This is a genomic window from Thalassobius sp. Cn5-15, from assembly GCF_022347685.1.
Classification (GTDB): Bacteria; Pseudomonadota; Alphaproteobacteria; order Rhodobacterales; family Rhodobacteraceae; genus Thalassobius.
This window is the reverse complement of sequence record NZ_JAKRGF010000003.1, coordinates 168,579-377,259: the sequence shown is the minus strand read 5'-3', so window position 1 is coordinate 377,259 and position 208,681 is coordinate 168,579. Positions and strand designations below refer to the sequence as shown.

Here is a 208,681-nt window from a genome sequence, read left to right as displayed (position 1 = left end):
GTTGGTTCCGGTGTTGTATCCAAAATCCTGGCCTAATTCAGGTTAGCGATTTAGCGATAGAATAGAAAAGGGCGTCCCTAGGGGCGCCCTTTTTGCGTGGGGGGAGGAGACTGGCAGGAGGCTGGCAGGAGAGTGGCAAAAGGGCTTCGCTGACGCTTGAAATACCTCCGTGCACGCCCACATAATCGACACACCAATGGAGGGTGCCGTGGACCACTAACAGCAACAATCTGATTTGAATGTTTCAAAACAGGAGTGCTGTTATGCCTGCCTTCTTCGATGCATAGATGTGTCATCTCACCCTGCTGCCCGACGGTCAGCCCTATCCCAACACCGTCTATCTGTCGCAGGTGATCGATCATCCTAGTATCGCTGAAGGCGATTACACCCATTAAACAATTTCGATCCGGTTACGGACTATGCCGCCCGCATCGCGTCGTATTTTTACCCAAATGCACCAGAGCGGCTGTATATCAGCCGCTTTGGTCAGTTCGCCCATGGCACTCGGTTCATCACCGCCTCGAGTGATCACCTCAAGCGTTGGTTCAGCGCCTATCCTTTTGCTGGACCTCAACGCGGAGGAGTTTGCCAAAGGCAGTGACACCCATATTGGCATGAGGTCTGGATCGGCCACAACGCGATGGTGCTGCCGGGTGTCACAGTGGGCAATGGTGCGTTCATCGGCGCAGGCGCTGTGGTCAGCCGCGATGTGCCAGCCTCTGCTGTGGTTGTGGGCAACCCGGCGCGGGTGGCGGTGTGCATGCGTTTCGCTGAGGCGGTGGTCGAGTTGTTAGGGCGCCTCGCTGGTGGGATCTGTCGCTGGCGCAGATTGACCAGAGGCCAGCGACCCAGAGCTGCGCGGGCAGGAGAGGAGGGCGTTTCGTTCAGCGGAAATCGGTTTTCGCCGGTTAAACTGAAAAAGCCCCTTGATCTCCCCCCCGCGCTGCCATAATCAAACGCCCAGCGTAGGGGTATAGCTCAGTTGGTAGAGCGACGGTCTCCAAAACCGTAGGTCCCGGGTTCGAGCCCTGGTGCCCCTGCCATTTCCCAAAAATTCCCAATCTTGCGGTTGCAACCTATCGCGCATCTCGTGCTATTTTGCGGAAAGGCACCCGTTGCCGGATGCTTTTTGTGCGCGTGCTTTGCGATCCGCCTATCGGATCAGTCGTCTAGCGAACGGGCGATCAGCTCTTTCATGATTTCATTGGTGCCGCCGTAGATCATCTGAACGCGGGCGTCGGTATACATGCGCGCAATTGGATACTCTTGCATATAGCCATAGCCGCCATGCAGCTGCACGCATTCGTCCATCACCTCATTTTGCACCTGGCTGCCCCAGTACTTGGCCATCGACGCGGTGGCGGCGTCCAGCTCACCCACCTCAAGGCGCGCGATACAGTCGTTGATAAAGCTGCGCAGAACTTCGGCTTTGGTCTTACACTCCGCCAGTTTGAAGCGGGTGTTCTGGAAGTCCATGATCCGGCTGCCGAAGGCCTTGCGCTCTTTCACGTAGCGCAGGGTTTCTTCAAGAGCGAAGTCGATAGAGCCAAGCGCGCTGATGGCAATCACCAGACGCTCCCACGGTAGTTGTTTCATAAGCTGGTAAAAGCCCTGACCCTCGTCTTGACCCAAGAGGTTATCGGCCGGCACTTTCACATCCTCAAAGAACAGTTCTGAGGTGTCATTGCCCTTCATCCCCATTTTTTTGAGGTTGCGGCCGCGGCTGTAGCCTGCTGCATCTTTGGTTTCGACAGCGATCAGTGACACGCCTTTGGAGCCTGCGTCCTTGTCCGTTTTTGCCACGACAATGACCAGATCGGCGTTTTGGCCGTTGGTGATAAAGATCTTGGAGCCGTTAATCAGATAGCCGTTACCATCGCGCACGGCGGTGGTGCGTACCGATTTGAGGTCCGATCCGGTGCCGGGTTCGGTCATTGCAATGGCGCCGACCATTTCACCAGAGGTGAGTTTGGGCAGCCAGCGCTCTTTCTGTGCGTCAGTGCCATAGGCGGTGACATAATGCGTGACGATGGATTGGATGCCATAGCCCCAACCGATGTCGCCCTTGCGGGCCTGTTCGTAGGCGGTGATTGCGTCAAAGCTGATGCCACCGCCAACGCCGCCGTATTCCTCTGGCACCGCGCCAGCCATGATGCCTGCCGCGCCGGCTTTCCGCCAGAAATCGCGGTCCACCATGCCCTGATCCGCCCACTTTTCTTGATTCGGGGCCAGTTCATCCGCCATGAAGCGGGCGCAGCTTTCGGCAAACATCTTATGTTCGTCCTGAACCCAGGCCGCTGTGGGTGCAAATAGTGTCATGTTTGCTCGTCTCCCTTGCGCTGCGGATGCCCGCAGCTCTCCTCCGACATCAGGGTAAGCGGGGGGTGGGGGGGCGTGTCAACGAAATGGCGAAACGACGTCGCGCAACACATGATTTGCGGTGCGTGATAGAGGGGATGCTGGGGAAAATTTTTTTTCGATTGTACCTGATGTCGAGTACAAAAAATTCCCTTTTTCTTGCAGTCGCGCGCGTCGCCGTGAAGAAATTGAAACAATTGGGAAAACCGTACTCGTAACGTTTATGTGACGAGAAATATTTTGCCCATTTTGGGGGCCAATGTTTCATCTTGCGCGGCACAGACTGCAACGCTTTGCCGCAGCGGGCTGCCAGCAAAACATGATCCGCGCACACTCTGTGCAACAGGGCGCAGAAAGCTGTGTGACAGGATCCATTTTCAACTCACATCTGCGTTAATTTTCGTGAGGTGGCTGTGGGGTTTTAATTCAGCCAATCGCACTCCATTTCGTTTGGTGTCAGCACGGCACACACTGCCAAGCTGGCGTCAAAGCGATCTCCTCCCCGATCGTAGATAGTAACGACTGCACAATGACTTAGGAGTTAATACCATGAACCGTATCGTAACCGCTTCCGCCGCCGCCCTGATCGCCCTGACCGGTGCTGCTTCTGCTATGACTGCCGACATCTCGGGCTTTGAAGAGGCCCAGATCCGCCAGTACGCACCGAACGTTGATCTTGCATTGGTTGACGCTGACGCGCTGCACAAAGCGGCCGCAGTGATCGACAACTTGGATGACGATGATGCGTCCTTCGCCGCGATCCAGAACGGCGTTCTCTTCGCACTGAGCAAGTAATTCGGGTTTTGAGGTCTGCACTGATCGCAGGCCTCACCCATGCCCATCATATCGGCGTTCCTCCCCATGCTGCGCCACGACACATCGACTTAGGAGTTACCACAATGAAAACCATCGTAACCGCATCCGCCGCCGCCCTGATCGCTCTGACCGGTGCTGCTTCTGCTATGACCGCCGACATCTCGGGCTTTGAAGAAGCTCAGATCCGCCAGTACGCACCGAACGTTGATTTGGCGCTGGTTGATGCCGCTGCACTGCAGAGCGCGGCTGAAGTGATCGATAACCTGGATGAAGATGACGCGTCGTTTGCCGCGATCCAGAATGGCGTTCTGTTTGCGCTGGGCAAATAATTTGGCCAGATCTATACGGCAAGCCGCTCATATAATACGCTTTGAGGCCCTCTCATACAGGGCCTCATAATTTCGGGAAAGCCGATCCAGTTTGGGTCGGCTTTTCTGCATTTAGACAGGCGCAAAAAAGGGGGGCGGTATTTCCATACGCCCCCGTAGGGTGGGCAATGTGCCCACCTCTATTGTGATGCTTAGGGACGCGGCGGGATATTTTTTGCGCGCTGCACGGCGGGGCGTGCGTTGAACCGGTCCAGATAGGCGACGACATTTTTATACTCGGCGAAGCCAAGGGCGTCTTTGGTGCCATACATTTCCAACGCGTTCAGCCACGGGCCGATGGCCATGTCCGCAATGGAATAGTCGCCCACAACCCAGTCTTTGCCGTCCAGCGCGCCGTTCAGCACGTTCAGCAGACGTTTGCCTTCATTCAGAAAGCGTTCACGCGGGCGGGGATCCTCAATCTCGGCGCCAGCGAATTTGGTGAAGTAGCCCAGTTGGCCAAACATCGGGCCCAGACCGCCCATTTGCCACATCAGCCACTGAAGAGTTTCCGCGCGTTTGGCTGGATCGGTGGACAGGAACTGGCCCGACTTTTCCGCCAGATAAATCAAGATAGCACCGGATTCGAAAACAGTGACAGGTTCACCTTCGACGGTGGGGTCGATCAGCGCCGGGATCTTGTTATTGGGGCTGAGCGATAGAAATTCGGGGCTGCGCACATCAGAATCGGCCAGCGTGACGGTGTGCGGTTCATAGGCCAGACCGCTTTCCTCTAGCATCAGGGACACCTTGATGCCGTTCGGCGTCGGGAAGGAGTAGAGCTGGATCACCGACGGATCTTTGGCGGGCCAGCGGTTGTTGATCGGGTAGTCGGTGGGAAAGGACATGTCTGCGCTCCTGAAATGTTGTTGAGAGGAAGATAAGGGCTTTGCCCCAAAGCAAAAGAGGGCAAACTGTGCAAAAGACGCATCCCCTCTGTGCGCCGTCTGAAAGAGAGTCCTGTTCCACTAATGCGTGCGATTGAGGAACATGTGTTCAAACGCCAAATGCGCCCGCAGTTTTAGCGGGCGCGTTCGGGTGCGTATGGTTGTGGTCTGGTGTGGTCTGGTGTGGGCGTGGCCTCAGGCCCCGCCTCAGACCTCGCCGGTGTATTCGCCGCGTGCGGGGTAGTTGTTGGCGATAGCGAAATCCACTGCGCCCAGCAGTTCAGAGAAGTGGGGGCGAACAAACGGCATGGTCTGCACCGAGCCGTAAAACAGTGTCTGCTGCTCGCTGACCAGAAACAGGCCGGGTTCGGAGAACAGCGCAGGCTCTTCGATACCGATGGAGGTTTTGCCCCGTGAAGTAGAGATGTAGAGGCCCCAGTCCTTTGCAACACTTAATGGCAGATCATAGGCAAACTTGATCTTGGTGCTGCTGATCTTCTTGGCCATCTCGCGGGTGCGTTCTTCACCGTCAGAGCTGACAGCAACGCAGTCGATGCCGCGTTCGGCAAATTTATCAGCCAGCTTCTCCAGCTCGGTCAGGTAGTTGGCGCAAATCGGACAGTGCAGGCCGCGATAGAAACACACCAGCGTGCCACGTTCGGTGGTTTGCGCGGACAGGTCGAAATCACCATGATCCAGTGTCGGTAGGGTGAGGTTTGGGGTTTTCTGACGGGGCATCAGCATAAGCATTTCCTTTCTGGTTGCCGTAACGACAAAAACAGGGATTGACGTTGAATACCTATGTGAGGCATTTTTGTGTCGGAAAAATCCGAATAATCCGATTTAAACACCGAAAGGGCGTAGCGATGGACCGCCTTAACGCGCTTATGGAACGGTTTGAAATGGATATAGAGCCAGCCGCGCCAGAGGAGGCGAACCTGTTGGTTCTGGGGGATGAAGACGGTCAGCCCTGTCATGTTGTGCTGCGCGGGCAGCCTCAGGGGCGATGCGATAACCGGGTTGTTTTTGCCGCCCGTGTTGGCTGGGGTGGTGCGGCGAACCCGTTGATGCAGGCGCTGCCTGCGGCGGTGGATATGCCGCTGCAGGATAGCCCAGAAGTGGTTGGGTTGATCGCGTTTCTACAGGCTGAGATTGCGGGAAAACACTGCGGTGGGCCGACAGTCCAGCGCCGCTTGGGTGAGGTGTTGATGGTGCGCATTCTGCGCCATCAGATCAGTTGCGGCAGTGCCGAGCCGGGTGTTCTGGCAGGGCTGTCGGATTTGCGGTTGGCGCGGGCTTTGGTAGCGATTCACGACCGCCCCGGCCAAGGCTGGAACAACAGCGATCTGGCGCAGGAGGCGGGATTGTCGCTCAGCCGGTTTTCAGAGTTGTTTGCCGCCGCTGTGGGGATGACCCCAATGGCCTACCTGCGCCATTGGCGGCTGACGGTGGCGCATCAGGATCTGGCCCGTGGCGATCGGGTGGAGCAGGTGGCGCGGCGCTACGGTTATGGATCGGGGGAGGGTTTCAGCCGCGCCTTTCGCGCCCGGTTTGGGGTGAATCCGGTCGCAGTGCGCCATCCGGCTCCGGTGGTCTGAGGGCGGTCCAGCTTGGGTTTGGACCGCCATCAGGTTTATTCAGTAGGTTTATTTAACCAACAGTTGCGGCGAGGTCACGTCGATCCCCAGCGCTTTGCCGACTGCGTAGTAGGTCAGCTTGCCCGCGTGGACGTTCAGACCGTTCAGCAGATGCTCGTCGTCAGCACAGGCCTGTTTCCAGCCTTTGTTCGCCAGCGCCATCATGAAGGGCATGGTCGCATTTCCCAGCGCGATGGTGGACGTGCGCGCAACTGCGCCCGGCATGTTGGCGACACAGTAGTGCATGATGCCATCGACGTCATAGATCGGATCCGCATGGGTCGTCGCGCGCGAGGTTTCAAAGCACCCGCCCTGATCAATCGCCACGTCCACTAGTGCCGCGCCTGGCTTCATCTCGCTCAGTTGTTCGCGGCTAATAAGTTTCGGCGCGGCGGCACCGGGGATCAGCACAGCGCCAACAACCATATCGGCTTGACGGACCAGTTCGGCGGTGTTGCCCTTGGAGGCGTAGGCGGTCTTGAACTCAGACCGGAAGGCATCGTCCAGATAGCGCAGACGCGGCAACGACATGTCCAAAACGGTCACATCAGCGCCCATGCCAGCGGCGACACGCGCGGCCTGCGTGCCAACGACGCCGCCACCGATCACCACGACATTGGCCGGCGATACACCGGGCACGCCCCCCATCAGGACGCCACGGCCGCCATTGGCCTTCTGTAGGGTCCATGCGCCCACCTGCGGCGCCAGTTTGCCCGCAACCTCTGACATTGGGGCCAAGAGGGGGAGGCCGCCATTGCGGTCCGTCACGGTTTCATAGGCAATCGCGGTACAGCCTGAGGCAATCAGGTCATGGGTCTGGTCGGGATCAGGGGCAAGGTGAAGGTAGGTGAACAACAGCTGACCTTCACGCAGCATCTTGCGCTCAACCGCTTGCGGTTCTTTCACCTTGACGACCATTTCGGCGGTGGCAAAAATTTCTTCGGCCGTGTCCACAATGGCGGCGCCCGCCAGTGTGTAGTCCGCATCTGTGAAACCAGCGCCAAGGCCTGCGCCCGCTTCGATCATCACCTGATGACCAGCTTCTACTGCTTCACGGGCTGCGTTGGGCGTCATGCCAACGCGGAATTCCTGTGGCTTGATTTCTTTGGGGCATCCGATTTTCATTGCGCATCTCCTCGCTGCCAGATGATTTTCCTGTTTTCATTTTGCCTATTTTTTATGCAATCGGTTCCGAAACTCCGCTGTATTTGACGTTGCGTCAGAAATTTTCTACGAAGGATCGTCAAATTTGGCGAAGGATTTTGCATAAATGACCTTAGACACGACAGATCGGCGTATCCTGACGGTTTTGCAACGCAAGGGGCGGATGTCCAATGCTGACCTGTCGGATGCGGTGAACCTCTCGGCTTCGGCTTGTCATCGCCGGGTGCAGCGGCTGGAAGCGGACGGGTATATTCGTGACTACGTCGCGCTGCTGGACCCACGTAAAATCGGGGTATCGACCACTGTGTTTGTGGAAATTACCCTACAGGGGCAGGCGGATGAGGTGTTGGAGGCCTTTGAAAAGGCGGTGGCGCGCATTCCTGATGTGCTCGAGTGCCACCTCATGGCGGGGTCTGCGGACTATCTGCTGAAGGTGGTTGCTGAAAACACCGAAGATTTCGCACGTATCCACCGCCAGCATCTGGCGCGTTTGCCCGGCGTAGCGCAGATGCAATCCAGCTTTGCCCTGCGCACAGTGTTCAAGACCACGGCGCTGCCGGTGTGATCACCAAAGATATCGTAGTTGTCTTTTATCGAACTCCCGCCCAACAGGCACTGTTAGGCCGCGCCATTCCGCCCCCACGGGGCGGCGCTCGGTCCCAATCGTTTGATACAAATAGCTCTAGCTATAAAGCTGAAATAACAAAAAAACCCCCGGGCGCGAACGACCGGGGGTTCTAACTTATCCGTTCAAAAGCTCAAAGCCTTTGAGAGAAGATCTTACAGCAGACCTTCGCGCTGGGCTTTCTTGCGTGCCAGTTTGCGGGCACGACGTACGGCTTCAGCTTTCTCGCGCGCTTTTTTGACGGACGGCTTCTCGAAATGCTGCTTGAGCTTCATTTCGCGGAAGACACCTTCGCGCTGGAGCTTTTTCTTCAGGGCGCGGAGCGCCTGATCGACGTTGTTGTCACGAACAGAAACCTGCATGTGGTTTTCACCACCTTTCTAGTTAAGTTGCATGAAGTTGCAGGAGGTGGTCCTTTAGCAAGGAACGCGCTATCTGTCTAGGGTGCCCACCCCCATTGCCATTGTGGCACTTTGCGAAAGGATGACAGCATGACTGAGACCCGTGATGTAAAGGCTGATCTGTTGGAGGCGGCGCTGATGCATGTGCCTTTTGACGGGTGGAGTGATGCAACATGGCAGGCAACGCTGACAGATGTGGACGTGAACCCGGTGGTGGCCAATGCCCTGTGCCCGCGTGGGGCGGTGGATCTGGCGGTGGCCTATCACCAGGCGGGTGATGCGGCTATGCTGGCCCGTTTGGCAGACGCGGATCTGGCGGACATGCGGTTTCGTGATCGCATCGCTGCAGCGGTGCAATTTCGACTGGAAGCTGTTGAGGATAAAGAGCTTGTTCGTCGAGGCATGACCCTGTTTGCTTTGCCACACTACGCGGCAGAGGGCACGCGGCTGGTCTGGGGCACAGTTGATCAGATCTGGACCGCGCTGGGCGATACATCCGACGATGTGAACTGGTACACCAAGCGCGCCACTCTGTCTGGCGTTTACACCACCACCCTGCTCTATTGGCTGGGCGATGATAGCGCAGAGCACGCCGCGACGTGGGAGTTTCTGGACCGTCGCATCGACAATGTCATGCAGTTCGAAAAACTGAAGGCAGGCGTGCGCGACAACAAGTTGCTGTCCGGTGTGCTGAAGGGTCCGTTGTCGATACTTGATCGAATCAGTGCACCCGCAGCTGCGCAGACAGATTTGCCGGGTCATCAGAAGCCGTAACCGCGGCAGAGATTTTCAGAACAGATAAGAAGGGAGGACAGCATGGCTGACACAATGCGCGCTGTCGAAATTACCGAGGCCGGCGGCCCCGATGTGTTGAAACCCTGCAGTCGTCCTATGCCCGTGGCTGCCTCTGGTGAGGTGGTGATCAAGGTCGCCTATGCCGGTGTGAACCGCCCCGACGCGTTGCAGCGTGCGGGTCTTTATGCGCCGCCGCCCACCGCCAGTGATCTGCCGGGGCTGGAGGCCTCGGGCGAGGTGGTGGCCCTGGGCGAAGGCGTCAGTGATTGGTCTGTCGGCGATCAGGTCTGCGCCCTGCTGCCCGGCGGTGGCTACGCTGAATATGTCGCCACACCTGCCGCCCATTGTCTGCCCGTGCCTGATGGGATGAGCCTGAAACAGGCCGCCTGCCTCCCTGAAACATTCTTCACCGTATGGTCCAATGTGTTCCAGCGCGGCGGGTTGAAGGCGGGTGAACGCTTTCTGGTGCATGGCGGTGCGTCTGGCATCGGCACGACGGCGATCCAACTGGCCAATGCCCTTGGCGCCCGCGTGTTCGCTACTGTCGGAACGCAAGAAAAAGCCGCTGCTTGCGCCGCCCTAGGGGCAGAGCGGACCATCGTTTATCGCGATGAGGATTTCGTCGACATCATGCGCGCGGAAGGCGGCGCGCACCTGATCCTCGATATGGTTGGCGGTCTCTATATCCCGCGCAATATCCGCGCATTGGCGGATGAAGGGCGGCTGGTGCAGATCGCTTTCCTGCAAGGGCCTAAGGTTGAGTTGAACTTCGCGCAAGTGATGCTGCGCCGTTTGACGATCACAGGCTCCACTCTGCGCCCGCAAAGCGATCTGGCCAAGGCCGGTATCGCGGCGGAGCTGCGCGAACAGGTCTGGCCACTGCTGTCGGCGGGGCGCATTGCGCCGGTGATGGACAGTGAATACGCGCTGGAGGATGCCAGCGCCGCTCACGCCCATATGGAAAGCAACACCCATATCGGTAAAATCGTTCTGAAGGTGTGATCCGACCCTGAAATCATGGAGGGCGCGGGTGGCGCGCCTTCCATACGCTTGCGTATGTTCCTTAACGCACCGGGTCCAGCAGCGCGTCCTTCATCTGGCAATCACGCACCACGTCCTGACCGCAGGGCACTGGGTCCAGATCCTTTGACAGGCACACCCGCACCTCTTGGATCCGGCCCGATTTGCAGGTCACAGTGACCATATCCGGTTCAAAGGCAGGGTTTGCCTTCAGGAATGCTTCCTCCACTACGCTGGCGGGCAGCTTCACGGATTTCTCTAGCTTGCGGAACACCTCTGGGCGGGTCACGCTGGCGTAAGCCTCTCGCGACAGATCGTAGTAGCCTCGCGCGGATAATCCACTACAGGTGCCGTGCTTTTTCCACTGATGCCAAGCCAGGCCAGGGGTGCCCATAATATCGGCCATCTCGGCTGTCATCTGACGGCTGGGATGACGTTCCACCGTGGGGCAGTAGGCCGGCCAGCCGCGATGAAACTGTGGCCAGACCCCGTGCAGGACCCAACCGAAATCGGCCGCCTTGTCGCATTGCGGCGACTGGCGCGCATCGCCTTCCAGTGCGCACCATGTCGGCGACCAGCTCAGCGCCATGACATAGTAGTCAAAGACGCCGGATTTTTCGCCGTCAGCGCGGGCAGGGACGGTAGACACCGCCAGCAGGCCAGCCGCGATTAGGCCACACAGTTGTCGTGTGGCGCGGCGCAATTTAGGTAAACGCATTACTCTCTTTCCTTATCACTCGCAAAAGACTATACAGGGGCCAAGTTCCCCCAAAAAGGTGATCCGTTCCGAAAATCGGGACAGCCTGCTTTCAGGCGACGGGGAAGTTGTAAGTTAAGGAGACATGCAATGTCCAAGCCGATTATGGCCAAAGCCACCGCTGTCTGGCTGATCGACAACACCACGATCAGCTTCAAGCAGATTGCCGATTTCGTCGGCATGCATGAGCTGGAAATTCAGGGCATCGCCGATGGTGATGTTGCGCCCGGCGTGAAGGGGTTTGATCCCGTCACCAACAACCAGCTGACGCAAGAAGAGATTGACGCCGCCGAAAAGAACGTGCTGCACAAACTGAAGCTGAAGTTCAACGCAGCCGCTGTGGGCGAGGAAAAGCGCCGCGGCCCGCGTTACACTCCGCTCAGCAAACGTCAGGACCGTCCGGCGTCGATCTACTGGCTGGTGAAATTTCATCCCGAACTGGCAGATTCGCAGATCGCTAAACTGGTGGGCACCACCAAGCCGACCATTCAGGCGATTCGTGAGCGTACCCACTGGAACATCGCCAACATTCAGCCGGTGGACCCGGTGGCGCTGGGCTTGTGTAAGCAGTCTGAACTGGACGCCGCCGTTCAGAAGGCTGTCGCCAAGAAAGCTGCCGAAGGCGGCGTGATGAGCGATGATGAGCGCCGTAAGCTGGTCAGCACCGAACAGTCGTTGGCCATGGAAGAAGAGGCGCCGAAAATCCCGACCGCCATCGAAGGTCTGGAAACCTTTAGCCTCGGCGGCGATGAACCCGAAGAGAAGGAAGAAGAGATCATCGACGCTGACAGCTTCTTCAACCTCCCCGGTGATTCGGACGACGACGAACAGCCCTAAGGCTGCGCCTGTTTGGTATGAACATCAAAACCCCGATGGCACAGCGCCTCGGGGTTTTTCTATGCGCTGCTGCGCCTTTTTCTGTCCGAATATTATCCCGGGTGAATGGGTTGAGGGCCAAGGGGGCAGTGTCCCCCTAAACCTTTTCAGATCTGGCGCCGTGCGTTGAGCGCGGCGGTGATCGTGCCCTCATCCAGATAATCCAATTCGCCGCCGATGGGCACGCCTTGTGCCAGCGAGGTGAGCGTGACCCGTCCCTCCAGCTGATCAGCGATGTAATGAGCGGTGGTTTGACCGTCTATGGTGGCGTTCAGTGCCAGAATGACCTCTGTCACATTCTCGGACGTCACGCGGTCCACCAGTTGCGGGATGCGCAACTCTTCCGGCCCCACAGCGTCTAGTGCTGATAGTGTGCCACCCAAAACGTGATAGCGGCCCTTGAACACAGCTGCCCGTTCCATTGCCCACAGATCGGCCACATCCTCCACCACGCACAGGATGCCGTTGCCACGCGCCTCATTGGCGCAGATATCGCAGACATCCGCCGTGCCGACATTGCCGCAGTTCAGGCATTCGCGCGCGGTTTCGGCCACCCGTTGCATCTGGTCGGCCAGCGGGGCTAGTAGAATCGCCCGTTTGCGGATCATGTGTAGAACTGCGCGGCGGGCCGACCGTGGTCCAAGGCCGGGCAGTTTTGCCAGCAACTCAATCAATGTGTCGATGTCTTTGGGGGCGTGGTCAGTCATGGGGTGACGATACGCTGGCCTCCGACTGATGAACAGTGCAATGCGCGGGGTGTATACGAAAAAGGGCCCGCGTTAGCGGACCCTTCGGTAACGTATGATGCTGGGATCAGAACGGCAGTTTGACGTCTGCCGGCAGGCCCAGACCTTCGGTCAGTTTGGACATTTCTTCCTGCGCTTTGGCAGTTGCCTTGGTCTGCGCGTCTTTGATCGCGGCAAGGATCAGATCCTCCACCACTTCTTTTTCATCGGGGTGGAAGATCGACGGGTCGATGTCCAGACCGTTCAGAATGCCTTTGGCGGTGCAACTGGCTTTGACCAGACCGGCACCGGATTCGCCGATAACGGTCATGTTTGCCAATTCCTCTTGCAGGTCGGCCATTTTGCCCTGCATTTCCTGTGCTTTTTTCATCATCTTGGCCATATCGCCAAGACCGCCGAGACCTTTGAGCATGGGTATCTCCTGAGAAGTTGTTGGCCTCTAGATACGGACTGGCGAGCAGTGCGGCAAGTGCCGGGTTGCCGCAAGGGTCGTCAAAGTCGCAGCTATAGCGTGACCTGTCCGTCAATCAGTATGTTTACTGCGCCACCGATCAGCACCTGATCGCCGCGCTTGCGGTAGTTGACTCGTCCGGGACGTCCGATGGCGCTGCCCTGCGCCACGGTCATCTGGTCGGGCAGGCGATCTGTGGCGGCCAGCCAGTGCGCGATGGCGGCGTTGAGGGATCCGGTGATCGGATCCTCTACCATGCCGCTGGAGGGGGCGATATTACGCACCTCGTAGGCACATGGTTCGCCTGCCGAATGGGTGCCGATCAACGACAGGCCCGCGTGATCGGGCGAACGGGTCAGGCTGGCGTCGACCGCCAGAACCTGCGCGGCGTCCTGCAGTTCAAACAGGTTCCAAGCGGGTCCGTTGTTGAGGCAGATGGTGTTTTTGACCCATGCGGGATCAATCTGCATCGCTGCGATCAGGCGTGCGCGCTCGGCCTCTGGCATCGGGGTGATTTCGGTTGGCGGAGCGACAAAGGCAGGGTGTGTGGTACTTAGGTCCACCTCAACCAACCCAATATCGCATTCCTGCATCAGCCGCCCGGCATCGCATGGCGCACCGCCACAATGCAGCCAGCTGATCGCGCTGCCCAGTGTTGGATGGCCGGCAAAGCGCATTTCCTTAGTCGGGGTAAAGATTCGCACGCGGTAATCCGCAGCGGGATTTTCTGGGGGCAGTAGAAACGTGGTTTCCGCCAGATTGGTCCAGGCGGCGAAATCCTGCATCTGCTGGGTGCTGAGCCCATCGGCATCCACCACGACCGCCAGCCCATTGCCCTTGGCCGGCTGATCGCAGAACACATCGACCTGCAGGAAACGGCGTGTGCGTGTCATAGGGTCACTCCTCCTCGAAGGGATCCCATTCGTCCTCCACCTCTTGCAGCGCATCCTCTTGGGCTTGGGCGGCCAGTTCTTCGGGGGTGCGGATCTTGGTGATGCGCGACTGAGGGAAGGCAGCGCGGATGGCTTGCATCATCGGGTGCGCCTCTGCTTCGGCCTTGAGGGCGTTCAGTTTGGCGTTGCGCTTTTCATCAATGGTGTCTGCGCCACCCTCATTGACCAGCGTGATGACCCAGCGGCTGCCGGTCCAGCTTTGTAGCGCTTGGCCCAGACGGCTGGCCAGATCCTGCGGCGCATCGGATGTCGGCTGATAGGCGATGCGGCCCGGCTGATAGTTCGCCAGACGCATATAGGTTTCCACCTGCACCAAGAGCTTCATATCGCGGCGTTCGCGGATCAGCTCGACCACATGTTCAAACGTCGGATAGCGGGCCAGCGCGTTTTGCACATCCTGCGCCAATGCCGCCTGTGGCCCCCCATTTCCCATCGGGGCGCCACCCATCGGCGCGCCTTGGGCGTTGGTCATGCCGCCGCCCATGCCGCCCTGCGCCTGCGGTGCATAGCCACCGCCGCCACCGTTCGGACCCATCGGGGCGCCGCCACCGGGCATTGGCGGAGGTGTGGCATTCTTCAGGCGTTTGACCAATTCCTCCGGGCTGGGCAGGTCGGCCACATGCGTCAGGCGGATCACAGCCATTTCGGCGGCCATCATCGCGTTGGGGGCGCTGGCGACCTCATCCAGTGCTTTCAGCAGCATCTGCCACATGCGGGTCATGGATCGCATCGGCAGTGCCTCTGCCATCGCCTGACCACGGGCGCGTTCATCGGGACTGACGGTGGGGTCCTCTGCCGCTTCGGGCGTGATCTTCACCACGGAAATCCAATGCGTGATCTCGGCCAGATCCCGCAGCACCGCCATCGGGTCTGCACCATCGGCGTATTGTGATCCCAGTTCGGTCAGTGCGGCAGCAGCATCGCCCTTCATGATCATATCGTAGAGGTCCAGAACCCGGCCGCGATCGGCCAGACCCAGCATGGCGCGGACCTGATCGGCGCTGGTTTCGCCCGCCCCGTGGCTGATTGCCTGATCTAAGAGCGACGTTGCATCCCGCGCAGATCCTTCGGCAGCACGGGTGATCAGCGCCAGTGCGTCATCGCTGATTTCCGCATTCTCGGCACCCGCGATTTTGCGCAACAGGCCGATCATCTGTTCCGGTTCAATCCGGCGCAGGTCGAAGCGCTGACAGCGGCTGAGGACGGTGACAGGGACCTTGCGAATCTCGGTGGTGGCAAAAATGAACTTCACATGCGCCGGCGGCTCTTCCAGCGTTTTCAGCAGCGCGTTAAACGCGCTGGTTGACAGCATGTGAACCTCATCGATGATGTAGATCTTATAGCGGGCCGAAGCAGCGCGATAATGGACCGAGTCGATGATTTCACGGATGTCATTCACACCAGTGCGTGATGCGGCGTCCATTTCCATCACGTCAACATGGCGGCCTTCCATGATGGCGGTGCAATGTTCGCACTGGCCACAGGGTTCCGTCGTTGGCCCACCGGTGCCGTCTGGGCCGATACAGTTCATCCCCTTGGCAATAATCCGTGCGGTGGTGGTTTTGCCGATGCCGCGAATACCCGTCATCACAAAGGCCTGCGCGATCCGGTCCGCCTCAAACGCGTTTTTCAGGGTGCGCACCATCGCATCCTGTCCCACCAGATCGGCAAAAGTTTCCGGGCGGTATTTGCGGGCCAGAACCTGATAGGCGGGGGTGGTGGTGTCGCTCATGTCGGCCTTTCACGGGGGGCTTGCGGCGGTCCCTGAGGGTGCGCGGATTCGTCTGCCGCTTAGGGTAGGCCAAGGGTGCTGGCGCGTCTACCGGATTGGTACCTTGCGGGCGGGGATATGCGGGGCTTGCACCAGAGGGGGATGGCTTGTTAAGCAGGGACAGGCCGATCAGGGACGGCCCCCAGGTTCGCGGAAAGCGTGATTGCCTCCCTTTGATGATATGAAAACCGATTTTCGGATTTTCCTGCCCGTGTCAGCGAACCAATGGGCGTATAATAGGGGAACCCGATGACACATCTTTCACTCGATAAACTGCGCCGTGCGGCCAAACGGCTGCGTAGGGACCATCAGGCGGGCGACGCACGCGCGCTGGAACGGCTGCGCATTCATCCGCCGCGTTCTGACGCTGGGACAGATACGCGGGTGTTGCAACATGCGGACTATCTGCATGTCATTGCCCGCGAACAGAATTTCAACAGTTGGCCCGTACTGAAACTGGCGGCAGAAACGATGGGGCTGGATCGCGCGGCACGGCAGCAGCGGTTGAAGCTGGCACTGGCCAACGGGCAGGGGGCAGTGGTGCAGCATTTGCTGGCTCAGACGCCGGATCTGGTGGATGGCCTGCTGGGCTGTGCGATTGCACTATATGATGTTGAGGTGGTGCGCGCTGCCCTGGCTGCGGATCCGACGGCTGCGGTGGCGCCTTTGGGGCCGCGCAGCCCGATGGTGCATTTGTGTTTCTCAAAGATGATCCATGTTTGGCCGGACAGAAAGGCTGCGATGCTGGAGATTGCGCAGCTGCTGATCGACAATGGCGCCGATGTGAATGACGCATTGGCGGGGCCAGATGGGCACGGGCTGTCGGTGCTATATGGCGCGCTGGGGCATGCGAATAACATGGTGCTGGCGCAATGGCTGCTGGATCATGGCGCGGATCCCAACGATGGGGAGAGCCTCTATCACGCGACAGAGCTGGGCCATACCCGCGGGATAGAGATGTTGCTGCGCGCCGGTGCCGATCCCAAAGGCACCAACGCCCTGTTGCGAGCGCTGGATTTCAACGATCACGTGGCGGTGCGCCTGTTGCTGGCAGCGGGGGCGGATGTGAATGAGTTTACCGCTGATCCTGTGGGCGGTGATATGCCGTGGGTCATTCCCACCCTGCATCAGGCAGCGCGGCGGATGTGTGACGCAGAGATGGTTGATCTGTTGCTGAGCGCGGGCGCAGACCCATCGGTGCGCTATCAGGGTGCCAATGCCTATGGGTATGCGAAGGTCTTTGGCAATGAGGCGCTGGCATTGGCGATTGAGGCGCATGGCACCCCGCAGTTGAGCGCGGTAGAAAAGGTGCTGGCTGCGGCGGTTGAGGGGCATGTTGCTGGTGTGCGACTTGATCCGGCGGCTTTGCCTGAAGCCTATCAGAACCTCTTGCACGCGATCATCCCTTTGGATCGCGGCCGTGACCATTTGCGCACGCTGCTGGCGTTGGGCCTGCCGATCGACGGTGTGGATGGCCAGAGCCTGACACCTTTGCAGATTGCTGCGTGGGAGGGGATACCAGACGTCATGGCGCTGTTTATTGAATGCGGTGCGGATCTGACGCATGTCAACGGCTATGGCGGTACTTTGTTGTCCACGATTGTGCATGGGGCGGAACACTGCCCGGCGCGGGGAGCACGTGATCATATCGCTTGTCTTGAACTGGCGCTGGCGCAGGGCATTGACCTACCGCGACAAGCGCTGGAGTGGCCGGGACAGCTGGCGGTGACAGAGTTTCTGCGCGATTGGGCCGAAGAACACCCGCAGCAGGTGGTTGAGGGCGGTTTGGCCTAAGACCCATCTGGCTGGCTCGGTCAATACGGGGGGCGTCGGGGGTTCAGGCTTGCCACATCACACCTTGCGCCCCATCATACGCCGATTGTGTAAGCAAGTTCTTCGTCTGCGTTTCGGCCTTGTGGGAGGCAACGCCAATGTCTGATTTTGTTGTGCATGCCCTCACTGTGGGCGGCGGTATTCTGGCGCTCTGCCCTTTGCCGGGGCGGGGGGGCACCTACGCAGCGGATTTGGAGCATCTGAAGGAGTGGAAGCCATCGATGCTGATTTCCCTGGTGACCGAGGTGGAATTCCTGACCGAAGGCGCAACGATTTTGGGGTCTGACATTTCGGATGCGGGCAGTCGGTGGGTGCATTTGCCGATAGCGGACTATGGCGTACCGGATGAGGCTTTTGCCGAGCAATGGCCAGAGGTGCGCGATACTGCATTGGCCGCCCTGCGTGGCGGCGGTCGCGTGCTTGTCCATTGCATGGGCGGTTGCGGTCGGTCCGGTATGGTGATGTTGCGGCTGATGATCGAGGCGGGTGAAACACCCGAGTCGGCACTGGCGCGGTTGCGGCAGGCACGGCCCTGCGCGATCGAGACAGAGGCGCAGATGCACTGGGCCAAAACCGGACGGGTACTGCGTGGCGGCTAAGCCTTAGCGGTTGCGGCTCTTCCCGCGGCCTTTACCGCCCTTGCTTTTGCTGCCTTTGCTGTTGCCTTCTGTCGGCTGACGTTTGCCCTTCATCCGGTATTGCGCCTCTAGCGTGGCGTTGTGCTGACGGGTGATTTCCTTGGCCCGACGGCGGGTTTGTCCCATGGTTTGAGAATTTAGCTGATCCTCGGCATGTAGTTTGCGCCAGCGGTCCAGTCGTGTTTCTGAAATTTCGCCGGCGTCCATCGCGGCCAGCACTGCGCAGCCGGGTTCCGACACATGGGCGCAATTGCGAAACTTGCAGGTGGTGGCAAGTTCGGTGATGTCATCAAACAGTTCGGCGATGCCGCCAGCGACGTCATGCAGCCCGAGTTCGCGCATCCCCGGCATGTCGATCACCATGCCACCTGCATTGGCAAAATGCAGTGAGCGTGAGGTGGTGGTGTGCCGTCCCTTGGCATCAGTTTCACGGATACCGGCGGTGGCCTGCGCGGCCTCTGTCAGCGAGTTGATCAGCGTTGATTTTCCCACGCCTGAAGAGCCGACAAAGGCGACCGTTTGCCCCGCGCCGCACCAGCGTTCCAGCGTCGCCACACCATCCGCTATCGTGGCATTGATGCACAGCACATCGGCAAATTTGGGCGAGATGTCCTGCGCCTCTTTCAGATAGCGGCCGGCCTCATCAGTCAGGTCGGATTTGGTCAGTACCAGCACCGGTGTCACATCCGCATCAAGCGCTAGCACCAGATAACGTTCGATGCGGGCGGGGTTGAAATCCTCATTGCAGGAGGTGGTGATGAACAATGTGTCCAGATTGGCAGCCAAGAGCTGTGATTTCGCTTCTACCCCTGCTGCGCGACGGCTGAGTTTGGAATGCCGGTCCAAAACGCGGCAGATCATATGGGTTTCAGGATCAATCAAGATCCAGTCGCCGACAGCCAAATCTGATGCGCTGATGTCACTGGGAAAAATCAGCCGTGTCATACCATCTGCGCCCAAGCCCCGGGCCAGACTGCGCTGCACCGTGGCGGCGCGCACAGGGATCAGGCCCGAATCGGTCTTCGCCTCGAATTGATCGGCGAAAAACGGGCTCCACCCCAGATCTGCAAGGTTATGGACGCTCACGGGATCCTCTTGGTTGCGTATCATTCAGTGCTGCGCAGCATGCGTGTTTTGTCCGCAAGCGCAAGCAAATGCAGGGTGACTGCGGGGACCTGTTCGGTCCCATGCCATTTTCGCTGCATTGAGTGAGGGTAGGTGAGAGGCTGGACAACGACCCAAGCGGGGCTCGTTACGGCTGCTTCCTTCCGGATCTGACCGGGTTGGCGAGGCGCTCGCCCGCGCCAACCTCTCAAGGGCGATATAGGTCAGGGACGCAGCTGTTGCAAGGGGGCGCGTGGGTCGGCGGATGGGATTGTCCTGTTCAGAGGTGTAGTTTCAGCTGGACGGATCCGGGCGGCGTTGCAGCCTGAGCCTCTGGCGACAGATGCGCGATACCCTCCAGATGGTTGAGGGCTGGCAATACCGTGGGGACGAGGACGGAGGTGTTGCCGATCTTGGTGAAACGCCAGATCTCGGCTGTTTGCCCTTTGCCGCGACTTTCCGTGCGACGCCAATGAGCGGAGGTAAAATATCGCTCTAGCACCGCATGGATAGACAGTCCGGTTGGGACGCTGGTCTGCCGTTTCGGCAGGCCTCCTGCATGACTCATACGGAAACTATTGCCGACCGTCAGGATAATCTGGTCGTCCTTAAGTCCCTGACCCTGCCAGCGCAGGTTCCGCACGCGATTGCCAGGTTGCGCGGTCAGGTCGAATTCATACGTCAGCCCCAGAAAGTGATCAAAGAGGTAACCGGGCACTTCCGGATTCAGCAGCGGCTGATCCGGTCGGCCGGGGACGATGGTGTGAAAATTGCGTGCACTATGTTCCATCCACAGTCGTAGATCCTGTCCTGTGAGGCGGGTCAGGCAAAGTTGATCCTCAAAAGGGTAGAGCTCGGTCAGGTGATGCCTATTTAGCGGGCCAGCGGGGATCTGCAGATACCCCCGCCGCCCGTTGGTGCCGCCGGTGCGAAATGATGTGGCGACAGAGACAAGCGGCAGCTTTTCGTCCGAACTGCCCTGGATCAGGTGCCGCGCGGCATGTGCCTGCGCCTTAGCCAGCAACTGCACACTGCCGTCATTGGCAAAACGGGCAAAGTAGGAATGTCGGGTCCGGGTCATTTGCGCGACGGGCTGGCGGGCAAAGTCGCGGGCGGCGCGGTGGTAGGGGGCAACAAGATCGCGATTTGGGGCTGCTGTTGCCACGGCGGTCAGCAGTCGACTGCGTTGTGCGGTCACGCGCCAACCGGTTTGATCATGACGGAGGGTCAGATCGATCTGACCCAGATGGCTGCCAAAGGACCCGGGCATCGTAGCAGGGCATCCGGCAATGCGGCCACGATGGGCGTCGATCAAAGGATGGCCTTTAGGGGGTAACGGTTGGTCCGCAGGGTTTTTGCCTGCGGATTGCGGTGTGGGAAAACAATGATGTTGATGGCCGCACAGCAAAGCATCGATGTCCGCCTCTTGAGCGATCTGCAGGGCAGATTGATCCGGTGGTGTGATTTGTTTTTCGTCGCCGATGCCGGTGTGGGCAATCGCAATAACCAGATCCGCCCCCTGCTGTCTCAGGGATTGCGCGGCGCTGCTGGCGGCTTTGGCCATGGGCGCTAGTGTCAGACAGTCAGCTTGGCCCGGCATTGTCCATTCCGGCGTTTGCACGGGTGTCAGGCCGATCACCCCGATCGACAGTTTGCGTATGTTCCCGTCCTTGCAGGTGAGGCTGCGTCGAAGCAGCAGTTGTTGCGGCAGGCTGTGCAGCGGTTTTGCAACGCCTTCGGCTGTTACCAGATTGCTGAGCACCAGCGGGAACGCGGCCTGATGTATCAAGGGCGGCAGCGCGCGCTGCCCGTTGTCAAATTCGTGATTGCCGAGGGCCACTGCATCATATCCCAGACGGTTCATCATGCCGACAATTGGAAAGTAGCCCAGTGTGCGCTGGTCGCGTGGTACGGTCTGCAGCACATCCGGGGCTGCCATCAATGTGCCCGTGAGGAAGTCCCCGCTGTCAAACAGCAGACATGCATCTGCCTCTTGCCGCTGTTTGGCAATCAGCGGCGCGAGGTGGCACAGCCCTGCAGGCGGGCCGTCGCGGTCCAGCCCGTAGTTGTATCCGTGTAATTGTCCGTGGAGGTCGGACGTGTGCAGAATGCGCAAAGAGGCTGTGGTCACAGAGCTGAAGTCGTGCAGGTCGTGTTGAAGTGGCCGCTGGGCGTCTTCGCAAGGGGTCTGTGGGGGCATGTCATACATCCCTTTTGAATACTTATGGTAGTATTTATGAAATTCACAGCAAGCAAAAGATGGTTTTTGCCCGTACTGCTGTTCCGTCATAGGTCGCGCATTCGTGGCTTTCCGTTTCCCTATGCAGGCTCTATCGTTCCGTCACTAAGTGACGTGTGCAGGAGGGCAGCGGGTGAAAGATGCAGAAACAGTCAGTTTCGGGGGATCGGGGCTGGACCGGGCGGCGCATCGCCGCGCTGATGTCTCCGCCCTGCATACCCTTGCTGGCAGCCGTTCGATCGTGCTGTGGCGAGGTAAGCCTTTGGTTCAGAATCCTGACGACGCTGTGCAGCTGTTGCGGGTGGCAATGGATCATCCGGTATTGTCCCATGCGGCTGAGGCCCCGCTGTTTTTAGGACTTGATGAGGCGGGCGATGCCATTTTTGCCCATGATATCTCTCGTTGGCATCCGGAAGAGACTGAAGGGCTGGCGCTGGATGCTTTTACCGACAAGTCACGCCAACAGCACATTGATGTGCCTGAGGCACAGTTTGTTGAGTTGCGGATGGTAATGGCAGGGCTTGATGCCCGTGATGCGGAATTGGCGGCGACTGCACGGGCGTTGCTGAATTGGCACCGCACCCATAGGTTCTGCGCCCGTTGCGGTGCGCGCAGTGATGTGACGCAGGCCGGATGGCAACGTGATTGCGGCAGCTGTGGTGCCTCGCACTTTCCGCGCACCGATCCGGTGGTGATCATGCTGATCACCCGTGGCAATCGCGTGTTGATGGGGCGTTCTCCCGGCTGGCCTGAGGGGATGTATTCCCTGCTTGCCGGTTTTGTGGAACCCGGTGAAACGCTGGAGGCAGCGACGCGCCGCGAGGTCTGGGAAGAGGCCGGTGTCATGGTCGGTGATGTGCGCTATCTGGCCAGCCAGCCCTGGGCCTTTCCCAATTCGCTGATGGTGGGCTGCGCAGGCGAGGCACTGGGGGATCAGATCACCATTGACCCTCATGAAATCGAGGATGCACGGTGGTTTAGCCGTGAAGAGGTTATGCTTGCCTTCTCCGATCGCCACCCTCAGTTGAAACCTGCGCGGAAAGGCGCAATCGCGCAGTTTTTGTTGCGGAACTGGCTTGCAGACAAGCTGGATTAAGACAAGATATACATCTGAAACGCATGCACATATCGCCCACCCCGGCGACATCAGAACAGTAGGATTTGAATGATTTTTTCAGCTAAGGAAGACGTAGACGTCCCGATTGATCATGTCTTTGCCATGATGACTGATTTTGAGGCGTTCGAACGCGCTGCCCTGCGCCGGGGGGTCGAGGTGGAGCGACGCGATATGCTGCACACCACCGGCGAGGGGATGGAATGGGAGATTCAGTTCGACTACCGTGGTAAGCCGCGCGATGTGGTCCTGACGCTGACAGAATATGATGCACCCAATGTGATGCGGTTTCGCGGCGATGGCACCGGTCTTGGGATTCGTGTGGATGTGGAACTGGTGGCGATGTCGCGTGACCGCACGCGCCTGTCCTTTGAAGTGACGCTAGAGGCGCACACACTGGCCGCACGCCTGTTATTACAGTCGCTGAAGCTTGCCCGTACCAAGATGAACAAGGGTTTTCACACCCGTATCGCGAGCATGGCCGCCGATATCGAAGATCGCTACCGCGCGATCGCCTGACCCATTGCGCTTTGGGTATCAGTGGGGTCAGCGTGATTGTTCGTGTTGAAACCGCTGCTGGGCGACACGTTCGTTGCGTTCGCTCTTGTTTAGGTCCTGCAGCGTGGTGCGCACGTAGTCTAAATGCGCTTCCACTGCGCGCCGTGCCGCTTCGGCATCGCGTGCCTGTAACGCGGTGTTGATCGCACGGTGCTGGGTCAGCAGGGTGTCGCGGGTTGTACGCTGTTTGAACATCATCTTGCGATTATAGAACACACCTTCGCGCAACAGCTGATACATCGACCGCATCATGTGTAGCATAATCACGTTGTGGCTGGCCTCGATAATGGACAGGTGAAAATCCGCGTCCAGCTGCGCCTCATCATCGGGATTGCGCTTTGAGTGGGCGCCTTCCATCTTATTAAAGATGGTCTGGATCACCTTCAGGTCGGTATCCGATGCCAGCCGAGCGGCACGTTCTGCCGCCAGACCTTCCATGTCACGACGGAAAGAAATGTAGTCAAACACCGCCTCGTCATGGTTGGCGAACAGCTTGACCAAAGAGTCCGAGAAGGCCGATCCAAGTACATCCGCCACATAGATCCCCGATCCTGCCTTAGAGGTCAGCAACCCTTTTTCCTGCAGATCCGAGATCGCTTCGCGCAGCGATGGGCGCGATACACCCAGCCGATCCGCCAGCTCCCGCTCTGCGGGCAGCCGTTCACCGGGGCGCAGGATGCCACGCAGGATCAACAATTCGATCTGGCGCGTCACTGCAGTGGAGAGTTTTTCGGGCTGAACTTTCTGGAAGGGCATCTATCACCTTTATGTAATTGGTCAATTTATATGACCAGCATAGAGGGCTGGCAAGCAGGGGATTGGTAAAGGGCTTAGCGCGGGACAGATTTACTGCGCCACAACAGAAATAGCGCGATCGTTGTCATTAAAATTTCGACCTGAAAGGTCCAGTGATTTAGGAAGGATAGGATCCAGTGGCTGTGGGTCGCCTGCACGATGACTAGCGTGTTTGGAGTATGGTCCAGCGGCCAGCCCCAAGCGATAGCGCCTGCGATGGTGTCCAATGCCATATGAACCAATCCGCCCACGCCGACCATAATGACCGTCAGACCCAACGTATTTTGCATCCGGTGGAGCAACAGGCCCGTTAGCAGAACGATCACCCATAGCAGAGGGCGATGGGTCAGATACTGATGATGATGAAATGCACCATGATCGACAAAATGAAACCAGAGCATATCAATGTCCGGTAAAATTCCCCCAACGAGACCCGCGGCGAATACCTGTCGGGGAAGGTGGCGCTGAAAGGGCTTCAGCGCCAGATAGGCCCCGGAAAGGTGCCCAGTGATGAACACTTAAAACTCCACCCCGATCTGCGCTTTGATACCGGCGCGGAAGGGGTGTTTGACCAGCTCCATCTCTGTCACCAGATCGGCGGCTTCGATCAGCTCTTCCTTGGCATTGCGACCCGTCAGGACCACGTGGGTCATTGGCGGCTTTTCCTCCTCAAGGAACTGCACCACCTCGTTGACGTCGATGTAGTCATACCGCAGGGCGATGTTGATCTCATCCAGCAGCACCATTTTGTGGCTGTCATCGCGGATCAGCTCTTTGGCCTTTTCCCACGCGGCCTGTGCCATTTCAACGTCACGGTCGCGGTCCTGTGTTTCCCAGGTAAACCCTTCGCCCATTGTGTGGAAGGAACAAGTGTCGGAAAATTTGTCCAAAATCAGGTCACGTTCGCCGGTGCTCATTCCGCCTTTGATGAATTGCACCACGGCGCACTTCATGTCATGGGCGATGCAGCGGAAGATCATGCCGAACGCGGCAGAGCTTTTGCCTTTGCCCTTGCCAGTGTTAACGATGATCAGGCCTTTTTCGTCGATTTTGGTGGCCATGATCTTGTCACGGGCGGCCTTCTTCTTGGCCATCTTCATTGCATGACGGTCGCTGTCTACTGTCATCTGGGGGATCTCCTGTCGCCTGTTTCTTGCGGTCTGGACCGACTTTGAGGTGTTTGGCTTCAGGGCGCAAGGGGCAGGCGTTGCTGCTAACGCAAAAGCGGCCCCCGAAGGGACCGCCTGTTGTTTCAGTTTCGCTGCCGTTTATTCCGCCGGCATCACCGCTGTTTCATCAGAGCGGCCAAAATGTTGACGGTTGAGGCGCAGCACCAGCGCGATCATCGCTATCTGTGCAGCCAGTGCGACGGCGGTCACCGCCCAATAGGTCAGGCTGAATTGGTCCACCGCACCGGCAGGCACCAATCCTTTGTTGAGGAAGAAGTGGATCATCACCGTCAGTGCCACACCGGGGCAAACCAGCGCGTATGATCCGGGCGAGGTCAGGCGGCCAAAAACGTAGTCCTTGAAATATCCCTGCCGCAGCATCACCACCATGCCTAGGGCGATGAAGACGATCTGAACGCTCAGCATGCGGGCAAAGAACATCATGCCATCGCTCGCCTCAGCATGGGCGTCGAAACTGGTGTGCAGCCCGTGGGACTGGCGGAAGGACAGGATGCCCAGCACGGTCATCAGCGGTACGATTACCATCAGGGTCGGACCTGCCTCTTTGGCGGTACCATGTTGCAGCATGGCGCTGACAGCGGTGATCGCAGCGAACAGTGCGTAGATCACAGCGACAACAGCAAAGAAGGTCGACAGCAGCATCGCAATTGTTACGGTGATGTGATTGTGGCTCATCGCAGCAGGGGCCGAAAGACCAACGCCGATCATTGACAGAGCAAATGCAGGCATCAGCTGTGCGAAGGAGTTGTGGCCTGCCAGCGAAAACTGTCCTGCCTCACTAAAGATGCGGCCCAGATAGCGTCCGATCAGTCGCAGTGCCCAGATCCCGATCAGGGAAAAGGTCAGCACGGCCATAGGGAACAGATACTCCACCACCGACCACAGGTTCGGGACAAACACCATTCCGATGATGAAAAGAGCGTTCACGGTCATAGCCATCGCCAGCGGGGCGGCCAACAGGGTGGCTTCGCCATTTGTACTGGTCAGGGTCTTGTAGGCGTCTGAATTGCGGAAAGCGGAGAGGGCCGAGAGGTTCCAGAGCAGTGTCTTGATGTTCAGGATTGCAAAGCCCGCGATTCCAAGGACCGCGACAGCGATTGCAACCTGCATCGGCAGGGTGCCGGTTTGAAAGGCCGTTGTAATGTCACCAAACAGCGGCACCGGCTGGTCAGGGTGCGGCACCCAGAACATCAGATACATGAAAAACGTGACAGCCAGCCCCCCCGCGCCGAGGGAAGCAAGGAAGTAGAGCGGCGTATAGTTGTCGGCAGGGCGTTTGAAGTTTGATGCCATGACGGCCTCCATCGAGATTCCATTAATATTCCAATTATGGAATATATAATATTCAAAAAATGGAATGCAATGGTAGACCCCTCAGGAACTGGTGAATGCGGCCAATAAATCCGAACGCATTAATTGAGCATTAACCTCTCCGCCGTAATCATCCTGTTATGCGTTATTTTTTAGTGATTTGCGGGGTGATGATTCTCTTTCTGGCGGGCTGCGATATGGCTGGCCGGAATTTTCGCGGTGTGCCGCCAACGCGCGTTGCGGTGGCTGACATGCAGTTCACCATGCGGGCAGCCGGTCACACGGTTGAGGCGATTCGAACCAATCCCATGGCGGATCCGCGCATGGATCAGGTCAGTTTATTGGCAGGTATGGCGATGGAAACTCTCACAAGTTGTGAGGTGCGTCAGATCGGTGGTGATGTGGCGGTAGTGCAGGTGAAACTACACTGTAATGACCCGGCGGACGCTGCCGTATTGGCGGCCGGTGGTGACTACAAATGTCGAGTTTCCAAGGCCGGGGATATGTGGTGCCGCTCTTTGGCAGCGACAGGCGACGCGTGATGCAGCCGCGCGCTAGCTGTTAGGATGAGGTCCCTCATGCCACTGTTTGGGAGGGCAGTCAGGCATGAAACTTGGGGGCGCAGATGCGGATCTGCGCCCCCAAGTGTGTCCGGCGGGGGAGGCTGCCTCATCGGTTCAGTTGTTTTCCAAAAGGCCCTCGATAAACGCACGAGCCGAATTTGACCGCGGCACCCAGAGACCACGATCTAGGGCTTCCTTCAGGCGCTCGGCAATCTCGCGTAGCGCAGGGGCGTTGTGATCAGCGATGAACTCGCGCGTATCGTCATCTTCTAGAAAGGCAGCGTGCACCATGTCGAAATGGTGATGTTTCACCACGCCTGTGGTTGCGGCAAAGGCAAAGAGGTAGTCGACCGTCGCAGCAATTTCGAACGCGCCTTTGTAGCCGTGACGCTTCACGCCATCGATCCATTTGGGGTTTACCACGCGGGAGCGTAGCACGCGGCCAATCTCCTCATCCAAGGTGCGGATGACAGGACGCTCGGGGCGCGAATGGTCGTTGTGATAGATCGGACGCGCCTCACCCTGCAGGGTTTTCACCGCAGCGGCTGCGCCGCCTTCGAATTGGTAGTAGTCGTCACTGTCTAAAAGGTCGTGTTCGCGGTTGTCTTGATTTTGCACAATCGCTTCTGTTTGTTTAAGGCGCTGCTCAAAGCCGACGCGGTCGCGTGTGCCCTCACCGCCAGCGCCATAGGAATAGCCGCCCCATTCGAGATAAGCCTCGGCAAAATCGGCGGTGTCATTCCAGATGCGCTCATCAATCAATGCCTGCAGACCCGCGCCATAGGCACCTGGTTTTGACCCAAAAACGCGCGCTGCGCCTTCACCGGCCCGTGCACGGGCGGCGGCTGGGTTTTGATCGTCGCTTTCATCCAGCGCCTGCACCGCGCGTGCGGCGCTATCGACCAGCGCGATCAGCTGTGGGAAGGCATCGCGGAAAAAGCCCGAGATACGCAGTGTTACATCCACACGCGGACGGCCCAGTACCCCTTCGGGCAGGATCTCAAACCCTGTCACGCGCCGGTTGGCGCTGTCCCATTTTGGCTTCACCCCCATCAGGGCCAGCGCCTGTGCGATATCATCGCCGCCGGTGCGCATGTTTGCGGTGCCCCATGCGGTGACCAGCATGCTGCGCGGCCAGTCGCCGTGATCCTGAAGGTGCTTTTCGATCAGTAGGTTGGCAGATTTCCATCCCAGCGCCCAAGCGGTTGGTGTCGGCACTGCGCGGCTGTCGACGGAGTAAAAGTTTCGTCCTGTCGGCAGCGTGTCTAACCGTCCGCGCGTCGGTGCGCCAGAGGGGCCAGGTGGCAGGAAGCGACCCTCCAGCACTTTGAGGAAACCGTCACGCTCTGCCGGACCACAGGCGTCCAGCGTTGGGATGATCTTCTCTCGCAGATGGGTCAGCACCTCTGCCGACTGCTCACCGGGAGCTTCAGCGCCGGTGCCGACCAGTGTGATCGCCAGTAATTCCAACCGTTCCACCGTGTCGCCTGTACTGCGCCATGTGGCGGCGTCCAATGCGGCCAAAAGGTCGGGGCGTATACCAGTCCAAGGCGCGGCCATGTCACAATCAAGCGGATCAAAATCCAACCCCAGATCGGTTGCTAAGGCACGGATCAGCGAATTGTCCACGCCCTTGCCCTGCCCACGCGGCACACGGGCCAGCGCGATGGCTAGATCGCGGGCCTGCACGCCTTCTGGTGAGGTGCCGAAAATATGCAACCCATCGCGGATCTGCGCCTCTTTCAGGTCGCAGAGGTAAGCGTCTAGCTTGGCCAGATCGCGATCCTCATCTTCCCCATTTAGGCCCGCGTCCTCGCCAATGCCGGTGGCGGAGGTCAGCGATAGGATTTCACGTCGCAGATGCTCGATACGGCGGGGGTCAACGCCCGCTGCCTCGTAGTATTCATCCACCAGCGCCTCCAGATCCTTCATCGGGCCATAACTTTCGGCGCGGGTCAGGGGTGGGGTCAGGTGGTCGATGATCACCGCCTGGGCGCGGCGTTTGGCCTGCGTGCCTTCGCCGGGGTCATTGACGATGAAGGGGTAGAGGTGCGGCGTCGGGCCAAAGACCACCTCGGGCCAGCAGGTCGATGACAGCGCCAGTGCTTTGCCCGGCAGCCATTCCATATTGCCGTGCTTGCCCATATGCGCAATCGCATGGGCACCAAACACGTGGCGCAGGTAAAAGTAGAAGGCCAGATAGTTGTGCGGCGGCACCAGATCGGGCGAATGGTAGGTATCCGTTGGGTCGATATTATAGCCCCGCGCGGGCTGCACCCCGATCAGCGCGTTGCCGAAGGGGAAGATCGACAGGGCGAAACCTGTGTCTGCGGTAAAGAATGGATCCTCCTCTGGTTGGCCCCAGCGCGCCTCCATCGGTTCGCGCACCTCCCACGGCAGGGCGTCGTAGAACCGTTTGTAGTCGGTTAGTGACAGGGTCACCCCACCTTCACGCGTGGCGCGGTCGGTCAGCCAGTTGGTGGGGCCGGCCATGATGGCCTTCATCAAGGTGTCACTGTCGGCGGGGGCGTCTGCTACGTCGTAGCCTGCTTGACCCAACGCCTGCAGCATGTTGACCGCCGCCGCAGGTGTATCGAGGCCGACGCCATTGGCCAGTCGCCCGTCCTTGTTAGGATAGTTTGCCAGCACCATTGCGACCTTGCGATCTGCGATAGGTGTATGGCGCAGACGGGCCCAGTTCGCGGCGAGCGAGGCGGCAAATTCGATCCGGTCGCCTTGCGCGCGGTAGGTGGCGATGGGGCATTCTGTGGCTTCATCAAAATAGGCCTCATCCTTGAAGCTGATCGCGCGGGACAGCACGCGACCGTCCACCTCTGGCAGGGCGACATTCATTGCGATGTCGCGTGCTGACAGGCCGGTCAGGCCTTCGGCCCAGGCCTGTTCGTTGCTGCCTGCCAGAACTACCTGAAATACTGGTGCCTCATCGGCTGCGGGCATGATCAGCGGGTTTTCAGGGCTGGTGTCGCCCACATGGGGGCTACCGACGGCAAAGGATGTGGCGTTCAGGATGACCGAGGGCGGTGCGGCAGTGAACAGGGTTTCCAATGTCGCGACTGACACCGGATCCTTTAGGGAGGCGACAAAGATTGGCAGCGGGTTCAGCCCCTGGCGCAGCAGCGATTTCACCATGCGGTTGATCGGGTTCAGGCCTGCCCCCTGTACCAACGCGCGGTAGAAGATCAGCGGAACCACCGGCTGCCCGTCCTGCCATGCGGTTTGCGCGGCAGACAGATCAGCAACACCTGCACCGGGCCAGTACACACCTGCACGCAGCAGTGGCGCCGCAGCTTGCGGGGCCTCGCCCTCATGCCCTGCCAGCATCCAGCGTGCGTAGGACAGGAAGTTCAGCGCATTGTCTGGCCCGCCCTCAACCATGTAGGCCCACAGTGCGTCGTAATCGGCGGCAGATACAGTGGACAGCTCACGCAGCTCTGCGTCTGGCTTATCATCGCCGGGCAGTGCCACGAAAGGCACGCCCACCTCTGCCAATCGGGCGGCGTATTGTTGGAACCCGTATTTCCAATACCCCGCGCCGCCAAGGATTCGTGCAATCACCAGTTTCGATTTGGTCGCGCAATCATCCAGATGCAGGTCCACCGACATCGGGTGTTGCAGGTGGGTGAGGTTGGCCAAACGCAGCTGCGGTGCGTCCTCCAGATCCTGACGTGCTTGGCTCAGTGCCGCCAGTTCCGTGTCGGCGGCAGAAATAAACACCAGTTCGGCCGGTGTCTGGCCCAGATCCACAGGCTCCTGCCCATCATCAATAGAGCCGGGGGTCGCAGCGAGAAGATGCATCTAGCAGTCCTTTGCTTGAGCTTTGTGGTAGAGTGCGGCATGAGCCGTCAGAACCAGTAAAAGAGGGAAGAGATGGATTACAGCAGAATGGGCGGGGTGAAGCCCACATATGGCAAAAACAAGCCCCGCAACAAGAACGATCGCCGCAACAACGATGCCGGCACTGACAAGGCCGCGCTGTTGGAGCGGATGAAGAAGGCCGCCGAGGAAGGCAAGGCGTCTGAGGAAGAGCATAAGGGCTGATCGCTCAGCTCTTATGATATCCACCGCACGTGTTGCTGAGGCAGGCAGGCCCATGTTTCAGGCAACCACCGCCGGAAGCAGCGGTTTCTGCATGAAGAGGCTGGCGGGATGTTCGGGATAGTTCCCGAACGGACCGCAAACTGCGTAGCCCAGACGTTTATAGAGCGCGACTGCCGCCACCAGCTTGTCACCTGTTTCCAGCTTGATCGCCGAGTGTCGCAGCGCGATGGCGCGGCTTTCCAGCGCGTCCATCAGATGCTTCGCCAGTTGCTTGCCACGTGCCTCCGGCGTGACAAACAGGCGTTTAACCTCGCTGTAGTCGCCACAATCCACCAATGCCACGCATCCCAATGCCGCGCCGTTTTCACGGGCGACCAAGAAGGTGATGCTGTCATCCATCAGTTCCTCTGGATCAAGGGTGAAGCATTCGTCAGCCGAATAGACCGCGCGCAGGGCCGCATCGGATCCGGCCAGCAGGGCGCGTCCGTCATCGGTCAGCGGTGATTCCTGCGCGATTTCGATCATGCCTGCAGCGCTTTTTCGATCGCGGCGCGGTCCAGGCCGGATTCACCGATCACCACCAGACGGGTCTGGCGCGGGGCGCTGCCGAAGGGTTGGTCGAAATAGGTATCGATGCGCGGGCCAACGGCCTGCAGGGTCAGACGCATGGGTTTGCCTTCAACAGCGGCGAAGCCTTTCAGGCGCAGGATGCCATGGTCGCGGATGACGGATACCACCTGATCAGCGAAGGCCTTGGGATCGGCCACTTCGGCGCGCTCCACGACGAAGCTTTCGAAAGCGTCGTGATCATGATCGTGGTGGTGGTCGTGATCATCATGATGATCATCGTCGTGGTGATGGTCATCCTCATGGTGGTGATGGTGGTGGCTTTCGTGGCGGGCGTCCATGTCCTCTTCGGCGCCCACCCCTTGGCCTAGCAGCACATCCACTGGCAGCGCCCCCATCGAGGCTTTGATAACCTGCACGCCTGACCGGCTCTCTGACTTCAGCTTGGCGGTCAGCTGGGATGCTTCGTCCTCGCTCAGTAGGTCTGATTTGTTGACCACGATCATATCGGCGCAGGTGACCTGATCTGCAAACAGTTCGGACAGTGGCGTTTCATGGTCGAGGTTTTCGTCCATCTTGCGCTGTGCGTCCACCGCAGCGACGTTGTGGGCGAACTGGCCGTCATGTACAGCGCGGCCGTCCACGACGGTGACAACGCCATCCACTGTCACGCGGGTCGAGATCTCGGGCCAGTTAAAGGCGCGGACCAGCGGCTGCGGCAGCGCAAGGCCGGAGGTTTCGATCACGATGTGGTCAGGCTTCTGATCACGATCGAGCAGTTTCTCCAACGTCGGAATAAAATCTTCGGCCACGGTGCAGCAGATGCAACCGTTGCTGAGCTCCATGATGTCATCTTCGGTGCAGGTTTCATCGCCGCACCCCTTCAGGATGTCACCATCGACGCCAAGGTCGCCGAATTCATTGATGATCAGCGCAATGCGTTTGCCGTTGGCATTGGCCAGCATGTTGCGGATAAGCGTGGTTTTCCCGGCGCCCAGGAAACCTGTGACAACGGTGGCGGGGATCTTGGCGGACATATTTGTGTTCTCTCTCTTTGGGCGGGCGGTGACTGCGGAACCTGCCACGCAGGCTGATTTTCGGCTATGTAATCAGTGCCGGGGGACAGTGCCAGAGTGCAGTCGCCGAAAGCGGTCGCACAGATATGCTGCGGCTTTCGGGCATCTTTCCTCTCACCCGCCATCCCCGACGGATTCGGTTTTTTCTGCGTATGGCAGGTCTCCTGGCTGGCGGGTCAATACCGCTGTCGCCTTCCCAAGCGTATGCTCAGTGGCTCTTTGACAGCGGCTCACCGCGGACAGTCGCGGGGGCGGCTGTGGTCGCAGGTTCCGGCTTGGATCTCCTGTTCCACATTCCCTCTTCGTCCTGCAGATCCGGTGACCCGCAGAAACCATACGAGGCATTTGATCGCGTAAATGCGCCCCATAGGTCAAGCGTGTTTGCGCAGCGCCGGGGATTAAAAACGACGTCATTTCGCAGGGCTTTTGCCGACAACCCGCAATATTTTGTGGATAACTGACAGGATAAGTCGAAATACGGGGTCATTGCGTTGACTCACGCCTTCGTGACCACTCAGGATCAGGGATCATTGGAATCATATTTAGGCCAAACGCAGGGATACCGCGCCACTTGCTGTTTTCTAAACTCAGACTGACCGGCTTTAAAAGCTTCGTCGATCCGACCGATCTGTTGATCAAGGACGGGTTGACCGGCGTGGTCGGGCCGAACGGCTGTGGCAAATCGAACCTTTTGGAGGCGCTGCGCTGGGTGATGGGCGAAACTCGTCCCAAGGCGATGCGCGGTGGCGGGATGGAGGATGTGATCTTTGCCGGTGCCTCGTCCCGTCCGGCGCGGAATTATGCTGAGGTCAGCCTTGTCATCGACAATTCGCAGCGCTTGGCGCCCGCGGGGTTCAATGACGATGATCAGCTGGAAATTGTCCGCCGGATTACCCGCGATGTTGGATCTGCCTACAAGGTGAATACCAAGGATGTCCGTGCCCGTGACGTGCAGATGCTGTTTGCAGATGCTTCCACTGGCGCACATTCACCGGCGCTGGTGCGGCAGGGTCAGATTTCAGAACTGATCAACGCTAAACCCAAGGCGCGGCGGCGTATTCTGGAAGAGGCTGCGGGGATCTCTGGCCTCTATCAGCGGCGTCATGAGGCAGAACTGAAGCTGAAGGGCGCGGAACAGAATCTGGCGCGTGTCGATGACGTGGTAGATCAGCTGGCCAGTCAACTGGCAACGCTCGATCGTCAGGCCCGTCAGGCCGCCCGCTATCGCATCATTGGCGAAGAGCTTCGCAAGGCTGAGGGTCTGCTGCTCTACCGCCGCTGGCGCGAGGCGGATGAGGCGCGACTGGCTGCAGAGGCAGAGCTTCGGTCCCGAGTCACGGTCGCCGCACAAGCAGAGGCAGAGGCGCGCAAAATCGCCAAGATGCGGGAAGAACTGGATGCAGGCTTGCCTCCCCTGCGGGAAGAAGAGGCGATTGCCGCCGCGATACTGCAACGCCTCATGGTGCAGCGTGATACGCTGAAGGATCAGGAAGCCCAGGCGCTGCAATCCATTGAAACGCTGAAAAATCGCATTCTGCAGATGGCCAAGGATATCGAGCGCGAGGCCGGCCTGAACCGCGACGCTGGTGAAACGATCGAACGTCTGGAGTGGGAAGCGCGGGAGTTGCAAAAAGCCAGCGAAGGCCATGAGGAAAAGCTGGAGATCGCATCAGACATGGCGCAAGAGGCCGCTGCCATCCTGCAGGAACGTGAGGCAGAGATGTCGCAACAGACCGAAGATGTTGCGCGTTTGTCCGCCCGCCACCAATCAGCGCAGCGCTTGCTGGATGATGTGCGCCGCACGCTGGCACGGTCTGAGGCGGAGGCGATGAAAGCCCGCGATGCTGTCACTGCCGCGCAGCAGGCGTCCGAGCAGGCAGAGGCGAATTTCGCCAGCGCTGAAGAAGAAGCAGAGATCGCGCAAGCGACTGCCGAAAACGCCGAAGAGACCCTGCTGGACGCAGAAACCGCCCGCGCGGAGACACAGGCGCGTGAGGCAGATGTGCGCGCCGAACGGTCCGAGACTGAGGGCGAATTGAACGCGCTCAGGGCTGAGGTCACGGCACTCGCGAAACTTTTGGAACGTGACACGGCAGAGGGTGGCCAGATCCTTGACCGCCTGCAGGTGGAGATTGGGTTTGAAAAGGCGCTGGGCGCTGCGCTGGCTGATGATTTGCGCGCTCCGCAGGTGGAGGGGGATGGCCCCTCTGGCTGGACCGAATTGCCTGATTACGATGTGGTGCAACGACTGCCTGACGGCGTGCCTGCGCTGTCCAATCATGTTTCAGTGCCGGATGTTCTTGCGCGGCGTATGGGGCAAATCGGTTTGATTGATCCTGAGGACGCGCCGCGCCTTCAGCCTCTTTTGCAGCCGGGGCAGCGCCTTGTGTCGATAGAAGGCGACTTGTGGCGTTGGGATGGCTATCGCGCCTGGGCAGAGGATGCACCGTCCGCTGCCGCGCTGCGCCTGCAACAGCTGAACCGTTTGGAAGAGTTAAAACAGCAATCAGAACACGCCAACAGCCGCGCTGAAGCTGCACGTGCGGCGCATGAGGCATTGACGCAACGTCTGGCTGATCTGACCCGCGCTGATCAGGCTGCCCGTCAGGCACGCCGTGATGCGGATCGTCTGGTGAATGAGGCCTCTCGCAAGTTGTCGCGGGCAGAGGCGGATATGACACTGGCGGGCTCAAAGCTTGAAAGTCTCGGTATGGCGGTGGAGCGCCATGAAGATGAAGCGATGGAGGCCCGTGAGCGTGTGGTTGAGGCCGAAGAAGCGATGGAGGATCTGGAGGATCTGACAGAGGCCCGCGCCGCGATTGAGGATCTGAAGCTGACGGTTGAGGCCGCGCGGATGACCATGATGACCAAACGTTCCGCCCATGATGAGGTGCGCCGCGAGGGTGAGGCCCGCCTGCGTCGCACGCAGGAGGTGACCAAGGAAATCTCTGGCTGGAAACACCGCCTTGAAACCGCCTCCAAACGCAGTACAGAACTGGCGGAGCGCAAGGAAGAAAGCGAAGAAGAACTAGCCGAAGCGATGGCCATGCCTGAAGAGATCGCGGAAAAGCGCGAAGAGCTGGGTGAGGCGATTGAAACCGCAGAGGATCGGCGGAAACAGGCGGCTGATGTTTTGGCAGAGGCGGAAAATGCCCTGCGGCTGGCTGAACAGGGCGAACGCGACGCAGAACGCGCTGCATCTGATGCCCGCGAAGCCCGTGCAGGGTCAGAGGCCCGCGCAGAGGCTGCGCACGAAACAGTCGCTCTGACTGTTGAGCGGATTGATGAGGTGATGCAGGTCACACCCAAGGCATTGCTGCAGACGCTGGATGTAAATCCCGAAGACATGGCCGATGCAGACGCGTTGGAACAAGACGTCAATCGCCTGAAACGTCAGCGAGACGCACTGGGGGCAGTCAACCTGCGCGCCGAGGAAGACGCAAAGGAAGTGCGTGAAGAACATGGGGCGCTGGTCGACGAAAAGGCTGACCTTGAGGAGGCGATAAAAGCGCTGCGGTCCGGTATCGCCAACCTCAACAAAGAGGGTCGCGAACGGCTGTTGACCGCGTTTGAGCAGGTAAACTCCAATTTCTCGCTCTTGTTCACCCACCTTTTTGGTGGCGGGGAGGCCAATCTGGAACTGATCGAAAGTGATGATCCACTGGACGCGGGGCTAGAGATCATGTGCCAGCCGCCGGGCAAGAAACTGTCGACGTTGTCTCTCTTGTCCGGGGGGGAGCAAACCCTGACCGCGATGGCGCTGATCTTTGCTGTGTTCCTTGCCAACCCTGCGCCGATCTGCGTGTTGGATGAGGTGGACGCACCGCTGGATGATGCGAACGTGACGCGCTTTTGCGATCTGCTGGACGAAATGTGTCGCCGCACCGATACCCGTTTCCTGATCATCACCCACCATGCGGTGACGATGGCACGTATGGACCGCCTGTTCGGTGTCACCATGCAAGAACAGGGTGTTAGCCAACTGGTCAGCGTCGATCTGAAGAAGGCTGAGGCGCTGGTCGCCTGATCCCTCACCCCTCCCTTTACTAAGACGTCACCTGATTGTGACCCTGTCGCGCTTCAACCCGTGTCAGGATCACTTGGAACAGGAGGTAGAGAATGCAGACACCTAACGCTTTGAAATGGGCGGCGCTGGCCGCTCTCATTGCAGGCCCGTTGCTTGCGCAGGAACAGATTTGGCCGGACCGCGACAGCGATATGTTGTTCAGTCAATTGGATCTTCAAAATAGGCTGCAGGGACGCACGCTGGAGTTTTTTGATGGCGGCACCTCAGCTTACAAAGAGGATGGTACCTACCAGTGGACCTATGCCGGTGGCGGTGACTGGCACGGCATGTGGCGCGCTGAGGAGGGCAGTGTGGTCTGTGTTGATTTTATCACCGAGGTGACACGCTGCGATCGCATCGTGGAAAATAGTGGTCGTTTGGTGATTTTGACTGCCGACGGTCAGCGTTTCCCGGTACGTGAAATGGCTGAGAATTCGGTGACCTACTGAAAACCGGCCGCCAATAATGCGGCCGGTTTAAATGTTCTAAAGCCTTTGGATCACAGTGCGTTCAGCAGCGCTCGTGTTGGCCAAGCATCCGCTGGCAGGCCCAGACGTTGCTGTTCCGCCTGCGTCGCAGCACGGGTGCCCGCGCCCAAGATACCGTCGATTTTGCCCACATCATGCCCGCGCGCGGCCAACTTGCTTTGCAGGGCTTTCATCTCCGCGCCTTCCAGACCGGGATCAGGGTTACCTGCGTTAAATACCGGACCACCCATCAGGCGGGTGCCGAAGTAGGCAGCAGTCAGTACATATGTAAAGCTTTGATTCCATTCAAAATAAACGTCGAAGTTCGGATAGGCAACGAAAGCGGGGCCATTCCGGCCCTGCGGCAGGATTAACTTAGCCTTCAGCCCCTTGCCATCCCATGCACCGGAGCGTGGGCGCACGCCCATCGCCTGCCATTTGCTGACTGGCAGTGCCTGTGCCGTACCGCTGAGGGACCAGTCCATATTGGCAGGCACCTCAACCTCTTGCAGCCATGGTTCCCCCGCACGCCATCCGAGGTGTTGCAGCATTTTGCCCCCCGACATCAACGCATCAGGGGCAGAGGTTTTTAGCGATACTTGACCGTCGCCGTCGCCATCCACACCGTTTTCCAGAATGTCGGCAGGTAGCATCTGCACCATGCCGATTTCGCCCGCCCAGGCACCTGTGGTGCGTTGGGGGTCAAAATTGCCGCGGCGATACAGCTCCAGCGCAGCAAAGACTTGGGGGCGGAACAATTCGGGACGGCGGCAGTCATGAGCCAGCGTGACCAGTGCGTTCAGTGTATTGATGTCACCCTGAAACCCGCCGTAATCCGTTTCAAACGCCCAGAACGCCAAAAGGACACCGCGCGACACGCCATATTCTCGTTCGATCCGGTCAAAAACGGCGCTGTATTCCTGCGCTTTGCGCTTGCCGGTGTTGATGCGGCCTTGCGAAATCAACCGACGTGAAAAGCTTGTGAAATCCATCTGAAACACGCCTTGGCGGCGGTCGGCAGCCAGCACGTTCTGATCTTGGCGAACATTGGCGAAGAAGCGTTTGGTTAGACCTGCATCATACCCGTTGGCCTCTGCCTCGTTGCGCAGGTCTTTGACAAATGCGTTGAAATTACCGCCACATTCGCTGGCGTATGCGGGGGCGGCCAGACCTGCGATTAGGGCAAGGGTCGTTAGAGCGCGTTTCATAAATGCCTCTTGAGTTGAATAAGTTGCGCGCTGCCTACCACGTACGGCGCCGTATGGGTTAGAAAATTCTCAGATCACCGTGACGATCAGGGCAAGAGCGAGCATGACGCCCCAAACCCGCCATAGCGCGGTGCAGGCTGCATCGACGTGATCGGGGCTGGCGTCTTGGGTGCCTTCGACGTTTACATAGGCGAAATCCTGCATTTCACCTTCGTATGAGCGCGGCCCGGCGAGCGCCACATCCAGCGCGCGGGCCATCGCGGCCTCTGGCCACCCTGCGTTGGGGGATCGGTGACGGCGCGCATCCTGCACCAAGAGCGGCCAGCCCTGATAAACACGGTGTGTCAGGGCAATCAGAACCGCAGTCAGGCGGGCGGGAACCAGATTCAGCAGATCGTCGAATTTGGCAGCAGCCCAGCCGAAATCTTCATGCCGCTCGGTACGATAGCCGATCATGCTGTCAGCAGTGTTGGTGATTTTATACAGCAGTAACCCCGGCAGCCCGAGGAGCGCATACCAGAAAATTGGTGCAATCACCCCGTCGGAGAAGTTTTCGGCCGCGCTTTCAATCGCGGCGCGGCTGATGGCGGGGCCATCCATGTCTGAAGTGTCGCGCCCGACAATGCGGGCGACCATCAGGCGGCCATCACCTACGGACAGGCGCAGCGCATTGCCTACGTCACGCACATGGTCCACTAGCGACCGCTGCGCCAGAAGCGCGGCCAGAATGAGGAGTTCGACGATGGGGCCAAAGCTGGCAAGGATCCAGCCGAGCACCAGCGCGCCAAGGCCAAGCGCGGCCATTGTCAGTACGCCCTTCTCACGGCGGCGTTCATAGTTGTCTTCATCATTGTTGAAACGGGTGTCGGCCCAGCCGATCAATCGCCCCATCAGAATGGCAGGGTGGGGGACACGGTCATAGATCGCCTTGGGTTCGCCCACGGCAGCGTCCAGGAGCATGGCAAGAAACAGAATCATAGTGCGGCCTCCAGCCGGTGCCATTGGTCGGGCGCGGGCAGGCCCAGACGGATGAAATTGCGGGAATAGGGGAAGATGCGGGTCCAGATTTGCGCCTGCGCAAAACGGTTCTGCCATTGGGCGGCATCATCGACCTCATACAGACGGAACAGGGTGGTGCCGCCGTGTAACGTCGCGCCTGCCTGTGTCATCATCTGATCCAACCGGTCACTGTCGGATTGCAGCCGCTGGCGAGTGGCATCGGCCCATGCGTGATCCTGCAACGCGGCAGTGCCAACACGCAGGGCAGGGCCGGCAACGGGCCATGGGCCCAGCATCTGTTCCAGTTTTGCAATCAGAGAAGGGTCTCCAATAGCAAACCCCAGACGCAGACCAGCGAGGCCCCAGAATTTACCAAAGCTTTTCAGAACGATCGTACCGTTATTGGCCGCACGCTCAATCAGCGTCGCCTTTGGGGTCACATCGCAGAAGCTCTCATCAATGATATGCAGATCTGACCAATACGGTTCCGTATTGTAGAGGTGGCCGGTGGGATTGTTCGGATGGACGATAACGCGGGCGCTGGGATCCTTTGGTGTCACCTGCCAGCCTGCCGCAGCAAAGGCAGCGGCGTGTTCGTTGTAGGTGGGGGTGGGAATATCCACGCGGCCCGCTGTGCGCAGCGCCGGAATGCGTGCGATCAGGGATGAGGCGCCGGGCGCAGCCAAAATGGCAGCACCTTCGGGTGCGTTCCAGAATTGTCGCGCCGCTGCGACCAACGCCTGTTGTGCGCCTTTGTCGGGCAGGGCGTTCCAAGCGTCGGCTTTGATCTCGCCGATGGGGTAGGGCACCGGATTGATGCCGGTCGACAGGTCCAGCCAATCAGATCGTACGCCACCGTATGTTTTTGCCGCAGCATCGACGCCGCCGCCGTGATCGCGAGCCTCTTGGATCATTTATTCCGCCTCATCCGTCGGTAGCGGTGGATGGCGGGTGACAAAATGCCCTTTCACGCCTTGTGGCCACTGGCGAAACGGCACCTGACCGGATTTGCTGTCGGCATGCAGGGCAGCGTATTCGACGATTGCCGCTGCAGCCTCCTCGGTGGGATCGAACCGGCCCAGAGTGTAGGCTAATTTGCCTTCACCTTGGATCGCGATGTTGCAAGCTTGATTGCAGCCCATCAGACAGGACACACGACGGGTTTTCACATCCGCGCGGCCACTGGCGCAGGCCTCGACCAGTTCGGCCAGAACTTCGCCGTCTTTCTGTTCGCGGCCTGAGGCCTCCCAATCTTCGGTTTTGCAGGTGTCACACACCGTAATCCAAGTTGTCATTCGCGCGCTCCTCTATCGGGGGCAGAGAAAACCGAAAATTGGCGCTGGCACAAGTGGGCAATCACGTCATCCGGTCACGTCCGTGTGGTGCCATATAGTCCAAAACAGGGTTGATCGGCAGGATGCGGTGCGGATTGATGCTATCGTGGCTGTAGTGATAGTGGCGCACGATGTGATCCATTTTCACCGTCTCCGACACGCCCGCAGTCTGATAGAGGTCACGGGTATAGGCCCAGAGGTTGGGGTAATCGACGATCCGCGCGCGGTTGCATTTGAAATGCAGGTGATAGACTGGATCAAATCGTATCAGCGTAGTGAACAGACGCCAGTCAGCTTCTGTCTGCCTGTCGCCTATAAGGTAGCGCGAGGTGCTGAGGCGCTCTTCCAGCCAATTCAGCGTGTCAAACAGCGGCTCGACTGCGGCGTTGTAGGCCGCTTGCGTGGTGGCGAAGCCCGCTTTGTAAACACCATTGTTCAGCGTGTCGTAGATTCGCGCGTTCACCTCTTCGATCATAGCGCGCTGATCGGCGGGCCAGTAGTCGTCCATATTGCCGGTGATGCTGTCAAAGGCGCTGTTCAGCATTCGGATAATCTCAGAGCTTTCGTTCGACACGATGGTTTCGCGCTGTTTGTCCCACAGAACTGGCACGGTAACGCGACCGGACATATGAGGCAGCGCCTTCAGGTAGACATCCCGCATGAATGGCAGCCCATAAAGGGTGTCACCCGTTGCCCCGTCAAAATCGGTGCCAAAGTTCCAGCCGTCCGACAGCATATCGGGGTGCACGGCGGATACGGTGATGTGAGCACTCAATCCTTTCAGAGCGCGAAAGATCAGCGCGCGGTGCGCCCAAGGGCAGGCGTAAGAGACATAGAGGTGGTAGCGTCCACTTTCGGCCTTGAACCCACCGTCGCCCGAAGGGCCCGCGGAACCATCAGCGGTGATCCAATTTCGGAACGCGGCCTCTGACCGTTTGAACGCTCCGTCTGAGGATTTAGTGTCATACCAGACGTCATGCCAGACACCGTCGATCAGCTTGCCCATGGTGAAGTCCTTTTCATGTAAGTTGTCATGATCCTAACGTCATGACGGCGGGCAGGGTACGCGTCTGCGGGCGCAAGTCTCCTGCATCTGTGCACAGGCTACGGTGCAGATAGCGGATACGGGTGCATACGAATTTCGCCGATAAGGTCGCAGAGTGTCACTTTGACGTCGGCTTTGGGGTGATCTGTGCCGCGAACCGCATTGCGGCAGGGATGCGTGGCCTTTATAACAACGCACAGACGAGTCCCCGACAGATGGGGGCCGGAGAGGTGTGTTTGTACGGTCGACCCACATCGGGGATCAGGAACAAACGTCGTCAGATGCCCGAACCCGGGCATTCTCTCTGCAAAGTGAGGTTGAACTGGGGAAACGGCATGAAAGCCATCTATTCAATTGCAGCCCTGTTTTGGGCAACAGCAGCGCAGGCGCACATCGGCCATTTGGGTGATGCGGCGGGCCATGATCACTGGATCGCGCTGGGCGCTTTGGGCGCGGCGGGGCTTATTGCCCTGATTGCGGGCCTGAAGGGCAGTAAGACAGACACGGAGGCTGCGAACGCCGCCTCGGACCACGACGCGACCCACGACGAAGAATTGCAGGAAGCCTAAAGTCATGAGCAAAACTGGTGTAATGATCTGCGGCCACGGGTCGCGCAGCCAAGCTGCAGTAGATGAATTTTCCGTCCTTGCCGACAAACTGCCCGCCCTGCTGCCGCAGGATTGGCTGGTAGAATACGGCTATCTGGAATTCGCCAATCCGGTAATTCGCGACGGTCTGGACAAACTGCGTGAGGCAGGTTGCGATCGTATTCTGGCGGTGCCGGGCATGCTGTTTGCGGCGATGCACTCGAAGAACGATATTCCCACTGTTCTGAATACCTACGCCAAGAAACATGGCATCGAGGTGTCCTATGGCCGCGAATTGGGTGTTGATCCCAAAATGGTCGCCGCCGCCGGTGCCCGCATTCAGGCAGCGGTGGAACAGGCTAACGCCGAACATGGTGAGGTCGCGCTGCATGACACCTGTCTGGTGGTGATCGGGCGCGGGGCCTCAGACCCTGATGCAAACGCCAACGTGTCGAAAATCGCCCGCCTCTTGCAAGAGGGCATGGGCTTTGGCTGGTTGGAGGTCGGCTATTCCGGCGTCACCTTCCCGCTCGTGGAACCCTGCCTGCGTCACACCAGCAAGCTAGGCTATAAACGGGTCATCGTGTTCCCCTACTTCCTGTTCACGGGCATCCTGATCGACCGGATCTATGGCTTCACCGATAAGGTTGCCGTGGATCACCCCGAAATCCAGTTCGTGAAGGCAGGCTACCTGAACGATCACGAACAGGTGCTGGCGACCTTTGCCGAACGGATCATCGAACAGGCGGGCGCTGTGCCGCCGCCGAACTGTGGCACCTGTCTGTTCCGCACGCAGGAACTGGCGATGGAGGATGGCAAGATTGTCATCTCTGCCGAAGACCGCGCTAAGGCTGCCGAAGGCACTGCGCATCCTGCTCTCGCCTCGGTCCCGCCGCCGACATGTGTGATGTGTAAATACCGCGTGCAGGTTCTTGGTTTTGAGGCGGAGGTTGGTTCCATACAGGAAAGCCACCACCACCACGTCGAAGGCCAAGGTGCCTCTGCGCCCGGATCGAACGTATCGGATTGTAAGATGTGTGATCTGTTCTGTACTGGCGAATGCCGCCTGGATATGGGGCATCACCACCATGACCACGCGCATGGTCACCACCACCACGGGCACAGCCATGACCACTCCCATGACCACGGCCACCATCACCACCATGATCACGACCACGTGCATGCTGAATATCCGCACGCCAAACACCCGCTTGGCCCTGAAAGCGCTCGCCGTAAAGGCTAACGGCCTTTCAACGTTCCTGAGCATACTCCCCGCCGGAGGTATCCTTCGGCGGCCATTCGTACAGAGGCTGCCTTGATGCGACCCTATGAAAAAGACCCCTCGGCCATCTACGCCGAAAGCTTCGCCACCGTGCGCCGCGAGGCGAAACTGGATCGGTTTGACGCAGGTATGCAACGCCTTGCGATCCGGCTGATCCACGCCTGCGGCATGGTTGAGGTTGCCGACCGTCTGGCCTTTTCCCCTGACGTCTATGCGGCAGGTAACGCAGCGTTGCAGGCGGGTAAGCCGATTCTGTGTGATTGCGAAATGGTCGGCGCGGGCATCATCCGGCGCTACCTCCCTGCGGAGAATGAGGTGATTGTCACCCTCAATGATCCCCGCACCCCGCCCTTGGCGGCAGAGATCGGCAATACCCGTTCCGCCGCAGCGGTAGAGCTGTGGGCTGATCATTTGGATGGTGCTGTCGTCGCCATCGGCAACGCCCCGACCGCGCTGTTCCATCTGTTGGAACTCTTAGACCAGGGCGCCCCGAAACCGGCGGCGATCCTTGGCTTCCCCGTCGGCTTCGTCGGCGCGGCAGAGAGCAAAGCTGAACTGGCCGCTCATCCACGTGGTTGCGATTTCGTCGCTCTGCGGGGCCGCCGCGGTGGATCGGCCATTGCCTCGGCCGCCGTAAACGCATTGGCTGCTGGTCTGCCTGAGGAGAAGGCCTGATGACAGCGACCAAGGTTGATCCCTGGCTGCATATCGTCGGCATTGGCGAGGATGGCGTTGACGGGCTGATGCCCGCCACCCGCGCAGTTGTGGAGGCGGCAGAGGTGATCGTGGGCGGTGAGCGCCACCATAAACTCTCCGCCGATGTGACTGCTAAGCGGTTGGCATGGCCATCACCCTTCAATGCACTCATTGGCATGCTGAAGGGGCTGAAGGGCAAGCGTGTGGTGGTTCTGGCCACCGGTGATCCCCTATGGTTTTCAGTTGGCGCCAGCATTGGTCGCCAGATGGATCCGGCCGAACTGGTTTATCACCCGCAGGTAGGGGCGTTTCAACTGGCCGCTGCGCGGCTGGGCTGGTCGATGGCGGATCTGGAAACCTTGACGGTGCATGGTCGGCCAGTAGAGCAGATGATTGCCTTCATCCAGCCATCTGCACGCTTGTTGATCCTGACCACAGGATCAGAAACACCGGCGAAGATCGCGGCCTTTCTGACGGATCGCGGTTTTGGCAAATCGCGGATGACGGTGTTGTCCAACATGGGCGGCGCGGATGAGGCGCGGTTTGATGGCGTGGCAGAGGCGTGGGATCATGAGGTGCCCCCTTTTAACACACTGGCTGTCGAATGCATCGCTGCGCCGGATGCGGCTTTGTTGCCACGGGTTCCGGGGCTGGCGGATGAATTGTTCCAAAACGACGGCACCATGACCAAACAAGAGGTGCGCGCCGCCACATTGGCAAAACTGATGCCAATGCGCGGGGCTCTGTTGTGGGACATTGGCACTGGTTGCGGATCGGTGGCGGTTGAATGGATGCGCTCTGCCTCGTACGCCCGCGCTATCGGGATCGAACCACGTGCGGATCGCCGCGCACTGGCGGCGGCAAACGCGCTGGCGCTGGGCGTGCCGAAACTGCAGCTGGTGGAGGGCAAGGTGCCCGATGCGCTGGTCGGTTTGCCCGCGCCGGATGCGGTGTTTATCGGTGGCGGCCTCAGCCATGCAACCTTTGAGCATGCATGGGCTGCGCTGCGCCCCCTCGGCCGCTTGGTTGCCAATGCGGTCACAATTGAAAGTGAGGCGACCCTTGTGTCCCTCCAGAAGAAATTTGGCGGTGAACTGGTCAAAATCTCGGTCGAGCGGGCCGAGGCGATCGGTCCCTTGAGCGGCTGGAAACCTCTGCGCACCGTCACCCAGTGGAGCTTGATCAAAAGATGACTGCAACAGCTCGCGGCAAACTTTACGGCGTTGGTTTGGGGCCGGGGGATCCCGACCTGATGACCTTGCGTGCCCATCGCCTGATTTCAGGTGCTGAGGTCGTAGCCTATCCAGCATTGGCCGGCGGCGATAGTTTCGCCCGCGCCATCGCGGCAGACGTGATCCCGGATGGCGCGCGTGAGATTGTGATGGATGTGCCAATGACCGTGGAACGCGGTCCTGCACAGGCTGCTTATGATCAAGGCGCTGCTGAAATCGCCGAGGCGCTGGCCGCCGGTCAGGACGTCATCTGCCTCTGTGAAGGGGATCCGTTTTTCTATGGGTCGTTCATGTACCTCTTTGCCCGCCTGTCTGAACGGTTTGAGGTAGAGGTGGTGCCAGGCGTCACGTCCATCACCACTTGCGCGGCGCGTGCGGGTGTGCCGCTGGTGGCGCGCAATGAACGGCTGACCGTACTGCCGGGCCCCTTGCCCGAGGCGGAGCTGCGCGCGCGCATCGAAGGCGCGGAAAGTGTGGCGATCATGAAGGTGGGTCGGCATTTAGGCAAGATCCGCACGGTGATTGCCGATCTCGGCCTGACCGACAAGGCCAAGTATATCGAGCGTGCAAGCCTGCCCGAAGAGGTGGTTTGCCCGCTGAGCGAGGCGCCGGAAAAAGCGCCGTATTTCTCTATGATTCTACTCGTAAAAGGGGGCGACCCATGGCTGTGACTGCAACTGCCGGAAATGAAAACGTAAAGCCGGTTGTACTGGCTCTCAGCGCCTCGGGCGAAGTGGTGGCGCGCAAGGTGGCCGATCTGCTGGGTGCTGACCTGCATGGCCGTGAGGGGCGCGTGGCTGAGGCAGATGCCTTCTTCCCCAATGCGCTGGATCACGCGCGTGATCTGTTCACCGCTGGCGTGCCGGTCGTGGGCGTCTGCGCCTCGGGCATTCTGGTCCGCGCTGTTGCTCCGATGCTAAGCGATAAACGTGCTGAGCCGCCGGTTGTGTCTGTCTCTGACGATGGGGCCGTTGTGGTACCTCTGCTGGGTGGCCATCGCGGTGCAAACCGTCTGGCTGGCCAGATCGCTGAGGCGCTGAATGCCACCGCAGCTGTCACAACCGCAGGCGACGTGGCAATGGGCGTAGCACTGGATGAACCACCTCACGGCTGGGTCCTGGCGAACCCGGATAATGCCAAGGCGGCAATGGCCGCTCTGCTCTCTGGTGCAGGCGCATCCGTTGTGGGTGAGGCGGCAGAGGCGGCTGATTGGTTGTCCGGCCTGCCAAAGGGCGACGGTGTGACCATTCACGCGACTGTTGCCCCTGTTGAGGTAACGGATGAGACCACGCTGGTCTTCCACCCGCAGCGTGTCGTTCTGGGCGTGGGATGCTCGCGCAACTGTCCGACCGAAGAGCTGGACGGTCTGGTGGCTGAACTGCTGTCTGATGCAGGTGTTGCAAGCGGCGCACTGGCGGCAATTGCCACGGCGGACCTGAAGGCGGATGAACCTGCAATGAACGCACTGGCAGTGAAGTTTAACGTGCCGCTGCGCCTGTTCACCGCGGCTGAACTGGACGCGGAAACCCCGCGCTGTGCGACCTCGTCTGACGTTGTCTTCGCTGAAATTGGCACCCACGGTGTGGCGGAAAATGCAGCACTGGCTGCGGGTGGCGCTGCCGTGACCCTGATAGAGCCGAAGCGGAAAACTGCAATGGGCACCGCCGCGCTGGCGATGGCTGACACACCGGTGTTGGAAATCGCGGGCCGTTCACGTGGTCGGCTGTCGGTTGTCGGCATCGGCCCTGGCCAATCCGCATGGCGCACGCCCGAGGTGTCGCGTCTGGTGTCTGAGGCGGAAGAGTTGGTGGGCTATGGCCTCTACATTGATCTGCTAGGGCCGCTTGCCGCTGGCAAAGAGCGTTCTGATTTCCCGTTGGGTGGGGAAGAGGCACGTTGCCGCTACGCGCTGGAACAGGCGGCGAAGGGTAAGAACGTGGCGCTGGTCTGTTCCGGCGACGCGGGCATCTACGCGATGGGCGCGCTGGTCTTTGAACTGTTGGACCGCGGGCCGGATGAGCACGGCGTATCCGATGCCGCGCATCGGGTTGAGGTTGTATGTTCGCCGGGTGTGTCTGCGTTGCAGGGCGCTGCGGCCCGCGCAGGGGCGCCTTTGGGCCACGATTTCTGCACCATTTCGCTGTCAGATCTGCTGACCCCGCGCGATGATATTCTGCGCCGTCTGAAAGCCGCTGCCGAGGGCGATTTCGTGATTGCTTTCTACAATCCTGTCTCGAAAACCCGCCGGACCCTGCTGGCAGAGGCACGCGATATCCTGCTGCAGCACCGTCCGGCGGATACGCCGGTGATGCTGGCATCGTCGCTGGGTCGGCCAGAGGAATATGTGCGCTACCGCCGTCTGGATCAGCTGGAGGTGGATGAGGTTGATATGCTGACCGTGGTTCTGATCGGCTCCAGCAACTCGCGTTTGGCAGAGCTGGGTGAAGGCCCTCGTATGTTCACGCCGCGTGGCTATGCGCGCAAGATTGACGGCGATCTGTCTGGCAAGGCAGCAAAATGAGTATTTTTGGCACATTGAAAGAGGGGCGCGGCGCATGACCGTATACTTTATCGGGGCGGGTCCGGGGGACCCTGAACTGTTGACCAAAAAGGCCGAACGGGTGATCGGTGAATGTCCTGTGTGTCTCTATGCAGGCTCACTGGTGCCGCCAGAGGTGGTGGCCTGTGCGCCCGAAGGCGCACGGGTGCTGGACACCGCACCAATGACGCTGGACGATACCCATGCTGAAATCTTGGCGGCGCATGAACGCGGCGAAGATGTGGCGCGGGTACATTCGGGCGATCCGTCGCTTTATGGCGCTATTGCCGAACAGATCCGTCGTCTGAAGGCGGATGGCATTGCCTATGAGGTGATCCCGGGGGTGCCAGCCTACGCCGCGATGGCCGCTGCACTGGGCCAAGAGCTAACCATCCCCGAGGTGGCGCAGTCGATCATTCTGACTCGTGTGTCGATGAAATCCACCTCGATGCCCGAAGGCGAGACGCTGGAAAATTTCGCCCGCACTGGCGCGACGCTGGCGATCCACCTTGGTATCCGCAACCTGCGTGAAATCGAGCGTCAGCTGGTGCCATACTACGGTGAGGATTGTCCTGTTGTGGTCGGTTACCGCGTCGGCTGGCCGGATGAGATGTTCATCAAAGGCACGCTGAGCGATATTCGCAAGAAAGTACGCGAGGAAAAAATCACTCGTACCGCGCTGATTCTGGTGGGTCCGGCATTGGGCAATGTGCGCGATTTCAAAGATTCCGCGCTTTACGATCCGACCATGCCGCACGTGCTGCGCCCCGTTGAAGGCGCCGTGCTGGAAGAGCCGATCGATCAGTAACTATCTGTAAACACTCGCTGGTCAAGCGGCGGTGTCGTGAAACCTTTGCTTGACCGAACCGGTTAGATCGCGTCACTTTGACGATAGAGGAGAACGCGACATGACAACATTTGTACCCAAAGAGGTTCAGGCTGGTCTGGATGCCGCGCGCAAAAAGGACCAGTCGCGCAAAAGCAAAATGCTGGTTGAGGCAGACGGTCAGACCTATCGTGTGCTGCGGTTCTGGGACACCGGGTTTGCACTGGACGCAGAGGCCGCGCCGCATCTGCGTGGGTTTGTGGATCTCTATGACCGGGGCGAACACCTGTATCAGTGTCTGATTCTGGCTAGCGCCGAAGAGGCGGGGCAGATGTGTTATGAGTTCAAGCGCTTGACGGCGATCACCGGTAAACAGCCCGCCGATTTTGTGCTGGATGCGGTGGAAGTCAGCGGCTTGATCGAGGAGCGACGTATCTGAGACGTTTGATTGAACATTTATCCAATGAAAAGCGGGCCCGAGGGCCCGCTTTGTCGTTCTGGCGGAATGTCTGGGGAGACAGGTTCACAGTGGCCGCTTGCGACCGGGTCAGAACGACACCCTGAGCCCCGCGGCGGTGGAATGTGCGCCGCCACGGGAAGGGATTATGCGTTCTTTGATCAGGCAGCAGCGGTGATCTGCGCAACCGCTTCTTCAGTGGTCCAGACCGCGTTGGCCATGTACCGGAAGTTGATCAGCGCGGCGAGGTAGCCGTCACCTTCGGGCACTTTTGCGGCGGCGGTGGCGTCTTTGACCACGGCAACCTCAAAGCCGTCTTCCAGCAATTCACGCATGTGCGATTCAACACAGAGGTTTGCCGACATGCCTGCCAGAATCACCTGATCCACACCGCGTTTGCGCAGCTGCAGACTAAGGTCGTTGGTGTCGTTACCGTAAACCTTGTGCGGCGAAGTGACGATGGTTTTCCCATCCTCGATGTACTGTTTGTACTGCGGCATCCAGTCGGCGCCGGAGCCTTCGAACCCGTCCAGATCCAATGGGCCTGCGCGGTTGAACATACCGATTTTGTGCATCAGCTTTTCCAGCGCACCCTCAAACTTCCACGAATGGTCGGTGGGGTAGTAGTAGTGCGGCGACACGGCGGTGGTGATGTCGTGCTGCTTGGCCGATTTGAACAGGGTTTCGATGTTTTGCACGGTGTTGTGCTCTTCGACGCTCGGGCCGATGACGCCCCAGGTTACGCCTTTGGGATGAAGGAAGTCGATCTGCGGATCGATCACCACCAGCGCGGCGCGGCTGAGGTCCAGCTTCATATCCGACGGGGGCAGGGCGGGTTCTGCCGGCTCGGCATACGGGCTTTTGTCCATTGCTGCGGCACCTTGTGCGCCAGCAAAGGTCGCGGCGGCTGCAGCGGTTGTGGCGGCAAAGCCCCCGCGCAGGGCGGCGCGGCGTGTCATACCGTGCGCCGGTTGATTGGCTTTTTGCGGGTCGTGATCATGGCAATTGCACATCAGTCATTCCTCCAATGAGTTGCAGTGTGCATAGGGGTACGGAAATCGATGTGCCTTTTCGTCCGTATGGTGTGCCCTTGGCCATAAAAACGTGCCCGATCGTCCAGCAAGTGCTAAGAGCCGATATGCGTTATGATAATCTGTTCAATGATCTGGAAATTACCACTGACCCCTTCGCCCTGTGCGAACTTAAGGGGCAATGCAACATTGGTCTGTCGCAGGATGCGTCGGCCACGCTGCACTATATTCTCTCAGGGGAGGGAGAAATCGCTTTCGCCAACCAACCCCCGTTGCGGGTCGCGCGCGGTTCGCTGGTGTTGATCCCGGCTTTGCTACATCACAGTCTGCGCAGCTATGGCACCTCTCGCGATCCGGTGCCGGAATGCCAACCTGCTCAGTTGCATCTGGCGCGTCTGATGGCGGGGGAGGGGCCTACGGGGGGCGATCAGATGACCGCGCTGTGTGGCCGCATCCGCGTTGGCCTGCGCGGGGTCAGTGATGTGATCGATTTGATCCGTGAACCACTGGTGGAACGGATCGGTGAAACCAGCGCCATGCAGGGTGCGTTGCAAGGCTTGTTGTGTGAGATTTCAAATCCCAAGATGGGGAGCCGCGCGATGATCCGCGCGCTTCTCACCCAATGTGTAATCGAGATGCTGCGTAAACGACTGGCGACAGGACGACAGTTGGAATGGATGGCAGCGTTGGCGGATCCCATGCTTTGGAACGCGTTGCGGGCGATGCTGGATGAGCCGGGCGCGAACCATTCAGTCGAAAGTCTGGCCGAAAGCGTGTTCATGAGCCGCTCCGCCTTTGCCAAACGCTTTACCGAAGCCTACGGGTCTGGTCCGATGGATCTGTTGCGGGCGTTGCGGATGCGGCAAGCGGCGGCATTGTTGCGGGATACCGATCTGCCTGTGAAACGAATTGCGGAGATGGTCGGTTTTGCCTCCCGCAGTGCCTTCACCCGCAGTTTTGAGGCGAACACAGACCTGTCACCGCGTGCTTTCCGCCAATTGCACCGCGGTGGGTAGACGCCCCGCGATCGGCAGGGCGCCCAACTGTCATATCACTGCAGATCGCCAAAGGCGGCCTGCATCCGCTTCACCGCTTCCTCCACATGGGCGCGGGGGGTGGCGAGGTTGAAGCGCAGGAAGTTGTCCCCGCCAGAGCCGAAGCTCGGGCCGTGGTTCACGGCGATCTTGGCGTCTTTCTCCACGCGTTTGGTGAAATCCTGCATCGACATACCCGTGCCGGAAAAATCGACCCAGGCCAGATAGGTGGCCTCCATCGGCATTGAGGTGAGGCCGGGGATGGCGTTGATTCCTTCGTCGAACAGTTTGCGGTTGCCGTCGATATAGTTCAGCACTGCATCGGCCCATTTGGCGCCCTCGGGAGAATAGGCGGCCTCTGTTGCGTGCAGGCCGAAGGCGTTGGGGGACAGGCCCAGTGCGGCCATGCGTGCGCCAAACTGGGCGCGGAGGGTGGTGTCGGGGATGATCACTTGACCGCAGTGGGTGCCTGCAATGTTGAAGGTTTTGGAGGGAGATGTCATCATCACCAACCGTTCCTCAGCCCCGTCGATATTGGCCATCGGGATATGTGTTGTGCCGGGGAAGACCAGATCATGGTGGATCTCATCTGACACCAGAATAAGGTCATGGCGCTTTGCAAAGGCCAACACGCCTGCCAGTTCTGTACGGGTCCAAACACGGCCGCCGGGATTGTGCGGCGAACACAGGATCAGCATCTTTTCCGACCCATCCATTTGCTGATCCCAGGCGTCGAAATCCATTTCATAGCGGCCATTGTCATTGCGCAGATCGCATTCCACCACGCGGCGGCCAGCGGCGGTGATGACGCGGGCAAAGGCGTGATAAACGGGTGTCATCAGCACCACTCCGTCGCCTTCTTGGGTAAAGGCATCAACGCAGACCCCTGTGCCGTTCACCAGACCGTGGGTGGTGAAGATCGCGGCCGGATCAACCGTCCAGCCGTGGCGGTTTTCCATCCACCAGCAGATCGCCGCACGGTAGCTGGTATCGTTGCCATAGTAGCCAAGGATGCCATGATCCAGCATGGACTGTAGTGCGTTCTGGATCGGTTCGGCCGCTTTGAAATCCATATCTGCGACCCACATGGACAGCCCATCCTCGGGCGAGACGCCGTAGAGGCTCTCCATGATGTCCCATTTCAGCGAATGGGTGCCAACGCGGTTGTGGATGTCGTCAAAGCTCATGGATGTCCCTCTTGGATCGTCTGGCGCTGCGGTGTGTCCGGCAGCTGTTCTGAGGGCGGAGCCTAGGGGCAAGCGGGGGGCGGAAACAAGGCCGTACACTCTGGTTTCCTGTGGATTGGTGCACAGCTGGCGTCAGAACTGGCATTGGCCGCACAGGCGAGGCGGTATTCTCCGTAAAAACACGGGGAAACGCGCTGTTGGGGCATACTGTCCCCATTGCGCCGCAGCCCGCCTTGGCCTACATCCACCCCATGAAACGCAAGATCCTGATCCACCCCGACCCGCGCCTGAAAAAGCTCTGTGATCCTGTTGCGGATTTGAGTGATGAGTTGCGCGTGCTGGCGGATGATATGTTGGAAACCATGTATGACGCGCCGGGCATTGGTCTGGCCGCGCCGCAGATCGGCGTGCTGCAGCGGGTCATTACGCTGGATTGCACCGCGCAGGAAGAGGCCGATCAGCCGCTGGTGATGTTCAATCCTGAGGTTGTCGCGCACTCGGATGATATGTCGTCTTATGACGAAGGTTGCCTGTCGATCCCAGATCAGTTTGCAGAGGTGATCCGCCCTGCTGAGGTTACCGTGCGCTGGATAGACCGCAACGGTGCAGAGCAAGAAGAGACTTTCCGCGATCTTTGGGCGACCTGTGTGCAGCACGAAATTGATCACCTCGATGGCAAGCTGTTCATTGACTATCTGAAACCGCTGAAGCGGCAGATGATCACCCGCAAGATGCAGAAGTTGAAACGCGAACTGGCGCGCGGCTGATTATGGCGGTGCTAGAGGTTCTGCACTGGCCAGATTCGCGCTTGCAGCAGAAGTGTGATCCGGTGCCTGCGGGCGCAGATCTGCGCGGTCTTGCTGCTGATATGCTGGACACGATGTATGCCGCGCCGGGCCGTGGGCTGGCGGGCCCGCAGGTGGGGGTGATGCAGCGGATCTTTGTTATGGATTGCGACTGGAAAGAGGGCACGCGCGCGCCGCAGGTTCTGATCAATCCTGAAATCGTCTCTGCCTCTGACGAGATGGCGGGCGGTATTGAGGGCTGTCTGTCGATCCCCGATGTGCCGATGGACATTTCCCGCCCTGCCACGGTTGTGATGACATGGCTCGACCTCGACGGTCAGTGCCACATCCGTGAGATGGCGGGGTTTGAAGCAAAATGCGCCCAGCATGAGCTGGACCACCTGAACGGCAAGGTGATCTTTGATCACCTGTCGCCCGATGACCGCACGCGGCTGGCAGCTGCATATAAGGAGTCGCGTCAATGACTGTGCGCAAATGTATCCCCTGGCCCGACAAACGCCTGCGCACCGCGGCTGAACCTGTGACTGAGATCACCGATCATGTGCATCAGGTCTGGGACGATCTGATTGACACCATGTATGCGATGCCCGGCGTCGGCATGGGGGCGAACCAGATCGGCGAAATGCTGCGCCTTATCGTGGTGGACGCGACCGAGGAGGGCAACCAGCCTGTTCGTATGGCGAATCCAGAGATCCTGCATGCTTCCGTCCAGCCAAGAGAACATGATGAGGCAAGCCCAAACCTGGTCGGTGTTTCGGCTAAAATTTCGCGTCCCCGCGCGGTGACAGTTCGGTTCATGAATGAACAGGGCGTGATAGAAGAGCGCGATTTTGTCGGCCTTTGGGCGACCTCTGTGCAGCATCAGATCGACCACATTAATGGCAAGATGTATTTCGACCATCTTAGCAAAACCAAACGCGACATGTTGATCCGCAAGGCGCGTAAATCGCGCTAAGGGTTTGTGAAATAGAAACCCATCGGGAAAATAGGGAATTGTCCCTGTGGTTCTAATCAGTGATCAGACAGCAAAAAGGACATGTAAGATGCGTGTAGTTTTTATGGGAACGCCAGAGTTTTCGGTTCCGGTTCTGGATGCGCTGGTCGAGGCGGGCCATGACATTGCCGCCGTCTACTGCCAACCCCCGCGTCAGGCGGGGCGCGGCAAGAAGGAACGACCGACCCCCGTTCACGCCCGCGCATTGGAGTTAGGGTTGGAAGTCCGCCATCCCGCATCCTTGAAGGGGCCTGAGGAGCAGGCGGAGTTTGCCGCCCTCAACGCCGATGTGGCGGTCGTTGTTGCTTATGGTCTGTTGTTGCCGCAGGCCGTTCTTGATGCACCTGCACAGGGCTGTCTGAACATCCATGCTTCCCTCCTGCCGCGCTGGCGCGGTGCTGCGCCGATCCACCGTGCGATCATGTCAGGGGATGCCGAAACCGGCATCTGCATCATGCAGATGGAGGCGGGGCTCGACACTGGTCCTGTGTTGCTGCGTGAGGCCACAGCGATTGAGGCTGAAGAAACCACTGCAGAGCTGCACGACCGTTTGTCTGCCATGGGCTCCATCTTGATTGTTGAGGCCCTGTCTCGCCTGTTTGATTTGACGCCCGAGGTGCAGCCGGAGGAGGGCGTCACCTACGCCAGCAAAATCGACAAGGCCGAGGCGGCAATTGATTGGTCCGCCCCTGCTGCAGAGGTGGATCGTAAAATCCGCGGATTGTCACCCTTCCCCGGGGCTTTTGTGGAGTATGACGGACAGCGGATCAAGTTGCTGGCCTCCCGTCTGGCAGATGGGAGCGGCGCGGCGGGCCGCGTGCTGGATGATGCGCTGACTGTAGCCTGTGGCGAGGGCGCGGTGCAGCTGTTGCGCTTGCAACGTGCAGGTAAAGCGGCCCAAGATGCCGAGGTGTTCCTACGCGGCCTGCCGCTGCCCAAGGGCACAGAACTGTAACCGGAGGGCGCGAGATGTTTCCAACCTTGATTGGCACCGTCGTGATCGCGGGTATCCTTGGCTATCTGGTCGAGAAAACCGGTTTCACCCACAATGGTATCCTGCCCTCAATTATCATCTGCGTGGGCGGTGCGTTTTTGTTCTACTTTGTGCGGATCATGTTCGGCATCAGCTTCGGCCCGCCGGGTGTGGACGCGATCCTTGCCTCTATCGGGGCGCTGATTATCGTGCCCACGCGCTGGCGTAAGTAGGCTAGCTGCGTTTGCCGCGCCACAGGATGAAAAGCCCAGACAGGACGATCAGACCGCTGCCGATCGCCATGTAATGATCAAAGCCCTCATCGAAAAATACCACCCCGATGCCAACGCCAAACAACAGGCGCGAATAGCGGAACGGGGTGACGGCTGATACTTCGCCGGTGCGCATCGCCTTCATCAGGGAACTATAGGCACAGACCCCGACCAGCACGATGCAGGCCAGCACCGGAAAGTCGCTGGCTGCGGGGCGTATCAACGCCTGACCTTCCCAGATCTGGTAGAGTAGCCCAGAGAGGGCAAGCGACAGAAATCCGTATAATCCCAGTATTGATGTGTTGAGTGTCGCAGGCGCCATGCGGCTGGCCAGATCGCGGCCCGCGAAACCCAGCATGCCCAGAACTGCCAGCACCGACAACATGGTGAAGCTGTCGCCAGTGGGGCGCAGGATTATCAAAACGCCGCTCAGGCCGATCAAGATCGCCAGCCATCGCCGCCAACCGACCCGTTCACCGAACAACAGTGCCGCCGCACCCACAACCACCAATGGCGTGGCCTGAAGGATGACGGTGGCCGACGACAAAGGCGCCAGTGCAATTGCCAGCACGTAAAACAGCCGGCCAAACACCTCAAACACCACGCGCAGCTGCATCGGGCGGGACAGCACGTCACGATGATAGAGGCGTTCGCCAGTGATCAGCAGATGACCCGCAAACAGCACCGCACCGCCAAGGCCGAAACAGATCATCGCCTGCCCGATAGGCAGTGAACCTGCGGCGTGTTTCAGCAGCGCGTCCTCAATGGCAAAAAGGATCATAGCCAGCACCATCCACAGGGCGCCGATGAAATTGGCCGATGCCGGTTTTGGCGCGGGTTTGGGAGCGGTGTGTTCTGTCATGCCGCAGTGGCATCACAGAACTGTTCAATACGCAAGCGTATGGTGTTCGCGGCGGCTATTCTGCGGCATCGCTTGTGCTCTCGCCCTCGCAGCCCTCCGGCTGGTTGGTTAGGGCGCAGATCGCATCATAATGGCATAGGAACACCTCTCCGCTCAGCGCGTCCAGCAGGTGACTGCGTTGTAGCTTGTCCATCACTGGGCCTTTCACCTCTGACAGGTGCAGCTTGATGTTCAGGTCTGCCAGGCGGTGGTTAATCTGCTCCAGGCTTTCCAGCGCGGACATATCGATCTCATTAACGGCGGAACACAGCAGCACGACATGCGCAATCGGCTCCTCGCAGGCAATGCGGTCGTAGATGTAATCTTCTAGGAAGCGCGCGTTGGCGAAATAGAGACTCTCGTCAATGCGCAGGGTGACCACCTCTGGATGGGTTTCTACCTGATGCCGCAGGATGTTGCGAAAATGCTGGGTGCCGGGAACCAGCCCCACCTCTGCCACATGGGGACGGGAGGTTTTGTAAAGAAACAGCAGGATCGACAGAATCACACCAGCAGAGACGCCAATCTCGACCCCCATCAACAGGGTTAAGGCGATGGTGGTGGCCACAGCGGCGAAATCGACGCGGGAATAGTCCCATGTGCTGCGCAGAATCGACAGGTCCACAAGACTGAGGACCGCAACGATGATGGTCGCTGCTAGCGTCGCCTTGGGCAGGAAGAACAAAAGCGGCGTCAGAAACAGCGCCGCCAGCAGGATGCCAACAGCGGTGAAGGCACCCGCGGCAGGGGTTTCGGCGCCTGCGTCATAGTTTACCACAGACCGGGCAAATCCGCCGGTCACAGGATAACCGCCACTGATCGCTGCCGCGATGTTGGAGGTGCCAAGGCCGATCAACTCCTGATCAGGGACAATACGCTGGCGTTTCTTGATTGCCAGCGTCTGCGCGACGGAGACGGATTCAACAAACCCGATGATCGATATCAGCAGCGCCGACATGAACAGTGCCCCCCAAAGGTCGATGCTGAAGGATGGCAGGCTGAAGGGCGGCAGGCCTTTGGGCACATCCCCCACGATGGCAACACCCCGCGCGCCTAGGTCAAAGCCCCAAGTCACCAACGTGGTTGCGGCGACGGCGAACACAGGCCCTGCCTTGGTTACGGTATCCGCCAAACGCGGTGGCAGGCCTAGCGACAAAAGAAGCGGCTTCATCCCTTTGCGGACCCAGAACAGGAACGCCACAGTGCTGATGCCGATGGCGGCGGTGATCGGGTTCAATTCGCTAAGATGCGTGGCGAGTGAATACAGCAGTTCGACCATGTTGTGCCCGTGCGCCTCAATACCAGCGATATGTTTCAACTGTGAGGTGGCAATCAGGATGCCAGAGGCGGTGATGAACCCCGCAATCACCGGATGGCTGAGGAAGTTGGCCAGAAACCCCAGCCGGAAAATCCCCATAACCAACAGGATTGCACCGGACATGAACGCCAGTGTGATGGCCGCCTGCGCATATTCTGCGGTGCCTTGCAGCGCCAGATTGCCCACTGCCGCTGCGGTCATTAGCGACACCACGGCTACAGGACCAACGGCCAAAGCGCGGCTGGTGCCGAAGATTGCATAAGCCACCAGTGGCAGGATCGACGCATAAAGCCCCATTTCCGCAGGTAGCCCCGCCAGCAGCGCATAGGCCAGTGATTGCGGGATCAGCATGATCGTCACGATCACCGCCGCCAACATGTCATTGGTCAGTGTGTTACGGTTGTAGCCTGTGGCCCAATCAAGGATTGGCAGGTTGCGCCGCAGGTAAGGGGGCAGTTCCATGAGTCTTATGTCCTGTCGCGTTGGTTCGATACTTATATATTCGAAATAATATATATGAAAGATCGAATGTTTTTTATCCCCCTTCCGACGCTCTCTGCTGGTTGATCCCCTTAACTGTGGCAGGTTTTGGCGCCGCTGGCTTGAAAAAACAGTCTTTGTTTCTGATCTGACACGGGCGCACGCATGGACAGTTGCGCTCATGCGCATTAGGACAGCCCCATGGCACAGAAGAAAAACGCAGATCCGAATTACAAAGTGGTGGCCGAAAATCGGCGTGCCCGATTTGACTATGCCATTGAGGATGACGTCGAGTGCGGCATTATCCTGCAAGGGTCTGAGGTGAAGTCTCTGCGCGAAAACTCTGCCAATATCGCTGAAAGCTATGCGGCGGTTGAGAATGGTGAACTGTGGTTGGTGAACAGCTACATCGCCCCTTATGAGCAGGCCAAGACCTGGGGCCATGAGGAACGCCGTCGTCGTAAGCTCTTGGTCAGCAAGAAAGAACTGTCGCGCATGTGGAACGACACCCAGCGCAAAGGCATGACGCTGGTGCCGATGGTTCTCTACTTTAACCACAAAGGTCTGGCGAAGCTGAAGATCGGCATCGCCAAGGGCAAGAAGCTGCACGACAAACGCGCCACCGAAGCCAAGCGTGACTGGGGCCGCCAGAAACAGCGCCTGCTGCGTCATGGTGAGTGATCGCTTAATGGTCTGAAGACCAACGGCGCGTTGCAAGCGCCTATCAATGATCTTTCAATCTTCAACTGATGCAGTGCGTTCTGGCGTTAGGTCGGATGGGGGCGGGTCTTGCCCTTGACGTCCTTGTTCTATAGGTCGGATATGAACTGATCGATGGGGGTGGTGATGGCCTATGATGATCCCAAAACGCTGGTGTCTACCGAATGGTTGGCCGCGCATCTGAAAGATCCTGATCTGCGTATTCTGGATGCCAGCATGTATATGGCGTCCGAGGGGCGCGATGCCCGCGCCGAATTTGATCAGGCGCATATTTCTGGCGCCCGTTTCTTTGACATTGATGATGTCTCGGATCATCGCTCTGACCTGCCACATATGGTGCCGCCGGTGGAAAAATTCATGTCGCGTCTGCGTGCCATGGGCGTGGGAGATGGCCATCAGGTTGTGGTCTATGACGGTGCCGGATTGTACTCCGCAGCGCGGGTTTGGTGGCTGTTCAAGCTGATGGGGCAGGACAACATTGCCGTGTTGGACGGTGGTCTGCCAAAATGGCTGGCCGAAGGCCGTCCCGTCGATGACCTGCCGCCTGTTATTCGGGATCGCCACATGACCGTGCGTCGCCGCCCAGAGATGGTGAAGGATGTGACGCAAGTGTCCTCGGCTGCGAAGCTGGGCGATTACGTGATCGTGGACGCCCGCGCACCCGAACGCTTCCGTGGGGAGGTGGCGGAGCCGCGCGAAGGTCTGCGGTCTGGCCATATTCCCGGATCGCGCAATGTGTTCTTCAAGTCGCTTCTGAACGATGACCAGACAATGAAATCCCCGGCCGAGATCACGGCGATCTTTGCGGCTGCGGGTGTTGACCTTTCTAAACCCGTGATCACCAGCTGTGGATCCGGCGTCACCGCCGCAGTGCTGAGTCTGGCACTGGAAGCCACGGGCAAGACCGATCATTCGCTTTATGACGGATCCTGGACGGAATGGGGGGCCTTCCCCACTGTCCCCGTCGCCACTGGAGAAGCCTGAGACCATGTTCAGCAATCTGAAACAACAACCCGCCGATAAAATCCTGGCCTTAATGCAGGCCTTCCGCGAAGATCCGCGCGACACCAAGATCGATCTTGGCGTCGGGGTCTATAAAAATGCCGACGGTGTGACGCCTGTGATGCGCGCCGTGAAGGCCGCTGAAAAACAGCTGTGGGAACAGCAGGAAACCAAGGCCTACACAGGTTTGGCCGGCGATCCCAGTTTTTCTGACGCGATGATTGATCTGGTGTTGGGCGACAGCGTGGCCCGTGACAGCATTTCTGCTGCCGCCACCCCCGGTGGCACCGGCGCCTGCCGTCAGGCGTTTGAAATGATCCGCTGGTCGAACCCAGAGGCGCGCGTGTTCGTGTCGAACCCGACGTGGCCGAACCACCTGTCGATCCTGAAATTCCTGAACATGCCTGTGGTGGAATACCGTTATTTCGATGGTGAAACCCGTGGCGTGGATTTCGACGGCATGATCGCCGATCTGAAACAGGCCAAAAAGGGCGATGTTGTGCTGCTGCACGGCTGCTGCCACAATCCCACCGGGGCCAACCTGAACATGGCGCAGTGGCAAGAGGTTGTTGCGGTTCTGCTGGAAACTGGCGCGATCCCGATGATCGACATCGCCTATCAGGGCTTTGGAGATGGTCTGGAAGAGGATGCGCAGGCGACTCGTCTGGTGGCCTCCTCGGTGCCGGAATGTCTGATTGCTGCCAGTTGCTCGAAAAACTTCGGTGTCTATCGTGAGCGGACCGGCATCCTGATGGCAATCTCTCAGGACAAGTCGCTGGTCGGCCTGACGCAAGGGTCGCTGAACTTCCTCAACCGTCAGAACTATTCTTTCCCGCCGGATCACGGTGCGCGCGTTGTGTCGATGATCCTGCAGGATCCTGCGCTGCGGGCCGACTGGGCGGCAGAGTTGGAAGAGGTGCGCCTGTCGATGCTGGGTTTGCGCGAACAGCTGACCGGTGAGCTGCAGCGCCTGTCGGGGTCGGACCGTTTCGGCTTCCTCGCACAGCACCGCGGCATGTTTTCGCGCCTTGGCACCACGCCGGAACTGGTTGAGGTCATGCGCAAAGAGCACGCGATCTACATGGTTGGCGATTCCCGTATGAACATCGCTGGTCTGAACAAAACATCAGTGCCTATTTTGGCGCAGGCGATCATCGACGCGGGTGTTTGATCGCACTTCATAAGGCTACGAAAGGGCGCCCTAAGCAGGGCGCCCTTTTTGCTTGGGATCTACGGATTTCTGCGGTCTTGCGTCAGGGGGGTAAATCCACTCAAATCAGGCGCTCAACAGTCAGAGGCACGAAGATGAGCACCGAACGACCCGATATTTCCCGTTGGCTGCACGACCTGTTGCAGGTCGAGGCGGTGGAAGACAACTTCTTTCGCGGCATGGCCACCCCGCAGGGACGCGGACGCAGTTTTGGCGGGCAGGTGATCGGGCAGGCGCTGAAATCTGCGATCAAGACTGTGGGAGACGATCGCCCCGTGCATTCGCTGCATGCCTATTTCATGCGCCCCGGCGACGCGACCAAGCCTGTTCTTTATCGCGTGGAGCGGGACCGCGATGGGCGCAGTTTTGCCACGCGTCGGGTGATTGCGGTGCAGTCGGGTAAGCCGATCCTGAACCTTGCGGCGTCTTTCCATGTGCGCGAAGAGGGCTATTCCCAGCAGATCACAATGCCGGATGTCCCCGGTCCCGAAGGGCTGGAAAATGAGACGGAACTGGGCGCGCGTTTTGCAGATCAGATCCCCGAAAGCTATTGTCAGTGGTTGAAAGCGCCAAAGCCGGTGGAGATGCGGGCCGTTGGCCTGCGTGCGCCGTTTTCACGGGAGCCGCGTGATCCGGTGCAATATGTCTGGATGCGGTCGCGCGGCGATCTGGGGGCGAACCCGTCGATGCACCGCGCGGCACTGGCCTATGCATCCGATTTCAATCTGTTGGGCACGGCTGTGTTGCCGTGGGCGAAGGCCTTTGCCGATCCTGATATGCAGTTTGCCAGCCTCGACCATGCGGTCTGGTTTCATCAGGATTTCGAGTTCGGTGACTGGCATCTTTATGCGATGGACGCCCCTTGGACCGGTGGTGCACGAGGTTTGAACCGCGGGCAGATCTTTAGCCGCGATGGTCGCCTTGTGGCCAGCACTGCGCAAGAAGGCTTGGTGCGTCCCGTAACGCCCAGAGAGTCGTGAAGCGAAAGATGGGGGACTTAGCCCTCCAACTCTGCTGAGGGGATGAGGGGGAAAAACGCGCCGCCGGACCACAGGCCAAACCAACTGACCCCGTCCTGTTCCTGATGCGCGCCGATCTCTACCAGTCGGTAGAAGCTTTTGCGGTCAATCAATGCCTCTAGGTTGGTACGTACCAGCACATAGGGCGATGGTTCGCCAGTTTCGCAATCGCGTATCACACGGATCGGCGCATCGGGGCCTGCTGTGGTTTCGTCGCCAAGGTTGGTGGAAAAATGCAGCGTCTGGCCGTTGCCTTCGCCTTTCACGGTGAAATCGACGGCCACAAAAGGGGCGTCATCGACGGTGATGCCGACCTTTTCCACCGGTGTGACAAGGAAATATTTGTCATCATCCTTGCGAAGGATGGTGGAGAACAGCCGCACCAATTCTGGCCGCCCGATCGGCGTTCCAAGGTAAAACCAGGTGCCGTCGCGGGCAATCCGCATGTCCAGATCGCCGCAAAAGTCAGGGTTCCACAGGTGGACAGGGGGCAGGCCTTTGCCGTTCTGGGCGGCTTTGGCTGCTTTGGCGATTCCGTCGGCGGAAGGGATCTGTTGCATCGCGGTCCTCATTCTTACTGTCAGCAATTATACCACAGATAAGATAGGGTCGGGCGGCAATATTGACCATCATTGATGCAAATTAACTGATGCGGAGTCGGTGGTTAGTGCTTTAGCTCCACTGCGACGGTGTTGCTTTTCCAGCCGCCTTTGGAACAGCTGGCGCGTACATAGACCACGCGAGTGCCGTCCGGCACCATCACCGAGCTGAGCGACCGGGTGAAAGGTTGTTCCTCCACATGGGGGTGGGCCAGTTTGCGTAGCCCCAGCCGATTGCCGTCCTGATCCAGAACCTCCCACGCGTCGGCGTAGTGATCCCAGCCGGTATCGTTGTGTTTAATCGTCACATCGAACCGCCAGCCCATGCCGGATTTTTGTGTTTCAACTGCCAGGACTTCCGGGGCATCGGCGAAGGCAGCGGTGCCAATAAAGGTTGCACAAGCGAGAGAAAAAATTGTGGAGCGCAGGATAAGACGTGTCATGTTTGCACTTATAGCATCGCACCTTTGGGTGCAGGGTCACGATGCTGTGTGAACTGTTTCACTGTTCGCGGCGGTTATCCGCGCTGTGCTCCATTCCGTCGGTGGCCGCCAGAATGACGGCCCGCGACCGTGATGCAAAATCGCGTCGCCATAGCACGCCGAAGGTTACAAGAGTGGCGACGATCAACGCGAGTGGCCCGATCATCCATGCGGTTGTCGCCAGTGCGAAATAGATGGACCGCAGACCTTGATTGTAGCTGCGGGTGCCGGTGATGTTGATCTCGGCCGCTTTCAGGGCGCGGGGTATGGCATCTGGGTTATTCTCGTCATTCGGGACAGCCCCCATCATCACCGCACAGTAGCCGAACAGGCGGTGGGACCAGACAAATTTAAGGAATGCATTGGTGAGGAAGAACAGAACCACCAAGAGCTTGGCTTCAAAGACGATGCGGGGATCGTTGTTGATAGACAGGTCGCTGGCGACGTCGATCAACTGATCGACATTGCCCACCGCTGCCAGTGCTGCCCCGATGGCGATCATCGCGGCAGAGGCAAAGAAAGACGTGCCCTGTCGCAGGGTCGTCAGAGTCTGGGCGTCAAAAATGCGCGGGTTGCGATAGACCATCTGACGCATCCATTCGCGTCGGTACTCCGCCATTAAGAGTGCCACAGAGGGGCGCGATTTCGGCGGGTTCTGGATCAACCAGCCGATCAATAGCCATGCAAAAAACAGGCACAGCAACGCCACCAGATCCATCCGGTCAAACAGCGCGGCAATGTCATGCAGGGACATCGGCAGGTCGATCATATTGTCCAGCATGTGCAGCCCTCAGAATGGTTTGGTGACGACGACCCACAGGATGGCGATGACGCCAAAAACGCTGACTTCATTAAAGATACGCAGGAACATTTCACTCTCGGCAAACTGGCCACGCCGTGCGGCGATCACCATTTTACCGGTCCAGATATAATGCCCCGTAAGGGCAGAGACGAGTCCCAGTTTCAGCCAGACCCAAGTGGCAAAATCCCATTGCCAGCCCAGCCAAAGCCCAGTGATTAACGCGATCACGCCTAACCCGGCAGAGAATCGATAGAGGCGGATTGTCAGATCTCCGAGCGGGCCAAATTCGCCTAATCGATCATATTCGCGCCGCCAGTAGATCAGCGCACGGGGTACGGCAAAGATGCTGGTCATCCAGCCCATGACGCACAAGATGTGTATGATTTTAACCCATTGCATGTGCTCCTTCTGCCTGTTTTGGCCGCGCATGTACAAGTGTCGCCACGGCACTTCGGCAAAAAGTTTTTGCTGAAGGGGTTTTTTTGGTTATATAAGTTTACCAATTCAAGGGAGGTGTCACATGGAAATGCCAAAACCCAACCCAGATATATTGGCTCTTAAGCCGCTATTGGTCAAAAAATTACAAGAGGTTTTGCCCCATGACGCGGTGATCCACGAAGAAGTGGAAACCCGCGCCTATGAGTGTGATGCACTGACTGCTTACCGCTGCCCACCGCTGGCCGCCGTTTTGCCACGCAACACCGAAGAGGTCGCAGCGGTGCTGACAATCTGCCATGACATGGGGGTGCCGGTGGTGCCGCGCGGGGCGGGAACCTCACTGGCCGGCGGAGCGCTGCCCACTGCGGATTCGGTCATTCTGGGTGTCGCCCGTATGAGCGAGGTGCTGGAAACCGATTACGACAACCGTTTCGTCCGCGTGCAGACGGGACGCACCAATCTCAGTGTGTCCGGCGCGGTTGAGGAAGAAGATTTTTTCTATGCGCCTGACCCCTCATCGCAGCTTGCTTGTGCGATTTCCGGCAACATTGCGATGAATTCTGGTGGGGCGCACTGCCTGAAATATGGCGTCACGACCAACAACCTCTTGGGCGTAACAATGGTGCAGATGGATGGCACTGTGGTTGAGATTGGCGGCGCGCATCTTGATGCGGGCGGTCTTGACCTGCTGGGCGTGATTTGCGGATCCGAGGGGCAATTGGGTGTAGTGACAGAAGCGACCCTGCGTATTCTGCGCAAGCCTGAGGGCGCACGCCCTGTGCTGATGGGGTTTGACAGTAATGAGGTTGCCGGCGAATGCGTCAGCGACATCATTAAGGCAGGGGTTCTGCCGGTTGCGATTGAATTTATGGACCGCCCTTGTATCCGCGCGACCGAAGCCTTCGCCGGTGCGGGCTACCCTGATTGCGAGGCATTGCTGATCGTTGAGGTCGAAGGCAGCGATGCCGAGATTGACGAACAGCTTGAAAAGATCCTCGCTATTGCGAAATCGCACAATCCAGTAGAACTGCGCGAAAGCAACAGCGCCGATGAAAGCGCACGCATCTGGCTGGGCCGCAAATCGGCCTTTGGCGCGATGGGGCAGATCAACGACTACATGTGTCTGGATGGCACCATTCCGGTGAACCAACTGCCCTACGTCCTGCGCCGCATCGGTGAGATGAGTAAGGAATATGGGCTGGGCGTCGGCAACGTATTCCACGCCGGTGACGGCAACATGCACCCGTTGATCCTGTTCAACGCGAACAAACCCGGTGATCTGGAAAAATGCGAAGCTTTTGGCGCCGATATCCTGAAACTCTGTGTCGAGGTGGGCGGTTGCCTGACTGGTGAACACGGTGTGGGCATCGAGAAACGCGACCTGATGGTCGATCAGTTCGCGCCTGAGGATATGGAGGCGCAGATGGCGGTCAAAGACGTCTTTGATCCCAAGTGGCTGCTGAACCCAGCCAAGGTCTTCCCGCTGGCGACCAGCGCACCCCGCCGCATCGCGGCTGAGTGATTGCGCCCTAGTTCAGATATATGAAAGCTGGAAATATGAGACCTGAGACAGAGGCCGAACTGGCCGATATAATAAAGGGCGCCGATGCCCCCTTGTCCATTCGCGGCGGCAACACCCGTGGTATGGCGCCCGCTGGCGCGGTGCTGGAAACTGGTGGTTTGTCGGGGGTGGAGATTTATGAACCCGGCGCGCTGACGCTGGTGGTAAAGGCCGGCACGCCGGTGGCTGAGGTTGAGGCGCTGCTGGCCTCCGAAGGGCAGCGGTTGCCGTTTGAACCGATGGACCACCGCGCGCTGTTGGGCACCGCTGGGGTGCCGACGATCGGCGGCGTTGCAGCGGCCAACATCTCGGGTCCGCGCCGCGTGCAGGCTGGGGCCTGCCGTGACTATATGCTTGGTGTGCGGTTTGTGGATGGCAACGGCGTGGTGCTGAAAAACGGCGGTCGCGTGATGAAGAACGTGACCGGCTACGATCTGGTGAAACTGCTGGCTGGCTCCTACGGCACGTTGGGTGTGCTGAGCGAGATCAGCTTCAAGGTGCTGCCTAAGCCAGAGGCGGCGGCGACCGTGTTGATCAACGGGTTGGATGATGCGACGGCGGTGCAGGCGATGTCTGCCGCGCTGGGATCGCCCTACGATGTGACGGGGGCTGCCCATGCCCCTGTGGGTGTTGATGGCACGCCGGTCACTATGGTGCGCATCGAAGGTTTCGCTGGTGCGGTGGCCTATCGCTCTGAACAGTTGAAAACCCAGCTGGGCAAGTTTGGCGACGTCAGCGTTGAAACCGACGCGGATAAACTGGCCGCAGGGTGGAAATGGATCCGCGACGTCGAAGGTTTCGCGACCCAAGAAGGCGACGTTTGGCGCATTTCGGTGAAACCATCGGATGGCCCGCGCGTGGCGGCGGCGCTGAACGCACGCGGTGTAATGTATGACTGGGGCGGTGGCCTCGTCTGGGCGCTGACCGATCCGGGTCAGGACATTCGGCCCTTACTGGCAGGTATCAGTGGCCATGCCACGCTGGTGCGCGCAGGCGATGAGACCAAGGCGCAGATTGCCATGCTGCACCCCGAACGCGCCCCTGTTGCGGCGCTTACTGCGAGTATTCGCCAGAAATACGATCCGCGCGGGATCCTGAACACCGGGCTGATGGGGTAAGACATGCAGACAACATTTACCGAGGAGCAGCTGAAAGATCCGGGCATCGAACGAGCGAACGAAATCCTGCGCGCCTGTGTGCACTGTGGGTTCTGTACCGCGACCTGCCCGACCTATCAGGTTCTAGGCGATGAACTGGACAGCCCTCGTGGCCGGATCTATCAAATTAAGGACATGCTGGAAAACGAACGTGTGCCGGATGAAAAGACGGTGAAACACGTGGACCGCTGCCTGAGCTGTCTTGCCTGTATGACCACCTGCCCGTCGGGGGTGCACTACATGCACCTCGTTGATCACGCGCGGGAATATATCGAAGATAACTACAAACGCCCTTTCACCGACCGCGCGTTGCGCTGGGTTCTGGCGCAGATCCTGCCATATCCTATGCGCTTCCGTCTGGCGCTGATGGGGGCCAAGATTGGCCGGCCTCTGGCCCGCTTGATGCCCGATGCGCGTTTGCGTGCGATGCTGGAAATGGCGCCGAAACATATCCCACCGGTCAGCCGCAATGATGACCCTCAGACCTTTGCGTCCGAACAACCACGTAAAATGCGTGTGGCACTTATGACCGGGTGCGCCCAAAAGGCGTTGAACACAGATATCAACGATGCAACCATCCGTCTGCTGAAGCGTATGGGCTGTGACGTAGTGATCCCCGAAGGCGCGGGTTGCTGTGGTGCGCTGACCCACCATATGGGGAAAACCAAAGACAGCCATGATGCGGCGGCCAAGAACATCCACTCTTGGATCCGCGAGATGGATGGCGAAGGTCTGGATGCGATCGTGATCAACACTTCTGGCTGTGGAACCACGGTGAAGGACTACGGCCATATGTTTCGCAACGACGCGCTGGCGGCAGATGCGGCGCGTGTGTCCACTATCGCGATGGATGTGTCTGAGGTGTTGATGAAGCTGGGGCTGCCCGAAGGCGAGGACAAGGAATTGACCATCGCTTACCACGCGGCCTGTTCGCTGCAGCACGGCCAGAAGATCAAGACCTATCCGAAGGATTTGCTGAAAAAGGCAGGTTTTACCGTGGTGGAACCAGCAGACAGTCATCTGTGCTGTGGGTCGGCTGGTACCTATAACCTGATGCAACCCGAAATCTCTGGTCAGCTAAAACAGCGCAAGGTACGGACGTTGGAGGCAAAGAACCCTGATATCATCGCTGCGGGCAATATCGGCTGCATGATGCAGATCGGATCCGCTACTGAGGTGCCGATTGTGCACACGGTAGAGCTGCTGGATTGGGCCAATGGTGGCCCGAAACCACCAGCGCTGGACGCGGGCCGCGGACCCCGCGAACAGGCGGTGCCGATCCTGCGTTAAGCCGTGAATACGGTCCGAAATGGGGCGTCTTGGCGCCCCATTTTCGCCCAAAGCAGCGATTACACAGAGCCTGACGAAAGGATTCTGTATGCTGCGCTTTATTGTTTTGGCCCTTGGCCTAGCTGTCTTCCTCCCCCTCACGGCGCCCAAAACTGCGGCGCAGGACAGCCGTTTGAGGCGTTTGGATACAGGCGAGCAAAGCAAGGGCTGGGAAGCGGTCGGGCGCTTGGATCTGGCTGGACGTGGGTTTTGTACCGGCGCGCTCATCGCGCCGGATCTGGTGCTGACAGCTGCGCATTGTCTGTTTGACAGCAAAGACGGATCTCGCTTCAATTCCGCTGACATTGAATTTCAGGCCGGTCTGCGCAATGGCCGCGCCGAAGCCTACCGTCAGGTACGTCGCGTTGTGATGCACCCGTCTTACCGTTTTGATGGTCCGATCACCGCCGAGCGTGTGCGCAATGATCTGGCGTTGCTGCAACTGGCCCATCCTATTCGCAATGGATCCATCGAACCCTACCGCGTGATGCGCGATGCCGGGGCAGGGGACCGTGTGGGTGTTGTCTCTTACGCTCATGATCGGGCAGAGGCGCCATCGCTGCAGGATATCTGCGCTGTGAAAGGCCAGCAGCAGGGGGTCTTTATCCTGACCTGCGACGTGGACTTCGGCTCTTCTGGCGCACCGGTCTTTTCCATGAGCGGTGGCGTGCCGCGGATCGTCTCGGTGATCTCGGCCAAGGCCGAGTCCGAGGGAGAGAAGGTTGCATTGGGCAGCCAGTTGGACGCGTCGATCGAATTATTGCGGGCGCAGATGAAATCCGGTGTTGGCGTGGCCCGCCCGGTGGTCAAACGCGGCAATAGTGCTTCGCAGAAAACCCGCGCGGGCACGGGTGCCAAATTTATCTCTGTCGGTGACTGACCTATTGAGTGAAGTCCTGCGCTAACATCGGGTCTTGAAACGTCCAGACCCCCTCCCCACATCTGATGCATCAGGGCGCCAAAGATGGGTCCTGACCACCGCCTGTCCATGATGGAAGGCACCACATATTGGTTTCGCTCAGATGGAGGATACCCCATGCGCTCTTTTGATTTTGCACCCCTTTACCGTGCATCCGTTGGTTTTGACCAAATCGCTGACATGATGGACCGCGTGTTCACAAACGACGCGCCTCAGCCCAGCTACCCCCCCTATAACATCGAAAAGACAGACGATAATGCCTACCGCATTTCCATCGCTGTCGCCGGCTTCTCCGATGCGGACCTGACCGTTGAGGTCAAGGAAAACGCCCTGATCGTCGCCGCCCGCAAAGGTGACGCGGCGGATGAGTCACCGCAATACCTGCACCGTGGTATTGCCACCCGCGCGTTTGAACGTCGCTTTACTTTGGCCGATCACGTGCGTGTCACTGGTGCCAGCCATGTAGACGGCCTGCTGCACATTGACCTGACCCGAGAGGTGCCCGAAGCGTTGAAACCACGCCGGATTGCGATCTCTACCGGTAAGGCGGTTGAAAAAGACGTGCTGGACGCCAAAGCGGTGAACTAGCGCCGCGCGACTATTTCTCTTTCCCCTAGCCGATGCATGCCCGTCGGCCGGAAGGGCAGCGTTTCGGCGCTGCCCTTTTGTTGTCCGGGAGCGGGTTTAAGTGCGGGCTGCCTCCGCCCTCCCCCGGGAGGGGGCATGTTCGATGTCTTATTAAGGTCGGGCGGCATTGCGAAAGCGTCCACCCAGGCCCTAGCGCGCTTCAGTGCCAAAAGAAAAGGGCGCCCGCTGGGGGCACCCTTCGCTTGATCTATGGATCGTTCGGGTCACAGCTGACCGATGGAGAAGAACAGTGTCTCACCCGAATGATCGTCCACGCCGTCGTTGTCGGTCGACACAAACGCCTGACCGTTGGGCAGGATCGCCAGGCCTTCGACTTTGTCCTGAACGTAGCCGTTCAGCTGTTTTAGATCGCCCATTAGGTCACGCACCTCTTCTTTGCTGACCACGGGCAATGCATCACCTAGTGGCGCAGGCACCATATCTGCGGTGGGGATGCGGTAGATCTTTTTGGTCACAGCATCGGCACCGATCTGGTTGTCGCGTTCGATCACATAGACATAGTCGCCATACGCGACGATTTCAGACAGGCCAACCCAGCCTTTAGCAGGCTCTGCTTTGGGGTAGTGCACTGCGCCCCATTCCTTGGTCTTGGTGTTGTAGGCGACCAGCTTGACGTGGTTTTTGGGATCATCTTTCCATTCGCGCTGGACTGCCATCCAAAGGGTGTCACCAACGCGGGTGATGCCCTCAAAGCCGAAGCGCTTTTCAACCGCCATCAGCTCCGCAGGCAGGCCAAACTCCTGTTTGTGGGACTTGATCAGGCCGTCTGCATTGACGTGGTAGATCGCATGCGGGATCGCGCGGTCCGTGCGCCCTTCGGAGGCCAGCCAGAAACCACCCTTGCCATCCAGCGTGATACCTTCCAGATCCAGTTTCTGCGCCGCCTCACCATTGGCACGGTGCACGCGGATCACATCGACGATGCGTGCAGGCGTCTGGCTGGGATCAATCTTGAAGATCGAAGGCTGGAACCCATAGAAGCTATCGTTGACCGCGTAGATCATACCGTCCGCGTCGGCAACCATGCCAGAAATCGCGCCCCAACCGATCAGCTCATCCGCACCGGCGGAGGTGAGCATGGGGTATTGCGCGGGCGCTTCCTGGTATTCGTAGATCATCACGTGGCTGCGCGGGCCGTTGTCTTCGATCAGGTCCTTTTCGTTGGCGGAAATTAGCAGGTTGCGTCCGGGGATCGCAACGTAGCCTTCCGGCCCAACGCCCGAAGGCAGGATCTGGGTCAGCACAGGCGCGGTCGGATTGGTGACGTCATAAACGCCCACGGCTGATCCGCGTTCTGAACCGACGAAGATCATAGGCGTGTCGCCAAAGATGGCGGTTTCGATCGATTCCGGCTCGACGCCTTTGCTGTCAGAACGTTTGTCCGGGTAGTGGCCGATTTGAACCAGCGCATGTTCAAAGGTGACGCCGCTTTCATAAACAACGCTGCCGTCTTTGTTGAACAGGGTCCAGCCGCGCGAACCACCGTCCATGTCGCCTTCGTTGGCAGTGGCGAAGTGGTCATCGTCCAGCCATTTCACGGCGTCCGGTTCGCGGACAACGGCGCTTAGCGAGTCGGTGAACAACAGCGCGCCGCGTTCGTCCTTGGTGTCGATCCCGTTCAGATCCACCGCACCGGCAGAGAAGTGACTGAGGATGCTGCCATCGCGTCCCACGACAACCATGTGATTGTTTTCCTGCAGGGAAATGACAACCTCACCTTTGCTGTTGATGTCAACGAACTCGGGCTCTGGATCGTGACCATCGACTGCGGCCAGGCCGGTCAAGTCGATGGCACGCACGGTGCCACAATCGGCAACGCCGTCTTTGATCTCAACCAGCGACAGGAAACCGGCGGGCAGCTGGCCGGTGCGGCCGTCGCCCAGATCTTCATCGCGTTCGTTTTCAATTGCGATGGCGGCGAAGCTGCCATCTTTGGCAACCGCAACGCTGTCAGGCTGACCGCCCAGATCACAGCGGGCCAGTTCGGCTTTGGCGTTCAGATCAATGACTGACAGGTGCCCCGACGGAGCGGTGTAGCTCTCGGACGTATTAACGCCGACGAAGGCGGTCTGACCAATAATCGCGACCGATGTGGGTTCACCATCCAGTGCGATATTGCCCAAGGGCTGCGGGTTTTTCGGATCACGAATGTCGATCAGGCCCAGTACGCCCAGCGGGCTGTCGGTGTAGGCCAGTGTCATGCCATCAGCGGTGGCGGCTATAATCTCGGCAGAGGTTTCACGCGCACGGTCCTCACCTGTCGCCATGTTCAGCGGCGTGGCGAAAGAGGCAATGCGGTTGAAGTTCTGCTCTGCGGCGGCGTGACTCGCCAGCAGGGCGATCGCCGAGGTCAAGCAGATCGAGCGAAAGGTCATGGGTTTCTCCCTGTGGGTATCTATGCGTTGGACGGTATTGCCATGCCGCTCCTGTGTGACAGGTGGGCGACGCTTTGATGAAGGCTTTGGAAAAATCACGAACTATGTCAGCTATATTGACTTACTGACAGTCAAAGAACATGGTCCACTGAGATGGAGGTCGCCCGATGAAGATGGATTCGTTCTTTGCTACCCGCAATTCCCGCATGAAAGCGTCGGAAATTCGCGAGCTTTTGAAACTATTGGACCAGCCGGATGTGATTTCCTTTGCCGGAGGAATTCCCGATCCGGCGCTGTTTCCGGCGGAAAAGTTCCGTACTGCGATGGCCGATGTCCTATCGGATCAGAACCAGGGGCTGTCGCTGCAATATTCCACCTCCGAAGGGTTTCCGCCGCTGCGGGAATGGTTGGCATGGCGGATGAAACAGCTGGGGGTGCCTTGTGCGGCTGACAATATTCTGATCACATCGGGGTCGCAGCAGGCGCTGGATTATCTGGGCAAGCTGTTCCTGTCGCCCAACGACACCGCGCTGGTGGGCTGGCCCACATACCTTGGCGCGCTGGGTGCGTTTAATGCCTATGAACCCCGGTATGATCGGCTGGACCCGATGGGGAATCGGTCTGCGGCGGAAATGCAGGCTGACGCGGCGGCGGCTGGCGGAAGGGTCAAATTCAGCTATTTGTCGCCCGATTTCGCCAACCCTACCGGCATCACCCTGTCGCTGAAGGAGCGTCAGCAGGTTCTGGCGCATGCCGAGGCGATGGATTGCATGATTATCGAGGATGCGGCCTATCAGTCCCTGCGCTATGAGGGGGAAGAGATCCCGCCGATCCTGTCGTTGGAGCTGGCGGAGAAGGGCGATTTGAACGCGTGCCGCACGATCTATTGCGGGTCGTTTTCCAAAACTCTGTCACCGGGTCTGCGTATCGGTTGGGTTTGCGCGGCGCGGTCTGTGATTGATCAGATGGTACTGTTGAAACAGGCGGGCGATTTGCACACTGCGACGCTCAATCAGATGGCGGTGGCGCATGTGGCGGCAGATGGGTTTGAGGACCACACCCGCCTTCTGTGCGCGCATTACAAGGCGCGGCGTGACCGGATGTTGGCGGCGCTGGACCGTAATATGCCGAAAGGTGTGGAATGGACACGCCCAGAAGGCGGGATGTTTGTCTGGATGACCTTGCCTCAGGGCATAGATGGTGCGGACGTATTGAAAGCTGCGCTGCGCGATGAAAAGGTGGCCTTTGTGCCCGGTGGCGCGTTTTATCCGGGTGAGGACGGGCGCAACACGCTGCGGCTCAACTTCTCTAGCCCGAACCAGGCGCAGATCGACGAAGGCATCGCGCGGTTGGGTCGCGTGCTGCGGGCTGCACTGGGGTGAGTGCAGGGCGGCGTTTCTGCTGTTGCTCGCTTCAGAGCCAAGAAAACGCCGCAAATTTGCGCCAAAAGGGTCGGGAAAACTGGACGGGGCGGCTTTTTCCTGAGATAGCAGCCCCATCTTTCATCAAAAACGGACTCGATCATGACCAGCCCGGCCAACGTCATTTCGCCCGACCTCATTCCTGACGCGCTTTACCCTACCATCAACGCGCTTTGCGCCACCTCCATCGACGTTGCCGCAATCATCGCGCGCGTGGGTCTGGGGCAGTCGCTGGCGGCACAAGTGGGTGAAAACAGCGATGGCGATGGTCAAAAGGCGCTGGATGTTCTGGCTGATGACATGTTTGAGGCCGCCCTGCGTGGTGGTGATGTGCGCTGGTATGCATCGGAAGAGCAGGAAGATGCGCTGCTGACTTCCGAGGGTGGCAAATACGCGCTGGCGATTGATCCGCTGGATGGTTCGTCCAATATCGATGTGAACGTTTCCATCGGCACTATCTTCTCGATTTTCGACACTAAAGCAGGCGCTGAAGAGAGCTTCCTGCGTCCGGCATCGGAACAGATCTGTGGCGGCTATATTCTTTATGGTCCGGCGACCTGTCTGGTTGTGACCTTCGGCAATGGCACCCAGCAGTACGTACTGGATCCGGCGAAGGGTGAGTTTGTACTGGTGGATCAGGCGATGGAGGTCCCCGAAACCTCCAAGGAGTTTGCGATCAACGCGTCGAACTACCGTCACTGGACCAAGCCGGTGCGCACCTACATCGACGAATGTCTGGCTGGCAAAGACGGCCCGCGGGGCATGGATTTCAACATGCGCTGGGTTGGTTCGTTGGTGGCGGAAACCCACCGCATTCTGACCCGTGGCGGCATCTTCCTTTACCCTGGTGATGCACGTCCGGGGTATGAAAACGGACGCCTGCGTATGGTTTACGAATGCGCGCCGATCGCGTTTATCATCGAGCAGGCTCAAGGCCATGCTACCGATGGTGAAACCCCGATTCTGGAACGTCAGGCCGCAACCCTGCATGGCCGTGTGCCGCTGGTCTTCGGTTCTGCCCAGAAGGTGCAGCGTGTGGCCGATCACCACGACCTCAGCGAATAAACTTCCTGCCGGGCCCCCGCCCGGCACCCCTCCCAAAGGAGCACTCACCATGAGTTTCGACCGTTCCCTGAAGATCGCCCCGTCGATCCTGTCAGCCGATTTCGCCAACTTCGGTCAGGAAATCGAAGCCGTCGAGGCGCAGGGCGCCGACTGGATCCACGTGGATGTGATGGACGGGCATTTTGTGCCTAACCTGACCTTCGGTCCGCCGCTGTGTAAGGCGATCCGCAAGCACATCAACACTGTGATGGACGTTCACCTGATGATCGCACCGGTCGATCCGTATATCGATGCGTTTGCTGATGCGGGTGCCGACATCCTGACCGCCCATCTGGAAAGTGGCCCGCATATCCACCGCACCTTGCAGGCCATCCGCGGCGCTGGTTGTAAGGCTGGCCTGGCGCTGAACCCTGCCACTGGTCTGGATGATGTGGAATACCTGCTGGATATGGTTGATCTGGTCTGCATCATGACCGTAAACCCCGGTTTTGGTGGTCAGAAGTTCATTCACAGCCAGATTGAGAAAGTGCGCAAACTTCGCGCGATGATCGGTGATCGCCCGATCCATATCGAGATTGACGGTGGTGTTACCCCGGAAACCGCGCCGCTGGTGGCCGAGGCGGGTGCCGATGTTCTGGTCGCAGGTTCCGCTGTTTTCAAAGGCGGTTCGGTTGGCAACCCTGCACCTTATGGTGACAATATTCGTGCCATCAAGGCGGCGGTTCAGGGCTAAGTCTTGGCAATTGAATTTGAGAGAGGGCTGCATCGCTGATGCGGCCCTTTTTGTTTTGGGCGCGGGCTACTGCCGCGGCGGGAAGCTCTTGTAGACCGGCAAGGCCCAGCCAAAATACAGTGATCCCGCACGCAGCGACCAGGTTACCACACCGCCAGCGATCAACCCCGGCCAGCCCCCAAAGCCCAAGTGTGTTGCAGCCACGGTGGCGCCCGCACCAAGGGCGGCGGCGGTCACATATAGCTCTCCTTGTTTCAGGATCAGTGGTACCTCGTTGCAGACCACATCGCGCATCAAACCGCCGAAGGTGCCGGTTGCCACGCCCATTACCACCACAATTGCCCAGTGACTGCCCAGGTCCAGTGCCACTGCAGCGCCCGCAGGCACTGCAACAGCCAGCGCCAGACTGTCCAGCCATAACAGGGCGCGGTAGCGGCTTTCCAGCCGGTGTGCGGTGAAAAACACCAAAGTGGCTGCGAAAACAGCAACGCCTAGAAACCATGGCGCGCCGATCCAGAACAGCGGGTTGCGGTCCAACAGAACATCGCGCAGCGTGCCGCCGCCCAAAGCGGTGAGGGCCGCGATAAACAGAAACCCGATCAGATCCAGCTGCGCCCGTGATGCCACTAGTGCGCCGGTGAGCGCAAAGATCAGCACCGATGCGGTGTCCAGTAGGACCTGAAGGGTCAACGCTTCTGGCATTGGATCAGTCTTTGAACGGCGCCATGCCGGCGCGGGCCAGTTCATCAGCGCGTTCGTTTTCGGGATGGCCTGCGTGCCCCTTCACCCATTGCCATGTGACGGCGTGACGGCTTTGGGCTGCATCCAGCCTCTGCCACAACTCTACGTTTTTCACTGGCTTTTTGTTGGAGGTTTTCCAGCCGTTACGTTTCCAGCCGAAGATCCATCCAGTAACACCGTTTTTCACATAGGCACTATCGGTCACAACGGTCAGGGTGGATGGACGTTCCAACGCTTCCAAAGCGGAAATCGCTGCCATCAGTTCCATCTGGTTATTGGTGGTTGCGGCCTCGCCGCCTTTCAACTCGCGCTCTTTCAGCACGGTGTCTCCATCCATTGCCCGCAGCAAGACACCCCAGCCGCCAGGGCCGGGATTGCCGGAGCACGCTCCATCGGTATACGCAAAGAGTTCAGCCATGAAGGGGCAGTGCCAGCGGTTGCGCGGGGCGTCAAGGGGTTTGGCCAAGGCCCGTCAGGATCAGTGCCGTCAGAACGATCAAAGTGATCAGCGCGCGCAGCCGCAGCCACCATGGCGGTGCTAGTCCTGCGCTTTGCAGGGCGGCATCAATCGGTACTAGAGCAGCGAACAGCGCGGTCAGGATCCAGTGGCGTGCGATCGGCGACAGGATCACAGCTGTCATGAGGTGATCCGTCAGCAGGAAAAACGCTGCCAAAGCCGGAAGAACACTGAGGCCAAATCCCCAAAGTACCCTATCACCAGATGCAAAACCCCAATGAGTGCCAGCCATGAAACACAGAATCACCAGCCCGTAGGCTGCAGAGAGATCCAGCGCCGCTGCCGGCGTGGGTGCGGCGAAGGCGGCAAAGAGGAAAGGCAGGGTGCCGGTCAGTCCAAGGATCAGCGCTGGTCTGGGAATTGGGGGTGTGGGGGACATTGTGCTGCTCGCTCTGTTATATGTGATAGGGAAGAGCTAGGTCGTTCATCGGGTTTGGCACCATGTGCGTGGACGATTAGATCCAGAGTTATGTGCTGTTGCGTCTGGCGGTGAGAACGACAAATGTATCTTCGCCATCGGGTAGATTATGGCCGTTGCCACAGCGGCTGTGCAGGGTGCGAAACCCCGCCTGTGCCAACATCTGGCGCAGCTCATCCTCTTGATAGTAGGCAAAGAAGCGCCCCAGTTCATCGTATGCCTCACCCGCACCCAGCTTCATCCCAAGGGAAAGGACACCCTCGGGCTGTAAAATTTGGTGGAGGCGATTCAGCGCTGTGGCGAAGCGGGATTTGGGGATGTGTAACAGGCTGAAGTTGGCCCATATCCCGTTATAGGGTAGCGGTGCTGTGAAATCTTCAAACTTGCTGATCTTGACCGATACCCCGTAGGTGGCGGCTGCATAGGCAGCCATTTCAGGATTAGGATCCACTGCGTCTATACAATAGCCATCCCGTTGAAACCGGGCAGCCCAGTGGGCAGGGCCGCATCCCAGATCCAGTATGCGTGCGTCGCCTTTGAGGAGGGCGGTGAAGCGCGCATAGTCTACGTTCTGATCGGTGTTTTTTGCGGGAGCTTTGCCTGCGGCATATCCCGTTGCGATCGCGGTGTAGGCAGAGAGTGTCGAAGGATCAGACATAATGGTCAGTTGGTTAGGAATTGACAGCGGTTAAAATTACAGAGGATCGGGCAAAAGAAAACCGGGGCCATAAGCCCCGGTTTGAAACACCTCCGATATCCGCATTTCCATCCCCAGACGTGCGACATCAGAAAGTGCTGATTGGTCTGCGTTAGCGCGGATTATTCGGCGCTGAAAGCCATTTCGCGGTCTGCTGGCACCTCACGCGGGGGACGGCCGATGACCTCTTTCAGTTCATCCAGTTCAATGAAGTTGTCAGCCTGGCGGCGCAGCTCATCGGCGATCATTGGCGGTTGGCTACGGATGGTCGAGACGACGGACACGCGCACGCCCTGGCGCTGCAGGCTTTCGACCAGCGGGCGGAAGTCGCCATCGCCGGAGAACAGTACGATATGATCGACACGCGGTGCCAGTTCCATGGCATCGACGGTCAGTTCGATATCCATGTTTCCCTTCACCTTACGGCGGCCCTGACTGTCGGTGTATTCCTTGGCCGGTTTGGTGACCATGGTGAACCCATTGTAATTCAGCCAGTCAACGAGGGGCCGAATCGGCGAGTATTCATCGTTTTCGAGCAGCGCCGTGTAGTAGAACGCGCGGAGCAGCTTGCCCCTGCGCATGAACTCTTGACGCAGCAGTTTGTAATCAATGTCAAAGCCTAATGCCTTGGCCGCTGCATACAAGTTCGAACCATCGATGAACAGCGCCAGCCGTTCGTCTTTGTAGAACATTTAAATTTCCTTCCGATTATCCAGCACGCGGGGCGTGAGTGGTTAAAAATATGTCCCGCGTAGCTATTGATAAAAAATAGGGCGTCGTTCTAAGGGTGGCAAGTAAAGCCTCAAGTTCATTAGGATAGGGTAAAATGCTTAAAGAACAGCTAATTCTTGTCGCGTTCGGCGGAAATTTACCGCTTGAAGGCGAAGCGCCCGCGCAATTTATTCCGCGAGCTCTGGAACAGTTGGCTGATTTGGGTTTGCGGATCGAACATACCAGCGCCCTTTATAAAACGCCCTGTTTTCCTGCAGGCGCGGGGCCGGATTACGTTAACGGTGCGTTGTCGTGTTCGGGAAATCTGACGCCGGATCAAGTGCTTGAAGTGCTACATCAGGTTGAATGCGATTTCGGTCGCGCGCGGACATCGCGTTGGGCAGGGCGCACTTTGGATCTGGATTTGATTGCTGTGGGGTCTGCAGTTTGTCCTGATGAATCTACGGTACGCGATTGGCTGGAGCTACCACTGGATACGCAGAAACTGGCCGCGCCGGATCAACTGATTCTCCCACATCCGCGTATTCAGGACCGCGCCTTTGTTCTGGTGCCGTTGCGCGACGTTGCGCCGGACTGGCGCCATCCGTTGCTGGGTAAAACGGTTGCTGAAATGTACAATTCTCTGCCCGCGGAGGCAGTCGCCGAGGTGGTTCCCCTTTGATTATCCCTTGTCAATCCGGCATGGTCGCAGTACAAGCCGCGTTTCTAGCCCTATCCATGATCGGAGTGTCGTAATGGCCCGCGTTACCGTTGAAGATTGCGTAGACAAGGTTCCGAACCGTTTTGAACTGGTGATGCTGGCGTCGCATCGCGCCCGTGAAATCGCTTCCGGTGCGCCGCTGACTGTCGATCGCGACAACGATAAAAACGCTGTGGTGGCCCTGCGTGAGATTGCGGATGAAACCCAATCCGCTGACAGCCTGCGCGAGCGCGTGATTGAAAACAACCAGACCCAGATCGAAGTGGACGAGCCCGAAGAAGATTCGATGGCCCTGCTGATGGGGGGTGGCGAAGCGGACAAGCCGGCAGAGGACGACATGTCCGAAGAGATGCTGCTGCGTCAGCTGATGGAAGCACAAGGCCAGGGCTAAGCCCCAGCTCAGGGTAAGGACGCGGAAGGTATGATTGCGGTTGACGATCTGATCGCACTGGTTCGCAACTATAACCCCAAAACCAATGAAAAATTGCTGCGTGAGGCCTATGATTATGGCCTTGCGATGCATGACGGACAATTCCGTCATTCGGGTGAGCCGTATTTTACTCATCCAATCGCCGTCGCCGCCATTCTGACCGAACAGCGGTTGGACGACGCCACCATCATCACCGCCTTGCTGCATGACACGATCGAGGACACCAAAGCCTCGTATTCCGAAGTGGCCGAACGTTTCGGCACCGATGTGGCGGATCTGGTTGATGGTGTGACCAAGCTGACCAACCTGCAGCTATCGAGTTCCGAGACGAAACAGGCGGAAAACTTCCGCAAACTGTTTATGGCCATGTCCAAGGATCTGCGGGTGATCTTGGTTAAACTGGCTGACCGTCTGCACAACATGCGCACGATCAAGGCGATGCGCCCTGAAAAGCAGGCGCAGAAAGCCCGTGAAACCATGGATATCTTTGCCCCGCTCGCAGGCCGTATGGGCATGCAGTGGATGCGCGAAGAACTGGAGGATCTGGCTTTCAAGGTGCTGAACCCGGACGCTCGCGCCTCGATCATGCGGCGGTTTGTGATGCTGCAGAAGGAAACCGGCGATGTGATTCACCGCATTACCGGTGACATGCGCTCCGAATTCGAAAGCGCAGGTCTTGAGGCGCAGGTCTTTGGCCGGGCCAAGAAGCCCTATTCGATCTGGCGCAAGATGTCAGAGAAGGACGTTGGCTTCTCCCGCCTGTCGGACATCTATGGTTTCCGCGTGATCACGGATAGCGAAGACGATTGTTATCGCGCCCTTGGTCAGATCCACCAGCGCTGGCGCGCGGTGCCGGGCCGGTTCAAGGATTATATCAGCCAGCCGAAATCAAACGGCTATCGGTCGATCCATACCACCGTGTCAGGCCGCGACGGCAAACGGGTGGAGGTGCAGATTCGCACCCGCCAGATGCACGATGTAGCCGAAACCGGTGTTGCGGCGCATTGGTCCTATCGCGACGGTGTCCGTTCGATGAACCCCTTTGCTGTGGATCCGGCGAAATGGCTGGCGGGTCTTACTGAACAGTTTGATGCGGAGGAGGACCATGATGCCTTCCTCGAAGCGGTCAAGCTGGAGATGTATTCCGATAAGGTCTTCTGTTTCACCCCTAAGGGTGAGGTGGTGAAATTGCCCAAAGGCGCGACGCCGTTGGATTTCGCCTATGCGATCCACACCCGCATTGGGAACGCCTGCGTCGGCGCCAAGGTAGACGGCATGCGGGTGCCCTTGTGGACGCGAGTGAAAAACGGCCAGTCGATCATCATTATTACGGCTGAGGGTCAGATTCCGCAGGCTACTTGGCTGGACATCGCTATCACCGGCAAGGCGAAATCCGCCATCCGGCGCGCGCTGCGCGAGATCGACAAAGAGCGGTTTGGTAAGCTGGGCCGGGAACTGGTTCGCTCGGTTTTTGAACATGCGGATAAGAAGCTGACCGATAAGGTTTTGGAAACTGCTGCCCGGAACATGCGGGTGGAGGATGTGGATACGCTACTGGCCCGCCTCGGCAGTGCGGAAATCACCGCCTCTGATGTGCTGCACTCCGTCTATCCAGAACTGAAAGAAACCGAGGTCGACAATATCGAACCCCGCCGCGCGGTGGTTGGCCTGTCACCGGATCAGAGTTTTAATATTGCTAAGTGCTGTCAACCACTGCCTGGCGAACGTATCGTGGGTATCGGGAGTCGTGGCAAGGGTGTGATGGTGCATGCCATCGACTGCGAATCGCTGCAGGCCTATGAGCATCAGATGAACCGCTGGCTGGATCTGCATTGGCACGCGGGCAAACATCCAGCGATCCACCACGCAACGCTGGAATTGACCATTGGCAATGATGCGGGCGTACTGGGGCGTATTTGCACATTGATTGGCCAGTGCAAGGCCAATATTTCGGACCTTGAGTTTGTTGATCGTAAGCCGGACTTTTTCCGGATCAGGATCGATATCGAATTGCGTGATGCCGAGCATCTGCACACCGTCATGTCTGCCGTTGAGGCAGAGAGCGACGTGGCAGAGATTGCCCGGTATCGTGATCCGTCGCGTGCCAATACGGCAAGCGGTGAGTAGGAGGGCGAAACGCCTTGGTTTTTAAGCGCCGGGATAGACGGCCGATCTGGCGGATCGTGTTCGAGTTCTTCTGGCCGCGCGGCGGCTGGGGACGGGCCGCACGTTATGTGAAACACCGCCTGCATCGTCTGCCCGGATCGCCAGAAACAATTGCACGCGGTATATTTGCCGGTGTCTTTACCACTTTCAGCCCCTTCTACGGTCTGCATTTTGTTGTTGCGGCACTGCTGGCAACGATCATGCGCGGCAACGTTCTGGCGGCGCTGCTGGCGACCTTCTTTGGCAATCCTCTGACCTATGTGCCGATTGTTATGACCTCTATGCAGACAGGCTACTGGCTGTTGGGAATGGATAAGGGTGTATCAGGTTTTGGCAGCGATCCCGAAGGCGGCGCAGCCACAGTGGGTCAGCAGTTTCTGGATGCGGGCGAAGCGATCTGGATTAATCTCAAGGCGCTGTTCACGGAGCAGACCATGGATTGGACCGATCTGGCGGTATTTTACGATCAGGTTTTCTATCCCTTCATGATCGGTGGCATTGCGCCTGGCATCGTTGCGGGTGCCATTTGTTATTACGTGTCAGTGCCGGTGATCCGCGCCTATCAGAACCGTCGCAAAGGTGTGCTGAAAGCAAAACTTGAGGCGTTGAAGAAAAAAGCGCACCTGAAGGGCGATGGCAGTTCCAAACCAGATTGAGCCGCACTAGGTTGTGCGGTGACGGGGATGTCTCGAATGAAGGAGAGAAAGGCGATGGAGCCTTTGGGAAAACTGCGCCTTGGCGTGAACATCGACCATGTGGCCACTGTGCGCAACGCGCGCGGCGGGGCCTATCCTGACCCGCTTCGGGCCGCAAAACTGGCAGAGGAAGCAGGTGCCGACGGCATCACCGCGCATTTGCGCGAGGACCGCCGCCATATCTCAGACGCCGATATTGACGGTCTGATGGAGGTGTTGTCGGTGCCGCTGAACTTTGAAATGGCGGCAACGGACGAAATGCAGGCGATTGCCCTGCGTCACAAGCCTCACGCCGTCTGCATCGTCCCCGAAAAGCGCGAAGAGCGCACGACTGAGGGCGGTCTGGAAGTGGCGCGTGAGGAAAATAAGCTGGCCCATTTCATCGCGCCCTTGCGCGATGCGGGCTGTCGCGTGTCGATCTTCATCGCTGCTGACCGCAAACAGATCGAAGCGGCCGCACGCATTGGCGCCGAGGTGATCGAATTGCATACCGGTGCCTATTGCGACCATTTTGCGGAAGGTAATCACGACAAAGCACAAGAAGAGCTGAAGGCGCTGCGCGACATGTCGGCTTATGCGCATTCGCTGGGCCTTGAGGTGCATGCAGGGCACGGGTTGACTTACGACACTGTGAAGCCCGTTGCGGCCTTCCCCGAGGTGATGGAGTTGAATATCGGTCACTTTCTGATTGGCGAAGCGATTTTCCGCGGCATGACCCCCGCGATTGCCGAGATGCGCCGTCTGATGGATGAGGCGCGACCATGATCACAGCTGAATTTGCGGCGATCTGGGTTGCATGGATGTTGTCTGGGGCATCGCCCGGGCCAGCGACCATGGGCATCGCAGGCACTGCAATGTCAGCAGGCCGGCGTTCTGCGCTGGCCTTTGCCGCGGGCATTCTGGCGGGTTCGGCCAGCTGGGGCATTGCGGCGGCGCTGGGACTGTCGGCGGTGATGTTGGCCAATGTCTGGTTGTTTGAGGTGTTGCGCTACGTCGGTGCCGCCTACTTGGGCTGGCTGACGCTGAAGGCGCTGCGCCGGGCGTTGCAGCCCAGCGGGGTCGCCGCCGCTGGTACGCCGTTCTCCGGCAGTGCTCGCACCCTTTTTGCAAAAGGTATGGCCGTTCACTTGACGAACCCCAAGGCAATCCTCAGTTGGGGGTCGATCTACGCGCTGGTTGCGCCCGCAGATGCCACCCCTGCAACGCTGTTTGGTTATTTCGGCCTGCTGTACGGTGGGTCGATCATCATCTTTCCCGGCTATGCCATCCTATTTTCGTCAGACCGCGTGGTGCGGGGCTATCGCCGTGCCAGTCGTTGGTTTGATCTGGCCTTTGCGGGCTTCTTTGGCTTTGCGGGTTACAAAATCCTGACTGCACGGATTGCGAACTGACCATGATCCTTGGCATCGGTACAGACCTTGCGAATATCGACCGAATTGCTGGCACACTGGAGCGTTTCGGCGACCGGTTCCGCAACCGCGTTTTCACCGATCTGGAACAGGCCAAGGCCGAGCGCCGCCGTGATGTTGCGGGGACCTATGCCAAACGCTGGGCCGCGAAAGAGGCCTGTTCCAAGGCTCTGGGGACAGGTTTGGCGATGGGCATCGCATGGAAAGATATGTCGGTCAAAAACCTATCCACCGGCCAGCCGGTGATGGACGTGACGGGCTGGGCACGCGAACGGCTGGATGAAATGACCCCGGCGGGGCATCAGGCGATCATTCATGTGACCCTGACGGATGATCATCCTTGGGCGCAGGCTTTTGTGGTTATTGAGGCGCGGCCGATCGTACAGCCAAAGAGCTGAAAGCGGGCGGTTCACCGCCTGTTGCCTTGACAGCACTGGCGCAACCGCTCATCTACCAAACAACTAAGATATTCAGGTGTTTTGCAGGAGTGTTCGCAGATGGCGACAGAGGCGAAAAAGGGCAATTCGGTGGTAGAGACCATCAAAACGGTGGTCTGGGCGCTGGTGATTGCCGGTGTGTTCCGCACGCTGCTCTTTCAGCCGTTCTGGATCCCGTCGGGTTCGATGAAATCGACGCTGTTGATTGGTGACTTCCTGTTCGTCAACAAAATGGCCTATGGCTATTCCGCTGCCTCCTGCCCTAACATCCGGTCTCTGGGGCTGGATGCCAAAACCATCTGCGGCGTGCTGGACAATGAAAACACCCGCGTCTGGGGCGCAGAGCCTGAACGTGGCGATGTCATCGTATTCCGCCATCCGGTATCGGGTCTGGACTACATCAAACGGGTGATCGGTATGCCCGGTGACACGGTGCAGGTGCAAAACGGCATCGTTTACCTGAACGGCCAGGCCCTGCCGCAGGAACAGACCGAAGATTTTGTTGAGGTTGCCGAACTGCAAGGCCCACAGCGTCTGGGTCCGCGGTGTTCGCGGCCCGTGGGCGCCGGTGGTGACTGCCACAAGGGGGCAGCAATCGAAACCCTGCCTGATGGGCGCAGTTACACGGTGCTGAACATTGGCAACCGTGGTACGGACAATACCACCGTTTTCACTGTACCTGCGGGGCATTACTTCTTCATGGGGGATAACCGTGATAACTCCACTGACAGCCGGGTGCCGAAACTGGCCGGTGGCGTGGGTATGGTGCCTTATGAAAACCTGATCGGCCGCGCGGATCGCATTATGTTCTCCTCTGGCGGGGCGTCGATGTTTGCCTTCTGGACCTGGCGTGGGGACCGCTTCTTTAAGGCTGTGGAATGAAGATATCAGCAGAACTTAGCGCCTTTCAGGGGCGCATCGACTATCAGTTTAAACAGCCCGAACTTCTGGTTCGAGCTGTTACCCATTCGTCCAAGTCCTCGCCGACGCGCGAGGATAACCAACGGCTGGAATTTCTTGGCGATCGAGTGCTGGGTCTGGTGATGTCCGAGGCGCTGTTGTCCCGTGACAAAGGTGCCAGCGAAGGCCAACTGGCGCCGCGTTTCAACGCGCTGGTGCGCAAAGAGGCCTGTGCCGATGTGGCCAAGGATATTGATCTGGGCGCGGTTCTGAAGCTGGGTCGGTCAGAGCAGATGTCAGGCGGTCGGCGCAAACAGGCGCTGCTGGGCGACGCGATGGAGGCAGTGATTGCCGCTGTCTATCTGGATGCGGATTTTGAAACTGCCAAGGCGCTGGTTTTACGGCTCTGGGGCAATCGGATTGATACCGTCGAATCCGATGCTCGCGACCCGAAAACCGCGCTGCAGGAATGGGCACAGGCGCGCAAACAGACCCCGCCGAGCTACGTTGAGCTGGCCCGTTCTGGCCCCGACCACGCGCCGGTCTTTACTATTTCCGTTACCTTGCAAAGCGGTGAGAGCGAGGAAGCCACTGCGGCCTCCAAACGGCAGGCGCAGCAGGCCGCCGCCAAGGCGCTGCTGGACCGTTTGACCTAAAGAAAAACCGTAGTTCTGGCCGAATCCTACAGGATCGGCTAGATCTGCACCCCTTGCCGGACAGACACTGAGGTCTGTCGCGGAGACTGACCACCTGAGAAAGCAACACATATGACCACACGCGCCGGATTTATCGCCCTGATCGGAGAGCCCAATGCGGGCAAGTCCACCCTCACCAACGCCATGGTTGGCGCCAAGGTGTCCATCGTGACCCACAAGGTGCAGACCACCCGTGCCCGTATTCGTGGGGTGGCAATGGAAGGCGATGCGCAGCTGGTTTTTGTGGATACCCCCGGCCTGTTCAAACCGCGACGCCGTTTGGACCGCGCGATGGTTGCTGCCGCTTGGGGCGGTGCTGCGGATGCGGATATCATCGTGCTCATGGTTGAGGCACACAGAGGTGTGACCGAAGGCGTTGAACGTATCCTAGAGGGGTTGGGAGAGATCGGCACAGGCCGTAAAGTCGCGCTGGCGATCAACAAGATCGACCGGGTGAAGCCCGAGGTTCTACTGGCGCTTAGTGCGGATCTGAACGAACGCTATGACTTCGTACACACCTTCATGATTTCGGCTGAAAAGGGGCGCGGCGTGAAGGATCTGCGCTACTGGCTGGCCAACGAACTGCCCGAAAGCCCGTGGCTCTATCCCGAAGATCAGATTGCCGATCTGCCGATGCGGATGATCGCGGCGGAAATGACCCGCGAAAAGCTGACCCTGCGCATGCATCAGGAACTGCCTTACCAGTTGACTGTTGAGACAGAGAGCTGGGAAGAACGCAAAGATGGTTCCGCCCGTGTGGATCAGGTTATCTATGTGGCCCGTGATGGCCACAAGGGCATCATTCTGGGCCACCGTGGGGAAACCATCAAAGCCATCTCAAAGGCTGCACGCGAAGAACTGACCGCATTCCTGGGCCGCAAGGTGCACCTATTCCTGCAAATCAAGGTGCGTAGCAACTGGCTGGACGAGAAAGAACGTTATTCTGAGATGGGTCTTGATTTCAAAGATGGTGCTTAAATAGTCCCACCGCGTGTAGGTACCAAAAGGCGCCCAAGAAACACAGCAGGGCGCCTAACGTGGCCTGAAATGGTGCGGGGATCAGGCGGAGTTCCACGAACGCAGCCCCCAAAAAGGCCACACCGATTGTGATCAGGAAACGCGGTATTATGGTGCGTTTTTGACTATTAGACATGCTCACCTCAATCTTGGCGATTATACTTGTTACATCGCTATGGTGTACGTCGCAGCCCCGAGGAAGTTTAATTCATGCGCCTGACAGCCCGTATCTGGGTCGATGCCTACCTGACCCGCCTGCGCCTTTATGACATCCCCGCCTTTGTGGTCGCGCATGGCGATGATACCGCGGGCGCTGTGTTGGTGAAGCTGAATACGCTGGATGGGCAGGCGGCGTGTTATCAGCGCTCGTTTGACCTGATGACAGGCCAGCGGCTGTGGATGGAACTATCAGCAGGCGCAGAACGTGAGGTAGACGCCTCGATCACCAAACAGCGCGGTTTTGACCCTGACCTCTGGGTGGTAGAGGTAGAGGATCGCGCCGGTCGGCACCTGCTGGATGAGCCGGGGCTGGCTGATTGACCCGCTTGCCCAGCTAAACCTTGCAGAACGGGGACAGAGGGACAACAGTGCAGCATGGAATGGCGTGATCAGGGCATATTGCTGGCAGTGCGCAAGCACGGCGAAACCTCTGCGATATTAGAGGTTTTTACGCTCACCCGCGGCATCCATGCCGGTATCATGCGCGGCGCAACCAGCCGCAAGATTGCACCGCATCTGCAACCCGGCGCGCAGCTGGATGTGCAATGGCGGGCACGGTTAGAGGATCACATCGGTAGCTACACTGTGGAGCCCCTGCGCAGCCGCGCGGCGATGGTGATGCAGGACCGTCAGGCGTTGGCGGGGCTGAACGCGGTCTGTGCGCTGCTGGTTCATTGCCTGCCAGAGCGGGAGGCACATCCCGAATTCTATGAACGCACCAAGGCGCTGTTTGATATTCTGGACGAACACGATTTGTGGCCGCTGGCGTACCTACGCTGGGAAGAGGCGTTGCTGGAAGAGTTGGGCTATGGCCTCGACCTTAGTCAATGTGCGGTGACGGGCAAGACGCAGGAGCTGGCCTATGTGTCGCCAAAAACGGGTCGCGCAGTATCGCGTGAGGCGGCGGGCGAATGGGCGGATCGGTTGCTGCCTTTGCCTTTTGCGCTCAAAGGTGGGTTGGACCCAGACCCACGCGAAGTGGCTTTGGGCCTTCGCACGACAGGGCATTTCCTGCAAAAATCACTGGCCTCAGGCACCCGCGGTCGTCCACTGCCAGAGGCGCGTCAGCGGTTTATTGATCGGTTGTTGAGATAGGGGCGGGTCGGTGCCTTAGCGCAGGGACATCACCAGATCAATCAGCGATCCCATCGATGCGCCGCCCGCCGTCTGTGGCAGATCCTTTAACCCGATGGAGGAGGCCAGGATCAAACGCCCCCAATCGGGATTGGAAATCCCGCTTTCCTTTAGCAGTCCGTTTAACAGATCCAGCCGTAGCTCATCCACTTTGGCCAGCCGTGCGGCGACCATCGGCGCGTCCTTCGCCCAGGCACGGATCAGTTGTTCAGGGTTCGTGTCTGCGGTGACAGAGCTGCTGTAATCGGTGATGTCTTCTGCCAGACGGCGCAGGCGGGCGCCTGCGTTTGCCTCTTCCTCAATCACCGTGGTCAGGGCCGTCAGAGCCTCAGCTTCCCACACATCTAGCATGGCTGTCTGAAAGGCAGCGACATCGGCAAAGTGCCAGTAAAATGATCCCTTGGAAGTCGCCAACCGTCGGGCCAGCGGCTCCGCCTTCAATGCGTTGGGGCCGCCCTCAGCGAGGGCGGAAAAACCGGCGTGCAACCAGTCAGCTTTGGAAAGGCGTGTTTTGCTGGTCATACCGAAATGCTACGGTGCAGCATTTCATATTGCAATTGCAGAATCTGTCCGTTCGGATTTGACCCTGCGTTCTGTGGCATGTGCAACACGTCACAAATCAATCATAACCTCACCTCCCGCTTCTGCCGCGCGTGACTGACACAGGATGATGCTGTTTTCGCGTTGGGCGTTGGACAGAACGAAATCGCGGTGTTCAACCTCACCTGCAAGCAACCCGCATTTACACACGCCGCAGATGCCATCGGCACATTTCACGTCCACATGCACGCCATTTGCAATCAAGATATCGCTGGCGGTTTTATCCGCTGGTACGTCCAGACGACGCCCATCGCGCAGTTTCAGGGTGAAAGAGTGATTTTCATAGTCTGGCTGATCAGGGACGTTGAAATATTCCAGATGGCGGGTGTCTTCAGGGAAACCCTGACGTTCTGCCGCCTCCATTACGCCTGCCATATAGCGATCTGGCCCGCAGGTGTAGACATGCCAGCCGTCACTGTAGCCTGCGAGAATCGCGTCCAGATCGGCACGTGTGCCCTCATCAGTAAAATGATAATGCACTTTGTCTGCCCAAGGCATCATCGCAAGATCGTCCAGATAACCGGCGCTATCGCGGTTGGAACAGGAATAGTGCAGGGCAAAATCACTGCCCAAGGCGTGCAGGCGATGGGCAAAGGCGATCATCGGGGTGATACCGATGCCGCCGCCCATGAGGAAGGTTTTGGTCGCCGCCTCCACCAGTGGGAAGTGATTGATGGGTTTTGAGATAAAGACCTTGCGCCCTTCCTCAAAGATCCGGTGCAGCAGGGCAGAGCCGCCGCGCCCCTCATCCTCGCGCAGGACGCCAATCTGATAGCTGGCAGTGATCGACGGATCGCCGGACATGGAATACTGGCGCAGGAACTCTGGCGCGACCAACACGTCCAGATGGGCGCCAGCGGTCCAATTTGGCAGCGGCGCGCCGTCTAGGGTGGTGAATTCATACTTGGTTACGTCGGCGGTCATCGCTTCGACCTTGCTGACCGCGACACGGATCACCGGCGCGTCGGCAGTGTCCACCTGATAGCGGTGCAGCATGGTGAGGTCGCCCGCTGCCAATCGCTGACGATATTCCTGCGCCGGGATCATCGCCTGATAGGCGGCAATCCCTGCCTCGCGATCCATAGGGAAGGGATAGGGCCACGGCGGCGGGGCTAAATGGGCGGGATAGACCGCCAATGTCTGATCCTCATAACGCAGGTCAAGATCGATCTGCAGATCACGACGGTTCAGCGGGTGTTTGCTGGGATAGTAGGCACCATCATCTGACAGCTCGATGTCCCACCACCATTTTTTCACATCATTCAGCCCACCGTTGCCAAGACGGTCATCCAGCTTTGCCAACACCGGCGCGGCGGCGGGAATGTTTGAGGCGGCCCAACGGAACGGCGCCTCTGAAAATAGACCCTCTAGGTTCCATGGGCAGGTTTTCATACACCGCCCACACATCGCGCCGCCCGGTGTGGTGATCCGGTAGGTGGCGCATTTCTGGCTGTCGGATTTCCAGATCTCATAGCCGTTAAACATCAGCTTGGGGCCAGCAGTGATCGCGCCGGACGGGCATTCCCGGGCGCATTTGTTGCAGCTCTCGCAGAATTTCTGCAGGCCAAAATCAATTGGCTTGTCATGTGCCACCGGCATGTCGGTGGTCACCACGCCGGATTTCAGGCGGGGGCCAAGGTAGGGGTTCAGGATCACCTCACCAATGCGACTGACCTCGCCCAGACCGCTTAGCAACAACAAGGGCGGCTGCAACACCTCACCATCCATCACCGTGTGCGCCTTGGCCGAATAGCCAAGGTTGCGGATCTGCTGCGCAATGACCCCGCCCAAGAGCGAAAACCGCAGGTAGGCGCGCATTGACTGCGCCACTGCGATCCAGTCGTCGCCTGACGACCCCTCCATCGTTTCGCGGCCTTGATCAATGATCATCGAAATGGCGTTACCGTGGCGCGGCGTGATTTCTTCGCCCGCAGCGTCATGGCTGTACCACGCAAAATCCGGACACCGGCTAAGGCCCACAGCATCCGCGCCAAGGAAGTAGCTGGTTGCCTTGATATTCAAGGCGTTGCGTTCTGCATCCGCGGGGCGCGGTCCCTCTGGATTCGGGTCACCGTTCTGGATCACAACAAAGGCACCAAGGGCGCGGCGCTGGGCAAAGCTGGGTGCGGATTTGCGCACGTAGTGGCCGTTTTTTGTCGCCTCCTGCACGTGTTTCCCCATGTCGCCAAACAGGGCGCGGGCGAACATATCGGTACGTTTGGGCACGCGGGCTACGTTGGGTTCGTCAATATAGGTGGTGGGGGCCTCCACTCGTTTCAGTCGTTCAAACGGATGGCCGCCATCGGCAAAGCGCCGCTTGGCAAAGAGGTCGCGGTTCAGTGCTGACTTTTCGCTGCCAAGTCCCAGCACCCACGCAGGCCCGGATGTAGCACGCCACGGCTGCTGCACCATCGGGGCAAGTGGCTGATCGGTGGCGACAGGCAATGTGCAGGTCACAGCGGCCAGACCAAACCGCCCCCCAAGCCAAGGTGCGACCAACTGGCCATTTTCCACCGTAGCCAGACCGGCGGCGACGGCCAGGCGGTTCAGATCCACGTCAGATGATCCACCTGAATGCGCCTTGGCCCCCCATCCCAGCAGGCGGATGTAGTTCGCCAGAACCGCCGCCGTTTCATTGGCGCGTAGGCAGGCGCGTTGAGCCTGTGCATCTTGTATCCAGTCGGTGCCTGCCTCGTCCCCTTCAGGATCGCGGGGGGATTCGTAGAGAAAGACCAGCGCATATTCGTGATCGCGGATCGATGACGGTGGGGCTGCCATCGCCTCTTTCAGCTCGGCCATGATCATGTCGATGCCAGAGGCCAGCGTTTTGGTCTGGCGGGTTTGCAGCGCCTCGGCCAGACGGGCGATATCGGGGTTCAGCACAGGGGCAGGCAGACGGGCGCTGTCTGGCAGGCGGCAGATGCCGACCATGCTGGCGTCGTTGAAATAGCCAAAGGCCTTTAGGTGGTTGGCGCGATCCTGCGGATTACTGGGAATGTCTGATTGCAGGCGGTTCACCCCACCGTCGCGGATCGCATCCAGCATCGCCTGATATTCGCCCATCGCATTGACGATGCTTTCTGGAGCGTCCGGACGGCGAAAGCTGACCGGTTGCCACGCGGGCACTTTCGACAGGTCGGCGGTATCGACCCGGCGCAACCGTTCCAAAGGGTAGGGACCAAGGTGAACCGGACGATCCTTGCCAGAGAAAAAGGGCAGTCCCATCGCGTGTCTCCTTCGGGGTCAAATGGCGTGGCCTTGGCCCCGCGTGCCCTGCATGATAGTGGGCTATCTGGGGCGCAAGACCGGCTGTCTGGCACAGGCACTACCTCCTGTGTTGGAGTGATTATATCCTCATCAGTGAGGATAGTGGGCCGCATCTGGGCAATACTGAGGGTCAGCAATGCTTTGGAATTATTTAACTTTCCAAAATGCCTAAATTTTACCATTTGGAAAAAAACAAAATCAGTGCAAGCTGAGTCGCAAAAATAAAGACAAAACCAAGCTCAGTGGAGGTACACATGACTTCGAACGCGCTGACGCCAGGCATTGTTGCAGGGCGGCTTCCTTCGGGGGATCTGGCGGACAATTTTTCCGATCTTCATCCCCCTCTTGACGATCACGAAGCGCTGGTCGCTGCGGATCGTTGCTATTTCTGCCACGACGCGCCGTGCATGACGGCCTGTCCGACCGACATCGATATTCCTCTGTTCATCCGACAGATTGCTACCGGCACGCCCGAAGCAGCGGCGAAGACGATTTTGGAGCAGAATATTCTGGGCGGCATGTGCGCCCGTGTGTGCCCGACCGAAACGCTGTGTGAACAGGCCTGTGTTCGCGAAACTGCCGAAGGAAAGCCGGTGGAGATTGGCAACCTGCAGCGCTACGCCACCGATACGTTGATGGCGGCAGGTGTGCATCCCTTCACCCGTGCGGCTGCTACCGACAAGCATATTGCCGTTGTTGGTGCCGGACCTGCCGGTCTGTCCTGTGCCCACCGTCTGGCGATGAAGGGGCATGATGTCACCATCTACGACGCCCGTGCTAAGGCAGGTGGGCTGAACGAATTTGGTATTGCCGCCTATAAATCTGTCGATGGATTTGCGGAAAAAGAGGTCGCCTGGCTGATGCAGATCGGTGGTATCACCGTGCAGCACGGCAAGGGGCTGGGCGCTGGCCTGTCGCTGGATCGGTTGAAGGCGGATCATGACGCTGTGTTTCTCGGCATCGGTCTGGCGGGTGTGAACGCACTGGGCGTTGACGGTGAGGACAAGAATGGCGTGCTTGACGCGGTCGATTTCATCGCTGAACTGCGTCAGGCGGAGGATCTGGCGGGGGTCGCCATTGGTCGCGACGTGGTGGTGATCGGCGGCGGCATGACCGCTGTAGATGCGGCTGTGCAGGCGAAACTGCTGGGCGCGTTGAACGTCAGTCTGGTTTACCGCCGCGGCAAGGATCGCATGAACGCCTCTGCCTTTGAACAAGAACTGGCGGCGACCAAAGGTGTGCGCATCATCACCAATGCCTCACCCAAAACGGTGATTGGCAATGGCGCGGTGCAAGAGATCGAATTTGATTACACCGACGATAACCTGCAGCCCACAGGTGAAACTGTGCGTCTTGCCGCTGATCAGGTGTTCAAGGCCATCGGTCAGCAGCTTGGCGGCGATGATCTGCCCGCAGTCGACCGCGGTAAGATCACTGTCACCGACGGCGGACGTACCAGCCTGAAAGGTGTCTGGGCCGGGGGTGATTGTGCCTCGGGCGGGGATGACCTGACGGTGACCGCCGTGGCCGAAGGCCGCGATGCAGCTGAAGACATTCACGCCGCCCTGTCGGCGTAACCGAGGAAGGAGATAGCACAATGGCCGATCTCACCAGTGAATTCATCGGGATCAAATCCCCCAACCCGTTCTGGCTGGCTTCTGCGCCACCGACTGACAAGGAATACAACGTCCGCCGTGCCTTTGAGGCTGGCTGGGGTGGTGTGGTCTGGAAGACCCTTGGTGCCGAAGGCCCGCCCGTGGTCAACGTCAACGGCCCGCGATACGGCGCGATCTGGGGCGCGGACCGTCGCCTTCTGGGTCTCAATAATATTGAGCTGATTACCGACCGTCCGCTGGAAACCAATCTGCGCGAGATTAAGTCGGTAAAGCGTGATTACCCTGATCGCGCGGTCATTATCTCTCTCATGGTGCCCTGTGATGAGGAAAGCTGGAAGGACATCCTGCACCGTATTGAAGATACCGGTGCTGACGGGGTGGAGCTGAATTTCGGCTGTCCTCACGGGATGGCGGAACGGGGCATGGGATCGGCCGTGGGGCAGGTGCCGGAATATATCGAGATGGTGACATCTTGGGTAAAGCACCATTCATCGATGCCTTGCATCGTTAAGCTGACGCCTAACATCACCGATGTGCGCAAACCGGCAGAGGCCGCACTGCGTGGTGGTGCGGATGCAGTCAGTCTGATCAACACGATCAACTCTATCACCTCAGTCGATTTGGATGATTTTGCGCCCGAACCTACCATTGATGGCAAAGGCACCCACGGCGGTTATTGCGGCCCAGCGGTGAAACCCATTGCTTTGAACATGGTGGCGGAGATTGCCCGCAGCCCCGAAACCGCGAAGTTGCCTATCTCTGGCATTGGTGGTGTGACCACATGGCGTGATGCGGCAGAGTTCATGGCGCTGGGCGCAGGCAACGTGCAGGTCTGTACGGCTGCGATGACCTACGGTTTTAAAGTCGTGCAGGAAATGATTTCGGGCCTCAGCGATTATATGGATCGCAAAGGTATGACCGCCACCAGTGAGTTGGTGGGCCGTGCGGTGCCGAATGTGACCGACTGGCAGTACCTGAACCTGAACTATGTGACCAAGGCCAAAATCGACCAAGACGCCTGCATCAAATGCGGCCGTTGCTATGCGGCGTGTGAGGACACCAGCCATCAAGCGATTGATATGTCAGAGGACCGCACATTTACCGTCAAAGACGACGAATGCGTGGCTTGTAACCTCTGCGTTAACGTCTGCCCGATTGAAAATTGCATCACCATGGAACAGGTCGCTGCCGGCGAACTGGACGAGCGCACCGGTGAAACGGTGCCTGATGAATACGGCAACTGGACCCAGCACCCCAACAATCCGTCGAATGTGACGGCGGCTGAGTGAGTGATCGCTGAGGGAGAGATGTAATCAAAGACCCCGCCAAAGACCCCGCCTGTGATTGGCGGGGTCTGTTACGTTTTGGCCTTACCGCGTCGTCGCCATCATCGCACTGCCGCCCAGCAGGGCAGTGCCACCAGCATACCCCATGCGCTTGCGTGCGCTCAGGCTTTGTAGCTGTCTGCTCACCACACTGGCCAATAGCGCATAGCTGCCCAACACAAGGGCCACCACCAAGGTGGAGCTGGTCATCAAGATCAGGAATTGCGGCAACTGCGGCACGCTGGGATCAATGAATTGCGCCAGAAATGCCATATAGAACATGATCGCCTTTGGGTTCAGCACGCCGGTCAGGAACCCTGCCCGAACGCTACCGCGCGACGTAGTTGGCGCCGCTTGCGCAACATCCCGCAACCCGCGGGTCGCAATGATCTGCTGCACTCCGAGGTAGGCCATGTAACCGACCCCGACCCATTTCATCACGCTGAAGGCCAAGGCCGAGGAGGCAAGGATCACCCCCAGCCCAAGGTACGACGCGGTCATGACAACAATCCCGCCGGTGAGATCGCCAAATATACAGCGAAATGCCGCGCGCCGCCCGCGCGACAGCGCTTGCCCAATCACCATCAGGACACTGGGGCCTGGAACGATGGACAAAACCGCATAGGCGATCACATAGGTCAGCCAGCTTTCTAAGGTCATGCATTTCCCTCCAACGACACGCGTCTATCAAAGAGAGTGCACACGCCTCTGACAAGCTTTCAATGTTCCAAAAATACTCCGGGGGAGGCCCGACAGGGTTGGGGTCCGCGCTCCAACCCGCTGTGCTTCATCTCACGGCGTCAGCAGTTTGCGAAACAGCGTGTCCAGATAGGTATCGGCGCCCTCGATCGGGTCTTCGTCATCGGGCTTGAGCACATCAATCTGAACCTCGAAATCCGCATAGTGCTGCGTGGTCGCCCAGATTGAATACAGCAGGTGGCGTGGATCGACTGCTGCCAGCTTGCCGTTATCCATCCACTGACGCAGCAGGGCTGTTTTTTCATCGACCAGAGGTTTCAGACTGCTTTCCAGATGCGGTTTCATCCGGGGGGCACCTTGCAGGATCTCATTGGCAAAAAGGCGCGATTCGCGAGGGAACTCACGGCTCATTTGCAGCTTGCCATGAATGTAGTCCATGACCTCTTCCAGCGGGTCGCCGTTGGGGTCCATCTCCTCTAGCGGGTTCAGCCATGTCTCCATCAGCCGGTTCAGCAACATCACATGGATCGCTTCCTTGCCATCGAAATAATAAAGCAGGTTCGGTTTTGACAGTCCCGCCGCTTTGGCGATCTGATCCAGCGTTGCTCCGCGAAATCCGTGGGCGGCAAAAACGTCCAGTGCTGCCTCCATAATTCGGGTGCGGTTGCGCTGTTGAATGCGGCTCAGTTTCTTTTCGCCGCCCTGTTCTGCGGGGGCGGCAAGGGGTGTTTCGCGCTGCGTCATCTGGACCTCGGACTGCTGTGCCAACAAAATAATCTTGCGCTGATTAGTTGGACATCTTGGCACAGTCGATGGAAGAGTTTTCTTGACAGGTGCCCCAACGTTGGCAATCGTCAATTTACCAAGTGGTAAAAATTCAGCAAGAGGGCGCCGCTCTCCAGCCATAAAAGACCAGAAAACAAGGTCTATCGTAAAAGCCCGTCAGAGGCTTCAGAGCGCAGCGGCGAGCCTCTTCACCCACCAATGGAGAGGGAGAACGGCATGTCTGCGCCGGGTGAAAATCTAAAGATCAATAGCGACCGTCTGTGGGACAGTCTGATGGAGATGGCCAAAATTGGTCCCGGAATTGCCGGTGGCAACAATCGACAGACTCTGACTGATGAGGACGCCGAAGGCCGCGCCCTGTTCCAAAACTGGTGCGAGGCGGCGGGTATGACCATGGGGTTGGATACGATGGGCAATATGTTTGCTACCCGCGCAGGCACTAATCCTGACGCTCTGCCGGTCTATATGGGCAGCCATCTGGACACTCAGCCGACAGGGGGCAAATATGACGGTGTTCTGGGCGTCCTCGGCGGGCTGGAGGTTATCCGCACGCTGAATGATCTGGATATCAAAACCAAGCACCCCATCGTGGTCACCAACTGGACCAACGAAGAAGGTACGCGTTTCGCCCCGGCGATGCTGGCGTCCGGCGTATTCACGGGCCGGCACACGCAGGACTGGGCCTATGATCGTGTGGACGCAGACGGCAAGCGGTTCGGCGATGAATTGCAGCGCATCGGCTGGGTCGGCGACGAAGAGGTCGGCGCCCGCAAGATGCATGCGATGTTTGAGCTGCACATCGAACAGGGCCCCATTCTGGAGGCCGAGGGCAAAGACATTGGGGTTGTCACCCACGGACAGGGGCTGCGTTGGATTGAATGTACCGTGACTGGCAAAGAGAGTCACACCGGATCCACACCGATGCCCATGCGCAAGAATGCTGGTCGCGGCCTGGCCCGTATCACAGAGCTGGTGCATGAGATTGCGATGAAACATCAGCCAAACTCCGTCGGTGCGATTGGCCACGTAGATGTTTATCCGAATTCCCGTAACATCATTCCGGGCAAGGTGGTGTTCACCATCGACTTCCGCTCTCATCTGCAAGAGGTGATTGACGCTATGCTGGCCGAGTTTGCCGAGAGGGCGCCCAAGCTCTGTGACGAAATCGATGTGGGGCTGGACTGGGAAATCGTCGGCCAGTTCGATCCGCCCGCCTTTGATGAGGGCTGTGTCAACGCTGTGCGTGATGCGGCAGAACGTCTTGGCTATTCGCACATGGATATTGTGTCCGGCGCTGGCCATGACGCCTGCTGGGTCAACGATGTGGCACCGACCGCGATGATCATGTGTCCCTGTGTGGATGGTCTCAGCCACAATGAAGCGGAAGAGATTAGTAAACCTTGGGCCGCAGCGGGCACCGATGTGCTGCTGCATGCGGTTCTGGAAACCGCGCAGGTCGTCGAATGATCATGTGACAAGGCTGGGGCGCTATCCTCCGGCCTCCCGGAATATTTCAAGAAAGATGAAACCGGGGCAGTTTCAGGGAGAAAGACAAATGACAACCAAAGTGATCAAAGGCGGCACCGTTTGCACCGCAGACCGTACCTGGCAGGCCGATGTGCTGATTGAGGGTGAGGTGATCAAACAGATCGGCGAGGATCTGAAAGGCGACGAATACATCGACGCGACCGGCGCCTATGTGATCCCCGGCGGGATCGATCCGCACACTCACCTTGAGATGCCTTTCATGGGCACCACTGCGGCTGAGACGTTTGAGAGCGGCACCTGGGCGGCAGCGACGGGCGGGACCACCATGCTGGTTGATTTCTGCCTGCCAGGCGAAGATGGGTCGATCAAGAACGCGATCAATGAATGGCACCGCAAATCAGCGCCGCAGATCTGTGCCGATATCGGCTACCACATGGCGATTACAGGTTGGAATGAAACCATCTTTGACGAGATGAAAGATGCGGTCGATATGGGGGTGAATTCGTTCAAGCATTTTATGGCCTACAAGGGCGCACTGATGATCGAGGATGACGAAATGTATGCCTCCTTCAAGCGCTGTAAGGAGTTGGGTGCGCTGCCGATGGTGCATGCAGAGAACGGCGATCTGGTGGCCGATCTGCAGCAGGAAATGCTGGGCAAGGGCATCACCGGCCCCGAAGGCCACGCCTATTCCCGCCCGCCAGAGTTTGAGGGCGAGGCGGCGAACCGCGCAATCACCATCGCTGATGCTGCTGGAACACCTCTCTACATTGTGCATGTCAGTTGTGAACAGGCGCATGAAGCGATCCGACGGGCGCGTCAGAAAGGCATGCGCGTTTATGGTGAGCCGTTGATCCAGTTCCTGACACTGGATGAGAGCGAATATTTCAAAGGTGATTGGATGCATTCCGCACGTCGCGTGATGTCGCCGCCGTTCCGGTCGAAGGATCATCAGGACAGTTTGTGGGCCGGTCTGCAATCGGGCAGTCTTCAGGTGGTTGCGACGGATCATGCCGCCTTTACCTCTGAACAGAAACTGATGGGCAAAGACAACTTCTGCCTGATCCCCAACGGATCGAACGGGCTGGAGGAACGACTGGCGGTTCTGTGGACCGAAGGTGTGGAAACTGGCCGTCTGACGCCGAACGAATTTGTTGCCGCGACCTCCACCAATGTGGCGAAGATCCTCAACATCTATCCCAAGAAGGGCGCGATCGTTGAAGGCGCTGATGCTGACATTGTGGTGTGGGATCCGAAAATCAGTAAGACGATTTCCGCGTCGAACCACCATTCTGTCCTGGATTACAACGTGTTTGAGGATTTTCAGGTGAAAGCACAGGCGCGCTACACCCTTAGCCGTGGTGAGGTGATCTGGGCTTGGGGGCAGAACAGCCAGCCGCAGCCCGGTCGTGGACGTTTTGTGCCGCGCCCTGCCTTCAACTCGGCCTCGATTGCGCTGTCCAAGTGGAAAGAGCTGACCGCGCCCAAGCAAATCAACCGCGACCCGATGAATATTCCCGCAGGGATCTAAAATTGACCACGCCCCGAACCTTGTTCGGGGCGTTTGTCGTTGACCCTCAAGATTAAGAAAACGTGTGCTGAAGAAATGCAGGCATGCGGATGGAGACACAGGAATGGAGCACGGGGACGTGACCAAGAATACCGTGATCAGCGCCAAAGAACTGTCGCTGACATTTCAGACCAATGATGGTCCCGTGCATGCCCTGAAGGATGTGAGCCTTGATATTCACAAGGGTGATTTCGTCAGTTTTATAGGCCCGTCGGGCTGCGGTAAAACCACCTTTTTGCGCTGTATGGCGGATCTGGAACATCCAACTGCGGGCAGCATCACGGTGAATGGCGTCAGCGCGGCAGAGGCACGCAAAGCGCGCGCCTATGGCTATGTGTTTCAGCACGCGGGCCTTTACCCGTGGCGCACGATCGGCGGCAACATTTCCCTCCCGCTGGAGATTATGGGCTACGACAAGGCCGATCAGCAGGATCGGATCAAGCGAGTGCTGGAGCTGGTAGAATTGGAAGGGTTTGAGAAGAAGTTCCCATGGCAGCTGTCAGGCGGGATGCAGCAGCGGGCGTCGATTGCCCGTGCGCTGGCCTTTGATGCAGATATTCTGCTGATGGATGAGCCTTTTGGCGCGCTGGATGAAATTGTGCGTGATCACCTGAACGAGCAGCTGTTGCACCTCTGGGAGCGGACGGAAAAGACGATTGGGTTTGTGACGCACTCCATCCCCGAGGCGGTCTATCTGTCGACTAAAATCGTGGTGATGAGTCCGCGTCCAGGTCGGATCACCGATGTTATCGAAAGCACACTGCCCAAGGACCGCCCCTTGGACATCCGCGATAGCCCTGAATTTCTGGACATCGCCCATCGCGTCCGCGAGGGCCTGCGTGCGGGGCATGCCTATGACTGATAGGTTCAATGATTTTGCGACCGATTTTGTGATCAAGCGCGTCACCACTGGTGACGTGCCTGCGATGGCCGATATCGTCTGCAGCTGGGAGGCAGAGATGGATTGGGTGCCTGCCCTCCACGTTTCGGAGAAGATCGCCGGTTTCATCCGTGGCGCCCTGCCGGAGCGGGAGATTTGGGTGGCGACCAAAGCAGAATCTGACAGCGTGCTGGGCTGCTTGCCCTATGATCTGGGGCTGGGCCGTATTTGCGGGCTGTACTGTCGTCGCCGCGAAGGGTTTGTTGAGGTCAGCCGCCACATGCCAGAGCCGCCCGAGACTGTCGAAGAAATCAGGATGGAGTGGGTGGCATGAGAAACCTCTTTCCCATCCTGACTGTCGTCGCGGCGATATTCGTGATCTGGTACGGCGCTGCGGTTGCGCTGAATGCGCCGTGGGCAAAGGACCAGGCCAAACGCGCCGGTGTTGAACTGACGTTCTCCGAGCTGATCACAGAGACATGGAGGCAGAAGAAACCTAAACTACCTGCCCCGCATCAGGTGACGGCAGAGATCTGGAAAACCACTGGCGAAATGGTCGCTAAAGGCCGGGCCTTTTCCAAGCGCAGCCTGATCTATCACAGCTGGATCACCCTGTCGGCGACGATACTGGGGTTTGTGATGGGCACTGGCTTTGGCATCCTGTTGGCGATTGGGATTGTCTATAACCGGGTGATGGACATGTCTGTGATGCCTTGGGTTATTGCCAGTCAGACCATTCCTATTCTGGCCATCGCGCCGATGATCATTGTTGTCCTGAACGCGGTGGGCATTTCTGGTCTGCTGCCGAAAGCCATGATTTCGATGTATCTGTCCTTCTTCCCCGTGGTGGTCGGTATGGTGAAGGGGCTGCGCAGCCCTGATCAGATGCAGCTTGACCAGATGCACACGTGGAATGCCACCGCGGGCCAGCAGTTCTGGCGCCTGCGTTTGCCTTCATCAATGCCGTTTCTCTTTGCCTCTCTCAAGGTGGCGATGGCGGCCTCGCTTGTCGGTGCCATCGTGGGAGAATTGCCCACAGGTGCAGTGGCCGGTCTTGGCGCGCGGCTTCTGGCAGGCAGTTACTATGGTCAGACCATCCAGATCTGGAGTGCGCTGATCATGGCGGCTGCCCTTGCGGCTTGTCTGGTGGCGATGATCGGGGCGATCCAGCGCATGACGCTGAAAAGAATGGGGATGGTGCAATGATGTGGATCACGATTGGTGTGATCAGCTGGCTTATCGGCTGGCGGGCAAATGTCTGGCTGGCAGCGCAGCCGACCAGCAGGTTCACCACGTTGATGGTGCCAGTGACCTTTGGCCTGACGCTGGTGATGATCTGGGAGGCATCGGTGCGCGGTTTCGAAATCTCGCCCGTCTTGTTGCCAGCGCCATCGGTCATTGCGGTGACCTTTGTGCAGTCGCTGGATATCCTGTGGCAGGACTTTGTGCAGACGGTCATCAAAGGCGCGCTGTCGGGGTATATCCTTGGCTGTGGCGCGGCCTTCCTGATAGCGATTGTGATCGACCGGTTTCCGTTCTTGCAACGCGGCCTTTTGCCGGTGGGCAATTTCGTTGCCGCGCTACCGATTGTGGGCATGGCGCCCATTTTGGTGATGTGGTTCGGTTTTGATTGGCAATCCAAGGCAGCGGTCGTCGTCGTGATGGTCTTCTTCCCCATGCTGGTGAACACGGTGGAAGGATTGCAAGCGACCGACAAGATGCAGCGCGATCTGATGCGGACCTACGCATCCAGCTACATGCAAACGCTGATCAAACTGCGTCTGCCTGCTGCGATGCCGTTTATTTTCAACGGATTGAAAATCACCACCACGCTGGCGCTGATCGGTGCCATTGTGGCCGAATTTTTCGGCTCCCCTATCAAGGGCATGGGGTTCCGGATTTCGACCAGTGTCGGTCAACTGGCACTGGATCTGGTCTGGGCAGAGATTGTGGTTGCTGCAATCGTCGGTTCGGCCTTTTACGGCGGGGTCGCCAAGTTAGAGAAGGCGCTGACCTTCTGGCACCCCTCCCAACGTGGCTAAATCAACAAAAACCAAAGCCATAACCAACAAGGGAAACAACAAGGAGTGTATGAGATGAAAACGATGATCAAATCCCTAAGCGTTGCAGCCATGGGTGTCTGGGCGGGCATGGCTCAGGCGGCAGATGATGTGACACTGCAATTGAAATGGGTCACGCAGGCGCAGTTCGCGGGCTACTACGTCGCGCAGGACAAAGGATTCTATGAGGCCGAGGGGCTGAACGTCACTATCAAACCGGGAGGTCCCGACATTGCACCTGCACAGGTGATTGCCGGCGGTGGCGCCGACGTGGTTCTTGATTGGATGCCGTCAGCACTCGCCAGCCGTGAGAAAGGCCTGCCGCTGGTCAACATTGCCCAGCCGTTTAAATCGTCTGGCATGATGCTGACCTGCCGTAAGGATGCGGGGGTTTCCAGCCCTGAGGACTTCGCTGGTAAAACGTTGGGCGTCTGGTTCTTCGGCAATGAATATCCCTTCCTCAGTTGGATGAACAAATTGGGTCTTGGCACCGATGGTAGCGACGGTGGCGTGACCGTGTTGAAGCAGGGCTTCAATGTGGACCCGATCCTGCAGGGGCAGGCAGCCTGTGTGTCGACCATGACCTATAATGAATATTGGCAGATCATTGATGCGGGCCTGACGCCTGACGATCTGGTGGTTTTCAAGTATGAAGATCAGGGTGTCGCAACGCTGGAAGATGGCATGTACGTTCTGGAAGAGAACCTGAAAGATCCGGCGTTCGAAGATAAGATGGTGCGTTTTGTCCGTGCCTCGATGAAGGGCTGGAAGTGGGCTGAGGAAAACGCTGAAGAGGCAGCTTTGATCGTGCTCGATAACGATGCCTCCGGCGCTCAGACCGAAGAACACCAAATCCGTATGATGGGGGAGGTTGCGAAGCTGACTGCAGGCAGCAACGGTGCGTTGGATCCGGCGGATTATGAGCGTACGGTCGCCAGCCTGATGTCGGGTGGGTCTGATCCGGTGATCACCGCTGCACCGACGGGCGCATGGACCCATGCGATCACTGACAAGGCGCTGAAGTAAGGCACTGGCCTTAAATAAAAACACTGAACCAAGTGCCGCAGAACGCTGGGCCTCCGTAAAACAGCCCCAAGGGCCGGTTATTGCACCGGCCCTTTTTCCTTTGTGCGATGCATGAACCAGCAGATTGTGAAGGGATGAGAGGCTGCCAAAGGTTGCTTTTGTCGCAATCCGTGTGCCTTGATCTGGCATAGGTCTTGCGGCACAAAGCGGACGATAAATATGCGGTTTGCGGAATGTCACCCGCAGATCAAAGAAAGGGCTGACATGACAGACCAAAGAGCAGAGTTGCAACACAGCAATCTGGAACATTTCCCGATCACCATTTTTGCGACCATCATGGGCATGTCTGGCCTGACATTGGCGGTGCAGGCGGGATCCTACCACTATGGGCTGGGTCTGGGCGTGGCGAACACGCTTTATTACCTCACGGGCTTTGCTTTCTTCCTGCTGTTGATGGGCTATCTGGCGAAACTGCTGCAATATCCGCGCGCGGTGCAGGCCGAATGGTGCCATCCGGTGAAAATGGCCTTTTTCTCGGCGATACCGATTTCGCTGTTGTTGTTGGGGGTGGCCAGTATGACCCGCAATATCGTTCTGGCGGAATGGCTGTGGATGATCGGTATGGTGCTACAGGGCGGCGCGACGCTGGCGGTGATCTCTGGCTGGATTTCAGCACGCTCGTTTCAAGCGGGCCAGCTGAGCCCCGCGTGGTTTATTCCGGCCGTTGGCAATGTCTTTGTCCCCATTGCAGGGGTGTCGCTGGGGCATGTTGAGATCAGCTGGTACTTCTGGTCCGTCGGGGTGCTGTTCTGGATCGTGCTGTTGGCGCTGGTGATGAATCGTCTGATCTTTCACGATCCACTGCCGGGACGTTTGCAGCCCACGCTGGTCATCCTGATCGCACCGCCTGCGGTTGCCTTTCTTGCATGGCTGCGCCTATCGGGCGAGGTGGATGCGGTGGCGCGGTTCCTGATCAATGCGGCTTACTTCTTCACCTTGTTGGTGGTGCTGCAACTGCCACGCATTCTGCGGCTGCCTTTTGCGCTCAGCTTCTGGGCGTTGAGCTTTCCGTTTGCCGCGGTCACGCTCGCCAGTTTCGCTTTTGCGTCTGGCACCGGCAGCATGGCGCATGCGGTCTTTGGCACCGTCTTGTTGGCTGTCCTTTGCGTGATTATCGCGGGGTTGCTGATACGCACCACACAGGCCGCGCTGAAGGGGCAGATCTGCGTGCCGGACTAACCGTGCGCGCCCTTTCAATGTTCCAAAAAACTCAAACCAAAAACGGCGCCACAGAGGGCGCCGTTTTCGCTTTTCACATGCTGTGCGGGCTTAGCCCAGCAGGCGGCGGGCAATCACCTGTGCCTGAATTTCAGCAGCACCCTCAAAGATGTTGAGGATCCGCGCGTCACACAGGATGCGGCTGATCTGATATTCCAGTGCAAAGCCGTTGCCACCGTGGATCTGCAGTGCGTTGTCCGCGGACGCCCAGGCCACACGTGCACCCAGCAGTTTGGCCATGCCAGCCTCTAGGTCGCAGCGCTGATCGTGGTCTTTTTCCCAAGCGGAGAAGTAGGTCAGCTGACGCGCAACCATGATTTCGACCGCCATCATTGCTAGCTTGCCCGACACACGGGGGAAGTTGATCAGCGACTTGCCGAACTGCTTGCGGTCGTTGGCGTATTGCATGCCAACCTCCAGCGCGTTCTGAGCGACACCAATGGCGCGGGCGGCGGTCTGGATGCGGGCCGCTTCAAAGGTTTTCATCAGCTGCTTGAAGCCTTGACCTTCGACGCCACCCAGCAGGTTTTCACCCTTCACCTTGAAGCCGTCAAAGCCCAGTTCGTATTCCTTCATGCCGCGATAGCCCAGCACCTCAATCTCACCGCCGGTCATGCCTTCGGTGGGGAAGGGGTTTTCGTCGGTGCCCGGGGTCTTTTCCGCCAGGAACATCGACAGGCCTTTGTGGTCGTCGGTTTCAGGGTTGGTGCGCGCCAGCAGAGTCATCACGTGGGTCCGCGCTGCGTGGGTGATCCATGTTTTATTGCCGGTGATGGTGTAATCGCCATCCTCACCTTTCACCGCGCGGGTACGCAGAGAGCCGAGGTCAGAACCGGTGTTTGGCTCGGTGAAGACGGCGGTGGGCAGGGTTTCACCACTGGAGAGTTTCGGCAGCCACTGTGCCTTTTGCTCATCTGTACCGCCGGCCAGGATCAACTCTGCGGCAATTTCGGACCGGGTGCCGAGGGAGCCAACACCGATATAGCCGCGCGACAGCTCTTCGGACACAACCACCATCGACGCCTTGGACATACCCAGGCCACCGAACTCTTCTGGGATGGTCAGACCAAAGACACCCATTTCGGCCAGTTCGTCGATGATCTCCATCGGGATCAGTTCGTCGTTCAGGTGCCATTCGTGAGCGTTGGGAGCGACACGTTCGTCTGCGTAGCGGCGGAACTGGTCGCGGATCATTTCCAGATCTTCGTCCAGACCGGTGGTGCCGAAGGTGGCGAAACCGGCGTTGTCTTGCATCAGATCGACCAGTGCCGCACGCGCGGCTTGCGAGTTGCCGCCGTCGCACAGGGTCATCACCTCAGGCGTCATCAGGCCGCGCATTTCATCTTGGGTCAGACCCAGATCCTGTAGACGGATGATTTCGTTCTGGCTCATCGGGATGCCGCCGTAAACCTGCCACAGGTATTCCCCGAAGGCGATCTGGTGGATCAGCTGTTCCATCTTGCCAAACTTGCCCTCGCCGGACAGTTTTTCGGCCCAGGCCTGCATTTGCTTCAGTGAAAAGGCATAGGTCGCCAGCCACGCCAGGCCATGCGCTGCGGTTTGGTTTTCTTCCAGCAGTGCGCCTGAGACACGACCTTCCTTGGAAACGGTTTCGCGCACGCGGATGGTCGCAGTTTCCAGCAGTGCTTCAACCGGGGCTACCGCCGCGCCGGTCAGTTTCAACAGATCGGGGAGGAGGGCAGATTGCGTCATCGTCAGGTCCTGTCCATCATGAGCCATGAATCAAATCCTTTTTTTGCTGCACTGTGCATATCTATTTCGCAACTGCAGCGCAACAAAAATACCGAACGTCATTTTGTAACTTTCCTAAAGTTACCGCCTCGAATTTCTCCGCGTTCACGCTAGCAACATGATATCAGGCACTATGGATATCCTTTTTGCTCTTCTCAGTTTCGAAACTTACCTTCTGGCCTTTGTGATCGCTCTGGGGGCTGGGGTGATTAAGGGCATGGTAGGATTTGCCATGCCTATGATCCTGATTTCCGGCCTCAGCAGTGTAATATCGCCGGAACTGGCGCTGGCCGGTCTGATGTTGCCCACCTTGGCCACAAATGGCTGGCAGGCGCTGCGGCAGGGACGCGCGGCGGCTTGGCAGTCGATGAAGCGGTTCCGTGTTTTCATGTTGGTGGGGGGCACTGCCATTGTGCTGAGTGCACAATTGGTCCGTCTGGTGGATCCTGACACGCTGCTTTTGTTAATTGCGGTGCCGGTGACGGGGTTTGCGCTGATCCAGCTGGCGGGTGCGCAATTGCGTCTGCCCACCAACGGGCGCGGTTTGGTTGAGGCGCTGATTGCGCTATTGGCTGGCGCGATTGGTGGTGTTTCGGGTGTTTGGGGGCCGCCAACGGTGATGTATCTGACCGCACTGGAAACGCCCAAGTCAGAACAGCTGCGTATTCAGGGGGTGATCTACGGTCTAGGCGCGTTGGTGCTGTTTCTGGCGCACATCAAATCTGGCGTGGTGCGTGCAGATACTGTTGTGTTTTCCGCCAGTCTGCTGGTGCCTGCGCTGCTTGGCACTTGGGTCGGGTTCCAATTGCATGAACGTATTGATCAGGCAGCGTTCAAAAAGGTGACACTGGTGGTTCTGCTGATCGCGGCGCTGAACCTGATGCGGCGCGCGCTGCTGGGATAAGAAAAACCGGACAGGCGCCCCACCGCCCGTCCGGTTCTGTATTTGGTCAACTGAGAAGGCGGAAATGCCGCCTCTGGATCAGTTGTTAGAGGCGGTTTCCGCAGGCACATATCCCGCCACCGCGTCGATGAACGAACGGATCTGCGCTTTCAGGCGGTCGTCCTGAATTTTGCCGAAGACAGCCGCGATGCGCGCGGTTTCCTCGTCAATTACTGGCGAGGTGGAATCAGCGTTCTGATCCAGGCCTTCAAAGAAATAGGCCGGGGGTACGTTCAGAATGTTGGCAATCTCATACAGTTTGCTGGCCGAGATGCGGTTGCGGCCCAGCTCGTACTTCTGCACTTGCTGGAAAGAGATGTTCAGGCCTTTGGCAACATCGGTCTGGGTCTGACCGCGCAGAACGCGCAGGTTTTTCAGTTTTTTACCGACGTGGATATCTACTGGGTGCGACATGTGGTTATTCCTGTGAGTGGACTACCACAAGAAGTATTATTCACCATAGCTTTCAATCAATTGATTAGAAATTCTCGGATAGGTTATGCAAATCACCCATTGATGTATGATTTATTTACCACTAACCTAACGTCATAAAAAATAGGGCTTCGATGTGTCTTTAGCTGGGGCATCAAGCGGCTGTTAACCATTGTCGGGTATCCACCGGAACTTCTGCAACTCATGGGTTTGCTATGGCTGAACTGAAGAATCACCCATTGCTGTTTGAAATGCTGCGCTCATTTACCACGCTGGCGGGGACTTTGAACCTCTCACGTGCAGTGGAACAACTGGGGTCAACACGGCAAACCGTGCGCCGCCACATCGCCACGTTAGAGGAGATCAAGGGCGAACGTCTGTTTCTGGTCGATGACCGCCAATATCACCTGTCAGAGGCGGGGCGCCACGCCTTGCAAGAAGCGCAGGATCTGCAGGAACGCGGGCTGGCCTGGCTGAACAACGAAGCGGGGCATCGCGAGGGGCTCTACCATATTTTTAAGACACCTCAGGACGGCTGGTACTTCTATCTACAGCAGCACGGGCTGGGGGATTTATGGTCTGATGAATCCGCCCTCCTGCGCGCGGCGGTGCAATGCTGGGCAGCGGCCTGTGGTGACATTACCCATGAGGCGCTGGCGCCTATCCGTGACTTTTTGATGGTGTTTCGCCGTGCCTCGGTCGGGTGGGTCTGTTCAGGTGTCGGCAGCAAAAGCTCTTATGCCAGCTGGTATGGCCAGCGCTGGGAATATAGCGCCATTGGCCGTGAGGTGCCCTTGTTGCCCGGTGGGCAGGCCCATGCGGCTCAGCTGCACCAACCGTTTGAGGAAATTCGCGCCTCAGGCGGGTTGCGCTATGACCACGTCCACACTCGTATGGACCGTGGCGAATTTGGGATGAATGAGCCGATCAGTTTTAAACGCCTGCTGTTAGGCTGTCGCTATCCTGATGGCAGCTTTGCGTTGGCGTCGCTGGTGGTGCGTAGTCATAATCTGCGCATCCATGGTCTGTCGCAGGAAGAAATCGAACGTATGCCAGCCTCGCTTATTATGGACGATCTGACACCTGATTAAGTGTATAGGCGTAACGACTCACAATCTTGGGTATAGTTGATCCTCTGTTTAATGACAGGAGAGACCCAAATGAAAATTCAAGATGTCTGTGAAAGTGCCCGCCATGTTACTGCGATTACCCAGCGGTTGGTGGCTGGTGATATGAACCTGACCGTGGGGGATAGTTTTGACGAGTTTGCGGAAATTATCGCAACCCATCGATCGGAGCAGCCGCTCAGCCCACCCTTTGATCCTCGCCGCAGCTTTCTGCCCAAAACGAATGTCATCTGGGTGGTTGGGCGCGGCAAAGATGGTCGCGTTTTGCACACTCAAGCGTTGAGGCTGCTGGACCTGTGTGGTCAGACCCTTGGGGCCTATCTGAGCCAGCGGTTTGTCGATTTCCCTCCCGGTGGGGTGGATCTGGATCTGGAAAGGTCTTGGTTCCAGCCGGGGCCGGGGGCGGCGATGATTACGGGGCGTGTTGCCTATCATGGCGAGATGTGGCTGGCCGATGATCCGGCTTATCGCGGTCGCGGGTTGATTGACCTGTTGGCGCGCTATGCCTTTATGATGGCGATGCTGCACTGGGATCCCGATCATCTGTTCGGTTTCATCAAACGCCCTACCGCCCGTCGTGGTCTGGCCGAGAGGGAGGGGTATATGCACAGCGATCCCTATTGTTTGAACTGGGCGGTTCAGGGGCAGGAGGCTCAGATTGCCTGCAATATGGTCTGGATGGCGCAACGCGACCTTTGCCATGTGATGCATGTGCCGCTCGATCCGGATCACGCTGGCTGATCTTACAATAAAAAACGCCCCGGCCTTGTGGTCGGGGCGTTTCTATCTCGGTCATTCAGGTCAGTTTAACCGATGGCTGCTGCTTTCACATCATCATCGATGTGGGGCAGGTACTGTTCGAAGTTGTCGGCGAACATGCCTACCAGCTTGGCAGCTTGTGCGTCATAGGCTGCGGCGTCGGCCCAGGTCTGGCGCGGATCCAGCAGGGCAGTGTCTACACCGGGAACCGAAACCGGCACGTCGAAGCCGAAGTTGTCGTCCTTGCGGAATTCAACTTCGTTCAGGGTGCCTTCCAGCGCTGTGGTCAGAAGGCCACGGGTTGCTTTGATCGGCATACGCGAACCGGTGCCAAATGCGCCGCCGGTCCAGCCGGTATTGACCAGCCAGCAGGTTGCGCCGTGCTTGGCGATCTTTTCGCGCAGCAGGTTGCCGTACTCTTCCGGGCGACGGGGCATGAAGGGCGCACCGAAACAAGTCGAGAAGGTCGGTTCAGGCTCAACCACACCACGTTCTGTGCCGGGGGTCTTCGAGGTGAAGCCGGACAGGAAGTGGTACATGGCTTGCGCTGGGGTCAGGCGTGCGATCGGAGGCAGAACGCCATAGGCATCGCAGGTCAGCAGGATCACGTTTTTCGGGTGACCACCCAGTGCCGATTCGGAGGAGTTTGAAATGTACTCCAGAGGGTAGGCGCAGCGCATGTTCTGCGTCAGGCTCGAATCTTCGAAGTCGAGTTCAAAGGTCTCTTCATCAAAGACCATGTTTTCGATGACGGTGCCAAACTTCGACGTGGTGGCGTAAATCTCGGGCTCTGCTTCGGGGTTCAGGCCGATGGTCTTGGCGTAGCAGCCGCCTTCAAAGTTGAAGGTGCCACGATCCGACCAGCCATGTTCGTCGTCACCGATCAGGGTGCGCGAGGGATCGGCGGACAGGGTGGTTTTGCCGGTACCCGACAGACCGAAGAAGATCGCGGTGTCGACAGGGTTGCCGATTGCGTGGTTGGCCGAGCAGTGCATCGGCATGATACCTTTTTCAGGCAGCAGGTAGTTCAGCAGGGTGAAGACAGATTTCTTGTTCTCACCAGCGTATTGGGTGCCACCGATCAGAATCAGTTTCTTTTCAAAGTTCATCGCGATCACGGTTTCCGAACGGCAGTTGTGGCGTTCAGGATCTGCGCTGAAGCTGGGGCAGTTGATGACGGTGAAGTCCGACACAAAGCTGTTCAGTGCCTCACGTTCGGGGCGGCGCAGCAGGTGACGGATGAAGAGGTTGTGCCAGGCCAGCTCGGTCACCATACGCACGTTGATCGAATGTTCGGGGTCGGAGCCGCCGATCAGATCCTGTACGTAGTAGTCTTTGCCTTTCATATGCTCCAGCATATCGGCGTGTAGCGCGTCAAAGCCTTCGGGCGACATCGCTTTGTTGTTTTCCCACCAGATTTTGTCTGCAACATCGGCGGTCTTTACGACATGTTTGTCTTTGGGCGAACGACCGGTGAACTTACCGGTGGTGACCAGAAACGCCCCGCCTTGTCCCAGTTTGCCTTCGCCATTCTTCAGGGCGGCCTCAATCAGGGCCGGCTCCATCAGGTTGTAGTAGACATCGCCCAGCCCAGTGATCCCCTGATCTTCTAGCTGGAATTGCGGGTTTACCCGTCCAAATGTCATATTGCTAAGCTCCTGTGTCCGCGCATAGGGCGTGGATGATTTTAACCACTCGGCACGAAACTCGGCTTTCGTGCCAGATCGGGCGACACACCCGATGGGGCGTCCTTTAACATGTCGGTTATGTGAAGGAACAGGCGGGTTTTGCCAGTTAGCGCAACCATTGATGCTTTAGCGCAATCAACGCCACCTACGTAGCGGAAAGTTTCCTATCGACACCGGTCGTCCCGCAAAATGTGAGACAAATTAGCCATCTATTGAGGAAATCACGGTGAAATCGAATCTCCACCCCATGTGATTCGCCGATTTCGATTGATTGCCCTAACCAAGTTTGGGCATAATGTGTCAAAAAACAGGCAAGAAAAGCAGTAGAGGATAACTCCGATGTCCAAGATCGCCCTTGTGGACGATGACAGGAATATTCTGACATCCGTCGCCATGACCCTCGAAGCAGAAGGGTTTGAGGTAGAAACCTATAACGACGGCCAATCGGCGCTGGATGCTTTCAACAAAAAGCTCCCCGATATGGCTGTTCTCGATATTAAAATGCCGCGCATGGACGGCATGGATCTGTTGCAACGTTTGCGTCAGAAAACCAGCATGCCGGTTATCTTCCTCACATCCAAAGATGATGAGATCGATGAGGTGCTGGGTCTGCGTATGGGCGCGGACGACTATGTAAAAAAACCGTTTTCTCAGCGTCTACTGGTGGAGCGCATCCGGGCGCTTCTGCGCCGTCAGGATGCGGTCAGCGGTAATGTTGTCGCCGAAACCGAAGAGACGAAGGTGATGGAGCGCGGTGAACTGCGGATGGATCCGTTGCGTCATTCGGTCAGTTGGAAGGGCCAGGATGTGACCCTGACCGTGACCGAATTTCTGTTGCTGCAGGCGCTGGCGCAGCGCCCCGGTTTCGTGAAGTCGCGCGATCAGTTGATGGATGTGGCTTATGATGATCAGGTCTACGTGGATGACCGTACCATCGATAGCCATATCAAGCGTTTGCGCAAGAAGATGCGCACAGTCGACAGTGACTTCTCTGCAATCGAAACACTTTATGGTATTGGTTACCGGTATAACGAAGAGTGATGGCACTGGTTGAAGGAATGAGCTTGCCCCAAAGAGCGGCGCGTCAGGACGGAGATCTTGTTCTGGGGGACGATTTCGTCGCCCCGGAGGCGATTGTCGAAAAGGAAATGCAGGCGCGCCGTAATCGTCGTGGATTGCTGTCCCTGAATCGGTCGCCGCTGACGCGCAAGATTATCTTTTTCAATCTGATCGCGCTGAACTTCCTCGTTGTGGGGGTGCTGATGCTGTCCACGTCGCAGGATAATCTGGCGGTGGAACGGCGTAATGCGCTGTTGGCACAAGCGGAACTGATCGCCGATGTGGTTGAGGTCCAGCTCCCAGAAGCGGCTGAACGGCTTCAACGTGGTGGAGAACCCGATGTTAGTCGCACGCTGGAAGGATTGGACCTGAACGCGGGCCTGTCACTGTTCCTGACCGATACCGACGCGCAGGTTATCGCCAGCATCGAAGGGCGCGGTGTGGATCAGACCCTGCCGATTGCAGAGCCGGGATCGACTGTGATCGTCGACAGCCTGTCCTGGGTTTGGGGTAAACTCGCAGCCCCGTTCCAGCCAAATAGGGCATCTGATCTGCCCGGCGTCGCCGACTACGCCGTCGCCTTGTCAGAACAGGCGTTGACGGCAGGCACTGTTGTGTCCAGCGGCATGTCTGCCGACGGCGGCACTGTCTACACAGTCGCGACACCCGTTCAACACAATGGTCAGGTTTTGGGTGTTGTTGCCTTAAGTTCCGCCGCCGGTGAGATTGACCAGCAACATCGCGAGGAGCTAGAGCGTGTGCTGCAGATGTTCCTGATCGCCACCTTGATGTCGATCGGCCTCAGCCTTGTTCTGGCGTCAACCATTGCCAACCCCTTGTCGGATCTGGCCGCGGCCGCAGAATTGGGTCGTGCTCGCGATGACAGTCAGAAGGCCGGTGGCCGCATCCGCATTCCTGATCTGACCGCACGCCCCGATGAAATCGGCCGGCTGTCTGGCGCGCTGCGTGGCATGGTTTCTGCCCTTTATGATCGGATCGACAGCAACGAACAATTCGCCGCTGACGTCGCGCATGAGATTAAGAACCCACTCGCCTCGCTGCGCTCTGCTGTGGGTAGTCTGCGCATGGTCAAGAAAGAAGAGCACCGCGAAAAGCTGCTCGACGTGATCGACCATGATGTGCGCCGTCTGGACCGTCTGGTCAGCGATATTTCCAATGCCTCGCGTCTGGACAGTGAACTGGTCAAAGAAGAGCAGGAACCCTTCGATCTGATGAAGATGATGGGCAACCTCAGCGAATATCTGGGTCAACAGGCGGGTGAGGATGGTATCGACTTCATCACCGATCTGCCGAAAGACCCGATAGAGATGCTGGGGCTTGAGGCGCGACTGGCGCAGGTGTTTGTGAACCTGATCACCAACGCCATCTCTTTCTGCGAAGAGGGGGATGCTATCCGTGTCTGGGCCCGTCAGCGTGACAATCGCGTGCTGATTGTTGTTGAGGATACCGGCCCCGGTATCCCTGAACAGGCGCTGACCAAAGTGTTCAAACGTTTTTATTCGGAACGGCCCGAAAACCAGTTTGGTAACAATTCTGGCCTTGGGCTTGCGATCTCGAAACAGATTGTTGAGGCGCATGGCGGCGTGATCTGGGCGGAAAACATTCGTCCCACCGATGCCGATCCGATGTCTGAACCGCTGGGCGCCCGTTTCGTGGTCGGCCTGCCGATCTGATCCATTGAGGCCTGCGGATCAGGACTGTCATATAGAACACGCCAGCGCCGTGGCGCTGGCGGGGCACGCCTTGATCATCACCGGCCCGTCCGGCAGTGGTAAATCTACACTTTCTCTGGAACTGTTGGCACTTGGGGCTGATCTGGTAGCTGACGACCGCTGCTGCCTCTGGGTGGAAGGGGGGCATCTGATGGCAGATGCTCCGCAGGCGATTCGTGGACGGATTGAGGCGCGCAATCTCGGGATTTTGAACGCGGTCGCTGTTGGGCCTGCGCAGGTCGCGGCCTATGTGGATCTGAGTGTCTATGAGGATCAGCGCCTGCCGTCTCAGCGTACTACTACCGTCTTGGGTGTCACGGTGCCTTTGGTGCAGAATGTGGATGGACCGCATTTTGTGCCTGCCCTCATACAGTTTTTGAAGGCGGGCCGCTGGGCCTGAGGGAGTGTCACGCGACATGAAAAGTGATCAACATCAACGTATCATCCTACTGACTGGACCTTCTGGCGCGGGCCGGTCCACGGCGATTCACGCGATGGAGGATCTGGGGTTTGAAGCGATTGATAACCTGCCGCTCAGCCTGCTGCCGCGCCTGCTGGACGGTCCGCCCATTGCTCGCGATCTGGTGCTGGGGCTGGATGTGCGCAACCGTGACTTCTCTGCCAATGCGCTGATTGAGACGCTTGATAACCTGCAGGCGCTGCCCGGCGTGACGCCGGAACTGCTGTACATTGATTGTAATGCGGATGTGTTGTTGCGCCGGTTCTCTGAAACCCGTCGCCGCCATCCGTTGGCCCCAGCCGAAAGCCCGCATCAGGGCGTGCAGCGGGAATTGGATCTGTTGGTGCCGATTCGCGCCCGTGCGGGGATCTTGATAGATAGCTCGGACCTGACCCCGCATGATCTGAAGGCAGAGGTCGCGCGCCTGATCACCCCTGAGGTGGGCGCGCGTTTGGCGGTTTCGGTGAACAGCTTCAGCTATAAACGCGGGCTGCCGCGTGGGGTGGATATGGTGTTGGACTGTCGTTTCCTGCGCAATCCCTATTGGGAGCCTGCGCTGCGTGGCCTCAACGGCACTAGTGTTGGGGTTGCGGCCTATGTTGGCGACGATCCGCGTTATCAGCCCTTTTTTGAACAAACGCTAGGAATGGCGGAGCTGTTGTTGCCTGCTTACCGCGATGAGGGCAAGGCGCATTTCGCGATTGGGTTTGGTTGTACCGGCGGCCAGCACCGTTCGGTTGCAATTGCGGAAAAGATGGCGCAAGCTCTTGCAGACCGGGGCTGGCAGGTGTCAACTAGGCATCGCGAGTTGGAACGCGCCTCGTCGTATGGCACTCGTGCGGCAGTGGATCAAGGATAAGGACGCCAAGGTGATCGGTATCGTCATCGTTGCGCATGGGGGATTGGCCAGAGAGTATCTGGCAGCCATTGAACATGTTGTAGGCCACCAACCTGGTATCGTGGCCATTTCCATCGAAGCAGACCACGATCGCGCGGACAAGCAGGGTGAAATCTGTGCCGCGGCTGATAGTGTGGATACCGGCCACGGTGTGGTTGTGGTGACCGACATGTTTGGCGGATCGCCGTCGAATCTGTCGCTGCGCGCGTGTCAGCCGGACAATCGCCGGATCATGTATGGGGCGAATCTGCCAATGCTGATCAAACTGGCCAAAACCCGCCAATTGTCCGTGGCGGATGCCGTGCGTACTGCAACGGAAGCAGGGCGCAAGTACATAGACAGTCAGATCGTTAGAAAAGACCATTGAAAGACTATCGTTAGATCGCTGAGCAGGGGAGGCACAGCACATGCGACAGCATGAGATCATTAATGTGAAGGGGCTTCATGCCCGCGCTTCGGCCAAATTGGTTGAGGTTGTTGAGGGATTTGACGCATCCGCAGAGGTGTCCAAAGATGGCATGTCTGCATCTGGTGATAGCATCATGGGACTGTTGATGCTGGCCGCCTCAAAGGGCACCATGATAGAGGTGCAGACCTCCGGTGCTGACGCGGACGCACTTGCGGACGCGATTGAGGCTTTGGTTGCCGACCGTTTCGGCGAAGAAATGTAAGGGCCGCGGGCGCCTCAAAGCGCCCGATCTGCCGCAGAATTGGTAAATACGTAAGAGGCCTATTTTGGTCGACAGCACCCATAACAACGCGATCCCAGACACAGCGCCGGGGGAGGCGCCGATCACATATGATCGTCGCTCTCTGACCTATGCCAACTCTTTTGACAGTGGCGCTCAGACGCTGGCGATCAAAACGATCGAATGGTTCACTGGCAAACTGTCGATCCTGCGTATGGTGCGCCGGTTTGAAAAAGCAGGCGCGCCCGAAGGGCAGGCCTTCTGGAAGGCTGTATTGGACGTGATGGGCATCCCGCTGCAAACCCCGCAGGATGAGATCAATCGCATTCCCGAAACCGGCCCTGTCGTCGTCGTTGCTAACCATCCGCATGGTCTGGTTGATGGTATGGTTCTGGCTGAGTTGATCGGTCGGCGCCGTCCTGACTACCGTATCCTTACACGGGCGTTGTTGACAGGTATTGATGAGGTGGCGTCGTCTTACCTGATCCCCGTTCCCTTTCCGCACGAAGAGGATGCGCAGCGCAAAAGCGTGGAGATGCGCGCGGCTGCCATGGCCTACCTGAAGGCTGGCGGCGTTGTGACGGTGTTTCCGTCTGGCGTTGTTGCTTCATCTGACACGATGTTTGGCACAGTGCATGAGCGTGAATGGAACGTCTTCACCGCGCAACTGATCCGTCGGTCGGGGGCCAAGGTGGTGCCGATCCGTTTTCAGGGCCAGAACTCGCGCTGGTATCAGATTGCCAACCGCCTGTCGGCCACCTTGCGTCAGGGTCTGTTGCTGCATGAAATTGTGCATAGCTGTAATAAACCGCAGCGCCCCATCGTGGGGGATGTGCTGGATGACCAGCAGATGGAACGACTGGCGTCGGATCCGCGTGGATTCATCGCGTGGCTCAGGAATCACACGCTGTCCCTGAAGGGGTGATGCTCACTGGCCGAAAGCGGGCCAGAAAAACAAGACGCCCCGACCAGAGGATCGGGGCGTTGTCGCGTTAAATGCCGTACCGGTTAGCGCGTCGGCACCGGCGTGTCGCCGCGATAGTCATAGAAACCGCGGCCGGATTTGCGGCCCAGCCAGCCAGCCTCGACATATTTCACCAAGAGCGGACAGGGGCGATACTTGGTATCTGCCAGACCGTCGTGTAGCACGTTCATAATGGCCAGGCAGGTGTCCAAACCGATGAAGTCCGCCAGTTGTAGCGGTCCCATCGGGTGGTTGGCGCCTAGCTTCATAGCGCTGTCGATCGAGGCCACGTTGCCCACCCCTTCATAAAGGGTATAGCACGCTTCGTTGATCATCGGGATCAGGATGCGGTTCACGATAAAGGCGGGGAAATCCTCGGCGCTGGCGGCGGTTTTATCCAGACGTTCGACGATGCCCAGACAGGCCTTATAGGTAGGTTCATCCGTCGCAATGCCGCGAATCAGCTCCACAAGTTTCATCAGTGGCACCGGGTTCATGAAGTGGAAGCCCATGAACTTCTCCGGCCGATCGCTGCGGCTGGCCAGACGGGTGATCGAGATCGAAGAGGTGTTTGAGGTCAAGATCGTGTGTGGTTGCAGATGCGGGGTAAGCTGATCAAAGATCGCTTGCTTCACCGTCTCACGTTCGGTTGCCGCCTCGATCACCAGATCGGTTTGGCCCAGATCTGGCAGTTGCAGCGTTGTCTTGATCCGCGCCATTGCCGCATTTTTGGCCTCAGCGCTTAGTTGTTCTTTGCTGACCTGACGATCCAGATTGCGCGAAATCGTTGCTACGGCCTTGTCCAGCGCGTCCTGATTGATGTCGTTTAGCAGGACGTCATAGCCAGCAACCGCCATCACATGCGCAATCCCGTTGCCCATCTGACCGGCGCCAATCACGCCGATTTTCTGAATCTCCATAGATCCACCCTTTTGACTCTGTTGCGCAAACCATAGGCGTGATGGCCCTCTGGCCGCAAGGGCAGAGCGACGCTGCGGAAAGGCATTTTTAACCAGACAGTGCTGTGCAGGGTCGACGTTAGGGGTTTCGCAACAAAATCGCGTGAAAACGAAACGGCGCCTGATGGTGGGATCTGTGGGCAGGATTTGGGCGCGATGCACTTACGAAGAAGGTGGGAACAATATGTCTATGGGATTTCAACTGGCCGCGCCCCTCCGCGAAGAAGGGCTGTCTGTGCGGGGCAGTGCCCTGCGATTTCGTGGCCCTGTGGATGCAGTGGCGGGCGCACGCTTTCAGGGCAAAGCACAAGCGTCGTCCATTCTGTTTCTGGGTGGGAGTGAGACGTTTGGCGATTATGTGGCACGGCCTTTTACGCAGCGGTTTGCGCGTAAATCAGGCCTAAGTGTTCATAATCTGGGCGTATTTAGTGCCGGATGGGATACGCTGGCGCGTGATCCGGTGGTGTTGAAGCACGCCCGTAGCGCGGGATTGATTGTGTTGCAACTTATGGGGCCCCAGTACCGCAGCAACCCATATTTTCAGGTGCACCCGCGTCGCAACGACCGGTTTCTGGCCCCTGCTGCGCCATTGCGGCAGCTGTTTCCGCAGGTGGATTTTACCCGCTTTTCTTTTGTCGGTCATCTGATGACCAGCTTGCAACGGCAAGATGTCTATGCGCACCGTCGTCTTCAAAGGGGGCTGCAGCAGGCGTGGCGTCACCACATAAGTGATCTGATGCGCCTCTACCGGACACCGCTTGTTTTTCTGTGGGTGGATCATGGTATGGACACCGGCTTGGGCGATCGGGCGGCAGGGTTGACCAAGTACCGTCTGGCTGAACTGGGCCTTGGGGCTGTGCCTCTTTTGCGGGTGCCGCCGGATCTGTTCAGCGACCGTCCTATGTTCCTGCACCTTGATGGGGCGCATGGGGCGATGACCGTAATTTCTGGCGCCTATCATCAGCGGGTTGCGGATGCACTGCTGCATTGGGTGCCGCCGCTCTTGTCGGCGGATCGGTTGCACTAGCGCGGCACCAATGCCGGTTTCATGCGCTTAAACCTGCCGAACGGGATCATTTTGCACTGGAACCGGGCGCTGGGCCTTAACGCAGGCGCTGTTGCAACCTATCTATCTTTCCATGATGACCAAGACGTTTCGCTGGATGCTGGCGCCGCTACTGGTGCTGATGACGACATTGCCTGCCCGCGCGGACTGCGTGGTTTTGTTACACGGGCTGGCGCGCACCGATGCGTCCTTCATCGTGATGGAGGCGGTGTTGGAGCGCCACGGCTATGAAGTGGTGAACCCCGGCTACCCCTCGACCGAGGAAACGATTGCCAATCTGGCCACCCATACCTTGCCGCAGGCGCTGGCAGCCTGTGAGGCGGAGGCGCCCGGGGAAAAGGTGCATGTGGTGACCCACTCGATGGGCGGTATTCTGGTGCAGGTCTGGCTGGCCGCGCATCCGCAGCCTGATCTGGGCCGTGTAGTGATGCTGTCGCCGCCCAATAAGGGCACCGAACTGGTGGATGTTTTGGGTGAGCTGGACGCGTTTGAATGGTTCAATGGCCCTGCTGGCCTGCAATTGCGCACCGGTGAGCGCGGTCTCCCCTCTCATTTGCCGCCAGTGGAGTTTGAGCTGGGCGTGATTGCCGGAAATCAATCGATCAACCCTGTCTTCTCGGCTTTGATTGATGGCGAGGATGACGGCAAGGTGTCTGTTGATTCGACCCGTATCGCTGGGATGAGCGACCATATGGTGCTGCCGGTGACCCATACCTTTATGATGAACAACCCAATGGTCCTTGCCCAGACGCTGGAATTCATCGAAAACGGGGCGTTCGATCGGGCGATGACCTGGACTGAAGCGGTGGGCCGTCTGCCTGAGAAAGGCTAATCCCTCGTATCGCAAACGACGCGTAGAAGGGGCAGAGATGCAGTTGACATTGGCCGGGGCAGAGGTACTGCGCCCTGATGGTTTGCAGGTAGGTGCGCTGTCAATGGACGGCGGCCTGTTGGTCGCAGAGCCAGTGGGTCGCTATGTTGATCTGGGCGGCTATCGCATAGTGCCGGGCATCGTGGATATTCACGGTGACGGCTTTGAACGCCACCTTGCTCCCCGTCGCGGCGTGATGAAGGACCTGGCGCAGGGTTTGGCAAGTGCCGAGGCAGAACTGGCGGCAAACGGCATCACCACAGCGACGCTGGCGCAGTTCTGGTCATGGGAAGGGGGTATGCGCGGGCGTGGCTTCGCCCTGCGGTTTCTGGACGCTTTGCAGGGATATCAGGGCGTTGGCACTGATCTGCGGGTTCAGTTGCGGTTTGAATATGCGATGCTGGCCGATTACGCAGATTTTGAGCAGGCGGTGACCGACCATGCGGTGCCGTATGTCGTGTTTAACGATCACCTGCCGCACAAGGCTTTGGCCAAGGGCAAGAAGCCGCCGCGTTTGACGGGCCAAGCCCTGAAAGGTGGCCGCAGCCCAGAGGCGCATCTGGCGTTGATGCAGGGTCTGCACGCCGGAATGGCAGAGGCGGAAGAGGCGGTTGCAGCGCTGTCCGCGCGGTTGGCAGCAAAAGGCGTGATCTTGGGCAGCCATGATGACAACACGGTCGAAGGGCGCGCGTTGTGGCGATCGCGCGGCGTGACGATCAGCGAGTTTCCCGAAACGCGCGAAGCGGCAGAGGCGGCGACCGATGGCGCGGTGCTGGGTGCGCCCAACGTGGTGCGTGGCGGCAGCCATTCCGGCAATGTCAGCGCGGCCGATTTGATCCGTGAGGGGCTGGGGGATGCGCTGGCGTCGGATTACCACTACCCCGCGCCACGACAGGCGGCCTTGATGTTGGCGGAAGAGGTTGGATTGAAACGCGCTTGGGCAATGGTATCGTCTGGCCCTGCGGCTTTGTTAGGCTTGCAGGATCGGGGCGAACTGAGCGTGGGAAAACGTGCTGATTTGCTCGTGCTGGATGATCAGGGCCGTATCGGTGCAACGATAGCGGCTGGGCGGATCACCTACCTCAGCGGTGCTGTGGCTGAGCGTTTTATGAGGTAACGTACCGCCCGACACTGCGGTCGGGCGATAATTTTATTGAGAGGGGCTTAACCCTTCGCCGACGTTTGCACGCGGTTCACGTGACCCATCTTGCGACCTGTTTTCACCTCGGCCTTGCCGTAAAGGTGCAGCGCGGCGTTGGGTTCCAGCGCGATGTCACCCACACGGTCCATATCGTCACCGATCAGGTTTTCCATCACCACATCGCTGTGACGCTTGCCATCGCCCAGCGGCCAGCCTGCAACGGCACGGATGTGCTGTTCAAACTGATCCACCGCGCAGCCGTTTTGCGTCCAGTGGCCGGAGTTGTGCACGCGCGGCGCGATCTCGTTCACGATCAGACCTTCGGGTGTCACGAACAGCTCCACCCCCATGGTACCGACATAATCCAGCGCATTGAGAATGTTTGCGGTTAGCAGAACTGCATCCATCCGCTGCGACGCGTTGAGGCGTGCAGGCACAGTTGTCGTGTGCAGGATGCCATCGCGGTGGATGTTTTCACCGGGATCGAAGCAGGCAACCTGCCCATCCGCACTGCGGGTGCCGATGACTGACACCTCGTGGCTGAAGGTCACGAACCCCTCCAGCACCGCAGGGGCACCTGCCATATCGGCCAGCGCTCGCACGGCGTCTTCGGGTGATTTCAGGCGCGATTGCCCCTTGCCATCATAGCCGAAGCGGCGGGTTTTCAGGATCGACGGCGCACCGATCGTGGCGAGAGCCCGTTCCAGATCCTCGGCACTTTCGACATTGGCGAAAGGCGCTGTCTTCAGGCCCAGAGCGGCCAGATAGGTTTTTTCGGTCAGGCGGTCCTGACTGACGCGCAGCGCCTCGCGACCCGGACGAATCGGGCGCAGGGCTTCCAGCACATCAAGGGCCGAGGTGGGGATGTTCTCAAATTCGTAGGTGATCACATCGACGGTTTCGGCAAAGGCACGCAGGGCGGCCTCATCTTCGTAGTTGGCAGTGGTCAACTGGTGGGCCACATCTGCCGCAGGAGGGTTGGCGCTGGGCTCAAACACATGGGTGCGCAGCCCAAGACGGGAGGCGGCTACAGATAGCATGCGGCCCAGTTGCCCGCCGCCCAGAATGCCGATGGTAGCACCGGTTTTCAGCATATCACTCATCGACAGGTTCATCCGGGATCGAGGCCGACAGCGCATCGCGCCAGGCGTCCAGACGTGCAGCGATATCGGCGTTATTGTTGGCCAGAATGCCGGCGGCCATTAGCCCCGCGTTTTTGGCCCCCGCTGCACCGATGGCCATGGTGGCAACGGGGAACCCGCGTGGCATCTGCAGGATGGAGTAGAGGCTATCTACCCCCGACAGTGCTTTGGTCTGGACCGGCACGCCGATCACCGGCACGCGAGTTTTGCTGGCCATCATGCCCGGCAGATGTGCCGCGCCGCCTGCGCCCGCGATGATCACATGCAGCCCGCGATCCACGGCCTTTTTGCCGTAGTCCCACAGCCGGTCCGGCGTGCGGTGGGCCGAGACGATCTTAGCCTCGTATGGAATGTTCAACTCGTCGAGAATATCAGCGGCCTCTTTCATGGTGGGCCAGTCAGATTGGCTGCCCATGATGATGCCTACTTGGATCTGTGTCATTTAGCGTCCCCAGATGAAGGAAGCGCGCACCATAGAGGGTTTGACGAATTACGCAATAATATCCGGCGTCAAACGGTCCTCAATCATGGCAATCATATCTTTGAGGCGCAGCTTTTTCTTCTTCAATCGCTGGATCGTCAGTTGATCAGCGGTCCCCACCTCTTGCAGAGCCTTGATGGCGGCATCCAGATCGCGGTGTTCCTGGCGAAAAACCTCTAGTTCTACGCGTAAAACATCGTCGGTTTTCATGGAAATGTCGGCGGTGATATTCATGGCCGGGCCTCGCAATCGGGGTTGGAATGCAATGATACCGGAAATCTGTGGCAAGGCAAAGACCTTGCGCCGGCAGCGCTGCCTCCCCATATTCATAAAAAGGTTGCCGAAATGGGGCCTGATTCAGAGGGTTGGCACCATGCGTGCAACCCGCTCACAGTCGCTTGATCGTAAGGACGTGTCGATGACAAAGCTCACCTTGGGGACGCACCCCTATCTTTTGGGATTTGACCAGCTGGAACGCTTGCTGGAGCGTAATGCGAAATCCGGAAATGAAGGCTATCCGCCCTTCAATATCGAACAAACCTCACAGAATTCTTATCGCATTACGCTTGCCGTTGCCGGTTTTGGCGAGGATGATCTGGCGATCACCGTTGAAGATCAGCAGCTGGTCATCCGCGGCCGTCAGTCGGACGACAGCGAAGGGCGCGTGTTCCTTCACCGCGGGATTGCGGCGCGCCAGTTTCAGCGATCCTTCGTTCTCGCTGATGGCGTCGAAGTGGGCGAAGCGGTGATGGAAAACGGCCTGTTGCATGTGGATTTGTCCCGTATGCAGCCGGAAACCGTGGTGCAGACGATTAACATTCGGAAAGGGTAACACATGGATAGTAAGTATTTGCCAGAAACAGTCGCGGGCGACCGTGCGGCGCAACTGGTCTATGTGCGTGCCGTCCGTGTGGCTGACCTGCCGCCAGAGGTGCAGGATCAGGCTGGATCGCGCGATGTCCTTTATGAGGTATCGCGTCCTAGCGGCGAACAGTTGGCATTGGTCGGAGATCGTGAGATGGCCTTTGATCTGGCGCGCAAGAATGATCTGGATCCGGTGACGTTGCACTAGCAGTGACCAGCGTGACGGATGTGGGCCATTGCCCCTTTCCTTGAGAAAACAGACTTTGCGAAGAGGCGGGCCTAGTGCTCGCCTTTGCAGTGTTTATGGCTGGCGAGGGAGGCCAGAACATAGCAATCCGCGCTTGACCCATCGCCGCAGGGGCCGTGGGTGATGCGCTGCAACTCTTCCTCCAGCCGTTTGAGGCGGGCGATTTTTTCCTGCACCTCGGCCAGTTGTCTGGCGGCAATTTCATTGGCAGAGGCGCAGGACCAGTCAGGGTGATCTTGAAGGTCAATAAGAGCCTCTATCGCCTCAATCGAAAACCCCAGATCGCGGGCATGTTTGATAAAGCCCAGCCGTTCCAGTTCCGCATGTCCATAGCGGCGCTGGTTGCCTGCGGTGCGTAAGGGCGCGTCGATCAGGCCCCTGTCTTCGTAGTACCGAATCGTAGGGACTTTGACCCCGGTTTCGCGGCTGAGTGCGCCGATGGAAAACATCTTGAGAAACCTCTTGAACCTCTAGCTACTAGAGAAATTATGTTGAGGATATCAGCGATTCAAGGGTGTTTGCCAAGGAGACAGAGATGGCAGGGTGTTGTGGTCACGGGGCCAAGTTTGATGGCATGTCGCCAGCCTATAAGCGGCGGCTGTGGGCGGTGATAGTCCTCAACGCGGCAATGTTCGTTGTAGAGATGTCAGCGGGCCATATGGCGCAGTCGCAGGCGCTACAGGCGGATGCGCTGGATTTCTTCGGTGACGCGCTGACCTATGGGGTTTCGTTGGCCGTTATCGGTGCGTCCATACGGGTGCGTACGATGGCAGCATTGGGCAAGGGGATCAGCCTGATGGTGATGGGTGTGTGGGTCTTTGGATCAACCGCCTATCGCGTTTTGTATTTGGGGGTGCCGCAGGCCGATATTATGGGCGCCGTTGGGCTGATGGCGTTGGCGGTGAACCTTGCCTCTGTCTTTCTGTTGATGCGCTACAAGGATGGGGATGCCAATGTGCGGTCGGTCTGGTTGTGTTCGCGCAATGATGCGATTGGCAATGTGGCCGTGATGTTTGCGGCTCTTGGCGTGTGGGGCAGTGGTACCGGCTGGCCGGATGTGATCGTCGCGGGTGTGATGGCCGGTTTGTTCCTGTCTGCATCCGTGCAGATCATCCGGCAGGCATTGGTGGAGCGGCGAGAGGCGCAGGGCGTTGCGCACTCCCATGGTTAATTAGCCTCTGTGGGTGGCGGGCGATGTGGCGGGCGTCATCGATCGCCCAGCTTCAAAAGCGCGGTTCAGCAGGTCGGCGCGGCGTGTGTTGGATCCTGTTGAGCCGCAAAGCAGTTCCAACCGGCGCGGTGACAGGCCGAAGTAGCCGAAAGTGCCATCGATCCACGCGGTTTCCATTGCGGCGCGGTGGCCGTTTGCTTCAATCTCATCCGATCGCGCCCCAGCGGGCACCAAGAGTAAGCCCGAGCGGGGGCGTTGCAACGATGTGTCAGGGTCGTCCAGTTGATCATAGGCCCAACCCCAGCTCCAGACTCGATCCACCCAGCCCTTCATCATTGCGGGCATACCCCACCAGTAGAGCGGAAAGACCAGACAGATGGCATCGGCCCGTTCAATGCGTCGCTGTTCGGCTTTAATGTCGCGGCTGCTGTTGGCGTGTGTCTCTGGGTTCGCATCTGCGGCGGACCAGATGGGCGAAAAACCCTCGGCGTGGAGGTCGGCGAGTTCGGTTGTGTGGTCTGCGGATTGGGCGCCGGACATAAAAGAGCGCGCAATGGCGGCGCTGAAAGAGTGTGGGTTTGGGTGATCCAGAACGGTGAGAATATGCATGGGTGACCTCGCTCAAATGGCTGCACGCTTTGGTGCTGTAGAAAGGTCTAGAATCTCAAGTGCGCTTTAGGTCAAGCACGCATTACGCAAAGAAAAAGCCCCGCCGAAATAGCGGGGCTTCTGGGTGTCTATACCGGGCGAATTAGCCCCAGGTGCCAGAGATCAAGCCCATGGATTCCAGTTTCAGCAGAACCTGATGGGCGCAGTTGTCCACCTCGACGTTTTCGGTTTCGACCGACAGTTCGGGGTCTGCGGGCACATCATAGGGATCGGAGATGCCGGTGAACTCTTTGATCTTTCCTTCGCGCGCCAGCTTGTAGAGGCCTTTGCGGTCGCGGCGTTCGCATTCCTCAATCGTGGTGGCAACGTGCACTTCGACGAAGGCGCCGAACTGTTCCACGTCTTCACGTACAGCGCGACGGGTGGTGGCATAGGGCGCGATGGGCGCGCAGATCGCGATACCACCGTTTTTGGTGATCTCGGAGGCCACGTAACCGATGCGGCGGATGTTGAGGTCGCGGTGCTCTTTCGAGAAGCCCAGCTCGCTCGACAGGTTTTTACGCACGATGTCACCATCCAGCAGGGTTACGGGACGACCGCCCATTTCCATAAGCTTTACCATCAATGCGTTCGCGATGGTGGATTTGCCGGAACCAGAGAAGCCGGTGAAGAACACGGTGAAGCCTTGCTTGGAACGCGGCGGCTTGGTGCGGCGTAGTTCACGAACAACCTCAGGGAAGGAGAACCACTCAGGGATTTCCAGACCCTCGGCCAGACGGCGGCGCAACTCGGTGCCTGAGATGTTGAGGATGGTGACGTTTTCCTTGTCCTCGATTTCGTCTGCTGGTTCGTACTGGGCGCGTTCCTGAACGTAGACCATGTGCTTGAAGTCGACCATTTCGATGCCGATTTCATCCTGATGCTCGCGGAACAGGTCCTGTGCGTCGTAGGGGCCGTAGAAATCTTCACCGGCGGAGTTTTTGCCGGGGCCGGCGTGGTCACGACCAACGATGAAGTGGGTGCAGCCGTGGTTGGCGCGGATCAGGCCGTGCCATACCGCTTCGCGCGGGCCAGCCATACGCATGGCGAGGTTCAGCAGTGACATGGAGGTGGTGGCCTGCGGGTATTTGTCCAGAACTGCCTCGTAGCAGCGCACGCGGGTGAAGTGGTCAACGTCGCCCGGTTTGGTCATGCCCACAACGGGGTGGATCAACAGGTTGGCCTGCGCTTCACGCGCGGCACGGAAGGTCAGTTCCTGGTGTGCGCGGTGCAACGGGTTGCGGGTTTGGAAGGCCACAACCTTGCGCCAGCCCATTTTGCGGAAATAGGCGCGCAGTTCGTTCGGCGTGTCGCGGCGGGCGCGGAAATCATAGTGAACAGGTTGCTGGATGCCGGTTACGGGGCCGCCCAGATAGACCTTGCCTGCAGTGTTGTGCAGGTAGTTCACCGCGGGGTGCGCGTCGTCATCGGCGCCGAATACTTTTTCAGCTTCGCGCGCTTTGTTCGGAACCCAGTTGTCGGTGACGGTCATAGTGGCGAGGATGACGCCCTCTTGGTCGCGCAGGGCGATGTCCTGACCTTCTTTCAGCGAACTGGCGAACTCTTCGCTAACGTCGAGGGTGATCGGCATCGGCCACAGGCTGCCGTCTGCGAGGCGCATGTTTTCAACAACGCCGTCATAGTCTGCCTCGGTCAGGAAGCCTTTCAGTGGGTTGAAGCCGCCGTTCATCAGCAGTTCCAGATCGCAGATCTGGCGCGGGGTCAGATCCCAGCTGATCAGATCAGCCGCTTCGACTTTCAGTTTTTGAGCACTGTCGTATGAAACGTAGAGCTCTGGGATGGGTGCCAGATTGTTTTGCATGATGTGCATCCTACTCTTGAATGGGACCAGGCCGCTGGTGGTGCCTGTTAGTTCTGCATGCAGAGCCTCGTACTCTGCAAATTTCCGCTTCAGGAATTGATCCGTCAGCCTGTTCTTGGTTGCTGCGCCGCGTGCGGTGATCGCGTAGGCGAAGCGTTGTCTTTTGTCGGGGCCGTCACGAGCAGAGATCTGGATCAGCCCCTGTTCGGAGGTGGTGCGCAGCAGGGTGTTCAGTCGGCCCAGTGAAATTCCCAAAGCCTCTGCCGTCGTGCGCTGGGTGGCATCAGGGGTGATGTCCAGCTGGCGCAGCAGGCGGAACAGCATGTCCTCCTCGGCGGCGGTGAATTGGGGGGATGGGATGGTCATACGGGCGACTCTACTGGCGACTCAATTTGTGTTCACGGGTGAACGCATCGCATAGACCTGCGGCGCAACAAAGAACAAAATGTGCAATTTTCAGGGTAAAAGGTCAGTTAAGGCAGGTTTCCCACACCTATTTGCAGGTGTGGGACAGTATTCTGACAAATCAGTCTGCGGCAAAACCCCAGCCATCGGGGGTGAAACCTTTTTCAATCGCAACGCGCGTTGCCAGCTCTTCGATCATCCAGATGGATGAGGCAGACAGCGGCTGATCCTCCATCACAGCGACCAAAGCGGCTGGATCATCACCATCAGCGTCAATCCATTCGCAGGCAAAGCCCAAATCGGCCAGCGCATTGGCCAGCGGTTGCCAGTCCAGCGCAGGTTTTGCAGGCAGGAAGAACAACTCCAGGTCCGCAACATCCGGTAGGGTGTTGGCTGCCTGCAAATCAGAAAAGGCCGAGAGTGTCTCGGCCTTCTGTTGTGCGTAATCATGCGCCACGGCGCTTACTCCTGCTCGGCAAGGAAGCGTTCTGCATCCAGCGCCGCCATACAGCCCATCCCAGCCGAGGTCACAGCCTGACGGTATTTGTGATCGGTCAGATCGCCCGCAGCAAAGATGCCGGGGATGGAAGTTTCTGTGGTGCCCGGGGTCACCTGAACGTAGCCGCCGTTGTGCAGTTCCAGCACATCTTTCACCAATTCGTTTGCCGGTGCGTGGCCGATGGCGATGAAGACACCTTTACACGGCACTTCCGAAATCTCGCCGGTTTGGGTGTGTTTCACCTTTACGCCGGTGACGCCTTTTGGATTGTCGTCACCGACAACCTCTTCCAGTTCATGGAACCAGAGTGTTTCGATCTTTTCGTTCTTCATCAGGCGGTCCTGCAGGATCTTTTCTGCGCGCAGTTCATCGCGGCGGTGGATCAGCGTCACCTTGGAGGCAAAGTTCGTCAGGAACAGTGCCTCTTCGACAGCGGTGTTGCCGCCGCCGACCACGACGATTTCCTGACCGCGGTAAAAGAAGCCGTCACAGGTCGCACAGGCCGAAACGCCGAAACCCTTGAAGGCTTCTTCGCTTTCCAGACCCAGCCATTTGGCACGCGCGCCGGTGGCCAGAATGACCGCATCTGCCGTGTAGACCGTGCCGCTGTCACTCTTGGCGATGAAGGGTCGGGTGCTGGTGTCCAGATCGGTGATGATGTCGCCGATCACCTCAGTGCCCATGGCGCGGGCGTGTTCTTCCATCTTCATCATCAGTTCAGGGCCCTGCACCTCAACGAAGGAGGGGTAATTTTCCACCTCAGTCGTTGTGGTCAGCTGCCCGCCCGGCTCAATACCTTGAACCAGAATTGGCGACAGCATGGCGCGGGCGGCGTAAACGCCTGCGGTATAGCCCGCCGGACCCGATCCGATGATCAGTACCTTGGTGTGACGTGTTTCGGCCATGTCTGGGCCCTCTCGTATCAATAATTCAGTCCCAAACGCATATAGACAAGGCACCCTCACCAGAAAACCCCCCTGTCGCACAATGTCGGGGGTGGGGCGATCAAATCGACGAAAGCGCCAGAATGCACGCTGTTAGCGCAGGAACTTTCAAAGATTCGCAAAGGCGTGTCTGAGTGCGCGAAATAATGTTGCGCGTGTTTTGGCGAGTGATATAAGAAAGCCATCAAAGGAGAGTGCTTTATGTCTGCTGCGCGGCTGGATCCGATCGACCGTAAAATTCTGGCTGAATTGCAGGCAGATGGCCGCATGACCAATGTTGAATTGGCCAAGCGGGTTGGCATCTCTGCGCCGCCGTGCCTGCGCCGTGTGCGCACGTTGGAGGAAGCGGGCTATATCAAAGGCTACCACGCAGAGGTGGATTCGCGGGAACTGGGCTTTGAGGTTCAGGTCTACGCGATGGTCGGTCTGCAGTCACAGGCCGAAAGTGATCTAAGCGAATTTGAAGCGCGCTGCCGCGACTGGCCGCTGGTCCGTGAATGCAATATGCTGAATGGCGAGGTGGACTTCATCCTGAAATGCGTAGCGCCGGATCTCAGCACGTTTCAGTCGTTCCTTACCGGTGATCTGCTGAAGGCGTCGAATGTGGCGTCGGTCAAAACTTCGCTGGTGATCCGCAGCGCCAAGGATGAACCCGGTGTGCCTTTCGAGGTGCTGGAAGAACGCCTGAGCCGTCTGGCTTAAAGCGTTTCGCGGTTTTCCAGAAATTTAAGCCCAATGCAGATCCGCGTCCCGTGACGCGGATTTTTCGTTGCGCAGGGCAGGACCGAAATCCTCTGGTCGCTTGATGTGCGGGAAGAAGGACATGAACAGCTGTTTCATGTTCGGACCCAGCAGTCGCACCCGTTCCAGTGGCGGATGGTAGCTGGCCAGTTGCACCCCGTTTGCAATTAGTCCGCATTGGCGCGGTAGCATCAGGTGAAACACTTGCACGCTGGAAGGTGGGGAGGTGTGGAATACCGTGTGATCATCAATAAGAGCCGTCACGGGGGTGAGGTTCGGTGCGCCGCCGGTCGGTGCCGGGCGCACGATTTCAGCCGCAGGGCCCAGCATAAGGTCCGCCTCTGGCCGGGCAAACCCGAAGGACCCCTGCATCACCCGCGCCAGTTGCTGGCTTTCGGGGTGGTTTGTTGGGGTGTTCGGCACGATGTTCATCATCCCACGCCACAGCAGCGGCTGCAGCCCATGATCAACGGTGTCCAGCGCCATGCCGGGCATCAGATCCTCTACCGGACAGGGGCCCTGGTTGGTTTTGAATACGGTGCCACGGGCAAAAGCGGAAAAGGCCGCCTCAAACAGGGGCAGCGCGGGGGCGATCAATGTGTTGGTGGTCTGTTCGGTCAGGCATTCATAGCGGCGCATCAGCGGCGGCTTCTTGGGCTTGGCGTGCGGTTTCAGAATGCGGGATTTTGCGGCAAGCGACGTTGAAGGCGGGCGGATTAGTGCCGAAGGGGTGAGACTATTCAAAACAAAAACTCTTTAACTGGAGGTCTCATGCGACAACTGCGCCGCAGATCCTGAGGGGAAGAGACCGCCCCAATACGGGGCGGCCCTTTACTTGGTTACTGACATCACTCGTTACGAAAACTTGCGCAGGAGAGATGGTGGTCAGGTCTTGGGAGACGCAGGGGTTATGCGGCTTTCTTGGAAGCTGGTTTCTGTGCCGAGGCAGTGGCCTTGCGCGCAGCCCATGGCAGGGTTGGCAGGTCAGTCTGCGACGTGGCGATCACGGATTTCATCCAGCGTTTCTGACGTTTCATCTTGGGTACTCCTGCTCACTCAAATCTCTGATGGTGCGGCTTGGTGCGCGCCTTGGTTGATCCCAATATGGCGATCCATTTGGGCCAATATGGGGCAGGGATTGCGGGAAATGGGGCGATTGTGTGATCGGGCTTCGCTCCTGTGGATTTCTGTCGAGAGCGTTGAAATCGAAGCGAAAAACGGCATTGCGCCTTAAATGGGAGGCATGTCATATGGCCAAATTGTGGTGTGATCTTTGCGCCTGTCGGTGCAATGTCCTGAATCAGAGTCTAATACAGGAGATTAAACGCCCATAGTCCGCCTGTTCGCGGTGCGTGGACAGGCGATATGAATAGAATCGCATTGGGTCACTATAGGTGCAATGACCGGACCACGCAGCCTGACCGACGCCAGCAGCGCGCAGTTTGGCCAGACCGAAGGCAGGCAGGTCAAACTGATAACGGTCACCGTCACCGGGGGCGAAGAAGCGAGCGTTGGCGGGGTCCTGTGCGATGAACTGTTCACGCAGCTCTGGCCCGACCTCATAGGCACGCTGGCTGATACAGGGACCAACCACAGCATGGATGTTGTCGCGCTTGGCGCCGAGACTTTCCATCGCGGCGACGGTGTTTTCTAGTACACCCTCAACCGCCCCGCGCCAGCCTGCGTGCGCCGCTCCGATGACGCCTGCGGTGGCATCGCGGAACAACACCGGCTGGCAATCGGCGGTCAGGATCCCCAGTGTCAGGCCGGGGGTTGCGGTGACGATGCCATCTGCCTGCGGGCGTTCGCCCAGCGGGCCATCCACAACGGCGACATCAGCCGAATGCACCTGATGCACCGTCACCAGATGGCTGAGAGGCACCTCCATCGCCTCTGCCACGCGGGTGCGGTTGATCTTGACAATCTCAGCCTGATCGCTGGAGCCTTGACCGCAGTTCAGCCCCTCAAACACGCCCGAAGATGCGCCGCCACGGCGTGTGAAAAAACCATGCGGCATCGGAGCCAGCAGGTCAGAGGTCAGGATGTCCAGTGTCATTATTCAAATCCTGGTAGGGGTGCATGTGTAGCCGGATAAAGACCCAGCACCTTAAAGAGCGTCCCCATTTCATCAGGGTGCGTCAAGCGGCGATGTGCAGCGATCAGATCATCAAGCGTGCCCCCTGCGGCACGCGTTGCCAGTGCTTGCGCCCGCTCGGTAATGCCGAGGCGTTCCAGAAAAACGCCCTGAGGGGTCAGGGGGGTATGGGCTGCAGGGGCGGCGGCGCGGGCCAGTGTTTCAAAATCCACGTGGGCCGTTAGGTCCGCCTCACCGGGGCCTGCAAGCGGGTTCACCTTTTGGTGTGCTTTCACCGCCTGAAGCGTGTCGCCCTTGCTGCGCCAGTCGCCATAGTCGAAAATCAGCGCCACGCCGCCGTGTTCTGCGATTCGGCGACCCAACTCGGACGCCAGTGGTGCGGCGGGGGCACAGACCTCGACCATGTCGCCTGTTTCTGTATCGCCCAGACGGTGCTCCAATGTCGCAATTGGCGCGATGCCGCCAAGGGCAAAACCCAGATCACCATCCTGTGCGATCACACGTTTTTCGCGCCAGCCCTCGCCATCGCGGATGAACTGGCGGATCGGTAGGGCGTCGAAAAACTCGTTGGCAACAAACCACAGTGGCGCCTCCGGGAGGTCTGCAATGCTGTCGTGAAACGTGACGTTGTAGCCTGCCAGCGCCTCTTGTTGCTTGGCGCGCAGAACCGGCGATGCCTCGACCAAATGTAGGGTCAGCGCGGCATGAAACCCCGGCACCGCGCGTGTGGCGCGCAGGATATCGGCCATCAGCGTGCCGCGTCCCGGTCCAGCCTCTGCCAGCACGATCTGATCCGGGGCGCCTTGATGCAGCCAGCTTTGCGCCAATACCAGACCGACCAACTCGCCAAACATCTGGCTAATTTCCGGCGCAGTGGTGAAATCGCCCGTAGCGCCCAAGGGATCGCGGGTTGTGTAATAGCCAAGGGTCGGGTGCAGTAGGCATTCCGCCATGAAATCAGCGACCGTCAGCGGGCCGCTGTCGTTGATCCGCTCCAACAGCTGCCCCAGCATTGCACTCATGCGGTGGCCTCTTTGCGGGCGCGTCCACGGGCCCAAACCATGATCGCGATCCCGCCGAGCAGCATCGGCAGCGACAACAGTTGTCCCATGCTGATGCCCGCGGCTCCGAACTGGATCACATAACCCATCGGGTTATCGATTGTGATGAACTGGTCGTCAGCCTGACGGAAAAATTCGACGATAAAGCGCGACAGGCCATAGCCTGCCACAAACAGCCCCATCAATTGTCCCGGCACTTTTAGCGCCCCGCGGCGGAAGGCGAGGATCAACAAGAGCGTGCCGAGGATTAACCCCTCCAGCGCTGCCTCGTATAGCTGTGACGGGTGACGTGCGCAGAGCCCGATAATACCCTCACAGGTTTGTGCAGATGGACCGGGGAATGCGACGCCCCACGGCAGGTCTGTCGGACGGCCCCACAGCTCTCCATTGATGAAGTTGGCCACGCGGCCCAGAAACAGACCTGTCGGCACCGCCAATGCCAGACTGTCACCGAGGCTGAGGCGATTGACCCCTTGTCTTCCAGCCCAGATCCATGCGGCGACGACCACGCCAAGGAAGCCACCATGAAACGCCATGCCACCTTGCCAGACCATCAGAATTTCACTGGGATTTTCGACATAATAGCTGGGCCGATAAAACAGCACATAACCCAGACGTCCCCCAAAAATGACACCAAGGATAATCCACGTCAGCAGATCTTCGACTTGCGGTTTGGTCATCGGGGCTGTGTTCCCGGGCCATAGCTGTGGCCGCGACACCGCCATGTTGATCAGCTTCCATCCGGCCAGAATGCCGACAATATAGGCCAGGGCATACCAGCGCAGTGCGAAGGTGATACCGAAGAGCGAGATGGAAAAAATCTCGGGCGAGAGGTTGGGGAAGTGGATCATTGCCTGCATGGTGGTATCTGTGCCTCTGGGCGTGGTGCGAAGTCAACCTTGTGAAGCGTCGCGTTCCGCCCCATATAGGGAGAAATTCTATCCGTCCCATATTCATGAGGGACAATTGGTAACGGTGGAGAGCCAGATGCAGACCCGCAACAAGTTTCTTGATGATATGTCGCAACTGATGACCAACGCGATGGGCGTGGCCCAAGGCGCGAAGGACGAAGCAGAAAACGCGATGAAAAGCATGCTGGACCGCTGGCTGGCAGACCGTGATTTCGTCACCCGCGAAGAGTTCGACGCCGTGCGCGCCATGGCGCAGAAAGCGCGTGAAGAGAACGAGGCGCTGAAAGCCCGCCTTGATGCGTTGGACGCGACGCAGACGTAAACGCTGCTGATCTGGCGTTAATATTTAGGGCGCTTCCGGAGTTTCGGGGGCGCCTTCGGTTTGTTCAACCGGCGGGTCCTTGCCTAAATACCCACAGCTTATCGCGCTTAGATTCAATTCATCCACAACTTATTGCGGTTATCCCCAAGTGTGGGGGTTTACAGGATTCACCATCGCAGGCACCATATCTTGTAAGGTCGGGGGATATTCACCGATCATTTAGAACAGGCGACAAACGATAGAGGCTCTGCCAGGTCTCGCAGCGAAAACGCTGAGGTTTGCATGCCGGGGCAAGAGCATGAGGTGACAAGATGGCTTTGACAGAGCAGTTCATCGGTGAAGACCTGCATCCGATCGACCTCGTTGAGTATATCGCGGAACATCATCAGTGGGATTTCGACCGGATCGGTGAGGATCAGATCGCTATGGCCGTCGAAGGCCAGTGGCGCACCTACACTCTGACCCTCGCGTGGTCGGAACAGGAAGAGGCGCTGCGCCTTATCTGCACGTTCGAGATGGAACCGCCCAAAGACAAGCTGCCTGCCGTTTATGAAATGTTGAATGCGATCAATGATCAGATCTGGTCCGGTAGCTTCACCTTCTGGGAAGAGCAGAATCTCATGGTCTTCCGCTATGGTCTGCTCTTGGCGGGTGGTCAGGATGCCAGCGCCGAACAGGTAGATATGATGATCGGTGCCGCCGTGGCGAACGCTGAACGCTATTACCCTGCGCTGCAGCTGTTGGTCTGGGGCGGACGGTCGCCGCAGGAAGCGATTCAAGTCGCCATTGCAGAGGCGTACGGGCGCGCGTAACACTTTGCCCCATGACATCTGATCAAAGGGGCAATCATGGATATGAAGCATCTGGCCGATAAGGGCCTTGTACTCTTGGGCTGTGGCAAAATGGGGTCGGCTATGCTGGCCGGCTGGCTGAAGGATGGTCTGCCTGCCGCTTCGGTCTTCGTACTTGACCCCTATCCGTCGGATTGGTTGCTGACCACGAACGTTCATATAAACACTGACCTGCCCACAGATCCTGCAATCGTTCTGGTCGCGGTGAAACCCCAGATGATGGGTGAGGCGCTGCCAGTGATGGCGGCGATGGGTAACGGCGATACGGTCTTTGTCTCGGTCGCCGCAGGCACTCCGATTGCACAGTTTGAGGACGTGCTGGGCGGCCAAACCCCGATCGTACGCGCGATGCCCAACACCCCTGCCGCCATTGGCCGGGGGATCACCGCAATCATTGGCAACCGCCATGTCAGCGATGCTGCCCTTGATCTGGCCGACCAGCTGCTGGCCGCCATTGGCCAGGTGGTGCGTCTGGAAACCGAGGATCAGATTGATGCAGTAACTGGCGTTTCTGGCTCCGGTCCCGCGTATGTCTTTCATTTGATCGAGACGCTGGCACAGGCGGGTGAGGCACAGGGTCTGTCGGCTGATTTGGCGATGCAACTGGCCAAGGCCACGGTCGGCGGCGCAGGCGCTTTGGCCGAGGTGGCGGAGGAAGATCCGACACAGCTGCGCATCAACGTGACCAGCCCCAACGGCACCACGCAGGCCGCGCTGGAGGTGTTGATGGACGAAGGTAGAGGTTTCCCCAATCTGCTGGACCGCGCAGTTGCTGCAGCGGTGACCCGATCAAAGGAGCTGGCCCGTGGCTGATGAGATCACGTTTGACGACTTCCTCAAGGTTGATATTCGCGCCGGTCGCGTGACCCGCGCCGAACCCTATCCAGAGGCGCGCAAACCTGCGATCAAGATGTGGATCGATTTCGGTTCTGAGATTGGGGAGAAGAAGACATCAGCGCAGGTCACTGCGCACTACACGCCAGAGGCGCTGGTCGGCAAACAGGTGATGGCAGTGGTGAACTTCCCGCCGCGCCAGATCGGGCGCTTCATGTCAGAGGTGCTGGTTCTGGGAGTGTCGGATGCGGAAGGCGGCATTGTGCTATTGTCACCGGATCATGATGTGCCGCTTGGCGGGAGGATGCACTGATGACCGCTGCAGGCCGCGCCCGTGCCACGCCGCCCCGTGTGTTGATCGCCCGTCCGATGCCTGCTGCCGTGCGTGCGCGGGCAGAGGAATTGTTTCATGTGGAATGGCGCGACAGCAATGATCCGATGAGTGGCGCTGAAATGCGTTCGGCACTGGCGCTTTATGATGGGATCATGGTCACCCTTGGCGATCGTTTCACGGCAGAGATCTTTGCCGAATTTGGCCGCCCCCGTTGCCGCATTCTGGCAAATTTCGGCGTTGGGTATAATCATATCGACATAGACGCAGCCCGCGCACATGGCATCACCGTGACCAATACGCCGGGGGCTGTGACGGACGCCACTGCGGATGTGGCGATGACGTTGATGTTGATGTCTGCCCGCCGCGCCGGTGAAGGTGAACGTCTGGTTCGGTCAGGCGCGTGGACGGGATGGCATCCAACCCAGATGCTGGGCCTGCATGTCAGCGGCAAAACTGTCGGGATCATTGGAATGGGTCGCATCGGCCAGGCGATTGCGCGTCGCTGTCACTATGGGTTCGGCATGGATGTGATTTATGCCAACCGCTCAACCAAGGCTGTGGACTTCCCCGCGCAGCAAATGTCTGTGACGGAGGTGGCGGCGCAGGCAGATGTGGTTATCGTCGCAGTGCCCGGTGGGGCAGACACACACCATATGATCGGGGCAGATGTCTTCGCAGCTATGCAGTCCCACGCGCATTTCATCAACATTGCCCGTGGTGACGTGGTGCAGGAGGCGGCACTGATCGCAGCGCTGAAACAGGGCCAGATCGCCGGCGCGGGTCTGGATGTCTATGAATTCGAGCCAAAGGTGCCAGAGGTCCTACGTCAGATGGACAACGTTACCTTGTTGCCACATCTGGGCACCGCCGCCGAAGAGGTGCGCAGTGATATGGGGTTGATGGCGCTAGACAATTTAGAGGCGTATTTTAGTGATCGCACGCCCAGTAATAGTGTTTGATTCACTGGAAACGGCGTAGATTTCCCTAGCGGTAACTCTTGACCATTTGCTGCCGTTGAGGTGATCTGTAGCCCAGTTTTTTCGGGGGATCTTATGTATACGCCAGCCATCACCGGAAGCGGGGTTTTCACCCCGCCCAACGTCATTACCAATGACGAACTTGTTGAGAGCTTCAATGCTTACGTTGACCTCTACAACGCTGAAAATGCCGAAGCGATCGCAGCTGGCGAGGTGGAAGCCAAGGCCCATTCCTCGAGCGAGTTTATCTTCAAAGCCTCGGGTATCGAACAGCGCTACGTGTTGGATAAAGAGGGCGTGCTGGATCCAACCCGTATGTATCCAAAATTCCGTCAGCGCAGTGATGATGAACCCGGTCTGATGACCGAAATTGCCATGGACGCCTGCAACAAGGCGTTGGCCGCTGCAGGGCGCGTCGGTGCTGACGTCGATTTGGTGATTTGTGCCTGTTCTAACATGGAACGTGCCTATCCGGCGATCGCGATAGAGATTCAGCAGGCGCTGGGCGCGGGCGGTTTCGGCTTTGACATGAATGTCGCCTGTTCCTCCGCGACCTTTGGCATCCAGGCGGCAGCGGATATGGTGCGCTCTGGTTCCGTGAAATGCGCGATTGTTGTGAACCCGGAAGTGACCTCCGGCCATTTGGAATGGCGCGACCGTGATTGTCACTTTATCTTCGGTGATGTGGCGACCGCTGTGGTGATCGAACGCGCCGAGGATGCGCAGGGTGACCATTTTATTGTCCATTCGACCCGCTGTGCGACCGAGTTTTCAAACAACATCCGCAACAACCTCGGCTTCCTGCGTCGCAACCGTCCAGATGGATTGGCGGAACGTCGTGATATGCAATTCATGCAAAACGGCCGCAAGGTGTTCAAAGAAGTGGTACCGATGGTGGCAGCTCACATTCACGAACACATGACCGAAGAGGGCCGCAAGCCTGAGGATCTGCGCCGTATGTGGCTGCATCAGGCGAACAAGAGCATGAACGATTTCATTGGCCGTAAGGTGCTGGGCCGCATGCCGGAAGAGGGGGAACAGCCCAACATTCTGCAGGATTACGCTAACACCTCGTCGGCGGGGTCGATCATCGCGTTTTCGAAATACTCTGATGATATGGAAAAGGGCGATGTCGGCCTGATCTGTTCGTTTGGCGCGGGCTATTCGGTTGGATCGGTGATCATCGAAAAAGCCTGACGTAAAAGTTTGATGAGTGACCAGAAACGGAGCTCTGGCAGTGCCGTTTTGGTTTTGGAGACGTGCAGATTGGTGCTGGTGTGTGGCTGCGTTTTCTGGGATCAGAAAATGCCTCATCCCACAATTGGTTCGCCATTCATCGCGGCGCGCCAGTGGCGACGGCAGAGGCTGACGTAGGTTTCATTGCCACCGATCTGAACCTGGGCGCCTTCATGCAGGGCCTTACCGTCAGATCCCATGCGCACCACCATCGTTGCCTTCTTGCCGCAATGGCAAATAGTGCGCACTTCACGCATTTCGTCGGCCAATGCTAGGAGGGCGGCGGATCCCGGAAACAGCTCACCGCGGAAATCGACGCGCAAGCCGTAGCACATCACAGGTACCTTTAGATCATCGACCACGCGCGCCAGCTGCCAGACCTGATCTTTTTCCAGAAACTGCGCCTCGTCGATAAAGATACACGCGACCTTCTGTTCCAACAGCCTGCAGGACAGTTTTACATAAAGATCTTCGCCCGGTGCAAATGTGTCCGCCTTATCGCTGATGCCGATGCGGCTCGCGATACAGCCTTCGCCGGCGCGATTGTCAAATTGCGCGGTCATCAGATAAGTCTGCATCCCACGTTCGCGGTAGTTGTGCGACGCCTGCAAAAGCACTGTCGATTTGCCCGCATTCATGGTGGAGTAGTTGAAGTAGAGCTTGGCCATGTCAGGTTCTATCGCCGCCCACGGGCACGGTTTCAAGCGGCTTTTCAAGCTGGCTGTGAAGCCGCTTGCGGAACCGTGGCATGGCAGACCCATATCGCAGAGAAATTTCGATATATTCGGGCCTGCCAGATCAGGGATGGGACGTTGCCCCAATGGGGATGGCCCCTGATCTTTTGCCAATACACACCACCACTCTCTTGGACGGGAGAGGGGACACTGATTACTCAGGCAGCACTAAACTCAAATAAACAGCTACCACTGGTTACGCACGCCAGCCGGCCCACCGCTGCATAAATCCCCCCGAGGGCGGGGCTTAATGCCCCAGCACGACCGCCTTGCGTGGTTTTATAAATGACAAAATCCAGCGGGCGGTTTAATGGGAAAGGAAGTTTGGTTTTCCCCGGGGGTGTGTGACGGCACGCATCACGGGCAGTAAAGGGGCAATCATGTCAGTCGTTTCCGGGTATCTGAAGAAACACACCGAAGCCTTGGTCAAGGATGTCGGCATCGAAGCAGCCTGCCAGTTGACCGGCAAATCCAAGGCCACGTTGGGACGCTATTATTCGGATCACGCTGAACATGCGGATCGTTTTATGCCAGTGGATGCAGTGGCTGCACTGGAAGAGGCGGCGTCCTTCCCACATGTCACCAGCGCGCTGGCAGATCTGAAGGGCATTACCCTGTCGATGAATGATGAACGTCGCAATTCCGAAGGGTCGGGTGGCATCAACGCTGACGTGATCTTGTTGAGTCAGCGTTTTGCGATGTTGATGGCGGAATACAATCAGTCGATCGAAGACGGTGTGATCAGTATCAACGAGGCCAAGCGTATGTTGCGAGAAACCCTTGCTCTGCAGCAGGTTCTGATCAAGATGAAGCTGCACCTCGAAGAAGAGAGCGTCTGATCTGGCAAGTGGGTTAGCGCGCTAGCCCCACAGCACCACAATCCAAGCCACACCAGTGGCAATCGCAGCGACCGCAACCGCGGCAGATCCCGCGTCTTTGGCTTGTTTAGCCAGTTCATGGTGATCGGTTGATATATAGTCCACCACCCGTTCAATCGCGGAGTTCACCAGTTCCATCGCCAGCACCAAAAGCCCCAGCGCAAGGATCAGCGCCCGTTCAACAGGACTGAGGGAGAGGGTCAGTGCCATTGCGGCTGAGGCCAGATTAGCCCAGACCCAGCTGCGGAAAGAATGTTCGGTGCGCCAACTGTCCAGCCAACCGGCCCAGCTCCAGATGCAGCGATGTTTCAGGCGAACAAAAAAGTTGGTCATTGGATCCTCCGCCCCGATTTATGCTGTCGGGGCAAAGGGATGGTCAAGGCGCAAAAGCGTCTGTGCGTTTAATCCTGCAGCGCACTTGCGGCTTTGGTTTCTGACTGAGTTTCAGCGCTCAGCCTGAGCAGAAGCGCCCGGTTCTTGCAATAATCCGGTGGCTGATCAGTTTCGATGAGACGCTCTACCCATTGGCGGCAGGCCGCGTCATGAGGGCATTGCGCGCAGCGCATCAGGGCATCACGGTATTCAGCAGCCCCATAGGGGTCACGGTCTATCCGGCTCTGCCAATTGATACCCAGACGTTGTGCCAGTCTGGGCATCAGGTCCACCGTGCGGACCAGTCGGTCAAAGAAGCTCATTGGGGGTCCTGAGTATCTGTGAGGTTCTATTGGTATGGTTTGTTGGGCGCGGGGCCTTGGTGTGGGGTGGTTAGTGTTTCAGTCGTGCGATCTCTCCGGCGTTGAGGCAATGCGCGGGTGGGGTGTGATGGGACGGGCTTTGCGAAAGCCACTCCTGACAGGCTGTTGCCTGATGACATTGCCGGCAGCGTGTCACCATTTCCGCGTAACCCTGCGGTGTCAAATCGCCTTCGGCCATGGCTTCGCTCAGATTAACGCCTACCGCGCGGGCAACCGACCGGTTGAGCCAGAAATGCAGTTCAGGGCAGCCCAGTGTTGTGCGGTGTCCCATCTGATCGATCCTGTCCTAGTCTGTTGCGCAGGGCGCTGTTGTGCCTGATTTCAGCGAGTTCAGGCGGTCCTTGTTTTCGCAGTATTCGGGCTGAACCTCCGCGCCGCCGTTCAGTGCTGCGCTGTCCAACCATCTGGAGCAGGCTTCCGGCGTGCTGCAGGTGCGGCAGCGCGATACCATTTGTGCCCAGTCTTTTTGCGACAACTGTCCGCCGTCTCGGGCGGCTGCCAGATCTACGCCAGTGGTTTTGGCCATGCGTTTGACCAACCAGAAATGACGCTTCAAATTTCCTAAAGGTTTCATGAGCGATCCTCCGTAGCTGACCTATGCTAGGTTGGCATCGCAGGTATGTCTTTGACGCGGATCAATCAGGAAAGGTGCAGGAGGCGTGTGTGGCCGTCTTCTTCTTTCGCAGCGGTTATCCCGAGGACAGGTAGCCAAGGGCACGCTGGACCTGCAGCATAGCGGAATTGCGGCAGTAGCCGGGCGGGGTCTCTTCGTGATTGGGTTGGGACTGCTTCAGCCAAGCCTCACACGCTGTGGGGCCAGAGCAGTTTTTGCAGCGTTCGATAGCACTTGTCAGATCGTTAAGATTCAAGCGCCCGCTCAGCAACTCTGTCTCAAGGTTTACACCTGTGGCGTCAGCCATGTGATGAAACAACTCCGTATGGAGTCGATCTGGGGAGTCGCTTTGCATTAAGGGCTCTCTTTGGGATCGTCGACCAGTCGTTAACTAGTGACCTAACCCGCAACCTGAATTGATTCAGATCAACCCAGGCCCGAACCTATACTTAAGAGAGTGCCTCTAGGTAAGCGTTTACGCAGGTTTGCACGTGGCGGAAACGATCTCCGCCCAGATGTTTGCCGCCATACCAGCGGGTGACAACCACAATGTGGTCGCGTAGGTCTTCGCGTTCTAGCATCCGTAGAATCACGTTTCCGGCGCCGCTTTCGCCATCGTCGCCTTTGCGTTGCGTCCCGTCCAATTGCAGCATCGCCCACGTGTTATGGGTGGCTTTGGCGTATTTCTTGGCCCGTTTCAGCTGTTTGAGGAAGGCCGTAACCTCTGCCTCACTGGCAGCAGGACCGCCAGATACAGCGTAGCGCGACCCGCGGTCGCTGACGACGTTTTCAATCTGTAGCATGGTGTGTGGTTCGTTTTCGTAAGGGCTAGAGCGCGGCGGCGGTGCGCCGCACGGTTGCCAGCCGGTCCGCATTGGGCGGGTGGGTGCCTAGGAACTGGTTGCCCGGATCGGGCAGTCGGTTAAAAAATTCCGCCCCGCGTACAGGATCAAAGCCCGCCTTCAGAGTGATCACTGTCCCCAGCGCGTCTGCCTCCAGTTCAAACTCTTTCGAGTAGCGGCGCGATCCGATCAGCGCGCCGATTTTCTGCGCCTCCTCAATCTGGGCGGCGTTGCCGCCGCGCACGCTGACCAGTCCGGCCAGAATGGCCGCGCCGCGTTCGGCGCTGGCGGCCTGACGGTCAAGATGGCCAGCGATGTGATGCGCCGTCTCATGGCCCATGACAAATGCCAGTTCATCCGCGTTGCGCACGGTTTCCAGCAGCGAATAGGTAAAAGCTACCACTGGCTGCCCCTCATCGGTGACAAACTGGTGCGCATTGGGGGGCTGGTCAGGACGGTCATCGACCACAATCAGAAAATCGCAGTTTGATCCCACCGTGCGGCGACGGCATTCGCGTTCGGCCACGGGTTCCACGGTGTCCACCACCTGTATGAATTGTTGCGCAACCTGCCGCGCCACAGCCTGACTGCCGTTGCCATAGCCGGGCGCATAAGCTGGATCCGATCCGGGCACACTGCAGGCGGACAGAACCGCGGCCATCAGCAGCGCCGTGACCTGCACAAGGGACAGTCGGGGCAGGCAAAGGCGCAGCGGGGACAAACGGTCGAGCAGCAACAACATTCAAAACTCCTTCGCAGGATAGTGTAGCACCGTTTTGCACACGCACCAGCCCTACGCTGCGCCGGACAGTACGGTGGCTAAACCCCTTGCATCCTTACGCTAGCGCCTTATCGTTAATGTATGTTTACCATAGAACACGATTTCGACGCCACCGTCGTAACCCTGATGGATGAAGGTGAAACCCCTCTGCAAGAGGATGTCAGCATCCATGCTTTTCAGGAATGTGTGACGGTCGAACAGTATGATCCCCGCACAGATGATGTCAGCAAGATCACCCTGTCCCTGCACCAATTGCAAGAATTGGCCGCTGCGCTGGACCTGCCGGAAGGTGTCTACAAACTGCGCCCTGATCCGCCAGAGTAGCGGGTTTCTTAGCCGTCGATACGGAACAGCTTGTCGCGACTGGTGTCGCCGCGGATCAATACCACGCGGGATTTGGCCAGCCCCAGCGCCTTAGCCAGCAGCTTTTGCACCGCGGCATTGGCTTTGCCGCCTTCGGGCACCGTGGTGACATAGACCCGCACGCCTTCGTCGGTCACTGTGATCCGGCTGCGCGATGCTTTAGGCGTGACTTTGACCGGCAGCGCCCCTTCGACGATATGTGCAGACAGATCAGCGGGGGAGGTGTCGTTCATGGTCATGCGGTCCCTTTTGCCTTCGGTCCCAGCACCCTAAATCCGGTGGACAAGTCTTTGGGCGCGCTTGATAGTGCGCCGCAGAATTATCACCCCGCCGCCACCTTGACCACAGGGCAGCCACCCCCGACATAAGTGCGACCTGCAAAGAAAGAGACGCGATGCCCGACATCCAGCCCCTTACACATAATGCCGCTGCGTTGGAGTTCTTGCTGACCCGCCGTTCGCGCCCTGCCAAAACGCTGACCACGCCGGTGCCCAGCCGTGAAGAATTGCTGCCGATCCTGACTGCCGCCGCGCGCAGCCCTGATCACGGCAAGCTGGAGCCGTGGCGTTTCATCGTGCTGGAAAAGCCGGCACTGACCCGACTGGCCATGCTGGCGGAGGCGCGGGGTCAGGCGATGGGATTGGATGAGGTTCAGGTGCAAAAGGGCGTTGATCAGTTTGCCAATGGCAATCTGGCCATCGCAGTGGTGGAGATCATCAAACCAAATGAGAAAGTGCCTGCGGTTGAAATCACCTATTCCGCCGGTGCCGCCTGCCTGCAGCTGTTGAACGCGGCGCTGGCGTCGGGCTGGGGTGCAAACTGGCTGTCCGGCTGGGCCAGCCATGACCGTGATTTTGTGGCGCAAGGTCTGGGACTGGCGGATGATGAACGCATCGCCGGCCTGATCCATATCGGAACGGAAAAAACTGTGCCCCCCGAACGGCCCCGCCCTGATCTGGAGGCAGTGACAACATGGGTATCGGAATGATTCTTGCCGCCTTTGGCAAAACACTGGGCCAGATCGGCGATCCGAGGTTTCGCCGTGTGTTGGGCCTTGGCATCGGGCTGGCGGTATTGTTGCTGGCCTTTGCCTATGTGGCTTTCCTTTGGGTCCTGCAGTGGATTTTGGGGCCGTCCAGCACCCTGCCTGTTGTGGGGGAGGTGACGTGGATCAATGATCTGGCCACATGGGGCAGTCTGCTGTTCATGACCATCCTGTCGGTGTTTTTAATGGTGCCGGTGGCATCGGCGATCACCTCGATGTTTCTTGATGATGTAGCGCAAGCGGTTGAGGACAAGCATTACCGCCACCTGCCGCCCGCCACGCCAGTGCCTTTTGCTGAGGCTGTGAAGGACACGGTGAATTTCCTCGGGGTTCTCATCGCGGCGAACCTTCTGGCGCTGATTGTCTATGCGATCTTCAGCCCTTTTGCGCTGTTCATTTTCTGGGCGCTGAACGGGTTTTTGTTGGGGCGCGAATACTTCACCCTTGCAGCGATCCGACGTGTGGGGCGCGCAGGGGCCAAGCAGCTGCGGCGGAAGCATATGGGCACCATCTGGCTGGCGGGGACATTGATGGCGATCCCGCTGTCGGTGCCGCTGATGAACCTTGCGATTCCGATTTTGGGCGCGGCAACCTTTACCCACATCTTCCACGCGGCTGCAGCGAAGGAGCTGTAATATCTTCCGGTTAGGGACGCGCCTGACACTGGGTGGGCGTAGATGACCTCATAGTGGCGTCCGATGTGTGCAATCAACGGAAACGCCCGTGTCAAATACGACATCGCCAAAGCCCCTCCCATGGGAAGGGTCGGGCGCGGCCCGGGCTGACGCCCGCGCCATTCCAATAAGACAAACACCAACAAAAAGCGGCGCCCCGCGAGGCGCCGCTTTCTTTTCCAAGAGGTCGATCAATTAAGATCCGGTTGGCTCATCCGATTGAACCAATCCAGATCCCGAACGGTGATCGTTTCGGTCAGAATGATCCCTGCAATGATCGCCCACAGAACCGCCGCGATCACCGTGGTGATCAGGGTCTTTTTCTTCAGATTGGTCACTGCCGGTGCGCCAGCGTGGGTGCCGGGCACAATTTCCCCGACATCGCCCTGTGTTTTCAGGCGGATCGGCAGGACGATAAACAGCGTCAAAAACCAGATGACCGCATAAAGGACAATTGCCGAGGTGGGGCCCATCAGACTTGCTCCAGTTCTACAAGGCAGCCGTTGAAGTCCTTGGGGTGCAGGAACAGCACAGGCTTGCCGTGGGCGCCGATCTTGGGCTCGCCAGAGCCAAGCACACGTGCGCCAGTTTCTTTCAAGTGATCGCGCGCGGCGATGATATCTTCGACTTCATAGCAGACATGGTGGATGCCGCCAGCGGGGTTTTTGGCCAGAAAGCCGTTGATCGGACTGTCTTCGCCAAGGGGATAGAGTAGTTCGATCTTGGTGTTCGGCAACTCGATAAACACCACGGTGACGCCGTGATCGGGTTCATCCTGCGGTTCGCCGACTTTGGCACCCAGCGCGGTGCGATACTGCGCGGAAGCGGCTTCTAGGTCGGGGACGGCGATGGCAACGTGGTTCAGGCGTCCAATCATTGGGGCTCTCCTCTAGCTGGCTTTAAGTCGCTCCCTTATGTGCCCCCAACCACGGTCGCGCAAGCACTGAGGCGGTGCAGCCGCAACGTTAACTGTGTCTTAGGGGGCTGCAGGCAATGCTGAACCCGCGACACACCATCTGTGCCGACAAGAATGGGAAGAAAGTCTCATGGATGACACACTACCGCCCCTGCCACCGCTGCCCGCCGCGCCGCCCTACCCAACTGCTGATCGACCGCTGCGCGGTACCACAGTCCTGGTTGTCGATGACAGCCGACTGACTTGCGAAACTGTACGGCTGATGTGTCAATACAGCGGTGCGCGTTTGCGCCGCGCAGATACGCTGACGGCGGCCAAGCGGCATCTGCAGGTCTATTGCCCCAGTTTTGTGCTGGTCGATCTGGGCCTGCCGGATGGCAGTGGTCTGGACCTGATACGCGGGCTGGCGCAGGTGCGGCATGGTGCGGCAGCTGTTCTGGCGATCAGCGGTGATGACGGGGTGGCGCAGGCCGCGGCCAGGGCTGGCGCGGACGGGTTTATTGCCAAGCCGTTTCGCTCGCTCGCGGCCTTTCAGGAGGTGCTGCTGCAGTTCATGCCGCAGGAGCGGCGGCCGCTGGCACCACGGATGGTGAACGATGTGGCGGTGACACCTGACCGGATGAGCTATGTGGATGATCTGAGGCATGCCGCTGGTCTGCTGCAGGCCGGGCGGGGCGAGGGGCGATTGGACTATACCGCGCAGTTTTTGCTGGGCGTCAGTCGCAGCGCAGGGGATGAGGCGGTGCAGGACGCCAGTATGACGCTGGCTGTCGCCCATATGCGTGATGCCAGTCCCGATGCAGCGTTGAAAAAGCTGCGCGATTTGCTGGACCGGCGCATCGCTGCCGCGCCTGCTGTGTAACGTGCCTGCTGAGGACTGGCAAAGAAAAACCCGGCTGCGTCAGCAACCGGGTTTTCCAAAACACATTGGGGGCAGGATTATTCCTGAGGGATGACGCGCAGGCCCAGTTCCATCAACTGGTCGCTGGTGGGATCGTTCGGGGCATTCATCATCAGATCCTCGGCGCGTTGGTTCATCGGGAACATCACCACTTCGCGGATGTTCTGCTGATCGGCCAGCAGCATCACGATGCGGTCCACACCTGCGGCACAACCACCGTGTGGTGGGGCGCCGTATTGGAACGCTTTGTAAAGCGCGCCAAAGCGGTTCTTTACCTCTTCCTCACCGTAGCCGGCGATTTCAAAGGCTTTCAGCATCACCTCAGGCTTGTGGTTACGGATCGCGCCCGACACCAGTTCGTAACCGTTACAGGCCAGATCGTACTGATAGCCCAACACCTGCAGCGGATCGCCGTTCAGCGCGTCCAGACCACCCTGCGGCATCGAGAAGGGGTTGTGCTCAAAGTCGATCTTGCCCGACTCTTCGTCTTGTTCATAAATCGGGAAGTCCACGATCCAGGCAAAGGCAAAACGGTCCTTGTCGATCAGGCCCAGTTCTTCGCCGATGACGTTGCGGGCACGACCAGCCACCGCTTCAAACGCCTTGGGCTTACCACCCAGGAAGAAGGCCGCATCGCCCACACCCAGACCCAGCTGTTGGCGGATGGCCTCGGTGCGTTCGGGGCCGATGTTTTTGGCCAGCGGACCGGCTGCTTCCATACCGTCAGCGCCTTCACGCCAGAAGATGTAGCCCATGCCCGGCAGACCTTCGCCCTGGGCGAACTTGTTCATGCGGTCACAGAACTTGCGGCTGCCACCGGTTGGCGCGGGGATCGCGCGAATTTCGGTGCCTTCCTGTTCCAGCAGTTTGGCAAAGATGGCAAAGCCGGACCCGGCAAAATGCTCGGACACGATCTGCATCTTGATCGGGTTCCGCAGGTCGGGCTTGTCGCTGCCATACCACAGCGCCGCGTCACGGTAGCTGATCTGCGGCCAGTCCTGCGGCGCGTCAACCTTGCGGCCACCACCGAACTCTTCAAACACACCGGCCAAAACAGGTGCGATGGTGTCGAAAACGTCCTGCTGCTCTACAAAGGACATTTCCAGGTCCAACTGGTAAAAGTCGGTCGGCGAACGGTCGGCACGCGGGTCTTCGTCACGGAAACACGGCGCGATCTGGAAGTATTTGTCGTAGCCCGCAACCATCATCAGCTGTTTGAACTGCTGCGGGGCCTGCGGCAGGGCGTAAAACTTGCCCGGATGCAGACGCGACGGCACGAGGAAGTCGCGCGCACCTTCGGGCGAGGATGCGGTGATGATCGGGGTTTGGTATTCGCGGAAGTTCAGATCCCACATACGCTTGCGCATGGACATCACAACGTCCGAACGCATCTTCATGTTTTCCTGCATCGCCTCACGGCGCAGGTCGAGGAAGCGATACTTCAGGCGGGTCTCTTCGGGGTATTCCTGATCACCGAAGACCATCAGCGGCAGCTCTTCGGCTTTGCCCAGCACTTCGAGGTCACGAATGAACACTTCGATCTCACCGGTGGGGATCGCCGGGTTCACCAGGCTTTCGTCACGGGCCATGACGTTGCCTTCGATCTTGATGCACCACTCGGAACGGACCTTTTCCAGCTCGCCGAAAACGGGGCTGTCGGGGTCTGCCATCACCTGAGTGATGCCATAGTGGTCGCGCAGGTCGATAAACAGCAGACCGCCGTGGTCGCGGACGCGGTGGACCCAGCCCGACAGGCGGACGGTTTCGCCCACGTTGGATTTGTTCAGCTCAGCGCAGGTGTGGCTGCGATATGCGTGCATGGTGTGACCTTTCGTGATCGGGTCGTCTTTTCGGACAATCTTAGTATGTGCGTCGTGGCTGATAGGATGCGCCCACGGGCACACGGAATTCATCTAGGCCGATACACAAGGTTGCGACCGCGTTGTCAAGCGATGTGGGGGAATTGCCGCTATTGTTGAGGGAAATGCGTGCACTCAGGCGCCCAGTCCGCCTGCGTTGAGCCACGGAGCGAGTTGATCAGGTTGATCGACGTGGCGTCCGCCAGATCGGCGAGTGTCAGCCTCGCCTCTTGTAACAGCCCCTTGTTCAGGCGGCTTTGACGATACACACCCGCCAGCAGGCCCGATGATAACGGCGGCGTCAGGCGATCGCCGTCTGGGGTGGTGATTGAGATATTGGTGATCGTGCCTTCGCACACTTCCCCGCGTTCGTTCAGCATCACCGCCTCATGCACACCCTCGGGCAATGCAGCGCGGGCCTGATCATAGAGGTGGCGGCGGGTGGTTTTGTGCCGCAGCAGCGGGTCATCTGAAGGTAGACGAATGTCAGAGATGACAAAACACGCAATCCGCCACGGATCAGGCATAGGTGCGGTGGTCAGATCAAGCGTGCCATCCTGCGCCACTGTCAGGCGGCAGCGCAAAGGTGTATCACCAGTGATGGCGTCGAGTTCAGCAATAAGCGCGGCTTTATCAAATCGAAACCCTAGTGTCTCTGCCGAGGCTGTCAGCCGCGCGATGTGCAACGCACGCCGCGCAATACCTTGAGAGGGACGAAATCCGAAGGTTTCAATCAGGCGACATTCGGGATTGAGGGCGGGATCAAAGGCTGAGCCATCTCCTGCGTTTGGGCGAAGCGACTTTTCCATAGGGCTTCCTCATATTCCGACGCGGCGGTGCTGTCCCAAACAAGGCCGCCGCCGACGTTCAGACGTGCCTTGTCGCCATCCAGCATCACGGTACGGATTGCAACGTTGAATTCGGACCGCCCGTCCGGTGCTGCCCAGCCGATGGCGCCACAGTAAATGTCACGCGCCCACGGTTCCAGATCCCGCAGAATTTGCATGGAACGCAGTTTCGGTGCGCCGGTGATTGATCCGCAGGGGAACAGCGCCTCGAATATCTGTGAAAGGGTGGCATCAGGGCGCAGATCGGCAATCACATGGGACACCATCTGATGCACGGTTGCATAGCTTTCGACCTTGAACAGCTCCGGCACCTGAACGCTGCCTGCCTGTGCGACGCGGGAAATGTCGTTGCGCAGCAGATCCACGATCATCAGATTTTCGGCGCGGTTCTTTTCATCCGAATTTAGGAACGCCTTGCGTCTCTGATCTTCGACTGGATCAGAACTGCGCGGCTGGGTGCCTTTCATCGGGCGGGTTTCGATCCGTCCCTGCGCCGATGTGCGGAAAAACAGTTCCGGCGAACGCGACAAAATCGCCGGCCCACGTTCTGGCAGAACCAAGGCGCCGTAACCCACGGGTTGCTGAGCAGCCAGTGTGCCATAAATCGCTTCGGGCGAACCTGTCGCAACCGCATCAATCGGGAAGGTCAGGTTGGCCTGATAGATGTCACCTGCGCCGATGTAGTCATGCACAGTTTGAAACGCCTCGGCGTAGCGGTTTGCATCCCAACGCGGCGTCAATTCCGTCAGTTGGCCACCCGTGGCCAACGGGCCTGCCACCTGTGGGCCGTCGTAAACGCCGAAGCTCAATAAAGGCAGCTCGCGTGTCTCTGGCATAACAGGGGCGAGCCGGTCTTCTAAAGCATAGCCCAGTTCATAGGACGCATAGCCTGCCACCCATTTGCCCGCGGCAAGGGCGGCGTCAACAGCAGCTAGGGCAGTAGGCACATCATCTGGATTCAGCGCAGTGATCACCGCGCTGGGATTTTGAAACCAAACCGGCGTTGCCTCCGGCCCTTTGTCCATTCTAATCTGCATCTTGCGTCTCGGTACTGTGGCTTGAGTGTAGCCTACGGCTGCCCCTGTGGCCTCCCCCTATAGGTATAGGGCACGCACTGCAATTTGACAGGGCGCGTATGCGGCACATTACACTAGTTTTCCGAACCCTCTTGCGCGTTGCTTCGCGATCTCTATAACCCACGACAATTTGCGCGTTGGCGAGTCACCGCCAGCGTCCCCAGCTGCCCGCGACTTGCCCCGCGAAATAATGAGGTCCGCCATGCCCAAAAGAACTGACATCTCCTCCATCATGATTATCGGCGCAGGTCCGATTGTGATCGGTCAGGCGTGTGAATTCGACTATTCCGGCGCACAAGCCTGTAAGGCGTTGCGCGAAGAGGGCTACCGCGTGATCCTCGTCAACTCCAACCCGGCGACGATCATGACCGATCCGGGCCTGGCAGATGCCACTTACATCGAACCGATTACCCCTGAAGTGGTTGCCAAGATCATCGAAAAAGAGCGTCCTGACGCGCTGTTGCCCACCATGGGTGGCCAAACCGGCCTGAACACCTCGCTGGCGCTGGAAGAGATGGGTGTGCTGGATAAGTTCAACGTCGAAATGATCGGCGCGACCCGTGATGCCATTGAAATGGCAGAAGATCGCAAGCTCTTCCGCGAAGCGATGGACCGCCTGGGCATCGAGAACCCCAAAGCCACCATCGTCACCGCACCGAAAAAAGAAGACGGCAGCGCCGATCTGGACGCCGGTGTGCAGATCGCATTGGATGAGCTGGACGAAATCGGCCTGCCCGCCATTATCCGCCCTGCCTTCACTATGGGCGGCACCGGCGGTGGTGTGGCTTATAACAAAGAAGATTACATCCATTTCTGCCGCACCGGCATGGATGCCTCGCCAGTAAACCAGATTTTGGTGGATGAGAGCCTCTTGGGCTGGAAAGAATACGAGATGGAGGTGGTGCGCGACAAAGCGGACAACGCCATCATCGTTTGCTCCATCGAAAACGTCGACCCGATGGGGGTGCACACTGGTGATTCGATTACCGTGGCTCCCGCGCTGACGCTGACCGACAAAGAGTTTCAGATCATGCGGACCCACTCGATCAACGTTCTGCGTGAGATCGGCGTGGAAACCGGCGGATCCAACGTGCAGTGGGCGGTGAACCCCGCCGATGGCCGTATGGTGGTCATTGAAATGAACCCGCGTGTGTCGCGTTCGTCGGCGCTGGCGTCCAAGGCAACCGGTTTCCCGATTGCAAAAATCGCGGCCAAGTTGGCGATCGGCTACACGCTGGATGAGCTGGACAATGACATCACCAAGGTGACGCCCGCGTCGTTTGAGCCGACAATCGACTATGTCGTCACCAAGATCCCGAAATTCGCGTTTGAGAAATTCCCGGGGTCCGAACCCTACCTGACCACCGCGATGAAATCGGTGGGTGAGGCAATGGCCATCGGCCGCACCATCCACGAATCGCTGCAAAAGGCGCTGGCGTCGATGGAATCAGGTCTGACCGGCTTTGACGAGGTGGACATCCCCGGCGCACCGGACAAGGTCGCCGTAATCAAGGCGATCGGCAAACAGACCCCCGACCGCATGCGCACCATCGCGCAGGCGATGCGCCACGGCCTGACCAACGCCGAGATTCAGAACGTCACCTCGTTTGATCCGTGGTTCCTCGACCGTATCCGCGAAATTGTGGATGCCGAAGAGGTCGTGCGTAAGGACGGCCTGCCGGTGACTGAGGCAGGTCTGCGCAAACTGAAGATGATGGGCTTCACCGATGCGCGTCTGGCGATCCTGACCGGCCGGACCGAGGCAAATGTACGCCGCGCCCGTCAGAACCTTGGCGTCAACGCTGTGTTCAAACGCATCGACACCTGCGCGGCAGAGTTTGAGGCGCAGACGCCCTACATGTATTCGACCTATGAGGCGCCTGCGATGGGTGATGTCGAATGTGAGGCGCGCCCGAGCGACCGCAAGAAAGTGGTCATTCTGGGGGGGGGGCCGAACCGGATCGGTCAGGGGATCGAGTTTGACTACTGCTGCTGTCACGCCTGCTACGCGCTGACGGATGCCGGTTATGAAACCATCATGATCAACTGTAACCCCGAAACCGTGTCGACCGACTATGACACTTCGGACCGTCTGTATTTTGAACCACTGACCTTTGAAAACGTGATGGAAATCCTGCGTGTTGAACAGGAAAACGGCACCCTGCACGGCGTGATCGTTCAATTCGGTGGCCAAACCCCGCTGAAATTGGCCAACGCGCTGTTTGAGGAAGGTATTCCGATCCTCGGCACCAGCCCGGACGCAATTGACCTTGCCGAAGACCGCGAACGCTTCCAGGCGCTGGTCAACAAGCTGGAGCTGAAGCAGCCGAAAAACGGCATTGCCTCAACGGACGCACAGGCGCTGGCGATTGCTGAGGAAATCGGTTTCCCGCTGGTGATCCGTCCTTCCTACGTTCTGGGTGGACGCGCGATGGAGATTGTGCGCGATATGGCGCAGCTGGAACGCTACATCGCAGAGGCGGTTGTGGTGTCGGGTGACAGCCCCGTTCTCTTGGACAGCTACCTGTCGGGTGCCATCGAATGTGACGTGGACGCACTGTCTGACGGCAAAACAGTCCACGTGACGGGCATCATGCAGCACATCGAAGAGGCAGGCGTGCATTCGGGCGACAGCGCCTGTTCGCTGCCCCCTTACTCGCTGCCGGCGGACATCATTGCTGAGATCAAGCGCCAGACCGTTGAACTGGCCCTATCGCTGAACGTGGTTGGTCTGATGAACGTGCAGTTCGCCGTGAAAGATAGTGAAATCTTCCTGATTGAGGTAAACCCACGCGCCAGCCGGACCGTGCCGTTTGTTGCGAAAGCAACCGACAGCGCGATCGCCTCTATCGCGGCGCGTCTGATGGCCGGTGAACCGATGGAAAACTTCCCCTTCCGCGGTGCCTACCCAGCAGATGCCAAACCCGGCACCCTGCCGATGGCGGATCCGATGACCCTGGCCGACCCCGATATGCCGTGGTTCAGTGTGAAAGAAGCCGTGCTGCCTTTCGCCCGCTTCCCCGGCGTAGACACCATTCTGGGCCCGGAAATGCGTTCCACCGGTGAGGTCATGGGCTGGGATACGTCGTTCCCGCTGGCCTTCCTCAAGGCACAGATGGGTGCAGGCACTGAACTGCCGAGCGAAGGCCGCGTCTTCTTCTCGATCAAGGATGCGGATAAAACCGCCGCGTCGGCTCAGGCTGCGCGTACGCTGGTGGCACAAGGCTTCTCGCTCATCGCGACGCTGGGCACCAAGTCGTGGCTGACCGAGCAGGGCATTGAGTGTGAACAGGTGAACAAAGTCTACGAAGGCCGCCCCAACATTGTGGACGTGCTGAAAGATGGCGGTATTGCGCTGGTGATCAACACCACCGAAGGCGCACAGGCGGTCAAAGACAGCTCCGCCATCCGCTCTGTCGCGCTCTATGACAAGATCCCCTACTTCACCACCGCCGCCGGCGCCCAAGCCGCCGCCGAGGCGATCAAAGCGCGTGCCGAAGGTGACTTTGCCGTGATGCCGTTGCAAGGCTGATCGGCTCTAGGGTCAGAAACAACAAAGCCCCCGCCAGACCGGCGGGGGCTTTTGTGTTTGTGGGGGACCCTAGGTCGGAAAATTAGACTGTGTACAGCGACGACTTCTTTTCTTGCACGGCTCGAATGCTGTTGACTACGAGAGGCTCTATGCAATCCCATAGGGTTATTAAGTCGTCATTTGACAGCACTTGAGAACTTGAATGCACGACGCGCTGCAAGTTTTCGATTGAGCAGATCGACTGTTTGTCATTCAGTATTCGCCGGATGTCGCCTCTTTGCTGTGTGTTGATATTTCCGCTTTCATGCAGCGCATCAAGGTTTTGAGAGAGGTTCTTCGAAAGAGTGTTCAGGTCTTTTAGCTGAAACTTATCGCGATAGTTTTTCGCGCTTATCTCCAGAAGTACACGAAGCACGATCGCAATAGAGAATGCATGTTCTTTGAGCTTCAAGCTATACTGCAGCTCTTCCCAAACTAACTGAATTTTGGACTGACCAGCTATCCAACTGAAATGGTAGTTTATATGACTTGGAATAAGTGTTTTACGTTCTAGAGGCTGCGTGGGCTTGTTTCGCGGGCTTTTGTTTGTGTTCTCATGAGCGGAGTTTTCCTTTGCAGGCTTTGATGGTTGATGCGTGACGTATCCCATGCCTTGCAAAGAGCCTAAGTACTGGTCGACGTCTGCGGCTCGCAATGTGTTGGCAAGTGAGAGTTTTCCCGAAGACATATCGGCAACCAACTTGCGGAGAAGAGGTACCAATTTCTCGTCGCCATTTACGGCGTGTAATTCGCCGTTGCCCGTCTTCGAAATCCCCAATGCTAGGCGTCGTTTTTTGGCTTTGATTACGCGATCTAATGTTGATCGTTGAATGCTTTCAGCTTCTGCTTGATAACCATGTTGGGTTAGATACTTCTCAACCAACTGCGGCCATTCATAGTCAGAGTTTCCGGATATTCGGTTTGAATGATTGGCTTTTTCTCGAGTACCCCACGCCAGCTGTCCCCTTCCTTCTTGCTTACCATTGTGCCGTAGGCCGATGATCTTGTCGGCAGTTGATAAATTTTCTTCGACTTGGCAGGTGATGTTATGCGGGAACTTGATGTTAGCGCTTCGCTGTAAATCTATGAAAAATCACGATACTGGATTGGCGCCTTGTTTGGGTCGATGAGTAATTTGATGGATGTAACTCTGCGGTTTCCATCTTTAACAAGAAATTTGTCGCCATCCTTGACGACCAAAGGACTATCGAAAAGGCGCCCGGTTTGTGAGATGTGTTGAGCAAGCGCCTTCATGTCACGCGCTTTGTTCTCAAATAGCCATGCTATCGCTGCCGATTCAGACCCCATTGGGCCATGCCGATCATTGCTGGGATTGACGACCAGCTTGTCTACTTCGATCTCTTTAAATCTCAAAATTGAATATCTTTCCTAAACTTCACCTTTAAGGGATATTTAGGAAAGTTAATCTAATATAGCAATGATGCTTAGCATCCTCCGCTCACGCCTTCACCTGACCCCACAGATCATATTCGCCAGCCTCGTCCACTTCAACGCGGACAATGTCACCCACAGACAGCCCCTCGGTGCCCTCATCGATAAACAGGTTGCCGTCAATTTCCGGTGCGTCGGCTTTGGTGCGGCAGGTGGCAATACCGTCTGCGTCGATCTCATCCACGATCACGTCCATAACCTGACCAACCTTCGCGGCCAGTTTTGCCTCGGAAATAGCTTGTGCCTTTTCCATGAAGCGTTCCCAGCGCTCTTGTTTTACCTCGTCGGGTACATGATCGGATAGCGTGGCAGATCGAGCGCCTTCGACGTTTTCGTACTGAAAACAGCCAACGCGATCCAGTTGTGCCTCATCCATCCAATCCAGAAGGGTCTGGAACTCAGCCTCCGTTTCTCCGGGGTAGCCGACGATGAAGGTGGAGCGCAGGGTGATGTCAGGGCAGATGCCACGCCATTCAGCGATGCGGTCTAGTGTGCGTTCGGCGGCTGCGGGGCGGGCCATGCGTTTCAGCGTGTCGGGATGGGCGTGCTGAAACGGGATGTCCATATAGGGCAGCACCAGACCGTCGGCCATCAGTGGAATCAGCTCGCGCACATGGGGGTAGGGATAGATGTAGTGCAGTCGCACCCATGCCCCCAGCGACCCCAGATCTCGTGCCAGATCGGTGATGTGGCTGCGATGGCCGCGCTCTGTTTCATGCTTGCGGTCCAGACCGTAGGCAGAGGTGTCCTGCGAAATGACCAGCAGTTCCTTCACCCCGTTTTCCACCAGTTTCTCTGCCTCGCGCATTACCGCGAAGGCGGGGCGCGACGCCAGCTTGCCGCGCATATCGGGAATAATGCAGAATTTGCAGGCGTGGTTGCAGCCTTCGGAGATTTTCAGATAGCTGTAATGGCGCGGTGTCAGGCTGACGCCCGATGCAGGCAACAGATCTACAAATGGGTCAGGGCTGGGCGGCACGGCTCCGTGTACCGCATCCAGCACCTGTTCGTACTGATGTGGTCCGGTTACGGCCAGCACCTTGGGATGAACACCGGTGATATATTCAGGATCCGCCCCCAGACAGCCGGTCACGATGACCTTGCCATTTTCGTGGAGGGCTTCTCCAATCGCCTCAAGACTCTCGGCCTTGGCTGAATCCAAAAAGCCGCAGGTGTTCACAATCACCGCATCGGCGCCCGCGTATTGTGGCGAGATGCCGTAGCCTTCGGCGCGTAGACGGGTCAGGATTCGTTCACTGTCCACCAGTGCCTTTGGGCAGCCGAGGGACACCATGCCAATCGTTGGCTGGCCGGCACGGGGGGTGTCGGAAAACTGCGCACGCGGGGCGAGGTCGGGGCGGAGGTCTGGCGGATTGCTGGTCATGGCGGGCATATAGTTGAGGTGGGGGGCGCTGGCAAAGGCTTTTGCGCTGAAAATGGTGATCTGATCCTTTGGTTTGTTGTTCCTGGCGGCTGTCTGGCTTAGGTTTTTGAAGAAGAGGCATAGCATTAGGGGTAGGCAGATGCGCTGGTTGGTTCGGGTTGTTTTGGTGTTGGCGCTGCTGGTGGTCGTTGGGTTGGCCAGTCTGTTGCTCTTACCCGGTGAGAGGATCGCGCGTGTCGCGCTGGATCAGATAGAGGCGCAGACAGGGCGGCGGGTCACGCTCCTTGGGGATGTGCAGCTGAGTTACTACCCCATCCTCGGCGCGCGTACCGGCGCGGTCGAGATTGCGAATGCTGATTGGTCCGACAATGGTCCGCTCCTGCGGACGGAAGCGATGAAGATCGGCGTTGATCTGGTCGCGCTTATTGCCGGCGATATCAAGATTACCGGTCTGGAGGTTCTGTCGCCGGCCGTATTGATGGAACGCCATGCCGATGGTCGCGCGAATTGGGAGATCGGGGTGGATGGCGTCAGCCCGTCGGGACAGAACGCGTCTGCAGCGGCCAGTGAAAACGCGCTGGCCCTGTCGTTGGACCGTGCATTGGTCACTGGTGGCAGCCTGCGCTATCTGGATCACGCTGCGGGTACGGACCTGACAGTTAGGGATTTGTCGCTCGACCTCAGCTGGCCGATTTATCGCGGCGCGGCGGGGTTTGCCCTCACAGCGCGCCCCACAGGGATGGAGGTGATCAGTGTGAGCGGTGACATCGCCGATCTGGCCGCCCTGATCGAGGGGGCGGTGACGGGTGTCACCGCGAAGGCTGCGCTGGGCGGTGCGACGGCGGCCTTTGACGGTGTTGTCGGTGCGCCGGGGCAGGTGCAGGGCAGCGTTGCGGTGAAAACGGAAAACACCTCGGCAGCCCTTGCTGCGGCGGGCGTTAAGGGTGTTGCGGTGCCGCGTGGTTTGGGACAGCAGGTGACGCTGGCGGGTCATCTGACGCTGACGCAGGACATGAAGCTCAGCCTGCGCGATATGGTGCTGCAACTGGATCAGAACCGGTTCAGCGGCGCGGTAGATGTGGATCTGACGCCGTCGCGCCCTGTCGTGACCGCGCGCCTGAAGAGCGGAGCGCTTGATTTCACCGGCCTTGCCAGCGGATCGCGCGTCTCTGGTGAAACGGCAACACAGGTCGCGAACACGAGCGACTGGTCCAAGGCGCCGATTGATGCCTCCGCGCTTAGTCTGGCCAATGCGGATCTGACGCTGACTGCACCCTCAATTGCGCTACCGAGCCTTAGGTTCCAGGCGCTGGACCTGCGGGCGGGCATTGACCGATCGCGTGCCGTGGTCACGCTGAACGCGCTGCAGGGGTACGGTGGCAGCTTTGCCGGGCAGGTGGTCGCGAACAACCGTGACGGCCTCAGCGTTGGTGGCAATGTAACTGCGTCAGGGGTGGAAATGCAGCAGTTGCTGGGCGATCTGGCAGGCATCACTCGCTTTACCGGGCGCGCGGCGGCGCAACTGTCCTACCTTGGCGTCGGGCAGAGCGTGCATCAGATCATGAACTCCCTTTCAGGAAACGGCGCGATCAACATGGGGCGTGGCACGATTGAAGGTGTCGATCTGGACAGTCTTATGCGGCAGGGTTTGGCGACGGGTGGTACCACGGTTTTTGATGAGTTGAGCGCCAGTTTCAGCATGAAAAATGGGGATTTGAACAATCCTGACCTGTCACTTAAATTGCCCCGCATTTCCGCTACGGGCGAAGGGCGCGTTGGCCTGGGCAAGCGGGATATCGACTATCTGTTCGCACCACAGATTAGCAGTCTTGAGGGGCAGCGTGGCATCGCTGTGCCGGTGCGCATCCGGGGGCCGTGGGCCAGCCCCAAGGTCTGGCCGGATCTGGAGCGGGCGATCGATCTGAACCTGCAGGAAGAAAAGAAAAAGGCCGAAGCCAAAGCCAAGGCCAAGCTGGAAGAGGCAGTGAAGAAAGAGCTGGGCATCAAGCAGGAAGAGGGACAAAGCCTTGAGGATGCGGCCAAAGAGCAGTTGGAGAAGGAGCTGCTGAAAGGCCTCGGCAACCTCTTCAACTAGGATCAGCTATTCGGTTCAGGGCCGCAGGCCTGTTTCCCGCAACAGGCCGCGGCGCTTCGCCTCGTAGTAATAGCCGCGGGCGTACCAGTTGACGGCCGTCGCCTCATCCCCGTCGGACACCAACCACGCGCCGCGCAAGTATTTTACAGCGTATTTCAGGTTCGTCTCTGCATCCAAGAGATCATTGGGCTGGCCGCGAAATCCCATGCTGCGCGCGGTTGCGGGTAGGATCTGCATCATCCCCCAATAAGGCCCGTTGCGGGCACTGGGGCGATACATGCTTTCACGCTGAACCACGCGGTGCACCAAGCTACGCGGTACCTCATAGTGATCGGCATATTTGTTGATCAACGACCGGATCTGCGGCGTTTCATTGGGGTAAAGCGGTGGCTCGCTTGGGCGCGCAGGCGGGGCAGGTTGCGTGCTACCGCAACCGGTCAGTGTCAGGCCAGTCAACGCCAGCGGCGATAGCATCATAAAACGACGGGAATACTGGGTCATCACTCACCTCCAAGTGTGGCCAAACTAGGCAGATCGCTGCCCGATGCCTAGGCTCTATTCCCATCGCTGTGCCGCGCTGGCTATTTCCCGCCGTTCTTTCAATGATCCCAAAATACTCAATCCCCACACAGAAAAACGCCCCACACCGTGAGGTGCAGGGCGCTGAATTCTCGATCATGGCGGCCGGTATCAGCGACGACGATCGCGTCGCGAGGACATCGGCTGGAACGCGACGCCAACATGCGCTTCGCAGTAGGGCTTGCCCGCCTGCACAGGCAGACCGCAGAACCAGAAGTCTTCGGTTGCAGGGTCACCGACGGGCCATTTACAGGTCCGTTCGGTCAGTTCCAGCAGGCCCAACTTCTTCGACTTCTTTTCAACCTCGTTCACCTTTGCCAAGGCTTCAGGGCTAATCTCATTGGCCGAAGGCTGCGGTGGCAGCGGTTGACCTGCAGGAATGATTGCCTTGCGCGCGGGGCTCACCGCTGGACGCGGGGTCGGTACCGGCGCAGCTGCGGCGGGTTCTGGCGCGGGCGCTGCGGCCTCTTTCGGCTTTGACTTAGCCGCAGCCTCTTTCTTAGGGGCGGGCTTTGCCTTTGCCTCGGTCTTGCTGGCATCAGCGGCACTGGCGCTGGTGGCACGATTCGACAGGCCAAGGCGATGCACCTTGCCGATCACCGCATTGCGGGTCACGCCGCCCAGTTCTTTGGCGATCTGACTTGCAGATTGGCCTTCGCCCCACATTTTCTTAAGCAGTTCGACGCGTTCGTCGGTCCAGGACATGCCGGTTCCCTTCGTAAAAGACGGCCCGTAGGAATCGAGCCGCCCTGAAATTTTTGATCAGCCCCTATTCTAGCCAACAGGGCCTGAGTTACAAGGCGTCGAATCAGACCATGCGCCTGCGTGGCCATGACAGCACAAAGGACACCGCCCGATGCAGAGCCAAGCCACCCCCGACCATAGCGCAGACAGCGCTTTTGCCAGCCAAATGGGCGACCGTCGGTTTGGCCGGTTCAATTGGCTGGGCATGGTGACATTGGGGCGCCGAGAAATCATGCGCTTCCTTGCGGTCTGGACGCAAACGCTCCTGGCGCCGCTATCGACCGCGGCACTGTTTCTGATGATCTTCTCTGTCGCCATCGGCAAGGCACGCGGTGAGGTGATGGGCCTGCCCTTCACGCATTTCATCGCGCCGGGCATTTTGATGATGACGGTGATTCAGAACGCTTTTGCCAACACCTCTTCCTCTATCGTGATCTCCAAGGTTCAGGGCAATATCGTCGACACACTGATGCCGCCCCTGTCGCCGCTGGAACTGGTGCTGGGCTATCTGGCCGGCGCAATTGCGCGCGGTGTGATCGTGGCGCTGTTGCTGTGCGCGGGGTTGATGCTGTTTCTGGGAATTGTACCTGCGCATCCGTTGATGGCGCTGCTGTTTGTGGTGCTGGGTGCGGCCCTCCTTGGGGCGGTGGGCATGGTCGCGGGGATTTATTCCAACAAGTTCGACCAGATGGCGGCGATTACCAATTTCATTGTCACGCCTTTGGCATTTCTGTCCGGCACCTTCTATTCGGTGGAGGCGCTGCCGCCGTTCATTGCGCGGCTGACTCACTTCAACCCGATCTTCTATCTGATTGACGGTGTGCGTTTTGGTGTTGTGGGCGTGTCTGACAGCGCACCTATGTTGGCGTTGGCCGTCTCGGCAGGCAGTGCGCTGGCGGTTTCCGCCCTTGCATGGGCCATGTTCCGCAGCGGCTATCGCCTGAAAAGCTGATCGCGCCGGCCTAAGGAAAGGCGCGCGCGGCTGCTAGCGCCTCTCGCCATGCCAGTAGGGCAGCTCCTGAGATGATGATACCGGCACCAAGGTAGGAGATCGCGTCTGGAATCTGCGTAAAAACGGCCCAGTCGTAGAGACTGGCAAAAACCAGTGTGGCGTAGGAAAACGGCGCGACAAAGCTGGTTTCGGCCCGCGCAACCGCATTGATGAAACAGGCCTGGGCCATCGCCATGCACAGGCCCAGGCTGCCCATCACCGCCCATTGTGCCATACTGGGTACCTGCCAGAAAGCGATCACTGCCAGTGATGAAATCACCACCCCCAGACCGTTGTTGATCAGCAGAATTTGAAATGGCCCCTCACGGCCTGCCAGCTTCTTGATAAAGATGATCTCCATCCCGAACAGCAGGGCAGAGGCCAGCGCAATCAGTGCTGCGGGCTGAAAACTGTCCGGCGTCGGGCGTAGCAGCACCAGGGCCCCGATCAGCGCAACACCGGCTGCTGCCCAACGCCACGGCCCCACCCGTTCCCCTAAGAGAGGGATCGCCAACATCATCGCAAACACCGGGTTGAGGAAACTGATCGCCGTTGCATCCCCCAGCGGAATAAACGTTGCGGCTGCAAATAGGCAGCTGACCCCTCCCCAACCAAATAGTGTGCGACCCAAATGCAGATGTAGCGCCGGGCGGCGCACCCGCAGCCGGACGACCACAGCCGCTGTGGCATAAAACAGAAAGGCAAATATAAACCGACCATGGCTGATCTGTAGCGGGTGCAGTGGATCCCCCAGTGTGTCGGTTCCCAGTGCCTTGGCCATCAGGGTGGTTGCGGCCATGAAAGCGGTGGAGGACAGCATCAGCACCATCGCAAGGCGCGGATTCGGGGCGGGAATCTGGGGAATCATGATCTTGGGACCGGATTTGTTCGACCCGCCAGCTTTCCCGCCGTTTATGCCACGGCACAAGGTGCAAAAGAGTGTCATTATGATGAATGGGCGGTCATTTTTGCGCAAAATGATCAGTTTGTAAAAATATGCTTTGCATTCTGACCGCTGCGCCTTATGCAAGGCGCCATGTTCAAACGACGCCATATCCTAACCAGCCGACGCCGACGCACCAGCGTCTGACGTCCGTTGCCGCGTGCTTGCAGGTGAAATGACCGCAGGACCGCTGTTTGAACCGCCGAATGCCGGCTCTCTAAGCTGAAATTGTTGACACCCATGCCCTCGTAATGCTTGTTCGGGGCTTCTGACAGAATAAGGATGATCCTATTATGATCGCTTCCGTCTTGCCGACCTATTCCCGTGCCCCTTTGACCTTCGTTAAAGGCGAAGGCAGCTGGCTGATCGAGGCGGATGGGCGACGTTTTCTGGATCTGGGCGCGGGTATCGCGGTGAACGCTCTGGGCCACGCCCATCCGGCTTTGGTGGAGGTGCTGAGCACGCAGGCGCAAAACCTCTGGCATGTGTCGAACCTTTACCAGATACCGCAGCAGCAGGCGCTGGCCGACCAACTGGTCGATCACAGCTTTGCGGACACAGTGTTTTTCACCAACTCCGGCACCGAAAGTTGCGAGCTTGCCGTTAAAATGGCGCGCAAATACTGGTATGAGAAGGGCCTGCCAGAGAAAGTAGAGATCCTGACCTTTGAAGGCGCGTTCCACGGTCGGTCCTCTGCCGGCATCGCGGCGGCTGGTTCGGAGAAGATGACCAAGGGTTTCGGTCCCTTGCTTGGCGGGTTCAAATCGCTTCCTTGGGGCGATCTTGATGCGGTAAGAGCCGCGATCGGCGATGAAACCTGCGCTATTCTTGTCGAACCCGTTCAGGGTGAGGGCGGCATTCGCCCGATGGCGGATGCGGATCTGCAGGCGCTGCGGGCCATCGCGAATGATCACGACCTGCTCTTGATCCTCGATGAGGTGCAATGCGGTGTTGGCCGCACTGGCAAACTGTTTGCCCATGAATGGGCAGGCATCACGCCTGACATCATGATGGTTGCCAAAGGTATCGGCGGAGGCTTCCCGCTGGGCGCGGTTCTGGCCACTGAGGAGGCTGCCAGCGGCATGACTGCAGGCACCCATGGGTCCACCTACGGGGGCAACCCACTGGCCTGCGCCGTGGGCAGCAAGGTGATGGAAATTGTCGCGGACCCCGCATTCCTCGACAGTGTGCGCGCCAAAGCGGGCCTGTTGCGCCAGCGCCTTGAAGGGCTGGTGGCCGAAAACCCCGAAGTGTTCGAAGAGGTACGCGGCACCGGTCTGATGCTGGGTCTGAAGTGCAGAGCCGTGAACATCGACGTTGTGAATGCCGGTTACGCCAATGAGGTGATCACCGTCCCCGCCGCCGACAATGTGATCCGTTTGCTGCCGCCTCTGACGCTCAGCGACAATGAAATTGACGAGGCGATCACCCGCCTTGATGCCGCGGCCAAGAGCCTCGGCTAAGCCAAGAGTTTGACAGATATGCGAGGGCCGATAGATCGCGCCTCGCCTCAAGAAAGACGATGATATGAACCACTTCCTTGATATTCACAAAACCGACCCTGCCGATCTGCGGACCATGATCGACACAGCGCGTTCCGCCAAAGAAGCGCGTCATGGCCTGCCCAAAGGCACGCCGGACGCTGACCTGCCGCTGAAGGATCATATGGTCGCGCTGATCTTTGAAAAACCTTCGACCCGGACGCGTGTCAGCTTTGATGTGGGCGTGCGCCAGATGGGCGGTCAGACCATGGTGCTGTCCGGCACTGACATGCAGCTGGGCCACGGTGAAACCATTGCCGACACAGCCCGTGTCCTCAGCCGGTATGTGGATCTGATCATGATCCGTACGTTTGAGGAACAGACGCTGCTGGAAATGGCGGAATACGCCACCGTGCCAGTGATCAACGGTCTGACTGATCGCACCCACCCCTGCCAGATCATGGCTGATATCCTGACGTTTGAAGAACACCGCGGCTCGATTAAAGGCAAGAAGGTGGTCTGGTGTGGTGACGGCAACAACGTCTTTGCCTCTTTCGCGCACGCTGCGGGGCAGTTCGGCTTTGATCTGACCTTTGCCGGTCCAGAAACGCTGGATCCCGAAATGGTTTTTGTTGAAGAGGCCCGCGCTAAAGGTTCAAAGGTTGAGATCATGCGCGATCCCCTTGCCGCTGTTGAAGGCGCCGATTTGGTGGTCACCGACACTTGGGTCAGTATGCACGACCCGCAGTCGGCCAAGGAACGCCGCCATAATCAGTTGCGCCCCTATCAGGTGAACGAGGCGCTGATGAGCCACGCCAAACCTGACGCACTGTTCATGCACTGCCTGCCTGCCCACCGTGATGATGAGGCGACTAGCGCTGTGATGGACGGTCCGCATTCGGTCATCTTTGATGAAGCCGAAAATCGTCTTCATGCGCAGAAGGCAGTAATGCGCTGGTGTCTTGGTAAGTAAGCACACCACCGTGTAGCACCATAAAAAAGGGCGGCTTCGATTAGGCCGCCCTTTGTTGTTCTGTCAATATGTGTGCGGCTTAGCCTGCGATGGAGTAGAGCAGGGTAAAGATCGCGGCCGACATACCCGCAGCGGCAGGCACGGTGATGACCCAAGCGGCCACAATGGTCATGAAGTGGGACCGGCGCACCAGCTTGCGGCGACGACGCTCCTCGGCGGTCACGGGCTTCACCGCTTTGGTGGCCAGATTGCGCTGACGGCGGCGTTCCATATGCCATTCGCGATAAAAACCAACACCGAACACACCGCCCACGGCAATGTGCGTCGACGAAACCGGCAGGCCCAGCCAACTGGCCACAATAACGGTGATCGCTGCCGAAAGCGCGACACAGTAGGCGCGCATCGGGTTCAGTTTGGTGATCTGGTTGCCGACCATGCGGATCAGTTTCGGACCGAACAGGAACAGGCCGAAGGAGATACCGAAGGCGCCGATGATCATCACCCAGCTGGGGATCGTCACTTTGGCCGCAAAGTCGCCGAACTCGATTGCGTGCACAATTGCCGCCAGCGGGCCAACCGCGTTGGCCACATCGTTGGCGCCATGGGCAAAGGACAGCATCGCCGCAGAGAAGACCAGCGGCATGGCAAAGACCACTTTCAGCGACTTGTTGCGGTTTTCCAGACCTTCGGACTGGCGACGGATCAGCGGTTTGGACATCACGTAGCTCAGCACACCCATGCCAAGACCGATCAGCAGGGCGGTGGTGATATCGATCTTGATGATCTTTTTCAGGCCCTTCAGCGACAGGTAGGCGGCAAAGGCGGCAGCCATGATCGCGATCAGCACCGGCACCCAGCGACGGGCGGCGGCGATTTTATCTTCTTGGTAGACGATGCGGGCCTTGATGAAGGCGAGGAAAGCCGCAGCAATCACGCCGCCCAGCACCGGCGAAATTACCCAGCTGGCCGCGATTTTACCCATTGTAGGCCAGTTCACAGCCGCCATGCCCGCCGCAGCGATGCCTGCGCCCATCACGCCGCCGACGACGGAGTGGGTGGTGGAGACCGGTGCGCCAACCCAAGTTGCAAGATTCACCCAAAGGGCAGAGGAAACCAGCGCTGCCATCATCGCCCAGACAAAGACATCGCTGTCCTGAATGCCTGCGGGATCAATGATGCCTTTGGAGATGGTGGACACCACATCGCCCCCCGCCAGCAGCGCGCCTGCGCTTTCAAAAATGGCGGCGATGATGATCGCGCCACCCATGGTCAGCGCGTTGGCCCCTACTGCGGGACCCATGTTGTTGGCCACGTCGTTGGCGCCGATATTTAGCGCCATATAAGCGCCAAAGGCGGCGGCGACGACAACAATGATCGACCCCGACGCACCGCCAAAGAAAACGCTGGCGGCCAGACCTGCCAGCAGGATGAAGATCAGCGCGATCCCCGGGGCGATATAAGGGCGTGCGATATAGCCCGCAGCCCGTTCGAATTGCGAAATGCGCCCCAGATCCTTGTCGAGTGTGGGCCAGTTTTTTCCGGTTGGTTGGTCGCTCATGACAGTCACCTTGCAAAAGTTGCCAGCGGCCTAGTGGCCATGGCTCTTTTAGGCAAGGGATTCGTCACAAAAGTTACAAAAAAACGTTACAAACGTAGCAGCAGATCTTTCAGCCCCATTTCGTCCACCCGCTCGGCGGCTTCTGCGGGGGTGAACCACTTGCGGCGGCGCTGACCCAACTCGGGGTAGGTTTTGGCAAGGCTGTCCACTTTCAGCAGATACACATGGGCCTCAATCGGGGTGACGATGCCTTGCGCGCCAGCCTTGGCGTAGCGATAGCTGCCGATCGGCTTGGGCGAAATTTTCTGCGGTTTTATACCGGCCTCTTCCCAGGCTTCCTGCGCAGCGGCTTCGGCGTCGGTTTTGCCCGCCATTGGCCAGCCTTTGGGAATGATCCAGCGACCTGTCCCGCGTGAGGTGATCAGCAGCACTTCTTTGTCGCGGCCCTTACCGCGCACGGGCATGGCCGCCACCTGCACTTGCGGGGGACGGTAAAGAAGGGGTTGAACATATTCGTTCCAAGCTTTGCGCACGGTTTTTTGCATCGTTTTTGGCGTCGGTTCTAACTGCTCGCGCTGTGTAGCCTCTGTTATACACGTATTAATATATAGGAATTATGACATAGAGGAAAAGTGCAACTGGAATGCTTCTTTAAAGAAGTGCCTCAATTGCGACGTTTTGCACGCAGTGTCGGGTCAGCCTCTGTTGGATCTTCGGGCCAGGGGTGTTTGGGATAGCGGCCGCGCATGTCTTTGCGCACATCGGCGTAGGAACTGGCCCAGAAACCGGGGATGTCCATTGTGGTTTGGACGGGGCGCTGCGCGGGGGACAGAAGGGTCACGCGCAAGGGCGTGCGTCCCACCAGTGGGTGTGTCTTCTGACCGAACATTTCCTGTAGGCGCAGGCTGATTTCTGGCACCTCGCCGGAATAATCAATTGGGATCTGACGCCCCAGCGGCGTCGTGAAATACGCAGGTGCAGCGCGGTCCAGTGCCTGCATCTGATTCCAGTCCAGCATGGCGCGCAGGGCATTTAGGATATCAAACTTCTTCCACTGATCGGCGGTTTTGACCCCGCCCAGATGCGGCAGCAGCCAGTCGTCGATCGTGTCGATCAGCACAGCCTCTGACATGTCGGGCAGATCAGGCAGGGTGTCGCGCACCAACATCACCCGCGCGATGAACCTCTTTGCGGCATCCGTTGGTCGCAGCCCCAGATCGCGCACACCCTCCAGCATGGCCATGGTTACGGCATCCTCGGGCGCATCTTTCCAGATCCGGTCATCTAGCGCGATGGTGCCCAGCCGTTCCTGCTGTCGTGCGATCACGCGGCGTTCGCGTTTCGACCAGTTGCAGCTGTCGACCCAAGCGATCTGGGCGGCAAAGAGATTACGCAGCTCTGCCTCAGAGATCTGGATCGCCTGACGCGCTTTGGCTTCGCGCGGGTTACCGTCTAGGTCGGTGGCCACGATCAACCGACTGCTGGCCAGTGGGTCGTGATCCTCCATCACCGCGCCTTTACCGCCAGAGAGGACAAAGCGTGCCGCATCCCCCTTTCGCCGCAATCCGATGCGGTCGGGGTAGGCGAGGGCGGCCATTTCGGCGTCTGTATATTGTTCTGCGGGCTTGCCTGCTTGTCGCGCCAGACGTTTAGCTTCTTGCTTGATTCTTTCCACTGCGCCGCGATTGGCGGCATGGGGATGGCGGTCGCTATAGGCGCGGAAATCGCGGATAGCGGCGATGCGCAGGGATAGATCGGCGGGCGCAGAGCGGGCCAGCGGATCGCGGTCGGCCAGCAGCGCCGCAATGGGTGCTGCGTCAGGACCAGCAACGGTTAGCATATGGGCCAGACGTGGGTGTAGGGGCAGGGCGGCGATCTGACGACCGTGATCGGTAATCCGCCCCTGTGCATCTAATGCCCCCAGCATCCGCAACAGCGCCTGCGCCTCGGCAAAGGTGCCCGCATTGGGTGGGGTGAGGAAAGGCAGATCTTCCGGTCCTGCGCCCCACAGTGCCAGTTCCAGCGCCAGACCGGACAGGTCGGCGGTGTCAATTTCGGTAGGGGGGAAGGGGTGCAAGCCGCCCTCTTCTCCCTTGGTCCACAGGCGATAACAGGTGCCCTCCGCCACACGGCCTGCCCGACCTGCGCGCTGGGTGGCCTCGGCCTTGGTCACTTTCTCGGTCACCAGTCGCGACATGCCTGACCCGGGATCAAAACGGGCGCGCCTTGCCCGGCCAGCGTCGACCACGACGCGGACATCCTGAATGGTCAACGAGGTTTCCGCGATGGAGGTCGCCAGCACAACCTTGCGGCCTTGTCTCGCGGGTTCGATTGCGGCGCGTTGCTTGGCAAACTCCATCGCGCCAAACAACATGTGTAGCGAACACTCAGGCGGCAGGCGGTCGCGCAGTAACGCCTCGGTGCGCCGGATCTCTCCCTCGCCTGGGAGGAAAACCAGAACACCGCCTTCGCTTTCCGATACGGCCTGCGCAACCAGTTTGGCGCATTCCTCTGGCAGGCGGTGTTTTGGCGGCAGCGGGCGGTCCAGCCATTTCAGGTCCACGGGATAGGCGCGGCCTTCGGATGTGATTACAGGCACATCGCCCATCAATGCCGCTACGGGGGCAGCGTCCAATGTGGCTGACATGGCCAGCAGGATCAGATCATCGCGCAGCGCTTCGGCAATTTCCAGACACAGCGCAAGGCCAAGGTCGGCGGTGAGGGAGCGTTCGTGAAATTCATCAAAGATGACAGCACCGATGCCTTTCAACTCGGGGTCGGACTGAATCATGCGGGTCAGGATGCCTTCTGTCACCACCTCGATGCGGGTCTGGGCGGACCGCTTGCTTTCACCGCGAATGCGGTAGCCGACGGTCTGTCCGAGTGGCTCCCCCAACGTATCTGCCATCCGTTCTGCCGCCGCGCGGGCGGCAAGCCGGCGGGGCTCCAGCATCAGAATGCGGCCTTCTGTCAGCCCCGCCTCCAGCATTGCCAGTGGCACAACGGTGGTCTTACCGGCACCGGGGGGCGCCTGCAGCACAGCGCGCCCCTGATCCGACAGTGCGGTGATCAGCTGAGGCAGAGCGTCTTGGATGGGCAGTTTGGGCATCTTTTGGGTCATGGGACGCTTATCCCGCAACAGTCGGGGTGGGTAAAGCGGTGGTTGCCGCGAAACCCAGTGGCGCGGCACGTTACTGTAGACAGGCGGACGTCAGATTGGCAGAAACACGGGCAGTAGAAAGAGAGGGGCAGGGCATGGATATTCAGGGTTTAGGCGATAAGGTTGTGGCGCAGGACCGACGCGCATTGGCGCGGGCGATTACCTTGGTTGAAAGCAGCCGCGCTGATCATCGTGAAACCGCCGCCGCCCTGATTGAGGAGATCCGCCAGAAATCCCCCCGTCAGGCGCTGCGCATTGGCCTGTCCGGCACTCCGGGGGTGGGTAAATCGACCTTCATAGAAAGTTTCGGCACCTTTTTGACCGAACAGGGCCTGCGGGTGGCTGTTCTGGCGGTGGACCCCAGTTCGGCGCGCTCTGGCGGTTCGATTTTGGGAGATAAGACGCGGATGGAGCGGCTCAGCCGCAACCCCAATGCCTTCATCCGTCCCTCGCCCAGTCAGACGCATCTGGGCGGCGTCGCGCGGCGCACCCGCGAGGCGGTGGCGCTGTGTGAAGGGGCGGGGTTTGACGTGATCTTGATTGAAACCGTTGGCGTCGGTCAGTCTGAAACTGTGGTGGCGGAGATGTCGGATTTGTTCATCCTGCTGCTGGCCCCTGCAGGCGGGGATGAGTTGCAGGGGGTGAAGCGTGGTATCATGGAGATGGCCGATATCATTCTGATCAACAAAGCCGATGGTGACCTAAAAGCCACTGCCACGCGCACCTGCGCTGATTATTCCGGTGCCCTGCGCCTGCTGCGCAAACGCCCACAGGATCCCGAAGGCTTCCCCAAGGCGATGACGGTGTCGGCGCTGGAAGAGGACGGGTTGTCCAAAGCCTGGGAAGAGATGCAGGCGCTGACTGATTGGCGGCGAGAGGCTGGCCATTTCGCCGGTCGCCGTGCCGCGCAGGCTCGTTTCTGGTTTGAGGAAGAGGTGAAGCAGGCACTATTGGCACAACTGCAAGCGCCAAGGGCCCGCACTGCGATGGATCGGCTGGGCCAAGAGGTGGCGCAAGGCGCGGCCAGCCCGACGGCTGCCGCCCAGCAGATGCTGGATGCGCTGACCAAAGAGTAAGGCAGGCGTAATCTGACGCGTAGTTTGCGCGCGCGCCACCCGAGTGTAACAGATAGAAAACAAATGACAGCGCAGCATGATTGCGCTATCAAGTGCTTGTAACTGGCGGAGGCACGTAGATGTATCAGGGAATTCGATCCACCTTTATCTAAGGTCATCGTCCCTATGTGGCTGGCCTTACGAGAGTGCCGCCGCAGCACATCACTGCCCGCAGTTTTTATACTGACCCTTCATAACATCCGAATATTCCGCGCCGTTGTTTTCGCGCCTTGAGGTCCAGCCATGTTCCGTTTTTTTGAAAATCTTGTTGACCCTTTCGCCCCGTTTCGTGCCGAAACCCCGCCCGGCACTCTTTGGGCTTATCTGCACACGCAGCTGGGACCGTTCCGCAAATGGATGGGAGTGATGGCGGTCACTGGCATTCTGGTGGCTTTGGTGGAAACGGGCCTGATCTTTTATTCGGGTCGCTTGATTGACCTGCTTGGGGCCAACACACCTGCGCAACTGTTTGATAGTCACGGCACTGAGCTGATGCTGGCGGCCCTGTTTATTCTGACGATTCGGCCTTTGCTCATCGGGTTGAACCACCTGTTTCTGGAACAGCTTCTGGCTGGCAACATGCAGGAACAGGTGCGTTGGCGGGCGCATCGTCATTTGCTGGGGCAATCGACCAGCTTCTTCCAAAATGACTTTGCGGGGCGTTTGTCGAACCGCGTTATGCAGATGGGCGCGGCGGTAGAGGATGCCACCTATATGGCGTTTGAAGGCATCTGGTACGCGCTGACCTATGTGATATCTGCTGCGCTGATCCTGTCTGGCGTGCACCCGCTGCTTGCGGTGCCGTTGATCTTGTGGGTGGCGATTTACGTGGCTTATGTGCGCTACATCGCACGTCGCGTTGCGGTGGCGTCTGAGAAGTGGTCCGGTGCGCGGTCGATGGTCACCGCGCGGGTGGTCGATGCCTATTCGAATATCGAAACTATCAAGCTCTTCGCCGATGAAGGGACGGAAGAACGCTATGTCCTGTCGGCCATGCGCCGGCTGCGCCTGCGGTTCCAACGGTTCCTGCGACTGATGACGGAGTTGAGCTTTGGCCTCAACGTTATCAACGGCGTGCTGATCCTCGGTATGCTTAGCCCGGCGATCTGGCTGTGGTCGCGTGGTGTGATTTCTGTAGGGGAGGTGGCTGCGGCCTCTGCCCTGACGATCCGTCTCAATGGTATGTCGGGCTGGATCATGTGGGTCACGGTGCGGCTGTTTGAACATGCGGGGGTGATCCGTGAGGGGTTGCAATCGGTTGCGGTGCACCATGATGTGACCGACGCTGCGGATGCGCCGAAGTTGCAGGTCAACCAGGCCGGTATCGAGTTTCGCGATGTCAGTCACCACTATGGTAAAGGGCGTGGTGGTCTGGACCATGTGAACCTGTCAATCAAACCGGGTGAAAAGGTCGGATTGGTCGGTCGCTCTGGGGCAGGTAAATCCTCGCTCGTTAATCTGTTGCTGCGGTTCCGCGATGCAGAGGCGGGGCAGATTCTGATCGACGGGCAGGATGTTGTGTCGGTCAATCAAACCTCGCTGCGTCAGCAGATCGGCATGGTGTCGCAAGACAATTCGCTGTTGCACCGGTCAATCCGCGCTAACATCCTGTTTGGCCGCCAGTCGGCGAGTGAAGAGGAAATGATCGCCGCCGCCCAACGGGCAGAGGCACATGATTTCATCACCACGCTGCAGGATCCTAAGGGGCGCACGGGCTACAACGCGCATGTAGGTGAACGTGGGGTGAAGCTGTCCGGCGGTCAGCGTCAGCGGATCGCCATTGCGCGGGTGATTCTGAAGGATGCGCCGATTCTGGTGCTGGATGAGGCGACATCGGCGCTGGATAGTGAGGTGGAGGCTGCGATTCAGGATACATTGTTTGGTCTGATGCAGGGAAAGACGGTGATTGCCATTGCTCACCGCCTGTCCACCATTGCGCAGATGGACCGGATTGTGGTTATGGATCAGGGTCGCGTGATCGAAGAGGGCACTCATGAGGCCCTATTGGCGCGCGACGGTGTCTATGCAGGGCTGTGGGCGCGGCAATCGGGTGGTTTCTTGGGCGAAGCTGCGCAGGAGGCTGAAGGAAACTTGATGGATTCCGGTGAAAGCCAGTGAATCCCTGATCATTGCGGATCAGGCTCTTGACCTCCCCCCTGATTCCGCCTAATGACGCCGAACGGAATTCTGGGCGCTGCCTCTGGCGGGCGCTTGTTATATTGAAGGGGTCTCTAGCGCCCCGCGAAGAGACGAGGATACACCCATGTCGCGCCGTTGCGAACTGACCGGAAAAGGCCCGATGTCTGGCAACAATGTCAGCCACGCCAACAACAAAACCAAACGTCGTTTCCTGCCGAACCTGAACGACGTTACCCTGCAGTCCGAGGCCCTGGGCCGCGGCTTCAAACTGCGCATTTCGGCTGCTGCTCTGCGTTCGGTTGACCACCGTGGTGGTCTGGACGCGTTCCTGGCAAAAGCCAAAGACGTTGAGCTGTCCGCCAACGCACTGAAGATCAAGAAGCAGATCGCGAAGGCACAAGCCTCCGCCTAATCTCTTCCGGATCCTTCAAGGAATTTGCAGCCTCATTCCGCCGGAATGGGGCTGTTTCCTTTTGTCGCTTTCCCTTCATAGGCGAAGGGATTATATCGGCGATATGGCACGTGTTCGCACATACTTGGCTGTGATGCTGGCGCTTCTTATGGTTCTGACCACACAGACCATGGGGAATGCGCGTCATGCTTCGATGCCGGTTGGCGAAATGGTGCTGTGTATCGGGTCGCAGGCGATCACGGTATATTACGATGACGACGGCCAGCCCGTTGATCCGCCACATTATTGTCCTGACTGTAGCGCCTCTATTGTTGCATTGGTGCAGCCCGGCTTCGCCCCGAATTTGCGTCCCTTGGGGAAAGGCATGGCGTTGCGTGTTGAGCGCGGCAAAGGCGTCGCAGTCACGCGGGTCATTCCAGCCAGCGCCCGCGGCCCCCCTGTTTTGGCCTGATCTCCGCTGGCTGGTTGCAGTGCTGCGCCGGCCGCTTTTACAGACAGACTACAGGAACCAGAATTATGTCACTGAAATCCACCCTTCTTGTGGCGGTTGCTTCCGCCTTTGCTGCCCTGCCTGCATTTGCTGATGGTATCATGGTCCAAGACGCCTATGCGCGCTCTGCCACCCCCACGGCGAAAACTGGCGCGGCGTTTATGATGATCATGAACCACAGCGGATCCGATGATCGCCTTATTGATGCCCGCGCCGATGTGGCCAAGCGGGTTGAACTGCACACCCATAAAGACAACGGCGAAGGCGTGATGCAGATGCTGCACGTCAAAGAGGGTTTTGCCATTGCCGATGGTGAAATGCTGTCGCTGGAACGCGGCGGCCATCACGTGATGTTCATGGGCCTGACAGAGCCGTTTACGCAGGACAAAATGGTGCCTGTGACGCTGGTCTTTGAGAAGGCGGGTGAGGTGGTTGTGGAGATCCCCGTGGACCTGGCCCGCAAGGGCGGTCATGGTGATCACGGTCACAAGCATGGCGATCATGATAAGATGATGAAGAAGTCGAACTAAGGTCGACTGAGATCAAAGTATAAAGGCGGCGCGCTTGGGCCGCCTTTTTGCGTTTAGGGCTAACGGTTGTAAGGGTAGGTTCGCGCCCGAGCCCGAGGGCGGCTCTACTCTGGATTTTACAGTATTCTTATCCGTGACGGTGCAAAATTTGGATGCGTCGAAGATCGCGCCCGCCATTGGGGGCGGGGTCGGGCGCGAACCGGACCGCTACGCGATCCGGTGGGGTCTTTGATACTCACCCACCCAAAACCTCATCGACCCACGCAGGCACAATTTCACTCGCCTTGCCAAACCGCGCTTCAGCGAAGTCGCTGATGGTGGCAGAGGCTTCTAGGTTCAACTCCACCGTATGGGCGCCGTAGCGATCCGCATCCTGAACAAAGGCAGCAGCCGGATAGACATTACCAGAGGTGCCGATCGCCACAAACAAATCCGCGTCGCGTAGGTGCGCCCAGATTTGGTCCATCTGATAAGGCATTTCACCAAACCACACGATGTCAGGCCGCGTCGTTGGCTGGCCACAGTTGGGACAGGCATCTGTTGGCTGCATGACCAGAGGCGCGGGCCAGCGATGATCGCAACCCGCACACAGCGCACCGTCCAGCGCGCCGTGCATGTGCATCACTGCTTTCGATCCAGCCGCTTCATGCAGACCATCTACATTCTGCGTTACGATCAACACGCGACCTTTATGTTTTGCCTCCAGCCGCGCCAGCGCGGTGTGGGCGGCGTTTGGCACGGCCTCCACCGATTGGGCGCGGCGTGCGTTGTAGAAGTCGTGTACCAGCTGCGGATTGGCGGCGAAGCCTTCGGGCGTTGCCACGTCCTCGATCCGGTGCTGCGCCCAAAGCCCATCCTCATCACGAAAGGTGCCAAGGCCACTTTCGGCGGAAATACCTGCGCCGGTCAGGATCACGATATTGTCTGTACTCATTGTCTTTGGCCTCCGCGTGTTCGGGTGTTGGCTTTGGTCTTGCCGCTGGGCATGAACCCACTACACTCTGCGCTGAAGGAGATCCCGATGACCAGCCGTATCCTGTTTGTTTGCCTCGGAAATATCTGCCGTTCGCCCGCCGCAGAGGGCGTGTTACGCCATAAGGCGCCACATTTGCAGATTGATTCAGCAGGGACTTCGGATTGGCACGCGGGGGAACCACCCTATGTGCCTATGCAACATGCGGCCCTACGGCGCGGGTACAACATCACTGAACAGGTAGCGCGGCCCTTTCATCCGGTGGATTTCAACCGGTTTGATTTGATTTTGGTGATGGATGGCCGCAATCTGGCAGATGTAGAGGCGCAGCGCCCGCCCGGTAACCTGACGCCGGTAAAACGCTTCGCGCCCTTTGCTGGTCGTGATGTGGGCGATGTGCCGGACCCCTATTACACGGGCGAATTCGATGCAGTGCTGGAGCTGGTCGAGGCGGCGTCTGACGGGTTGCTGGCAACGCTATAAGCAAAAGGGCCCCCGACTGGAGGCCCTCAGTATCTCAATGATAGCGGGCGCTTAGCCCACCATACCGATGATCTCTTTGGTGCGGCTGAGGATTGGCGCGGCGATCTCGCGGGCGCGCGCGGACCCTTGGCCCAGCATCCGGTCAATTTCGGCCGGGTCCTGCATCAGGCGGGACATTTCGGTCGAAATCGGCGCCAGTTTCGTCACTGCCAGTTCCGACAGAATCGGCTTGAATTCGGAAAACTGCTTGCCGCCCACATCTGCCAGTACCTGATCCACGCTCATCTCCGCCAAGGCGGCGTAGATGTTCACCAGATTGCGCGCCTCGGGGCGCTCTTCCAGACCTTTGACCTCGGATGGCAGCGCCTCGGGGTCGGTCTTGGCCTTGCGGATCTTCTTGGCGATGGTATCGGCATCATCGGTCATGTTGATGCGGCTGGCGTCTGAGGGATCAGACTTCGACATCTTTTTTGACCCGTCACGCAGAGACATGACGCGGGTGGCAGCGCCTTCGATCTTGGGGTCTGGCATGGGGAAGAAATCAACGCCATAGTCATGATTGAATTTCGCCGCGATGTCGCGTGTCAACTCGACGTGTTGTTTCTGATCCTCACCCACCGGCACCTCTGTCGCGTGATACAGCAGAATGTCTGCAGCCATCAGCGATGGGTAGGCAAACAGGCCGAGCGAGGCGTTCTGCGTGTTTTTACCTGCCTTGTCCTTCCACTGGGTCATGCGCTGCATCCAGCCCATGCGCGCCACACAGTTGAACAACCAGCCTAGTTCGGCGTGCTCTTTCACCTGACTTTGGTTGAACAGGATCGACTGCGCCGGATCAATGCCAGCGGCCAGATAGCCAGCGGCCAGTTCACGGGTCTGTTTGCGCAGCGCTTCGGGGTCTTGCCAGACGGTGATGGCGTGCAGGTCCACAACGCAGAAGATCGTTTCGATCCCGTCTGCCTGTTTCTCTACAAAGCGCTTGATCGCGCCAAGATAGTTGCCAAGGGTCAGCCCGCCAGAGGGCTGGATGCCCGAGAACACGCGGGGGGTAAAGCCGGCGTTCTGGGTGGATTGCGTTTGGACCGCATCCGACATGGTGGTTCTCCGTCTGGATTTCTATGCTCTGGTGGCTTACCCATGGCCCATACCCCCGTCAAGGCAGGCGCTGGTAAAGTGCGCCGAGGAGCAGAGAATGAGTGATCAAAACATGCAAGACGACAGCAAGCCGGTGAACCCGCTGCCGCCGGTGATTGTGGCGCTGTTCCTGTTCATCATCGGCATCGAAGTGGTGTTTAACCTTGGCGCACGCGGCATCATCGGCGGGCCAGAGGCGATGGGCTGGCGTTTGGCAGCGCTACAGAAATATGCGTTTTCGGATGAGATATTTGAATGGATGCGCGGCAGTGGCCAGTGGCCGTTTGAACATGTGATGCGCTTTGTCACCTATGGGTTTGTCCACCTCAGCTTCACGCAGGCGCTGTTTGGCTGCGTGATATTCCTGGCCTTGGGCAAGATGGCGGGTGAGGTTTATAACCAGTTTGCGCTGTTGCTGTTTTTCGTTCTGGGCACCGCCAACGGCGCGCTGGTTTATGCGCTGGTACTGGATACGCAGGCCCCCCTTATTGGGGCTTATCCCGGGGCATATGCGATGATTGGCGCCTATACCTATTTGATGTGGCTGCGTTTGGGCATGCTGGGAGAGCAGCAGGTTCGAGCGTTTTCGCTGATCGGATTTTTGTTGGGGATTCAGTTGATCTTTGGGGTGTTGTTTGGCAGCACAGGAGATTGGCTGGCGGATGTGGGCGGTTTCGTCACCGGTTTGATTTTGGCGGTGTTTCTAATCCCCGGCAGCATAGGCCGTTTGGTGGCGCGCCTGCGCCAGCGCTAAGGCGCAGTAGGGACGGGGGGATTAGCCCCCCCGCCGCATTGCACCTTTGAATTCGGCCAATCGGAATGCGCCGATCACCTGCCCAATGGCAAAGTAGCTGATGATCCCGACGGCAACCAAAACGGTTAACGCGCCGTAGCGTATGCCCGTCATGCCAAGGAATGGCGTTAGCACCAGATGCCCCCCCCACAAGATCGCACCCATCGCCAGTGATGCGGCGGTGATGCGCCATATGCGGGTTTTGAAGCGCGGATCAAACCGCGCCACATCGCCGAAGCGGCGCGTCCCAAGGGATAGCTGCGCCACCATCGTCCAAGCGGCCACCGTGGTGGCAACCGCGCTGGCGGTCCAGCCGATCAATGGCGCCAGACCCACCGCCAGCACCGCATTCACCACCATCGCCCAAAGCGCATAGTGGAACGGGGTTTTGGTGTCCTCGCGGGCAAAAAACAGCGGTTGCAGGATCTTTTGCAGCACAAAGGCGGGCAGGCCGAGGCCGTAGATTGCCACAGCGATCGCGATCGACGCACTGTCATCCGCCGTCATCGCGCCGCGTTCAAACAGCACCGACACCAGCGGTAGCGGGATCACCACCAAGGCCACGGCGGCAGGGATGGTCAGCGCCAACGAAATCTCTGCAGCACGGCTCAGCGCATTGCGCGAACCTGCCTCATCCCCTGCCTTCAGGCGGCGCGACAGATCGGGTAGCAGCACGACGCCAATGGCGATACCGACAACACCTAGCGGCAGTTGATAGAGGCGATCTGCAGCGTAAAGCCAGCCCACCGCGCGGTCAAAGTAGCTGGCCACTTGTTGCCCCACCAACAGGTTGATCTGCACGACGCCCCCGGCCAGCGCGGCAGGGACGGCGACGATGACCAATTGCTTCATATCCGGGGTGAAGCGGGGGCGCTGCAGGCGGATCCGTACACCCGCACGTTTGGCGGCGACCCAGACCAGCACCATCTGAGCCACACCGGCGATCGGGATCATCCAGACCAGCGCGGCGGCCACGTCCCAGCCCATTATGACGGCCAGAATCATTGCGCTGACCAACAGCACGTTCAGCAAAACAGGCGCCGCCGCGGCAGCGGCAAAGCGGCCGTTGGCGTTCAGCACCCCAGACAGTAGCGCGGCGAGCGAGATGAACAGGATATAGGGAAATGCGATCCGGCCAAAGACCACCGACAGGTCGAACTGATCCTGCCCGGCAAAGCCGGAGGCAAGGCCATACATCAACCACGGCATCAATAGTTGCGCCAGCAGAGTCAGCAGGATCAGCACTGTTGCCAATCCGCTAAAAGCCTGCGAGGCAAAGCTATCCGCGTCCTCGCCCCCCTCCAGTCGCTTGGAGTACTGGGGGATGAAAGCCATGTTGAACGCCCCTTCGGCAAAGAAGCGGCGGAACATGTTGGGCAGGCGAAAGGCCACGACAAAGGCTTCATAGGCCGGACCAGTGCCAAGGTAGCCCAGAATCATCGCATCGCGCACAAACCCCAGTATGCGGCTCATCATGGTCCATGCGCCCACCGTCAGGAAACCGGCCATCAGACGGATTGGTTTCATGAATAGGCCCTTTCCGCACCTTTGGTGATCGCTTCGCGCAGCTTCATTTCCAGCGCCTTCTGGCGTGGGTCGGAATGGAACTTCAGCCCGAACATATCTTTGACATAGAAGCTGTCGACAACCTGTTCGCCATAGGTCGCGATCACCGCAGAGGCGATATAGACGTTGTTGTTCGCCAGCGTGCGGGTCAGATCAAACAGCAGACCGGGGCGGTCGCGGGTGTCTACCTCGATAATGGTGTAGATATCCGACCCTTCGTTATCGAAGGTGATTGAGGTCGGCACGCGGAAGGCACGTTCGCGTTTCTTGATCTTGTCGCGCGATTTCATCGCCTCGCTGGCCTTCACCTCACCCAGCAGGATCTTGTGGATCATCTGGCGCAGACGCGGCAGGCGCTCTTCTTCATAGGGGTGGCCATCGGCGTCCTGCACCCAGAAGACGGCGGTGGCATAGCCATCTTTGGAGGTATAGGTGCGGGCGTCCACCACGTTGGCACCGACCAGCGCCAAGGCACCGCTGAGGCGGGAGAAAATGCCGGGGTGATCGACCAGCGCAAAACAGGCGCGGGTCGCATCACGATCCTCATCGGGGTGCAGGTCGATGCGCACCTCGTCATCGGGGATGTCGCGCAGCATTTCGGCAAAGACGACATGGGTCTTGCTGTCCAGACCCTGCCAGTAGGGCGGATAATGGCGACCGGTTTCTGTGCGCAGGGCGGTGCTGCCCCAACCCGACAGATGTTCGCGCAGACGCTTTCGCGCCTCTGCGCCACGGTTTTCGCGGTTCACCTCTTCCAGTCCGTGTTCCAAAGCAATCGCGGTGTCGCGGTGTAGCTGACGGATCAGAACGGCCTTCCAGTTGTTCCACGTGTCAGGACCAACCCCGCGAATGTCACAGACCGTAAGCACCGTCAGCAGATCCAGCCGTTTGCGTGTTTTGACCGCCTTGGCAAAGGCGCGGATTGTGCGCGGATCGGAGATATCGCGTTTCTGCGCCATATCGGACATTAACAGGTGATAGCGCACCAGCCATTCCACTGTTTCGACATCCGATTTCGACAGGCCCAGTCGCGGCGCCACCTTGCGGGCGATTTTTGCCCCAAGGACCGAGTGGTCTTCGTCGCGCCCCTTGCCGATGTCGTGTAGGAGGAGGGCCACATAGATCACCTTGCGGTTCACCCCATCCTTCAGGATCTGGCTGACCAGCGGCAGGTTTTCCACCTGTTCGCCCTGTTCAATCTCACTCAGGTGGCGGATTACCTGAATGGTGTGCTCATCCACCGTGTAGTGATGGTACATATTGAACTGCATCATTGCGACAATCGGCTCAAACTCAGGGATAAAGGCTGACAGAACCCCCAGCTCATTCATCCGCCGCAATGCGCGTTCGGGGTTGCCGTGTTTCAGCATCAGCCCCAGAAACAGGCGCTGGGCCTCTTTGTCATTGCGCATGCCATCGTCAATGAGGTCCAGATTGGCCACAACCAGACGCATCGCATCAGGGTGGATCAACATGCCAGTGCGCAGGCCCTCCTCAAACAGACGCAAGAGGTTCAGCTTGTCGCTTAGAAACGTCTCTTCATTGTCCACGGCCAGACGGTTATGAATGACCTTATAGCCTTTTTTGACCTTGCGCGACCTGCGGAAAATGCGCTGCAACAGCGGCTCATTCTTCATGTGCATCGCTTCCAGTTTGGTCAGGAAGATGCGAGTCAGATCGCCGGTGGATGTGGCGTGGCGGAAATAATCCTGCATGAAGTGTTCCACGCCGCGCCGCCCGTTTTCATCGACATAGCCCATGCGGTCGGCCACTTCGACCTGTAGGTCAAAGGTGAGCTGATCGGCGGGTCGTTTGGTGATCAGATGCAGATGACAGCGCACCGCCCAGAGGAAGTCCTCTGCCTGTTTGAAGGTTTCGAATTCCTCTTCGGTGAAGACATCCAGCGCGACCAGCTCTTTCACGTTGCGCACATTGTGGATGTATTTGGCGATCCAGAACAGTGATTGCAGATCGCGCAGGCAGCCTTTGCCCTCTTTCACGTTGGGTTCGACCACATACCGTTGGCCGCCCTGGCGTTCATGGCGGCTGTCCCGTTCAGCCAGCTTTGCCTCGATAAAATCAGCAGCGGAGCCTTTGAACAGCTCAGCTTCCAAACGTTCGGCCAGCTCATCGGCCAACAGCGCATCGCCAGTCAGGAACCGGTGTTCTAGTAGCGCGGTGCGGATGGTGTAGTCTTCACGCCCCAGTTTCAGACAATCCCGCACCGTGCGGGAGGCATGCCCAACTTTCAGGCGCAGATCCCACAGGATATAGAGCATCGCCTCAATCACCTGTTCTGCCCAAGGGGTGATCTGTCTCGGTGTGAGGAACAACAGATCCACATCCGACTGTGGCGCCATTTCCCCACGCCCGTAGCCGCCCACGGCCAACAGGCTCAGGCGATCCTCATGGCCGGGATACGGGTTGGGGATCATGTGCTGGGTGGCGACGTATTTTGCCGTGACCACCAGACAATCGGTCAGATAGGTGTAGGCGCGGGTGGTGGCGCGGGCTTCGAACGGGTTTTTGGTGAAGGCCTCGGAAATGGCTGCCATCCCCGCCTTGCGTGCGGCCAGTAGGATCTGAACCACCGGGCCACGCAGGGCGGTGCCATCATCTGCTGCGCCGCGGGCTTCGGCGGCTGCGGCCTCAATCTCGGCCGCAACTTTAGTCGCGTCAAAGATCGTCTCAGCGTTACAGATCAGTTTTCTCGGGGCTTTAGAGAGGGTCAGCATCATGGTGCCTTTGTCTTGGCGGCGCCTCCCCGCAGCGGGCAGGCAGGTGTGTGATCGCGCAGGACGCGCGGAAGGGTGGGATCAGTGGGGTCAGGCAGGCCCGCGGCGCCCAAAGGTAAACGGGGGCGCAAAGGCCCCCGCTACGATGATTAGAACCCTGCAGCGCCAAAGCTGCGCGGGGCGGGGTCGACGATCACAACCTGTTTGTCTTGGATCTGTGCCACTGCCAGGCCGCGTTCGTTGGTGCCGTCAAAACGCAGGCGGAAGATGCCGTTTACGCCTTGGAAACCGGCCCGTTGGGTCAGCGCACCGATGGTCAGCGCATCGCGGTTGCCGTCTTTAAGAAGCGCGCCAATCGCGGCCATGCCGTCATAGGCCAACCCGCCGATGGGGTGAGGGGCGGAGCCATAGGCAGCGCGGTAGCGGTTGCTGAACTGCTGGGTCAGGACCGGATCGGGCTTGGCGAACCAACCGCCCTGAACGCTGGGCAACTCCAGGGTCTGCGGCGGCACGTCCCAGCGGGTCAGGCCGATGTACTGGGTTTCGGCGGGATCGACGCCTGATTCATCCAGTAGCTGAGTGATCAGCGACAGTGCGCCTTCGGAGTTGGCATTGAAAAATACCGCATCGCCGCCGCTCTTCACAGCCGAACGGATTGCGGGGATCGCTTGAATGACCCCTTGTTGAGAACGTTCATATCCCACAGCCTGCACCATCGTGGCACCGGCATTGCGATTTACGGCATCGGTGATTGCGGCGCGTGCCAGATTACCCGCCACCGACGTGTCATGCGCGACGACCACATTGGCCTTGCCTTGCTTGGCGGCGTAGTCGATCAGGCGCTCTGCGGTGTTCTGGAAAGTCGGGCCCAGGATGAACAGGTTGCCACCGGCAACTTGGGCGTTGTTGGAGAATGACAAAACGTTCACACCGCTTGGGGCCACGGCAACCGCAACGGCATTGGCTGAGGCGGAATACACCGGTCCCAAAATGATTTTCGCCCCGTCGGAGACCGCAGTGACCGCCTGTGTTGCGGCCTGCGTCGGGTCGCCCGCGGTGTTGTAGACCCGCAGATTGATATCAACACCTTCCAGATCGGCAATCGCCAAACGCGCGGCGTTTTGCAGGCTGCGGGCAAGAATTTGATCACCTGCATTGTCGCTACCACCGGGTACCAAAAGGGCCACGGTCACAGGACGGTTGGTATCAATGCCAGGCACAGTCGGGAAAGTTCCGGGTGTACAGGCGGCAATCGCCGCCAGAGAAAGAGCAGTGAAGAGCGGGCGTGCGACCCGACGGCAGGCCTTGCGTACGACCTCAAAAGCTTGCGGGCGGGTGGACTTGCGGGCACTGCGGAAAACGGCGAACATTAGGGATACGGCTCCTTCGGGACCGGAGAAAATGCGCAAATAAGATTTTGCGCGCGATAATAAACACAGGAAGAGGCGGGTCCAGTGCTGAATCTGCAACCCAAGAAACTAGACCCCGGTGTGTACCTTCTGGCCACACCGATAGGCACCGCACGGGATATCACCTTGCGTGCGCTGGATATTCTGGCCAGCGCTGACGTGCTGGTGGCCGAAGATACCCGCAGCCTGCGCCGCCTGATGGAGATCCACGGCGTGCCCCTTGGCGATCGTCCGCTGCTGTCGTACCACGACCATAACGGCGCGCAGATGCGACCGCGACTGTTGGCCTTTCTTGCGGAGGGTAAATCGCTGGCATATGCGTCTGAGGCCGGTACGCCTATGGTTGCAGATCCCGGTTTCGATCTGGCTCGCGCTGCGCGGGAGGATGGGCATCCGGTTGTCTCCGCCCCCGGTCCCTCGGCGGTGGTGACGGCGCTGACGTTGGCGGGCTTACCAACTGACCGGTTCATGTTTGCAGGTTTTCTGCCCAACGCCAAAGGCGCGCGGCGCAAAATGCTGGAAGAGCTGTGTGATGTCCCTGCCACAGTTGCCTTTTACGAAAGTCCAAAGCGGATCGCTGCCATGCTGGCGGACGCGGCAGATGTGATGGGAGAAGCACGCGAGGTCGCCGTGTGCCGCGAGTTGACCAAGAAATTCGAAGAGGTTCTGCGCGGGACACTGTCAGAACTGGCCGCAATCTGCGCAGAGCGGACGCTGAAAGGCGAAATCGTTGTGGTGATTGATCGCGCCCGTTCACCAAATATTAGCGAAGTTGATCTAGAAATGAAATTGCAATTGCTGCTGAAGGAGATGTCGGTGCGTGATGCGTCCGACGCTTTGGCGGAACGCACTGGTATCAAACGGCGCAAAATCTACCAAATGGCTTTGGCGCTGTCGCAGAACACTTAGCAGAACACTTAAACGCAATTCATTCGGTGGGCTATGGCGCAGTTATGTTTTGATTTTAAGGCAGAGGTCGCGCCCACTCAGCGGCAGCAACGCGGACAATTGGCCTATCTGGCGGGCCTTGCGGCGGAGGATCAGGTTGGTATCCACTATTCGCGGCGCGGCTATGAAACCTGTGAGGCGCGTTGGCGCGGGAAGGCTGGTGAAATTGACCTGATCCTGCGTCATCCCGCCGTTCCGGGCTTTATCTTTGTTGAGGTGAAACAGTCCAAAACCTTTGATCGCGCCCTGCAACATCTGGGGTGTCGCCAGCAGCGCCGTTTGATGCGGGCCGCGCAGGAATATCTGGGCGACTGCGGTGCGGGACCGTTCACAGACATGCGGTTTGACGTAGCTCTGGTTGATGGGATCGGGGACATTTCGCTCCTTGAGGGGGTGATTTTTGATACCTGAATGTGGCATCTAGGCGGGGCGTGTGCAGATCACCTGTGCGTGGGCAATGTGATTTCTGGTTTGCCACTGCGCAAGGCTTGGGTCATGTATCGGGGGAGGGCCCGTGTTTTGACGCGGCTTTTTCAGGCCGTGATTTTTCAGGCCTGATCAGATGGTAGACCAGCACAGGTGGCAAAGATGAAAATCGCCTTTCAGATGGACCCGATTGGTCCCATTGATATCAACGCAGACAGCACCTTCCGCATTGCGCTAGAGGCGCAGGCGCGCGGGCATGAATTATTCTACTACACACCTGAACAACTTTTTTACCAAGAGGGGCGGGTGATGGCGCGCGGCTGGCCGTTGACCGTGCAGCGGGTTGAGGGCGACCACTACGCCCTTGGTGATCAGCAAGCGGTGGACCTGTCCACCTTTGATGTCGTTTGGCTGCGTCAGGATCCACCTTTTGACATGTTCTACATCACCACCACCCATCTCTTGGATCGTATCCACCCTGATACGCTGGTGGTCAATGATCCTTTCTGGGTGCGTAACTATCCTGAAAAACTGCTGGTACTGGATTTCCCTGATCTGACGCCGCCCACCGCCATTGCCCGTGATCTGGAAACCATTCGCGCGTTCAAGGAAAAACATGGCGATATCATCCTGAAACCGCTTTACGGAAACGGCGGTGCCGGTGTTTTCCGTCTGACCGCAGAGGATCGCAACCTGACCTCGCTGCATGAATTGTTCACCAGCGTCAGCCGTGAGCCGCTGATCGTGCAGAAATTCCTGCCCGATGTCTCCAACGGGGATAAGCGGGTTATTCTGGTTGATGGCGAACCTGTGGGGGCGATCAACCGTGTGCCGCTGGCCGGTGAAACGCGGTCCAATATGCACGCGGGCGGTCGCCCGGAAAAGGTTGGCCTTACTGCGCGGGATCTTGAGATTTGTGAGCGTATTGGCCCGCTTCTGCGTGAAAAGGGCCAGATTTTCGTCGGTATCGACGTGATTGGTGATTACCTGACGGAGATTAATGTAACCTCTCCCACCGGGATTCAGGAGTTGGAGCATTTTGATGGCACCAACACCGCTGCGAAGATCTGGGATGCGATTGAGGCAAAACGCGCACATTAAAACGGCTGATGGGATGGCGGCAACGGGTCCTAATTCGACCCAGATGAGCTGGCAGTTGCGCCTGATTGGCGGGCTGCTGCGCCGTGGGGTACGGGCGCGGTTGCAGCATGCGACTGATCCGCAATTGGTGCGTCGCCATTTTGCCCGCGCGGCGCGGTTGTGGTGCCGCACTGTGCCGCATACCCATGTGTTGCCGGTGCAATATATGGCGGCGACTGCGCCCGCGTCGGCGCTTTGGATCGGCGCCAGTCTGGTGCATGCAGATCGGGTGTTGTTGTATCTGCACGGCGGGGGCTACATCGCGGGTAGTCCGCAGACCCATATGCATATGGTCGCGCGTTTGGCGCGGATGACCGGCATGCGGGCCTTTGTCCCCAGCTACCGTTTGGCGCCGGAGTGCCCTGCGCCTGCTGCATTGCAGGATGCGCGCGCAGCTTTTGATCATCTGTTAGCCAAGGGATATCGTCCCGATCAGGTCGTTCTGGGCGGCGACAGTGCTGGCGGTGGTCTGGCCCTGTCTTTGTTGGCAGAGCTGTGTCAGGCGGGGCTGCAACCGGCGGCGGTTTTTGCCATTGCGCCGTTTTGCGATCTGACGTTCAGCGGTTTGTCGGTGCAGGAGAATGCCGAGCGGGATCACATGTTTCCCGGGGATCGCGGGCCGTTTCTGGCGAGACTGGTTTTGGGGGATCTGGTGCCGGAGGATCCGCGCATTTCCCCGCTGTTTGCGGAGTTTCCTAATTGCCCACCGGTATTGATGCAGGTGTCAGAGAGTGAAATCCTGCGCGATGACAGTCGTCGGATGGCGGAGAAATTGCGCGCAACAGGTGCGGACGCAGGTTTGCAGGAATGGCCTGAGGCACCGCATGTCTGGCACATTCTGGATGGTTGGGTACCCGAGGCGCGACAGGCGCTAAGGCAGATTGCGGATTTCATCGCGGCTCAGGGCTAAGCAGTGACCGGTGCGATCAGGCGGTAGCTGATTGCCTCTGCCACGTGGTGGCGCAGCACGACCTCGGCGCCCTCCAGATCTGCGATGGTGCGGGCGACGCGCAGCACCCGATGATAGCCTCGCGCGGTGAGGCCGAAGCGGTCTGCAACCTGTGTCAGCAACTGCCGTCCAGCCTCATCGGGGCGGGCGGCTGCCTCTAACATCTCACCATTCAGGTCGGCGTTTAAGTGTAGGGTGTTGGTGCCCATGTCGACAAATCGCGCGGCTTGTCGCATGCGGGCGGTGGCGACGCGGTCGCGCACCACTGAGGACGGATCGCCGGACGCGGGCAGATCAAGATCGGTGTAGGCGACCGGGGGCACCTCCAGGCGCAGATCAAACCGGTCAAGAAGCGGCCCGCTTATCCGCCCCATGTAATCCTCGCCGCAGGCAGGCGCGCGGTTGCAGGCACGGGCCGGATCGGTCAGGTGGCCACAGCGGCAGGGATTGGCCGCCGCCACCAGCATGAAACGGCAGGGGTAGCTCACATGGGCATTGGCACGGCTGATCATCACCTCGCCGGTTTCGATCGGTTGGCGCAGGGTTTCCAGAACGGACCGGTTAAATTCTGGCAGTTCGTCCAGAAACAACACGCCGTTATGGGCCAGAGAGATTTCCCCCGGCTTGGCATTTCGTCCACCGCCGACGATGGCCGCCATTGACGCGGTGTGATGGGGTTCGCGGAAGGGGCGTTCACGCGAAATACCGCCTTCGGTCAACAATCCTGCAAGGGAATGGATCATCGAGGTTTGCAGTGCCTCTGTCGGCTCTAGCGGCGGTAGAATGCCGGGTAGACGTGCGGCCAGCATGGATTTTCCCGACCCTGGCGGACCGCTCATCAGCAAGTGGTGGCGGCCAGCTGCGGCGATTTCCAACGCGCGTTTGGCGCGTTCCTGCCCCTTCACATCGCGCAGGCAGCGGTGATGCGCTGGTGCTGTTACCTCTCCCGGTGAGGCAGGGGGCAGGGGGGATTGGCCGGTGAAGTGGCGCACCACATCGGAGAGTGTCGGCGCGGCGATCACCTGACAAGCGCCGACCCAAGCGGCCTCTGGTCCAGAGGCCGCAGGGCAGAGCAGCGCGCGGTCCTCTTCAGCCGCGCCCATGGCGGCAGGCAAGGCGCCGATCACTGGCATCAGTTTTCCATCAAGGGACAGTTCGCCCAAGGCAGTCACCGCCTCTGCCGCGTCGGGGGGGATAATCTCCAGCGCAGCCAGTAGTGCGACCGCGATGGGCAGGTCGAAATGGCTGCCTTCTTTGGGCAGGTCAGCGGGGGAAAGGTTGATGGTAATTTTCTTCGACGGTAGCGCGATGGCGAGGGCGGAGAAGGCGGCGCGCAGCCGGTCGCGTGCCTCTGACACCGCTTTGTCCGGCAGGCCGACGATGGAAAAGCCAGGCATGCCCGGAGACAGGGCGCACTGCACCTCAACCCGGCGGGCGGCGACCCCTTCAAAGGCCACGGTATAGGCCCGCGCGACCATGATTTCCCTCCTGCGCTCAACATCGAATAGCCTAACGCAGGAGGGGTTACTGATGTGTTAACAACGCAAATCGTGGGTTAACTGTGTGTGGCGACCAAATCCATGAAGGCTGGCCATGCTTCGGGATCTGCGACTGTTTTATCGCGGCAGACTTCGTTGCAGAAGCCGTAGGTTACGCCGTCCAGTGTCAGGCAATGGGTGATTGCGTCGCCCGAGTAGGGGCAGGCTTTGTTCACCGCATCGGCGCCTGTAACTGCCTGTGCCGCCAGCGGGGCCGGGCCCGGCCATGGGCGGGTGGGGTGGTCCATGGCGTAAGGCACAGGATCATAGGATTTTGTAAGCCCCAGCGCGCGCCAACGACGGAAACTGGGATCTGCCAGAACGGTCGTCACATAATGCGCTGCAACCTCATCTACGGGCAGGCCGTGGCCGGCAATCCGCGCCGCGACAGGGGCGAAAAACGCATCCGCTAGGCTGTATTGTCCGAACAACCACGGTCCCTCCGCGCCGAAGCGTTTGCGCGCGCGGACCCATAGATCCTGCACGCGGTCCAGATCGTCCTTGACGTCATCGTTGACAGGGAAATCCATATATTGGTGCAGCAACTGCATTGGGCAGGCACTGCGCAGCCCCATGAACCCTGCACACATCTCTGCCGAAATCCAGCGCGCAAAGGCACGGGCCTGCGGATCAGCGGGCCACATGCCCGCCTCTGGGTGACGGCTGTTCAATTCCTCGGCGATGGCCATTGTTTCGCCCATCACGGTACCATCGGGGCAGACCAGCACCGGCAGAAACTTGGCAGGGGCCATCGGCGCCAGCACCGCACGGTAGCTGCCATCATAAAGGCTGAGGTCAGTTGTGCGGAAATCGAGGTCGAACTTTTCCAGCATCAGCCAGCCGCGCAGGGACCAGCTGGAAAAGCTTCGGTCCCCAATGATCAGATTATAGGTCATATGCGTTCCCTATCGTTGTCTTGACCACAGGCTAAGGCCAAGGAGAGCGCATGTGAAATGATCATTTGTGATTGGCGTGGATCACAGTGACTGATTGATGCGGCTGATCGGTGAGCGGGCTACAGATTGATCAGTCCTCGCGCAGGGCGCATTACATGGCGTCGATGGTTGGCATCGTCAGATACTGGAGAAATGTCCTTTGTTGGGGTGCGACCAGAAGTTCTGCAGGTGCCCCCGACGTTGGGACGAAGCCCGGAAACTGAGTCAGGTTGATGCGGGCGATGTGGACTTCTGGGGGTGTTGGCATTGGTTGCGTTGTGGAGTGAACCCGCCGCGAGATAGATCATCTCTCTATCCAGCACCGGTGTGCTGCGCTGATGAAACGTCGGGAGGTGGATGAACGCGTGCTGGTCCAAATGCACGCTGTCGGTGTCATTGCGCAGAATCAGCGCCTCGATGATCAAGGGCGCGTCCTGCGGGATAATTTCTGCAATCTCCTTGCCGCCTTTGATTCCGCATCGCTTTCAGCGGTTGTTGCGGTGACGCGTTTGGAAATCCCGGGCCGGAATAACAGGATCGAATCCAAAAAATTACACCTGTCAGTGAGACACTGCGCCCGCGTCTTCCTGCGTTTGGCGGTGACATCTGAGGCAGCAGTGGGCCAAACGTTGCGGATAAAGGCAGCTGGGGACCCCCGATTATCCTGTCGGGCGATACAAATCCTGCCGCCTCAGATCATGTTAAGTCTGCGCAATTTAACCTTCGCGGGTAAGCTGCACATTGTGTGTTAACCTTTTTGACTAAAGTGGGCTCTAAATTTTCATGAAACAGCAGTGGGTTAGGGGCGTTTCTTGCTGGTGTCTATGTGATGGCGGGGCTGAAATTCAGGTGTCAATGTTGTCAGGCGTTGTTTTTATAGAGATAATAAACGAACGCGTTGAGGATAATCTGTGGATAATATCCTAACCATTCGATTAATTGACGCCTGATTAAGGTGCGCCATACAGTTTAATGGTTAATTTAAAGTAAATAAGCGGCCACAATTTTAACTGGTCGAGAGGCGTTTTTATATTCCGAGTACTGAGGGGTTTTGTGGAATGCTCTGAAATCAGGGCACGTAGTGTGTTCTTTCTTTGTGGGAGCGGGGAAGAACTGTCGCACTGCATCCAGAGTTGGAGGGACGAATGCCTAGCGTTGAAGCTGTGGCACCGTTGGTCTTGAATGCCAGTGAATTTGAGGCATCCGAAACTGCCAGCGATTATGCCATTTTTATTGGACCGCAAAAGAGCTTTACCCAGACTGTTTTGCGAATTCTCGAAGATGAAATTGAGGGTACACTGCCCTTAAGGCACGACAGCATCGCGGATTTTTTGGCATCGCGGGACGCGATGACTGCCCCTGTGCGGGTGATTATTGTGGATGCAGGTCTATGCGATGCGGCCTTTGACGACTTACGTGATCTGGCGGCGGCAGATGCGGCGGAATTTCCCTGCCAGCAGGCGCCCAGTCTGGTCATCGCCTATTGGAGCGAGGCCAAGGCGCAGACTGTTGCTGCGCAGATCAATCAGATTGCGGCGGTTCGCGGGTTTCTGCCCATGAACCAGAGCATTGACATCTGGCTGGCAGTGCTGCGGCTGTTCCTCTCTGGCGGGACTCACTTCCCGCGTGCCGTCCAAGCACCGCCACCAGAGCCACAGGCCGCACCGCCCAGCAGCGCGATGGCGTCAGACGAGGACTGCAGGGAACTCTTGACCTCGCGTGAGGTTGCGGTGATGCATGAGGTGGTCAATGGTCTGCAAAACAAACAGATCGCGGCCAAACTGAAGGTGTCAGAACATACGGTCAAACTGCACATCCATCATATAATCACCAAAATGCAGGTCAGCAATCGCACTGCTGCGGCGATGAAATTTGTGGAAACGCATCCCCCCGGCAGGGCGTGACAGATGTTTGCTGTACCGCCTGACATATCTGCAACGGCGCAGCAAGGCGTGCTGGATGGTTTTCTGTAGCGTGTCGGGCGGCTGCATTACACGTGGCCCAATACTGAAAGCCGCACTGATCACATCCGTCGCCCGCGGGCGCTGGCAGCATGGCCTGTGTAGAACAACCCGCAGAGCCAGAGGTGAAAGTGGCGTCAAGCTGGGCACTGGAACCCTGTAGGGGCCCATTCAAGGCAGGTGGTTGATCACGGCCGCGTGCCAGCGGGTGCCGTCCCAATGCAGTTCTGTGACCGACAAGTTATCGATCTTGTGGGCAAATGCGCTGTAGGCATCAACCTGCAACGCGCGCTGTACCTGTGTCAGGATCACCCCGAAATGGGCAACGGCCACAATGTCGCGGCCTGGATGCGCTGCGATCAGGCGATCGACAACGCCATTTACCCGCGTACTCAGCTGGTTCCAGCTTTCACCATTCGGCGGGGCGATATCGCCGGGCTGTTCCCAGAACTGGCGGATATGGTTTTGATCTGCCACTTCGTCAAAACGCTGCAATTCCCAATCGCCGAAGTGCATTTCCCGCAACCCCGAGTCATGATCGAGCCGCGCACGTGCGCCCTGAACAGCAGTGGCCGTGTCACGCGCTCGGATCAGGTCTGAAGAGATGACCAGCGCCTCACCCGGCAAATGATCCGCCACCCGGCCAATCAGCGCAGTGTCTGATAGATCTGCGGGCAGATCGGACCACCCCACCATAGATTTTGCATGTGTTGGCCCATGGCGGACCCAGAAAAACCGGCTCATGCTGTGCCTTCCAGCGATCCCTTCAGGGCTATCGGCAAGCCTGCCATGACGGCGACCACAGTGTCGGCCTCTACTGCGATCTGTTGGTTCAACGTGCCTTGCGCCTCGCGGAACCGTCGTGCCAGTTCATTTTCCGGCACCACAGACAGGCCTACCTCATTACTGACGATGACCACTTTGCCTTTGCAGGCTTTGACTGCTTTGATCAGAGACGCGGTCTGTTCGGCCAGATCGTGATCGGCCAGCAGGTGATTGGTCAGCCACATGGTGGCGCAATCCAGCAGCACGATTTGCTTTTTCTTCACGTTTTCCAGCACCGGCGCCAGATCCAGAGGCGCCTCAACCGTGGTCCAGCCCTTGCCGCGCTGGGTGATGTGTTTTTTGATCTTGGCTTTCATCTCATCATCCCAGGCCTGCGATGTGGCCAGATAGATGCGTTCATACCCACTTGAGATCACAAGGTTTTCCGCAAAAACAGATTTGCCGGACGCCGCGCCTCCCAACACCAAAGTCACCCCTGCACTCATTTACCGACACCTCTTTGTGATCCAACGTGGTTTGCGCTGCGTAGCATTCTTGAAGCTATCATAACAAGGCGCACGGCATTTGATGTGCGTCGTAAACATGGGGGGACCTGCTATGGCACTCGACTCACCCAATGCAATGTCGCTATCCCGCACGGCCATGAAGGCCGAGTTGCTGGATGCGGAAACAGAACGCAAACTGGCCTACGCCTGGCGCGATGAGCGCGACGAAGAGGCGCTGCACCGTCTGATCAACGCCTATATGCGGCTGGCCATTTCTATGGCGGCCAAGTTTAAACGCTATGGCGCGCCGATGAATGACCTGATCCAAGAAGCGGGTCTGGGCCTGATGAAGGCTGCGGATAAGTTTGATCCCGACCGTGGCGTGCGGTTCTCGACCTATGCGGTCTGGTGGATCAAGGCGTCCATTCAGGATTATGTCATGCGCAACTGGTCGATGGTGCGCACCGGGTCGACCTCGTCTCAGAAATCTCTCTTTTTCAATATGCGCCGCGTTCAGGCGCGGCTGGAGCGTGAGGCTCTTTCGCGCGGCGAAGAGTTGGACCGTCATCAGATGCGACAAGCGATTTCGATGGAAATCGGCGTGCCGCTGCATGATGTTGAGATGATGGAAGGCCGACTGGCGGGCAGCGACTTCTCCCTCAACGCAACACAAAGTGTCGAGGATGAAGGCCGCGAATGGATCGACACGCTCGAAGATGACAGCACCCAAGCGGCCGAGTTGGTGGAGGAAGATCACGATCGCAAGGCCCTGCGCGCATGGTTGACCGATGCAGTGGGGCGGTTGAATGACCGTGAACAGTTCATCATCCGTGAACGCAAACTGCGCGAACCGGCCCGCACGTTGGAATCGCTGGGCACCGAACTGGGCCTGTCCAAGGAACGGGTGCGACAGTTGGAAGCCGCCGCGCTGAAAAAGATGCGCCGCCAGCTTGAAGCGGAAAGCGAAGAGGTGCATGACCTTTTGGTATGAAGAAGCTTGATCATACCCGATTTGGCGCCCGTCTTGTGGCGCTGACTGCCAGCCTTACCGCCAGCTTGTTCGTGTCGCCGCCCCTCTTCGCTGAGGGCGCGGCGATTTCCATTTTCAATACAGCTGACATCGCCGTTCTGGGCGAGATGCATGATAATCCTGCCCACCATCTGGAACAGGCCCGAGTGGTTGCCGCGATGGAGCCTGCCGCACTGGTGTTCGAGATGCTGACGCCGCAGCAGGTTGAGGCCGCAGAGGGCGTGGACCCAGGCGACCTGCAGGCCCTTGCCACGGCCTTTGACTGGGCAGAAAGCGGCTGGCCGGATTTTGCGATCTACGCGCCGATTTTTGCCGCCGCGCCTGATGCGACGCTTTATGGTGCAGGTGTGCCGCGTGGCATGGCGCGTGCGGCTTTCGCTGGTGGGATCGCCGACAGTTTTGGTCCGCTGGCGCCCGCTTATGGTCTGGATCGTGACTTGCCAGAGGAGCAGATGCAGGCGCGTTTAACCCTACAGTATGATGCTCATTGTCAGGCGATGCCGCGTGAAAATCTGGCGCCAATGGTCGCGCTGCAACGGCTGCGCGATGCCCATCTGGCGCGGGCCGCTTTGCAGGCGCTGGTGGATACTGGCGGGCCTGTTGCGGTGATCACCGGCAACGGGCACGCGCGCGCTGATTGGGGCGCAACTGCACTTATCCGCGCGGCAGAGCCTACGGTTACAGTGTTGGCGCTGGGGCAGTCAGAGGATGGTGTGCCGCCTGAGGGCGGGTTTGACCTGATCTTGGACAGTGCGTCGGTGGATCGGGGCGATCCTTGCGATGCGTTTCGTTAACAGCAACCCCTGACAGCCGCCGCCCTTGTCCTCGCAGGCGGGGCGGCTTACTGTCCGCCACAGTTTTGGCCGTGATCTGGGCCGGATTTTTGCGGGGGCTTGGATGCTGCAGGGTAAACGTATTCTCTTGATTATCGGTGGCGGCATCGCGGCCTTCAAAATGCCGGAACTGATCCGCCGTCTGCGCGAACAGGGCGCCAGCGTGACGCCTGTGCTGACCAAAGCGGCAGAGCAGTTCGTGACCCCGCTGACCATCGGCTCGCTGGCGGGCGAAAAGGTTTACACCGACCTCTTTGACCTGACCGATGAGGCAGAGATGGGCCATATCCAATTGTCCCGCGTCGCTGATCTGGTGGTGGTTGCACCCGCAACGGCGGACCTGATGGCGAAGATGGCGCAGGGTATGGCGAACGATCTGGCCTCCACCTTGCTGCTGGCCACGGATACGCCGGTTATGATTGCACCCGCGATGAATGTGCGCATGTGGGAACACCCCGCGATGCAGCGCAATCTGGCGCTGTTGCAGCAGGACGGTATCACCGTTTTGGGCCCAGATGAGGGCGATATGGCCTGCGGTGAATATGGTCCCGGTCGTATGGTGGAACCTGCAGACATTCTGGAGGCGATCGGCAGTGCTCTGAAGGATGGCCCACTGAGCGGTAAACGCATTCTGGTCACCTCTGGCCCGACCCATGAACCGATTGATCCGGTGCGCTATATTGCCAACCGGTCTTCTGGTGCACAGGGCACCGCAATTGCGCAGGCGCTCGTGGCGCTGGGGGCGAATGTGATCTTTGTCACTGGTCCGGCAGATGTTGATCCGCCGAAGGGCGTTGAACTGCATAAAGTGGAGAGTGCTAAGGACATGTTGGCCGCCGTTGCCTCGGCCCTGCCGGTGGATGCGGCGGTCTTTGCTGCCGCCGTGGCGGATTGGCGTGTGGCTTCTGCTTTTGGCTCGAAGATCAAGAAACAGGCCGACGGCGCGCTGCCGGTATTGGAGTTTGCTGAAAACCCCGACATTCTGGCGACGATTAGCCAAATGGGGCAGGGGCGTCCCGGTCTGGTTGTAGGATTTGCCGCTGAAACCGACGACGTGATTGCGCATGCCACTGCCAAACGCGCGCGCAAAGGCTGTGACTGGATCGTCGCCAATGACGTTCGCCCCGAAACCGGCATCATGGGCGGCAACGAAAACGCGGTGACGCTGATTTCCGACGCGGGTGCCGAGGATTGGCCGCGTATGGGCAAGGACGAGGTCGCAGCGCAACTGGCGGATCGTATCGCGGATGAACTGCTCAGCTAATTGAGTGTTTTAAGACCATTGAAAGGAGTGGCCACTATGGTGACAATCGAATTTAGTTGGCTGCCAGAGGCTGATCAGACACTGGGCCTGCCGGTTTACGCTACCGCAGGCGCGGCAGGCGCGGATCTGCGTGCGAACCTTGCGCCCGGCCAGCGTGCGGCAGGGATCGAGATTGAACCGGGCGCGCGTGCCTTGATCCCCACCGGCCTGCGTATGGCGATCCCTGTGGGCTATGAGGTGCAATTGCGTCCGCGATCCGGTCTGGCGCTGAAACACGGGATCACTCTGCCCAACAGCCCCGGCACAATTGACAGCGATTATCGCGGTCCCTTGGGGGTCATCGTGATGAACGCAGGGTCTGCACCCTTCCACATCACCCACGGTGATCGCATCGCACAGATGGTCGTGGCGCCTGTGGTGATGGCAAGTTTTGCCGTGGTCGAAGATCTGGACGACACCGCACGCGGCGCAGGCGGGTTCGGCTCTACCGGTAAGGGGTAAACGCGATGTTGCTGGTTCTGGCACTGGTGGCGGTGATCTGGGGGATCGGGCATCTGATGGGCGCGCCGAAAGCGATGCGCTGGATGTTGACGATCCTGTTGTGGGCCGCTGTTGTGCTGTTGAATCTGACCTTGCCGGCGGGGCATGGCTTGCGTGTCGCCACGGGCGGATCTGCGGCGCTGTGGGTGCTGGTTGCGGGGGCAATGGCACTGATTGCAGCCTATCGTCTCGGACTTAGTTGGCTGCGCGCACGTGTACGGGTGGAGCCAGAGGAGGAGGCAAAGCCCAAGCCCACGTTTTCCGAAACTGAACTGAACCGCTATGCCCGTCACATCGTCATGCGAGAGGTGGGAGGCACCGGCCAGAAACGGCTGAAAAACGCCAAGGTGCTGGTGATCGGGGCAGGGGGGATTGGCTCGCCTGCGCTGATGTATCTGGCTGCGGCAGGTGTGGGCACCATTGGCGTGATTGATGATGATGTTGTCGACAACTCCAACCTGCAGCGGCAGGTGATCCACCGTGACGCTGATATCGGTACGCCCAAGGTATTTTCCGCCGAACGCGCCATGCGGGCGCAAAACCCATTTGTCGCCGTGCGCCCCTATCAGCGGCGACTGGACGCTGACACCGCAGCGGATCTGATCGCCGACTATGACATCGTTCTGGACGGCACCGATAATTTCGACACCCGCTATCTGGCGAACCGGATTTGCGCAGCGCAGGGTAAGCCACTGGTCTCTGGCGCGCTGTCGCAATGGGAGGGGCAGATCAGTGTTTTCCATCCCAAAAAGGGCGGGCCCTGCTACCAATGCGTTTTCGCCGAAGCCCCTGCAGCGGATCTGGCCCCCAGTTGTGCAGAGGCAGGGGTGATATCGCCCTTGCCCGGTGTGATCGGTGCTATGATGGCGGTCGAGACGATGAAGCTGATCACTGGCGCGGGCGCTGTGCTGCGGGGGGAAATGATGATTTATGATGCACTATGGGGCGAAACGCGCAAAATTCGCCTGAAACAACGCGATGATTGCCCTGTGTGCGGCGACTCCGGTGCTTGAGGTCGCTGATTTGTCGGGTAGAACCATTGGCAAAACAATGGGCCATAGGGTGCCCAACAGGAAGGATATGTAACATGAAATTTGTTCTATCGATGATGGCCGCAATCAGCCTCGGCACCGCTGCAATGGCCGCCGACCTGCCCGATCTGGGCGGCAAGGAAGTGGTGGTTGTGACCGAAAACGCCTATCCGCCGCTGCAATTCGTCGATCCCAAAACCGGCGCGGCGATCGGTTGGGAATATGACGCCATGGCAGAGATTGCCAAGCGCATCAACATCACCGTGGTTTATGAAAACACCAGCTGGGACGCGATGATCCCTGCGGTGTCCGAGGGTCAGTACGATCTGGGCATGACTGGTATCACCATTCGTGAAGACCGCAAGGAGAAGGTGGATTTCTCTGATAAATACCTGACTTCACAGATGCGGATGATTGTTGCAGGCGATGAGGATCGGTTTGACGATGCTGCGGGCTTTGCCGCCGATGCGGATCTGCTGGCGGCGGCGCAGCCGGGCACCACGCCATTCTATGTCACAGTTTATGACATTTTAGACGGGGATGAGGCCAACCCGCGTATCAAACTGTTTGAAACATTCGGTGCGGCCATTCAGGCGTTGCGTGTTGGTGACGTGGATCTGGCCCTGTCGGACAGCACTGCCGCGAACGGCTATGTCGCCGCCTCCGCAGGCAAGTTGAAGATCGTTGGTGAACCGCTGGGCACCGAAGATTTCGGGTTCATCTTCCCCAAAGGATCCGACCTCGTGGCACCGATCAATGCTGCTATTGCCTCGATGGAGGCAGACGGCACTTTGGCAGGGCTGAACACCAAGTGGTTCCTCGAATACAAATTGGGTCAATAAACCCTGACGTGACATGACAAAGGATCCCCGGTGCGTTACAGCGCCGGGGATTTTTGCTGAGTGAGGTGGCAATGGGCCCCATCCGCGAGACCAAAGAAGACTTCCCCTGGTGGCTGGTCGCTGTTGCTACCATCGGGGCGTACCTCGGCTGGCAGGTGGTCAGTGATGATCTCTATGTGCAGATCCTCGGCACGCTCAGCAAAGGAATGAAGCTGACGGTGTTTGTGACGCTGGTCAGCTTTGTGCTGGCCTCTGGCCTTGGCCTCTTGTTGGCCGTGGGAGCGGGGTCTAAGTGGTTGGTGATCCGCCAGCTCTGCCGGTTCTATGTAGAGGTGGTGCGCGGGGTTCCGATCATTGTGCTGCTTTTGTACGTGGCCTTTGCGCTGGCACCGGCACTGGTCGAATTTTACAATTACATCGGCGATTTTATCGGGCTCGACCGGATCCGCACACGGCATTTTCCACTGTTGTGGCGGGCAATTATCGCACTGATGATCGCCTATAGCGCCTTCATTTCAGAGGTGTTCCGCGCGGGTTTGCAATCGGTTGACGTCGGCCAGATTGAGGCCGCGAAGGCGCTGGGCCTCAATCGCTGGCAGCGGTTTCGGCTGGTGGTGTTCCCGCAGGCGATCCGCACGATCCTGCCGCCATTGGGCAATGATTTCGTGGCGCTGGTTAAGGATTCATCGCTGGTCTCTGTGCTGGGTGTTTTGGATGTAACGCAGCTGGGCAAAGTCACGGCGGCAAGTAATTTTCGCTATTTTGAGACCTATAATGTCGTGGCGTTGATCTACTTGACTATGACCATCGGCCTGTCGTTGGTCCTGCGCCGGATTGAACGGCATCTGCGGCGCAAAGATGTGAGCTAATCTGTTGGATACGGGATCGCGCAAACCTCTAGCGGTCTCATCCTTTTTACGCCACCTCCTCTGGACGATCCCCAAACGCAGGCATAGCTTGATTGTCAAAGGAGATCTCTATGACCAACCCGTTGCTGTCCACCTGGGACACCCCGTTTGAAATCGCCCCTTTCGCCGCCATTAAAGACGCTGATTTTGCACCTGCGTTTGAGCAGGCGCTCAGCGAACACAGCGCGGAGGTGCAGGCGATTGCCGACAATGCCGCGACGCCCACATTTGCCAATACTGTTGAAGCGCTGGAGGCCGCAGGCGGGGCGTTGGATAAGGTCCTGTCTGTGTTTTTCACTGTCGCAGGCGCTGACAGCAACGCTGAGCGCGAGGCGCTTCAGCGCGACTTCTCCCCCAAAATGGCGGCGCATTTTGCTGCGATCTCGTCAAATAAAGCGCTGTTTGCCCGCCTGGCTGACCTTTGGGGCCGTCGCGACGCATTGGACCTTAGCCCGGAGCAGGCGCGGGTGTTGATGCTGACGCACCGTGGGTTCGTGCGCGCAGGCGCGGCGCTGACCGGCGCAGAGGACACCCGTATGGGTGAAATCAAGGCGCGGCTGGCCGTGCTGGGGACCGAATTTACCCAGAACCTGCTGGCCGATGAACGCGACTGGTTCATGGAACTGTCTGAGGACGATCTGGACGGCCTGCCTGATTTTGCTATCAGTGCCATGCGCGCAGCAGGCGCAGAAAAGGGCGCAAGCGGTCCTGTCGTCACCACAGGTCGGTCAATTATCACGCCGTTTTTGCAATTTTCTACCCGCCGCGATCTGCGCCAGACGGCCTATCAGGCTTTCACCTCCCGCGGGGCGAACGGCAATGCCAATGATAACCGCATGATTGCGGCTGAAATCCTGAAACTGCGTGAGGAACGCGCGCAGCTGTTGGGCTATGTGGATTTTGCCAGCTACAAACTGGAAACCGAAATGGCCAAAACCCCCGAGCGGGTGGAGGAACTGTTACAGGCAGTCTGGGCTCCGGCCAAGGCTCGCGCTGAAGAGGACGCAAAGGTCTTGCAGGATATGCTGCACGCCGATGGCCTGAACGGGGATCTGGAAGCATGGGATTGGCACTATTATGCTGCCAAACGGCGCAAGGCAGACCATGATCTGGATGAGGCAGAGCTGAAGCCTTACCTGCAATTGGACCGGATGATTGAAGCGTCTTTTGCCTGTGCTACCCGTCTGTTTGGGTTGGAGTTCACACCGCTTGATGTGCCACTTTACCATGAAGATTGCCGGGCGTGGGAAGTGACACGCGGCGGTGAACATGTGGCTGTGTTTATCGGTGACTACTTCGCCCGTGGATCGAAGCGATCCGGCGCGTGGTGTTCAGCAATGCGGGCGCAAGCACGGTTCCCCAAAGCGCAGGCTCCGGTGGTGATCAATGTCTGCAACTTTGCCAAGGGCGATCCGGCGCTTCTGTCCTATGACGATGCGCGTACGTTGTTCCATGAGTTTGGCCACGCGCTGCACCAGATGCTGTCCAACGTGACCTATGAAAGCATTTCTGGCACCTCTGTTGCCCGTGATTTTGTAGAGCTGCCCAGTCAACTTTATGAACACTGGCTGGAGGTGCCCGAGGTGCTGGCAGAATTTGCCACGCACGCTGAAACTGGTGAGGCAATGCCGCCTGCGATGCTGGAAAAGGTGCTGGGTGCTGCAAACTTCGACCAGGGTTTCCAGACGGTGGAATATGTCGCCTCCGCCATGGTGGATCTGGCGTTCCACCGTGGCGCGGCGACGGCGGATCCTATGGCGAAACAGGCAGAGGTTCTGGCGGATCTCGGTATGCCGAAACAGATCGCCATGCGCCATGCGACGCCGCATTTTGCTCATGTCTTTGCCGGTGACGGCTATTCCTCGGCCTATTACAGCTACATGTGGTCCGAAGTGATGGATGCGGATGCCTTCGCCGCCTTTGAAGAGGCAGGCGGAGCCTTTGATCCCGACCGCGCCAAAGCGCTGGAGGAGCATATCCTGTCCACGGGCGGTTCGCAGGAGGCTGAGGATCTTTATGTTGCCTTCCGTGGTCGTCTGCCCGGTGTTGCGGCATTGCTGAAAGGGCGCGGGCTGGCGTAAACCGTCCGCTTAATCTGACAGATAAGAAAGAGAAGGCGCCCCGGTCCGAATCCGGGGCGCCTTACTGTGAGTGGGTCACGGCCCTTCCGCGGCAGGTGCTGGAAGGTATGGGGACAAAGATCAGCCCAGAACTGAATGACCTTTGTTCTGCAGGCAGCGCAACATTACGGCACGACGGTCTTCGTTGATCTCTGCCTCACCTTCAGCGCGCCCAATGAGGCCACCAATGGCTGCCCCGGCAAGGGCGGCCCCCAGTTCTTCCTCCTCAGCCGCACCGGCGACGGCACCCACGCCTGCGCCCAGCAACATGCCCTGACGGGCGCGCTCATCGGTGTAGGTCTCAGCAACCATGCGACACTGTTCTTGATCGGCGGCGAAGTTTACGCCCGCAGGTCCGGCCAGTTTAACCTGACGGTCCAGAGGGTCGGCACAAGCAGCAAGGGTGAGCAGAGCGGAAAGGGTGAGGATGTGGTGATGGAATTGCAGTTTCATACTGTATCGCTTTCGTTTTGAACCAAGCGCCCGCCAGACGCCGCTGTCTCGGGCTATGTCGAAGGGATACAGCGACTGCGTTCCATACAAAATTTACGAGTTTGCATCTGGCTTATGCAAAAATGTGGATCAAATTATTGGGCAGATTACTGGGGCATTTTCAGATAGACAGACCCGCGTTGAACACCGCCTTGGATCAGGCGGTGGGCCTGTGTTTCTGACGGAAACGTACCCATCCAATCGCGAAAGCGGTCATTGCTGATGATTGTAGCCTGCATTTCGCGCGCCGCATTGAGGATGAGAGGATCAGCAGGTGTTCCTTTCGGCGCGATCAGTACCTGTTTTACGGATACCCCCAAAAGCCGTGCGAGGCTGCGCTCATCCATAAAACGGTCAGAGATGTTGTACCCAACGTTTGCATCAAACACGACGGCAGGGCGATGGCTGGTTTCTTGCAGACTGTGGATCAGGTTTTTGACTACAGCGATATCCGGGGTGCCGTCGCGCCAGTGCAGCACGTTGGACCCATCAATCAAGATCGGTTTGCCTGTGTGCCGCTTACCAATGGGTAGCTTTGATGCCAACCAGCCGGAAATGCAGCTGGCACCAAAACACATTAGAAAGCCTGTGTAGAATGCCCCGACATCAGGTGTGAATAGGGACATTCCAAGCGCTACACAGAGACATATGAGGCCAAAGAGGGGCCAGTGATGTCGCACGCTACGTCCTTAGATCGTCTGGTCGTAGTCGCCCACCAGCGGTTCCGTTTTTATCACCGCATCAATCTCGGCAAAAATGGCGCGCATCTCTTCCTCGCTGTCGCTGCTTTCGCACACGACGACGAGGTTCGGCGTGTTCGAGGATGCACGCACCAGACCCCACGATCCGTTTTCAAGGATCACGCGGGCGCCGTTCACGGTCACCACCTCTTTGATTGCTTTGCCAGCGAAGGTGTCGCCTGCATCAGCTTTGGCCACCAGTTTTGCGACCAGCCGATCCAGGACGCCGTATTTTTCCGTATCGGCGCAATAAGGCGACATGGTGGGGGTGGACCAGGTTTTCGGCAGCGCCTTGCGCAGGTCCGACATTTTCATGTCCGGGTTGCGGTCCATCAATTTACAGATCTCAACCGCGACGCGCATGCCGTCGTCGTAGCCACGACCGATATCACCAGCGAGGAAGTAGTGACCGGATTTCTCAAAACCAGCCAGTGCGCCGATGGCATGCACGCGGCGTTTCATGTGGCTGTGGCCTGTTTTCCAGTAATCGGCCTTGATGTCGTATTTCTGCAGCTCAGGATCAGCCGCGAACAGGCCGGTGGATTTCACATCTGCCACAAAGGTCGACCCGGGGTAGAGTTTGGCCAGATCGCGGGCCATGATGACGCCCACCTTGTCGGCAAATATCTCTTCGCCCTCATCGTCTACAACGCCGCAGCGGTCGCCGTCTCCGTCAAAGCCAAGGGCGAAGTCCGCGCCTGATGCCTTCACGCTGCCCGACATGTCGTGCAGCATTTCCATTGCTTCGGGGTTGGGGTTGTAGTTGGGGAAGGTGTAGTCCAGCCGGTTGTGGCTATCGACCATCTCAACGCCGAGACGTTCAAACAGCGCGGGCCCAAAGGCGGCGGCGGTGCCGTTGCCGGAGGCGCAGACGACCTTCAGCTTGCGGGTCATTTTGAAATCACCCACGAGGTCATCCATATAAGCCTCCCAGACGCCATCGACGAATTCATAGGCGCCGCCTGCGTGGGGCTGGCCTTTGCCATTTAGAACGATGTCTTTCAGTTCTGCCATTTCATCAGGCCCGTGAGTTAGCGGACGCTGGAACCCCATTTTTACCCCTGTCCAACCGTTCGGGTTGTGCGAGGCGGTGACCATCGCCACAGCCGGTGCGTCCAGATGGAACTGGCTGAAATAGGCCATGGGGGTGATGCAGGGGCCGATATCTTTCACCGTGATGCCTGCTTGCATCAGGCCGACGATGAGGGCGTTTTTGATCGACAGCGAGTAGTCGCGGTAATCGTTGCCAACAGCGATCACTGGTTCCAGCCCGTGCAGGCGCATCTGGGTGCCGATACCAAGGCCAAGGGCAGTCATGCCGGGCAGGTTGATCTCATCAGGGAATTTCCAGCGCGCGTCATATTCACGGAAACCCGTGGGTTTGATCATCGGCAGTTTAAGAAAATCCCAGGTGTTGGGGGTTACGTCGGCAATCGGCTTCGTCATGAAATCGCTCTCTTCGCGTCAGATGGAATGGCGGTATTCTATGCCTAGCTGACTATGTCAATTCAACTAAACATAAGAAGTTTTTTGCCCACCCCGACGCATAGGCGAAAAGGTGGGCAAATGTGGTTTATATAGGGGCGTTGGATCAGGTTGAAACCTGTTCGCGCAGGATCGACGCGGTGAGCGAGATCATCAGGTAAACCCCCGACAGGATCAGGAACGCCAGAATAGTGTTTTCAAACACCCGAGGATAGCTGGCAGCATCTGGCACAACAGGGCTAACGGCGGTGGTCAAATAACGTACCTGACGGGCCGCGGCCTGAGCGGTCTGGCGTTCGCTTTGCAGGGCGGATTGCAGGAACAGATCGGCGGTGGCCAGATCAGCTTGCGCCATTTGGATCTGCGCCGCTTTCGCTGCCAGCGAGCTTTCGCCATTCTGCGCTTCGTTCAGTCGGGACTGCAGACGCTCCAGCTCCTCTTTCAGCAAGCGGATTTCCGTTTCCAGCGCTTCTACTTTCGGCCGGTTTGGCCGCGGGTTGGCCAACTGGGTGTTCAGCTGCAACTGTTTGTCCAAAATCTGTTGTTCTACAGTGTTGGTCAGTCCGCGAATGCTGGCAATTTCGCCCTGCGGATCCAATAAGGTGCCTTCCTGCAGGGTGACCAGTTCACGCTGTGCGGCAACCCGCTCATCCTTGGCCTGTGCCAGTGTTGCACGGGCTTCGCGCATTTGGTCATCGCGTTTTTCCAGTGACAGCTCATCCACCTTTTCCTCTGCGTAAGAAATCAGCGCATTGGCAAATGTGACGGTGGTCTGTGGATCTGCTGCGATCACTTCCATATGGATGACGCCTTCGGTCGGGTCGTAGCCGATTTTCACGTACCGTTTGTACAGTTTGTAGGCGTCTTTGTTGGTGGGATTGTCCGGCAGTCGTTTGATCGGATCAATCTCTTGCTGGCCGAAATGCTCTTTGAAACCGTGTTCTGCATCGAGACGGATCATTGCAGGTTCTGACGTCAGGAACTTCTGGACCGCGATTGCATCCTGATTGGTTGCGAACTGGGTGCCTGCCAGCAGGCCACGCACACTGCCACCGCCCGCGGAATCGGCCTGCAAGACCAGAAATTCTGATTTGGTTGCATAGAGAGGTGAGGCCACAACGGCAAAGTACCATGCGGCCAGCAGCGTCGGTAGCATCACAAAGAAGCCAAGCCGCGTTGCCAAGAGCACCATTTTGCGGCGACGGCGACGGGCGATGTCGCGCTGAATTTCGCTGATCTCCTGCTGACGGCGGTCAGCGGGGGCCAGTTCAGTGGACGGCAGGTTCTGCGTTGGCTGCACGGTTTGCGGCAGTTGCGCATCATCAGAAGCGGTTTCTGCGCCTTTGCTTGACGGAAGCGCCAGTTCCAGCGCACTGGAGCGTTTGAACGGGTCGATTCCCGCTGCGCGCAGGAGGCGCACCGCATCAAAATCCGAGGTCGGTGCAAGCCCGTGTTTCTGGGCGGCGCGGCGGGCAATGCGCAGTTGACGACCGGTCAGGCCTTCGCGGCGGATGGCGTCGATTTCCTGATCCGCGGTGACCTCTTCTGCGGAAGAGACCATGCCCTCTTGGGGGTGAGGGGGCTGCGTTGAGGCTGCCTGTGACGGCGCTGCCTGTGACGGGACTGCACCCGCTTGGCGCTGGGGGCGTTGTGTTGCTGTTTGTTGAGGTTCTGGTGGGCGCCCCTGCTGGGCCGGTTGTGCCGGACGGGCAGGGCGGGCTTGTTGCTGCTGTGCGGCCTGCGCGGCGGCTTGCTGCGCGGGTGACGGCTGTCTCGGCGCGACCTCGGCCGCCTGCGGGCGCGGTTTCGCGGCAGCGGTGGGTTGAGGTGTGGGGCGCCCGGCGGGTGTTTGCTGAGGGTTGGCTGGTTTCGCGCGCAACACGTTTTCTACACGCTCCCCTGCGGCGGGGCGGCGTGCTGTTGCGCTCGTCTGAGGAGCGCTGGCCTGTTGTGAATTGGCCTGTTCTGAATTGGCCTGTGCGGTTTGCGGCGCGGAAGCAGCCTGCGTTGCGGGCGCGGGCTGGGCGGCACCGTCGGCGGGTCCGCTACGGCGAATGCGGAACTTCTTAGCCTTGGGTTTCATAGTCATAGAGCTGTTTCGCTTCTTCCAAGGTGTCAAACATATGTAGCTTGCCGTTCATCAGAACAGCGGCGGAACGGGCAAATTGTTCCAGTGTCTGCGCCTGATGCGAGACAATAATCACGGTTGTCTTCTCCAAACGCTCTCGCAGGATATCGCCTGCTTTGCGGTTGAACTCCACATCCGTGGATCCCGGCATCCCCTCATCAATCAGGTAAATGTCGAAATCCAGTGCCAGCAGCAGCGAGAAAGAAAACCTTGCCCGCATCCCTGAACTATAGGTGCCAAGCGGTTGGTCAAAGTATTCCCCCAGTCCACACAGCCAGCGACAGAACGCTTCGACGTAATCAGGATCTAGCCCATAGAGACGGGCAATATAGCGGCTGTTTTCCACCGCCGTATGCTTGCCCACCACGCCACCCATAAATCCCAGCGGGAAGGATACGCGGGAAGACCGGCGGATAATGCCCTCATCTGGTTTTTCCAGACCGGCCATCATGTTGATCAGTGTGGTTTTGCCAGTGCCATTGGGTGCCAGAATGCCAAGTGATTGCCCCAGATCCACACGGAATGATCCCTTCTCCAGAATCACCTTGCGTTGGGTGCCGGTCCAGAAGGACTTGCTGACATTTTCAAACTCAAGCATGTGCGGCCTGTGCTTTGCTGCTCTCCCAGAGGGTGTTGTTGGGGCATCCGATACCTTATAAAACGGTCACTCCGGGCTTTTGATTAGAGTATGGCACGGGCAAAGGGGCAAAATTAAGGCCTAATGTTGAAAAACCGACACCAGAGGCATCGGTTTTTCATGATTGTTTCGTAAATGGATGAAATCAAAGCTCGTGCTTTTCGACCCGCAGAAGCTTACCAGCGATCCATGACATGATCGCGGCGGCAAAGCTAAACAGCGCGCCCATCTTAGCGGCATCCTGCACCTCACCGGGGGGGAAAGCGACCGCTGCGATGAACAGTGACACGGTGAAGCCGATGGCCGAGATGCAGCCGATCACAAAGAGATCCGGTGTGCGCATCCCCTGCGGCAGACCCAGTTTCAGCACATGCGCCCCGATGAAACCGAACAGTAGTACGCCAAATGGTTTGCCCACCATCAGGCCAGCCAGAACCAGCCATGTGGGTTCTCCAATTGCCGAAAATTCGACGCCTGCGTTCAGCAGCCCAAAGAAGAACAGAACCACCTCAACCGGATGTTTCAGCGCGTGTTCAATCTGGTTCAAAAGGTCGGTGAGGTAGCTTTCCGCCTCGCTGAAAATACCAAAGGCGCGTTCGGCGTGGGGAATTGTTGGTACGATTGGCAACAGGCCAAGGGCAGGGTGAATGCCCGCCTTCATAAATCCGTACCAGCTGGCGCAGGCAGCGATAAGGTAGGGCCAGAAGCCAAGGTTTTTGCGAATCCAGGTGGAATTGGGCCGCCCCTGATTACCGCGATCCATGCGACGCGGCAGCCAGTTGGCCAGCACATAAACCGCAATTGCGGCGCCCAACGACAACAGCAGCCACTGCGGCAGCAGTTCACCGGACGGGTAGAACACTGCCAGAATGATCAGCCCCGCCGCATCATCGGCAATCGCCAACAACAGCAGGAAGCGCACGGCGGGGTGGCCGCCGCCAAAAACCATACGGC

At 58.6% G+C, this 208,681-nt stretch carries 215 protein-coding genes, 1 tRNA gene, 1 other RNA gene and 1 riboswitch (1 of these 218 running past the window's edge); of the genes, 119 read left to right on the top strand and 98 right to left on the bottom strand.

Features of this window, described 5'->3' with window-relative positions:
* Window positions 1-640: 640 nt before the first annotated feature.
* Both MHM86_RS17110 and MHM86_RS10015 read left to right on the top strand, forming a co-directional pair.
* On the top strand, window positions 641-952 hold the full coding sequence (locus MHM86_RS17110; protein WP_304651013.1) for a hypothetical protein: 312 nt from the start codon (window positions 641-643) through the stop codon (window positions 950-952).
* A 15-nt stretch (window positions 953-967) separates the two neighbouring features.
* A tRNA-Trp gene (locus MHM86_RS10015) sits at window positions 968-1,043 on the top strand.
* Window positions 1,044-1,161: 118 nt separating this feature from the next.
* On the opposite strand, the gene MHM86_RS10010 is transcribed toward MHM86_RS10015, so the two are convergent.
* Entirely contained in the window at window positions 1,162-2,319 is a 1,158-nt protein-coding gene (locus MHM86_RS10010) for an acyl-CoA dehydrogenase family protein (RefSeq protein ID WP_239198639.1), read from the bottom strand.
* Window positions 2,320-2,907: 588 nt separating this feature from the next.
* Between MHM86_RS10010 and MHM86_RS10005 the strand changes: the two genes are divergently transcribed.
* Both MHM86_RS10005 and MHM86_RS10000 read left to right on the top strand, forming a co-directional pair.
* Window positions 2,908-3,153 (top strand): hypothetical protein, encoded by a 246-nt coding sequence (locus MHM86_RS10005; protein WP_239198636.1) that lies wholly within the window; start codon window positions 2,908-2,910, stop codon window positions 3,151-3,153.
* Between the two features lie 104 nt (window positions 3,154-3,257).
* Complete coding sequence (locus tag MHM86_RS10000; protein ID WP_239198633.1) at window positions 3,258-3,503, top strand: hypothetical protein; 246 nt, start codon at window positions 3,258-3,260, stop codon at window positions 3,501-3,503.
* Between the two features lie 191 nt (window positions 3,504-3,694).
* On the opposite strand, the gene MHM86_RS09995 is transcribed toward MHM86_RS10000, so the two are convergent.
* Window positions 3,695-4,390: a glutathione S-transferase N-terminal domain-containing protein gene (locus tag MHM86_RS09995; RefSeq protein WP_239198630.1), complete on the bottom strand. Its 696-nt coding sequence runs from the start codon at window positions 4,388-4,390 to the stop codon at window positions 3,695-3,697.
* 246 nt (window positions 4,391-4,636) lie between these two features.
* Window positions 4,637-5,173 (bottom strand): peroxiredoxin-like family protein, encoded by a 537-nt coding sequence (locus MHM86_RS09990; protein ID WP_239198627.1) that lies wholly within the window; start codon window positions 5,171-5,173, stop codon window positions 4,637-4,639.
* 122 nt (window positions 5,174-5,295) lie between these two features.
* On the opposite strand from MHM86_RS09990, the gene MHM86_RS09985 reads away from it, so the two are divergent.
* Window positions 5,296-6,027 (top strand): AraC family transcriptional regulator, encoded by a 732-nt coding sequence (locus MHM86_RS09985; RefSeq protein WP_239198624.1) that lies wholly within the window; start codon window positions 5,296-5,298, stop codon window positions 6,025-6,027.
* A 48-nt stretch (window positions 6,028-6,075) separates the two neighbouring features.
* Here MHM86_RS09985 and ald read toward each other — a convergent pair whose 3' ends face one another.
* Entirely contained in the window at window positions 6,076-7,191 is a 1,116-nt protein-coding gene (gene ald / locus MHM86_RS09980; protein ID WP_239198621.1) for an alanine dehydrogenase, read from the bottom strand.
* A 145-nt stretch (window positions 7,192-7,336) separates the two neighbouring features.
* On the opposite strand from ald, the gene MHM86_RS09975 reads away from it, so the two are divergent.
* Window positions 7,337-7,795, top strand: a complete 459-nt coding sequence (locus tag MHM86_RS09975) for an Lrp/AsnC family transcriptional regulator (RefSeq protein ID WP_239198618.1) — start codon at window positions 7,337-7,339, stop codon at window positions 7,793-7,795.
* 215 nt (window positions 7,796-8,010) lie between these two features.
* Here the strand turns inward: MHM86_RS09975 and rpsU are convergent, their stop codons facing one another.
* Window positions 8,011-8,217 (bottom strand): 30S ribosomal protein S21, encoded by a 207-nt coding sequence (rpsU, locus tag MHM86_RS09970; protein ID WP_043871123.1) that lies wholly within the window; start codon window positions 8,215-8,217, stop codon window positions 8,011-8,013.
* A gap of 129 nt (window positions 8,218-8,346) precedes the next feature.
* Between rpsU and MHM86_RS09965 the strand changes: the two genes are divergently transcribed.
* Both MHM86_RS09965 and MHM86_RS09960 read left to right on the top strand, forming a co-directional pair.
* Entirely contained in the window at window positions 8,347-9,030 is a 684-nt protein-coding gene (locus MHM86_RS09965; RefSeq protein ID WP_239198615.1) for a COQ9 family protein, read from the top strand.
* A 42-nt stretch (window positions 9,031-9,072) separates the two neighbouring features.
* Window positions 9,073-10,053, top strand: coding sequence for an NAD(P)H-quinone oxidoreductase (locus MHM86_RS09960; RefSeq protein WP_239198612.1), 981 nt, complete (start codon window positions 9,073-9,075; stop codon window positions 10,051-10,053).
* 61 nt (window positions 10,054-10,114) lie between these two features.
* Here MHM86_RS09960 and MHM86_RS09955 read toward each other — a convergent pair whose 3' ends face one another.
* Window positions 10,115-10,789, bottom strand: coding sequence for a ribonuclease T2 (locus MHM86_RS09955; RefSeq protein WP_239198609.1), 675 nt, complete (start codon window positions 10,787-10,789; stop codon window positions 10,115-10,117).
* A 129-nt stretch (window positions 10,790-10,918) separates the two neighbouring features.
* On the opposite strand from MHM86_RS09955, the gene MHM86_RS09950 reads away from it, so the two are divergent.
* Window positions 10,919-11,665 carry a DUF1013 domain-containing protein gene (locus tag MHM86_RS09950; RefSeq protein WP_239198606.1) on the top strand — a complete coding sequence of 249 codons (747 nt, stop codon included), beginning with the start codon at window positions 10,919-10,921 and terminating at the stop codon, window positions 11,663-11,665.
* 146 nt (window positions 11,666-11,811) lie between these two features.
* Here the strand turns inward: MHM86_RS09950 and recR are convergent, their stop codons facing one another.
* From recR to MHM86_RS09930, 4 genes are all read right to left on the bottom strand, one after another.
* On the bottom strand, window positions 11,812-12,411 hold the full coding sequence (gene recR, locus MHM86_RS09945) for a recombination mediator RecR (protein WP_239198603.1): 600 nt from the start codon (window positions 12,409-12,411) through the stop codon (window positions 11,812-11,814).
* Window positions 12,412-12,517: 106 nt separating this feature from the next.
* Entirely contained in the window at window positions 12,518-12,862 is a 345-nt protein-coding gene (locus MHM86_RS09940) for a YbaB/EbfC family nucleoid-associated protein (protein WP_058317012.1), read from the bottom strand.
* A 92-nt stretch (window positions 12,863-12,954) separates the two neighbouring features.
* Complete coding sequence (locus MHM86_RS09935) at window positions 12,955-13,794, bottom strand: PhzF family phenazine biosynthesis protein (protein ID WP_239198600.1); 840 nt, start codon at window positions 13,792-13,794, stop codon at window positions 12,955-12,957.
* A 4-nt stretch (window positions 13,795-13,798) separates the two neighbouring features.
* Window positions 13,799-15,586, bottom strand: a complete 1,788-nt coding sequence (locus tag MHM86_RS09930; RefSeq protein WP_239198597.1) for a DNA polymerase III subunit gamma/tau — start codon at window positions 15,584-15,586, stop codon at window positions 13,799-13,801.
* A gap of 288 nt (window positions 15,587-15,874) precedes the next feature.
* Between MHM86_RS09930 and MHM86_RS09925 the strand changes: the two genes are divergently transcribed.
* Both MHM86_RS09925 and MHM86_RS09920 read left to right on the top strand, forming a co-directional pair.
* On the top strand, window positions 15,875-17,419 hold the full coding sequence (locus tag MHM86_RS09925) for an ankyrin repeat domain-containing protein (protein WP_239198595.1): 1,545 nt from the start codon (window positions 15,875-15,877) through the stop codon (window positions 17,417-17,419).
* Between the two features lie 137 nt (window positions 17,420-17,556).
* The gene (locus tag MHM86_RS09920) at window positions 17,557-18,057 is read left to right on the top strand and encodes a protein-tyrosine phosphatase family protein (protein WP_239198592.1); all 501 of its coding nucleotides are present in this window, start codon (window positions 17,557-17,559) and stop codon (window positions 18,055-18,057) included.
* A gap of 3 nt (window positions 18,058-18,060) precedes the next feature.
* Here MHM86_RS09920 and rsgA read toward each other — a convergent pair whose 3' ends face one another.
* The 3 genes from rsgA to MHM86_RS09905 form a co-directional block, all read right to left on the bottom strand.
* Complete coding sequence (rsgA, locus tag MHM86_RS09915) at window positions 18,061-19,182, bottom strand: ribosome small subunit-dependent GTPase A (RefSeq protein ID WP_239198589.1); 1,122 nt, start codon at window positions 19,180-19,182, stop codon at window positions 18,061-18,063.
* A 130-nt stretch (window positions 19,183-19,312) separates the two neighbouring features.
* Window positions 19,313-19,411, bottom strand: an RNA gene (gene ffs, locus MHM86_RS09910) — signal recognition particle sRNA small type.
* Window positions 19,412-19,480: 69 nt separating this feature from the next.
* Window positions 19,481-21,400, bottom strand: coding sequence for a bifunctional UDP-sugar hydrolase/5'-nucleotidase (locus MHM86_RS09905; RefSeq protein ID WP_239198586.1), 1,920 nt, complete (start codon window positions 21,398-21,400; stop codon window positions 19,481-19,483).
* Between the two features lie 172 nt (window positions 21,401-21,572).
* Between MHM86_RS09905 and nudC the strand changes: the two genes are divergently transcribed.
* Window positions 21,573-22,535: an NAD(+) diphosphatase gene (gene nudC, locus MHM86_RS09900; RefSeq protein ID WP_239198583.1), complete on the top strand. Its 963-nt coding sequence runs from the start codon at window positions 21,573-21,575 to the stop codon at window positions 22,533-22,535.
* 69 nt (window positions 22,536-22,604) lie between these two features.
* Window positions 22,605-23,072 carry an SRPBCC family protein gene (locus MHM86_RS09895; protein WP_239198580.1) on the top strand — a complete coding sequence of 156 codons (468 nt, stop codon included), beginning with the start codon at window positions 22,605-22,607 and terminating at the stop codon, window positions 23,070-23,072.
* 27 nt (window positions 23,073-23,099) lie between these two features.
* On the opposite strand, the gene MHM86_RS09890 is transcribed toward MHM86_RS09895, so the two are convergent.
* The 4 genes from MHM86_RS09890 to MHM86_RS09875 form a co-directional block, all read right to left on the bottom strand.
* The gene (locus MHM86_RS09890; RefSeq protein WP_239198577.1) at window positions 23,100-23,867 is read right to left on the bottom strand and encodes an FCD domain-containing protein; all 768 of its coding nucleotides are present in this window, start codon (window positions 23,865-23,867) and stop codon (window positions 23,100-23,102) included.
* Between the two features lie 74 nt (window positions 23,868-23,941).
* Window positions 23,942-24,424 carry a metal-dependent hydrolase gene (locus tag MHM86_RS09885; RefSeq protein ID WP_239198574.1) on the bottom strand — a complete coding sequence of 161 codons (483 nt, stop codon included), beginning with the start codon at window positions 24,422-24,424 and terminating at the stop codon, window positions 23,942-23,944.
* Window positions 24,425-25,033, bottom strand: a complete 609-nt coding sequence (gene cobO / locus MHM86_RS09880) for a cob(I)yrinic acid a,c-diamide adenosyltransferase (RefSeq protein WP_239198571.1) — start codon at window positions 25,031-25,033, stop codon at window positions 24,425-24,427.
* Window positions 25,034-25,174: 141 nt separating this feature from the next.
* Window positions 25,175-26,389 (bottom strand): hypothetical protein, encoded by a 1,215-nt coding sequence (locus tag MHM86_RS09875; RefSeq protein WP_239198568.1) that lies wholly within the window; start codon window positions 26,387-26,389, stop codon window positions 25,175-25,177.
* A 185-nt stretch (window positions 26,390-26,574) separates the two neighbouring features.
* Between MHM86_RS09875 and MHM86_RS09870 the strand changes: the two genes are divergently transcribed.
* Window positions 26,575-26,949 (top strand): hypothetical protein, encoded by a 375-nt coding sequence (locus tag MHM86_RS09870; RefSeq protein ID WP_239198565.1) that lies wholly within the window; start codon window positions 26,575-26,577, stop codon window positions 26,947-26,949.
* 135 nt (window positions 26,950-27,084) lie between these two features.
* On the opposite strand, the gene cobN is transcribed toward MHM86_RS09870, so the two are convergent.
* Window positions 27,085-30,786, bottom strand: coding sequence for a cobaltochelatase subunit CobN (cobN, locus tag MHM86_RS09865; RefSeq protein ID WP_239198562.1), 3,702 nt, complete (start codon window positions 30,784-30,786; stop codon window positions 27,085-27,087).
* Between the two features lie 72 nt (window positions 30,787-30,858).
* On the opposite strand from cobN, the gene MHM86_RS09860 reads away from it, so the two are divergent.
* Window positions 30,859-31,029 carry a hypothetical protein gene (locus MHM86_RS09860; protein ID WP_239198559.1) on the top strand — a complete coding sequence of 57 codons (171 nt, stop codon included), beginning with the start codon at window positions 30,859-30,861 and terminating at the stop codon, window positions 31,027-31,029.
* Window positions 31,030-31,086: 57 nt separating this feature from the next.
* On the opposite strand, the gene MHM86_RS09855 is transcribed toward MHM86_RS09860, so the two are convergent.
* Together MHM86_RS09855 and cobW are read right to left on the bottom strand one after the other, a co-directional pair.
* Complete coding sequence (locus MHM86_RS09855) at window positions 31,087-31,554, bottom strand: GNAT family N-acetyltransferase (protein ID WP_239198556.1); 468 nt, start codon at window positions 31,552-31,554, stop codon at window positions 31,087-31,089.
* Window positions 31,551-32,633 (bottom strand): cobalamin biosynthesis protein CobW, encoded by a 1,083-nt coding sequence (cobW, locus tag MHM86_RS09850; protein WP_239198553.1) that lies wholly within the window; start codon window positions 32,631-32,633, stop codon window positions 31,551-31,553. Before cobW ends, MHM86_RS09855 begins: the two co-directional genes overlap by 4 nt.
* Before the next feature lie 175 nt (window positions 32,634-32,808).
* Window positions 32,809-33,024: riboswitch (cobalamin riboswitch) on the bottom strand.
* Between the two features lie 219 nt (window positions 33,025-33,243).
* Here cobW and MHM86_RS09845 point away from each other — a divergent pair.
* Both MHM86_RS09845 and MHM86_RS09840 read left to right on the top strand, forming a co-directional pair.
* Window positions 33,244-36,699, top strand: coding sequence for a chromosome segregation SMC family protein (locus MHM86_RS09845; protein ID WP_239198550.1), 3,456 nt, complete (start codon window positions 33,244-33,246; stop codon window positions 36,697-36,699).
* A 92-nt stretch (window positions 36,700-36,791) separates the two neighbouring features.
* On the top strand, window positions 36,792-37,187 hold the full coding sequence (locus MHM86_RS09840) for a hypothetical protein (protein WP_239198547.1): 396 nt from the start codon (window positions 36,792-36,794) through the stop codon (window positions 37,185-37,187).
* 50 nt (window positions 37,188-37,237) lie between these two features.
* On the opposite strand, the gene MHM86_RS09835 is transcribed toward MHM86_RS09840, so the two are convergent.
* From MHM86_RS09835 to MHM86_RS09815, 5 genes are all read right to left on the bottom strand, one after another.
* Complete coding sequence (locus MHM86_RS09835) at window positions 37,238-38,413, bottom strand: lytic murein transglycosylase (protein WP_239198544.1); 1,176 nt, start codon at window positions 38,411-38,413, stop codon at window positions 37,238-37,240.
* Window positions 38,414-38,482: 69 nt separating this feature from the next.
* Window positions 38,483-39,391 (bottom strand): adenosylcobinamide-phosphate synthase CbiB, encoded by a 909-nt coding sequence (gene cbiB, locus MHM86_RS09830; protein ID WP_239198541.1) that lies wholly within the window; start codon window positions 39,389-39,391, stop codon window positions 38,483-38,485.
* Window positions 39,388-40,326: a threonine-phosphate decarboxylase CobD gene (gene cobD, locus MHM86_RS09825; RefSeq protein WP_239198538.1), complete on the bottom strand. Its 939-nt coding sequence runs from the start codon at window positions 40,324-40,326 to the stop codon at window positions 39,388-39,390. The genes cbiB and cobD overlap by 4 nt, the downstream gene beginning before the upstream one ends.
* Window positions 40,327-40,707, bottom strand: coding sequence for a DUF1636 domain-containing protein (locus tag MHM86_RS09820; protein ID WP_239198535.1), 381 nt, complete (start codon window positions 40,705-40,707; stop codon window positions 40,327-40,329). It lies immediately after the preceding gene.
* A 61-nt stretch (window positions 40,708-40,768) separates the two neighbouring features.
* Window positions 40,769-41,752 carry a glutathione S-transferase family protein gene (locus MHM86_RS09815; RefSeq protein ID WP_239198532.1) on the bottom strand — a complete coding sequence of 328 codons (984 nt, stop codon included), beginning with the start codon at window positions 41,750-41,752 and terminating at the stop codon, window positions 40,769-40,771.
* 374 nt (window positions 41,753-42,126) lie between these two features.
* Between MHM86_RS09815 and MHM86_RS09810 the strand changes: the two genes are divergently transcribed.
* The 8 genes from MHM86_RS09810 to MHM86_RS09775 all read left to right on the top strand — a co-directional run bounded on the left by MHM86_RS09810 (window position 42,127) and on the right by MHM86_RS09775 (window position 49,392).
* Entirely contained in the window at window positions 42,127-42,360 is a 234-nt protein-coding gene (locus MHM86_RS09810) for a DUF6732 family protein (RefSeq protein WP_239198529.1), read from the top strand.
* Window positions 42,361-42,364: 4 nt separating this feature from the next.
* Window positions 42,365-43,621, top strand: a complete 1,257-nt coding sequence (locus MHM86_RS09805; RefSeq protein WP_239198526.1) for a sirohydrochlorin chelatase — start codon at window positions 42,365-42,367, stop codon at window positions 43,619-43,621.
* Between the two features lie 75 nt (window positions 43,622-43,696).
* Entirely contained in the window at window positions 43,697-44,335 is a 639-nt protein-coding gene (locus tag MHM86_RS09800) for a precorrin-8X methylmutase (RefSeq protein WP_239198523.1), read from the top strand.
* Entirely contained in the window at window positions 44,335-45,549 is a 1,215-nt protein-coding gene (gene cbiE / locus MHM86_RS09795; RefSeq protein WP_239198520.1) for a precorrin-6y C5,15-methyltransferase (decarboxylating) subunit CbiE, read from the top strand. Before MHM86_RS09800 ends, cbiE begins: the two co-directional genes overlap by 1 nt.
* Window positions 45,546-46,259, top strand: coding sequence for a precorrin-2 C(20)-methyltransferase (cobI, locus tag MHM86_RS09790; protein ID WP_239198517.1), 714 nt, complete (start codon window positions 45,546-45,548; stop codon window positions 46,257-46,259). Before cbiE ends, cobI begins: the two co-directional genes overlap by 4 nt.
* Window positions 46,250-48,109, top strand: a complete 1,860-nt coding sequence (cobJ, locus tag MHM86_RS09785) for a precorrin-3B C(17)-methyltransferase (RefSeq protein ID WP_239198514.1) — start codon at window positions 46,250-46,252, stop codon at window positions 48,107-48,109. The genes cobI and cobJ overlap by 10 nt, the downstream gene beginning before the upstream one ends.
* A 34-nt stretch (window positions 48,110-48,143) precedes the next feature.
* Window positions 48,144-48,935 carry a precorrin-4 C(11)-methyltransferase gene (cobM, locus tag MHM86_RS09780; protein ID WP_239198511.1) on the top strand — a complete coding sequence of 264 codons (792 nt, stop codon included), beginning with the start codon at window positions 48,144-48,146 and terminating at the stop codon, window positions 48,933-48,935.
* Window positions 48,936-49,035: 100 nt separating this feature from the next.
* Window positions 49,036-49,392, top strand: coding sequence for a hypothetical protein (locus tag MHM86_RS09775; RefSeq protein ID WP_239198508.1), 357 nt, complete (start codon window positions 49,036-49,038; stop codon window positions 49,390-49,392).
* Between the two features lie 179 nt (window positions 49,393-49,571).
* On the opposite strand, the gene MHM86_RS09770 is transcribed toward MHM86_RS09775, so the two are convergent.
* On the bottom strand, window positions 49,572-50,423 hold the full coding sequence (locus MHM86_RS09770; RefSeq protein ID WP_239198505.1) for a cysteine hydrolase: 852 nt from the start codon (window positions 50,421-50,423) through the stop codon (window positions 49,572-49,574).
* Between the two features lie 125 nt (window positions 50,424-50,548).
* Here MHM86_RS09770 and MHM86_RS09765 point away from each other — a divergent pair, with 125 nt between their 5' ends.
* Window positions 50,549-51,457: an AraC family transcriptional regulator gene (locus MHM86_RS09765; protein ID WP_239198502.1), complete on the top strand. Its 909-nt coding sequence runs from the start codon at window positions 50,549-50,551 to the stop codon at window positions 51,455-51,457.
* 35 nt (window positions 51,458-51,492) lie between these two features.
* Here MHM86_RS09765 and MHM86_RS09760 read toward each other — a convergent pair whose 3' ends face one another.
* A complete protein-coding gene (locus tag MHM86_RS09760; RefSeq protein WP_239198499.1) occupies window positions 51,493-52,662 on the bottom strand; it encodes a MalY/PatB family protein in 1,170 nt (389 codons plus the stop codon).
* Between the two features lie 251 nt (window positions 52,663-52,913).
* Here MHM86_RS09760 and def (MHM86_RS09755) point away from each other — a divergent pair, with 251 nt between their 5' ends.
* The 5 genes from def (MHM86_RS09755) (at window position 52,914) to MHM86_RS09735 (ending at window position 55,668) form a co-directional block, all read left to right on the top strand.
* Window positions 52,914-53,429 carry a peptide deformylase gene (def, locus tag MHM86_RS09755; RefSeq protein ID WP_239198669.1) on the top strand — a complete coding sequence of 172 codons (516 nt, stop codon included), beginning with the start codon at window positions 52,914-52,916 and terminating at the stop codon, window positions 53,427-53,429.
* Between the two features lie 2 nt (window positions 53,430-53,431).
* Window positions 53,432-53,932 (top strand): peptide deformylase, encoded by a 501-nt coding sequence (gene def / locus MHM86_RS09750; protein WP_239198496.1) that lies wholly within the window; start codon window positions 53,432-53,434, stop codon window positions 53,930-53,932.
* Entirely contained in the window at window positions 53,929-54,423 is a 495-nt protein-coding gene (def, locus tag MHM86_RS09745) for a peptide deformylase (protein WP_239198493.1), read from the top strand. The genes def (MHM86_RS09750) and def (MHM86_RS09745) overlap by 4 nt, the downstream gene beginning before the upstream one ends.
* 88 nt (window positions 54,424-54,511) lie before the next feature.
* On the top strand, window positions 54,512-55,417 hold the full coding sequence (gene fmt / locus MHM86_RS09740; RefSeq protein ID WP_239198490.1) for a methionyl-tRNA formyltransferase: 906 nt from the start codon (window positions 54,512-54,514) through the stop codon (window positions 55,415-55,417).
* Between the two features lie 14 nt (window positions 55,418-55,431).
* Entirely contained in the window at window positions 55,432-55,668 is a 237-nt protein-coding gene (locus MHM86_RS09735) for a hypothetical protein (RefSeq protein WP_058317047.1), read from the top strand.
* 1 nt (window position 55,669) lies between these two features.
* On the opposite strand, the gene MHM86_RS09730 is transcribed toward MHM86_RS09735, so the two are convergent.
* Together MHM86_RS09730 and MHM86_RS09725 are read right to left on the bottom strand one after the other, a co-directional pair.
* The gene (locus MHM86_RS09730; protein WP_239198487.1) at window positions 55,670-56,569 is read right to left on the bottom strand and encodes a DMT family transporter; all 900 of its coding nucleotides are present in this window, start codon (window positions 56,567-56,569) and stop codon (window positions 55,670-55,672) included.
* A gap of 55 nt (window positions 56,570-56,624) precedes the next feature.
* Window positions 56,625-58,388, bottom strand: coding sequence for a SulP family inorganic anion transporter (locus MHM86_RS09725; RefSeq protein WP_239198484.1), 1,764 nt, complete (start codon window positions 58,386-58,388; stop codon window positions 56,625-56,627).
* 219 nt (window positions 58,389-58,607) lie between these two features.
* On the opposite strand from MHM86_RS09725, the gene smpB reads away from it, so the two are divergent.
* The 4 genes from smpB to MHM86_RS09705 all read left to right on the top strand — a co-directional run bounded on the left by smpB (window position 58,608) and on the right by MHM86_RS09705 (window position 62,318).
* Window positions 58,608-59,087 (top strand): SsrA-binding protein SmpB, encoded by a 480-nt coding sequence (gene smpB / locus MHM86_RS09720; protein WP_239198481.1) that lies wholly within the window; start codon window positions 58,608-58,610, stop codon window positions 59,085-59,087.
* Window positions 59,088-59,252: 165 nt separating this feature from the next.
* A complete protein-coding gene (gene sseA / locus MHM86_RS09715) occupies window positions 59,253-60,110 on the top strand; it encodes a 3-mercaptopyruvate sulfurtransferase (protein ID WP_239198478.1) in 858 nt (285 codons plus the stop codon).
* A 4-nt stretch (window positions 60,111-60,114) separates the two neighbouring features.
* Window positions 60,115-61,299, top strand: coding sequence for an amino acid aminotransferase (locus MHM86_RS09710; RefSeq protein ID WP_239198475.1), 1,185 nt, complete (start codon window positions 60,115-60,117; stop codon window positions 61,297-61,299).
* A gap of 134 nt (window positions 61,300-61,433) precedes the next feature.
* Entirely contained in the window at window positions 61,434-62,318 is an 885-nt protein-coding gene (locus MHM86_RS09705; RefSeq protein WP_239198472.1) for an acyl-CoA thioesterase II, read from the top strand.
* 17 nt (window positions 62,319-62,335) lie between these two features.
* Here the strand turns inward: MHM86_RS09705 and MHM86_RS09700 are convergent, their stop codons facing one another.
* The 4 genes from MHM86_RS09700 to MHM86_RS09685 all read right to left on the bottom strand — a co-directional run bounded on the left by MHM86_RS09700 (window position 62,336) and on the right by MHM86_RS09685 (window position 64,639).
* Window positions 62,336-62,917: a DUF1285 domain-containing protein gene (locus tag MHM86_RS09700; protein ID WP_239198469.1), complete on the bottom strand. Its 582-nt coding sequence runs from the start codon at window positions 62,915-62,917 to the stop codon at window positions 62,336-62,338.
* Window positions 62,918-63,021: 104 nt separating this feature from the next.
* Entirely contained in the window at window positions 63,022-63,399 is a 378-nt protein-coding gene (locus MHM86_RS09695) for a hypothetical protein (RefSeq protein WP_239198466.1), read from the bottom strand.
* Window positions 63,400-63,457: 58 nt separating this feature from the next.
* On the bottom strand, window positions 63,458-64,219 hold the full coding sequence (locus tag MHM86_RS09690) for a DUF599 domain-containing protein (RefSeq protein ID WP_239198463.1): 762 nt from the start codon (window positions 64,217-64,219) through the stop codon (window positions 63,458-63,460).
* A gap of 9 nt (window positions 64,220-64,228) precedes the next feature.
* Window positions 64,229-64,639: a CopD family protein gene (locus MHM86_RS09685; RefSeq protein WP_239198460.1), complete on the bottom strand. Its 411-nt coding sequence runs from the start codon at window positions 64,637-64,639 to the stop codon at window positions 64,229-64,231.
* A gap of 121 nt (window positions 64,640-64,760) precedes the next feature.
* On the opposite strand from MHM86_RS09685, the gene MHM86_RS09680 reads away from it, so the two are divergent.
* The 5 genes from MHM86_RS09680 to MHM86_RS09660 all read left to right on the top strand — a co-directional run bounded on the left by MHM86_RS09680 (window position 64,761) and on the right by MHM86_RS09660 (window position 70,232).
* Window positions 64,761-66,200, top strand: coding sequence for an FAD-linked oxidase C-terminal domain-containing protein (locus MHM86_RS09680; RefSeq protein WP_239198457.1), 1,440 nt, complete (start codon window positions 64,761-64,763; stop codon window positions 66,198-66,200).
* Window positions 66,201-66,235: 35 nt separating this feature from the next.
* Window positions 66,236-67,357, top strand: coding sequence for an FAD-binding protein (locus MHM86_RS09675; protein ID WP_239198454.1), 1,122 nt, complete (start codon window positions 66,236-66,238; stop codon window positions 67,355-67,357).
* Between the two features lie 3 nt (window positions 67,358-67,360).
* On the top strand, window positions 67,361-68,686 hold the full coding sequence (gene glcF / locus MHM86_RS09670) for a glycolate oxidase subunit GlcF (RefSeq protein WP_239198451.1): 1,326 nt from the start codon (window positions 67,361-67,363) through the stop codon (window positions 68,684-68,686).
* A gap of 88 nt (window positions 68,687-68,774) precedes the next feature.
* Window positions 68,775-69,605: a serine protease gene (locus MHM86_RS09665; RefSeq protein ID WP_239198448.1), complete on the top strand. Its 831-nt coding sequence runs from the start codon at window positions 68,775-68,777 to the stop codon at window positions 69,603-69,605.
* Between the two features lie 156 nt (window positions 69,606-69,761).
* Window positions 69,762-70,232 carry an Hsp20 family protein gene (locus MHM86_RS09660; protein ID WP_239198445.1) on the top strand — a complete coding sequence of 157 codons (471 nt, stop codon included), beginning with the start codon at window positions 69,762-69,764 and terminating at the stop codon, window positions 70,230-70,232.
* Window positions 70,233-70,495: 263 nt separating this feature from the next.
* Here MHM86_RS09660 and MHM86_RS09655 read toward each other — a convergent pair whose 3' ends face one another.
* Window positions 70,496-72,667, bottom strand: a complete 2,172-nt coding sequence (locus MHM86_RS09655; protein WP_239198442.1) for an esterase-like activity of phytase family protein — start codon at window positions 72,665-72,667, stop codon at window positions 70,496-70,498.
* A gap of 167 nt (window positions 72,668-72,834) precedes the next feature.
* On the opposite strand from MHM86_RS09655, the gene MHM86_RS09650 reads away from it, so the two are divergent.
* From MHM86_RS09650 to rpe, 3 genes are all read left to right on the top strand, one after another.
* Window positions 72,835-74,049 (top strand): PLP-dependent aminotransferase family protein, encoded by a 1,215-nt coding sequence (locus tag MHM86_RS09650; RefSeq protein ID WP_239198439.1) that lies wholly within the window; start codon window positions 72,835-72,837, stop codon window positions 74,047-74,049.
* A gap of 141 nt (window positions 74,050-74,190) precedes the next feature.
* Entirely contained in the window at window positions 74,191-75,153 is a 963-nt protein-coding gene (locus MHM86_RS09645) for a class 1 fructose-bisphosphatase (protein ID WP_239198436.1), read from the top strand.
* Window positions 75,154-75,202: 49 nt separating this feature from the next.
* On the top strand, window positions 75,203-75,886 hold the full coding sequence (gene rpe, locus MHM86_RS09640; protein WP_239198433.1) for a ribulose-phosphate 3-epimerase: 684 nt from the start codon (window positions 75,203-75,205) through the stop codon (window positions 75,884-75,886).
* Between the two features lie 66 nt (window positions 75,887-75,952).
* Here rpe and MHM86_RS09635 read toward each other — a convergent pair whose 3' ends face one another.
* The 5 genes from MHM86_RS09635 to MHM86_RS09615 form a co-directional block, all read right to left on the bottom strand.
* Window positions 75,953-76,576, bottom strand: coding sequence for a trimeric intracellular cation channel family protein (locus MHM86_RS09635; protein WP_239198666.1), 624 nt, complete (start codon window positions 76,574-76,576; stop codon window positions 75,953-75,955).
* A gap of 16 nt (window positions 76,577-76,592) precedes the next feature.
* Window positions 76,593-77,045, bottom strand: coding sequence for a ribonuclease HI (gene rnhA, locus MHM86_RS09630; RefSeq protein WP_239198430.1), 453 nt, complete (start codon window positions 77,043-77,045; stop codon window positions 76,593-76,595).
* Window positions 77,046-77,076: 31 nt separating this feature from the next.
* A complete protein-coding gene (locus tag MHM86_RS09625) occupies window positions 77,077-77,523 on the bottom strand; it encodes a DUF3429 domain-containing protein (RefSeq protein WP_239198427.1) in 447 nt (148 codons plus the stop codon).
* An 88-nt stretch (window positions 77,524-77,611) separates the two neighbouring features.
* Window positions 77,612-78,220: a trans-aconitate 2-methyltransferase gene (locus MHM86_RS09620; RefSeq protein WP_239198424.1), complete on the bottom strand. Its 609-nt coding sequence runs from the start codon at window positions 78,218-78,220 to the stop codon at window positions 77,612-77,614.
* A 161-nt stretch (window positions 78,221-78,381) separates the two neighbouring features.
* The gene (locus MHM86_RS09615; RefSeq protein ID WP_239198421.1) at window positions 78,382-78,951 is read right to left on the bottom strand and encodes an NYN domain-containing protein; all 570 of its coding nucleotides are present in this window, start codon (window positions 78,949-78,951) and stop codon (window positions 78,382-78,384) included.
* A 134-nt stretch (window positions 78,952-79,085) separates the two neighbouring features.
* Here MHM86_RS09615 and folK point away from each other — a divergent pair, with 134 nt between their 5' ends.
* The 12 genes from folK (at window position 79,086) to recO (ending at window position 88,754) form a co-directional block, all read left to right on the top strand.
* Window positions 79,086-79,652 (top strand): 2-amino-4-hydroxy-6-hydroxymethyldihydropteridine diphosphokinase, encoded by a 567-nt coding sequence (folK, locus tag MHM86_RS09610; RefSeq protein ID WP_239198418.1) that lies wholly within the window; start codon window positions 79,086-79,088, stop codon window positions 79,650-79,652.
* A 73-nt stretch (window positions 79,653-79,725) separates the two neighbouring features.
* A complete protein-coding gene (gene rpoZ, locus MHM86_RS09605; protein ID WP_239198415.1) occupies window positions 79,726-80,082 on the top strand; it encodes a DNA-directed RNA polymerase subunit omega in 357 nt (118 codons plus the stop codon).
* A 30-nt stretch (window positions 80,083-80,112) separates the two neighbouring features.
* Window positions 80,113-82,248 (top strand): bifunctional (p)ppGpp synthetase/guanosine-3',5'-bis(diphosphate) 3'-pyrophosphohydrolase, encoded by a 2,136-nt coding sequence (locus MHM86_RS09600; protein WP_239198412.1) that lies wholly within the window; start codon window positions 80,113-80,115, stop codon window positions 82,246-82,248.
* Between the two features lie 14 nt (window positions 82,249-82,262).
* The gene (locus MHM86_RS09595; protein ID WP_239198409.1) at window positions 82,263-82,943 is read left to right on the top strand and encodes a DUF2062 domain-containing protein; all 681 of its coding nucleotides are present in this window, start codon (window positions 82,263-82,265) and stop codon (window positions 82,941-82,943) included.
* Window positions 82,944-82,979: 36 nt separating this feature from the next.
* Window positions 82,980-83,747 (top strand): pyridoxine 5'-phosphate synthase, encoded by a 768-nt coding sequence (locus MHM86_RS09590; RefSeq protein WP_239198406.1) that lies wholly within the window; start codon window positions 82,980-82,982, stop codon window positions 83,745-83,747.
* Window positions 83,744-84,373, top strand: a complete 630-nt coding sequence (locus MHM86_RS09585; protein WP_239198403.1) for a LysE family translocator — start codon at window positions 83,744-83,746, stop codon at window positions 84,371-84,373. The genes MHM86_RS09590 and MHM86_RS09585 overlap by 4 nt, the downstream gene beginning before the upstream one ends.
* Before the next feature lie 2 nt (window positions 84,374-84,375).
* Entirely contained in the window at window positions 84,376-84,789 is a 414-nt protein-coding gene (gene acpS, locus MHM86_RS09580) for a holo-ACP synthase (protein WP_239198400.1), read from the top strand.
* Window positions 84,790-84,888: 99 nt separating this feature from the next.
* Window positions 84,889-85,710 (top strand): signal peptidase I, encoded by an 822-nt coding sequence (gene lepB, locus MHM86_RS09575; protein WP_239198397.1) that lies wholly within the window; start codon window positions 84,889-84,891, stop codon window positions 85,708-85,710.
* Window positions 85,707-86,384: a ribonuclease III gene (gene rnc / locus MHM86_RS09570; RefSeq protein WP_239198394.1), complete on the top strand. Its 678-nt coding sequence runs from the start codon at window positions 85,707-85,709 to the stop codon at window positions 86,382-86,384. Before lepB ends, rnc begins: the two co-directional genes overlap by 4 nt.
* A 111-nt stretch (window positions 86,385-86,495) precedes the next feature.
* Complete coding sequence (era, locus tag MHM86_RS09565) at window positions 86,496-87,401, top strand: GTPase Era (RefSeq protein ID WP_239198391.1); 906 nt, start codon at window positions 86,496-86,498, stop codon at window positions 87,399-87,401.
* A 249-nt stretch (window positions 87,402-87,650) separates the two neighbouring features.
* On the top strand, window positions 87,651-87,980 hold the full coding sequence (locus tag MHM86_RS09560) for a DUF1491 family protein (protein WP_239198388.1): 330 nt from the start codon (window positions 87,651-87,653) through the stop codon (window positions 87,978-87,980).
* A gap of 54 nt (window positions 87,981-88,034) precedes the next feature.
* Window positions 88,035-88,754, top strand: coding sequence for a DNA repair protein RecO (gene recO / locus MHM86_RS09555; protein ID WP_239198385.1), 720 nt, complete (start codon window positions 88,035-88,037; stop codon window positions 88,752-88,754).
* Between the two features lie 15 nt (window positions 88,755-88,769).
* Here the strand turns inward: recO and MHM86_RS09550 are convergent, their stop codons facing one another.
* Window positions 88,770-89,315: a TetR/AcrR family transcriptional regulator gene (locus MHM86_RS09550; protein WP_239198382.1), complete on the bottom strand. Its 546-nt coding sequence runs from the start codon at window positions 89,313-89,315 to the stop codon at window positions 88,770-88,772.
* 90 nt (window positions 89,316-89,405) lie between these two features.
* Entirely contained in the window at window positions 89,406-92,618 is a 3,213-nt protein-coding gene (locus MHM86_RS09545; protein WP_239198379.1) for a reductive dehalogenase, read from the bottom strand.
* A 296-nt stretch (window positions 92,619-92,914) separates the two neighbouring features.
* On the opposite strand from MHM86_RS09545, the gene MHM86_RS09540 reads away from it, so the two are divergent.
* A complete protein-coding gene (locus MHM86_RS09540) occupies window positions 92,915-94,237 on the top strand; it encodes an NAD(P)-dependent oxidoreductase (RefSeq protein ID WP_239198376.1) in 1,323 nt (440 codons plus the stop codon).
* Between the two features lie 20 nt (window positions 94,238-94,257).
* Window positions 94,258-95,565, top strand: a complete 1,308-nt coding sequence (gene preA, locus MHM86_RS09535; protein ID WP_239198373.1) for an NAD-dependent dihydropyrimidine dehydrogenase subunit PreA — start codon at window positions 94,258-94,260, stop codon at window positions 95,563-95,565.
* 81 nt (window positions 95,566-95,646) lie between these two features.
* On the opposite strand, the gene MHM86_RS09530 is transcribed toward preA, so the two are convergent.
* Window positions 95,647-96,261 carry a LysE family translocator gene (locus MHM86_RS09530; protein ID WP_239198370.1) on the bottom strand — a complete coding sequence of 205 codons (615 nt, stop codon included), beginning with the start codon at window positions 96,259-96,261 and terminating at the stop codon, window positions 95,647-95,649.
* Between the two features lie 132 nt (window positions 96,262-96,393).
* Window positions 96,394-97,044 carry a TetR family transcriptional regulator C-terminal domain-containing protein gene (locus MHM86_RS09525; protein ID WP_239198663.1) on the bottom strand — a complete coding sequence of 217 codons (651 nt, stop codon included), beginning with the start codon at window positions 97,042-97,044 and terminating at the stop codon, window positions 96,394-96,396.
* Window positions 97,045-97,302: 258 nt separating this feature from the next.
* On the opposite strand from MHM86_RS09525, the gene MHM86_RS09520 reads away from it, so the two are divergent.
* The 8 genes from MHM86_RS09520 (at window position 97,303) to MHM86_RS09485 (ending at window position 105,349) form a co-directional block, all read left to right on the top strand.
* Window positions 97,303-98,553 carry a Zn-dependent hydrolase gene (locus tag MHM86_RS09520; protein ID WP_239198367.1) on the top strand — a complete coding sequence of 417 codons (1,251 nt, stop codon included), beginning with the start codon at window positions 97,303-97,305 and terminating at the stop codon, window positions 98,551-98,553.
* Between the two features lie 88 nt (window positions 98,554-98,641).
* Window positions 98,642-100,105: a dihydropyrimidinase gene (gene hydA / locus MHM86_RS09515; protein ID WP_239198364.1), complete on the top strand. Its 1,464-nt coding sequence runs from the start codon at window positions 98,642-98,644 to the stop codon at window positions 100,103-100,105.
* Between the two features lie 118 nt (window positions 100,106-100,223).
* Window positions 100,224-101,006, top strand: coding sequence for an ABC transporter ATP-binding protein (locus MHM86_RS09510; RefSeq protein WP_239198361.1), 783 nt, complete (start codon window positions 100,224-100,226; stop codon window positions 101,004-101,006).
* A complete protein-coding gene (locus tag MHM86_RS09505; RefSeq protein WP_239198358.1) occupies window positions 100,999-101,358 on the top strand; it encodes a hypothetical protein in 360 nt (119 codons plus the stop codon). Before MHM86_RS09510 ends, MHM86_RS09505 begins: the two co-directional genes overlap by 8 nt.
* Entirely contained in the window at window positions 101,355-102,230 is an 876-nt protein-coding gene (locus MHM86_RS09500; RefSeq protein WP_239198355.1) for an ABC transporter permease, read from the top strand. The genes MHM86_RS09505 and MHM86_RS09500 overlap by 4 nt, the downstream gene beginning before the upstream one ends.
* Window positions 102,227-103,066: an ABC transporter permease gene (locus MHM86_RS09495; protein ID WP_239198352.1), complete on the top strand. Its 840-nt coding sequence runs from the start codon at window positions 102,227-102,229 to the stop codon at window positions 103,064-103,066. The genes MHM86_RS09500 and MHM86_RS09495 overlap by 4 nt, the downstream gene beginning before the upstream one ends.
* 54 nt (window positions 103,067-103,120) lie before the next feature.
* Window positions 103,121-104,110 (top strand): ABC transporter substrate-binding protein, encoded by a 990-nt coding sequence (locus MHM86_RS09490; protein ID WP_239198349.1) that lies wholly within the window; start codon window positions 103,121-103,123, stop codon window positions 104,108-104,110.
* A gap of 264 nt (window positions 104,111-104,374) precedes the next feature.
* Window positions 104,375-105,349 carry an SLAC1 anion channel family protein gene (locus MHM86_RS09485; RefSeq protein WP_239198346.1) on the top strand — a complete coding sequence of 325 codons (975 nt, stop codon included), beginning with the start codon at window positions 104,375-104,377 and terminating at the stop codon, window positions 105,347-105,349.
* 90 nt (window positions 105,350-105,439) lie between these two features.
* Here MHM86_RS09485 and MHM86_RS09480 read toward each other — a convergent pair whose 3' ends face one another.
* Window positions 105,440-107,128 (bottom strand): acyl-CoA dehydrogenase family protein, encoded by a 1,689-nt coding sequence (locus MHM86_RS09480; RefSeq protein WP_239198343.1) that lies wholly within the window; start codon window positions 107,126-107,128, stop codon window positions 105,440-105,442.
* 145 nt (window positions 107,129-107,273) lie between these two features.
* Here MHM86_RS09480 and MHM86_RS09475 point away from each other — a divergent pair, with 145 nt between their 5' ends.
* Window positions 107,274-108,044: a sulfite exporter TauE/SafE family protein gene (locus MHM86_RS09475; RefSeq protein WP_239198340.1), complete on the top strand. Its 771-nt coding sequence runs from the start codon at window positions 107,274-107,276 to the stop codon at window positions 108,042-108,044.
* A 78-nt stretch (window positions 108,045-108,122) separates the two neighbouring features.
* On the opposite strand, the gene MHM86_RS09470 is transcribed toward MHM86_RS09475, so the two are convergent.
* A complete protein-coding gene (locus tag MHM86_RS09470; protein WP_239198337.1) occupies window positions 108,123-108,497 on the bottom strand; it encodes a helix-turn-helix domain-containing protein in 375 nt (124 codons plus the stop codon).
* A gap of 233 nt (window positions 108,498-108,730) precedes the next feature.
* On the opposite strand from MHM86_RS09470, the gene MHM86_RS09465 reads away from it, so the two are divergent.
* Window positions 108,731-109,606 carry a LysR family transcriptional regulator gene (locus MHM86_RS09465; protein WP_239198334.1) on the top strand — a complete coding sequence of 292 codons (876 nt, stop codon included), beginning with the start codon at window positions 108,731-108,733 and terminating at the stop codon, window positions 109,604-109,606.
* 69 nt (window positions 109,607-109,675) lie between these two features.
* On the top strand, window positions 109,676-110,383 hold the full coding sequence (locus MHM86_RS09460) for a hypothetical protein (RefSeq protein WP_239198331.1): 708 nt from the start codon (window positions 109,676-109,678) through the stop codon (window positions 110,381-110,383).
* Between the two features lie 65 nt (window positions 110,384-110,448).
* Here MHM86_RS09460 and MHM86_RS09455 read toward each other — a convergent pair whose 3' ends face one another.
* Window positions 110,449-112,047 carry a phosphoenolpyruvate carboxykinase gene (locus tag MHM86_RS09455; RefSeq protein ID WP_239198328.1) on the bottom strand — a complete coding sequence of 533 codons (1,599 nt, stop codon included), beginning with the start codon at window positions 112,045-112,047 and terminating at the stop codon, window positions 110,449-110,451.
* Between the two features lie 381 nt (window positions 112,048-112,428).
* On the opposite strand from MHM86_RS09455, the gene MHM86_RS09450 reads away from it, so the two are divergent.
* The 7 genes from MHM86_RS09450 to MHM86_RS09420 all read left to right on the top strand — a co-directional run bounded on the left by MHM86_RS09450 (window position 112,429) and on the right by MHM86_RS09420 (window position 117,853).
* Window positions 112,429-113,130: a response regulator transcription factor gene (locus tag MHM86_RS09450; RefSeq protein WP_239198325.1), complete on the top strand. Its 702-nt coding sequence runs from the start codon at window positions 112,429-112,431 to the stop codon at window positions 113,128-113,130.
* On the top strand, window positions 113,130-114,842 hold the full coding sequence (locus tag MHM86_RS09445) for a sensor histidine kinase (protein ID WP_239198322.1): 1,713 nt from the start codon (window positions 113,130-113,132) through the stop codon (window positions 114,840-114,842). Before MHM86_RS09450 ends, MHM86_RS09445 begins: the two co-directional genes overlap by 1 nt.
* 4 nt (window positions 114,843-114,846) lie before the next feature.
* Entirely contained in the window at window positions 114,847-115,281 is a 435-nt protein-coding gene (locus MHM86_RS09440; RefSeq protein WP_239198320.1) for an HPr kinase/phosphorylase, read from the top strand.
* A 16-nt stretch (window positions 115,282-115,297) separates the two neighbouring features.
* Window positions 115,298-116,200: an RNase adapter RapZ gene (rapZ, locus tag MHM86_RS09435; protein ID WP_239198317.1), complete on the top strand. Its 903-nt coding sequence runs from the start codon at window positions 115,298-115,300 to the stop codon at window positions 116,198-116,200.
* A gap of 10 nt (window positions 116,201-116,210) precedes the next feature.
* Window positions 116,211-116,606 carry a PTS fructose transporter subunit IIA gene (locus MHM86_RS09430; protein WP_239198660.1) on the top strand — a complete coding sequence of 132 codons (396 nt, stop codon included), beginning with the start codon at window positions 116,211-116,213 and terminating at the stop codon, window positions 116,604-116,606.
* A 40-nt stretch (window positions 116,607-116,646) separates the two neighbouring features.
* Window positions 116,647-116,910, top strand: a complete 264-nt coding sequence (locus MHM86_RS09425; protein WP_239198314.1) for an HPr family phosphocarrier protein — start codon at window positions 116,647-116,649, stop codon at window positions 116,908-116,910.
* Window positions 116,911-116,974: 64 nt separating this feature from the next.
* On the top strand, window positions 116,975-117,853 hold the full coding sequence (locus MHM86_RS09420) for a lysophospholipid acyltransferase family protein (RefSeq protein WP_370644112.1): 879 nt from the start codon (window positions 116,975-116,977) through the stop codon (window positions 117,851-117,853).
* A gap of 83 nt (window positions 117,854-117,936) precedes the next feature.
* Here the strand turns inward: MHM86_RS09420 and MHM86_RS09415 are convergent, their stop codons facing one another.
* Entirely contained in the window at window positions 117,937-118,812 is an 876-nt protein-coding gene (locus tag MHM86_RS09415) for a 3-hydroxybutyryl-CoA dehydrogenase (RefSeq protein WP_239198311.1), read from the bottom strand.
* Window positions 118,813-119,035: 223 nt separating this feature from the next.
* Between MHM86_RS09415 and MHM86_RS09410 the strand changes: the two genes are divergently transcribed.
* From MHM86_RS09410 to MHM86_RS09400, 3 genes are all read left to right on the top strand, one after another.
* Window positions 119,036-119,878, top strand: coding sequence for a DUF6473 family protein (locus tag MHM86_RS09410; RefSeq protein WP_239198308.1), 843 nt, complete (start codon window positions 119,036-119,038; stop codon window positions 119,876-119,878).
* Between the two features lie 91 nt (window positions 119,879-119,969).
* Entirely contained in the window at window positions 119,970-120,749 is a 780-nt protein-coding gene (locus MHM86_RS09405; protein WP_370644111.1) for an esterase/lipase family protein, read from the top strand.
* A 37-nt stretch (window positions 120,750-120,786) separates the two neighbouring features.
* On the top strand, window positions 120,787-121,905 hold the full coding sequence (locus MHM86_RS09400; protein ID WP_239198305.1) for an alpha-D-ribose 1-methylphosphonate 5-triphosphate diphosphatase: 1,119 nt from the start codon (window positions 120,787-120,789) through the stop codon (window positions 121,903-121,905).
* 47 nt (window positions 121,906-121,952) lie between these two features.
* On the opposite strand, the gene MHM86_RS09395 is transcribed toward MHM86_RS09400, so the two are convergent.
* From MHM86_RS09395 to MHM86_RS09385, 3 genes are read right to left on the bottom strand one after another with little or no spacing between them, the layout of a single operon-like run.
* Window positions 121,953-123,032, bottom strand: coding sequence for a 5-(carboxyamino)imidazole ribonucleotide synthase (locus tag MHM86_RS09395; protein ID WP_239198302.1), 1,080 nt, complete (start codon window positions 123,030-123,032; stop codon window positions 121,953-121,955).
* Window positions 123,025-123,513, bottom strand: coding sequence for a 5-(carboxyamino)imidazole ribonucleotide mutase (gene purE / locus MHM86_RS09390; RefSeq protein ID WP_058317096.1), 489 nt, complete (start codon window positions 123,511-123,513; stop codon window positions 123,025-123,027). The genes MHM86_RS09395 and purE overlap by 8 nt, the downstream gene beginning before the upstream one ends.
* A 48-nt stretch (window positions 123,514-123,561) precedes the next feature.
* On the bottom strand, window positions 123,562-123,786 hold the full coding sequence (locus tag MHM86_RS09385; protein WP_239198651.1) for a YdcH family protein: 225 nt from the start codon (window positions 123,784-123,786) through the stop codon (window positions 123,562-123,564).
* 184 nt (window positions 123,787-123,970) lie between these two features.
* On the opposite strand from MHM86_RS09385, the gene MHM86_RS09380 reads away from it, so the two are divergent.
* Together MHM86_RS09380 and MHM86_RS09375 are read left to right on the top strand one after the other, a co-directional pair.
* On the top strand, window positions 123,971-124,384 hold the full coding sequence (locus MHM86_RS09380; RefSeq protein WP_239198299.1) for an Hsp20 family protein: 414 nt from the start codon (window positions 123,971-123,973) through the stop codon (window positions 124,382-124,384).
* A gap of 3 nt (window positions 124,385-124,387) precedes the next feature.
* A complete protein-coding gene (locus MHM86_RS09375) occupies window positions 124,388-124,624 on the top strand; it encodes a DUF1150 family protein (protein ID WP_239198296.1) in 237 nt (78 codons plus the stop codon).
* A 71-nt stretch (window positions 124,625-124,695) separates the two neighbouring features.
* On the opposite strand, the gene MHM86_RS09370 is transcribed toward MHM86_RS09375, so the two are convergent.
* Complete coding sequence (locus MHM86_RS09370; protein WP_239198293.1) at window positions 124,696-125,112, bottom strand: helix-turn-helix domain-containing protein; 417 nt, start codon at window positions 125,110-125,112, stop codon at window positions 124,696-124,698.
* A gap of 86 nt (window positions 125,113-125,198) precedes the next feature.
* Between MHM86_RS09370 and MHM86_RS09365 the strand changes: the two genes are divergently transcribed.
* The gene (locus MHM86_RS09365; RefSeq protein ID WP_239198290.1) at window positions 125,199-125,834 is read left to right on the top strand and encodes a cation transporter; all 636 of its coding nucleotides are present in this window, start codon (window positions 125,199-125,201) and stop codon (window positions 125,832-125,834) included.
* Here MHM86_RS09365 and MHM86_RS09360 read toward each other — a convergent pair whose 3' ends face one another.
* From MHM86_RS09360 to trxB, 4 genes are all read right to left on the bottom strand, one after another.
* Window positions 125,835-126,443, bottom strand: coding sequence for an NAD(P)H-dependent oxidoreductase (locus MHM86_RS09360; protein WP_239198287.1), 609 nt, complete (start codon window positions 126,441-126,443; stop codon window positions 125,835-125,837).
* 142 nt (window positions 126,444-126,585) lie between these two features.
* Window positions 126,586-128,670, bottom strand: a complete 2,085-nt coding sequence (locus MHM86_RS09355) for a bifunctional sulfate adenylyltransferase/adenylylsulfate kinase (protein WP_239198284.1) — start codon at window positions 128,668-128,670, stop codon at window positions 126,586-126,588.
* A gap of 160 nt (window positions 128,671-128,830) precedes the next feature.
* Entirely contained in the window at window positions 128,831-129,166 is a 336-nt protein-coding gene (locus MHM86_RS09350) for a hypothetical protein (protein ID WP_239198281.1), read from the bottom strand.
* Window positions 129,167-129,171: 5 nt separating this feature from the next.
* Entirely contained in the window at window positions 129,172-130,113 is a 942-nt protein-coding gene (gene trxB / locus MHM86_RS09345; RefSeq protein ID WP_239198278.1) for a thioredoxin-disulfide reductase, read from the bottom strand.
* Window positions 130,114-130,353: 240 nt separating this feature from the next.
* Here trxB and MHM86_RS09340 point away from each other — a divergent pair, with 240 nt between their 5' ends.
* On the top strand, window positions 130,354-130,854 hold the full coding sequence (locus tag MHM86_RS09340) for an Lrp/AsnC family transcriptional regulator (protein ID WP_239198275.1): 501 nt from the start codon (window positions 130,354-130,356) through the stop codon (window positions 130,852-130,854).
* Window positions 130,855-130,878: 24 nt separating this feature from the next.
* Here the strand turns inward: MHM86_RS09340 and MHM86_RS09335 are convergent, their stop codons facing one another.
* The 5 genes from MHM86_RS09335 to lgt all read right to left on the bottom strand — a co-directional run bounded on the left by MHM86_RS09335 (window position 130,879) and on the right by lgt (window position 134,909).
* Window positions 130,879-131,637 (bottom strand): Hint domain-containing protein, encoded by a 759-nt coding sequence (locus tag MHM86_RS09335; RefSeq protein WP_239198272.1) that lies wholly within the window; start codon window positions 131,635-131,637, stop codon window positions 130,879-130,881.
* Between the two features lie 164 nt (window positions 131,638-131,801).
* Entirely contained in the window at window positions 131,802-131,930 is a 129-nt protein-coding gene (locus MHM86_RS17050) for a hypothetical protein (RefSeq protein ID WP_255723116.1), read from the bottom strand.
* A gap of 263 nt (window positions 131,931-132,193) precedes the next feature.
* Window positions 132,194-132,949 (bottom strand): peptidoglycan editing factor PgeF, encoded by a 756-nt coding sequence (gene pgeF / locus MHM86_RS09330; RefSeq protein WP_239198269.1) that lies wholly within the window; start codon window positions 132,947-132,949, stop codon window positions 132,194-132,196.
* Entirely contained in the window at window positions 132,949-134,010 is a 1,062-nt protein-coding gene (locus MHM86_RS09325; RefSeq protein WP_239198266.1) for a class I SAM-dependent methyltransferase, read from the bottom strand. The genes pgeF and MHM86_RS09325 overlap by 1 nt, the downstream gene beginning before the upstream one ends.
* A complete protein-coding gene (lgt, locus tag MHM86_RS09320) occupies window positions 134,007-134,909 on the bottom strand; it encodes a prolipoprotein diacylglyceryl transferase (RefSeq protein WP_239198263.1) in 903 nt (300 codons plus the stop codon). The genes MHM86_RS09325 and lgt overlap by 4 nt, the downstream gene beginning before the upstream one ends.
* Window positions 134,910-135,036: 127 nt before the next feature.
* Here lgt and MHM86_RS09315 point away from each other — a divergent pair, with 127 nt between their 5' ends.
* From MHM86_RS09315 to MHM86_RS09290, 6 genes are all read left to right on the top strand, one after another.
* Window positions 135,037-135,282 (top strand): accessory factor UbiK family protein, encoded by a 246-nt coding sequence (locus MHM86_RS09315; protein ID WP_239198260.1) that lies wholly within the window; start codon window positions 135,037-135,039, stop codon window positions 135,280-135,282.
* 311 nt (window positions 135,283-135,593) lie between these two features.
* On the top strand, window positions 135,594-136,094 hold the full coding sequence (locus MHM86_RS09310) for a YbjN domain-containing protein (RefSeq protein WP_239198257.1): 501 nt from the start codon (window positions 135,594-135,596) through the stop codon (window positions 136,092-136,094).
* Window positions 136,095-136,130: 36 nt separating this feature from the next.
* A complete protein-coding gene (gene proC / locus MHM86_RS09305) occupies window positions 136,131-136,946 on the top strand; it encodes a pyrroline-5-carboxylate reductase (RefSeq protein WP_239198254.1) in 816 nt (271 codons plus the stop codon).
* Window positions 136,939-137,280, top strand: a complete 342-nt coding sequence (locus MHM86_RS09300) for a tRNA-binding protein (protein WP_239198251.1) — start codon at window positions 136,939-136,941, stop codon at window positions 137,278-137,280. The genes proC and MHM86_RS09300 overlap by 8 nt, the downstream gene beginning before the upstream one ends.
* Window positions 137,280-138,260, top strand: coding sequence for a D-glycerate dehydrogenase (locus MHM86_RS09295; protein WP_239198248.1), 981 nt, complete (start codon window positions 137,280-137,282; stop codon window positions 138,258-138,260). Before MHM86_RS09300 ends, MHM86_RS09295 begins: the two co-directional genes overlap by 1 nt.
* A gap of 93 nt (window positions 138,261-138,353) precedes the next feature.
* A complete protein-coding gene (locus MHM86_RS09290; protein WP_239198245.1) occupies window positions 138,354-139,475 on the top strand; it encodes a beta-ketoacyl-ACP synthase III in 1,122 nt (373 codons plus the stop codon).
* A 113-nt stretch (window positions 139,476-139,588) separates the two neighbouring features.
* On the opposite strand, the gene MHM86_RS09285 is transcribed toward MHM86_RS09290, so the two are convergent.
* Complete coding sequence (locus MHM86_RS09285; protein ID WP_239198242.1) at window positions 139,589-140,182, bottom strand: thymidine kinase; 594 nt, start codon at window positions 140,180-140,182, stop codon at window positions 139,589-139,591.
* Window positions 140,183-140,628: 446 nt separating this feature from the next.
* Here MHM86_RS09285 and MHM86_RS09280 point away from each other — a divergent pair, with 446 nt between their 5' ends.
* Window positions 140,629-141,087, top strand: coding sequence for a hypothetical protein (locus MHM86_RS09280; protein WP_239198239.1), 459 nt, complete (start codon window positions 140,629-140,631; stop codon window positions 141,085-141,087).
* Between the two features lie 21 nt (window positions 141,088-141,108).
* On the opposite strand, the gene MHM86_RS09275 is transcribed toward MHM86_RS09280, so the two are convergent.
* From MHM86_RS09275 to MHM86_RS09245, 7 genes are all read right to left on the bottom strand, one after another.
* Window positions 141,109-141,459: a diacylglycerol kinase gene (locus tag MHM86_RS09275; RefSeq protein ID WP_239198236.1), complete on the bottom strand. Its 351-nt coding sequence runs from the start codon at window positions 141,457-141,459 to the stop codon at window positions 141,109-141,111.
* Window positions 141,460-141,527: 68 nt separating this feature from the next.
* Window positions 141,528-141,821: a DUF6455 family protein gene (locus tag MHM86_RS09270; RefSeq protein WP_239198233.1), complete on the bottom strand. Its 294-nt coding sequence runs from the start codon at window positions 141,819-141,821 to the stop codon at window positions 141,528-141,530.
* Between the two features lie 70 nt (window positions 141,822-141,891).
* Window positions 141,892-142,152 carry a DUF6455 family protein gene (locus MHM86_RS09265; protein ID WP_239198230.1) on the bottom strand — a complete coding sequence of 87 codons (261 nt, stop codon included), beginning with the start codon at window positions 142,150-142,152 and terminating at the stop codon, window positions 141,892-141,894.
* Between the two features lie 15 nt (window positions 142,153-142,167).
* Window positions 142,168-142,455, bottom strand: a complete 288-nt coding sequence (locus MHM86_RS09260) for a DUF6455 family protein (RefSeq protein ID WP_239198227.1) — start codon at window positions 142,453-142,455, stop codon at window positions 142,168-142,170.
* A 115-nt stretch (window positions 142,456-142,570) separates the two neighbouring features.
* Window positions 142,571-142,849, bottom strand: coding sequence for a DUF6455 family protein (locus MHM86_RS09255; protein ID WP_255723114.1), 279 nt, complete (start codon window positions 142,847-142,849; stop codon window positions 142,571-142,573).
* A gap of 94 nt (window positions 142,850-142,943) precedes the next feature.
* A complete protein-coding gene (locus tag MHM86_RS09250) occupies window positions 142,944-143,297 on the bottom strand; it encodes a YigZ family protein (protein WP_239198221.1) in 354 nt (117 codons plus the stop codon).
* Between the two features lie 25 nt (window positions 143,298-143,322).
* Entirely contained in the window at window positions 143,323-144,078 is a 756-nt protein-coding gene (locus tag MHM86_RS09245) for a M48 family metallopeptidase (RefSeq protein WP_239198218.1), read from the bottom strand.
* Between the two features lie 120 nt (window positions 144,079-144,198).
* Between MHM86_RS09245 and MHM86_RS09240 the strand changes: the two genes are divergently transcribed.
* Window positions 144,199-144,441 (top strand): hypothetical protein, encoded by a 243-nt coding sequence (locus MHM86_RS09240; RefSeq protein WP_239198215.1) that lies wholly within the window; start codon window positions 144,199-144,201, stop codon window positions 144,439-144,441.
* Between the two features lie 8 nt (window positions 144,442-144,449).
* Here the strand turns inward: MHM86_RS09240 and MHM86_RS09235 are convergent, their stop codons facing one another.
* Window positions 144,450-144,713, bottom strand: a complete 264-nt coding sequence (locus MHM86_RS09235) for a DUF167 domain-containing protein (RefSeq protein ID WP_239198212.1) — start codon at window positions 144,711-144,713, stop codon at window positions 144,450-144,452.
* A 161-nt stretch (window positions 144,714-144,874) separates the two neighbouring features.
* Between MHM86_RS09235 and MHM86_RS09230 the strand changes: the two genes are divergently transcribed.
* A complete protein-coding gene (locus tag MHM86_RS09230) occupies window positions 144,875-145,468 on the top strand; it encodes a nitroreductase (protein ID WP_239198209.1) in 594 nt (197 codons plus the stop codon).
* On the top strand, window positions 145,453-146,160 hold the full coding sequence (locus tag MHM86_RS09225) for an EI24 domain-containing protein (protein ID WP_239198206.1): 708 nt from the start codon (window positions 145,453-145,455) through the stop codon (window positions 146,158-146,160). Before MHM86_RS09230 ends, MHM86_RS09225 begins: the two co-directional genes overlap by 16 nt.
* A 230-nt stretch (window positions 146,161-146,390) precedes the next feature.
* On the opposite strand, the gene MHM86_RS09220 is transcribed toward MHM86_RS09225, so the two are convergent.
* Together MHM86_RS09220 and mce are read right to left on the bottom strand one after the other, a co-directional pair.
* A complete protein-coding gene (locus tag MHM86_RS09220) occupies window positions 146,391-146,672 on the bottom strand; it encodes a DUF1467 family protein (protein ID WP_239198203.1) in 282 nt (93 codons plus the stop codon).
* Window positions 146,672-147,076 (bottom strand): methylmalonyl-CoA epimerase, encoded by a 405-nt coding sequence (gene mce, locus MHM86_RS09215; RefSeq protein ID WP_239198199.1) that lies wholly within the window; start codon window positions 147,074-147,076, stop codon window positions 146,672-146,674. Before mce ends, MHM86_RS09220 begins: the two co-directional genes overlap by 1 nt.
* Window positions 147,077-147,245: 169 nt before the next feature.
* Between mce and MHM86_RS09210 the strand changes: the two genes are divergently transcribed.
* Window positions 147,246-147,977, top strand: coding sequence for a response regulator (locus tag MHM86_RS09210; RefSeq protein WP_239198196.1), 732 nt, complete (start codon window positions 147,246-147,248; stop codon window positions 147,975-147,977).
* A gap of 77 nt (window positions 147,978-148,054) precedes the next feature.
* Here MHM86_RS09210 and aspS read toward each other — a convergent pair whose 3' ends face one another.
* The 3 genes from aspS to MHM86_RS09195 all read right to left on the bottom strand — a co-directional run bounded on the left by aspS (window position 148,055) and on the right by MHM86_RS09195 (window position 151,760).
* Window positions 148,055-149,836, bottom strand: a complete 1,782-nt coding sequence (gene aspS / locus MHM86_RS09205; protein ID WP_239198193.1) for an aspartate--tRNA ligase — start codon at window positions 149,834-149,836, stop codon at window positions 148,055-148,057.
* 149 nt (window positions 149,837-149,985) lie between these two features.
* Complete coding sequence (locus MHM86_RS09200) at window positions 149,986-150,684, bottom strand: aminotransferase class IV family protein (protein WP_239198191.1); 699 nt, start codon at window positions 150,682-150,684, stop codon at window positions 149,986-149,988.
* Window positions 150,609-151,760 carry an aminodeoxychorismate synthase component I gene (locus MHM86_RS09195; protein WP_239198189.1) on the bottom strand — a complete coding sequence of 384 codons (1,152 nt, stop codon included), beginning with the start codon at window positions 151,758-151,760 and terminating at the stop codon, window positions 150,609-150,611. Before MHM86_RS09195 ends, MHM86_RS09200 begins: the two co-directional genes overlap by 76 nt.
* A 241-nt stretch (window positions 151,761-152,001) precedes the next feature.
* On the opposite strand from MHM86_RS09195, the gene carB reads away from it, so the two are divergent.
* Entirely contained in the window at window positions 152,002-155,331 is a 3,330-nt protein-coding gene (gene carB, locus MHM86_RS09190; protein WP_239198187.1) for a carbamoyl-phosphate synthase large subunit, read from the top strand.
* 82 nt (window positions 155,332-155,413) lie between these two features.
* Here the strand turns inward: carB and MHM86_RS09185 are convergent, their stop codons facing one another.
* From MHM86_RS09185 to rimO, 3 genes are all read right to left on the bottom strand, one after another.
* Complete coding sequence (locus tag MHM86_RS09185; protein WP_239198185.1) at window positions 155,414-156,253, bottom strand: hypothetical protein; 840 nt, start codon at window positions 156,251-156,253, stop codon at window positions 155,414-155,416.
* Between the two features lie 200 nt (window positions 156,254-156,453).
* Window positions 156,454-156,744 (bottom strand): ParB/Srx family N-terminal domain-containing protein, encoded by a 291-nt coding sequence (locus tag MHM86_RS09180; protein WP_239198183.1) that lies wholly within the window; start codon window positions 156,742-156,744, stop codon window positions 156,454-156,456.
* An 85-nt stretch (window positions 156,745-156,829) separates the two neighbouring features.
* Window positions 156,830-158,206, bottom strand: a complete 1,377-nt coding sequence (gene rimO, locus MHM86_RS09175) for a 30S ribosomal protein S12 methylthiotransferase RimO (protein ID WP_239198181.1) — start codon at window positions 158,204-158,206, stop codon at window positions 156,830-156,832.
* Between the two features lie 139 nt (window positions 158,207-158,345).
* Between rimO and MHM86_RS09170 the strand changes: the two genes are divergently transcribed.
* Window positions 158,346-160,301 carry an AsmA family protein gene (locus MHM86_RS09170; protein ID WP_239198179.1) on the top strand — a complete coding sequence of 652 codons (1,956 nt, stop codon included), beginning with the start codon at window positions 158,346-158,348 and terminating at the stop codon, window positions 160,299-160,301.
* 15 nt (window positions 160,302-160,316) lie between these two features.
* Here MHM86_RS09170 and MHM86_RS09165 read toward each other — a convergent pair whose 3' ends face one another.
* On the bottom strand, window positions 160,317-160,802 hold the full coding sequence (locus MHM86_RS09165; RefSeq protein ID WP_239198177.1) for a lytic transglycosylase domain-containing protein: 486 nt from the start codon (window positions 160,800-160,802) through the stop codon (window positions 160,317-160,319).
* Between the two features lie 189 nt (window positions 160,803-160,991).
* Entirely contained in the window at window positions 160,992-161,585 is a 594-nt protein-coding gene (locus MHM86_RS09160) for a GcrA family cell cycle regulator (protein ID WP_239198175.1), read from the bottom strand.
* A gap of 151 nt (window positions 161,586-161,736) precedes the next feature.
* Here MHM86_RS09160 and MHM86_RS09155 point away from each other — a divergent pair, with 151 nt between their 5' ends.
* On the top strand, window positions 161,737-162,576 hold the full coding sequence (locus MHM86_RS09155; RefSeq protein ID WP_239198173.1) for an ABC transporter permease: 840 nt from the start codon (window positions 161,737-161,739) through the stop codon (window positions 162,574-162,576).
* 10 nt (window positions 162,577-162,586) lie between these two features.
* Here MHM86_RS09155 and MHM86_RS09150 read toward each other — a convergent pair whose 3' ends face one another.
* The gene (locus MHM86_RS09150; RefSeq protein WP_239198171.1) at window positions 162,587-163,483 is read right to left on the bottom strand and encodes a DMT family transporter; all 897 of its coding nucleotides are present in this window, start codon (window positions 163,481-163,483) and stop codon (window positions 162,587-162,589) included.
* 368 nt (window positions 163,484-163,851) lie between these two features.
* Here MHM86_RS09150 and MHM86_RS09145 point away from each other — a divergent pair, with 368 nt between their 5' ends.
* The gene (locus MHM86_RS09145; protein ID WP_239198169.1) at window positions 163,852-165,021 is read left to right on the top strand and encodes an aspartate aminotransferase family protein; all 1,170 of its coding nucleotides are present in this window, start codon (window positions 163,852-163,854) and stop codon (window positions 165,019-165,021) included.
* A 64-nt stretch (window positions 165,022-165,085) separates the two neighbouring features.
* On the top strand, window positions 165,086-166,012 hold the full coding sequence (gene argF / locus MHM86_RS09140) for an ornithine carbamoyltransferase (protein ID WP_239198167.1): 927 nt from the start codon (window positions 165,086-165,088) through the stop codon (window positions 166,010-166,012).
* Window positions 166,013-166,091: 79 nt separating this feature from the next.
* On the opposite strand, the gene MHM86_RS09135 is transcribed toward argF, so the two are convergent.
* The 3 genes from MHM86_RS09135 to hrpB all read right to left on the bottom strand — a co-directional run bounded on the left by MHM86_RS09135 (window position 166,092) and on the right by hrpB (window position 170,679).
* Window positions 166,092-167,570: an inorganic phosphate transporter gene (locus MHM86_RS09135; RefSeq protein WP_239198165.1), complete on the bottom strand. Its 1,479-nt coding sequence runs from the start codon at window positions 167,568-167,570 to the stop codon at window positions 166,092-166,094.
* A gap of 86 nt (window positions 167,571-167,656) precedes the next feature.
* Entirely contained in the window at window positions 167,657-168,115 is a 459-nt protein-coding gene (locus MHM86_RS09130; protein WP_239198163.1) for an NUDIX hydrolase, read from the bottom strand.
* Window positions 168,116-168,234: 119 nt separating this feature from the next.
* Window positions 168,235-170,679, bottom strand: a complete 2,445-nt coding sequence (gene hrpB / locus MHM86_RS09125) for an ATP-dependent helicase HrpB (protein ID WP_239198648.1) — start codon at window positions 170,677-170,679, stop codon at window positions 168,235-168,237.
* Window positions 170,680-170,825: 146 nt separating this feature from the next.
* Here hrpB and meaB point away from each other — a divergent pair, with 146 nt between their 5' ends.
* The 5 genes from meaB to MHM86_RS09100 all read left to right on the top strand — a co-directional run bounded on the left by meaB (window position 170,826) and on the right by MHM86_RS09100 (window position 175,416).
* Window positions 170,826-171,806, top strand: coding sequence for a methylmalonyl Co-A mutase-associated GTPase MeaB (gene meaB / locus MHM86_RS09120; protein ID WP_239198161.1), 981 nt, complete (start codon window positions 170,826-170,828; stop codon window positions 171,804-171,806).
* Between the two features lie 282 nt (window positions 171,807-172,088).
* Window positions 172,089-173,963, top strand: coding sequence for an ABC transporter ATP-binding protein (locus MHM86_RS09115; protein WP_239198159.1), 1,875 nt, complete (start codon window positions 172,089-172,091; stop codon window positions 173,961-173,963).
* Window positions 173,964-174,108: 145 nt separating this feature from the next.
* Complete coding sequence (gene rpmB / locus MHM86_RS09110; RefSeq protein ID WP_058243349.1) at window positions 174,109-174,396, top strand: 50S ribosomal protein L28; 288 nt, start codon at window positions 174,109-174,111, stop codon at window positions 174,394-174,396.
* 103 nt (window positions 174,397-174,499) lie between these two features.
* A complete protein-coding gene (locus tag MHM86_RS09105) occupies window positions 174,500-174,847 on the top strand; it encodes a hypothetical protein (RefSeq protein ID WP_239198157.1) in 348 nt (115 codons plus the stop codon).
* A 65-nt stretch (window positions 174,848-174,912) separates the two neighbouring features.
* Window positions 174,913-175,416 (top strand): copper chaperone PCu(A)C, encoded by a 504-nt coding sequence (locus MHM86_RS09100; protein ID WP_239198155.1) that lies wholly within the window; start codon window positions 174,913-174,915, stop codon window positions 175,414-175,416.
* Between the two features lie 235 nt (window positions 175,417-175,651).
* Here the strand turns inward: MHM86_RS09100 and MHM86_RS09095 are convergent, their stop codons facing one another.
* Window positions 175,652-176,350: an NAD-dependent deacylase gene (locus MHM86_RS09095; protein ID WP_239198153.1), complete on the bottom strand. Its 699-nt coding sequence runs from the start codon at window positions 176,348-176,350 to the stop codon at window positions 175,652-175,654.
* Window positions 176,351-176,437: 87 nt separating this feature from the next.
* On the opposite strand from MHM86_RS09095, the gene MHM86_RS09090 reads away from it, so the two are divergent.
* Entirely contained in the window at window positions 176,438-176,872 is a 435-nt protein-coding gene (locus MHM86_RS09090; RefSeq protein WP_239198151.1) for a low molecular weight protein-tyrosine-phosphatase, read from the top strand.
* A gap of 51 nt (window positions 176,873-176,923) precedes the next feature.
* On the opposite strand, the gene trpS is transcribed toward MHM86_RS09090, so the two are convergent.
* Entirely contained in the window at window positions 176,924-177,967 is a 1,044-nt protein-coding gene (gene trpS / locus MHM86_RS09085) for a tryptophan--tRNA ligase (protein ID WP_239198149.1), read from the bottom strand.
* Between the two features lie 97 nt (window positions 177,968-178,064).
* Here trpS and MHM86_RS09080 point away from each other — a divergent pair, with 97 nt between their 5' ends.
* On the top strand, window positions 178,065-178,760 hold the full coding sequence (locus MHM86_RS09080; RefSeq protein WP_239198147.1) for a rhomboid family intramembrane serine protease: 696 nt from the start codon (window positions 178,065-178,067) through the stop codon (window positions 178,758-178,760).
* A 21-nt stretch (window positions 178,761-178,781) separates the two neighbouring features.
* Here MHM86_RS09080 and murJ read toward each other — a convergent pair whose 3' ends face one another.
* The 3 genes from murJ to MHM86_RS09065 all read right to left on the bottom strand — a co-directional run bounded on the left by murJ (window position 178,782) and on the right by MHM86_RS09065 (window position 184,470).
* A complete protein-coding gene (gene murJ, locus MHM86_RS09075; RefSeq protein WP_239198145.1) occupies window positions 178,782-180,326 on the bottom strand; it encodes a murein biosynthesis integral membrane protein MurJ in 1,545 nt (514 codons plus the stop codon).
* On the bottom strand, window positions 180,323-183,100 hold the full coding sequence (locus MHM86_RS09070) for a [protein-PII] uridylyltransferase (RefSeq protein WP_239198143.1): 2,778 nt from the start codon (window positions 183,098-183,100) through the stop codon (window positions 180,323-180,325). The genes murJ and MHM86_RS09070 overlap by 4 nt, the downstream gene beginning before the upstream one ends.
* 149 nt (window positions 183,101-183,249) lie before the next feature.
* A complete protein-coding gene (locus MHM86_RS09065; protein WP_239198141.1) occupies window positions 183,250-184,470 on the bottom strand; it encodes a penicillin-binding protein activator in 1,221 nt (406 codons plus the stop codon).
* An 87-nt stretch (window positions 184,471-184,557) separates the two neighbouring features.
* Here MHM86_RS09065 and rsmI point away from each other — a divergent pair, with 87 nt between their 5' ends.
* From rsmI to MHM86_RS09045, 4 genes are all read left to right on the top strand, one after another.
* Window positions 184,558-185,418 (top strand): 16S rRNA (cytidine(1402)-2'-O)-methyltransferase, encoded by an 861-nt coding sequence (gene rsmI, locus MHM86_RS09060; protein WP_370644115.1) that lies wholly within the window; start codon window positions 184,558-184,560, stop codon window positions 185,416-185,418.
* 33 nt (window positions 185,419-185,451) lie between these two features.
* Window positions 185,452-185,868, top strand: coding sequence for a YraN family protein (locus MHM86_RS09055; RefSeq protein WP_239198137.1), 417 nt, complete (start codon window positions 185,452-185,454; stop codon window positions 185,866-185,868).
* Window positions 185,869-186,045: 177 nt separating this feature from the next.
* Window positions 186,046-186,984, top strand: coding sequence for a glutathione synthase (gshB, locus tag MHM86_RS09050; protein WP_239198135.1), 939 nt, complete (start codon window positions 186,046-186,048; stop codon window positions 186,982-186,984).
* A gap of 13 nt (window positions 186,985-186,997) precedes the next feature.
* On the top strand, window positions 186,998-187,933 hold the full coding sequence (locus tag MHM86_RS09045) for an alpha/beta hydrolase (protein WP_239198133.1): 936 nt from the start codon (window positions 186,998-187,000) through the stop codon (window positions 187,931-187,933).
* On the opposite strand, the gene MHM86_RS09040 is transcribed toward MHM86_RS09045, so the two are convergent.
* Both MHM86_RS09040 and MHM86_RS09035 read right to left on the bottom strand, forming a co-directional pair.
* Window positions 187,930-189,450 carry a YifB family Mg chelatase-like AAA ATPase gene (locus MHM86_RS09040; RefSeq protein WP_239198131.1) on the bottom strand — a complete coding sequence of 507 codons (1,521 nt, stop codon included), beginning with the start codon at window positions 189,448-189,450 and terminating at the stop codon, window positions 187,930-187,932. The genes MHM86_RS09045 and MHM86_RS09040 overlap by 4 nt on opposite strands.
* A 77-nt stretch (window positions 189,451-189,527) precedes the next feature.
* Window positions 189,528-190,406: a glutathione S-transferase gene (locus MHM86_RS09035; protein WP_239198129.1), complete on the bottom strand. Its 879-nt coding sequence runs from the start codon at window positions 190,404-190,406 to the stop codon at window positions 189,528-189,530.
* Window positions 190,407-190,783: 377 nt separating this feature from the next.
* Here MHM86_RS09035 and MHM86_RS09030 point away from each other — a divergent pair, with 377 nt between their 5' ends.
* Both MHM86_RS09030 and MHM86_RS09025 read left to right on the top strand, forming a co-directional pair.
* Complete coding sequence (locus MHM86_RS09030) at window positions 190,784-191,197, top strand: hypothetical protein (RefSeq protein ID WP_239198127.1); 414 nt, start codon at window positions 190,784-190,786, stop codon at window positions 191,195-191,197.
* A gap of 393 nt (window positions 191,198-191,590) precedes the next feature.
* Entirely contained in the window at window positions 191,591-192,349 is a 759-nt protein-coding gene (locus tag MHM86_RS09025; RefSeq protein ID WP_239198125.1) for a response regulator transcription factor, read from the top strand.
* Window positions 192,350-192,577: 228 nt separating this feature from the next.
* On the opposite strand, the gene MHM86_RS09020 is transcribed toward MHM86_RS09025, so the two are convergent.
* Complete coding sequence (locus tag MHM86_RS09020; RefSeq protein WP_239198123.1) at window positions 192,578-193,150, bottom strand: histidine phosphatase family protein; 573 nt, start codon at window positions 193,148-193,150, stop codon at window positions 192,578-192,580.
* On the bottom strand, window positions 193,147-193,677 hold the full coding sequence (gene cobU, locus MHM86_RS09015) for a bifunctional adenosylcobinamide kinase/adenosylcobinamide-phosphate guanylyltransferase (RefSeq protein ID WP_239198121.1): 531 nt from the start codon (window positions 193,675-193,677) through the stop codon (window positions 193,147-193,149). The genes MHM86_RS09020 and cobU overlap by 4 nt, the downstream gene beginning before the upstream one ends.
* Before the next feature lie 112 nt (window positions 193,678-193,789).
* Between cobU and MHM86_RS09010 the strand changes: the two genes are divergently transcribed.
* From MHM86_RS09010 to MHM86_RS08975, 8 genes are all read left to right on the top strand, one after another.
* Window positions 193,790-194,668, top strand: coding sequence for an RNA polymerase factor sigma-32 (locus MHM86_RS09010; RefSeq protein ID WP_239198119.1), 879 nt, complete (start codon window positions 193,790-193,792; stop codon window positions 194,666-194,668).
* Window positions 194,665-195,501 (top strand): ChaN family lipoprotein, encoded by an 837-nt coding sequence (locus MHM86_RS09005; protein WP_239198117.1) that lies wholly within the window; start codon window positions 194,665-194,667, stop codon window positions 195,499-195,501. The genes MHM86_RS09010 and MHM86_RS09005 overlap by 4 nt, the downstream gene beginning before the upstream one ends.
* A 103-nt stretch (window positions 195,502-195,604) precedes the next feature.
* Window positions 195,605-196,804, top strand: a complete 1,200-nt coding sequence (gene coaBC / locus MHM86_RS09000) for a bifunctional phosphopantothenoylcysteine decarboxylase/phosphopantothenate--cysteine ligase CoaBC (protein WP_239198115.1) — start codon at window positions 195,605-195,607, stop codon at window positions 196,802-196,804.
* Between the two features lie 36 nt (window positions 196,805-196,840).
* Entirely contained in the window at window positions 196,841-197,305 is a 465-nt protein-coding gene (gene dut / locus MHM86_RS08995; protein WP_239198113.1) for a dUTP diphosphatase, read from the top strand.
* 5 nt (window positions 197,306-197,310) lie between these two features.
* The gene (locus tag MHM86_RS08990; RefSeq protein WP_239198111.1) at window positions 197,311-198,357 is read left to right on the top strand and encodes a HesA/MoeB/ThiF family protein; all 1,047 of its coding nucleotides are present in this window, start codon (window positions 197,311-197,313) and stop codon (window positions 198,355-198,357) included.
* A gap of 74 nt (window positions 198,358-198,431) precedes the next feature.
* Window positions 198,432-199,217 carry a transporter substrate-binding domain-containing protein gene (locus MHM86_RS08985; RefSeq protein WP_239198109.1) on the top strand — a complete coding sequence of 262 codons (786 nt, stop codon included), beginning with the start codon at window positions 198,432-198,434 and terminating at the stop codon, window positions 199,215-199,217.
* Window positions 199,218-199,288: 71 nt separating this feature from the next.
* The gene (locus tag MHM86_RS08980; RefSeq protein WP_239198107.1) at window positions 199,289-200,086 is read left to right on the top strand and encodes an amino acid ABC transporter permease; all 798 of its coding nucleotides are present in this window, start codon (window positions 199,289-199,291) and stop codon (window positions 200,084-200,086) included.
* Window positions 200,087-200,196: 110 nt separating this feature from the next.
* Window positions 200,197-202,206, top strand: a complete 2,010-nt coding sequence (locus tag MHM86_RS08975; RefSeq protein ID WP_239198105.1) for a M3 family metallopeptidase — start codon at window positions 200,197-200,199, stop codon at window positions 202,204-202,206.
* Window positions 202,207-202,326: 120 nt separating this feature from the next.
* Here the strand turns inward: MHM86_RS08975 and MHM86_RS08970 are convergent, their stop codons facing one another.
* The 6 genes from MHM86_RS08970 to MHM86_RS08945 all read right to left on the bottom strand — a co-directional run.
* Window positions 202,327-202,698 (bottom strand): hypothetical protein, encoded by a 372-nt coding sequence (locus tag MHM86_RS08970; protein WP_239198103.1) that lies wholly within the window; start codon window positions 202,696-202,698, stop codon window positions 202,327-202,329.
* 146 nt (window positions 202,699-202,844) lie between these two features.
* On the bottom strand, window positions 202,845-203,363 hold the full coding sequence (locus MHM86_RS08965) for a hypothetical protein (protein WP_239198101.1): 519 nt from the start codon (window positions 203,361-203,363) through the stop codon (window positions 202,845-202,847).
* Window positions 203,364-203,426: 63 nt separating this feature from the next.
* Window positions 203,427-204,923 (bottom strand): phosphomannomutase/phosphoglucomutase, encoded by a 1,497-nt coding sequence (locus MHM86_RS08960; protein ID WP_239198099.1) that lies wholly within the window; start codon window positions 204,921-204,923, stop codon window positions 203,427-203,429.
* Between the two features lie 145 nt (window positions 204,924-205,068).
* The gene (locus MHM86_RS08955) at window positions 205,069-207,051 is read right to left on the bottom strand and encodes a capsule biosynthesis protein (RefSeq protein ID WP_239198097.1); all 1,983 of its coding nucleotides are present in this window, start codon (window positions 207,049-207,051) and stop codon (window positions 205,069-205,071) included.
* Window positions 207,029-207,688: an ABC transporter ATP-binding protein gene (locus tag MHM86_RS08950; RefSeq protein WP_239198095.1), complete on the bottom strand. Its 660-nt coding sequence runs from the start codon at window positions 207,686-207,688 to the stop codon at window positions 207,029-207,031. The genes MHM86_RS08955 and MHM86_RS08950 overlap by 23 nt, the downstream gene beginning before the upstream one ends.
* Window positions 207,689-207,872: 184 nt before the next feature.
* A protein-coding gene (locus MHM86_RS08945) for a Na+/H+ antiporter NhaA (RefSeq protein WP_239198093.1) crosses the window boundary here: on the bottom strand, window positions 207,873-208,681 show its 3' portion. 439 nt of this gene lie beyond the right edge of the window; only the last 809 of its 1,248 coding nucleotides appear in the window; its start codon lies beyond the right edge, outside the window — the gene reads right to left on this strand; the stop codon is at window positions 207,873-207,875.

What these genes read in the sequence shown, in the direction of transcription:
- MHM86_RS09265 (WP_239198230.1), bottom strand. Translation starts at nt 142,152, where the DNA reads ATGGGACACCGCACAACACTGGGCTGCCCTGAACTGCATTTCTGGCTC.
- MHM86_RS09965 (WP_239198615.1), top strand. Translation starts at nt 8,347, where the DNA reads ATGACTGAGACCCGTGATGTAAAGGCTGATCTGTTGGAGGCGGCGCTG.
- MHM86_RS09240 (WP_239198215.1), top strand. Translation starts at nt 144,199, where the DNA reads ATGTTTACCATAGAACACGATTTCGACGCCACCGTCGTAACCCTGATG.
- dut (WP_239198113.1), top strand. Translation starts at nt 196,841, where the DNA reads ATGGTGACAATCGAATTTAGTTGGCTGCCAGAGGCTGATCAGACACTG.
- MHM86_RS09800 (WP_239198523.1), top strand. Translation starts at nt 43,697, where the DNA reads ATGCGACCCTATGAAAAAGACCCCTCGGCCATCTACGCCGAAAGCTTC.
- MHM86_RS09445 (WP_239198322.1), top strand. Translation starts at nt 113,130, where the DNA reads ATGGCACTGGTTGAAGGAATGAGCTTGCCCCAAAGAGCGGCGCGTCAG.
- MHM86_RS09905 (WP_239198586.1), bottom strand. Translation starts at nt 21,400, where the DNA reads ATGCCCCCACAGACCCCTTGCGAAGACGCCCAGCGGCCACTTCAACAC.
- MHM86_RS09460 (WP_239198331.1), top strand. Translation starts at nt 109,676, where the DNA reads ATGAAAATTCAAGATGTCTGTGAAAGTGCCCGCCATGTTACTGCGATT.
- MHM86_RS09655 (WP_239198442.1), bottom strand. Translation starts at nt 72,667, where the DNA reads ATGACCTTTCGCTCGATCTGCTTGACCTCGGCGATCGCCCTGCTGGCG.
- MHM86_RS09145 (WP_239198169.1), top strand. Translation starts at nt 163,852, where the DNA reads ATGATCGCTTCCGTCTTGCCGACCTATTCCCGTGCCCCTTTGACCTTC.
- hrpB (WP_239198648.1), bottom strand. Translation starts at nt 170,679, where the DNA reads ATGCCCAAACTGCCCATCCAAGACGCTCTGCCTCAGCTGATCACCGCA.
- MHM86_RS08975 (WP_239198105.1), top strand. Translation starts at nt 200,197, where the DNA reads ATGACCAACCCGTTGCTGTCCACCTGGGACACCCCGTTTGAAATCGCC.
- cbiE (WP_239198520.1), top strand. Translation starts at nt 44,335, where the DNA reads ATGACAGCGACCAAGGTTGATCCCTGGCTGCATATCGTCGGCATTGGC.
- MHM86_RS09675 (WP_239198454.1), top strand. Translation starts at nt 66,236, where the DNA reads ATGAGACCTGAGACAGAGGCCGAACTGGCCGATATAATAAAGGGCGCC.
- MHM86_RS09620 (WP_239198424.1), bottom strand. Translation starts at nt 78,220, where the DNA reads ATGTCTGATCCTTCGACACTCTCTGCCTACACCGCGATCGCAACGGGA.
- MHM86_RS09545 (WP_239198379.1), bottom strand. Translation starts at nt 92,618, where the DNA reads ATGGGACTGCCCTTTTTCTCTGGCAAGGATCGTCCGGTTCACCTTGGT.
- MHM86_RS09385 (WP_239198651.1), bottom strand. Translation starts at nt 123,786, where the DNA reads ATGAATATCACCGCCGACATTTCCATGAAAACCGACGATGTTTTACGC.
- MHM86_RS09340 (WP_239198275.1), top strand. Translation starts at nt 130,354, where the DNA reads ATGTCTGCTGCGCGGCTGGATCCGATCGACCGTAAAATTCTGGCTGAA.
- cobU (WP_239198121.1), bottom strand. Translation starts at nt 193,677, where the DNA reads ATGAGTGCAGGGGTGACTTTGGTGTTGGGAGGCGCGGCGTCCGGCAAA.
- cobJ (WP_239198514.1), top strand. Translation starts at nt 46,250, where the DNA reads ATGGCTGTGACTGCAACTGCCGGAAATGAAAACGTAAAGCCGGTTGTA.
- MHM86_RS17050 (WP_255723116.1), bottom strand. Translation starts at nt 131,930, where the DNA reads ATGAAACGTCAGAAACGCTGGATGAAATCCGTGATCGCCACGTCGCAG.
- MHM86_RS09525 (WP_239198663.1), bottom strand. Translation starts at nt 97,044, where the DNA reads ATGACGCAGCGCGAAACACCCCTTGCCGCCCCCGCAGAACAGGGCGGC.
- cobD (WP_239198538.1), bottom strand. Translation starts at nt 40,326, where the DNA reads ATGATCCAAGAGGCTCGCGATCACGGCGGCGGCGTCGATGCTGCGGCA.
- MHM86_RS09100 (WP_239198155.1), top strand. Translation starts at nt 174,913, where the DNA reads ATGTCACTGAAATCCACCCTTCTTGTGGCGGTTGCTTCCGCCTTTGCT.
- MHM86_RS09930 (WP_239198597.1), bottom strand. Translation starts at nt 15,586, where the DNA reads ATGAGCGACACCACCACCCCCGCCTATCAGGTTCTGGCCCGCAAATAC.
- MHM86_RS09130 (WP_239198163.1), bottom strand. Translation starts at nt 168,115, where the DNA reads ATGCAAAAAACCGTGCGCAAAGCTTGGAACGAATATGTTCAACCCCTT.
- MHM86_RS09310 (WP_239198257.1), top strand. Translation starts at nt 135,594, where the DNA reads ATGGCTTTGACAGAGCAGTTCATCGGTGAAGACCTGCATCCGATCGAC.
- MHM86_RS08965 (WP_239198101.1), bottom strand. Translation starts at nt 203,363, where the DNA reads ATGTCCCTATTCACACCTGATGTCGGGGCATTCTACACAGGCTTTCTA.
- fmt (WP_239198490.1), top strand. Translation starts at nt 54,512, where the DNA reads ATGCGTGTAGTTTTTATGGGAACGCCAGAGTTTTCGGTTCCGGTTCTG.
- MHM86_RS09760 (WP_239198499.1), bottom strand. Translation starts at nt 52,662, where the DNA reads ATGAGCTTTGACGACATCCACAACCGCGTTGGCACCCATTCGCTGAAA.
- MHM86_RS09700 (WP_239198469.1), bottom strand. Translation starts at nt 62,917, where the DNA reads ATGCAACAGATCCCTTCCGCCGACGGAATCGCCAAAGCAGCCAAAGCC.
- MHM86_RS09890 (WP_239198577.1), bottom strand. Translation starts at nt 23,867, where the DNA reads ATGCCCTTCCAGAAAGTTCAGCCCGAAAAACTCTCCACTGCAGTGACG.
- MHM86_RS09560 (WP_239198388.1), top strand. Translation starts at nt 87,651, where the DNA reads ATGCGCCTGACAGCCCGTATCTGGGTCGATGCCTACCTGACCCGCCTG.
- MHM86_RS10010 (WP_239198639.1), bottom strand. Translation starts at nt 2,319, where the DNA reads ATGACACTATTTGCACCCACAGCGGCCTGGGTTCAGGACGAACATAAG.
- MHM86_RS09005 (WP_239198117.1), top strand. Translation starts at nt 194,665, where the DNA reads ATGAAGAAGCTTGATCATACCCGATTTGGCGCCCGTCTTGTGGCGCTG.
- MHM86_RS09170 (WP_239198179.1), top strand. Translation starts at nt 158,346, where the DNA reads ATGCGCTGGTTGGTTCGGGTTGTTTTGGTGTTGGCGCTGCTGGTGGTC.
- MHM86_RS09040 (WP_239198131.1), bottom strand. Translation starts at nt 189,450, where the DNA reads ATGGTCGCGCGGGCCTATACCGTGGCCTTTGAAGGGGTCGCCGCCCGC.
- MHM86_RS09990 (WP_239198627.1), bottom strand. Translation starts at nt 5,173, where the DNA reads ATGCTGATGCCCCGTCAGAAAACCCCAAACCTCACCCTACCGACACTG.
- meaB (WP_239198161.1), top strand. Translation starts at nt 170,826, where the DNA reads ATGGATATTCAGGGTTTAGGCGATAAGGTTGTGGCGCAGGACCGACGC.
- MHM86_RS09735 (WP_058317047.1), top strand. Translation starts at nt 55,432, where the DNA reads ATGTTTCCAACCTTGATTGGCACCGTCGTGATCGCGGGTATCCTTGGC.
- MHM86_RS09585 (WP_239198403.1), top strand. Translation starts at nt 83,744, where the DNA reads ATGATCACAGCTGAATTTGCGGCGATCTGGGTTGCATGGATGTTGTCT.
- MHM86_RS09600 (WP_239198412.1), top strand. Translation starts at nt 80,113, where the DNA reads ATGATTGCGGTTGACGATCTGATCGCACTGGTTCGCAACTATAACCCC.
- MHM86_RS09960 (WP_239198612.1), top strand. Translation starts at nt 9,073, where the DNA reads ATGGCTGACACAATGCGCGCTGTCGAAATTACCGAGGCCGGCGGCCCC.
- MHM86_RS09090 (WP_239198151.1), top strand. Translation starts at nt 176,438, where the DNA reads ATGACCAGCCGTATCCTGTTTGTTTGCCTCGGAAATATCTGCCGTTCG.
- MHM86_RS09540 (WP_239198376.1), top strand. Translation starts at nt 92,915, where the DNA reads ATGACTTCGAACGCGCTGACGCCAGGCATTGTTGCAGGGCGGCTTCCT.
- MHM86_RS09020 (WP_239198123.1), bottom strand. Translation starts at nt 193,150, where the DNA reads ATGAGCCGGTTTTTCTGGGTCCGCCATGGGCCAACACATGCAAAATCT.
- MHM86_RS09500 (WP_239198355.1), top strand. Translation starts at nt 101,355, where the DNA reads ATGAGAAACCTCTTTCCCATCCTGACTGTCGTCGCGGCGATATTCGTG.
- MHM86_RS10000 (WP_239198633.1), top strand. Translation starts at nt 3,258, where the DNA reads ATGAAAACCATCGTAACCGCATCCGCCGCCGCCCTGATCGCTCTGACC.
- MHM86_RS09495 (WP_239198352.1), top strand. Translation starts at nt 102,227, where the DNA reads ATGATGTGGATCACGATTGGTGTGATCAGCTGGCTTATCGGCTGGCGG.
- coaBC (WP_239198115.1), top strand. Translation starts at nt 195,605, where the DNA reads ATGCTGCAGGGTAAACGTATTCTCTTGATTATCGGTGGCGGCATCGCG.
- MHM86_RS09550 (WP_239198382.1), bottom strand. Translation starts at nt 89,315, where the DNA reads ATGACCAGCAAAACACGCCTTTCCAAAGCTGACTGGTTGCACGCCGGT.
- cbiB (WP_239198541.1), bottom strand. Translation starts at nt 39,391, where the DNA reads ATGATTCTGTTTCTTGCCATGCTCCTGGACGCTGCCGTGGGCGAACCC.
- rnc (WP_239198394.1), top strand. Translation starts at nt 85,707, where the DNA reads ATGAAGATATCAGCAGAACTTAGCGCCTTTCAGGGGCGCATCGACTAT.
- cobM (WP_239198511.1), top strand. Translation starts at nt 48,144, where the DNA reads ATGACCGTATACTTTATCGGGGCGGGTCCGGGGGACCCTGAACTGTTG.
- MHM86_RS09275 (WP_239198236.1), bottom strand. Translation starts at nt 141,459, where the DNA reads ATGACCAACTTTTTTGTTCGCCTGAAACATCGCTGCATCTGGAGCTGG.
- MHM86_RS09230 (WP_239198209.1), top strand. Translation starts at nt 144,875, where the DNA reads ATGCCCGACATCCAGCCCCTTACACATAATGCCGCTGCGTTGGAGTTC.
- MHM86_RS09695 (WP_239198466.1), bottom strand. Translation starts at nt 63,399, where the DNA reads ATGACACGTCTTATCCTGCGCTCCACAATTTTTTCTCTCGCTTGTGCA.
- MHM86_RS09730 (WP_239198487.1), bottom strand. Translation starts at nt 56,569, where the DNA reads ATGACAGAACACACCGCTCCCAAACCCGCGCCAAAACCGGCATCGGCC.
- MHM86_RS09195 (WP_239198189.1), bottom strand. Translation starts at nt 151,760, where the DNA reads ATGCAGATTAGAATGGACAAAGGGCCGGAGGCAACGCCGGTTTGGTTT.
- MHM86_RS08950 (WP_239198095.1), bottom strand. Translation starts at nt 207,688, where the DNA reads ATGCTTGAGTTTGAAAATGTCAGCAAGTCCTTCTGGACCGGCACCCAA.
- MHM86_RS09425 (WP_239198314.1), top strand. Translation starts at nt 116,647, where the DNA reads ATGCGACAGCATGAGATCATTAATGTGAAGGGGCTTCATGCCCGCGCT.
- trxB (WP_239198278.1), bottom strand. Translation starts at nt 130,113, where the DNA reads ATGGCCGAAACACGTCACACCAAGGTACTGATCATCGGATCGGGTCCG.
- MHM86_RS09055 (WP_239198137.1), top strand. Translation starts at nt 185,452, where the DNA reads ATGGCGCAGTTATGTTTTGATTTTAAGGCAGAGGTCGCGCCCACTCAG.
- MHM86_RS09835 (WP_239198544.1), bottom strand. Translation starts at nt 38,413, where the DNA reads ATGAAACGCGCTCTAACGACCCTTGCCCTAATCGCAGGTCTGGCCGCC.
- MHM86_RS09250 (WP_239198221.1), bottom strand. Translation starts at nt 143,297, where the DNA reads ATGCTACAGATTGAAAACGTCGTCAGCGACCGCGGGTCGCGCTACGCT.
- glcF (WP_239198451.1), top strand. Translation starts at nt 67,361, where the DNA reads ATGCAGACAACATTTACCGAGGAGCAGCTGAAAGATCCGGGCATCGAA.
- MHM86_RS09710 (WP_239198475.1), top strand. Translation starts at nt 60,115, where the DNA reads ATGTTCAGCAATCTGAAACAACAACCCGCCGATAAAATCCTGGCCTTA.
- MHM86_RS09065 (WP_239198141.1), bottom strand. Translation starts at nt 184,470, where the DNA reads ATGTTCGCCGTTTTCCGCAGTGCCCGCAAGTCCACCCGCCCGCAAGCT.
- MHM86_RS09255 (WP_255723114.1), bottom strand. Translation starts at nt 142,849, where the DNA reads ATGCAAAGCGACTCCCCAGATCGACTCCATACGGAGTTGTTTCATCAC.
- cobO (WP_239198571.1), bottom strand. Translation starts at nt 25,033, where the DNA reads ATGACAGTAGACAGCGACCGTCATGCAATGAAGATGGCCAAGAAGAAG.
- MHM86_RS09660 (WP_239198445.1), top strand. Translation starts at nt 69,762, where the DNA reads ATGCGCTCTTTTGATTTTGCACCCCTTTACCGTGCATCCGTTGGTTTT.
- MHM86_RS09950 (WP_239198606.1), top strand. Translation starts at nt 10,919, where the DNA reads ATGTCCAAGCCGATTATGGCCAAAGCCACCGCTGTCTGGCTGATCGAC.
- aspS (WP_239198193.1), bottom strand. Translation starts at nt 149,836, where the DNA reads ATGCACGCATATCGCAGCCACACCTGCGCTGAGCTGAACAAATCCAAC.
- MHM86_RS09490 (WP_239198349.1), top strand. Translation starts at nt 103,121, where the DNA reads ATGAAAACGATGATCAAATCCCTAAGCGTTGCAGCCATGGGTGTCTGG.
- MHM86_RS09025 (WP_239198125.1), top strand. Translation starts at nt 191,591, where the DNA reads ATGCCTAGCGTTGAAGCTGTGGCACCGTTGGTCTTGAATGCCAGTGAA.
- MHM86_RS09995 (WP_239198630.1), bottom strand. Translation starts at nt 4,390, where the DNA reads ATGTCCTTTCCCACCGACTACCCGATCAACAACCGCTGGCCCGCCAAA.
- MHM86_RS09280 (WP_239198239.1), top strand. Translation starts at nt 140,629, where the DNA reads ATGTCAGTCGTTTCCGGGTATCTGAAGAAACACACCGAAGCCTTGGTC.
- recR (WP_239198603.1), bottom strand. Translation starts at nt 12,411, where the DNA reads ATGACTGACCACGCCCCCAAAGACATCGACACATTGATTGAGTTGCTG.
- MHM86_RS09220 (WP_239198203.1), bottom strand. Translation starts at nt 146,672, where the DNA reads ATGGGCCCCACCTCGGCAATTGTCCTTTATGCGGTCATCTGGTTTTTG.
- MHM86_RS08980 (WP_239198107.1), top strand. Translation starts at nt 199,289, where the DNA reads ATGGGCCCCATCCGCGAGACCAAAGAAGACTTCCCCTGGTGGCTGGTC.
- MHM86_RS09200 (WP_239198191.1), bottom strand. Translation starts at nt 150,684, where the DNA reads ATGGAAAAGTCGCTTCGCCCAAACGCAGGAGATGGCTCAGCCTTTGAT.
- recO (WP_239198385.1), top strand. Translation starts at nt 88,035, where the DNA reads ATGGAATGGCGTGATCAGGGCATATTGCTGGCAGTGCGCAAGCACGGC.
- MHM86_RS09615 (WP_239198421.1), bottom strand. Translation starts at nt 78,951, where the DNA reads ATGTTCTACAAAGACGAACGGCTGGCGCTGTTCATCGATGGTTCGAAC.
- MHM86_RS09095 (WP_239198153.1), bottom strand. Translation starts at nt 176,350, where the DNA reads ATGAGTACAGACAATATCGTGATCCTGACCGGCGCAGGTATTTCCGCC.
- hydA (WP_239198364.1), top strand. Translation starts at nt 98,642, where the DNA reads ATGACAACCAAAGTGATCAAAGGCGGCACCGTTTGCACCGCAGACCGT.
- MHM86_RS09260 (WP_239198227.1), bottom strand. Translation starts at nt 142,455, where the DNA reads ATGAAACCTTTAGGAAATTTGAAGCGTCATTTCTGGTTGGTCAAACGC.
- acpS (WP_239198400.1), top strand. Translation starts at nt 84,376, where the DNA reads ATGATCCTTGGCATCGGTACAGACCTTGCGAATATCGACCGAATTGCT.
- MHM86_RS09455 (WP_239198328.1), bottom strand. Translation starts at nt 112,047, where the DNA reads ATGACATTTGGACGGGTAAACCCGCAATTCCAGCTAGAAGATCAGGGG.
- MHM86_RS09895 (WP_239198580.1), top strand. Translation starts at nt 22,605, where the DNA reads ATGATTTTTTCAGCTAAGGAAGACGTAGACGTCCCGATTGATCATGTC.
- trpS (WP_239198149.1), bottom strand. Translation starts at nt 177,967, where the DNA reads ATGTCGGATGCGGTCCAAACGCAATCCACCCAGAACGCCGGCTTTACC.
- MHM86_RS09665 (WP_239198448.1), top strand. Translation starts at nt 68,775, where the DNA reads ATGCTGCGCTTTATTGTTTTGGCCCTTGGCCTAGCTGTCTTCCTCCCC.
- def (WP_239198493.1), top strand. Translation starts at nt 53,929, where the DNA reads ATGACTGTGCGCAAATGTATCCCCTGGCCCGACAAACGCCTGCGCACC.
- MHM86_RS09295 (WP_239198248.1), top strand. Translation starts at nt 137,280, where the DNA reads ATGACCGCTGCAGGCCGCGCCCGTGCCACGCCGCCCCGTGTGTTGATC.
- MHM86_RS09815 (WP_239198532.1), bottom strand. Translation starts at nt 41,752, where the DNA reads ATGGGCAAGCTGATCGACGGTGTCTGGCATGACGTCTGGTATGACACT.
- MHM86_RS09520 (WP_239198367.1), top strand. Translation starts at nt 97,303, where the DNA reads ATGTCTGCGCCGGGTGAAAATCTAAAGATCAATAGCGACCGTCTGTGG.
- MHM86_RS09935 (WP_239198600.1), bottom strand. Translation starts at nt 13,794, where the DNA reads ATGACACGCACACGCCGTTTCCTGCAGGTCGATGTGTTCTGCGATCAG.
- argF (WP_239198167.1), top strand. Translation starts at nt 165,086, where the DNA reads ATGAACCACTTCCTTGATATTCACAAAACCGACCCTGCCGATCTGCGG.
- rimO (WP_239198181.1), bottom strand. Translation starts at nt 158,206, where the DNA reads ATGACCAGCAATCCGCCAGACCTCCGCCCCGACCTCGCCCCGCGTGCG.
- def (WP_239198669.1), top strand. Translation starts at nt 52,914, where the DNA reads ATGAAACGCAAGATCCTGATCCACCCCGACCCGCGCCTGAAAAAGCTC.
- MHM86_RS10005 (WP_239198636.1), top strand. Translation starts at nt 2,908, where the DNA reads ATGAACCGTATCGTAACCGCTTCCGCCGCCGCCCTGATCGCCCTGACC.
- MHM86_RS09315 (WP_239198260.1), top strand. Translation starts at nt 135,037, where the DNA reads ATGCAGACCCGCAACAAGTTTCTTGATGATATGTCGCAACTGATGACC.
- MHM86_RS09705 (WP_239198472.1), top strand. Translation starts at nt 61,434, where the DNA reads ATGAGCACCGAACGACCCGATATTTCCCGTTGGCTGCACGACCTGTTG.
- rapZ (WP_239198317.1), top strand. Translation starts at nt 115,298, where the DNA reads ATGAAAAGTGATCAACATCAACGTATCATCCTACTGACTGGACCTTCT.
- MHM86_RS17110 (WP_304651013.1), top strand. Translation starts at nt 641, where the DNA reads ATGGTGCTGCCGGGTGTCACAGTGGGCAATGGTGCGTTCATCGGCGCA.
- MHM86_RS09725 (WP_239198484.1), bottom strand. Translation starts at nt 58,388, where the DNA reads ATGGAACTGCCCCCTTACCTGCGGCGCAACCTGCCAATCCTTGATTGG.
- MHM86_RS09395 (WP_239198302.1), bottom strand. Translation starts at nt 123,032, where the DNA reads ATGAGTGATATGCTGAAAACCGGTGCTACCATCGGCATTCTGGGCGGC.
- MHM86_RS09210 (WP_239198196.1), top strand. Translation starts at nt 147,246, where the DNA reads ATGGATGACACACTACCGCCCCTGCCACCGCTGCCCGCCGCGCCGCCC.
- MHM86_RS09690 (WP_239198463.1), bottom strand. Translation starts at nt 64,219, where the DNA reads ATGCTGGACAATATGATCGACCTGCCGATGTCCCTGCATGACATTGCC.
- MHM86_RS09925 (WP_239198595.1), top strand. Translation starts at nt 15,875, where the DNA reads ATGACACATCTTTCACTCGATAAACTGCGCCGTGCGGCCAAACGGCTG.
- rpe (WP_239198433.1), top strand. Translation starts at nt 75,203, where the DNA reads ATGAGTTTCGACCGTTCCCTGAAGATCGCCCCGTCGATCCTGTCAGCC.
- MHM86_RS09475 (WP_239198340.1), top strand. Translation starts at nt 107,274, where the DNA reads ATGGATATCCTTTTTGCTCTTCTCAGTTTCGAAACTTACCTTCTGGCC.
- cobW (WP_239198553.1), bottom strand. Translation starts at nt 32,633, where the DNA reads ATGTCCGCCAAGATCCCCGCCACCGTTGTCACAGGTTTCCTGGGCGCC.
- MHM86_RS09480 (WP_239198343.1), bottom strand. Translation starts at nt 107,128, where the DNA reads ATGGCTCATGATGGACAGGACCTGACGATGACGCAATCTGCCCTCCTC.
- lepB (WP_239198397.1), top strand. Translation starts at nt 84,889, where the DNA reads ATGGCGACAGAGGCGAAAAAGGGCAATTCGGTGGTAGAGACCATCAAA.
- MHM86_RS09030 (WP_239198127.1), top strand. Translation starts at nt 190,784, where the DNA reads ATGAAACGTCGGGAGGTGGATGAACGCGTGCTGGTCCAAATGCACGCT.
- MHM86_RS09855 (WP_239198556.1), bottom strand. Translation starts at nt 31,554, where the DNA reads ATGATCGAAATCGCGCAGGAATCACCGCTGACCGATGACGGACGCGCC.
- rpmB (WP_058243349.1), top strand. Translation starts at nt 174,109, where the DNA reads ATGTCGCGCCGTTGCGAACTGACCGGAAAAGGCCCGATGTCTGGCAAC.
- rpsU (WP_043871123.1), bottom strand. Translation starts at nt 8,217, where the DNA reads ATGCAGGTTTCTGTTCGTGACAACAACGTCGATCAGGCGCTCCGCGCC.
- MHM86_RS09160 (WP_239198175.1), bottom strand. Translation starts at nt 161,585, where the DNA reads ATGTCCTGGACCGACGAACGCGTCGAACTGCTTAAGAAAATGTGGGGC.
- MHM86_RS08955 (WP_239198097.1), bottom strand. Translation starts at nt 207,051, where the DNA reads ATGACTATGAAACCCAAGGCTAAGAAGTTCCGCATTCGCCGTAGCGGA.
- MHM86_RS09155 (WP_239198173.1), top strand. Translation starts at nt 161,737, where the DNA reads ATGCAGAGCCAAGCCACCCCCGACCATAGCGCAGACAGCGCTTTTGCC.
- MHM86_RS09680 (WP_239198457.1), top strand. Translation starts at nt 64,761, where the DNA reads ATGGAAATGCCAAAACCCAACCCAGATATATTGGCTCTTAAGCCGCTA.
- rpoZ (WP_239198415.1), top strand. Translation starts at nt 79,726, where the DNA reads ATGGCCCGCGTTACCGTTGAAGATTGCGTAGACAAGGTTCCGAACCGT.
- MHM86_RS09530 (WP_239198370.1), bottom strand. Translation starts at nt 96,261, where the DNA reads ATGACCTTAGAAAGCTGGCTGACCTATGTGATCGCCTATGCGGTTTTG.
- MHM86_RS09775 (WP_239198508.1), top strand. Translation starts at nt 49,036, where the DNA reads ATGACAACATTTGTACCCAAAGAGGTTCAGGCTGGTCTGGATGCCGCG.
- MHM86_RS09285 (WP_239198242.1), bottom strand. Translation starts at nt 140,182, where the DNA reads ATGGCCAAGCTCTACTTCAACTACTCCACCATGAATGCGGGCAAATCG.
- MHM86_RS09010 (WP_239198119.1), top strand. Translation starts at nt 193,790, where the DNA reads ATGGCACTCGACTCACCCAATGCAATGTCGCTATCCCGCACGGCCATG.
- MHM86_RS09150 (WP_239198171.1), bottom strand. Translation starts at nt 163,483, where the DNA reads ATGATTCCCCAGATTCCCGCCCCGAATCCGCGCCTTGCGATGGTGCTG.
- pgeF (WP_239198269.1), bottom strand. Translation starts at nt 132,949, where the DNA reads ATGACACTGGACATCCTGACCTCTGACCTGCTGGCTCCGATGCCGCAT.
- MHM86_RS09985 (WP_239198624.1), top strand. Translation starts at nt 5,296, where the DNA reads ATGGACCGCCTTAACGCGCTTATGGAACGGTTTGAAATGGATATAGAG.
- rnhA (WP_239198430.1), bottom strand. Translation starts at nt 77,045, where the DNA reads ATGGCTGAACTCTTTGCGTATACCGATGGAGCGTGCTCCGGCAATCCC.
- MHM86_RS09805 (WP_239198526.1), top strand. Translation starts at nt 42,365, where the DNA reads ATGAGCAAAACTGGTGTAATGATCTGCGGCCACGGGTCGCGCAGCCAA.
- sseA (WP_239198478.1), top strand. Translation starts at nt 59,253, where the DNA reads ATGGCCTATGATGATCCCAAAACGCTGGTGTCTACCGAATGGTTGGCC.
- MHM86_RS09135 (WP_239198165.1), bottom strand. Translation starts at nt 167,570, where the DNA reads ATGAGCGACCAACCAACCGGAAAAAACTGGCCCACACTCGACAAGGAT.
- MHM86_RS09165 (WP_239198177.1), bottom strand. Translation starts at nt 160,802, where the DNA reads ATGACCCAGTATTCCCGTCGTTTTATGATGCTATCGCCGCTGGCGTTG.
- MHM86_RS09270 (WP_239198233.1), bottom strand. Translation starts at nt 141,821, where the DNA reads ATGAGCTTCTTTGACCGACTGGTCCGCACGGTGGACCTGATGCCCAGA.
- MHM86_RS09400 (WP_239198305.1), top strand. Translation starts at nt 120,787, where the DNA reads ATGCAGTTGACATTGGCCGGGGCAGAGGTACTGCGCCCTGATGGTTTG.
- lgt (WP_239198263.1), bottom strand. Translation starts at nt 134,909, where the DNA reads ATGCAGGCAATGATCCACTTCCCCAACCTCTCGCCCGAGATTTTTTCC.
- MHM86_RS09225 (WP_239198206.1), top strand. Translation starts at nt 145,453, where the DNA reads ATGGGTATCGGAATGATTCTTGCCGCCTTTGGCAAAACACTGGGCCAG.
- MHM86_RS09080 (WP_239198147.1), top strand. Translation starts at nt 178,065, where the DNA reads ATGAGTGATCAAAACATGCAAGACGACAGCAAGCCGGTGAACCCGCTG.
- MHM86_RS09245 (WP_239198218.1), bottom strand. Translation starts at nt 144,078, where the DNA reads ATGTTGTTGCTGCTCGACCGTTTGTCCCCGCTGCGCCTTTGCCTGCCC.
- purE (WP_058317096.1), bottom strand. Translation starts at nt 123,513, where the DNA reads ATGACACAGATCCAAGTAGGCATCATCATGGGCAGCCAATCTGACTGG.
- MHM86_RS09765 (WP_239198502.1), top strand. Translation starts at nt 50,549, where the DNA reads ATGCGTTATGATAATCTGTTCAATGATCTGGAAATTACCACTGACCCC.
- MHM86_RS09415 (WP_239198311.1), bottom strand. Translation starts at nt 118,812, where the DNA reads ATGGAGATTCAGAAAATCGGCGTGATTGGCGCCGGTCAGATGGGCAAC.
- MHM86_RS09860 (WP_239198559.1), top strand. Translation starts at nt 30,859, where the DNA reads ATGGATTACAGCAGAATGGGCGGGGTGAAGCCCACATATGGCAAAAAC.
- preA (WP_239198373.1), top strand. Translation starts at nt 94,258, where the DNA reads ATGGCCGATCTCACCAGTGAATTCATCGGGATCAAATCCCCCAACCCG.
- MHM86_RS09485 (WP_239198346.1), top strand. Translation starts at nt 104,375, where the DNA reads ATGACAGACCAAAGAGCAGAGTTGCAACACAGCAATCTGGAACATTTC.
- MHM86_RS09770 (WP_239198505.1), bottom strand. Translation starts at nt 50,423, where the DNA reads ATGTGCAATTGCCATGATCACGACCCGCAAAAAGCCAATCAACCGGCG.
- mce (WP_239198199.1), bottom strand. Translation starts at nt 147,076, where the DNA reads ATGATTGGACGCCTGAACCACGTTGCCATCGCCGTCCCCGACCTAGAA.
- murJ (WP_239198145.1), bottom strand. Translation starts at nt 180,326, where the DNA reads ATGAAACCAATCCGTCTGATGGCCGGTTTCCTGACGGTGGGCGCATGG.
- MHM86_RS09955 (WP_239198609.1), bottom strand. Translation starts at nt 10,789, where the DNA reads ATGCGTTTACCTAAATTGCGCCGCGCCACACGACAACTGTGTGGCCTA.
- MHM86_RS09685 (WP_239198460.1), bottom strand. Translation starts at nt 64,639, where the DNA reads ATGCAATGGGTTAAAATCATACACATCTTGTGCGTCATGGGCTGGATG.
- MHM86_RS09920 (WP_239198592.1), top strand. Translation starts at nt 17,557, where the DNA reads ATGTCTGATTTTGTTGTGCATGCCCTCACTGTGGGCGGCGGTATTCTG.
- MHM86_RS08970 (WP_239198103.1), bottom strand. Translation starts at nt 202,698, where the DNA reads ATGAAACTGCAATTCCATCACCACATCCTCACCCTTTCCGCTCTGCTC.
- def (WP_239198496.1), top strand. Translation starts at nt 53,432, where the DNA reads ATGGCGGTGCTAGAGGTTCTGCACTGGCCAGATTCGCGCTTGCAGCAG.
- MHM86_RS09070 (WP_239198143.1), bottom strand. Translation starts at nt 183,100, where the DNA reads ATGCTGACCCTCTCTAAAGCCCCGAGAAAACTGATCTGTAACGCTGAG.
- gshB (WP_239198135.1), top strand. Translation starts at nt 186,046, where the DNA reads ATGAAAATCGCCTTTCAGATGGACCCGATTGGTCCCATTGATATCAAC.
- folK (WP_239198418.1), top strand. Translation starts at nt 79,086, where the DNA reads ATGCTTAAAGAACAGCTAATTCTTGTCGCGTTCGGCGGAAATTTACCG.
- carB (WP_239198187.1), top strand. Translation starts at nt 152,002, where the DNA reads ATGCCCAAAAGAACTGACATCTCCTCCATCATGATTATCGGCGCAGGT.
- MHM86_RS09650 (WP_239198439.1), top strand. Translation starts at nt 72,835, where the DNA reads ATGAAGATGGATTCGTTCTTTGCTACCCGCAATTCCCGCATGAAAGCG.
- MHM86_RS09375 (WP_239198296.1), top strand. Translation starts at nt 124,388, where the DNA reads ATGGATAGTAAGTATTTGCCAGAAACAGTCGCGGGCGACCGTGCGGCG.
- MHM86_RS09590 (WP_239198406.1), top strand. Translation starts at nt 82,980, where the DNA reads ATGAAGGAGAGAAAGGCGATGGAGCCTTTGGGAAAACTGCGCCTTGGC.
- MHM86_RS09625 (WP_239198427.1), bottom strand. Translation starts at nt 77,523, where the DNA reads ATGTCCCCCACACCCCCAATTCCCAGACCAGCGCTGATCCTTGGACTG.
- MHM86_RS09365 (WP_239198290.1), top strand. Translation starts at nt 125,199, where the DNA reads ATGGCAGGGTGTTGTGGTCACGGGGCCAAGTTTGATGGCATGTCGCCA.
- MHM86_RS09115 (WP_239198159.1), top strand. Translation starts at nt 172,089, where the DNA reads ATGTTCCGTTTTTTTGAAAATCTTGTTGACCCTTTCGCCCCGTTTCGT.
- cobI (WP_239198517.1), top strand. Translation starts at nt 45,546, where the DNA reads ATGACTGCAACAGCTCGCGGCAAACTTTACGGCGTTGGTTTGGGGCCG.
- MHM86_RS09820 (WP_239198535.1), bottom strand. Translation starts at nt 40,707, where the DNA reads ATGACAACTTGGATTACGGTGTGTGACACCTGCAAAACCGAAGATTGG.
- MHM86_RS09975 (WP_239198618.1), top strand. Translation starts at nt 7,337, where the DNA reads ATGACCTTAGACACGACAGATCGGCGTATCCTGACGGTTTTGCAACGC.
- MHM86_RS09045 (WP_239198133.1), top strand. Translation starts at nt 186,998, where the DNA reads ATGGCGGCAACGGGTCCTAATTCGACCCAGATGAGCTGGCAGTTGCGC.
- ald (WP_239198621.1), bottom strand. Translation starts at nt 7,191, where the DNA reads ATGAAAATCGGATGCCCCAAAGAAATCAAGCCACAGGAATTCCGCGTT.
- MHM86_RS09465 (WP_239198334.1), top strand. Translation starts at nt 108,731, where the DNA reads ATGGCTGAACTGAAGAATCACCCATTGCTGTTTGAAATGCTGCGCTCA.
- MHM86_RS08985 (WP_239198109.1), top strand. Translation starts at nt 198,432, where the DNA reads ATGAAATTTGTTCTATCGATGATGGCCGCAATCAGCCTCGGCACCGCT.
- MHM86_RS09235 (WP_239198212.1), bottom strand. Translation starts at nt 144,713, where the DNA reads ATGAACGACACCTCCCCCGCTGATCTGTCTGCACATATCGTCGAAGGG.
- MHM86_RS09325 (WP_239198266.1), bottom strand. Translation starts at nt 134,010, where the DNA reads ATGAGTGCAATGCTGGGGCAGCTGTTGGAGCGGATCAACGACAGCGGC.
- MHM86_RS09940 (WP_058317012.1), bottom strand. Translation starts at nt 12,862, where the DNA reads ATGCTCAAAGGTCTCGGCGGTCTTGGCGATATGGCCAAGATGATGAAA.
- smpB (WP_239198481.1), top strand. Translation starts at nt 58,608, where the DNA reads ATGGCACAGAAGAAAAACGCAGATCCGAATTACAAAGTGGTGGCCGAA.
- MHM86_RS09035 (WP_239198129.1), bottom strand. Translation starts at nt 190,406, where the DNA reads ATGACCTATAATCTGATCATTGGGGACCGAAGCTTTTCCAGCTGGTCC.
- MHM86_RS09450 (WP_239198325.1), top strand. Translation starts at nt 112,429, where the DNA reads ATGTCCAAGATCGCCCTTGTGGACGATGACAGGAATATTCTGACATCC.
- MHM86_RS08990 (WP_239198111.1), top strand. Translation starts at nt 197,311, where the DNA reads ATGTTGCTGGTTCTGGCACTGGTGGCGGTGATCTGGGGGATCGGGCAT.
- MHM86_RS09645 (WP_239198436.1), top strand. Translation starts at nt 74,191, where the DNA reads ATGACCAGCCCGGCCAACGTCATTTCGCCCGACCTCATTCCTGACGCG.
- cobN (WP_239198562.1), bottom strand. Translation starts at nt 30,786, where the DNA reads ATGCATCTTCTCGCTGCGACCCCCGGCTCTATTGATGATGGGCAGGAG.
- MHM86_RS09290 (WP_239198245.1), top strand. Translation starts at nt 138,354, where the DNA reads ATGTATACGCCAGCCATCACCGGAAGCGGGGTTTTCACCCCGCCCAAC.
- MHM86_RS09380 (WP_239198299.1), top strand. Translation starts at nt 123,971, where the DNA reads ATGACAAAGCTCACCTTGGGGACGCACCCCTATCTTTTGGGATTTGAC.
- MHM86_RS08960 (WP_239198099.1), bottom strand. Translation starts at nt 204,923, where the DNA reads ATGACGAAGCCGATTGCCGACGTAACCCCCAACACCTGGGATTTTCTT.
- MHM86_RS09875 (WP_239198568.1), bottom strand. Translation starts at nt 26,389, where the DNA reads ATGGCATCAAACTTCAAACGCCCTGCCGACAACTATACGCCGCTCTAC.
- MHM86_RS09410 (WP_239198308.1), top strand. Translation starts at nt 119,036, where the DNA reads ATGTCTATGGGATTTCAACTGGCCGCGCCCCTCCGCGAAGAAGGGCTG.
- MHM86_RS09505 (WP_239198358.1), top strand. Translation starts at nt 100,999, where the DNA reads ATGACTGATAGGTTCAATGATTTTGCGACCGATTTTGTGATCAAGCGC.
- MHM86_RS09840 (WP_239198547.1), top strand. Translation starts at nt 36,792, where the DNA reads ATGCAGACACCTAACGCTTTGAAATGGGCGGCGCTGGCCGCTCTCATT.
- MHM86_RS09105 (WP_239198157.1), top strand. Translation starts at nt 174,500, where the DNA reads ATGGCACGTGTTCGCACATACTTGGCTGTGATGCTGGCGCTTCTTATG.
- MHM86_RS09355 (WP_239198284.1), bottom strand. Translation starts at nt 128,670, where the DNA reads ATGACCATCCCATCCCCCCAATTCACCGCCGCCGAGGAGGACATGCTG.
- MHM86_RS09360 (WP_239198287.1), bottom strand. Translation starts at nt 126,443, where the DNA reads ATGCATATTCTCACCGTTCTGGATCACCCAAACCCACACTCTTTCAGC.
- era (WP_239198391.1), top strand. Translation starts at nt 86,496, where the DNA reads ATGACCACACGCGCCGGATTTATCGCCCTGATCGGAGAGCCCAATGCG.
- MHM86_RS09370 (WP_239198293.1), bottom strand. Translation starts at nt 125,112, where the DNA reads ATGTTTTCCATCGGCGCACTCAGCCGCGAAACCGGGGTCAAAGTCCCT.
- proC (WP_239198254.1), top strand. Translation starts at nt 136,131, where the DNA reads ATGGATATGAAGCATCTGGCCGATAAGGGCCTTGTACTCTTGGGCTGT.
- MHM86_RS09810 (WP_239198529.1), top strand. Translation starts at nt 42,127, where the DNA reads ATGAAAGCCATCTATTCAATTGCAGCCCTGTTTTGGGCAACAGCAGCG.
- MHM86_RS09470 (WP_239198337.1), bottom strand. Translation starts at nt 108,497, where the DNA reads ATGTCGCACCCAGTAGATATCCACGTCGGTAAAAAACTGAAAAACCTG.